We start from the raw sequence: 230,686 nt of genomic DNA, 5'->3' as shown, positions 1-230,686 counted from the left end.
GATCTCCTCGATCATCGCCGCGCCTCCGCGCCCTCCGGCGCCGTGCCGTTCGAACCCGTGCCCGCCGGCGCCGTGCCGTTCGAACCCGTGCCCGCCGGCGCCGTGCCGTCTGAGCCCGCGCTGTCGGGCATCGCGCCCACCGGTTCCGTGCTGTCCGCCTCCGGCGGGGGCACCGCGCGAGTGGCGGCGCGCTCGGCGGACGGGTGGGCGGCGGTCGGGCCGCGCCACCCCACGGTGGGCAGGGAGAACTTGCGCACCAGGCGTTCCGAGAACGGGGCCCGGTGCGTGCGGGCCAGGCGCACCGGCGTGGCGGACCGGGTGACCTCGATCCGGGACCCGTTGGGCACCTCGGTCGCGCGTCGCCCGTCGCACCAGAGCACCCCGGACGCGTCGGTGCGGTCGAGCACCTCGACCGCGAGGGTGGAGGTCGGCGCGACGACCAGCGGCTTGGCGAACAGGGCGTGGGCGCTCAGCGGCACCATCAGCAGGGCGTCCACCTCGGGCCAGACGACGGGGCCGCCGGCGGAGAACGCGTAAGCGGTGGAGCCCGTGGGCGTCGCCATCACGACGCCGTCGCAGCCGAAGGTGCTGATCGGACGCCCGTCGACCTCCATCACGACCTCGATCATGCGCGCCCGGTCGGACTTCTCGACGCTGGCCTCGTTGAGGGCCCAGTTGTGGTCCACCTGCCGCCCGTTGCGCCAGACCGCCACGTCGATGGTCATCCGCTCCTCGATCTCGTACGCGCGGTCGGCCACCTGGCGGATGGTCTCGGCGAGGTCGGTGCGGTCGCTCTCGGCGAGGAAGCCGACGTGTCCGAGGTTGACGCCGAGCAGGGGGACGGCGGAGTGCCGCACGAGTTCGGCCGAGCGCAGGATGGTGCCGTCGCCGCCGAGCACCATGCCCAGCTCGATGTCGGCGAGACTGACGTGTTCGTTGAGGATCTCGCCGCACTCGATCTCGACGCCGGCGTCCGCGAGCGCGTCCCGGTCGGTGCGGGTGAGCACCGCGCCGAGCCCTTCGTCCTGCAGCTGGCGGGCCGTGGCCACCGTCGCGTCGACGGCGTCGGGACGCCCGGTGTGCGGCAACAGCAGGATGCGGCGGGTCATGTCTCGATGGTAGGCGGTCGGCGGCACCGGGCCGGGGCCGCCGTGTGCAGCTGTCGACAACCGCGCGTGGGCGTCGGAGCGTCAGGCGCGGGCACCGAGCCAGAGGAAGAACTCGACGTTGCCGTCCTGGCCGGGCAGCGGGCTGGTCGCCTCTCCGCGGACGGTCAGCCCGGCGTCGCGCGCGGCGGTGATCACCCCGTCGACGGCCGCCCGGCGGTCCGCCGCGGAGACGACGACGCCGCCCTTGCCGAGCCGGGACCGGCCCACCTCGAACTGGGGTTTGACCATGAGCACCAGGTCCCCGCCGGGCTCGGTCGCGGCGGCGAGCGGCTCGACCACGAGGCGCAGGGAGATGAACGAGAGGTCGGCGACGGTCAGCTGCACGGGCCCGCCGATGTCCTCCGGGGTGAGGTGGCGGATGTTCAGGCCCTCGACGACGCGGACCCGGGGGTCGGCGCGCAGCTGCGGGACCAGCTGGTCGTGCCCGACGTCGACGGCGGCCACCTCGCGGGCGCCGGCCCGCAGCAGCACGTCGGTGAACCCTCCGGTGGAGGCGCCGGCGTCCAGGCAGCGGCGGCCCGCGACCGCCACGTCGGGGAATGCGCGCAGCGCCCCGGCCAGTTTGTGGCCCGCCCGGCTGACGTACTCCTCCGCGGCGGCGGAGACGGCGAGGTCGTCCTGCGGTGCGGTCGTCAGGGCGACCTTGGTCGCGGCGACCCCGTTGACGCTCACCCGCCCCTCCCGGACCAGCCTCGCGGCGTGAGTGCGGGAGCGGGCGAGGCCGCGGACGACCAGTTCGACGTCGAGCCGGCTCACGACGCCGGGCTCACGGGGCCGGCGCTCACGGGGCCGGTGAGGACGACGGTCGCGGGCCCTCCGGGGCGTCGAGCGCGGCCGTGAGGGCGGCGTGCAGCTCGGTGTAGAGGGCGGCAGGGTCCTCGGCGGCGCCGGTGCGCACCCCGTCGAGCCGTTCGAGGATGCCGCGGACGGCGTCGTCGGTCAGGGCCGGGTCGTCCAGGTCCGGCAGGTCCGGCCAGGGGGGGCTCCCCGTCTCGTCGTGCTCGCTCACGCCCGCCAGTCTAGGGGCGAGGCCGGCCGCCGCCACACGAGACGGCGTGCATCCCTCCGGCATGGCACCCCGGGTCACCGCGGTGACGTGGCTATTCTCCTGAGCATGAGCACCCGTGGCGCCTGCGGCGCCTGTCGCAACGGCGACGAGCTGGACATCGCGTTCTCCATGGCCTTCCAGCCCATCGTCGACGTCGACACCAACACCCCCTTCGCCTACGAGGCGCTGGTCCGTGGCACCGAGGGGCAGGGCGCCATGAGCGTCCTCGAGCAGGTGACCGACGCCAACCGGTACGGCTTCGACCAGGCGTGCCGGGTCAAGGCGATCGAGACGGCGATGGCGGCCGGGATCGCCGACACGGGCGCACGGCTGTCCATCAACTTCCTGCCCAACGCCGTCTACTCGCCCCTGGCGTGCATCCAGCTGACGCTGCGCACTGCCGAGCAGGTCGCGTTCCCGCTGGACCGGTTGATCTTCGAGTTCACCGAGAACGAGCAGATGGCCTCCCCCGACCACATCGAGTCGATCATCGACAGCTACCGCGAGATCGGGTTCGCCGTCGCGATCGACGACTTCGGCGCCGGGCACTCCGGTCTCGACCTGCTCGCCCGGTTCACGACCGACCTGCTCAAGCTGGACATGGAGCTGGTCCGCGACATCGACGCCGACCCCCGCCGCCAGGCCGTCGTGCGTGCCGTGGTCGGTCTGTGCGCGGAGCTGGACACCCTGCTGATCGCCGAGGGGATCGAGACGCCGGAGGAGGCCCGCACGCTGCGCGACCTGGGCGTGCGCTACCACCAGGGCTACCTGTACGCCCGGCCCGGATTCGAGACCCTGCCGGAGATCTCCTTCGCCCTCTGATCCGGGGGCGGTTCGCCCTCGAGAGAAGTCGAGCGACGCGCGCACCGCGTCCGGCGTGACGCGAGCCACGACACTAAGTACGCTTCACGTCATGAACGCTACTTCCGCGACGACGCCGTCGCGGGCGGCTGCGCGGCCGCGCATGTCCCGCCTCCGCCGCCGTGAGGCGATCGCCGGTTACCTCTTCATCTCGCCGTGGATCGTGGGCTTCCTGGTCTTCACCGTCGGCGCGATGATCTACAGCCTCGTGATCTCCTTCAGCCGGTACAACCTGGCCACCAACGTCGCCCGCCCGGTCGGCACCCGCAACTACGAGCTGCTCTTCGCCGACCCCAAGGTGGCGACCGCGCTGTCGAACACCCTCTTCTTCGCCGTCATGGCCGTGCCGCTGGAGATCTGCTTCGCGCTCCTGCTCGCCCTGCTGCTCGCCCGGGTGGGGCGCGGCGCCGGGTTCTTCCGGTCCATCTTCTACCTGCCGAAGATGACGCCGGCCGTGGCCACCGCCTCCGTCTTCCTCCTGCTGCTCAACGGCAACACCGGCGCCATCAACCAGGCGTTGAGGGCCGTGGGCATCCAGGGGCCGCAGTGGCTGGTGGACCCGAACTGGGTCAAGCCGTCGATCGTGCTGATGACGCTGTGGGGCGTCTCCGGCACCATGGTCATCTTCCTGGCGGCACTGAAGGCCGTGCCCACCGACCTGTACGAGGCGGCGCAGCTGGACGGCGCCGGACCGGTCCGCCGGTTCTTCTCCATCACCGTGCCGATGATCTCCCCCACCATCTTCTTCAACGTCATCGTCCTGACGATCGCCGCTCTGCAGGTGTTCGACTCGGCGTACCTGTTGTTCTGGCGCGACCAGTCCAACGCCTCCCCCGAGTCGTCGCTGTTCTACGGCATCTACCTGTTCCAGCAGGCATTCCGTGACTTCAACTTCGGGTTCGCCTCGGCGATGGCGTGGCTGCTGTTCGTCATCATCATGCTGATCAGCCTGGTCCAGACCCGGCTGGCGAAACGCTGGGTCTACTACGAGGGAGGCGCGCAGTGAGCGAGCGGACCGAATCGACCCCGATGCGGCGGGTTCCCACGGGAGCCGTGGTCGGCGGTACGACGGCGACCACGTCCACCGGCGTCAGCACGGGTGGCACCGCCGCCGCCCCGGTGCTGGTGGCCGCCCCCGGCGGGGCACCCGTCGAGCGGGCCGGCCGCTCCCGCGAGCGGCGCCGTGTCCGGCCGGGCACCGTCGTGCTGTGGGTCCTCCTGCTCGGCTTCACGGCCCTGTTCCTCTACCCCCTGGTGTGGCTGCTCGCGGCGAGCCTGAAGCCACGCGGCGAGGTGTTCGACAACCGGCTGATCCCGCAGACCTTCACGCCGGAGAACTACCTGCAGGTGTGGCAACAGCTGCCGCTGCTGAGCTGGCTGGGCAACAGCGTGCTGATCGCGGTGATCGCCGCCGGCCTGGTGACCATCTCCAGCGCGCTCGTCGCCTTCGGCTTCGCGTACTTCCGCTTCCCGGGCCGCAACCTGCTGTTCGGGCTCGTGCTGGCGACGATGATGCTGCCGGGCGCGGTCACGATGGTCCCGCAGTACCTGATCTGGAAGAACCTCGGGGTGCTCGGCACCTGGATCCCGCTGTTCGGGATGAACCTGTTCGGCTCCGCGTTCTACATCTTCCTGCAGCGCCAGTTCTTCCTCGGCCTGCCGCGGGACCTGTTCGAGGCCGCCCGGATCGACGGGGCGAGCTACGTCGGCATGTTCCGCAGGATCGCTCTGCCCCTGTCGATCCCGTCGCTGATCATCATCTTCATCTTCGAGTTCCAGGCCAGCTGGAACAACCTGCAGGCCGCGCTGATCTACCTCAACGCCGGCACCGTCGAGGGCTACACGGTGCCGCTCGGCATCGCGCGGGCGATGACGATGTACTCCCCGACCAACGGCGGCCACGGCGACTACCAGTTCGTCATGGTCGCGGCCCTGGTCGTCACCATCCCCATGCTGCTGTTGTTCTCGTTCGCGCAGCGGTACTTCATCGAGGGCGTCGCCACGCAGGGCCGGAAGGGCTGAGCACGCCGGGACGCCTCCCGGACATGACGGAGGGGGCCAGCCGCTCGGCTGGCCCCCTCCGTCATGTCGAGCGTCGAGCTACTGGTCGGCGGCCTGGTTGAAGGAGCGCAGCGCGGCGGCCTGCGCGTCGGCGAGCGCCTGCTGCGGAGGCTTCTGGCCGAGCAGGGCGGCGGTGACGGCGTTACGCAGCTCGTTCTTGATCGCCTCGCCGGCCGGGGAGACCCCGATGGACTTGCCGGTGGGGACGACGTCGTAGAACGCGCTGATCGCCTTGTCGAAACCGGCGTTGCCGGTCGGCTTGACGTACTTCTCCCGGATCGCAGTGTCGGCGGCCGGCGAGCCGGTGAACAGGCCGGTGTTGATGCCGCCGTCCTTCGCCAGCGTCGCGGACCGCGCCTTCGCGGCCGCCTCCCACGACTGCTGGGAGACGAGGCTGAGCGCCCACGCACACGCCGCGTCCGGGTTCTTCGCCCCGGCGGGGATCACGAACGAGGTGCCGAGGGCGAAGGTGAACGGCTTGCCGTCCGTCCCCTTGAACGGCACGGCGGCGATGTCCTCCTGGTCCGCCGTGGCGGAGAGGACGTTCAAGTACCACTGGGCGTCGACCTGCGCGCCGACCTGGTCCTTGACGAACTGGTTGTTCTTGCCGAACGTGTCGAACGAGTCGGAGAAGCTCTTGATCTTCGCGTGCCCGCCCTGCGCGTCGGAGAGCTTCTTCAGGCCCTCCAGCGCGGTGACGTTCTTCGGGTCGTCGAGCGCGGGCTTGCCGCTCTCGTCCATCAGCCGGCCGCCGGAGTTGAGCATCCACATCTCCGGCGCGCCCGTGGCGACGGGGTCGATGCCGAGCCGGGTCGGGCTCCCCCCGCTCGCCTTGTACATCTTCTGCGCGGCCGCGGTGAGCCCGTCGATGTTCGACGTGTCGATCTGGTCCGCGGTGACGCCGGCCTGCTTCATCACCCGGTTGTTCAGCAGCATCAGCGGCGGCTGGTAGAACTGCGGCACCGCCCAGATCTGGTTCTTGTACTTCACGGACTCGGTGACCGCCGGGTAGAACAGCTTCGACGGGTCCACGTCGTGCGCGGAATAGCACTGGTCCAGCGGCTTGATCAGCCCCTGCGCGGCGTAGGTGCCGATCAGCGCCCGGTCCATCTGCACGACGTCGGGCAGGTCGCCGGACGCGGCGCGGGTGGTGAACTTCTGCGAGTCGAAGGACGTCTGGTCCAGTTTGACCTGGACGCCGCCGAGCTGGCTCTGCGCGTAGGCGAGGCGTGCCTTGCCGACGTCGTCGGCGTTGTCGAACGCCCAGGCGCTGAGGTTGCCGGACGGGCTGGCGCCGAACGACGGCGCCGCGGACGAGTCACCGCCGGACGAACTTCCGCCGCCACCGCAACCGGTGAGGGCGAGCGCGGACACGAGGAACACGGCCGAAGCGGGCCGGACGGGAAACGACATCGTTGTCCTCCGATCGGGGCCGGCGGATGGCCGGCAGCGAGCACGAATTGATCAGCATGCTGGTGAGATGAACGTAGACCAGCGGCAGCACGGCGGCAACTCGCCACGCGCTGGGGACGCGGGCCCTCCTCGGGCAGGGCCGGCTCAGGTGTCACCGGTTCGAAACACGACGCTGACGTGGGCGCAACGGCGGGTCGTCAGGGTGGAGGCATCACTCGCCACGCCGCCTGAAGGAGGACCACGATGAGCACCGCATCCCTGGCCGGTTCGGCCGCCGACACCGACGACGCCCGCGCGGCCACCCGCGAATCCCTCGAGGACTACACGCTGCGGTTCGCACCACGCTCCTACCGCCGGTGGGGACCGGCCGTCGTCGCCACCAGCGCGCTCGGCGGCATCGCCTACCTGGCGGACTTCTCCATCGGCGCCAACATCGGCATCGCCCACGGCACCGTCAACGCGCTGCTGGGCATCGGCGTCGCCGCCGTCATCATCTTCGTCACGGGCTTCCCGCTGGCCTACTACGCGGCCCGGTACAACATCGACCTGGACCTGATCACCCGCGGCTCCGGCTTCGGTTACTACGGCTCCGTGGTCACGAACATCGTGTTCGCGACCTTCACCTTCATCTTCTTCGCCCTCGAGGGCTCGATCATGGCGCAGGGCCTCGAACTCGGTCTCGGCATCCCGCGGCCCGTCGGCTACGCCGTCTCGACGCTGATGATCATCCCGCTGGTCATCTACGGCATGAAGATCCTGGCGAAGCTGCAGGTGTGGACGACGCCGCTGTGGCTGCTGCTGATGGTGATCCCGCTGGTCTACCTGGTGGCCACCCACCCCGCGTCGGTGTCCCAGTTCTTCGACTACCGCGGGGCCACCGGCGACGGCGGGCCGGACCTGGCCTCCGTGATGTTCGCGGCCGGCGTGTGCCTGTCCCTGATGGCGCAGATCGCCGAGCAGATCGACTACCTGCGGTTCATGCCGCCGAAGACGGACGCGAACCGGCGTGCCTGGTGGACGGCCGTCGTCATGGCCGGGCCGGGCTGGGTCGTCTTCGGGGCGCTCAAGCAGGCCATCGGGCTGTTCATCGCGGTCTACATCATCGCGAACCTGGACCCCGCGGCGTCGGCGACGGCGAACGAGCCGGTGCACCAGTTCCTCGGCGTCTACAGCGAGATGATGCCGGCGTGGCTGGCGATGACCCTCGCCGTCGTCCTCGTCGTCATCTCGCAGATCAAGATCAACGTCACCAACGCCTACTCCGGGTCGCTGGCCTGGACCAACAGCTTCACCCGCGTCACCGGCACCTACCCGGGCCGGCTGGTGTTCGTGATCGTCAACCTCGGCATCGCCCTGGCGCTGATGGAGGCGAACATGTTCGACGTCCTCAACACCATCCTCGGGTTCTACGCCAACTGCGCGATGGCGTGGGTCGTCACGGTGGCCACCGACATCGGGATCAACAAGTACCTGCTGAAGATCTCCCCCAAGGCGCCCGAGTTCCGCCGCGGCATGCTGTACGCGATCAACCCCGTGGGCTTCGTGTCCATGCTCGCCTCGGCCGTCGCCTCCATCGCCGTCTTCTTCGGGGCGGTCGGCGCGGACGTGCAGCCGTACTCGCCGATCGTGGCGGTCGGCCTGGCCGTCGTGCTGCCGCCCGTGCTCGCGATCGCCACCCGCGGCCGGTACTACCTGCGCCGGTCCGACGACGGCATCGCGATCCCGATGCTCGACGAGGACGGCAACCCGTCCGACGTCCGGCTGCGCTGCTGCGTCACCGGCCTGGACTTCGAGCGCCCGGACATGCTCGCCTCCGCCCGCACCGGCCCGAACGGGGAGCCGCTCTTCATCTCCTCCCTCGCGCTGGCGACCGACCGGACCGGCGAGCACGTGCTCCCGGCCGACCCGCCACCGCCGGGCACCGCGGGCACCGTCACGTCGACCGCGGCGGTCCCCCGACGCGCTGATGCCGCCCCGGATCCGGTGGCCGCAGGGCGCGGATGATGACGTCACTGCACGTCAGACTGGGGAGAAACCATTGACAAAGCGCGGGTCACTCTCCCTAGAGTGAAAGCCGGGGTGGTCGGGCCGACTGGGGAGGCCCGACCACCCCTCACCATGACCGGCTCCCGTGGCGGGCGCGGCTCGGCCGTGGAGGCCCGCTACCGTGGATCCGTGCACCGGATCACCGCCGTCGAAGACGTCGCCCGCGACGGCACGCCGTTGACCGGCACCCGCGCCCGCGACCTCGTCCGGCTGCTGGTCCTCTCCCCCGCCGGCGCCCTCCCCACCACCGCCCTCGTCGACGGCCTCTGGCCGGACGGGCAGCGACCGGCCCACCCCGCCAAGGCCGTCCAGGTCGTCGTCTCCCGCGTTCGCGCCCAGTGGGGCCCGGACGCCATCACGACCACCGCCGACGGCTACCGCCTGGCGGACGCGGACGACGTCGACGTGCGCCGGGCGCGGGCGGACGCCGACGACGCGGAGGCCGCCCTGCGGCAGGGTCGCGCCGACGTCGCGTTGCGGGCCGCCGACCGGGTGCTGCTCATCCGCGCGGACGGCGACGTCACGGGCGCGGCAGGGTCCTCCACCGACCCCTCCACCGACGCGTCGCCGGCGGCCGACGTCGCCGTCACGGTGGTTGCGGCGCACCGGCGGGCCGCCCGGGCCCGGGCCGTCGCGCTGGCCGACCTCGGCCGCTGGCCCGAGGCGTTCCCGGAACTGGAGCACGCGGCGGCGGAAGCGCCGGACGACGAGGCGGTGCTCGCCCGCCTGCTGCGGGCCGAGGCGGCGGTCGCCGGGCCCACGGCCGCCCTGACCCGTTTCGAGCAGTACCGCCGCCGCCTGCGGGACACCCTCGGCACCGATCCCGGACCCGACCTGGCGGCCGTGCACGCGGACCTGCTCGCCGGCCAGAGCGCCCGCTCCGCACCGGCCACTGCGACCGCCCTGGTCGGTCGCGAGGAGGCCATCGACGCCGTCGTCGCCCTGACCCGCAGCAGCCGGGTGACGACGATCGTCGGGCCGGGCGGCCTCGGGAAGACGACCCTCGCCCTCGCCGTCGCCGATCGGCTGACGGCCGCGACCGTCATCTACGTCGAGCTGGTCACGGTGACCGCGGCGGAGGACCTGGACGCCTGGCTCGCCGGCCAGCTCGGCGGCGCCGGCCGCAGCACGGTGACCTCCGGCCCGCGCCCGTCGCTGACGCCGCGGCAGGTGACCCTGGACCGGTTGCGCGACTCGCGTGCCGTGCTCGTGCTCGACAACTGCGAACAGATCGTCGACGCGGTGGCGGACCTGACGGCGGCGATCGTGGCGACCTGCCGACGCGTGACCGTGCTGGCCACCAGCCGCGCCCCGCTGCGGATCTCCGCCGAGGCGGTGTTCGCCCCGCGCCAGCTCACCCTCGCCGAGTCGGTCGACCTGTTCACCCGGCGGGCGCGGGCGGTGCGCCCGGACGCCGACCTGGCCGTCGACGCCGTGGCCGCCGTGTGCGAGCGGCTCGACGGCCTGCCGCTGGCCATCGAACTGGCGGCCTCCCGCGTGCGGACGCTGACGGTGACGGACATCGCCGCCCGGCTCACCGACCGCTTCGCCCTGCTGCGCGGCCGGGACCGCGACCGGCCGGACCGGCACCGCACCCTCGAGGCGGTGATCGCGTGGAGCTGGGACCTGCTGACCGAGCCCGAGCGGAACGCCCTGGCCGCCCTGACCGCCTTCCCGGACGCCTTCACCCCGGCGGCCGCAGCTGCCGTCGTCGGCCCCGTCATGGGTCGTGTCGTCGGTTCTGGCATCGGGAGCGGCCGTGGGACGGGGGCCGGGACCGCTGCGGACGTGGAGGACATGCTCGACGTGCTGGTCGACCAGTCACTCCTGACCGTCCTGGAGGCCGGGCGCACCTCCCACGTCGCCGTCCTTCCCGTCCCCGGCGTCCGCTACCGACTGCTGGAGACGGTCCGCGAGTTCGCCGCGCCCCGGCAGCGCGACCCCGCCGCCGTACGGGACGGGCTGATCGCGTGGGCCGCCGCACGGTGCCGCGCCGACCGGCGCCCCCTGCACGGACCCGAGCAGCCCGTCGCGCTCGCACGGATCGCCGCCGACGCGGAGAACCTCGCCCGCGCGCTGCGGCTGGCGCTCGACGACGGCGACCCGCGGGCCCTGGACATCGCCGCGACCGTCGGCATGGCGTGGGGTCTGATGGACGACGAGGCCACGCTGACCGCGATCGCCGAGCCCCTCGGCGAGCTCGCCCGGCGCGAGGCCGACCGCCTGGTCCGGGCCGGCGCCCCGAGCCGGACCGACCGGGCGGACGACGCGTTCGCCGCGACGGCCGACACCCTGAGCGTGCTCATCGTTTACACGCGGGACAGTCCCGAGAGCACCGACAGTACGCGCGCGGCGCGCGCCCGCGCCCGCAACATCCGCGCCCTGCGTGCCCTGCTGGCCGCACAGGAGGACGAGCAGGGCGACGAGCCGTGCGACTACGCCGAACCGGACCAGGTGCTGGCCCTGCGCGCCCTCGCCCGGCGCTTCCCGGCCCTCATCCGCACCGTCACCCGCGGCGAACCGCTCGTCGCCGGTCCCGGGGCGGGCACCACCGAACGCGCGGTCACGGTGTTCCTGAGCGCCTTCATCACCGAGAACCAGGGTCGGATCGCCGACGCGATCGCGGACCTGACCGCGCTGGTCCCCGCCCTCGAGGACGTCACCCCGTGGCTGCGGGCCGGGGTGTACCTGCGCATCGGGGAGCTGTACCTGGGCCGGGCGGACGGCGAGAACGCCCGCCGCTGGGTCGAACCGGAGCTGCCGCTGATCGGCTCCCTCGGCTCGGCGGAGAACCTGATCCAGGCGCACGCCATCTGCCTGATGGCCGCCATGGCCCGCGGCGACCTCGCCGACGCCCGCGCTCACCTCGCCGTCGTCGAGCGGATCCCGCCGCAGCGGTCCGCCGGCGCGGGGCCGTTCCGGTTGGTCGCGGCCGCCTCCGCCGCCGAGATCGCGGCGGTCGAGGGCCGCGTCGACGACGCGGACCGGCTGCTCCGCGAGCTCGCCGTGGATGCCCGCGAGCAGGACGCCTTCTTCGCGAGCGTCGACCGCCCCAACGTCTGGTACGGCTCCGCGTTGGCCCTGGACCTGGCGATCCTCGCCCGGCACCAGCGGCCGCTGACCGGGGACGACGTCGTCGCCGAGGCGAGCGGCTGGCTACTGTCGGTGAGCCGCTCCGCGCTGCCGTTCCTCGACCGGCCCCAGTACGGCGCCCTCGTCTTCGCGCTCGCGTCCTGGCTCCTGGCCGCCGGACGCACCCGCGACGAGGCGACGGCGAGCAGCCGGGCCGGGGCCCGCCTGCTCGCCGTCGCCCTGAGCCTGGACTACAACCGCACCTACCCGTCGATGAGTCTCGCGCCCGCCCTGGCGCTCGCGCGCGAGGATGCCGGTGAAGCCTTCGACGCGGCGACGGCCGAGCTGGCCCGCGTCCAGGACGACGCCCTGCTCGACCGCTGCCGGGAGATCCTGGCCGAGATCCTGGCCCCGCCGGCCACCGAGGCCGGAGGCGACGGCGCTCAGGTGCGCCGGCGGTAGCCCCACAGGGCGAGTGGGGCGAAGACCGCCACCACCACGGCGAGGCAGACCACGGTCCAGAACACCTCGATGGTCACGCCGCCGCCGTTGCACAGGTCCCGCACGGCGGAGACGAGGTGGGAGACGGGATTGATCTCCACGAAGCTGCGCAGCCAGTCCGGCATGGTGGCCGGGGAGACGAACGCGTTCGAGAGGAACGTGAGCGGGAACAGGATCATCATGCCGATGGCCTGGACGGCGCGGGCGCTACGGGCCACCGTGCCGAGGAAGACGAAGATCCAGGACAGTGCCCACGCACTGACGATGACGAGGACGCCGGCACCGATCACACCGAGTGCCCCGCCGGCCGGTCGGTAGCCGAGCGCGAATCCGACGGCGAAGGTGAGGACCGTGGCGATCAGGTAGCGGATCAGGTCCGCAATCATCGGGCCGGCCAGCGGCGCGAGCCGGGACATCGGCAGGGAGCGGAAGCGGTCGAAGACGCCCTTCTCCATGTCCTCGCGGATTCCGGTGCCCACGCTCATGCACGCGCTGATCATCGTCTGCGCGAGGATGCCGGGGATGATCGTCGGCAGGTAGGAGCCGATCGACCCGGCCACGGCGCCGCCGAAGATGAACGTGAACATCACGGTGAAGAGGATCGGCTGGAGGATGACGTCGAACATCTCCTCGGGTTTGCGCAGGATCTTGATCAGGGACCGGTGCGCCATGGTGAACGTCTGCTCGACGGACCGGCGGAGGGACAGGGGCGGGGCCGCCGCGGCGGCGGGGCGCAGCTCGCTCGGCGCGGGGCGGGTGGGGGTCGAGATGCTCATCGGACGGACTCCATCACGGGTGCGGCCTCGTCACCGGGGGCGGAGGCATGGTCGGGGGCGCCGCGATCCGTGCCGGGGTCGGCGGTGGGATCGTCGGTCAGGGCGAGGAACACCTCGTCCAGGCTGGGCTTGTGGACGGCGACCTCGGCCACGTCGATGCCGGCGTCGCGCAGCCCGGTGAGCACGTCGACCGTCCGGCCGGTCGTGGCCAGCGGGGCGACGAGCCGGGACGCCTCCGGCGTGAGGGCCGGGACGACGCCGAGCTGCCGTTCGACGAGCGCGGCAGCCTCGCTGAGGCGGTCGGCGTCCGTCAGGCGCAGGGAGAGGGACGCGGAGCCGACGCTCGACTTCAGATCATCGGGCGTGCCCTCGGCGACCTTCCGGCCGCGGTCGATGACGGCGATGCGGTCGGCGAGCTGATCCGCCTCGTCCAGGTACTGGGTGGTCAGCAGGATGGTGGAGCCGCCGCGGACCAGCTCGCGGATGGTGTCCCACATCTGGCCGCGGGTCCGCGGATCCAGGCCGGTGGTGGGTTCGTCGAGGAAGATCAGCGGCGGCTGGGCGATGAGGCTCGCGGCCAGGTCCAGACGTCGGCGCATGCCGCCGGAGAACTGGCGCAACGGCCGGGTGGCAGCCTCGGTAAGGGCGAACTGCTCGAGCAGCGTGTTCGCCCGGGCGGTGGCCGCGCGGCCGGACAGGCCGAGCAGGCGGCCGAAGATGGTGAGGTTCTCGCGGGCCGTCAGTTCCTCGTCGACCGACGCGTACTGCCCCGTCAGTCCGATCAGGCCGCGGACGGCGTGCGGGTCGCGGGCGACGTCGTGGCCCAGGATGCTGGCCCGGCCGCCGTCGATGGGCAGCAGCGTGGCGAGCATGCGGATGGTCGTGGTCTTGCCGGCGCCGTTGGGTCCGAGGACGCCGAACACCTGGCCCTGCTCGACCATGAGGTCGATGCCGTCCACGGCGGTGTTCGTCCCGAACCGCTTGATGAGGCCGGTGGCCTCGACAGCGTTCGCGGTCATGGTGGTTCCCTTCGGTGAGTCGTCGTGGCGATCGCCACGACCACCACCTTCCGGCCCACCGGTTTCAGTCCGGCCTCACCACGGTTTCAGCCGGTCTCAGCGCGCGCGCACCCCATCCCACGACATGCCGAGGACATCGGGGATACAGCGCTGTAACCCCGTCGACGTCGGCGCGTTGCGGGACCGGCTGCGTCCAGCCGGCCGGGCTCAGCCGAACGTGACGTGCGGCGTCGCGGCGTCGTCCGGGTGGGCTGCCCACCAGGCCGCGCAGGCGGCACGCCAGCCGTCGAGGTCGTCCTCCTCGGCGCCGTCGACCAGCACGGTATCCCCGTCCACCCGGGCACGGGCGTCGCCGCAGCGGAACCCGTCGACGTCCGGCTCGACCTCCGCCACGGCGGCGAACAGGTCCCGCAGGTCTGCGAGCAGCAGGTCCGGCCGTTGACCGGGGACGGCGGCGATCGCGGTGTGCACGGAATCGACACCGGTGAGCACGAGCGCCGACGTGAGGCCCGCGTTGTTGCCGCCGAGGACGTCGGTGTCGAGCCGGTCACCGATCACCAGCGGATCGTCGAGGTCGAGTTCGGCGGTCGCTGCGGCGAACAACGGCGCCTCGGGCTTGCCGGCGACGAGCGGATCGACGTTCACGGCCGCCCGCACGGCGCCGACCAGGGTCCCGTTGCCGGGGGCGATCCCCCGAGCCCGGGGAATGGTCGCATCGGTGTTCGTGGCCACCCAGAGCGCACCGGCGTTGATGGCGTACCCGGCCTCGGCCAGGTGCACCCAGCCGATCGACGGGTCGAAGCCCTGGATGACCGCGCGCGGGTCGTCCGTGGCGGACGTCACGGGGGTCAGCCCGACGCGGCGCACCTCGGCGGCCAGGTAGTCGCTGCCGGTGACCAGCACGGCGTCGCCCGGTGTGAGCTTCTCGGCGAGCAACCGCGCGCCGGCCTGCGCCGAGGTCACGACGCTGCGCTCACTCGCCGGGGCGCCCAGCTCCACCAGGTGGGCGGCGACGTCCGCCGGGGACCGCGACGCATTGTTGGTGACGTAGCCGACGGCGCGGCCGGACTCGACGACGCGGTTCAGCGCCTCGACGGCGTGCGGGATCGCGCCCGGCCCCGCGTAGACGACGCCGTCCAGGTCACACAGCAGTCCGTCGAATCGATCGATGAGCCGACCGCCGCCGTCCCGGGGCTCATCGCTCACGCGGAGGGTCCGCGGTCGCTGTCAGCGTCGTGCTGCGTGTCGGTGTCGGTGTCGGTGTCCGCATCCGGTTCCGCGGCAGCGACGTCGGCCGCCGGAGCGCCATCGTCGGTATCGATATCGCGGTCCACGTCGGAGTCCTCAGCCGACTCCGACGCGTCGTCCACCGTCGTGTCCGCATCCGGCTCCGCAGCGGCAACGTCAGCCGACGGAGCATCGTCGGCGCCCATGTCGCGGCCCGCGTCGGCGTCGCGCTCCTGGCCGGCGTCCGACCGACGGTCGTCCCGCCGGTCGCGGCCGCGCCGGTCCTCCGGCTCGTCGTCCTCGCCGAGGTCGATGATGTCCGGCTCGGCGAAATCCCCGACGCCGAGCGCCTGCTCGGCCCGCTCCGACTGCACGCGCCACCGCTCGGACTCACCGGTGCGCCCGGCCGCGTCGAGGGCGTCCGCGTAGGCCAGGAACAGCCGTGGACTCCAGGAGAAGGCGCGGTTGATGTCCAGCTGCGGGATCTCCAGGGCGCTCAGCGACTCGTCGGACTGCCCGAGGTCGGCGTGCGCGCCGGAGACGACCATCGCCAGTTCCACCCGCGTCGGCGTGTCCAGGCTCTCGACGTCGACGCTGCCGGCGAGCTCGATCGCCTTCTGCGGCCGGCCGAGGCCCCGCTCGCAGTCGGCCATCAGCGCGAGGTACTCGTTCGAGCCGCTGATCCGGCGGAACGTCCGGAACTCGCGCAGAGCCTCGGCGAAGTCGCCGGCCTCGTAGGCGGTGATCCCGACCGCCTCGCGCACGGCACCGATCCGACCGCCGCGGCGACTGGCTGCGAGGGCGTGCTCGAAGGCGAGAGCGGGATCGATGTCGAGGTAGCGACCGGCCATCACCAGGTGCTTGGCGACCCAGTCGGCGTTCGTGGACTCGAGCGTGCGCAGCTGCGCCCGGACGGCCTTGTCGAGCTCGCTGCCGGTGACGTCGTCGTCGATGTCCGGCGACTTCGCCCGGTCCGCGCGGTTGGAGCGCCGCAGGTCGTGATGCGTGGCCTGCTGCTCGCGCTCGACCTGCTCGCGGTCATCGCGCCGCGGTCGGTCCTCCCACTGACGGCGTGGGCGATCACCGGACTGCTCATCGCGACGCGGGCGGTCACCACCGGCACGGTCGTCGCGACGCGGCCGGTCCTCCCACTGACGACGCGGGCGCTCACCGGACTGCCCACCCTGGCGCGGGCGGTCACCACCGGCACGGTCATCCCGACGGGGACGGTCCTCCCACTGACGACGCGGGCGATCCGAACCGGACTGCCCACCCTGACGCGGGCGGTCACCACCGGCACGGTCATCCCGACGGGGCCGGTCCTCCCACTGACGACGCGGCCGATCCGAACCGGACTGCCCACCCTGGCGCGGGCGGTCCTCCCACGGACGACGCGGCCGATCGCCACCGGACTGATCGTCCCGGCGCGGTCGGTCACCGCCGGCGCGGTCGTCCCGACGGGGCCGGTCACGCCACGATCCGCCACGACCCGCACCGGTGTTGCCGCGCGACTCGCCCGACCGTCCGGACCCTCCGGGTCCTCGTCGGGGTCCGCGCCGCTCGTCGCCTGTGCCGTCAGCCATGTGTGTGCTCCATCCTTCGTGCTCGGCGCACCGCGTGGGCGGACCGCTCTCCCCTATGCATGTTGTGGTCGGCGGCTCACCGGTGAGGGTCCGGGGTGCCGACTTCGACACTCGAGTCTAGTCGAGGTCGCTGCGGCCGCCGAGGAAGCGCACATAGCGCTCGAAGGCGTCCGCCCACGCGTCCAGCGGGTGCGCGTCCTCGATCCGCCACATCACCGCGGTCCCCGCCGCCTCGTCGAGCTCGACCAGCACGGTCGACGCCTGCAGGACGGGCGCATCGGGCGACCACTCGAGTTCGACCCAGCGGTCCTGCTGCCACCCGCGCGCCTGGGCCCAGAGAGCCGTCTCGTTGCGGGGCCCGGTCTCCACCAGCGCGTCGCCCTCGAACTCCAGGTAGGCGTCCTCGCCCCATGTGCTCGCCGTGCCGAGCGGCCACCACAGGTGGATGCTGTCGGTCAGCGCGCGGAAGGCGGCGTCGACGGGCGCCGCGATGGTCGCCGTCAGGACGAGCGGTCCGCGCGCCTCCGGACTCGGCTCGGGGTCGCCGGCCGGGGCGTGCGAGAACGGGGAGAAGACACTCGGTTCCTCCCACATCGGCTCGTCTCCCGTCGGAGTGCTCAGTTCCGGTAGTTCTCCACCTCGGCGGCCGGACGGACGTGCGCCTGGTCCGGGTCGTCGCCGAACTCGGCCTTGCTGCGCCGCTGCCGCAGCAGATCCCAGCACTGGTCCAGCTCGGCCTCGACGGACCGCAGGCGCTGCCGGTTCTCGTCGGACTTGTCGGGGTTGTTCCGGAGCTCGTGCTCCTCCGCGATCAGGTCGTTGATGGAGGAGTTGATCGACGCGTTGCTGCTCTGCTCGGACATACTGCGAATCTAGCACCGGGCACCGACCGTCGTCGTCGGACGCCGGACGCGCGGGAATGCCGTCCCCTGCCGTCCCGTTGTGTCGGTGAAACGCATTCGCACGAGAGGAAATCCGATGGCCCAGACCGCCGACATCACCGAGTTCACCCCCGACGCCGGTTCGATCACCATGTTCTCGACGTCGTGGTGCGGCTACTGCCGCCGGCTGAAGTCGCAGCTGTCCGCCGACGGCATCGGCTTCACCGAGATCAACATCGAGGAGACCCCCGGCACCGCCGACCTCGTCGAGGCGATCAACAACGGCAACCAGACCGTGCCGACCGTCATCTTCCCGGACGGCTCCAACGCGACGAACCCCTCCGCCAAGGAGGTCAAGGCCCGTCTGGGCCTGTAGCAGCGGGAACCGACCGGCGTCACCATCCGGTCCCCGCTTGCCCCGGCCGGTGGCCGCCTCCGTAGGATGGCGGTGGGATCGCATCCCGCTGACATCCCGTGCGGCGGCGGCCCGACCGGGCTGCGACCACACGGACAACGCCACCGTCGGAAGAGGTCACAGCATGGTTCACCGGGTCAAGGGCATCGTCGTCAAGGGCAAGAACGAGCCGGTCACCCTGGAGACGGTCCTCGTGCCGGATCCCGGTCCCGGTGAGGCCCTGGTCGACATCATCACCTGCGGCGTCTGCCACACGGACCTGCACTACAAGCTCGGCGGGATCAGTGACGACTACCCGTTCCTGCTCGGTCACGAGGCCACCGGCCGCGTCAGCGCGGTAGGCGAGGGCGTCACCGAGGTCGTCGTCGGCGACCGCGTGATCCTCAACTGGCGTGCCGTGTGCGGCGAGTGCCGCGCCTGCCGCAAGGGCCAGCCGCAGTACTGCTTCAACACGCACAACGCGACCCAGAAGATGACGCTCGAGGACGGCACCGAGCTCTCCCCGGCCCTCGGCATCGGCGCGTTCATCGAGAAGACGCTCGTCGCGGCGGGCCAGTGCACGAAGATCGACGAGGAGTCCGACGCCGCGGCGGTCGGCCTGCTCGGTTGCGGCGTCATGGCCGGCATCGGCGCCGCCATGAACACCGGCGCCGTCCAGCGCGGTGAGTCCGTCGCCGTCATCGGGTGCGGCGGGGTCGGCTGTGCCGCCGTCGCCGGCGCGAAGCTCGCGGGGGCGACGACGATCATCGCCGTCGACATCGACCCGCAGAAGCTCACCAGGGCCGAGCACCTCGGCGCCACGCACACCGTCAACTCGTCCGAGTCCGACCCGGTCGAGACGATCCGCGAACTCACCGGCGGGTTCGGCGCCGACGTCGTGATCGACGCGGTCGGCCGCCCCGAGACCTACCGGCAGGCCTTCTACGCGCGTGATCTCGCCGGCCGCGTCGTCCTCGTCGGCGTCCCGACGCCGGAGATGACGCTCGAGCTGCCGCTGCTGGACGTCTTCGGGCGCGGAGGTTCGCTGAAGTCCTCCTGGTACGGCGACTGCCTGCCGTCCCGCGACTTCCCCATGCTCGTCGAGCAGTACAAGCTCGGCCGGCTCGACCTGGACGCGTTCGTCTCCGAGCGCATCGGACTGGACGACATCGAGGCCGCCTTCGAGAAGATGCACGCCGGCACGGTGCTGCGCTCGGTGGTCGAGCTCTGATGGCCGGCAACGGACCCACGCGCGTCGACACCCTCGTCACCAGCGGCACCTTCTCCCTCGACGGCGGCACCTGGGACGTGGACAACAACGTGTACGTGATCGGGGACGACACGGAGTGCGTCGTCATCGACCCCGCACACGACGCCGACGCCGTCGAGAAGGCGGTGGGCGGCCGGACCGTGACGGCCATCCTGCTCACCCACGGGCACGACGACCACATCGGCCAGGTCGCGGACGTCAAGGCCCGGCTGGACGCGCCGGTGTACCTGCACGCGAACGACCGCGTGCTGTGGGACCAGGTCTTCCCTGGCACCGCGCCGGATCACGCCATCGAGGACGGGCAGCGGTTCACCGTCGCCGGCGCAACCCTCGAGGCCATCCACACGCCGGGCCACTCCCCCGGCTCCACGTGCTTCCTGTGGGAGGACAAGGCCACCCTCTTCAGCGGGGACACGCTGTTCCAGGGCGGCCCGGGGGCCACCGGCCGCTCCTACAGCGACTTCGGCACCATCGTCGACTCCATCAGCAATCGGCTGCTGACCCTGCCTGCGGACACGCAAGTTCTGACCGGGCACGGGCCGGCGACGACGATCGGCGACGAGGCCCCGCACCGGCAGGAGTGGATCGACCGGGGCCACTGATTCCGTCGCGAGACAGCGGCCGGCCCCTCAGGGGGTCGGCTGCTGCGCGCCGGGCATCTCTCGGAGGGTGAGGATCTGGAGGGACCGGCCGAACGGCCCGATCTCGTCGTGCAGGACGGTGGAGGTGATGCCGACGCCGTCGGGCCCGAAGTCCACCGAGACGTCCAGCCCGAGCCACGCCCCGACCGGCTCGCGCAACAGGTGCAGCTGCAGGTCGACGTTGGGGAAGATCCAGCCGCCGGCGGGGTGCACGCGGGTGGCGACACCGTTCGCGGCGTCGGCCATGCCCATCAGGTGCTCCAGTGCGCCGGTCTGCTCGCCCTCGACCAGCGGCAGGTCGGTGGTCAGCCACACGCGGCCCCGGCCCGGTTGGTGGTCCGGCAGTACCCGGCCGGTGAGCGACTCGATGAACCCGCCGCCCCACTTCTCGGTCATCGGGTAGGGCTCCGCCTCGTCCGGGCCCGGCAGCGGGTCCACGGTCAGACCGGTGACGGGCGTCGAGTCCGTGGTCGCCAGCCGCCACCCGGTGGCGCGGACGACGGCGCGGCCGTTCGCGATCATCTCGGCCTGGACCAGTTCGATCGTCCGGCCGGGCCGCAGCGTCGTCGTCTCGATGGTGAACTCGCCGGCGGGGATCAGGCCGAGGATCTCGCAGCCGATCCGGGCCAGCCGCAGGCCGGGACGCGCCTCGTGCCGCAGCAGCGCCCGGGTGAGCAGGCCGGTGACGGGCGCCATGTGCTGCTCGTGCTCGTTCCAGGCGCCCTGGACGGCGCGGGTCGACTCCCACCTTCCGTCCCCGAGATCGCGATAGTAGCTGACGGGGTTCTCGGCGGGCACGGCGTCGTGCTCCTCGGGGGCGGCATGAGTCACGCCCGCCACGCTATCAAGCACGGGCGGTGCCTCGGCGACGTCGGCTCAACGCACCGTCAGGTCGGTGCGGCGTCCGTAGGCCCAGACCAGGTGCTCGATTAAGGTGTCCGGAGTGAGCGCGGGGGAGAAGTCGGTGGCCGCGCCGATGGTGCCGGGGTCCAGCGGCAGCTCGAGGTCGTCGTAGACGTCGGTGATCAGGGTGCGCAGGGAGGCGGTGTCCTCGACGCTGACGACGGCGCTGATCAGCCAGGCGCCGGCGATCACGCGCTGAGCGACGCCGACCAGCTTCGCGCGGTGCACCCCGTCGGTGCCGAAGACGCTGTGCTCGCCGGCGCAGTACTCCCCCGGTAGTTCGCCGATGCCGGTGCGGACGCCTGCCCGCTCGAGAGCGTCCGCGATCACCGCGGAGAACTCCTGGTAGCGGTCCTGGGAGCCGACGATCGGGTCCGGGTGGGGCTGGACGTGATCGATGATGACGGCGCCCTCGTCGTAGACGGCCACCCGGCCGCCTGACCTGCGGACGACGGGTGTGTAGCCGGCCTCACGGCATCGGGACGTGGCTGCGGCGTAGCCGGACAGTCGCACGTCCCGTTGGCCGAAGGCGGCGGTCGGCCGGGGCCGGTAGATCCGCACCGTCGGCGCGACGGCGCCCTCCCGTGCGGCCGCCAGCAGGCGCAGTGCGTAGTCGAGGTCCTGCGCGGCACCGAAGGTGGTGTCCTGCACGACCACCTCGAGGTGCTCGGTGAACAGCCCCTCAGCCACGTCTCGCCCCGCCTCGCCCGTCCGCCCACATATCCACAGGATGCCACGGCCTCTGTCCTCCGGTCCGACGCCGCGACATCATGAGGTCATGGCCAGCCACGCGAGAACCGTCGATGCGCTCCTGGACGCCTGCGGCACGACCTTCGCCGAGGACGCCGGGATCACTCTGCGGGACGCCCCCGCCCCGCTGTACCAGCTGCTCGTGCTGGTCACGGTGCTCTCGACCCGGATCAAGGCGGACATCGCCGTCGCAGCGGCCCGCGAGCTCTTCGACGCGGGCTGGACGACGCCCGAGCGGCTGCGGGACTCGACCTGGCAGCAACGGGTCGACGCGCTCGGCCGGGCGCACTACCGCCGGTACGACGAGGGCATGGCCACCCGGCTGGCCGAGTGCGCCGAGCTGGTGCAGGAGCGGTGGCACGGCGACCTGCGGCGGCTGCGGGACGAGGCGGAGGACGCTTCGGGGGTGCTGCGGACCCTGCAGGAGTTCCCCGGCATCGGCCCCACCGGAGCGGCGATCTTCTGCCGGGAGGTGCAGGGCGTCTGGCCGGTCCTGGCCCCGTTCGCGGACCAGCGGGTGGCCGACGGTGCGGCCCGCGTCGGGCTGCCGACGGATCCGGCGAAGCTCGCGGCGCTGGTCTCGGCCGAGGACTTCCCGGTCCTGGTCGCCGCGTGCGTGCGGGTGGCCCTCGACGATCGCCTCGCGGAGCGCCTGCTCAGCGGGAGCTGAGGAGCTTGACCGTCGCGCGGTCCGGACTGACGCCGGTCTTGATCACCCGTCCCCGACGGAACCGGCTGATGACGCGCGGGTCGACATAGCTGTTGCGGGCCATCGCGGGGGTGTTGTGCAGGGTGTCGGCGGTCTCGCGCATCGCCCGGGAGATGGCGCGGGCCTTGGCGCTGTCCGAGGCGGACGCGCCGACGGTCTCCCCGGCCACGGCCAGGCTGATCGCCGCGGTGACCGTGCCCTTCCAGGTGCGGAAGTCCTTTGCCGTGAACTCGCCGCCCGCGATGTCGGCGATGTAGTGGTTGATGTCCTGGCTGGTCAGGCCGACGCGTTTCCGGCCGACCCGGTAGGAGAGGAACCGCTTGTTGCCGCCGTGACCGCCCCGGTCGCGGGCATAGTCGGCGAGCTGGTCGTCGTCCAGGAGCAGGTCCCACTCCTTGCCGGACTTGCCCTTGAACCGCAGCCGGATGGTGTCGCCATCGACCGAGACGTGACGCGCGAGCAGGGTGGACACCCCGTACGAGCCGTTGTCCTGAGCGTACTTCTTGCCCCCGATCCGGAGCGACCCGTAGTCGAACAGACGGACGGCAGCTGCGAGGCACCGCAGCCGCTCGTCGTCGCGCTGGGCGATGTCGCGGGAGACGGCGCGCCGCACCCGGGTCATGCGGGAGCCGAGGTCGAGCGACCGCTCGTACTTGACGCTGGATCGCCGGCCGGTCCAGCGCTCGTGATAGATGTACTGGCGCCGACCGGCGCCGTCGGTGCCGATCGCCTGGATGTGCTCCCGGTCCGTCGGGGCGATCCAGACGTCGGCCCAGGCCGGCGGGATCGCGAGGGCGGCGAACCGGTCCTTCATCGCCTCGTCGGTGACATTCCTGCCGTTCCAGTCCAGATACTCGAAGCCCTTGCCGCGGCCCTTGCGGATGAACCCGGGGCCGTTGGGCCGGGCCCTCTTCAGTCGCTCGCTCTGCTTGCCGGCCACCGGCCCTCCCGCCGTTCGTCCCACGCCTCGCCGATGATCAGCAGGCTTGCTGTGAGCAGCCTACGGCACGGTCTCTCGATCACCGAGAGGTCGGCGCGGGCCGTTCATCACGCGTCGCGCCAGTCGTCGCTGGTCAGGTGGGAGCCGGCCTGCGGGCCCATCTGGAGCATGCCGCCGTCGACCGGCCAGGAGGCGCCCGTGACGTAGCTGGCCGCCGGAGAGGCGAGGAAGGCGATGACCGCGGCGATCTCGTCGGGGCTGCCCGGCCGGCCGAGCGGGATCCCGGGCCGCTTCTCCCGGAAAGCGTCCTCCGCCTCGGCGTCGTTCATCGGGGTGGCGATCTCGCCGGGGGCGACGGCGTTGACGGTGATGTCGTGCCGGCCGAGCTCGAGGGCCATCGTCTTGACCAGGCCGCCGAGCCCGTGCTTGGAGACGTCGTAGGCGGAGGCGCCGACGCGGGGCTGGGTCTCGTGGACGCTCGTGACGACGATCAGGCGACCGCCATCATGGGCGTCGACCATGCGTCGGGCGGCGCGCTGCAGGCACACGAAGGCGCCCGTGAGGTTGGTGTCGACGGTGGTCCGCCAGGTCTCGAGGTCGAGCTCGAGGAAGGGTGTGCCGTCGCCGGTGCCGGAGTTGTTGACGAAGACGTCGAGGCCGCCGAGGTCCTCGGCCAGGGCGTCGATGACGTCGCCGCACCCGGTCAGGTCGCTCGTGTCGAGCTGGCGCACGGCGGCGTTCCGGCCCTCATCACGGACCGCGCGGGCGGTCTCCTCTGCGCCGTCCTGGTCGGAGTGCCAGGTGATGCCGACGTCCATGCCGGCGCGGGCGAGGGCGACGGCGGTCGAACGTCCGATGCCGGAATCGGATCCGGTGACGATGGCTCGGCTTGGTGTGAAGGCCACAGCGTGCTCCTGGTATCTCGGGGAGGGCAGCCGGTCGGCTGCCCCCTAAGCATGCTTTCGAATCTCGCGGCAAGCATGCAAGAGTGGACGTGCCGATCGGTCAGGGCGGCTGACAGCGAATGGAGGGCGATCCGATGAGTAGCAACCCGGATCCGGAAGAGCAGCGCGTCACCGGTCTCGAGCCCGGTGGCGGTGTCCCCCCCGGGCGAGACGCCGCCGGCAGAGGGAAGCATGGCCGAGGACATCGGTCACGAGGAGGAGCGCGGCAAGGCTCCCCGCACGTTCAACGCGCTCTGGATCATTGCGATCGGCATCGTCGTCGTGCTGGTCATCCTGTTCTTCATCGGCCGCGCGGTCGGCCTCTTCACCATGACCGGCGTCGTCCTGCCGCTCGGCACCGGAGTGCTGCGCCTCTAGCGTTCGTTGCGGGCATCGAGCGTCATGCCCATGACGGTGCGCACGGGGACCGAGCCCGTGGTGTCGTCGTCGAGGTGGCTCATGCCGATCTTCTCGGCCACGCGCCGGGACGCGGAGTTGCGTGGGTCGATGATGGCTACCAGCTCCGGCGATCCCAGGGTCTCTCGGGCGAGATCCCGGCAGGCGGCTGCGGCCTCGGTGGCGAAGCCGCGTCCCTGCCGATCGGCACGGATGTGATAGCCGACCTCGAGCCTGCTGGTGTCGTTGACCCGCTGCCAGGTCAGGCCGCAGTCGCCGAGGAACTCGCCGGTGTGGGTCTCGACGATCCACAGGCCATAGCCGTGTTCGGCGTAGTTCCGCTGGTTCCAGGCGATCCAGGCCGCTGCCTGCTCGCGGGTCTTCGGAACCGGGTAGTAGGTCATGACCACGGGGTCTCCGAGCAGCGCCGCCATGGCGTCCAGGTCGTCATCGGTCATCTCACGGAAGCGTAGCCGCGAGGTTTCAGCTGGGAGCACCCGATCACGGTAGCGGGGCTCCGAGGTCGACACGCTCAGCGCGTCGGCAGGCCGCAGGCCCAGCCGGCGGGATCGGCGGCGCAGTTGTCGGCGACGTTGGCCGCCTTCGCTCGCCAGACCGTGAGCCCGACGGGGGCGCTGTCGACGCTGATGGTGCCGGCGATCGGCTGGTAGGGGCGCCCGTTGTAGGTGTACTCGCCTCGGTAGATGGTGCTCACCGTGACGCCGACCGTCCCGGTCGCCCGGTACAGGTGACTGGTGGCGGTCTTCGCGCCCCACTGCGCCCGCGACAGGGGGCCGCCGGGGCTCTCCACCGGGCCGAGGCTGGTGCCGTCGCCGTAGTGGAAGGTGTAGGCCACGGGGATGGCGCGGATCGTCACGTCGAAGGTCTGGATGCGGGTGGTGAAGACCTGGGTGCGGCCGACGGCGTAGACGTTGGTCTCGACTCCGCGCAGGGTGTGCGGGGACGGTTGGACCACGCTCGAGGCGGCCAGGACGTTGAGCCGGCGCAGGTCGTCGACGGTGACGGTGGGCGAGGTGATCTTGACCGGTTTCCCGTCGGGGGCAGCGAGAACCGGAAGACCGTCCAAGCTGCAGAACACGCCGCCGGTGGGCTCCCACTGACCTGCTTTCCCGCTCACGGTCGCCCTGATGGCGACTCGGTAGCCGGCATTACCGGGCTTGTCGGCACAGATGGAGTCGGAGACGCAGCTCTGATTCGGATTCTGCCCACTGCAGATGGTGTCGTAGCGGACCTCGTAGGAGACCTTCGGATCGGTCTGAGCGACGGTGATGATGGGCTTTCCGGCCGGGATGGCTTCGCCACCTACGGTCACCGTTCCGGGCTTGGCCTTCCCGATCACGCCGGTGAATATTTGGTTGGTTGCATCATCAGAGCTTGCGCCGATCCCCACATCTCCGTTGTCAGAATTACCGTATGCAGGTCCTGCTGCAAGCAGGGTCGCGACCGATAAACCGAGGATGCCGAGCGCCCTAAGTCTTGAGTGGGTCATAATTCACCAACTTCCACTCGCCGTTGAGGAACTCGAGTGCGAGCAGGAATACCACTTTAGTCCGACCGATGTTATTACCAGCTGATCGACCGTTTGAAGTGAAGACGTTGTACTGGGCCTGACTGAGAGCGTTCAGCACGATGTATTGACCATTCACGTCAGGAACAAATCCGTCGCGCAGTTGAAATTCTGGGGTGAGTTTCCCTCCCGCGCCCCAGCCGCCTTTCGGCACCTTCCTATCGATGGAATCGTAAAGGCTGACACAGTCCACACAGCCGGGAGCAGAGGCTTTCCGAACGAGAGATGTGTCGGTCGCTTCAAAACCGTACGACAACGCCGCCACCCAGTACGCCGCGTACGCCTTCAGCCCCGCCTCCGTCTTCTGCTTCGCGGCGGCAGGCATGGTCGGCTTCGGCAGATTGCGGGCAGGGCCCTTGGCACTGCCGGCGGTCGGGCGCGGATCCGGCGTCGGCGTGGCACTGACCGTCGCCGTCGGGCTGCTGCTGACCGACACCACCGGCGAGGCCGTCGCTCCCCCGGATGTCGGCGGGCTCCCGGTCGGACCCGGACCACCGGTGCAGCCCGATGCCCCCACCGCCAGCACCACAGCACCGACCACGGACGTTACCCACCGCCACCGCACGTTCGTTCCCGCTGACACCATGTGTCCCCCGCTCGGTCAGTCCCACCGGCCCCATCGGCCGAAGAGAATCCACCACCGCGCACACCGCCACGCTCGTGCGACACAGCGTACCGGAGGCCGTGATCCACGCCACAGGATTATCCACACCCCGGGTCCGGAGAATCCGAAGCCATCCGCCTTTCCGCCGTCGATCCGCATCCGATAGTCCCTTCTGCACCCCTCCTGTGAGGGGTGTGCGGTCCAGGGAAGGGACCGCCGACCGTTCGACCAGGGAGTGTCCATGAAGTCCTTCGCCTGTGGCGACGTCGTGCCCGGCTGTCAGGCCCGCTGGGTCTGCAGCACCGACGAGGAAGTCCTGTTCCAGGTGGCCCAGCACGCCGCCACCGCTCACGGCCTGACCGAGGTGACGCCCGAGCTGGCCCAGTCCGTCCGCGACGCCATCGTCACGGTCCGCTGACCGGCTCGACGCCGGAGCCGACGGCGTCCGGTGCGGTGGTGATCGCACCGGATCCCGTCTGGTCCGCACGCTTCCAGGACGTCCTCTCCGGCGCGGCCCTCGCCCGCGGCGCCATCGAGACCGCCTACCAGCCCATCGTCGACGTCGCTCGCGGCACGGTCGTCGGCTATGAGGCCCTCGCCCGATTCCCCGGGTTCGAGGAACGCAACCCCGAGCGATGGTTCGCCGTGGCCCGCGACCACGGCTGCGTGGCCGAACTGGAGGCAGCCGCCCTGCGCTGCGCCCTCCGCCACCGCCGGTCGCTGCCCCCCAACTGCTTCCTGACGATCAACGTCTCCCCCGACCTGCTCGGCAGTGAGCCCATCCGTGCCGTGTGGCGCGAACTCGGCGACATGAGCGGCGTCGTCGTCGAGCTGACCGAGCAGGCCCCGATCGACTCCTACGCCGAACTGGACACCGACCTCGACCAGCTGCGCGCCGCCGGTGCGCTCATCGCCATCGACGACGCCGGCTCCGGGTACGCCGGCCTGGCACACCTCGTACGGCTCCGGCCGGCACTGATCAAGATCGACCGCGGCCTCATCCAGGACGTCGACATCGACGAGACCAAGCGCGCCCTCGTCGAGATGGTCGGCACTTTCGCCAGCCGCATCGACGCCTGGGTTCTCGCGGAAGGCATCGAGCGCGCCGAGGAACTGGCTACCCTCGTCGACCTCGGCGTCCCGCTCGCACAGGGCTACCACCTGGCGCGGCCGGGTCCGCCGTGGATGCCCGTCGACCAGTCCGTCGCGCTGCGACTTGCCTCGACCGCGCATCCTCATCTCTCCCCCGAGCGTGAGTTCGACGACGGCGAGCGGACCGTGAGGGCCGCACTCGAGGTGGTGCCGACGGTCACGGACCTCACCGATGCCCCCGCCCTGTTCGCCGAGGGTCCACATCTGCAGGCGGTCGTGCAGCTCGATGACGTCGACCGACCGATCGCCGTGGTCGAGTCGACCGCCGACCTGCTCGCCACCGCCCCCGGCATGCGGGTCAACGTGAACACACCCCTGCCCGAGGCGCTCGAGCGCGCGGTGACCCGCCCGGGTGCCCAACGGTTCGAGCCCCTGCTGGTCACGGACGCCGCCGGGCGGTATCTCGGCGTCGCTCGTCTGGAGCGGCTGATCACCGCGGTGACGAAGCTGATGAGCTGAGCAGACGCCGGCGGGCGTAGACCTTACCGGTCTGGACGATGCCGATCAGCATGACGACGAGCAGGCCGGCCGAGGCGATCGGCACCACGTCGGCCGGCAATGTGTACGCCATGACGACGCGGGCCGCCGCGTCGAGGAGGAACGCGAGGCCGAAGGCGACGGTCATGACGGTCAGCATCCGCCGGAAGCGGGCGTCGGTGTCCCAACTGCGGTGCCACTCGACGGCAGCTGCGGGCGGCATCATCCGTTCCGTGGCGGTGAACAGGACGGGGCGGCGCGCCCCCACCGTGGTCAGGATCCAGACGCCCACGACCACGGTGACGAGGCTCTCCCGCGCCAGTAGCAGGCGGGTGTCCGCCGTGATCAGGCCCATCACTGTGCCGGCGACCAGCACGCTGAAACCGAACATACTCATCCGGTCGACCCGCCGGCGACGGACGACCCCGACGGCGAGCCTGATCAGCGCCGGCAGGCCGCCGATCAGCAGCGCCCACCAGGGGCCGACACCAGCGGCACGGAGTCCGTAGAAGAGCGCCAGCGGCAGCGCCACGTCGAGAGCGAGCATGCCGAGGAAGCCGAGACGCCCGTCCCGGCGCTCACGCGTGCTGGTCATGAGAATTTCCCGCCGTCTCGGTCAGCCGAGCCGTCTCGATTAGCCGGACGAGGTCACGCGTGTAGGCGGCCGGGTCGAAGGTCGGCTCGGTGAGCAGCCGGCCGGCGGCCGCATCGATGGCGGCGCGGACGACGATGGCGAGGTTCCGGGCGTGCGTTGCTTTCGGGCCGACGCCGGGCAGCTCCGCCAGGAGACCGGCGAGATGGTCGACGAGCGGGTCGCTGCCGGTGGGCCGGAAGTGCAGCGCGCCGTCGGCGTCGCGCCGATTCGCGACGATCTCGAGGACGGCGCGCACCCCGTCGGCGTGCTCGGCGACGAAGGCGAGGTTCGCCTCCAGATAGCCGCGCACCCGATCCGCGGCGGTGTCCGCTGCCTCGACGCGCGCCGCGATGCTAGTACCGGCGCGGCCGTAGAAGTCGGCGACGAGCTGATCGAGCAGGTCGTCCTTGCCGGCGAAATGGTAGGACACGACGCCTTTGCTGACTCCGGCGCGGCGAGCGATGTCCGCGAGGGTGGCGCCGGCGTAACCACGCTCGGCGAGAGCCGCCGTGGCACAGGCGAGGATCTGAGCCCGACGAGCGCGCTCGATGAAGGTGAACTGCCGCTCCGTCGCATCTGACCGCACGGTCAGATTCTAGAACGTGCGGTCAGATCAGGAAAGGCTCAACGTCCGCGCAACCGTTCCATCTCGCGACGGTCCCTCTTGGTCGGGCGCCCCGTGCCGCGGTCGCGGACCGGCACCTGCGGAATGACGACGCGCGGGCGCGCCGGGGTGTGGTCGATGTAGCACTGCTGCGCGACGGGCGCGCCGACGCGCTTGGCGATGAGGCGGGTGACCTCGAGGGTGCGGTCGAAGCCCTCTTGCCGCACGCGGACGGTGGTGCCGGGCACGACGGTCTGCGCCGCTTTGGCGGGATTGCCGTCGATCCGGACATGGCCCGCGCGGCAGGCCGCCGTCGCCGCCGAGCGGGTCTTGTAGAGCCGCACCGCCCACAGCCAGGCATCGACGCGGACGGAGCCGGCGGGTTCAGGCACGGGTCTCGACGGGTGCGCTCACGCGGTGCGGTGGCGCTGGGCGCTCAGGGCGATGCGGTCGGCGTTGACCAGCATGCGTGCCCGCGCCTCGGTGCTCACGACGTGGGTCTTGCCGGAGGACAGCATGGAGACGACGAATTTGCCGCCTTGCTCGGTGTAGCCGCGGGGGCGGGATGCCCGCGGGGCAGGCGCCTCAGAGCTGACATGGCGGCCGGCGTGCTGCTCGGATGTCATCGGAACCTCCTCAGGATGTCGCTGGTCCTATTGTGTCACTTCGGTCGTCGCTGTCGTCGGAGTCCGGGCCGGTCGGTGCTGCCTCCGCCTCGGCGATCAGCGCGGCCGATTCCACCGCCGCGGACACGGTGTCGGCAAGGTCGGCATCCTCCGGGGTGCGGAGGCCGCTGTCGAACAGTTCCTCGAGGACATCGGAAGCGACGGCGGCGCGCTGTTCATTCCCGCCGGCCTCAGGGCCGGCCAGCGAGGCGTCGATGGCCCACTGCATGCGGCGCCACCACTCGGCGCGACGGTCGGCGTCGTTCTTCTGCCGGATGGTCCAGTAGGCGACGACGCCGGCAACCACGGCGGTGACGACGATCGCGGCCGGGGCGAAGCCGGAGATGATCTCTCCGGTCTGGCGCAGCCAGGTGACAGTGCCGTCCCGGACCGGCATCGGCAGCAGGAGGAAGACGACGGCCACAATCACGGCGAGGACGATCGGTGTCTTCAACAGGAACAGCCAGCGGGTGATGAACCGCAGTGCCCGCACCTCGGGCGCGAAGAACGTCAACGGCCTCGTTCTCTCGCGCATGCTCACGGCGTCAGGGTAGCCGCCGGCTCCGACAGAGTCAGCGACGTCGGGCCCCTATCGAGACGGCACGTCAGAAGGGTGGCGGGTCGTCCGGCTCGGTCGGGTACCGCCGGCCTGACGGCGATGTCCAGACGAGGCGAGCCGCCGTGTCGGGGGCGGTTCTCGGTGGCACCCCGGCAGAGCTGCCGGGGTCGACCGACCATCCGGAGTGGTGCTTGAGGACGTGGTGCTTGCGGCACAGGTGCGCCAGATTGCCCGGTTCGCTGCTGCCGCCGTCGGCCCAGGCGGTGACGTGGTCGATGTCGCAGCGGGCGGCCGAGCGGCCGCATCCGGGAAAACGGCAGGTACCGTCGCGGACGGCCAGCGCCCGGCGGAGGGCCGCGGGAATCCGGTACTGAGCACCGTTGGTCACCAGAACCGGCATCATCCTCCCTCCGCCGGATGGTCCGTCCGGTGTGGCGCCGTGACCAGCTGTGATGCCGAGCAGGAAGGAGGTGGCTGCCGTCGCGAGGACCCGGGCGTCGGCGGCTGCGATCGGTCCGAAGGCGCCGAGGTGCGCCGGATCCTCGCCTCCGAGGAAGGTCTCGGCCGACATCGTGAGCAGTACCTGCGGGACCGGGTCGTCGGTGGCGTCGCGATGCGAACCGTCTCCGCGTCGATGACGGTCCCGCCCGGGGCCAGCCGCGTCCACGGTCGTGGTCTGTCCCGGGTTGTCCGGAATCAGACCCCTGAGCAGATCAGCCAGGACGTCGGCGCGCATCTGCGTGACCGTCCGTGGCGCTTGTCTTCCGCCTGGTGCCCGACCGGCATCGGCGTAGTCAGCCGACGAAGCACCGAACGACGAGTCCACGGTCGCTTCGGAACGCTCCGCCTCCCGGAGACTCCGAGCGATCGACGACAGTCGTCCGTCGATGGTGAACGCCACCGCGCCCGGAAGCAGCGCCGTCAACCTAGCCATCCCGTCCCGGTCCGGTGTGATGCGCACGAACCGCTCCGCGCGGGCGGCGCATTCCCGCTCCTCGAAGGTGGACGGGTGGCAGCGTTCTTTCACCTGGCGCGCACGGACACCGAGGCGAGCCGGCGTCATTCCGCTGCTGGCGGCCTCGAGCAAGGCATCTTCGGTGATATCGATGGCTGACCGGAGACGGTCTTCCGCCGCCTCATCCGTGACGGCCGGGAGTGCACCGACGTAGTCGGCGGTCTCCTGGGCGATCAGCTGGGCCGCACGCGCGGTGATGCTTCCGGCGCGCAGGGTCGCCGCCGTCCGCGTCAGGTGCTCGGCCAGCAGCTCGGCCTGATCGAGCAGGAGGTGAGCCGCCGATTCACTGACGTGCAGCGCACAGGCGATCTCGGCGATCGCACTGCGCTCCCCCACCGCCAGCCGTGCGGCGTGTGACAGTCCCGGCGCGACGTCGTCGTCGAACGCGCGCTGCGGATGGCCGTCGATCCACCGCGCATGGGAACACTGCGCCGCGTGATCGGTCTCGCGAAGGATCCGATACTTCGTCGACGCCACCCACGACTCGAGCCGCCGGACATCCTCCAGCGCACTCACGCCGGCGTCGAGATCCGAGCCGACGGTGATGGTGGACAGTCGCGCCACCAGTTCCGACGCTGCGACCGGAACGTCGACCTCGCTCGGCGTCGAGGACACCGCGCCGACCTCGACGAGGTCGAGACCGGGCAGCGGATCATCGACCGACGGCGGTCGGGCTGTGCTGCTGGACGGGCCAACGTCCGTGGGTGCCTCCATGACCTCACTCAACCAGCCGCCACCGACAAAACTCACGTGCGCCGGCAGCTGTGGACAGCTCAGTACTGTGGAGGGAGAACGTCGCGCTCCACGACGTCGAGAGGCCCGTGCCAGACTCGACCCATGCGGGAGTTCGTCGTCCTCGGCACCGCGTCTCAGGTGCCGACCCGGGAGCGCAACCACAACGGCTACCTGCTGCGGTGGGACGGCGAGGGGCTTCTGTTCGACTTTGCGAGGGCACCCAGCGGCAGATGATTCTCGCCGGTGTCTCGGCCAGCCAGGTCACGCGGATCTGCCTGACGCACGTGCACGGCGACCACTGCTTCGGCCTGCCCGGGGTGCTCTCGCGGATGGCGCTCGACGGCGTCGCCTACCGGGTGCACCTGCACTACCCCGCGTCGGGTGAGCCGGCGGTCCGGGCGTTGGTGGAACTCGCTACGCCGGGCATCGACCTGCGACTGCACCCGCACGGTGGCCCTGGTGAGATCGCCGACGGCCTGCACGTGCGGCCGCTCGACCACCGCATCGAGGCGTACGGGCTACCGGCTGGTCGGACCGGATGGCCGCACGCTGCTGCCGGACCGGCTCGTGGCCGCCGGCATCGAGGGTCCCGACATCGGAAGGCTGCAGCGCGAGGGACGACTCGGCGCCGTCCGACTCGAGGACGTGAGCGTGCCCCGTCCCGGCCAGCGGTTCGCCTTCGTCATGGACACCGCGCCATGTGACGGCGCGGACGAGCTGGCCGAGGGTGCGGACGTCCTGGTCGCCGAGTCGACGTTTGCCGACGTCGACGCCGACCTGGCGGCGCAGTATCGGCACTTCACGGCGGGACAGGCCGGCGCGCTGGCGGGCCGGAACAATGTCGGCACCCTCGTTCTGACGCATTTCTCGTCGCGTTACACCGACGTCGCGCCGCTCGCGGAACAGGCACGGGCGCAGGCGGGATCAGCGACCGTCGTCGCCGCGAACGACCTCGACCGGGGTGATGTTCCCCAAGCGAGGGTACGGGCACTGAGGCGGAGGCGTGATCTGGCGCGGTCACTCTGCTCATTTAAGCCTGGGCGGATGCGAGAAGTCGCGGGGCTCGTGGAGCCGGCGGTCCCTGCCCGAGCCGCCGGCACGCTTATTGGAATCCCGGGGTCCTCGTCTCGGTCCGTATGAGCGCCGTCGATTCTTGATGCCGGCCGCCGGCATCGGTGGGACTGGAAATCCCTGCAGCGCTCGGTCCTGAAGCGGCGGTGGCCTCAGAGTCGCACGCGTCATAGAGGGCGCTGACGTCGAAGGTCAGCCCGTCCGGTGACTTACGGGATGCCGGACAGTTCCGACAGACACTGAGGAAGACCAAGACATCGTCGTTCTGCTGGCACGGGAAAGGAACGATCACGCCGTGATGGTCGACGCACCCGGCTGGTGCGGTCCTCTCGTTGGAGCCCCTGGTCTCCCGGCAGGCAGGAGGAACTACGTCCGATGAGCGGTCTCGATGTCGGGCCTGACACGCTGGCGGCGCTGCGCGCGTTGAAGCGGGCGATCGAACGCGAGACCACGTCAGCACGAGTGAGCGATACACCGGCGCCGTCGCCTGGGCCCCTCACGGCGGGTTCAGCGCCCAGATCGATTGCTCACTACGCCGCAGTGAATGGTGTGGACGAACAATTCCTGATCGCGGCGTTCGCTGCGCAGGGCACGACACTCGAGCCGGGCGGGATGATTCCGCCGCATCTCGTGACGAGCACCCGGGCCTACATCGAGCGACGCTTTCGCACCATCATGCGGGAGAACCGGAACACGTCGCTCCTGCAGACGGAGGCGCCGAGTGAAGCACCCGTCCCTGCGCGACACGGCGATGAGGTGACGACCGAACGACTCCGGGCTCCGTCCACGTCGCGTGCCACGTGGTTGGCACCGATCACGCCTGCCGTCACCAGACAACGGCCGCGGTCCACGCCGACACCGCGGGCGTCCCAGGCCGAGCGCAGCCGGGTTGCCCAGCCGACGTCGCAGCGAAGGCCCCTCGGCTCACCCCAAGGCAGCGAATCGCGTTCGTGGCTCGACGACGACATCGCGCCCGGTCGGCGGTTGATCCTCGAACGAGATCTCCAGGTTGCTGAGGCTGCCGCCCCCGCGCGAAGTCATCGCACTGCGCCGCTGCCTGGCGAGGACGACGGCCCGCATGCGCTACTCGCCCGCGAACTCCGGGAAGACCTGACGCCCGTGCGGTTCGCCCGATTCGCGGACAGCCTGGCCACCGCATTGCTCGCGTCGATGAATCACGAACGGTTGACATCCCGGTCCTCCGGTAGAGCCCCGCGGACGGCTTAGTCCACAAGCTTCCTGTCGTGCGTGCGGGAGCTGTACTGCATCTTCCTCCTCGACCGCGGCGGAGTCCTGGTTCACGAGAACGTGCGACGGAACGTCCGCCGTCCTTCATCTCCGTCGGACCTGCGGCGTCTACAACGAATCCTCGCGGCAGTACCCCGGTGCGTGATCCTCGAAAGGTCAAGCGCCACTTCGTCGGGTGGAGCCCCGACGACGCGTCCTTCACCGTGTTCGCCTTCGACGACCTCACGTCGTGGGCCAGCGTCAGTGTTTCCGCGGAGCCATCAATGCCCGCGATCCGTAGCGTCACGACGGCGGATCACGATGACTGCCGCTACTTGCTCCATCTCCTCGGCGAGGTGAGGACGGCACTCCGAGGATCGTCGCCCGCGTCTCGGCGGGAGACGACATACGCATCGGCAGGCGCTAAGCTGTCCCGCCCCGCCGACCTCCTTTCGATGGCGGACGACGCGTCACGGACTCGATACGTGAAGACGGCAGCGTGGATCGTCCCGGGTGAGAATTGTGGACGGCGAACCAGAACTAGCCCCGCTGGATCACGCCGGTACGAAGCGCCGACATCGCGTCAGGACCCATCTCCGTCGAATCCAGGGACCGGACGGTGAGTACACCGTTCAAGTCGAGGAGCATGAGCGTGGCAGGGTGATGACCGACCCGGTGCTCCAGTCCTTCGCTGTCTCGATCGTTCGAGATCGGTAACCGCAGCTTCCGCGTCGCAGCCGGTATTGCCACGGCGGGGCGAACCGGGCGCCAGGAATTTGACTGCACTCGGCCAGGATGCTCAGGTCAGAGATACCGCGGCAGCACCCTCGCAAAGTTGTCTCCGGTGGCCACCAACCACTCGACGAGCTCCTCAACCTGCGCCTCGTCTCGGAAGTCACCCGGTCGATTAATGACCAGCTTCGAAGCCTTACGATCCGGTTTGTCGTCCCACTCGAGGGACAACCCGAGATCAGCCTCGATCGCGTCGCGGCGGGCGAGCAGCTTGGCGTACAGCTCCTTGTCACGGTCGATGTAGAAGATCGTGCTCACCTGGTCCTTCTGCGAATTGACCAACAACGAGACCACGCCCCGCGGGTGTCCGATGTAGACGTCGTACCAGTGTTGTGGCTGCGGGTTTCGCCAGGCGCTGATGTGCTGGGCGTTTGCTTGCCCGTAGGCACGCACACGCTCGAAGAAGTCCCGCTGTGCACCCTTGACGGACACGCGCGGGCTGCTCCCGCTGTTGCCGTTCAGCTTCTGGCGGCGTGACGCCAGGGCTTCCTCGTCGACGTCGAGACCGGCCGATTCCGCCAACTCCTCGGCTCCGATGAATCGCTCGGGGTCGGCACGTCCTCCGGCATCGAAGCGGAGGCCTTCTGATTCGAGGAACACCCGCGGGTCGTCGGTCCGCCCGGGGTCGGCCCAACGGAAGCCGGGCGAAATGGTCCCGCCGCTCTGCAGCACCCGCCAGGCATTCGCCAAGGGGTAGTTGGCGACCATCGCGGCCAGCGGCTGTGGCCACGTGCCGGCGACCAGGGCCACGTCACCGTACGTCGTCCAGCGACCCGCGGGAATCTCGGCGAGAATCGCCGCGACAGTAGCTCGGAGCGCGGACGGCTCGTCGCCGACCGCGACGACGGTTTCATCCGGCCCGGGCCAGAGCTGAATGATCTTCTCCGCCAGTTCGTCGCTGCGGTTGTTGATCTCGTCCACGCCCCACCTCGGGTGCGAGGCGATCGCCTGGTTCATGAACAAGCCGCTCTTCGCAAGCTGTTCCCGCTTCTTCTCGAAGGGCTTGTTGCTGAGCTCACTGTTGTAGCCGCTCAGGGTGAGGTTGCCCAGCGTGTGGACGATGCGCTCGTGTTCGTAGGCGATGTCGACGTCGTCGTCGAACGCCTCGGCGAAAGCCTCCCGAACAGGATCGGACAACGTCTGGGGAAGGACGTGCTCAATGGTGAGATGTTTGGGGTCGAGGTCGATGATCTCCTTGGGGCGATATGACTCCTCGAGCCACTGCAGGATCAGCTTCTTCTGCGTGGTACGGCCTTGCCAGTAGAACGCGACGTTTCGGGCGGCCTCTCGGATCTGGCTGTCGGTCGCGAAGTACTTGCGGCCGCGCGACAGGTAATCGCGCAGGGCGACGTCGATCTTGTCAGCGTCGGTGATGGCGCCGACGGCCTGAAGCAGGGTTCGAGTCAAGGTCGACGTGGCGCGACCGATGACGATGCGGCGGACGAAGTAGGACTCCAGGTAGGACAGCGCGCGTTCGACCTCCTCGTTCGTCGCCGTACCGGCCGCTCGTCTGGCGAGAATCTGCATCACCACCGGGTAGGCGGTCGTGGAGCCCCAGGCCCTGATCCGGGTGAGGCGTCGACGAACTCCGGCGTGTGACTCACCGGATGGTTCGAGGATCGTGGCGAGCAGGCCGCCCAGCGTGGCGACACGAACGACTTCGGTTTCGATCTCGTCGACGCTGCTGAACCTGTCCAGCCTCTGCTGTTGCCCCACGTAGGTGTCCGACTGCTTCGCCCGTTCGTCGCGCTGAGCGAGGTCGAGCCAGAACAGAAGCTCGAGTTCTTGCGGATCGAGTTGCTGCTCGAGCGGCAGCCAGACGTTGTGGTAGACCGCGTCAGCGTGGTCACCGAGTCGCATGAAGAGGTAGTTCTTGAGCAGGTCGCTCTGTGTCAGCTTCAGGCCGGTGTTGTTGAGGGACTCGAAGATCCGGTGGACGTTGTCGGACGGCTCGGCCGTGACGACGACGAGTCCGAGCCCGCGCACGACGGCGGATTCCAGCAGCTGAAGATCGACCGGACCATCTGGGTCGTCCGCTGCAGCGGCGATCTTGGAGCGAAAGAAGCGGTACGCGTTGCCGATCTCGTCCTCGCCGCCGGCCTGTGGCGTCCGATTCAGTACCGCCTGGTAGGAGGAACGATTCGCCTGCGTGGGCATGACCTTCAACGGCTTGCGCTGGTCGAAGACGTTGATCAGGTACTGGGCGTTGATTGCTTCGGCTCGCTCACCGGCTCCTGACTCGATCAGGTGATCACGCAGGGCAGCCAGGAGGAGCGTGAGGGTGGTCAGACGCTGCTGGCCGTCAACGACGAGAAACTTGTTGATCCCGACGGCACCGGCATCATCACTTCTCGCGAGCACGAGGGAACCGATGAAGTGGGAAGCCCGAGGGTTGTCGCTGCGGGAGCGCGCCAGTTCGGCGACGTCCTCCCAGAGCTGACTCAGTTGCTTCTTCCTCCACGAGTAGACGCGCTGGTAGAGCGGAACCTGGTACTGCTTCTTGCCCTCCAGGATTCCTTCGAGAGTCCCGTGATCCGCCCGCACCATGTTGTCTCCCCTGACGTCATGCCTGGTACTCGTTCGTGACCGAGCCTACGTGCCTCGACCCACGTCAGAGGGCACCCCCTACCCCTTCACCGGCACCCGCGCCGCCTCCTGCAGCAGCGGATCCGTGACGATCACCGTCGTCGGGCCTTGTCCGATGTCGAAGGCGACGGTGCCGCGGGTCTTGTCCCCCACCGGCACTTCTCCGCTGCCGAGCTGACCGTCGGCGCCGAGGAACGCGTTGACCTTGCGGCCCTGCGCGTCCTTGGCCGCGAAGTACAGCGGGTTGGCCGACGTCGTGCCCTTCTCCGTCTCCCACAGCACGTCGAGCACGAGGTAGCCGCCGTTGGTGGGCGTGGACGCGAACTGCGAGATCGCGCCGGTGGTGTACTTCGCCGACACGATGGTGATGCGGGCGACGTTGCCGTTCCCCATGTCGGCCGTGAACGGATTGCCGACGACCGGCCCTGCAGGTGCTGCAGGCTTCGGAGCGGCGACCGACGCCGGCGCGGAACCGGCGGACCCCGAGGACGGCGCCGTGCCGGCGTCCGACGTGGTGGCTCCGCACCCGGCGAGCCCGACGGCGAGGGCGAACCCGGTAGCGGCGAGCCAGAGCCGGCGAAACGAGGTGGTGCTCATGGTGGTCTCCTTGGTGGTGATGGGGCTGGTGAGGGTGGTGTTCACTGCTTCTCCCACGAGCCGCAGCGCTGGGTCTGGAAGTCCTGTCCGACGGCGAGGGCGACGGACGGGCGTCCTCCGCCGGGCAGGTCGTTCTGCAGGATGTTCTCGCCGTTGGAGCCGGTCGCGGTGATCTCCCAGTAGCAGGTGCTGTCGACAGCCGCGGTGGCCCGGTAGGTGCCCGGTTCGATGTCCGTGCCGACCGTCCAGGCCCCGTCGCTCACGGTGTTGGCGGCCTTGGTCTGCTCGGTCTTCGTGACGGCGTCCTCCCGCTTCTTCACCGCCGCGGCATCGGTCTTGACCTTGCCCTCGGCCTGCGTGACGGCGGCCTCCCGTTTGGTGACGTCGTCCTCCCGCCCCTCGATGCCGTTCTTGAGAAACAGGTAGTCGTTGTTGACCGTCTCGTAGTCGGACCTCACCTGGTCCCGCTCGGTGCGCGCCTGGTCCCGCTCGGCCTCGACCCCCTGCTTGTCGCGGGCGAGGCCCTGGTACTGCTCCGTGGTGGTGGGATCGGCGCCGGCGACACCGATGCCCGCACCGCCGATCAGGCCGGCCGTCAACCCGAGGAGCACTCCGCCGGTACCGATCCACACCGCTCGCGACGGCCGACGTCGGCGCTTCGGCTCCGTGCTGCGGTGGTCCTGCTCGTCCTCGGGCGCGTCGGCCTGCTCGGTGACGGCCGGCTCGACGGCGGCCGAGTTGGTGGCCCACGGGCCGGGGTTCGGATACGGATCCATGGTGTGCTCCTGCAGGGCGATCGGTGTGACAGGTGGCCGGCGACGGCGGGACCGTCCCCCTCGCTCTCGGTCCCGCCGTGCCGCGACACCTCGAACCGGCGTCGCAGCACAGACGCTAGGAGTGGCCGTCGCACCGGTACCGGTTGGCGGCTGATAAGGGTGGTTATCGGACGACGACCGGCGTTGTCACTGCACGCCGATACGCTGCTGCGGTGAGCAACGGCAGCCTGACCAGCGGAGAGGAACGCGGGATGACGACGAGTCCCGCCGCCCTGTCCCTGTCGCTGGCCGACATCGCCGCGCTGGCCCGGGTGCAGCGACCCGTCGTCACCACGTGGCGCAGCCGGAGCCGTGCAACCGCTCACTCGTTCCCGGAGTCCGTGGACACGACGGGCGGGCAGGAGCGGTTCGCCGTCGACGACGTCGTCGCCTGGCTCACCGCGACCGGCCGGGGCAACAACCCGGATGCGGCCACCGAGGCTGTCCTGCACGCCGAGCCGGACGGCCCGGCGGAGAGTCGGCGACGGCACGCGGACACGCTGACCGCACTCCTGACCCTGAGCGCGGCACGCGGCGAGAGGCTGTCGGGCCTCTCGCGAGGGGAGCTGATCGACGCTGCCGACGCCGAGGATCCCGATGACGAGTGCCTGTACCGGGAGATCGCTGCGATCGAGGACGACGACGTGGCCGCCTGGCTGTCCCTTGCGGACCGTACCGCGGACGCCGCCTGGAACGCGGCCGCCGCCGTCGAGCGACTGATCACCGATCCGAATCGGCCGCTCGGCGCCGACCGGGCTCCCACCGCGCTGATCGCACCGGCGAAAGATGTAGTGGCCGCGCTCGTCGTCGAGCTCGCGGCGTCGCAGGGGCAGGATGGGAACACTCCGGTCCTGGCTGACCGGACGCCGGGCGGCAGCGACGCGGTGCCCTCGGTGCTGGAGCGCGCGGAGGGCGCCGTGCACCCGGTGGTCCGCCTGGAGGCCGACAAGTCCGACGCCGGTCGTCTCCTGCGTCGCCGGTTGAGCGCTCAGCATCGCGCCTGGACAACGTGGCACCGCACCGGGACGGCCGCCACCCTGCACCTGCTGCAGCTCGCCTCGACGGTGGACGCGCGAGGTGCGTTCCACGTGCTCGCGGACATCCTCCTCGAGCTTACCGATGCCGATCGCGGGCTGGTCCTCGGGCCGGCATCCCTGCTGGTCGACGCCGTGAACGCCAAGGACACGAGCCGACGTGCCGACCTGCTCCGCACCGGCCGGGTGCGCTGCATCGTTCGCCTGCCGACCGGGTTGCTGCCGGCCCGGTCCCGCGAAGCGCTGGCTCTGTGGGTGCTCGGACCGGCGACGTCGTGGCCGAACAGCGAGGACCAGTTCACGCTGGTCGTCGACCTGGCCGGCCGGCAGCTCGACGACGTCGTCATCGGCGACCTGGTGTCCGATGTCGCCGCAACAGTCGCCGGCGCTCACGGAGAGCGAGATCAGTTCGCGGCCCGGGCGTTCCGCTTCGGTCGACTCGTGCCGACCCGCACGCTCGTCGCCACCAGCGGAGCGCTGATTACCGGTCACCGGTCATTACCGGCGACCTCGCACTCAACCGACTACGCACTGGACGTCGACCGGCTGCTCGACGCCGTCCGCACTCCCCTGCCCGGGCTGGACGCCATCGACGTTGCCGTGGCCGACGGAGACGTCCCGTCGGCTCCCATGGCGACCGTCGACGCGCTCATGGCCGCCGGCCGCCTCCGCTGCCTGGCGGGGACACGGCTCGCGGTGGATGCCGACGCCGAGGCCGGCACGCGGGTGATCGGCGCACACGACATTGGTCGCGAGGACGGCCGCCGTCACGTCGACCTCATCGCCTTCACCCGCGCCCACCCGGCCGCACGACTGACCGAGCCCGGCGACGTCGTCTTCACCACCACCCCGCAACCTGCCGCCGCCGTCGACGTGGAGGGCGGAGCCGTCGTCGCCTTCCCCGAGCGGATCCTCCGCATCGACGCCGCCGACCCCGGCGGCCTCAACCCCGCCGTCCTCGCCGCGGACATCGCCGCACAGCACGCCGGTGACCGGCGCTGGCAGCAGTGGCGGGTCCACCGGGTGAGCGACGCGGACTCCGCCGCCCTCGCCGCGACGCTCGCCCGCGTAGAAGCCGCCCGCCAGGAGACTCAGCAACGCCTCGCCGACCTGCGGGAACTCACCCGCGCCCTCATCGCCGGCGTCTCCGCCGGGTCCCTTAATCTGAATCCAGACCCCAACCCGGAACGGACAAACTGAATGCCGCGCAAGGCCGTCATGGACGCGACCGTGAACACCGCGTCCACCATGAAAGAGCTCAAGGACACCCTGTGGAAGGCCTCGGACAAGCTGCGCGGCTCCATGGACGCCTCCCAGTACAAGGACGTGATCCTCGGGCTCGTGTTCCTCAAGTACGTCTCGGACGCGTTCGAGGAGCGGCGGCAGCAGATCCACGACGAGCTGGCCGCCGACGGCATGAGCGAGAACAACATCGCCCAGTTCGTCGAGGACACCGACGAGTACACCGGCAACGGTGTGTTCTGGGTGCCGGAGACCGCGCGGTGGGAGTACCTGGCGGAGAACGCCAAGGGCCGCCCCGCGATCGACGGGCAGGCGCCGCAGTTGATCGGTGAGCTGATCGACGGGGCGATGGAGCACATCATGGCCTCCAACCCGACCCTTGCCGGGACGCTGCCGCGCATCTTCAACCGGGACAACGTGGACCAACGGCGCCTGGGCGAGCTGATCGACCTCTTCAACTCAGCGAAGTTCACCGGCCAGGGCGTGAGCCGGGCGCGGGACCTGCTCGGTGAGGTGTACGAGTACTTCCTCGAGAAGTTCGCCCGTGCGGAGGGCAAGCGGGGTGGCGAGTTCTACACGCCGGCGAGCGTGGTGCGGGTACTGGTCGAGGTGCTCGAGCCGACGCGCGGCCGGGTGTACGACCCGTGCTGCGGGTCCGGCGGCATGTTCGTGCAGACGGAGAAGTTCCTCGATGCGCATCACGAGGACCGGACGGCGATCTCCGTGTTCGGGCAGGAGCTGAACGAGCGCACCTGGCGGATGGCGAAGATGAACCTCGCCATCCACGGGCTGAGCGCGAACCTGGCGTCCCGCTGGGGTGACACCTTCGCTAGGGACCAGCACCCGGAGCTGCAGGCCGACTTCGTGATGGCGAACCCGCCGTTCAACATCAAGGACTGGGCGCGCTCGGAGTCGGACCCGCGGTGGGCCTACGGGGTGCCGCCGAAAAACAACGCCAACTACGCGTGGATGCAGCACATCATCGCCAAGCTTGCGCCGGGCGGCTCGGCCGGCGTCGTGATGGCCAATGGATCGATGTCGTCCAACTCGGGCGGCGAGGGCGCGATCCGGGCACAGCTGGTCGAGGCGGATCTGGTCTCCTGCATGGTGGCGCTGCCGACCCAGCTGTTCCGCTCGACCGGCATCCCGGTGTGCGTGTGGTTCTTCGCCAAGGACAAGTCGGCCGGCGCGCGGGGTGCGGTGGACCGGACCGGTCAGGTGCTGTTCATCGACGCCCGGAACCTCGGGTACATGGTGGACCGGGCCGAACGGTCACTGTCCGACGACGACATCGCCCGGATTGCCTCGGCCTACCACGCGTGGCGGGGGACTTCCTCGGCGGAGGGTGCTGCCTACGACGACGAACCGGGCTTCTGCTACTCGGCCTCGCTGGCGGAGATCAAGGCCGCCGACTACGCGCTGACGCCGGGCCGGTACGTCGGCGCGGCGGAGGTGGCCGACGACGGCGAGCCGATCGAGGAGAAAATCGCGCGCCTGACGACGGAGCTGTACGCTCAGTTCGACGAGTCGGAGCGCCTGGCGGCCGTCGTGCGGGAGCAGCTGGGGAGAGTGTCGTGAGTGAGTGGACGCCGCTCACGTGGGCGGATCTCGGGATGACGTTCGACGGTCCGCACGCCACTCCGGTGCGCGTCGACGAGGGGCCGTATTTTCTCAACATCTCAAGCCTGAATAGCGGGCGCCTCGATCTAGGCCTCTCCGACCACGTCTCCGAAGAGCACTTCGCGCAGTGGACGCGACGAGTGACTCCGAAGACCGACGATCTCTTGTTCTCTTACGAGACACGTCTGGGCGAAGCCGCACTAATGCCTGCCGACACCCGCGCCTGCCTCGGTCGCCGAATGGCGCTTCTGCGGATCGATCAAAGTGTCGCGGACCCGAGATTCCTCCTCTACTACTACCTGTCTCCGAGCTTCCAAGACGTCATCAAGAGGGAGACGATTCACGGTGCGACGGTCGAGCGCATCAGCCTCTCAACGATGGGCGCTTGGCCGGTGAGCCTTCCGCCACTCGCGGAGCAACGAGCCATCGCCGAGGTGCTGGGCGCGCTCGACGACAAGATCGCCGCAAACGGCAAGGTCGCGGGAACCCTCCTCGATCTGCTCTCCGCAAAGGTCGCGCAGGCGATGGCACATGGTTCAGACACTTCTCATCTCGGAGACATCGCCTCATTTCACAACCGGCTGAGGGTGCCACTGTCGTCCCGAGACCGTGAAACTCGAACGGGCTCGGTGCCCTACTACGGGGCGGCGGGCCAGCTCGACACGGTCGACACTCACCTCTTCGACATGCCGCTGACCTTGGTCGGGGAAGACGGTTCTGTAGTCAACGACGACGGCAGTCCGGTGACCCAGTACGTCTGGGGCCCGTCGTGGGTAAACAACCATGCCCACGTTCTCACCGGAAAAGCGCTGTCCACCGAACTGCTCTTCGTTCTCCTTCGAGGCTCGAAGGTTCAGGATCTTGTGACCGGTGCGGTACAGCCGAAGCTGAGCATGGGCGCTCTGAAGCGGTTGTCATTGCGCCTCCCCGGCCCGGCCCACCTGCCCCGAGTGGAAGCATCAGCGTCTTCCCACATGGCGCTTCATCGTTCAATCGCAGAAGAGAACGCCACCCTCGCCGCCATCCGCGACGCCCTCCTTCCTCAGCTGATGTCGGGGAAGCTTCGCGTTCGGGAGGCCGAGAGGACGGTCGAGGCACTGGTATGACGACACGAGTCCGATGCTGGCTTCTGGCACACTGATCGCACACGTTCGGGGGAATGCACGATGACTGTTCACGCACTGCCTGTCCTGCACGAGGACGACTGGGAGAACGACGCCAAGGAGCACCTGGCCGAACTCGGCTGGAAGCCGCTCGCCGGCGAGCAGATCGCGCCCGGCACCGAGCAGCGCGACCGCTGGGACGACCCGCTGATCCGGCCCCGGCTGCTCGACGCGATGCGCCGGCTCAACCCGGCAGTGCCGATTCAGTACCTGCAGCAGGCGCTGAGCGAGATCGTCACGCCGACCTCGCAGGACGCCATCACCGAGAACGAGCGGATCCACCGGTACCTGGTCGACGGCTACCGGCTCACCTACCTGGACAGCGACGGCGTCGAACTCACCCCGACCATCCGGCTGATCGGCAGCCGCGTCGAGGACAACGAGTGGTTCGTCGTCAACCAGGTGACCCTCCGCAACCGCGACCACCACCGCCGCTTCGACGTCGTCCTCTACTGCAATGGCATGCCGGTCAGCGTCATCGAACTGAAGGACGCCGGCAACCTCTACGCCGACGTCGACGCCGCCCACGCCCAGCTGCGCACCTACCTGCGCGAGTTCCCCATGGCGTTCCGCTTCTGCGTCTTCACGCTGGCCACGGACGGCATCACCGCCAAGTACGGCACCCCGTTCACCCCCCTCAACCACTTCTCCCCGTGGAACGTCGACGACGACGGCAAGCTCATCGAGCCCGGCACGACCCGGGACGGCGAGCCGCTCACCGCGCTCGACACCGCCCTCGACGGGCTCTACAACCAGGAGCGGTTCCTGCAGCTGACGGCCTCCTTCACCGCCTTCGCGGAAAGCGGCGACGGCCTGATCAAGCGGATCGCCAAGCCGCACCAGTACTTCGCCGTCTCCAAGGCCGTCGGCAGTACCATCCAGGCGGTCCGCACCAACGGCAAGGCCGGCGTCGTCTGGCACACCCAGGGTTCGGGCAAGTCCATGGAGATGGAGCTCTACGCCAACGCCGTCGCCCGCCGGCCCGAGCTGAAGAACCCGACCATCGTCGTCGTCACCGACCGGAACGAGCTCGACGGGCAGCTGTTCGAGACCTTCGACCACAGCCTCCTGCTGACCGAGAAGCCGCGACAGATCCAGCGCCGCGCCGACCTGCGGAGCGAGCTGAACAACCGCACGACCGGCGGCATCTACTTCACCACCCTGCAGAAGTTCGGGCTCACCCAGGCCGAGCGCGACGCCGGGCTCGAGCACCCCGTGCTCACCGAGCGGAGCAACGTCATCGTCGTCGTCGACGAGGCGCACCGCTCCCACTACGACGACATCGACGGCTACGCCGCTCACCTGAAACGCGCGCTTCCGAACGCCACACTGATCGCCTTCACCGGCACGCCCATCTCCTTCGACGAGCGGAACACGCGGCAGGTGTTCGGCGACTACATCGACGTCTACGACCTCACCCGCGCGGTCAAGGACGGCGCCACGGTGCCGGTGTCCTTCGAGCCGCGGCTGATCAAGGTCGCCCTCGCGGAGGGGGTCACCGAGGAGGCGCTCGACGCCGCCGCGGACGAGGCCACCGTCGGACTGGACACGACCGAGCGGACCCGGATGGAGCAGAGCGTCGCGGTGCTCAACGCCGTGTACGGGGCGCCGGAGCGGGTGACCGCGCTGGCCGCCGACCTGGTCGCGCACTGGGAGGCGCGGCGCGCGGCGATGCTGCCGTTCATCGGCGGGCCAGGCAAGGCGATGATCGTCGGCGTCACCCGGGAGGTGTGCGCGCGGCTGTACGCGGAGATCGTGAAGCTGCGGCCCGAGTGGCACGCCGACGAGCTGGACCGCGGCGTCATCAAGGTCGTCTACTCGGGCAACGCGACGGACCAGCCGCCGGTGTCCGACCACGTGCGGCGGGACTCGGAGAACGCGACGATCAAGCAGCGGCTGAAAGATCCCGACGACGAGCTGGAGCTGGTGATCGTCAAGGACATGATGCTCACCGGGTTCGACGCCCCGCCGCTGCACACGCTGTACCTGGACCGGCCGCTCAAGGGGGCGCTGCTGATGCAGACCCTCGCGCGCGTCAACCGAACGTTCCGCGGTAAGGAGGACGGGCTGCTCGTGGCGTACGCGCCGTTGGCGGAGAACCTGCATAAGGCGCTGGCCGAGTACACGCCGTCCGATCAGCGGAACAAGCCGGTCGGTCGCAACATCGACGAGGCGGTGGACCTGGCGACCACGCTGGTCACCCAGCTCCGGGAGCTGCTGGCCGGGCACGACTGGCGGTCTGCTGCCGCTCGCGGCGGCCCTCGCGGGTACATCAATGCGATCCTCGGCGCGGTCAACTATCTGCGGTCGCCGTCGACGCCGGGCAATCAAGTGTCCTCCGACGGCAGCGACGGCGACGGCGAGGAGACGCTGGCCGCCCGGTTCCGGAAGCTGGCCGGCCAGCTGTCGCGGGCGTGGGCCCTGGCTTGCGGCCGGGAGACGCTGGCACCCCTGCTCGGCGAGATCAAGGCGTACGAGCAGATGCGCGTGTGGATGGCAAAGTTCGACGCGCAGGAGCGGCAGGACAACGGTCAGCCGGTGCCGGCGGACATCCAGCGGCTGCTTGCGGAGCTGATCGACGACGCGACGGCGACCGGCGAGGTGATGGACATCTACGCGGCGGCCGGACTTCCCAAGCCCACCCTGGATGACCTGACGCCGGAGTTCTTCCGGAAGGCGCAGTCGGCGTCCAACCCGTCGCTGGCGATCGAGGCGCTGCGGAAGCTGGTGTCCGAGGAATCGGCGAAGACGACGCGGAACAACACGATCCGACAGCGGGCGTTCTCGGAGCGGATCACCGAGCTGATGACGAAGTACACCAATCAGCAGCTCAGCTCGGCGGAGATCATCGCGGAGATGCTGGAGCTGGCGCGGGAGGTGCTGCGCGAGGCCGACCGGGGAAACCAGTTCACTCCCCCACTGTCTTGGGACGAGTTGGCGTTCTTCGACGCGGTGTCACAGAACGAGTCGGCGGTGGATGTCCAGGGCGACGGCGTCCTGGCGGACATCGCCCGGGAGCTGGTCGCGGTGATGCGGCGAGACGTGCGAACGGACTGGACCGTGCGCGACGACGTTCGGGCAAAGCTTCGTTCTTCGATCAAGCGGCTGCTCGCCAAGCACGACTACCCGCCGGACAAGACGCCGGAAGCCATCGTGCTGGTGATGGAGCAGATGGAGTCGATGGCGGCGCGGTTTGGGGAGGTGGCGTAGATGGTAGGTGGAGGCCTGGCAGCAATCAATACAAGTACGTTACGGCCGAGAAGAGAAAGTCAGTCCAAATACTATTTATGCTGGTAGCAGCAATCGCGGCTGGATTTAATCACATGAAATCAATCAAGAGAAGCGTCGCAACTAAAGCCTAAGTGCAGATAGGGCGACGCTTGGCTGGGCGACTGATCAAGGCACCATAACGCGCTTCGAAATGAGGGAATAATGAACAATTCACACCCCGATCTTTCCGGGCATGGCGCATACGTTTCGGAAGCGCGGCACAACGCCTCGCCGCTTCGGATCACCACATCAGTGTTCGGCTTGATCTTCACAGTCATCGGAGCCTTCATTGCCTTGGCGATTCTGTTTAGCAAGCCCTATCTCATCCCGTCCACGCCGACCAACGGTTGGTTGAACTTTCTCCTGATCGTCGGTGCGGTGGGGTCGCTAGTGGCGAGCATTGTGCTACTAGCGAAGAAACGGAAGCGACGCGGCGCCACGCCATATCTCACGGCGGGCTTCACGTTCGTTGGCTGTACAGCAGCCCTGCTGCTTCCTTTTCCTCTACGCGGCGGCGCCGGAGCGGTCACTGCGTTCGCCGCTTTCGTTCCGTTCGTACTCAGCATCATCACGATCTTGGTCGAGCGACGCCCCGTTCGAGGCTAAACCAGAAAGCGCGCCGATGGGCAGCGTATTCCCGATCAATTCATTCTCATAACTACGCCTTCAGGCTCCTGCATCACATTGAGTACCGACTGGCGCAACCAATCGGCTGACATGTCGGCGAATCGTGACCTCGGAATGACGATGACACCCACCTGCCGAGACAGGACAGTGTTCACGACCCGAACCATTCGGCCTAATCGCACTTCATACTTCTCCAGGAATAATTGCGACGAAGCTAGTTGCAGTTCGGCGCCCTCCTCCTCGTCTTCAATAATCACCAGACACAGCGATACAGACTTCGCCCTCGGAGGCCGACCTACCCGCTGAACCTGGATTTGCCCTTCGGGAACGTCGCGCGCCGCGATTGCCACAGCGAGCATCGACTCACGAAGTCGCATCGACAATGTCCTTGCACTGAAAAGCTTCAGTTCCAACGCAAAACTTGACCATCGTGAAGGGTCGGCCGCCCGTGCGATGATATCTAGGATAGGAGCATCCGAATCGCCTACTCGCACTCCCTGCTCCACCTGATGCGAATCGGCAAACGCTGCACCGAGGAGCTGTCCCACCTTTAGTTCCGCGTCACGAATGAAAGCTCGGCGAGCACTGTACGGTTCAGCAATTTTAGGCGGCGACACCGTGGGCGCGGTCTGGCGCAATTCACTGGTGGGACTAGTGAGATTCTCCTCGGCAGCTGGTTCTCTGACCAGCCCGTCCTCCTCTCGCGTCTCACGGTCAAGCTTCTTCTCGCGGTCACCTTCCGATGCCTGAGTCGTCTTACCGAGCTCCCGGCGTTGGCGGTACGACTCATCCTCGTCAGCGTCTTGCTTCTTCTGCCGACCACGCCAAGCTGTTAGCCCGTATATCGTAAGCACACAGCCCAAGACAAACAGGACCAACGACGCCCAGGGATATGTATGAATAATCAGTAGATATTGGTCTGCGCGCTCATCGACAGCGACGTCGACTATCTTCGCGGCGGCCGTGCCCGCCGGCGCATCCGGCACGGAGGTGCGTAGCACAAACCACGGAAGCACTACTGACGAAGCAAGAAGTATAAGCCCGACAGACGCGACGAACTTGTAAAAGCTACTAAAGTCGAGCTTCATTGGCCCCAGAGAATCACTCATATTCCCCCACATTCTCGCTCGACGTCGCACAGCCGTCGAGTACATCTTTTATCACCAGCGCTTCGGTGTTGCTGCCGGACGGATAGGGATGACATTTGCATGAGCAATTTCGCTGACGAGCCAGCAGACCACCCATCAAGTGTCGCGGGCCGCACAAAGCTGGGAATCTGTAAGATTACCCGATGCCGTTACGATTCCCTCAACTCGTGTTCGCCGTCGCAAGCTTCTCGGCTTATACCTTTGCTGCTATTCCCTGTTGTAACTTGACGAACTGCGCTAAGACTCGCTATTGAGTTGATCATTTCGCTACAGTCCATCCGGGACGAGACATTCTGAAGCGCTCTGCCGACACGGCCGTAACAATAGGCGAATCAGCTGAGGGAAGGCGTCGAGATACGGTATTCCCCACCTTACCGGGCGGATAATCTTGCTGGGGCCGTCGCCTACAATCAGTTCAGCTGGGCCCTCAGAAGTCCCAGTCCTCGTCCTCCGTCGCCACGGCCTTGCCGATGACGTACGACGAGCCCGAGCCCGAGAAGAAGTCGTGGTTCTCGTCCGCGTTCGGGGAGAGCGCCGAGAGGATCGCCGGGTTCACGTCGGTGACCGTGGACGGGAACATCGCCTCGTAGCCCAGGTTCATCAGCGCCTTGTTGGCGTTGTAGTGCAGGAACTTCTTGACGTCCTCGGAGAGCCCCACCCCGTCGTACAGGGCGTGCGTGTACTGGACCTCGTTCTCGTACAGCTCGAAGAGCAGCTCGAACGTGTAGTCCTTCAGCTCCGCACGCTTCTCCGGCGTCGCGATCTCCAGGCCACGCTGGTACTTGTAGCCGATGTAGTAGCCGTGCACGGCCTCGTCGCGGATGATCAGCCGGATCATGTCCGCCGTGTTCGTCAGCTTCGCCCGCGACGACCAGTACATCGGGAGGTAGAAGCCCGAGTAGAAGAGGAACGACTCCAGCAGCGTCGAGGCCACCTTGCGCTTGAGCGGCTCGTCGCCCTGGTAGTAGTTCATGACGATCTGCGCCTTGCGCTGCAGGAACTCGTTCTCCGTCGACCACCGGAACGCCTCGTCGATGTCCTTGGTCGAGCTCAGCGTCGAGAAGATCGACGAGTAGCTCTTCGCGTGGACCGACTCCATGAACGCGATGTTGGTGTACACCGCCTCCTCGTGCGGGGTGATCGCGTCCGGGATCAGCGACACGGCACCGACGGTGCCCTGGATGGTGTCCAGCAGCGTCAGGCCCGTGAAGACCCGCATGGTCAGCTGCTGCTCCTCCGCGGTGAGGGTGTGCCACGACTGGATGTCGTTGGACACCGGCACCTTCTCGGGCAGCCAGAAGTTGTTGACCAGCCGGTTCCACACCTCGACGTCCTTGTCGTCCTGGATGCGGTTCCAGTTGATCGCCTGGACGTGGTTGACCAGCTTCAGCTTCTCGGGAGACATTGCTTCATTCCTGCCGGGTTGACGTGAGTATCGAATTGGAAGTTACCGGGGAGTCACTACAGCATGCAGCTGACGCAGCCCTCCACCTCGGTTCCCTCGAGGGCCAGCTGGCGCAGGCGGATGTAGTAGATCGTCTTGATGCCCTTGCGCCACGCGTAGATCTGCGCCTTGTTGATGTCGCGGGTGGTGGCCGTGTCCTTGAAGAACAGCGTCAGCGACAGGCCCTGGTCCACGTGCTGCGTGGCGGCCGCGTACGTGTCGATGATCTTCTCGTAGCCGATCTCGTACGCGTCCTGGAAGTACTCCAGGTTGTCGTTGGTCATGTACGGCGCCGGGTAGTACACCCGCCCCAGCTTGCCTTCCTTGCGGATCTCGATCTTCGAGGCCACCGGGTGGATCGACGACGTCGAGTGGTTGATGTAGCTGATCGAGCCGGTCGGCGGCACGGCCTGCAGGTTCTGGTTGTAGATGCCGTGCTCCATGACCGACGCCTTCAGCTCGCGCCAGTCCTCCTGCGTGGGGATGTGCACGTTGGCGAACAGCTCCCGCACGCGACTCGTGGCCGGCACCCACTCCGCCTCGGTGTACTTGTCGAAGAAGACGCCGGACGCGTAGTCCGAGTTCTCGAACCCGCCGAACGCCGTCCCGTGCTCCATCGCCAGCAGGTTGGAGGCCCGCAGCGCGTGGAACAGCACCGAGTAGAAGTAGATGTTGGTGAAGTCCAGGCCCTCCTCGGACCCGTAGTGCACCCGCTCCCGCGCCAGGTAGCCGTGCAGGTTCATCTGGCCGAGCCCGATGGCGTGCGAGGACTTGTTGCCCTCCGCCACCGACGGCACCGAGGAGATGTAGGACATGTCCGACACCGCGGACAGCGCCCGGATGGCCGTCTCGATCGACAGCCCGAAGTCCGCCGAGTCCATCGTCTTCGCGATGTTCATCGACCCCAGGTTGCAGGAGATGTCCTTGCCGACGACGTCGTAGGACAGGTCCTCGTTCAACTCCGACGGCGCCGAGACCTGCAGGATCTCCGAGCACAGGTTGGACATGGTGATCTTGCCGGCGATCGGGTTGGCCTTGTTCACCGTGTCCTCGAACACGATGTACGGGTAGCCGGACTCGAACTGGATCTCCGCCAGGGTCTGGAAGAACTCCCGCGCGCTGATCTTCGTCTTCTTGATCCGCGCGTCGTCGACCATCTCCTCGTACTTCTCGGTGACGTTCACGTCCGAGAAGGGCATGCCGTAGACGCGCTCGACGTCGTACGGGGAGAACAGGTACATGTCCTCGTTGCGCTTGGCCAGCTCGAACGTGATGTCCGGGATGACGACGCCCAGGGACAGGGTCTTGATCCGGATCTTCTCGTCCGCGTTCTCGCGCTTGGTGTCGAGGAACCGGTAGATGTCCGGGTGGTGGGCGTGCAGGTACACCGCGCCGGCACCCTGACGCGCGCCCAGCTGGTTGGCGTAGGAGAAGGAGTCCTCGAGCAGCTTCATCACCGGGATGACGCCGGAGGACTGGTTCTCGATCTGCTTGATCGGCGCCCCGTGCTCGCGGATGTTCGTCAGCGACAGGGCGACGCCGCCGCCGCGCTTGGACAGCTGCAGCGCGGAGTTCACGCCGCGGGCGATCGACTCCATGTTGTCCTCGATGCGCAGCAGGAAGCAGGAGACCAGTTCGCCGCGCTGCGCCTTGCCCGCGTTGAGGAACGTCGGGGTGGCCGGCTGGAAACGGCCGGCGATGATCTCGTCCACGAGGTGCTCGGCGAGGGCCTGGTCACCGCGGGCCAGGGCCATGGCGACCATGCACACCCGGTCCTCGAACCGCTCCAGGTACCGCTTGCCGTCGAACGTCTTGAGCGTGTACGAGGTGTAGTACTTGAACGCCCCGAGGAACGTCTCGAACCGGAACTTCTTCGCGTACGCCCGGTTGTAGAGGGACCGGATGAAGTCCATCGGGTACTGGTCCAGCACCTCGCGCTCGTAGTACTGGTGCTTGACCAGGTAGTCGAGCTTCTCCTCCAGGTCGTGGAAGAAGACGGTGTTGTTGTTGACGTGCTGGAGGAAGTACTGGTGCGCCGCCTCCCGGTCCGCGCCGAACTGGATCTTCCCGTCCGCGTCGTACAGGTTCAGCATCGCGTTCAGCTCGTGGTAGCCGAGCCCCTGGAACGCGGCGGGGATCGCCTTGTCCTCGTGGCCCTTCTCGGGCACCTGGACGTCGCGATCGTCGACGAGGGTCTGCGCGTCTAGCTGTGCGACTGTCGTGTCCAAAACTCTTCCAATCCCTGGGTGACGGCGGCCACGTCGTCGGACGTGCCCATCAGTTCGAAGCGGTACAGCACGGGCACCCGGCACTTCGCGGCGATGATGTCCGCCGCTTCGCCGTAGTGCTCGCCGAAGTTGGTGTTGCCGGCGCCGATGACCCCGCGGATCAGGCGCCGGTTCTGTTCCTGGTTGAGGAACGTGATGACCTGCCGGGGAACCGCCCCGACGCGGACGCTGCCGGCCCCGTAGGTGGGGACGACGAGCACGTACGGTTCGGTGACCAGCAGGGTGGGCTCGGCCGCGCGCAGCGGGAGACGGATGCCGTCGATCCCGAGCCGCTCCACGAACCGGGCCGTGTTGTTGGTGACCGAGGAGAAGTAGACGAGCGACCCGGCCGGCACGCGCGCGTGAGCACGTTCCTCCGCCTGGGCCCGGAAGCGGGCGAAGTCGGCCGCGGTGAGAGTGGCACTGGCCGCGCTCATGCGTTCACCTCGCTCTGCCTGTTGAACTGCTGTCCCTGTCGAATCGTTCTGGTCTGCCGGCGGTGCGTGGTGCACCGCGGCCGTCCCCTCGCCGGTGGTGAGGAGACGGCCGGACGGGTCTTCTCCCCGCGCGCTGACGACGTGGCTCAGGCCACCGAGGAGGCGGAGACGCCGGTCGCGATGGTCGCGATCTTGTCCGGCCGGAAGCCGGACCACGAGTCGTCGTCGGTCACGACCACGGGGGCCTGCAGGTAGCCCATCGCCTTGAGCTCCTCGAGAGCCTGCGGGTCCTGCGAGATGTCCACGCTCTGGTAGACGACGCCCTTCTTGTCGAGCGCCCGGTAGGTGGCGTTGCACTGCACGCACGCCGGCTTGGTGTAGACGGTGACCGCCATGGCCTCTCCCCTTCGATCTCTGCCTTGCTGGTGGGGCTGCATCGGTCCGATCCCCGCTGAGCCGGGCTGGTCCGTAGTCCAGGTCCGGTGGTTCCAGTTCCGGAGGCCCGGAGCTGATCCCTACCTGCTGGTGATGCTTTCCCTCGGTGTACGTCGATACTACATCTAGTGCTCCGCGGTAGGAACGACCCCAAGATGATGTATTGCACGCGTGTCATTCTCTGAACCGGACGTCCACAGGCACCCGCTCGGCGGCAAGCCCGGTTTCCGCGGATTTCCGCCCCATCGGTGGCGGTTGTCCACACCCTGTGGGCGACGTCGTCCCCACTGTCCACACCGGCGTGTCCCGTGCGGTCCGCGTGTCGCGGCGACCAGCACTGGTGCCGACTGCCTACCCGAACCCCTACATCCAGTGAACGTCCGCGCGGTGCCGCCTATGCCCCGGATGAGCCGATTCCGGCGGGTTTCCTCACCACTGTTTCGCGCCGGGAGGCGGCGCGTCGCCGTTCTGCGGGTCGTCCCGCGGGCCGCCCGGCGCACGATCCTGGCTGGCTTCCCGCTGCCGTTGCTCCAGCTCCTGCTGGCGCGGGTCGGTGCCGGGGCCGGGCGTCGGCGACGGTGACGGTGACGCCGTCGGCGTGCCGGGGCCGGGCGAGGGGGTGGCCGTGGGCGGCGGCGAGGACGGTGTCGTCTGCTTCTCCCGCAGCCGCTCCTGTGCCTGCCGCAACTGCTGCCCGGAGTCCGGCGCCTGCTGCTGGTCGGTGAAGCAGTCCTGCGGGGCGTCACCGACGACCCGCTGCGCCTGCTCGTAGAGGGCGCGGGCGTCCGCGGCACGCCCCTGCCCGGTCAGTTCGTCGCCCCGTCTCTCGATGCTGAGCACGAGGTTGACCCGCACGGGACAGTCGTTCACTCCCCCGCCGACCAGTTCCAGCGCCCGGGTGAACTCACGCCGTGCGCTCTCCCAGTCCGAGCGCAGCACGTCCGCGTCGCCGGCGGCCACGTGCGCCTTGTAGGGCTCGACGACGTTGACGACGCCCAGCCGGTCCGCCGCCCCGCCGACACCGCCGGCGTCCTGCCGCTCCCACGCGTCGGCGGCCTGGGCGCCGAACAGCGGCAGGCTGAGCAGCTTCGCGGCGATCAGCAGGGCGATCAGGACGACGGGGGCGGAGAACCACAGCAGGCGGCGGCGCACGCGGCGGCGGCCGATCTCCAGGTCCTCGGCGCTCAGCCAGCGGTCACCGCCGGGTGGGCCGGCCTGCCCACCGTCGAGAGGGGCGCCGTCGAACAGGCCACCGGTCGGCGCCCCGGTCGACGAACCGTCGTGCTCGTGCAGGTCAGCGGGCCGCATCGGTCACCTCCGGTTCCCGTCGCGGGGCCGGCCCACGGGACGGGGCTCCTCGAGACGTGGCTCCCTGGGGCGCGGCTCGTCGAGAACCCGATCCCCCGGAGCCCGGCCCTCGCGATCCGGGCCGTCGGGGGGCGAGCCGCAGCACGTCCGCGCCGAGCAGGTACAGCTCGCGGGCCACCAGGCCGACGGCGGCCGCGGCGAGGATCCAGTACAGCTCGAACCGGCCGGCCACGGAGCCGGCCTGCGCGGCCAGCCGTCCCGGGTCGGTCGCGGTCATGGCGTTCTCGATCGGATCGCCCGCCGACCGGTGGGTGTAGGGGACGCCGAGCTGGTCGGCGACGGTCCGCAGGCGGCCCTCGTCGATCCGGGACAGGGCGTCGACCGGCGGCGTCACCGATCGGTCCTGCACGTACGCCTGCTGACCGGCCACATGCCCCTCGTTGGCCCGCATCCGGCCGCCGGCCGTCGTGCCGTAGCCGAGCACCGCTCCCCCGTCGACGGCGCCGGACGGGACGGTGAACGGCATGGGCGACAGGCCGTCCGTCTGCTCGCCGTCGCCGAGGTAGAAGACGACGCGGGCCCGCTCGGGGTGCGCGGCCCGCGCCCGCTCCAGCTGCTGGGTCAGCAGGGGCGCCGCGACCGTCACCGAGCTGCCCCGCGAGTAGGTGGTCACCTCGGGCCGGAGCACCTCCATCGCCGTCGTCACCGCCGTCGCGTCTCCCGTGAGCGGCAACCGGGTCAGGGCGGAGGAGTCGAAGGTCAGCAGGGAGAACCGGGCGCCGGGCAGGGCGGCGACGAGACGGCCGACGTCCTGCCGCACGCCGTCGAGCCTGGGCTTGGATCCCCCGGCCGCGCCACCGTAATCCTCCGCGACCACGGAGGCGGTGGTGTCGACGACGAAGAACACGTCCAGGTCCGCGGTGGCGTTCTGCGTCGTCCCCGTCCCGGGCACGCCCGGCCGGAACGCCGCCGTCACGACGAGGGCCACGAGCGCGGCCCGCCACAGCCAGGACCGGGCCAGCGGCCGGGCGCCGGCGCGGCGCTCGGCCCACCACCGCCACCCGCAGAACGCGAGCAGCAGCACGCCCAGGACCAGGAGGACGGGGACGGGAAGCACGGGCAGGATCGTCATCGGCGCAGCCTCCAGGCCAGCGGCAGCAGCAGCGCGACGCCGAGCAGGGCGGCGACCAGCACGCCGCCGGGACGGTCCCCGGTGGCCGCCTGCGGCGCCGCCGCCAACGTCGTGGCCTCCCGGGACTGCACGCGGTCGATGATCTGCTCGACGGCGTCACCGCCCGTGCCGCTGTCGTCGATCGCGTAGTAGTCCCCGTCGGTCGACTCGACCGCCTGCTGCATCTGCGCGCTCGACCGGTCCCGGCCGCCGCCGAGCCCGGACTGGGCCGGGTTGAGCCCGTAGACGCGGATCCCGGCGTCCGCGGCCAGGCCGGCGGCCTCGAGGGTCGTGTAGAGCGGACGGCCGGCGAGCCGGTTGTCGGTGGAGAGGATGATCGACCGGGTCCGCGGCTGGCCCTTCTGATCGAAGCTGTTGACGCAGGTGGCCAGGCCGTCGCCGATCAGCGACGATCCGGACCCGGTGAAGGTGCCCGCGAAGAACTCGATGTCGCTCGAGGAGAAGTCGAACGCCTTGCCGGCCGTGGCCAACTGCTCGGCCACGAAGTCGTAGTCGTCGGTGAGCGGGAAGACCTGCACGGCGGAGCTGTTGAAGATGACCATCCCGATCCGCTCGCCGTTGAACCCCCGGGCCAACCGCTCGAACACGTCGACCACCTCGGCGTTGAACGAGAGCATCGACCCGGAGACGTCCATGCACAGGATGATGTCGCGGTTCTTCTTCTGTGGGTCCAGCGCGGACGTCGAGGCCGGGCGCGCGGCAGCGATGCCGAGCGCGACGACGAGGCCGAGCACCAGGGCGAGCGCCAGGGCCAGGGTGAGCCGGTACCGGCGCAGGGCCGCCGCGTATCCGGGCAGGGCGGTCAGCCGCTCGCTGTGCGCGACCGGGACGGCGGCGGCCCGGCGGCGCCGGTGGCGCAGCAGCAGCCAGACCACGACGCCGAGCGCGACGGCGATCAGCAGCAGCATCCACCCCTGGATCAGGGCCACGAGCGCACCACCTCCCGGGCGGCGTCGACGGCGCGCCGCGCGTCGGCGGCCTCGGGCACGCCGAACTCGGCGGGGTAGAGGACGGCGACGGCGTCGGCCACCCCGGCGACCGCGGGGGTGTTCGCAGTGGACGCGGATGACGCGCTGGATGCCTCCTGGGGTGCGGTCGGGAGCGCCCGCAGGTCCGCCAGGGTCATCGTGTGCGTCGAGACGCCGGAGGCCTGGTGGGCGAAGACCCGGACGAGGCGGCTGAGCCGCTGGTGTGCCTGCCGCGCGGTCAGCTCACCGCGATCCACGGCGGCGGCCACCGCGTCGATGCGGGCCAGGTACTCCTGCCGCAGCCGGGGCAGCCCCTGCGCCCCGGGCAGCTGCCACTTCCGGCGGGACCGGCGGGTGCTGACCAGCGCCCACACGTACCAGGCCACGACGGCGGCGAGGATGCCGAGCCCGATCCACAGCCACACGGGCTCGTACGGCAGCGGGCCGTAGAAGCGGCCGCCGTCGTTCACCGCGCCTGCCCCGTCGCGGTCACCGTGCCGAGGTCATCGCGCACGGCGGTGGCTCTCCAGGAGGGCGAACATGGCCGGGACCACCTCGGCGGGGCCGCCGACCCGCCCCTGCGCGATGCCGAGCGAACGCAGCACCGTCGCGGTGTTCTCGGCCAGCTGGGTGGCCGCCGCCCGGTACTGGTCCGTCAGGCGCCGATCCCGGCGCAGCGACTCGGGCAGCCACGCGTCGGAGGCGACGTCGACCATGGGGTCCTTGCCGGCGGCGCTCGGCGCGATCAGGTCGGCGTCCTGGACGGTCAGCCAGAGGATCTCGTGCTGGACGCGCAGTCGCCGCAGCAGCTCGACGGTGTCCGGCCCGAGTGCCGCCTCGTCGGCGACGACGAAGAGCAGCATCCGGCGGCGGGAGGACTCGGCGACGTGGCGGAGCAGTCCGTTCAGGTCGCTCGCGGGCCCGTCGACCGAGGTCGCGCGGTGCACCGCCTGCAGGAGTCGTTCCAGGTGCGGCTCCCCGGCCTGCAGCGGCAGGCTCTCGCCGCCGTCGGCGTCGGCCCGGGCCAGTCCCACCAGGTCCTCGTGCCGGCTGGCGAGGTACCCCATCACGCCGAACGCCATGATCGCGACGTCGCGCTTGGACTCCCCGCTGCGGGTCACCGCCGCCATGTTCCGGCCCGTGTCCGCGACGAGCAGGACGAGCTGCTTGCGGACGGCCACGTACCGCTTGACCAGCGTGCTGCCCTGCCGGGCGGTGGCCTTCCAGTCGATGTCGCGGACCTCGTCACCCGCGACGTAGGTGCGCAGGTCCTCGAAGTCGAGACTGCGGCCCTTGAACACGGAGGCGTACTCGCCGTCGAGCAGGCCCCGGGTGCGCCGGTGCAGGTGCACGAACATTGAGGACTTCACCCGGGTGAGCAGCGTCTCGGCCATGGTCGGATCCGGTCTCGGTGGGGCGCGGTCAGGGGGTTCGGACGGCCGCGACGACGGCGTCGACGATGGTCTCGACCGGCACGCCCTGGGCGACGGCCTCGAAGCCGAGGATGAGCCGGTGCCGCAGGACGCGGTGGGCGAGGGACTTCACGTCCTCGGGCAGCACGTGGTCCCGCCGGTCGAGCAGGGCCACCGCCCGCGCCGCCTGGGAGAACGCGATGCTCGCCCGTGGGCTGGCGCCGAACTCGATGTACCGGGCCAGCTGCGGGTCGATGTAGCGAGCGGCGTTGCGGGTGACATAGACGAGGCCCACGATGTACTCGCCGATGGTCCGGTCCAGGTACACCTGCCGGGCGGTGGCCTGCAGCGCCTGCACGTCGTGCAGCTCGAGCACCGGGGCGTCCACGCGGCCGGGCGCGTAGACGCCGGCGTCGATGCGGCGCAGCATCTCGGCCTCCTCGACCGGCGTCGGGTAGTCGAGCACGTCCTTGAGCATGAACCGGTCCATCTGCGCCTCGGGCAGCTGGTAGGTGCCCTCCTGCTCGATGGGGTTCTGCGTGGCCAGGACGAGGAACGGCTCGGGCAGCGGGTACTCGGTGCCGCCGATCGTCGTCTGCCTCTCCTGCATGGCCTCGAGCATCGCGCTCTGGGTCTTGGCACTGGACCGGTTGATCTCGTCGAGCAGGACGACGTTGGCATGCACCGGGCCGAGCTGGGTGACGAACGCGGACTGCGCGGCGTCGTAGATCTGGGTGCCGACGATGTCCGAGGGCAGCAGGTCCGGGGTGCACTGGATGCGGCGGAACGACCCGTTGACGGACGCGGCGAGCGTGGTGGCGGCGGTGGTCTTCGCCAGGCCCGGCACGCTCTCGAGCAGGACGTGCCCGCCGGTGAGCAGGGCGACGAGCAGGGTCTCCCGCAACCGCTGCTGGCCGACCACCTTGGCGTCGTACGCGGTGGCGACCGCGGTGAGCGACCGGTCGGCCGCGGCCATCGTCTCGGCGTCGATGGTGGCGGTGTGCACGGACTGGCTCACGGTCGGCTCCTGCTCCGTCGGGTGTGCGCGGTGAGACCGAGATCTCTCGTTCTCCGAGCCTAGTCGAGGGGCCGGGGGCGGTGGGGCGGACTCCGGGTGAATTCCGGTCCGGCAACGGTTCGGGCGTCCCCCTGCCCCGGCGCCGCGGTCGATGCGAGGATGGACCCGCCCTGCGTTCTCACGTGGGGTTCCATTCGACCGAGGGGATCCCATGGAAGCTTTCATCCCGATCATCGCGGGGGCGGCGATCGTCGTCGTCGTCCTGCTCATCCTGCTGCTGCTCCTGCTGCGCAGCTACCGCATCGCCGCGCCCAACGAGGCGCTCATCATCACCGGCCGCACGGCCCGGACCAGCCCGACGGGGGACATCGACCTGGAGTCCGGCGGCGCCCGGGTGGTCATCGGCGGTCGCGCCATCGTCCGGCCCATCTTCGACCGCGCCTTCGTGCTCAGCCTGAGCTCCCGGCAGATCCCGGTGGAGGTCGAGGGCTACTCCATGAACGGCATCTTCCTGCGGCTGCGCGGGGTGGCCCAGGTGAAGGTGGGCGGCAACGTGGACGACGTCCGCAAGGCCTCCCAGCGCTTCCTGGACCAGCAGCAGCAGATCGACCACTACACCCAGGAGATCCTCTCCGGCACCCTGCGCGCGGTGGTGGGCACGCTCACCGTCGAGCAGATCATCCGCGACCGTGCCTCCTTCGCCAGCCAGGTCCAGGCCGAGGCCGAGCACTCGATGAACAACCAGGGCCTGGTGATCGACACCTTCCAGATCTCCGCCGTCGAGGACGACGGCTCCTATCTGCGGGACTGGGGTCGGCCGGAGGCGGCGCTGGTGGCCAAGCGGGCGGCGATCGCGGAGTCCGACGCGAACCGTGAGGCCACGCAGGCGAAGAACGTGAACCTGCAGCAGGAGGCGGAGTCGAAGCAGGCGTTCGACCTGCGCCAGGCCGAGATCAAGGAGCAGACCGACGCGCGCCAGGCCGTGGCCGACGCCGCCGGCCCCCTGGCACGGGCCGCCCAGCAGCAGCGCATCATCGAGCAGGAGGAGCTCATCGCGGTCCGCAACAACGACCTGCGGGAGAAGCAGCTCATCGCCGAGGTGCACAAGCCCGCGGAGGCGAAGCGCTACGCCGAGCAGCAGAACGCGGACTCGAAGAAGTACGCGCGGATCGCGGAGTCGGAGGCGCAGCTGGCCGACGAGCGCAACCGTGCCGAGTCCCGCAAGGTGTCCGCGGACTCCGAGGCGCACGCGATCGAGGCCCGCGGCCGTGCCGAGGCGGAGATCGACCTGCAGCGGCGGTCGAAGGACGCCGAGGCGGTGCGCCTGGAGGGTCAGGCCGAGGCCGACTCGCTGCGGGCCAGGGGCGAGGCGCAGGCCAGCTCCCTGCGGGCCAACGGTGAGGCGGAGGCCAACTCGATCCGCGCGAAGGGTGAGGCGGAGGCGGAGACGACCCGCGCCCGCGCCGAGGCGTACCAGCAGTTCAACGACGCCGCGGTGCTCGCCCAGGTGCTCGAGGTGCTGCCCACCATCGCCGGCGAGCTCGCCGCCCCGTACTCGAACATCGACAAGCTCTCGGTGTTCTCGACGGACGGCGAGGCCAAGATCGGGCAGAACATCTCGGTGGGCCTCGCGCAGGTGCTCGACATGGTCGGCTCCACCACCGGGGTGGACTTCGGCGAGACCCTGCAGCGGGCCGCCGCCGGCGGCCGCGAGGTCCGGGCGCGTGCCGACGCCGCCGCGGGCAACGGTGCGGGTGCAGGGGCAGACGCCGGTGTCGGTCACGGTGCGGCGTCCGGCAACGGCGCGGCCACCGGGAACGGGGCTGCCCCGCGGGAGAACTGAGCAGGAGAACTGAGCACGTCCGTCGCCGTCCCGTGGACGGCAGCACGCCCCGGCCCTCGCGCGAGGACCGGGGCGTGCCGGCGTTCGGTGACCCCTTCTGCCGAGGTCTCGCTCAGCGCCCGAGCAGAGCGGTGACGGCGCCGTCCAGGTGCGGGTGGTCGAAACGGAAACCCGCCTCGTCCAGGACCGTCGAGGTGGCATGGCGACCGGTGAGGCCCAGGGCGGGGTCCGTCCGCAGCAGCACGGCCCCCACGCGCAGCACCGGAGCAGGCGTGGGCAGGCCGATCCATCGACCCGGACTGATTCGACCGATCCCACCCGCGTGCCGCCGCAGCGTGCGCATCAGCTCCGCGTTGCGGACGGGATGCGGGGCCGAGGCCACGACCACACCGTCGGGCAGGGCCGGCTCGTCGAGGCCGAGCGCACACAGCACGATCCGCACCCAGTCGTCGACGTGGATCCAGCTGACCCACTGACGGCCGCCACCCACCGGTCCCCCGAGGCCCCAGCGGGCCAGCAGCAGGAGCCGGTCCAGCGCGGGCGTGTGCGCCTCGAGCACGATGCCCGTGCGCAGGACCACGGTGTGGTCGCTGCGGTGCCCGGCGAGGGCGTGCTCCCAGCGTTCGGCGACCCCGGTCATCTGGGGCAGCCCGACCGGGATCGGGCTTGATTCGTCCAGCCGCGCCTCCCCCGCGTCGGACCAGATCGCGGTGGTCGACGCCTGGACCCAGCGCCGGAGGGGCCGCTCGAGGTGCTGCGAGGCCGCCACCAGCGCGGCCGTCGCCTCGACGCGGGACCGGGTGAGGTCCGCGATGGTCGCCGGGGTGGGGCGGGCGTCCACGAGTCGTCCGGCGAGGTTGACGAGCCCGACGTCCTCGCCCTCGAGTTCGCTCTCCCACGGCCCGCCCGTGCGGGCGTCCCAGGCCACCTGGCGGACCCCGTCAGCGACGGCGCCGGGCCGCGGCGTCCGGGTCAGCACGACGACCTCGTGGCCGCGCGCGAGCAGAACGGACGTCAGGGCGCGGCCGAGGCTACCGGTCCCGCCGGCGATGACGACCTTCACGAGAGCGTCACCACCGTGCAGGCAAGGGCCGGGTCCGGGCGCCGCGACCGCGCGACCGTCGTCAGCACCGGTCCACGTGGTCCGGTTCCAGCAGCCCGGCGCCGGCCAGCTGCGCGGCGAGGCCGCGACCGTCGGGTCCCGTGATCCACTGGACGCCGTTGGCCATCGGCTGGGGCTCGCGGGCCAGGCCACCGGCGAGCACCGCCTCGGAGACGGAGAGCTCGCGGATGCACACCGCGGCGACGTTCTGCGGGTACCGGCGGGCGAACTCGCCGTAGATCGCCGGGTCGTGCTGGCCGTCGTCGCCGATCAGGATCCACTTCATGTGCGGGAACTCCTCGGCGAGCCGGCGCAGGCTGTTCACCTTGTGCTGCATGCCGCTGCGGAACCAGCGCTCGTGGGTGGGGCCCCAGTCGGTCAGCAGCAGCGGGCCGTCCGGGTAGAGGTTCCGGCTGAGGAACCGGCGCAGCGTGGGCGAGACGTTCCACGCGCCGGTGGAGAGATAGAGGAAGGCGGCGCCCGTGTACTGCCGGTGCAGCCGCTCGTAGAGCACGGCCATGCCCGGGGTCGGCGTGCGCGCGTGCTCGTCGAGGACGAACGTGTTCCACGCGGCGAGCATGGGCCGCGGCAGGGCGGTGACCATGACGGTGTCGTCGATGTCGGAGACGACGCCGATGCGCTGGTCGTCGGCGACGACGTGCACGTGGGCCGTCTGCGGCGCCGACCCCTCGGTCGAGAGCTCGATGGTGTGCCAGCCCGGACGGAGGTCGACGTCCACGGCGACGTCGATCACGCCGCCGTGGTCCGCGGTCACCTGCACCTGCGCGTCACCGATTCGCACGGTCACCACGGCGTCCGCGATGGGGATGGACAGGAAGCTGCGCCACCCGCGCACGCTCAGGACATCCTCGCCGGTCAGGCGGTCCAGCAGGCGTTCGCGGGTCAGCACGGCGCGGCCGAGGACCCGGATCCAGGAGGTGGTGCCGTAGCCGGTGGAGGCCACGACCGTCGGGGAGAACTCGCGGCGCCGGGCCCGGCCCTCCCGCCAGGCGTGCACCCGCTCCTCGACGCGGTAGGCGATGTTGGTCGCCTGTTCCTTCGCCTCGATCAGCAGTTCCTGGGCCTCGGGGAAGCGCTCGGGCACTCCGTCGCTGCGGCGCCACGCCCGTCGAAGGCGGCGTAGCGGCGTGCTCGTCTGCGGCTGCTCAGGCATCCGCCCAGCTTACTGAGGCCGCGCGACCGATGGGGTCACTCCTTCACGGCTCCCGCGCTCGCGTTCATGATCCGCCGCTGGAACACCGCGAACACGATGGCCACCGGGACCGTCATGAGGGCCGCCGCCGCGAGCTTGATGGGGAACTGGTTGCCCTGGCTCAGCTGCCCGGAGGCGAGCTGGGCGACGCCCTTGGTCAGGGTGGTCAGGGCCGGGTCCTGCGTCGAGATGATGAAGTGGTTCAGCTCGTTCCACGACCCCTGGAAGCTGAGGATGACGATGGTCATCAGCGCCGGCCGTGCCATCGGCAGCACCACGGACCAGAACGTGCGGAAGACGCCGGCGCCGTCGATCCGGGCCTGCTCCTCCACCGAGCGCGGGATGGACTCGAAGAAGTTCTTCATGATGAACACCCCGGCGGCGTCCACGAGCAGCGGCAGCACCATGCCGGCGTACGAGTCGTAGATGCCCAGCTGGTTGACCACAAGGAACTTCGGGATCAGCAGCACCACCCCGGGCACGGCCATGACGGCGACGAGGAGGGCGAAGATGACGCTGCGCCCGCGGAACTGCAGCCGGGCGAGGGCGTAACCGGCCAGCGAGCTGAAGAACACGCGTCCGCAGGTGACCAGCACGGTGACGACGAACGAGTTCTTCAACCAGACCGGGAAGTCCGAGTTCGCGAACAGCTGCTGGTACGCCGCGGTCGTCCAGACCTGTGGGACCAGGGACAGGGCGTTGGCGGTCGCGTCGTCGTCCGTCTTGAAGGACGAGGCCACCTGCACCAGGAACGGGAAGACGTAGACCACCGCGAGCGCGATCAGGGCGACGTAGAGCACCCACCCGGCTCGCCACCGGCGCGATGGTCGATCGTCCGTTCCGTGAGCGGTCCGCTCGACGGCGCGGCCCTCGGTCAGGTTCACGGTGTGGCTCACGACTCGACCCTCCGGGCTGTTTCGGGCGTGGCGCGACGCGCGGTTCGACCGAGCCTGGGACGACGGGCCGGGCGCACGCCGCGCTCGGCCATCACCGCCCGCTGGATCAGCGTCAGCACGACGATGATGGCGAACAGGACGAAGGCGATCGCCGCACCCCGGCCCCACTGCTGGTTGTTGAACGCCGCCTCGTAGGAGAGGTAGGCCGGCGTCAGCGTCGTCTTCGCCGGTCCGCCCTGGGTGCCGGTGTAGATCTGGTCGAACACCTGCCAGGTGCCGATCAGGCCGAGGGTGAGAACGGTGAAGAGCGTGGGCCGCAGCTGGGGCACGGTGACGTACCAGAAGCGCTGCCACGCGTTCGCGCCGTCCACCATCGCCGCCTCGTCGACCTCGTCCGAGAGGTTCTGCAGGGCGGCGATGAACAGCAGCATGAACGTGCCCGACGTCGTGAACACCGCCATCAGGACGAACGCGCTCATCGCGACGGACGGGCCGGCCAGCCACTCCCAGCCGCTGATGCCGAACAGGCCCGGACGGCTCAGGGCGGCCGGCGCCTGGTCGACGCCCACGACGCCGAGCAGCAGGTGCAGCACCCCGCGCGGGTCCTGGAACCAGTTGGGCCCGTTGATGGAGAGGAACGAGAGCAGCCGGTTGACCGCACCCGAGGCGCTGAACAGGAATAACCACAGCACCGTGATGGCCACCGAGCTCGTCACCGACGGGAAGTAGAACGCCGTCCGGAAGAACCCGCGCCCCCGCAGCGCCCGCCGGCTGACCAGCACGGCGAGAGCGAGGGCGAGCGCGGTCTGCAGCGGCACCACCAGCAGGACGTAGTACAGGTTGTTCCGCACGGCCGTGCCGAAGTCGCGGGCACCGAGGCCCTGGCCGCCGAGCACGTCCGTGTAGTTCCGCGCGCCGACGAACTGCACGGACCCGCCGAAGGGGGTCCCCCGCCCGGTCCAGTCGGACACGCTGACCCACGCCGCCATCAGCACGGGCACGAGCAGGAAGACACCGAGCACGAGGACGGTCGGCGCCACGAACAGCCAGCCGGCCGTGCCCTCCCGGCGCGGGCCCCGGCGTCGACCGCCGCGCGGGGCCCCGCCGGTGCCGACGGGGACGCCGGCCGGCACCGGCGACTGGACCCCGGGCCCGACCGTGGTCGCCACCTCGGGCTACTTCCCCGCGACGACGGGCTGGAGGTTGGACTGGGCCTCGGTCAGGATCGCCTTCGGGTCCGCCGTCTTCAGCCCCTCCAGCTTGGCGTTCAGGTCCTTGACGACGTCGGCCGCGCCGGGCTGCAGCGGCAGGTTCTGCGCGTACTGGGCGCCGGCGAGGAACGCCTTGTCCTGCGGGAAGGCCGCACGGTACTGGTCGGCCGCCGACTGCACCGAGGGCATCACACCGAACGCCTTCGCGAACGCGATCTGCTGCTCCGTGCTGGAGAGGTACTGGATGAGCTGCTGGGCGGCGCCCTTGTTCTTGCCGTCCGCCGAGAGGCCCCAGCAGTTGGTGAACTGGAGCGTGCCCTTGCCACCCGGGCCGGCCGGCAGCTCGGCCACGGTGTACTTGACCTTCGGGAAGTCGCTCTTCAGGGCGCCCTCGATCCAGTTGCCCTCGATCACCATCGCGGCCTGGCCCTTGCCGAAGGCCTCGCCGCCCCAGCCGGCCCCGAGCTGCGAGGAGTACGCGGCGACGCCGTCGTTGAGCAGTTTCTTGACATAGGTCAGCGCGGTGACGTTCTTGTCGCTGTCCGCGGTGGCGGTCTTCCGGTCGGCCGACTCCAGGCCGCCGCCGGCCTGCGCGAGGAACGCGCCGACCCGGGCGATCTCCGGGCTCATGGCCAGACCCTTGACCTTGTCGGTGGTCAGCTTGCGCGCGGTGGCCTCGAGCTGGTCCCACGAGGTGGGGATGTCGGCGTCGGTCAGGCCGGCCTTGGCCCACAGGTCCTTGTTGATGATCAGCGCGAGCGTCGAGAAGTCCTTCGGGGCGCAGTAGAGCTTGTCGTTGTACGTGAACGCCTCCCGCAGCTTCGGGTAGAAGTCGTCCTTGTTCTTCAGGCTGTCGCCGTAGGCCTCGAGGGACCCGTTGGACGCCCACGCGCCGATCTGGTCGCCGGAGACGTAGAGGACGTCGGCGGGCTTGCCGGACGCGAAGCCCTGGCTGGCCTGCTGGACGATGTCCGAGGCGACGACGACGTCGGCCTTGACACCGGACTGCTTCGACCACGCGGCCACGGCGCTCTTGACCGCCGTGGTCTCCGCCTGGCCGGAGGAGCCGATCAGGACCGAGATGGGTGTGCTGTTGGCCGACTGGCTGGCGGCGGCGGAGCCGCTGCTGGACGAGGACTCGGAGAATCCGGATCCACAGGCGCTGAGCGAGGTCAGCGTGAGAACGGCGGCGCAGGCGGTCAGGGCGAGACGGCCGGCGCGGGGGGTGCGATCGATCATCGGATCCTCGATTCGGGGTGGGACGGGTGGGAGAACGAGCGGGTCGGGGAGATCAGGGCGCGTGCTGGTCGAGCCGCGGGTCGAACTCGCGCAGGACGAGCTCGGGGGTCAACAGGTCGTGGACCGGGTGCGCCGTCCGCGGGTCGGCGTCCGGCGCGGTCAGCCGTTCGATGAGCAGATCCACGACGCGGCTCGCGGCGTCGGCCACGGGCTGCCGGACGCTGGAGAGCCCGAGGGCGGCGGCCACCGGCGTGTCGTCGAAGCCGACGACGGCGGTGCGGGCGGTCTCGGCGGTGGTGGCGCGGCGCAGCACGGTGGACGCGCCGACGGCGAGCGAGTCGCTCGCGCAGACCGCCGCCGTCGCGGCGGCGCGGCGCGCCCGCTCCATGGCCTGGGTGCCCTCGACGACGCCGTCGTCGGTGCGCTGGTCCAGGACGCCGAGCGCGAGGTCCTCCGCGGGGACGCCCGCGTCCGCCATCGCGAGCCGCCACCCGGCGCGCCGGTCGTCGCCGACGCCGGAACCCTCGGGCCAGCCGAGGAAGGCGATCCGCCGGTGCCCCAGCCCGAGCAGGTGCTCGGTGGCCAGGCGGGTGCCGGCGGCGCCGTCGATGTCCACCCAGCTGTGGTCGGCGGGCCCGTCCTGCCACGGGCGGCCGAAGGCGACGAAGGGGACGCCGGCGTCGAGCAGGGCCGACGGGCGGTCGTCGTCGCGGTGCGTGTCCGTGAGCACGCACGCGTCGATCGCCCCGGTGGTGTGCAGGGCGGCCTGCTCGCTGCTCTCCTGCTCGTCGCTCGTGGCCGTGATCAGCAGGAGGCGGTGGTCACGACGCTGGGAGCACTCGACGACGGCGTGCAGGAAGGCGTCCATCAGGGAGCCGTTGATGCCATCGACGGCGGGCCGGATGCGCAGCCCGATGGTCTGCGACCGGCGGGACCGCAGCGAGCGGGCGGCCGCGGACGGACGGTAGCCGCTGGCCCGGATCTCGGCGAGGACCCGGTCGCGGGTGCTCGCCTGGACGACCTGCGGGTTGTTCAGCACGTTGGAGATCGTCTGCCGGGAGACGCCGAGGGTCGACGCGAGGCTTTGCAGGGTGGGCTTGGTTCCCATGGTGACTCCCTCCTCGACGTCGACGGCGGTTTGATCGATCCAATCGACTTGCGCGCCGATCGTTTGAACGATCAAACTGGATGAGCACCATCATGTGATCCGGATCACCGACTGTCAAGACGCCGCCGGATCCGACGGCTCCACCCGTAGACCACCGCCCGAGAGGGGCCGCCATGAGTGTCGACCAACCCGCGCTGCACGACGCCGTCGTCGTCCTCTCCGCGCCCATCCAGGTGTGGTCCGCCCGGGACGGCTCGGTCGGGTCGTTCGACGCCGACTCCACGCATGCGGGCGGCGAGAGCGCGGGCAGCGGACGAGCGGGAATGCCGCGCGGCGTCGACGGGATCTACTGCGGGGACGACCGGGTGATCCACGCGATCCAGCTGACCGTCGAGGTCAGTGGGCACGACGGTGAGGTCCGCACTCCCCGACTGGACTTCCTCGGAGCGGTGACCCCCGGCGGCGGGAGCGCGTCCTTCGACCACGTCCTGCGCGTGCCGGGCCCCACCGCGGACCCCGTGGTGACCCTCCGGCGCACCCGGTCCACCGACGACGGCGGCGCCGGGGAGACCGTGCTGATCCGTTCCGCGCTGGACCACGCGCTCGCCCTGCGGATCACCTGCGAGCTGTGGGCGGACGCGTCCGCCCTGGACGCGATCAAGGCCGGCCACGCGACCACCGCGGCCTCCCCCCGGGTCGAGGGCAGTACGTGGCACTGGCGCGACGACGCCACGACGGCGCGGATCGTCGCCCCCGGGGCCCGGCACACACCCGTCCAGGACGGGGACGCCCACGGTACGCGGTTGACGTGGGACGTCGTCGTCCCGGCGAATGGGCAGCAGCGGCTCACGTGGCGGCTCGAGCTGCGCGACGAGCAGGCCGTGATCGGGCCTGCTCCGTCGCCCGCGCCCGAACTCCCGGGCATCGACCCGAGCACTCCCCTGGGCCGGCTGGCGCGCCGCGCCGGCGCGGACCTGGCCGGGCTGCGGATGAGCCTGACCGCGGCCCCGGACCTCCCGTTCCTCGCGGCCGGCGCCCCCTGGTTCTTCACGCTGTTCGGGCGGGACTCGTTGATCGCCGCACGGCTGATGCTGCCCGTCGACCGCGCCCTGGCCGCCGGCACCGTGCGCGCGCTGGCTCGCCTGCAGGGCACGCGGACCGACCCCGAGACGGGCGAACAACCCGGCAAGATCCCCCACGAGGTGCGGCGCACCGGCGCCGATCTCGCCGACGACCGCTCGGTGCTGCCGCCCCTGTACTACGGCACCATCGACGCCACGTGCCTGTGGATCACCCTGCTCGCCGACCTCGACGCGGCCGGCGAGTCCGCGACAACGCGGGAACTGATGCCGGCCCTGCTGCGGGCGCTGCACTGGCTGCGGGACGAGTCCGACGCCGACGACGACGGCTTCCTCGAGTACTTCGACGTCTCCGGGCACGGCCTGGCCAACCAGGGCTGGAAGGACTCCTCGGACTCGATCCGCTTCGCCGACGGCACCATCGCCACCGGCGCCATCGCCCTGTGCGAGGTGCAGGGCTACGCCCACCAGGCCGCGTGCGAGGCGGCGCGGCTGCTCGAGCAGCACGGCGACCTCGCGCACCGGACGGTGGCGGAGCTGGGACTGGACCCCGCCCTGGCCGACCCGGCGCGGTGGCAGCAGTGGGCGGACGAGTTGCGGTCGCGGTTCGCCGACGACTTCTGGGTGGCGGACGCCGACGGCCCCTACCCGGCACTCGCGCTGGACGGCGACAAGCGCCCCGTCGACGGCGTCGCCTCCAACATGGGCCACCTGCTCGGCACGGGCCTGCTGGACCGCGCCCAGGAGGACCTCGTCGTCGAGCGGCTGATGGGCCCGACGATGTTCTCCGGCTACGGGATCCGCACCATGTCGACGACCAACGGCGCCTACTGGCCGCTGCGCTATCACGTGGGCTCGGTGTGGACGCACGACACGGCGATGATCCTCGACGGCATGCTCCGCCAGGGCTACGCCGCTCCCGCCCGCCGGCTGGCCGAGGGCCTGCTGCACGCCGCGGAGGGCTTCGACTTCCAGTTGCCGGAGCTGTTCTCGGGCGCAGCGGCCGACGAGGTGTGGCCCCCGCAGCCCTACCCCGCGTCCTGCCACCCGCAGGCATGGGCGGCGGCGTCCTGGGTCGTGGTGGCGCGCGCGATGCGCGTGTGACCTGCGCCGACGCCTCTTCCTCCGGCGGTCGTGCTGCCCTACGCTGAGCGCGGGGGCCACGAGGACGTGGGGGGACAGGCATGGGGTGGTGGGGGCAGTACGCCCGGATACCGGACAGCCCGGTGCTGTCCGATCGACTGGGACCGCTCGGCGTGGTGGTCACCGGCGTGGCGGTCACGGCCGCGGCCATGGCGATCACCCTCGTCTTCCTCGCCTTTGCCGCCGGCCGGATCGACGGCGACATGCTGACGTTGCGTGGCTGGTTGCCGGCCCCCTTCTACGGCGCGATGACGGTCTCGGTGCTGATGACCCGGCGGCGGATACGCCACCGCGACGGCGGCCGGCAGCTCGCGCTGGATCAGCGACTCCGGCGCGCCCTGCGCTCAGGAACGCTGCCGGCCGACGCCGACGGGTTGATCGCACCGCTCACGGCCCGCTTCGAGGGCGCCTCGTTCGGAGCGGTCGCCGCTCCCGTCGCGACCGCCGCCGTCGCCGGCTACGCCGTCTACCGGGCGGTCACCGCGACGGATGGGGCGTTCGGGGTCCTGGCCTGGGTGGTCGCGATCCTCCTGGTGGGCGTGGGCGCCGCCTGGCTGGTGGGCGGCCTCCGGGCCCGTCGGGCTGCCGGCGCCCTGCTGATCCAGTGGTCGGACCGGGAGAGCGCGCGGCAGGAGGCAGCGGCATGAGCGCGTCGGGGCGCTGGGCCGCGTACGCCCGCGATCCCGAGAGCCTGAATCCGATCGACCGTCTCGGCCCGGTCGGTCTCGGTGTCGTCGCGCTCGGCCTCGGTGCCGGGTGGGCACTGCTGATGACGGTGGGCATGGGTCTGCTCCTCACGCCCCGGGCCGGTTCGACCGGCGGTCTGGTCCTCACCAGCTGCCTCGGTGGCCTCCTGTACGGAGTCGCCATGGTCGCGTTCCTGGTGCGAGCCCGGCGGAAGGCCCGACAAGCCGATGAGGATCGCCGCCGGCTCGTACGCCAGCTTCATCAAGCGTGGCGGGACCAGCGTGTTCCCGAGCAGCCACTTCCTGGATTCCGCGACGAGATCGCGAAGACCCTGCGCGGAAGTCGGCTGAGCGTCGTCCTCCCCGTGGTCCTCTGCCTCGGCGTGGCCGGATGGTTCGCCATCCGTGCGTCGACCGCCGGGGACGCCGTCCTCGCCCTGCTCGGTTGGGTGGTGGTCGGCGTCGTCGTCCTCGGGATGGTCGTCAGCCTTCACTTCACCCTGCGGAACCGCCGGCGCACGGCCGACCTGCTCACCCAATTGGACCAGCGAAACGACCAGTGCGAACGGATGACGCCATGACACCACGACGGTCGCGCCAGCCCTGGATCTACCTCGTTCTCGGCGCAGTCCTCATCGTGAACTGGGGCATCCAGCTCGCGCTCGAGCCCGGGAAGCCCAGCGGCTGGATCGGCATGGCGGCCGGCGTCCTCATGGTCGTCGCCGCCGTCAGAGGTCTCCTCCGTGACCGTCGCCAGCGGGAGCAGCCATGACGCCACGGCGGTGACGGCGTGCTTGATGTGCATCCTTGGACACGACCCGGCCCGTCGTCGTCCTCACGCGAGAGGCGGCGCGCGCGGCCATGACCAAGGTGACCGTCGCGCCCGTCACCTCCACCGTCAAGGGGCTCTCGAGCGAGGTGCCGGTGGGGCCGGTGAACGGTCTCGACCACGACGGCGTGATCGCGCTCGACAACACCCTCACCGTCCCGACGTGCCTGCTGGGGCGCACGATCGGATTCCTCACCGGCGAGCAGGAAGCGGCGCTGGCCCGCGCCGTCGTGCTGGCCTTCGACCTCGATCTGCCGCTGCTCGGGTGACGTGCCGGCGGCAAGGCAGGCCAGAAGCCGCCTACGCGGTCCCGACCGCCCGGCGGATGTGCTCGGCGATGAACGCGTAGGTCGTCCGGGCGGCGTCGTCGTCGAAGGCGTCGTAGCCGTGGTCCTTGCCCGGCACCTCCCGGTACTCGACCAGCGCGCCGACGGCATCGAGCCGGTCCGCGTACCGCTTCGCCTCGTCGCGCAGCACGTCGTTCTTCGCGGCGATGATGAGGGCCGGCGCGATGCCGGTCAGGTCCACGGTGTCCGCCGCGTTGGCCGGGGAGAGCAGGCGGTCCGTCCGGTCGGTGTCCGGGCCCACGTAGGAGATGTCGAAGATCTCGCGCAGCCAGGGTCGCAGCAGCGGCTTCTCCAGCGGCGAGTGCTTCTGCCGCGGGTCCATCGCCAGGTCGACCGCCGGGTAGTGCAGCACCTGCAGGGCGATGGCCGGGTCTCCCCCGCGCTCGAATGCCAGCCGGGCCGCCGCGGCGCTCAGGCTGCCGCCCGCGCTGTCCCCGCCGACGGTCAGCCGGGATCCGTCCCAGCCGTTCTCCGCGCCGTGCGCGGCAACCCACCGCACCACCTCGTCCACCTGGTGCGCCGCGACCGGGAACCGGTGCTTCGGGGCGACGACGTAGTCCACGTTGAGGATCACGGACTCCGTCTGCACGGCGAGCGCCCGGCACAGCGGGTCGTCGATCTCCGTCTCGGCGAAGATGAAGCCGCCGCCGTGGATGTTCACGTGCACCGGCGCCGACCCGGTCCCGACGGCGTCCGGGTTCCGGTACACGGTGGTGCGGGCGGGACCGACCGACGTCGGGATCATCAGCTCCTGCGTGCGCCGGCCGAACTCGGGCAGCCGGGCGTGGGCACGCGCGGCGGTGCGGCGGTGGGCGAGCACGGTGGCGGACTGCATGAGCCTGCCGGCCGCGGAGGCGACGGACGGGCGGGACAGGATGGACACGGGCGAACCTCCTGGTCGGGGAGCCCCCACGGTACCGCGACCGCCTGGACGGGCGATCCGTAGGCTGACCCCATGGTGGACTACGTTCCCGCGACGTCCCGCCGGCCTCGGTGGCGGTCGGCAATCCGGCGCGGGTGATCAAGCACCTGTGAGGGGACCGGGCCTCGCCCGATCCCCTCACGCGCTCATGGAACCGCGCTTAACGAGCCGCGCTCAATGAACCGCGCTCATCGAACTGCTCGTCACACCGCTGTCAGTGCACCGGCGCGGTCTGCGGATCCGGTGCACTGACGGTGCCCCGGGTCCGCGGCCCGAGGATCGCGACCGTCAAGGCCCCGACGATCCACGTCGCGGCGATGAAGAAGAACACGCTCTGGTACCCCTGGTTGGTGTAGAGGAACGCGATGATCAACGGCCCGATCGCGTTGGAGAGCCGGCCGATCCCGTAGGAGACGCTCGTGCCGAGCGACCGGGCCCGGATGTCGTACAGCTCCGGCGAGTACGCGTAGGCCAGGGCAGTGTACGTGCGCTCGAACATGTTGACCAGGAAGCCGAAGACGACGATGAACAGCGGCGAGAAGGTCAGCCCGTACATGAGCCCGGCGGCGGCGATCGCGACGCCGAAGATGACGAGGAGCCACTTGCGCTCGAACCGGTCGGTCAGCAGGGCCGCCACGAGGGAGCCGAGCGGCGCACCGACCGTCGAGAGCGCCACGTAGAAAATCGATTTCTCGACGCTGATGCCCTCCTGGGCGAGCAGGGTCGGCGCCCAGGAGGAGTAGCCGAAGAAGCCGATCGTCTGCGTCACCCACAGCACGCACAGCACGATGGTCGGGATGAGGTAGCGCTTCTGCAGGAGCGAGCGCCACGGCATCCGCGGCTGCGGCTTCTCCTCGACCGGGGGCGCGGGTTCGGGCAGCGGCCCGGTCTGGGCCGCCACCCTGCCCTCGATGTCCTGCAGCGCGGCCTCGGCCTCCTCGTACCGGCCGTGGCTCTCGTACCAGCGCGGTGACTCCACCAGGTGGCGGGCGAACAGCAGGATCAGCAGCCCGAGGGCGCCCCACAGGTAGACCAGGCGCCACGACCAGCCGTTGATCGGCACGACGAGAGCGGCGATCAGGTTGGTGACGGGGGTGCCGCAGATGCCGATGACGATGGCCCAGGCCTGGTAGCGACCCCGTTTGGCCGACGGGTAGATCTCGTTGATGTAGATGACCGCGACCACCGTCATCGCCGACAGGCCGGCCGACGTGAGCACCCGCAGGACGCCGAGGGAGACGATGTCCCACGAGAGGACGGAGGCGAGCGAGAAGACGCCGAACCACACCGTGGTCATCATGAGGGTGCGGCGGCGCCCCCACCGGTCGGCGAGCCACCCGACGACGACCGCGCCGATGAACATGCCGACGAAGGACAGCGAGGTGACGTAGGCGATCTGGTTGACCGTCACGCCCCACAGCTTGACGAGCCGGGGGGCGGTGGTGGCGAAGGTGTTGGTGTCCGCGAACTCGTAGAAGTAGGCGAAGGACACGGCGAGCAGGGTGATGCGGTGGAACCGGGAGATGGGCAACCGGTCGAGCCGGTTGGCGGCGTTGGTCGCAGCCATGGAACTCCTCATCGAGTCTTCGGGGTCTGGGGTGGGTGAACGGACGGGTGGTCCGACGAGGTGGTGCCGCTCAGGCGCTCTCGTCGGGCCAGTAGAGGCGCATCGGATTGTCGACGAGGAGCCGGCGCTGCAGGTCCTCGGTGACGGCGATGTGCGGGATGTGGTCGACGAGCAGGCCGTCGTCGGGCATGTGGTCGGTGAGGTTGGGGTGCGGCCAGTCGGTCCCCCACAGCACGACGTCGGGGAACTCCTCGACCATCCGGCGGGCGAACGGCACGACGTCCCGGTAGGCGTCGGTCTCCCCGTCGCGGGCGGGCGGCCCGCTGACGGTGAGCCGCTCGGGGCAGCTGACCTTGACCCACACGTCGTTCTGCTCGACGAAGCGCAGGAACCGGCCGAACTCCGGCCCCGTGGCCGGCCTCGTCACGTCCGGCCGGCCCATGTGGTCGATGACGATCGGGGTGGGCAGCGTGGCGAAGAACGGCTCGAGGTCCGGCAGGTCCGCGGCCTCGAAGTAGAGGACGACGTGCCAGCCCAGGGGCGCAACGCGGCGGGCGACCTCCGCGAGGGCGTCCTTGGGGGAGGCGTCGACGAGGCGGCGCAGGAAGTTGAACCGCACGCCGCGCACGCCGGCCGCGTCCAGGCGCTGCAGCTCGGCGTCGGTGACGTCCGGGCGGACGGTCGCCACCCCGCGGGCGCGACCGTCGGCGGCCGCCACGGCGTCGAGCATCGCGCTGTTGTCCGCGCCGTGGCAGGTCGCCTGCACGAGGATGTTGCGGCTGACGCCGAGCCGGTCCCGGAGGGCGAACAGGTCGGCCTTGCTCGCGTCGCACGGGGTGTACTTGCGCTCGGGCGCGTAGGGGAACTGCTCCCCCGGGCCGAAGACGTGGCAGTGCGCGTCGACGGCGCCGGGCGGGAGGACGAAGCGGGGCGTGCTGGGGTTGTGCTCCCATTCCAGCCAGCCGGGCGTGGGGGTGAACGTGGTCGTCATGATGCTCCGTTTCCGATCAGCGTCGATCGGTGGATCCGTGATCGGGTGGTGGGCGGTACGGACCGCGTCGGCCCGGGTCGTGTTCGGTCTCGAGGTCGCGGCTCAGTCGAGGTAGCGCAGCCCGGCGGCGGCCAGCGGCTCGCGCATGCCGTACATGTCGAGGCCGAGCTCGCCGGCGGCGAACCGTTCCCGCTTGGCGGCCTCGTTGTCCTCGCGCTTCCGGGCGGCGGCGGCGACCTCGGCGGCACGGGCGGCCGGGACCACCACCACGCCGTCCACGTCGCCGACGACGACGTCGCCCGGCTCGACGAGCGCGTTCGCGCACACCACCGGGACGTTGACGGAGCCGAGGGTGGCCTTGATGGTGCCCTTGGAGTTGATGGCACGGCTGAAGACGGGGAAGCCCATCGCATTCAGCTCCGCGACGTCCCGGCAACCGCCGTCGATCACGAGGCCTGCGCAGCCGTGGGCCCGCACGCTCGTGGCGAGCAGTTCGCCGAAGAACCCGTCCTCGCACTCGGTGGTGCACGCGGCGACGAGGACGTCACCGGGCTGCAGCTGTTCCGCCGCGACGTGCAGCATCCAGTTGTCGCCGGGCTGCAGCAGCACCGTGACTGCGGTGCCGCACAGACGCGCGTCCGGGTGGATCGGCCGGATGTAGGGGCGCATCAGCCCGAGCCGGCCCATCGCCTCGTGCACGGTGCTGACCCCGAACGCGGAGAGCGCCTCGACGTCGGCGGGGGCGGCGCGGGTGATGGTGCGGTGGACGACACCGAGTTCCTGCACGGTGATCTGCCTTTCGTTGCGGGCTTTCGTTGAGTCTTCGGGCGTGCGTCAGCGGCCGTTCGCGGTGAGCAGCGCGTCGAGCCGCGGGTAGACCCGCCGGGCGTTGCCGGAGAAGATCTCCGTGCGGGTGTCCGCGTCGATGTCGGCGGCCTCGAGGTAGCGGCGGGTGTCGTCGAAGGAGTGGCCGGTCTGCGGGTCGATGTCCCGGACGGCGCCGATCATCTCGGAGGCGAACAGGACGTTCTCGGGCGGCATCACCGACAGCAGCAGGTCGATGCCGGGCTGGTGGTAGACGCACGTGTCGACGTGGATGTTGCGCAGCAGGTGCTCCTCCAGCGGCGGCTTCTTCAGCGCCATCGCGAGGCCGCGGAACCGGCCCCAGTGGTAGGGCGCCGCTCCCCCGCCGTGCGGGATCACCAGCTTCAGGTCGGGGAAGTCGGCGAACAGGTCGCCCTGGATCAGCTGCATGATCGCGGTGGTGTCCGCGTTCAGGTAGTGGGCGCCGGTCGTGTGGAAGGCCGGGTTGACGCTCGTGCTCACGTGCACCATGGCCGGGACGTCGTACTCGACGAGCTTCTCGTAGAGCGGGTACCAGGAGCGGTCGGTCAGCGGCGGGGAGGTCCAGTGACCACCGGAGGGGTCCGGGTTGAGGTTGACGGCGACGGCGCCGAGCTCCTCGACGCAGCGGACCAGTTCCGGCACGCTCGTGGCCGGGTCCGCGCCCGGGGACTGCGGGAGCATCGCCGCGGGCACGAACCGGTCGGGGTAGAGCGCGGCGACGCGGGCGCACAGGTCGTTGCAGATGGTGGCCCACTGCTGCGAGACGGCCAGATCCCCGACGTGGTGGGCCATGAAGGAGGCGCGCGGGGAGAAGACGGTGACGTCGATGCCGCGCTCGTCCATCAGGCGCAGCTGGTTGGCCTCGATGCTCTCCCGCAGCTCGTCGTCGGAGATGTGCAGGTCAGCCGGGTCGGGGTGCGGGCTGCGGCCGTCGACGGCGGCGATCTGCTCGTCCCGCCACGCGGCGAGCGCCGGCGGTGCGGTCGTGTAGTGGCCGTGGATGTCGATGATCATGCGTGGGCCTCCTGCTTCTCCGTCGTGCTCGTCCCGTGCTCGAGCAGCGTCCCGGGCACGAACGCCGTGCCGGCCATGATCAGCCGGGCGGTCCGCAGCAGGGCGGATCGGGTGACCGTGGGCGGGTCACCGGGCTCGACCGACAGGTCGACGCTGAACTCGCCGGAGGGGTGCTCGACGGCGACGGTGACGTCGCCACCGGCAGCACCGTCGAAGTCGGCTGCGCTCCCCGAACCTTCGAGTTCGGCGACGTCCGCGGCGACCGAGCCGGGCAGCACGCACGCCGTCGCGACGGTCACCGCGGCGAGCACGCCGATCGACTCGTGGCACACGTGCGGGATGAAGCTGCGGGTCGTGATGGACCCGCCCTCGGCCGGCGGCGCGACGAGCGTCATCTTCGGGTAGTTCTTCTCGGTCACGTCACCGAGGCCCATCGCGTCACCGCAGACCATCCGCAGCGCCTCGAGCCTGCCCTTGAGCTCCTCGTCGGCGTTCAGCTGCTCGGGGGTCTCCCGGCCGGTCCGGTCCAGGTCGGCGGCGGCGATGATGACGAGCGGCTGGCCGTTGTCGATGAGGGTCACCTCCACGGTGCCCACACCCTCCGCCTCGACCGTGTCGCGGACCCGCCCGGACGGCAGCAGGGATGCGGCGACCGAGCCGGCGGTGTCGAGGAAGGCGATGGTGACGGGGGCCGCGGTGCCCGGCGCGCCGTCGATGCGCGCGTCGCCGCCGTAGTCGACGTACCGGTTGCCGTCCTCGGCCAGGGAGGTGCGGACGGTGATGTCCGCGGCCATCCCGGTGTTCAGGGTGAGCACGCGCGCCGTCGTCGTGTCCCCGGTCGCCGTGATCAGGCCGGACTCGACGGCGAACGGCACCACGGCGGCGAGCATGTTGCCGCAGTTGGCACGGGTGTCGACCCGGTCGCTGTCCGGCTGCAGCTGGGCGAAGCGGAACTCGAGGTCGATGTCCGGCTGCTCGCTCAGACCGACGATGCCGACCTTGCTGGTCAACGGGTGGCCACCGCCGACGCCGTCCACCTGCAGGGGGTGGGGCGAGCCCATGACGGCGAGCAGGACGGCATCCCGGTCGCTCTCCGCCGCGGGCAGGTCGGTGGCGCGGAAGAACGGGCCGCGGGACGTGCCGCCTCGCATGAACCAGCACGGGATGGCCGTCTGGTCGCCGTGGCGCCGGGGCTGTGTCGTGTCGAACACGTGGTCCTCCTCACATCGGACTCATGCCACGCTACATTGTTGAGCAGATTGTTGACAATCCTGTTCGCACACGGGGTTGCACCGACGCCGCGACCACTGTCGCCCTAGACTCGCGGGTGAGCGGACTCGCCGGGCCCGCCGGACGAGGGGTGCCCATGTCAGCGGACGGTCGGTCTCCGGACGAACTCGTGCCCGAGCGGGACGAGGACGGGTATGCCGACCTGCGCTCCTACGCCGCGATCGGCGACGGCCGGACGGTCGCGCTGGTGGCCCTCGACGGGCGGATCGACTGGCTGCCGCTGCCCGGTCTGGACGGGGTGCCGGCCTTCTCCGCCCTGCTCGACGCGGACCTCGGCGGCTACTACAGCGTCTGCCCCGTCGACGACTTCACTGCCACCCGGGAGTACGTCGGCGCCACCAACGTCCTCGCCACCACTTTCACGACGGCAACCGGCAGCGTGCGGGTCACCGATGCCCTGAACGAGGGCGTCGCCGGCCGGCTGCCGTGGGTCGAACTCGCCCGTCGGATCGAGGGTCTGACCGGCACGGTGGCCATGCGCGCCGTCGTCATGCCCGGCACCGCCCTGCGCACCGCCTCCCCCTGGCTGGACGACACCGTGCACGGCCTGGTGATGCGCCTGGACGGGCTCACCCTCGGTGTGCGAGCCGGCGAGGGCACCGAAGTGAGCATCGAGGACGTCAGCCTGCGGATCACCTTCACCGCGACGCCCGGGTCCCGGCACGTCGTCGGCCTGGTCGCCACGGAGAAGGAGCCGCTGTTCCTCCAGCTGCCGGACCAGCTGAACGCCGGGATCGACCGGACCGCGGACATGTGGTGCGCATGGAGCGAGCAGTTCCACTGGAACGGGCCGTGGGATGACCAGGTGCACCGCAGCGCGCTCGTGCTCAAGATGCTGCTCTACGCCCCTACTGGCGCGATGACGGCCGCGGCGACGACCTCACTGCCGGAGTCGACGACGGTGGCGAAGAACTGGGACTACCGGTTCGCGTGGGTGCGCGACACCGCGTACGGCCTGAAGGCGCTGTTCCGGTTCGGGCTGCGGGAGGAGACGCACGCGGCGATGAGCTGGATGCTGCGCCGGGTCCGGGAGCACGGACCGCAGCCGCAGATCTTCTACGCCCTCGACGGGTCCGTGCCCCCGGCGCACGAGACGCGCACCGACGCGCCCGGCTGGCGTGGCATCGGCCCCGTGGTGCGCGGCAACGCCGCCGCGGACCAGCTGCAGCTGGGCATCTTCGGGGACCTGTTCACCATCGTGCGGCTCTACGTGGACAACGGGCACGTGCTGGACACCGAGACCGGCCGCGTCCTCGCAGCGATCGCGGACCTGGCGTGCGACCGGTGGCGCCAGCCCGACGCCGGGATGTGGGAGCTGCCCGAGAACCGGCACTACATCACGTCGAAGCTCGGCGCGTGGGAGGCGCTCACGGGCGCGGTGCGGCTGGCGGAGGTCGGCCAGATCCCGGGCGACTCGCGCCGCTGGGAGGCCGAAGCCGAGAAGATCCGCGCCTGGGTGGAGGAGCACGGCTGGGACGAGGAGCGGCAGACCTACACCTGGTATCCCGGCTCGACGGAGCTGGACGCCTCGATCCTGCTGCACGCGATCAGCGGATTCGACCGGGGCGAGCGGATGCGCTCGACCATCCGCGCCGTCCGGGAGGACCTGGCCGACGGGCCGTACCTGTACCGCTACTCCGGGATGCAGCGTGAGGAGCACGCCTTCGTCGCCTGTTCGTTCTGGCTGGTCTCCGCGCTCCATCTGACCGGGGACCGCGACGAGGCCCGCACCCTGATGGACGAGCTGGTGCGCGTGCTGCCCAACGACGTCGGGATCATGGCCGAGATGGTCGACCCCGCGACCGGGGACTTCTGGGGCAATCTCCCCCAGGCGCTCAGCCACCTGGCGCTGGTCAACGCGGCGATCACCCTGGCCGACGACGACGGCGGCTCCGCGGACGGCGCCGCGGACTGACGGGTGACCGCGGCTTCAGTTCGCGTCTCACCGCGCCGGGATCAGCCGCGGCACCAGCCGGACGAGGATGACCATGACGACCAGCTCCACGAGGGTCTGGGTCACGACGACGAGCGGCACGAGCGCGAACGCCGGAGGCAGGGCGAAGGTCACCGGCAGCACGACCAGGGAGTTGCGGGTGACGCCGGTGAAGACGAGGGCGCGCCGGGCGGCGACGTCGAGCCCGGCGAGGCGGCCCGCGAGCAGCCCGAGCGCCACCATCACGGCGGCGAAGAGGACGAAGACGGGCACGGCCGGGGCGACCGCCGGCAGGTCCCGACCCACCCGGTGGACCTGGGAGGCGACGACGACGGCGAGCGTCGCCATCATCAGCGGCACCATGGCCGCACCGGCGGCGTCGCCGAGCACGATCGCCGGGCGCACGCCGCGGGTGACGGCCGCCTGCGTCAGCCCGGCCGCGACGAGCGGCAGCACGATCAGGACGAGGAAGGCCCGGAGGAACGGGCCGAGATCGATCAGGTGCAGCACGTCCGGACCGACGGCGAGGGCGATCACGAGCGGAACCACGGCGATCTGGACCAGCGTGAGCAGCGGCGTCGTGGCGACCAGCCGGTCGCTGGCGCCACCGGCGAGGCCGGTGAAGACGATGACGTAGTCGACACACGGGGCCAGCAGCACCAGGAGCACGCCGAGCAGCAGCGCGGGCCGACCCGGGACGAGTCCGCCGACCACGCCCGCGAGCGCCAGCACGACCACCGGCACCACGAGGAAGTTCACCGCCAGCACGGTGGCGACGAAGCGCCGGTCGGTCAGCGCACGCCCGATCCGCGTGATCGGCACGGCGAGGAACGTCGCGTAGAGCAGCAGCGCGAGCACCGGAGTGATGGCGGCCTCGGCAGGGGCGGCGAGCCCGGGAGCGGCCAGCCCGACGACGACGCCGACCGCGATCGATCCCAGGTACATCGCCACCTGGTGCCGTCCGAGCCACGCCGCGGCACTGGTACCGGTCCCTGTCGTCACCCCTCCATGCTGCCGCAGGAAGCGGCACGGAACGGCGCCCGGCCCCAGGCGGCGCTACCCTCAGACGCCGGAAGGCCCGGACCCCGTCGCACGGGATCCGGGCCGTCCTGGTACGGCGCGGAACTCAGACCAGCACGTCGGCCGTCTTCCACAGGCGCTTGCTGGCCAGGGCGGCACCCTGGCCGAGCGCCTCGAGCTTGGCGGCGGCGATCTGCGGGTGGACGCGACCGCCGAGCCCGCAGTCCGTGGAGGCGATCACGCGTTCGCGGCCGACGAGGGAGGCGAACCGCTCGATCCGGTCCGCGACCAGCTCCGGGTGCTCGATGACGTTGGTCGCGTGAGAGACGACGCCGGGGATGATCGACTTGCCGTCGGGCAGCACCGTGTCCTCCCAGACGCGCCACTCGTGCTCGTGCCGGACGTTGCCGGCCTCGAACGAGTAGGCGCCTGCGTTGATCTGCAGCACCGTGTCGACGATGTCCGCGAACGGGATGTCGGTGGTGTGCGGGCCGTGCCAGGAGCCCCAGCACACGTGCAGCCGGACCTTTTCCTCCGGGATGCCGCGCAGGGCCCAGTTGGTGGCCTCGACACGCACCTTGAGGAAGTCCAGGTAGTCCTCGACCGTGGGCTCCGGGTTGACCTGGTCCCAGCTCTCGGCGAGCGACGGGTCGTCCAGCTGGACGGTCAGGCCGCCGTCGACGATCGCGAGGTACTCCTCGCGCATGGCCTCGGCGCTCGCCCAGACCAGCTGCTCGGGCGTCTTGTAGTAGGCATTGCCGATCCGCGCGCACGAGCCGGGCGAGAGGGAGGCGAGGAAGCCGTCCTGCACGCCCGCCTTCGCGAGGGCGGTCGTCAGGTTGGTGACGTCCGAGCGCACCAGGTCGTGCCCGGTGTAGGTCAACGGGGCGACGACCTTGGGCTGGATGACGGGCTTGCGGCCGGTCAGGACGCCGCCGTTGGGGTCGGTGTAGGCCTCGCGGAACCGGGACCAGTCCCGGCGGTCCGGGAAGGACGTGAGGACGATGTTGCCGGGGCTGGACCGGTGCACCTCGGGATCGGCCCAGCGGTCGCCGTCGCCGGGCTGCAGGCCGCCGAGGCGGGAGAACGAGTAGTTCCACCAGGCCCCGTAGTCGACGTCGTTGCTCATCTCGTGGCCGTACTCGCCGTCGTTCGGGATGTCGATGCCGACCGCCTTCTGCCGGGCGACGATGTCGACGACGGACGCCTCGAGCAGCTCGCGGAACTCGTCGGTGATCCCGTTCGCCTGCCGGGCCGCGTTGGCGGCGAGCAGCTCCGGGGTGCGGGGCAGCGACCCGGTGTGGGTCACGCGGATGTGGTCGGTGTTCAAGGTCATGGCAGGGCCACCTCTCCATCGGTCCTGGCAGTAGCACCGTGCCCGCGGTCGGGGGGTTGCTGCGGCGTCGTCGAGCCAGGTCTCTCAGCCGCTCCGGATGGTTACCCCGCCAGAACTACCAGAGGCGCGATCGGGGTCGCAAACATGTCGTCGCCCACGGACGCCCGGACACCGAGCCTCTATTCCCGCCCAGCGGTGTACTGACAGGGCCTCCTTCCCGCCGCCGGCCCGGCGTAGCGTCGGACCCGAGACAGACATCGAGGCGAGAGGACACCGTCATGGAGTACACGCGACTGGGATCGTCAGGACTGAAGGTCAGCCGCATCGTGCTCGGCTGCATGAGCTTCGGCACGCCGGGTTCGCAGCTGGAGTGGTCGCTGGGCGACGACGACGCCGAGCCGATCTTCCGGCAGGCCGTGGAGGCTGGGGTCACCTTCTGGGACACCGCCAACATCTACGGGCACGGCTCCTCGGAGGAGATCGTCGGCCGCGCCATCGACAAGTACACCTCCCGCGAGCAGGTGGTCCTCGCGACCAAGCTCTTCTCCCCCATGCACGACGGCCCGGGCGGTCAGGGCCTCTCCCGCAAGGCCGTGATGGAGCAGGTCGACGCGTCCCTGAAGCGCCTGGACACCGACTACATCGACCTCTACCAGATCCACCGGTTCGACCCGGAGGTCCCGGTCGAGGAGACCATGGAGGCGCTGCACGACGTCGTCAAGGCCGGCAAGGTGCGCTACCTCGGCGCCTCCTCGATGTGGGCGTGGCAGTTCGCGAAGCTGCAGAGCGCCGCGTTCGAAGGCGGCTGGACCCCGTTCGTCTCGATGCAGGACCAGTACAACCTGCTGATGCGCGAGGAGGAGCGGGAGATGTTCGGCCTGCTCGAGGACCAGGGCGTCGGCTGCATCCCGTGGTCGCCGCTCGCTCAGGGCAAGGTCGCGCGCCCGTGGGGCCAGCAGGGCACCAAGCGCTCCGACGAGGACCGGCAGACCGACATGTTCGGCCGGCCGCTGTGGCGCGACGGTGACGAGCAGGTGGTCGACGCCGTCGAGACCATCGCCAAGAACCGCAACGTCTCGATGGCGCAGGTCGCCCTCGCGTGGGTGCTGCACCACCCCGTCGTCACGGCGCCGATTGTCGGCGCCACCAAGCAGCACCATCTCGAGGATGCCGTCGCGTCCCTCGACCTGGAGCTGACCGACGACGAGGTTGCCGCGCTCGAGGAGCACTACGAGATGCGCGAGCCGACCTTCTTCTGAGGCATGGCGCGTCGATCAGCCGTGTTGCTGCTCGACCTGCTCCAGGAGCGGGTCGCGCAGCCCCACGGCGTCGTGCCGCCACCACACCTCCGGGTACACGATCCGTCCGGTCATCCACGGCTCATCGTCCTGACCGAGGATGACCTGGCACGCGGCCGGCGGGATGCGGTCGGACGGCGGGACGATGCCGTGGTCGCCCGCGGCGTCGAACCCGCGTGCGCCGTAGTAACCCGGGTCGCCCTCGAGCGCGAGGACAGGCGAGCGCCGCAACGCCGCCTTCACCGCGGTGCGCAGCAGCAGGCCGCCGATCCCGGACCGCTGCCGGTCGGGAACCACGGACAGCGGGCTGAGCAGGACGATGTCGACCAGGCGCGCGCGCGGGCATCCAGCCACGCGTGGCTCAGTCCCACGTGTCCGACGACGTGATCGCCCTCGACGGCGACGTACCCGTCGTGCCACAGCCGGGCGGAGCGGACGTCGTGCCAAAGGGTGGCCACCGTCTCGCCCTCCTCGGCGAACGCGGCTCTGATGACGGCGTCGACACCAGGCTCGTCGTCCGCGCGCTCCGCCCTGACCTGCCGACTCGTCTCGCTCACGGCCACATTCTAGGAAGCGGTCGCCCGATCCCGCACGCATGACCGACGACACCACCTACGCATCCACGCAAGGAGATCCCATGGACTACCGCTCCCTCGGACGCACCGGCGTCCAGGTCAGCCCGCTCTGCCTCGGCGCCATGATGTTCGGCCCCTGGGGCAACGACGACCGCGCCGACGCCATCCGCATCATCCACCGTGCGCTCGACGCCGGGATCAACGTCGTCGACACCGCCGACGTGTACTCGGCCGGGGTCTCGGAGGAGATCGTCGGCGAGGCGCTGAAGGACCGACGCGACGACGTCGTGCTCGCCACCAAGTTCGCGCTGCCGATGGACGACGACGTCAACCACCGGGGTGGGTCGCGCCGCTGGATCATGCGCGAGGTGGAGAACTCGCTGCGTCGACTGCAGACCGACCACCTCGACCTCTACCAGGTGCACCGGCCGAGCGCGGACATCGACGTCGAGGAGACCCTCGGTGCGCTCACCGACCTCGTGCGGCAGGGCAAGGTCCGCTACCTCGGCTCCTCGTCCTACTCGGGGTCGCAGATCGTCGAGGCGCAGTGGGCGGCGCGGGAGCGCCACCTCGAACGGTTCGTCACCGAGCAGCCGCCGTACTCGATCCTCGTCCGGGGCATCGAGGAGGACGTGCTGGCCACGACGCAGCGGTACGGCATGGGCACCCTGACGTACAGCCCGCTCTCCGGCGGCTGGCTCTCGGGCCGGTACCGGAAGGACGCGCCGAGTGCCCCGGCTTCGAGCCGTCGGCCGAGCGCCCGGTTCGACATGGACGCTCCCGCCAACCAGCGCAAGCTCGACGTCGTCGAGGACCTGGCGCAGCTGGCCGAGAGCGCGGGCATGAGCCTGATCGAGCTGTCCATCGCGTTCGTCATCAACCACCCTGGCGTCACCTCGGCGATCGTCGGGCCGCGCACGATGGAACAGCTGGAGTCCTACCTGCCGGCCGCGGACATCACGCTGACGGACGACGTGCTGGACCGGATCGACGAGATCGTCGCCCCGGGCGTCACACTCAACCCCGACGACAACAGCTACGGCGACCGGGAGCTGCAGCCGGCGTCGCGCCGCCGGTGACGTCCTTGACCCAGCAGCCGCTCCCCCTGGCCGGCGTCACCGTCGTCTCGCTCGCGATCAATCTGCCGGGCCCGCTGGCCGTCGCGCGGCTGGCAGCGCTCGGGGCAGCGGTGACGACGGTCGAGCCGCCGTCCGGTGACCCCCTGCGGGCCGCCGCACCGGACTGGTACGCCGAGCTGCACCGCAATGTGACCGTGGAGACGCTCGGCCTGAAGCAGGAGTTCGCTCGCCTCGAGGAACTGCTCTCCGGCGCGGACGTGCTCGTGACGGCGATGCGGCCTGACGCAGCCGCACGGCTCGGGTTGCCCGAGCTGGTCGCGCGGCTCGGCCTGGCCCACGTCGAGATCGTCGGACACGACGACGGCCGGCCCGGGCACGACCTGACGTTTCAGGCGGAGGCCGGGCTACTGTCCTCGACCGACGCGGAGTCGTCGATGCCGGTGGCTCCCGTCGCCGACCTGCTCGGTGCCGAACGGGCGGTGTCCGCGACGCTCGTCGCCCTGCGGCTGCGGGAAGCGGGTGCCCCGGCGCACCAGCGCGTCGTCCTCGCCGAGGCGGCGCACGACGCGGCGGCCGCCCTCCGTCACGGGCTCACCGGTCCCGGTACGCCGCTCGGCGGCGGCCTGGATCAGTACGGTCTGTACGCGACGGCCGATGGACACGTCGCCGTCGCGGCCATCGAACCGCACTTCATGGCGCGGCTGACGCAGCTGGTCGGAGCCACCCGTGAGCAACTGACCGCGCGATTCGCGGAGCAGACGTCGGCGGCGTGGGAGCGGTTCGGCCGCGAGCAGGACCTGCCCATCGTCACCGTCCACCAGATTTCCCAGCACGACCAACCAACCGAAGGAGACACATGAGCACCATCGCCATCGTCGGAGCAGGCAAGGGACTCGGCGCCGCCGTCGCCCGCAGGTTCGGATCCGAGGGGTTCGATGTCGCGCTGATCGCGCGCAATCAGGAGCGGGTCGACGCGCTGGCCGCGGAGCTGCAGGGTGAGGGCATCATCGCCCGCGGGTACACCGCGAACGTGCGGGACCCGCAGTCGCTGATCGCCGCGCTGGATCAGGCGACGCAGGAGCTGGGCCTGATCGAGGTGCTGCAGTACAGCCCGCTGCCGCAGAAGGAGTTCCTGCGCCCGGTCCTGGAGACCACCGTCGCGGACCTCAAGGGCGCCGTCGAGTTCTCGATCTACGGCCCGGTCGCCGCCGCGCACCAGGTGCTGCAGGGCATGCGCACGCTGGGGACGGGCTCGATCCTGTTCGTCAACGGCGGGTCCGGCGCCAAGCCGAGCTCCGGGGTCGCGGGCACATCAATCGCCTTCGCCGCTGAGACGGCGTTCGCCGCCATGCTGCACGAGACGCTGAAGGACGAGAACATCGGCGTCGGGCAGATCATCATCCCGGGCGCGATGGGCGACGAGGGCTCGGGCAAGAGCCCCTCCGACGTCGCCGAGAAGCTCTGGCACCTGCACACGCACCACGACGAGTTCCGGGTGTACGCGGAGGAGCTACCGGGGGCGTGGGAGCCGACGGCTTCCTGACGTCGGCTAATACGAGAGGCGAGCCCTGACACCACCGGTGTCGGGGCTCGCTGTCGTTCGTCGAGATCGCGTCCAGGAGTGCGGGCAGATCGTTGTCGACGATGTCCCGCACGAGTTCGACATTCACCCGGAAGTATTCGTGCACGACGACGTTGCGGAGGCCCGCCATCGACGCCCACGGAGTACCGGGTCGACTTTGTCTGACAGCATCCGGCAGAGCTTTCACTGCTTCACCGATCACCGCGTGATTCCTCAGAATGGCGTCGTAGGCCATAGCGGCAAGGTCAGGCGAGTCCAGACTTTCGCGATAGACGAGGCATCGATTGATGGCTGCCGTGATGTCCTCGAACCGATCAATGGTCGACCTGCTCACACCGCCACCGCATCGGCCAGTGCTGTTGCCGATACCCGCTCGCGCAGCAGCGATTCGGCCACGACGTCGACCCTCGCACCGATGAGAAGCGACAGTTCTTCTGACAAGCCGGCCACGCGGAGCAGCTCGTTGCCGGCGCCCGGTGCGAGATCGACGAGAACATCGATGTCGCTGTCGTCGCCGGCCTCACCACGGGCAACGGACCCGAAGAGGCGGGGATTCGTTGCGCCATACCGGGTCAAGAACGCGGCCAGTCCCGTCCGGTTCTCGCGAAGGGCGGCTCGTAGTCGAAGCGCACTCGGGGTCGGCACACTCATGACCCAAGGCTAGTGTCTGACGTTGGCGGCATCAGTAGACACTGTCCGGGTGTTGCCGGCCTTCTCCGCGCGTACTGGCCGTGACGGGCGCCGTCGGAGCGCGGCAAGCGCCGTCAGAACGTGATGATCGGCTTGATCGTCTTCCCGCTCTTCGAGTCCGCGAATGCCTGGTTGATCTGATCCAGCGGGTACGTCTGCGTGAGCTTCTCGATCGGGAACCTCCCCTGCCGCCACAGGTGCACCAGCGTCGGTATGAACTGCTGCGGGACGGCATCGCCCTCGATGATGGTGCGGAAGGACCAGCCCTTCATCAGAGACGTGCCGACCTCGAACGTCACCTCGTCGCCCGGCGCCGGCGCCCCGACCAGACCCACGCGCCCGTTGATGCCGACCGAGTCGGCGGCCTGACGGGTGACGGCAGTGATGCCCGTGGTGTCCAGGGCGACCCGGAAGCCCTCTCCCCCGGTGATCTCCTGCACGCGCGCCGCGAGGTCCTCGGAGCCGGAGTTGATCGTGTGGGTGGCGCCGTACCCCTTCGCCGCTTTCAGCCGCGAGTCGACGAGGTCGATGGCGACGATCGTCGTCGCCCCGATGGCGGCCGCGGCCATCGTCGCCGCGGACCCGACGGCACCGGTGCCGAAGATCGCCACCGACTCCCCCGGGCGGACCGCCATCGAGTTCATGATCGCGCCGGCACCGGTCATCAGCCCGCAGCCGAGCGGCCCGAGCAGCTCCAGCGGGGCGTCGTCGTCGACCTTGACGACGGAGCGCTCGGCGGCGTTGACGTGCGTGGCGAACGACGACTGCCCGAAGAAGTGCGAGGACACGGACGTGTCGCCGTCGCGCAGCGCCGTGGAGCCGTCCGGCCGGGTGCCGCCGAAGTTCCGCTCGTACATCTCGACGCAGTAGCACGAGCGGCCGGTCAGGCACTGCCGGCAGGCGCCGCACGAGTTGTAGCCGAGCACCACCTTGTCGCCGGGCTTCACCGACCTGACCGCGGAGCCGATCTCCTCGACGACGCCGGCACCCTCGTGGCCGAGCACGGCCGGCAGCGGCGTCGGGTACACCTGGTCGCGGATGATCGCGTCGGTGTGGCAGACGCCGGTGGCGACGATCTTGACGCGCACCTCGGTGGGGCGGAGGTCGTCCAGCTGCAGGGTGGTGACCTCGAAGGGCTGGCCCTTGCCCCGGGTGATCGCAGCGGTGATGTCCATCGATGACTCCTGTCGGTCGATCGGCGGCCGGCACGGCGCGGTTCGCTGGGGTCCGGCTCTGGGACGGACTCTAGGCGTCGGGGTGGACGGGCGACACCCCGGGTCACGCTGCGGACGACGACTGACCGCGTGATGGGTCGGCTCGCGGCGGCCCCGGTTCCGGCCGACCGGTGTCCGGAGTAGAAAAGCACGCATGGAACACGATGAGCAGTCCCCGTCCGCATCACCCTCCGGGAACGGCGAGGAATCCGGGCGGCAGACCGCGACGCCGACCATCACGCCCATCCTCGTGGGCGACCTGTTAGTCGGAGAGGACGAGCGGATGCCGATCTACGTACACGTGATCGACCACCCCGACGGGCGCGTGCTCGTCGACACCGGCCTGACGGAGCTGCATCCGGCCGTCGCCGACATGGATCCCCGCCTGGTTCCTCTGGACACGCAGGAGGGGTTCGACATGGCCGGCATCGACTTGGTCGTCAACACCCACCTGCACTTCGACCACTGCGGCGGCAACCGCCTCTTCGCGGGCACGCCGATCCACGTCCAGCGTCGGGAGCTCGACGACGCACGGGGCCAGAACGACTACACGATCCGCGAGTGGGTCGACGCACCCGGCGTCGAGTATGTGGCCGACGACGGCGAGGTAGAGCTGCTGCCTGGCATACGGCTCGTCCCGACGCCGGGCCACACGCCGGGCTCGCAGGTGGTCGTGGTGGAGACGGGTGGGCGGCCGGCGGTGATCGCCGGGGACACCGTCGTGTTCCACGCCGAGCTCGACGAGCCGGAGACGGAGGGACAGCGGCTGATCCGCGCGCTCGATCCGGAGCTGGTCTGGTTGTCGCACGCGCACGAGCCGTGGCGGCGACCGGGTGAGCGGCGGGGCTGAAGGTCAGTTCCGGTTGTGCCCGAACTCGCGAGACAGCAGCGCCCGCTTGTAGTGCGCTTCCGCGGCGTCGACCTCGTCGTCCGGGTCGTGCGGATCGAACACCCGCAGCACGCTGTACTGGAAGTTCCGAGCGTGCCGCGGGTCCTCGCCGATCACGCGCTTCAACTCGACGTTGCCACCGTGGCCGTCCTGAGCGTAGGCCCGCCACCTTCCGAGGATCCGCTCGCCGCCGTCGGCCTTGCCGACGTAGAGGCGGCCGTCCTTCCGGTCGGCGATGAGGTAGACGCCTTTGACGAGCGCGAGCGCGTCGCGCCATTGCTCGTAGTCGGGGTCGTCCATCACGCGTCGCAGCTCGGCGTGATCGACCAGCAGGTCGGAGAAACCGGGAAATGGGCGGGTTCGTCTCGGCGCGATCTCCTCGACTGGGAACGACGCCGCGATCGCGCCGCGCTTGGCCCAGTTCACCGCGTCGCCGGACCAGGTAATGACGAGCTTGTCCTTCATGCTGTCCAGCACCGATGAGGGCCGAAGGTCGAAGTACCGATGCACCGCGTCTCGCTGGTCGACGAGCTCGCCGTGGTTCTCGTAGGCGGTGACGAAGCGCGATCGACGCTTGCCGTCCGCCATGAACACCAGCCACAGCCGCGGCGGCGTCTTCATGAACTTGGTGGAAGCGACGCCCTGCTCCCGCGTGTAGGCGAGGACGCGTTCCGGGGTCGCGCCGGCCGGTGACGGGATGCCATCGCGATGATAGGTATGGCGGATCACCAGGACGTCGGCAAGGTCGTCGATGCCCAGGCCGGCCAGGATGTGGCCGAGCTGAAGACGGGCAGCGGGAACCGGCGGGATCGTCATGTGCCCCAGCGTAGGTGTGAGGTCCGACAGTCCACGTCGCTCATCGCCTCGTTGACCTGCGGTTCTGTCGGCGGTGCCCTCTACTCTCATCCTGTGACCACGATCGAGGCCGTCTGCGGCGACATCACCACCGTGGCGGCGGACGCCGTCGTCAACCCGGCTCACCACGCGCTGCGCGGCAGTGACGGCGGGGTCGACCACGCCATCCACGCCGCCGCCGGCCCGACGGTCCTGCTCGACGCCGTCGGGCGTTATCCGGACGGTCTCGCCTCGGGCGACAGCGGGTGGACCACGGCCGGCGACCTGCCGGCCCGCTGGGTGCTGCACACCGTCGTGCCCCACATGCAGGAGGCGCACGGCGGCCGCCGCCTGCTCGAGGCCTGCTACCGGAGCGCCCTCGAACTCGCCGACGACCTGGGCGCCCACACCGTCGCTATCCCGCTGCTGGGTGCGGGATCGCTGGGATGGAACGTGCGGGACTCCCTCGCTGCCGCGCTCGACGCGGTGGCCGCCAGCGATCTGTCGGTCGATCGGGTGCTGCTGGTGACCACGGACGACACCCACCGCGCGGCGGAGTCGGCACTGTTCCAGGCGACGCCGCTGCGCATCCTGCAGGCCGTCCGGCTCCTGCACCGGCGCGGGTACCACCGACTGCGGGCGAGGCCCGGCATGAGCGCGTCCGGCATGTACTGGCGCGTGAGCATCGCGTCCACGGACAACGACGACGGCGACCACGGGTACCGCGACCCGAGCCAAGTCATCTTCTACTCGACCGGCGGCATGACCGAGTTCGCGGGTGGCCAGGTCGACGCGACCACGTCACCCCGGCAGGCAGCCGACCTCATCCTCGCTGCGCTCCCCCGCCTCGAGCCCGCGGCCGACGATCCCGGCTACGCGCAGTGGTACGAGGGCCTGATGCGGCTGGCGGAGCGCGAGCACGCCCTGCCGGTGTCCTACGCCGACTACTTCGACCACGAGCAGGGCTGGGAGATCGGCTGGTGCAGCGGACTGCGGTATCCGGAACCGCCGGCCGTCACCCAACGAGGAGCCTGACCCTACCTGCCTTGCTACTGGGAGTAGCATTGCCAGTATGAAGGTGAGTGTCAGCCTGACGCAGAACGATCTCGCGACGCTCGATCGGTATGCCGCACAAGCGGGACTTCCGTCGCGATCCGCAGCCGTGCAACGAGCAATCCGCATGCTGGACGAGGCCGAATTGGAGAGCGCCTACGAGGCCGCCTGGAATGAGTGGGAAGCGACCGGCGAGAAGGACGCGTGGGACACAACGACGGCGGATGGCCTGAACCGTGCTGCGCGGTGAGATCCGCTGGATCGACCTCGATCCAGCCCGAGCCGGTGAAGCCGACAAGCGCCGGCCCGCTGTTGTCGTCAGCAACGACCGGGCCAATGCGACGACGGCGCGTCTCGGCCGCGGCGTCGTGACCGTGGTACCGATGACCAGCAACGTCACACGCGTCCACCCTTTCCAGGTGTTGCTGCCGGCCGACCAGACGGGACTTTCATCCGACTCGAAGGCGCAGGCAGAGCAGGTCCGGTCCGTGGCGATCGATCGCGTTGGCGGGACCGCCGGCCGTGTACCGCCGGATCTGATGCTCCGACTCGACGATGCGTTGCGGCTGCACCTGCAGCTATGACCGATCAGTGCGGCGCCGCCAGCACCTCCCGTGCCAGTTCGACGACCGCCTGCGCCCGCGACGTCAGCGCCAGCCGGTGCGGCCACGCGACGACGACCGGCTCCGCCCGCGGCTCTGGCGTGATCGGCAGCGTCACCAGCCGGCGGCCCTCCGCGCTCGTCTGCACCGCCGTTCGCTGGAACTGCACGCCGTAGCCGAGACCACGCCCCACCAGCGAGCGGACCAGCTCGATGTTCGTCGTCCGGTGCGCCACCTGCGGACGCACCCCGCGGCGCCGCAGCAGCTCCAGTGTGTTGGCCCCGCTCGGCGGCAGGTCGAGCAGGATCAGCGGCTCGTCGGCCAGGTCCCGCACGTCGACCGCGTCCCTGTCCGCCAGTCGGTGCTCGGCCGAGAGGACGACACGCGGCCTCGCCTTGTACAGCGGACGCACCTCCAGCTCGGTCGGCAGCGCCACCTCGTACGCGATCACGACATCCAGCTCCCCCACCGCCAGCCGCGCCACCAGCTCGTCCGTCGTCCCCTCGGTGACGCTCAGCTCCACGCCCGGATGCCGCTCGGCCAGCCGCGCCCACAGCTCGGGCACCACGGTCGGCGCGAGCGTCGAATAGCACCCGACGGCCACCGGCCCCACCGGCACCCCGCCGTGCTCGCCGATGCTCAGGCGCAGCTCGCTCGCCCGCCGCAGCAGGTCCCGCGCCCCGTCGAGCAGCCGGACACCCGACGGCGTCAGGGTCAGTCCGCGCGCTCGACGACGGACGGCCAGCGTTGCCCCGAGGACGGACTCCAGGTCGCTCACCGCGGAGGCGACGGCGTTCGGGGTGACGTACGCGTGCTGCGCGGCCGCCGCGAAGGACCCGTGCTCGGCCGCCGCGACGAAGAGGTCGAGCTGGCGGAGGGTCAGCCGGGCGTCGAGCACGACGTCGGTGGACGGCGGCTCGGTCGGTCCCGTCTCCTGCGGCTCCATCAGCACTCCCCTTGCGTTTGTTGAGCAGAAACAGTCAGTTGCACTGTAGTTGAGAGCTGGCTCACAGTGGAGGGGAATGTCCGATCGCCGTCGACCGGACCGGAGGAGCCCCCCATGATCGCCGCCGTCACGACAGAACCCGGCACCCGCACGTCGTCGTCGTCGTCAAGCCTCATCTGGGCGTTCCACGCCGACTTCACCGCCTACGTCGAACGCCTGGCGGACGGTCGGGTCGACGTCTCCGGGGGCGTCGAGCGCACGGCGGACGGCCGATTCCGATTCCCCGCCGGCAGCACCGGCGCCGTCCACTGGACCGGCCACCACGGCCTGCTCGCCGTCACCCTCGCCGACCTCGTGATCGAGCAGACCGAGGGTGGAGCGAGCGTCACCATCGCCGACCCCTTCGCCGGCCCGTCCCCTCGCGGCGAGCGCATGGTCCTCGCCGACCTCGGCGAACCCGAGGAGACCGGGACCGGCCGCCGGTACACGCGACTGACCCTCGCCGAGTCCGGCGCCGACCTCTTCATGGGCCACTACCCCGCGGGTCTCCCCCTGGCGCCGATCGAGATCGAGGACGCCCGATGACCACCATCACCGACGCCCCCGTCGCCGACTGGGTGTCGATCCCCGAGCTCTACGCCGACCCCTTCCCCACCTTCGAGCGGCTCCGCGCCGAGGGCGGCGTGCACTGGGTCCCCGCCGTCAACCGCTACCTCGTCACCTCCTACGCCGCCGTCCACGACACCGAAATGGACCAGCAGACCTTCTCCGCCAACGAGAAGGGGTCGCTGATGATCCGGGCCATGGGCCACTCGATGCTGCGCAAGGACGACCCGGACCACGCCGTCGAGCGTCGCGCCTGGCAGCCGGTGCTGCGCCCGTCGGTCGTGAAGAAGTCGTGGCTGCCGATCTTCGAACGCAACGCCGAGCGGTACCTCGAGCTGCTGCGGGAGAAAGGTCCCGGCGCGGATCTGGTGTGGGACTTCGCCGCGCCCTTCGCCGCCGAGAACCTGCGCGCCATCACCGGCCTGCACAACGTCACGCAGGAGGACCTGCAGCGCTGGAGCCAGACGATGATCGACGCCACCGGCAACTACGCCGACGACCCGGCCGTGTGGGCGCGCGGCGAGTCGTCGTTCGACGAGGTCGACGACGCGCTGGACGAGATGATCGGCTGGCACCGGCGCCACCCCGACAGCTCGCTGCTCTCCGCCCTGCTCGCCCTGCCCGGGGAGCAGATGCCGATCGAGTCGATCCGCGCCAACCTCAAGATGACCATCGGCGGCGGCCTCAACGAACCGCGCGACGCGATCGGCGTCGCCGCCTGGGCGCTGATGCGCGACCCGGCGCAGCGCGCTCTCGTCGAGACGGACCCGTCCCGGTGGCACGCCGTGTTCGACGAGACGATCCGCTGGGTGGCGCCGATCGGCATGTACTCGCGGCAGACCACGCGCGACGTCGACCTCCAGGGGGTGCGACTGCCAGCCGGCGCGAAGCTGGGCATCTGCCTGCTCTCGGCCAACCGCGACGAGCAGCAGTGGCTCTCGCCGGAGCGGTTCGATCTCACCCGCAGCGGACAGGGCGCGCACCTGGCCTTCGGCAAGGGCGTGCACGTGTGCCTGGGCGCATGGGTCGCGCGCGCCGAGGTCGCCGACGTCGCGCTGCCGGCCCTCTTCAAGGCGCTGCCCGGGCTTGACCTGCACCCCGAGCGGCCCGCGGTGGCCGGCGGGTGGGTGTTCAGGGGCATGGACGCGCTGCCGGTCACGTTCGACACCGGGTCTTCCGGCGCGAGCACGACGACGACAGGTGGGATGGACGCGACGTCGGGCTCCACCATCTCCCCTGCGCGTGCCTCGACGGCCCCGTCGTCCGACCCGGCGCACTCGACTGCCTCGCCGGTCGCCACGACGGTTCCGCCTGCCGCCGCTCCCGCCTCGGCCGGTGCCATCTCGGCCGTGTCGACACCCGCCGAAGCATCATCTCTCCGCCCGCACGTGGCCATCATCGGCGCCGGCCCTGCCGGCTGCTACACCGCCCAGGCCGTCCTGCGCCGGCTGCCCGGCGCTCAGGTGACCGTCTACGACGCCCGCCCCACTCCGTACGGCCTCGTCCGGTCCGGGGTGGCCGCCGACCATCAGGGCACCAAGGCCGTCGCCGACCAGTTCGCCCGCCTCTTCGACCACGACGGCGTCCGGTTCGTCGGCTCCACCCGAGTGCACACCGGTCGCGTCGCCGAGGACGTCGTGCTCCGCGGCCGTCCTGCGCAGGACGCCCCCGCGGTCCGATCCCAGGACGCCGCCGGCGCTGAGCTCACCCTGCAGCAGCTGCGTGACACGCACGACGCCGTGGTCGTCGCCACCGGGCTCACCGGGGACGTGGCGCTGGCGGTGCCGGGTGCGCTGATCGACGGCGCTCCCCGACCCGGACTGTTCGGCTCCGGGGAGCTGACCCGGCTGCTCAATGGTGATCCGGCCGCGTGCGTTACTGCCTCGCTACCGACGCTCGGCCGTTCCGCCGTCGTCGTCGGCATGGGTAACGTGGCCATGGACCTGATCCGCTTGACCGTCAAGCGCGCCGAGCACCTGGCCGACTCCGACATCCACGACGAGGCCCACACCGCCCTGACCCGGGACCTCACCACGTTGCACGTGGTCGGCCGGTCGCTACCTGCCACGGCGAAGTTCGACCCGGTGATGCTCCGCGAGATCCTCGACCTGCCCGGCATCGAGCACGTCGTCCATGGCGTCAGCCTTGCCCAGCTTGAGGCCGCCGGCGACCCGCGATCGGAGCTCGTCGCTGAGCTCATCCGCTCCGGCGTTGCTACCTCAGGTGCCGGCGTTGCCCTGCGGGTGGAGTGGTGGATCGGCTACGTCCCCGCCGAGGTCCACGGCCATCACCAGGCTGCCCACGACGAAGCCGGTGACGCGGCCGGTGGCGAGCCTGATGGCGAGGCCGAAGACCGCTCAGTTGAGGGGCTCGCAAAGGACGCTAAGACTCTTCACGTCGGCGCGCTCTCCATCGCCGCGTGCGATCAGGCGGCCGGCGCGGAGAACGCGTTCGTGCGGCTGGACGCGGACGCAGTGGTCACCGCCATCGGCTTCCACGGGTGCGCGGACGACCTTGTCGGCTCCCTCGGCGGCCTCGAAGAACGGACCCGGGAGACGGGGCGGATCGAGCCGGGTCTCTACGTGGCCGGCTGGGCACGTCGTGGGCCCTACGGGACCATCCCCTCCCAGCGCACCGATTCCCGCGAGCTGGCCGAGACTATCGCCGCCGACCTCGCAGGCATTGATGCCCCCTCGCGTTCGTCCCGGCCTAGCGGCCCAGCGCGCGGCTACACCGCGCTCGTTCCCTACCTGGGACGGGCGACGGACTGGGCCGGCTGGCGGCGGGTCGACGCCGAGGAACTCGCCCGCGCAACCGCCGGCCGGATCCGCGGCAAACTGCGCGACACCCGGGAGCTGCGCCTGCTGGCGTCCGCCGCCGTCGGCGCCCCCGAGCGCGCCGTCCGAGGTGCCGCCGAGGTGGTGAGCATCGCTGCCGACCTACCGCCACTGACAGTTCTGTTCGGCACCGAGTCCGGCAACGCCGAACTCGGTGCCGAGGAACTGGGCCGCCACCTGGCTGACCGGTTCGCCATTACCATCCGCGACATCGGCACCCTCGATACCACCGACGTCACAGCGGCCCTGGATCGCACCACGCCGCACCTGTTGGTGTGCTCCACTTATGGCGACGGCGAGCTCCCCACCACCGCCCGAGGCTTCCACCAGGCCCTGCTCGAGCAGAAGCCCGACCTTACCGGCCTGCGCTACGCGATGTTCGGGCTCGGCGACCGCTCCTACCCCTCCACCTACTCGCGCGGCTCGGAGATTCTCGACGAGACCCTCCGCCGCCTCGGCGCCGAACGCGTCGGCGACTACGGCCGCCATGACGCCGCCAGTGGCACGTCGGCAGCGGAAAACGTGCTCCCGTGGGTCGATCGCGTTGTCGAGTCGTGCGCGGCCCGGACGTAAGCAGGGAGGTCCTCCAAGGCCATCCGCGGTGACGGACGCAGTCGGCGCCACTGCCGGGACGACGGAGGGCGTCTCGACGCCTCGGATCGTGCCTCACCGGATCGACGCGAAGACACGGCTCTTCGCAGTAGAGCCGGAATCCTCTTGCAATGCCGAATGCAGCCTGGGCGCCACTCAGGCAAAGGCAGAGATGTGGCATCGTTCTGGACATGACGAGTATCGCAGTGTGGAATTGCGCTGACGAACAGTTGACGCACGCGGATGACGAGGTGCGAAGTCTCGAACTCTGTCGATCGAGCGAGGTCGACGTCGTCGTCGCGAGTCACGCCCTCGAATGGGACGGGCTCGGCAGCTTCATCGCATCCTTGGAACCAACCATCTTCCACTTCATCGGTCACGGCACGACCCGCGGCGAGATCGAGGTCAACGAAGGACGCAGGACCGTCGCACGTTCCATATCATCGGTTCTGGAGGTGGTGCGCGCTGCCAGTCCAGCTCTCGAAGGCGTGTATCTGAGCGGTTGTCACACCTCGGTCCCGGGACCCGAGGTGCTCGAGCTTGTTGCCCCGAGCGGCGGCTGGGTCGTCGGCACGTCTGACGCTGTAGAGGATGACGTTGCATCGATGTTCACCCAGAAGTTTTACGAGCACCTCCTCGACCCAAACGTCGATGCGAGCGCGGCGTTCGGTCTCGCCAAGGCCTACGTCGAAGCCGACCTGGGTGACGCCATACCACACAGCGTTTGGATGGCATTGTCGTCAATGCCATCGGTGGACGCGATGGCGCGAACTGTGCTCAGTGCGCTCCGGAATGTCTTCGACCGCAGCGCGATGCAGGTGTCCATGCGTAATGAGTTCTCCTTTGACGAACTCGACCAAGCCCTTCAAGACATGAGCCACGCACTGGGGACAGGACAGGTTTTATCTCGTCGCAACAATGCCTTAATCGCCCCGGTGTCTTTTCCGATTGAGTGGCTGTACGAACCGCGTCTTGCCGGATTCGTCAGCGAGGCAAGAGCAGGAATTTCTACTATAAGGCGAACGCTCGACGTGCTGCGCCAGGGAGCGCGCGGCGATCGGGTGTACGGGAATGTACTGAACTTTGACAATTCGGCATCCCAAGCGGAGTGGATGCAACGGGTCAACAAGGTTGATATGGCGCGAAACAAGATTATAAAGGCGATGAACAAACTCCTGCATGGCTCAGGAACGCCAATCCTGCGACAGATCCCGCTGTCCTTCTCAAAGCAGACGATCGAAAGCGCGCCCAAGAGCCCAGTAAGGCCTCGCCGATGAACTCGCCAGCTCCCGGCTGCTCCACTGGGCCCGAGATCGCGGCCGTCCGGCTCTCAGCCGAGACTCATACTGGACTATGAACGGCCACATTCCGTCGGGATTGCCCTGACACTCCTTGCTTGCGTGGTAGGGACATGCTCTTTCACGGCACGGAGGCGAAGCATCAGTTCATCGGCTTCACGCGGGCCTCGATGAAGTCTATCTCGGTGTCGTCGAAGCCGTACTTGCCGTACAGCTGCTGATCGATCTCTGAGATAGACGTCGACCAGTTGATGTCCGAGTCCACAGTGAAGTCCTGGAGCGGAACGTGCTTCCAGACTTTCGCCGGGTTGTGCTGCGTGATCTTCAGGATGCCGAGCATGACGCGCGCGAACTTGGTCTTCACGTACTTGAGGCATGCAAGAGCATGAGCCTCCTCTTCGAAAGCACCGATTGTGATAAACGTTTGGGTGACGGCAACCCACGGCTCGGCAACTAGCGGGCTGGAGAGCACTTCACCGAGCGTTCCTGATCCGTTTGCAGCCGTGACGACGACCTTGAACTTGCCATAGCTCGCCGGGCCAGCGATGTAGTCCTTGCGGATCCAGCGCGACAATCGCCGATTCTTGATCAGACCAAGAACACGCACATAGTCGTTTTGGTCCTGAGGCTGGTCGGCGTGATACAGAAACGAGAACTGCTCGAAAGTGTTCGTGTTCACCAGCGCTGCGTTGCCCTCAGGACGGAGAGCCCGAGCCTCCGGATGCTGGTCGTACAAAGCATCGGTGTATCGAAACGAGCGGGAGCTTGTGATCTCGGGTGCGATGGATGCGTCGTGCGCTGCGTTGACCTTGTGCAGAATCCCATTGAGCTCTGGGTAGCTCGTGAACGTGTCAATCGGCTCGTCATCACGCCCCTCATCCCAGTAAGTGACAGCGATTCCACCCTTGATGTCAGTGCCAGGGAAGAGGTCGTTGCTGTTGGGCACGTAGTTCGGGACGCTCAGGTGCCGATCCGCGAGCATCTTCTCGTTCCACGCCTTCGGTGTGAACCCAGCGTTGAAGAGGAAGCGTGCCGGCGTGATGAGCACGGCCTTATGCGCGATCTCGTACGCCGCGTCCATGAACAGGTGGTAGACGGGCGTGTCTCGGGTGCCGTCGCCCTGCGCCTCCTCCTGGTAAGGAGGGTTGCCGATCACGACATCGAACTTCTTCCCCATGGTCAGTTGCCTTCCGTCAGCATGTCGTCGATCGTCTTCTTGCGCTCGTCACTGGTCATCTCTGCGAGGTTGCCCCAGCGGAAGTGCCCAGAGGACCGCAGCCACTCCTTGCGCTCCTCGACGCCGCCGGAGACGGCCTCGAGGGTGATCTCGTGGAAGATCTCGTTGTGGCTCATCTCGAACAGCTGCGAGGTGAGGATGTGCTTGAGCCGCTCCTCCTGGTCCGGGATCCGGTCGGCGAGCCCCGTGTCGAGGCGGCGGACCAGCTCCATGAGGAAGAGGCCCGCAGTGGAGAACAGGTCGCCGAAGTTCTTCTCGGGATCGGAGAAGATCCCGGGATTCTCCTTCTCGAGGATGTCCACCATCATCTTGACCACAGGCTGCGGCGTGAAGACAAGCGAGGTCTTCTGCTGCGGGATGTAGGCGAAGATGTTCTCGGTCTGCGCGTGGTCGAAGTAGTCCGCGAGGGCTTCCTTCTTGTCGAGGAACTCCTGGATCGACTGGTCGAACACGGCTTCGTCGAAGAGCCCGGGGACCGTCGTGACCGTGCCGTCGGCCTCGGTCACTTGCTGGCCGTCGCGCAGGAGGCGGAACTCCGCCTCGCTGATCCCTGTGATCTTCTCGAACACGTCATCAGGCGTGTAGTCGTCGAAGTTCGACAGCCGGGTGCGCCGATCTCCGTAGGCCATGAGGAACATCGGAATCGTGCGGGCGAAGCCGCGCAGGTGTGAGCGTGCGTCGTCCATGGTCTGGTCGGCGCGCTTCTGCTCCTTCTTCTTCTCCTCGCGCTCGACGACCGCCTTGGTGATCGACTCGGTCGTCTCTATGAGGATCGCAGCGACGCTCTCCTGGAAAGCCCTCTCCTGTTCGGCCTTCTTCATGGCGATAATTGCAGCGTCTGCTTCGGTAGGTGCCTCGGCCAGCTCGTCCTGGAGGTGCTTCGACGCGATCTCATGCTCGACCCGCACGCGCTCGTACTTCCGCACGACCTCCGCCTCGGTGCCCTTCTCATCGCGCTCGACCTGCTTCTTGCTCAGCGCGTACTCCGCCTCCAGCTTCTCGCGTGTGTCACGGGCCTTGTCGGACACGAGTTTCGCGAGCTTCTTGGCCACCTCGGCCGCGGGAGCCTCCGGATCCGTCGCCGGGATGTCCTCGACCCGCCACACAGGAGTACCGAGCTCCGCCACCTTCGGGTTGATGACCGTCTCCATATCGACCTCGACGTTGCCGTCGCGGTCAACGTTCGGCATCGGCTCGGGCAGATCGAGATCCTTCTTCTTGAGCTTGCCCTGCTCGGCGGTGGGGAGCTTGTCGAGGATCTTCTTGAGGTGACCGGAGTAGCGGAAGATCCCGGCGACGTTCGCGAACAGCAGGTTTGAGAGGAACCCGCGGCGCACGACTTCGCGAGCCTTGAACACCTTTGGGAACGTGAGGACCTCCGAGGCATCAAGCTCGACCATCCTGCCCTCGGCGTCCTCGCCGATGACAGGGAAGAAGTTCAGCAGTGTCCTGATGTTCTCGCGGCGAACGCCCTCGTCGCCCGACGGGTTCGGACGGAGGTTGTTCGCGAACTCGTCGAAGATCGTGAGCGTGCGCTCAGGCGCGAAGTCGAAGATGTAGGCGTTCTTCTTCTGGAAGACCTGACCGTCGCGCTCGAAGGTGCACGGATTCTGCGCACGGAACGCGGCCTGCATATACAGTGCCGGCGAGGTCACGTTCGAGAGCATGACGACGGCAGTCCACTCAGGGATCGTCACCCCGGTGGTGAGCTGGCCGACCGAGAGCGTGATCGTCCTGCCCCCGGTCTTCTCGGCCTCGGCGATGGCATCGCGGACCTTTCCGAGCGATGCCTTCGACTGCACGAGGTCGCTGTCGTCGTCCGCGCCGCGCCCATCGCCTGCGGCGAGCACGACCACGTAGTCCTTGAACACCTCGTGTTTGTTCAGCATCCGCTGCAGAGCCTTCGCGGAGGCGACGCGGTCGAGCAGCCAGAAGGAGTGCCGAATCTCGTCGCGCAGCTCCGGGGTCGAGAACGGGTACTTCTCGTTCACGGACAGGCGGTCGAGGAACGTCTGGACGTCGGCTTCGTGCTCGAAGTATCCGTTGTCCTTCGTGCGGAAGAACTCTCCGAGGTCGAAGGCGTAGTCGATGTTCGCCTCGTCCTCGGCGATCGCGACGCCCTCTGCGAGACGCTCGCTGATCATCCGGGACACCTGGTAGGTGAGCAGGTTGAGCGTGGGCAACTCCTCGTACGGGTTCTCCCGCTCAGGGTCGCCCCACTCGGCGCGCGCGCTCTGCTCGTCCTCGTAGGTCCAGTTAAAGATCTGGTCCCGGTCAAACTTGCCCGAGGCGAGCGCCTTGAAAGGCGTGCCCGACAGGTGCAGCGTCCACGCACGCTTGATCTGGTCGAAGGCGACGTCGGTTTTCGTCGTGTCGACGCCCTCGTGTGCCTCGTCGATGACGAGCAGGTCCCACCCCAACTGCGCGATGTGCTTGAGCTTCTCGTATCTGCCGCCGAAGTACACCGAGCCCTTGAGATCCTGCAGGGAGAGGAATTCGACGATGCGCGGGTCCTCGTCCTGCGTGTGCGAGACGTACGAGGACCACTGGTCCCGCGACATTGTCGGACGGCCGTTCAGGGATGCCGAGTCCGAGACAAACCGATAGGTCGTTTGGTGCCCGATGAAGCGCAGGAAGTCGTCGAGCCACGAGTTCGCGATCGCGGGACGATTTGTCACAATGAGAACCCTGCGTGCGCCGAGCCGCCGCATCAGGTCGTATGTCGTGAGGGTCTTGCCGAAGCGTGGCTTTGCGTTCCAGAGCACCTCGGTTTTGCCGGATCCAAACGCTTCGAGTGCCTGCGTCACCGCGGTGTCTTGCTCCGGGCGAAGCTCGTAGTCCTGTTCCACGACGCCTGAGACATCGATCGAGACATCGCCCGACGCGAAGTCCAGGAAGTACTGCCGCGAGGTCTTCGGTGCCCCTTCGAACTGATGCCACTCGGTGCGCTTCGGTCGCTCAGGCGTCGCCGGGACACCGTCGCGCTCGATGCCCTGCTGCCTGAGATAGGCGTGGAAGTCGTGGTCGGTGAACCGCCCGCCATCGGGCGTCATGTATGCCGCCTTGAACACCCACTCGATCTTCTTTCTGATCGACAGCTGCGAGGCTTGCTGGGCGATGCGCGCCTGTGCGCCGCCCTCCTGCGCCGTGTACCCGATCTTCTCCCAGCCTGCGTACTTGGGGAGGTCGGTCGTGGTCCACGAGTAGATCTGCGGCGTTATCTCCCGGAACGTTTTGATCTTCGGGTTAGGCATCTGCGTTCGCTTTCCTGTGAACGTGTTGGACGGGACACGGCTCGTACGAGCCGTATATAGCGAAGTCGAAGGCTCCATCCTCGCGGAGGGAGTTGAAGGTGAAAGGCTCTCGCTTGACCATCGACGGATCATGCGGCTGGCGGGTCCACCACGAGAACTCGATCTCCTCGCCGTCCGGCGACCGCCCAGTGAGCGTGTTGCCATGGAGGATGTTCGTCTCAACGAGGAAGGTTGCGGCGTGGTAGAGGTCCGTGCGAGAGCTGCAGCGCGTGCCGTGCCCCTCGTGGAACCTCACGAACTCGTTGACGAGCGCGTCCTGTGCGTCTCGGTGGTTGTCCTGGAGTAGCTCGATCGCGTAGATCGAGGCGAGCGCGAATAAGGACTCCCGCGACCAGATCGCCGGGTCGAGCCGTTCTTCGATGGCGGCAAGCTTGCGTTGCAGGATTGCGACCAGGAAGTTCCCATCCCCGGCGGCTGGTTCCAAGAACGTCTTGTCGACGAAGCCTTCACCGGCTTCAAGATCGTGGCTGACGAGATTGAGCATCTGATCGACCATAGAGCGCGGTGTGAAGACTTCGCCGTACGTCTTGACGCGGTGTCGCGACTTCATAAAGAGGCGGTCTCCGTCAGGATTGCTCATGTCCATTGTCCGTCAGTAGGAGGTCAGCGCATTGTCAGACAGCAGGAGAGCGTCAAAGGGGGCGTCGTCGGATGCCACATAGAAGTTCGTGCCGCGGTCTGACTTATGCTTCGCTGTTGCCACCAGCACATCTGTCGTGAGTGCTATTGCCGACTCCGTCATGCTCCCTATTCCTGCTGCTCGGCCCGTGCCCTGTATCAAGAACCTAACATCGCGTCGTGCCACAGCCATCCAGCACCGATGGGGCATCCCCTTCCCGGCAACATCAGCAATCCTAAGAATGCATATCGACGAGTCCAGACGCGGCGCCAAGCCGTCAGAACGGAAGACAAAAGGGCCTCGCCGATCCGGCGAAGCCCTTTTCGTGTTGGTGGAGCTGAGGGGACTCGAACCCCTGACCCCCTGCATGCCATGCAGGTGCGCTACCAGCTGCGCCACAGCCCCATCGTCGCCGTACACAGCACCGGTCGAGACCGTTATCCGTGCCGCGGCAACCAGACGAGTCTATCCAATGAACGTCGGGAGAACCAAATCAGCCCTCCTCGACCACCACCGGCTCCGGGAGGCTGCCGGCGTTGTGCTCCGCGAGCCGCCAGCGCAGCCCCCGGGCGGCCTTGTCCGCCCCCATCTCCTCGACCATCGACCAGTTGCAGTTGGCCAGGCCGGAGAGCACCGACCACGAGCCGTGCGGCAGTCCCAGCAGCGACGCGATCGCCACGCGCGCGGCACCGCCGTGCGTCGCCAGTACCAGCAGGCCGTCGTCGGGCAGGGCCTCCAGATGCTCCTCGATCGCCGCGCACACCCGCGCGGCGACGTCGAGCCGGCTCTCCCCTCCTCCGGGCGCCACGTCCACGTCACCGGTCGACCACGCCGCCGACTCCTCCGGGAACTGCTCGTTGATCTCCGCGAATGTCAGCCCCTGCCAGCGCCCCGCATTGGTCTCCCGCAGCCGCTCATCCAGCGTGACCGGCAGCCCCGTGACCCGGCCCAACGCCTCCCCGGTCTTCCGGGCCCGCGTCAGGTCCGACGCCACGATGAGATCCGGGTCCAGCGCCGCCAGCAGCCGCGCCGACGACTCCGCCTGCGCCTCACCGACCTCGTCAAGGTCGATGTCGGTCTGCCCCTGGAACCGGCCGGCCGCGTTCCACGGCGTCCGACCGTGCCGCCACACGATGACGCGGCGGCCGTTCGCGGCGTGGAGGCCGCCGGCGCCGTCGAATCCGCCCGAGCTCACGCCCGGGACTCGTCGTCGCCGGCTGAACCGGCGGTGGAGTCCGCGTCGGAAGAAGACAGACCCAGCTCGGCCGGGTCGACGAGGGGACGGTCCGAGGCAGAACCCGTCCGCTCCTGACCGGCCGGCACGCTCGCGTTCAGCTCGGCGGAGATGTCGATGACCGGGCTGTCGTTCCACAGCCGCTCCAGCGCGTAGAACACCCGGTCCTCCTGGTGCTGCACGTGCACGATCACCGTGATGTAGTCCAGCAGCACCCAGCGACCGCCGGAGCGGCCCTCGCGGCGGACGGGCTTCTCCCCGAGCTCGCCGAGGGACTCCTCGATGGCGTCGACGACGGCGTTGACCTGCCGCTCGCTGGTCGCCGAGGCGATGACGAACGCGTCGGTGATGGCGAGCCGCTCGCTGACGTCGAGCGCGACGACGTCGTGCGCCTGCTTGTCGGCGGCGGCGCGGGCGGCCGCCCGGACGAGGTCGATGGAATGGTCGGAGGCGGTCACGGAACTCCTTGAGAAGGGATGAGGAACGGGGAGAGGACAGATGCTCAGTGGACGAAGAGCAGCACGGCGACGACGGCCAGGGCGGCCACCACGACGACGATGCCGCCGATCAGGGCGCCCACCCACGAGCGGCGGCCCTGACGAGCGGTGCGGGAGTCGAGCGGGTCCAGGCCCGCGGCGTCGGCCGCACCGACGGGAACCGGCGGAGCCGACGCGGCACCGCCGTCAGCCGACGCCGCCGGGGCGTTCGCCTCGAGCAGGTCGGCCGTCGGCACCCAGCCGGTGGCCGGGCCGGAAGCAGAGCGGTCGGCCGCAGGAGTGCCGGCCGCAGCAGTATCGGCTCCAGCAGGTTCCGGTGCCGCAGTCGGAGTCGCCGCGTCGGACGCACCCACACCCTGTGACAGGTCGGAAGACGCCTCCGTGCCTTCCAGCCGCGTGCCCTCCCGGCTCCCCGGCACCCCGGGATGCATCGGCTGGGCGGTACCCGTCTCCGGGTCGATGTGAAGGAACACCTGCGAGGTGGTCGGCGGGGCGATCACCGGGAAGTCGAAGGCGGGGTCGTGCTCGTAGCGCAGCGGGGTGACGGCCCCGAGGTTGTGCGGCTGGTCCAGCAGCGGCGGCTCGGTCGACTGCCCCACCTGGGCGAAACTCGACGTCACCGGCGAATCCGTGACCGCCGGTCCGGCGGGGGTCCCCCGCTGGGCGGCGTTCAGGGCCGCGGCGCGGGCGGCCAAGGCCTCCTGCTCGGCGCGGACCTGCGGGTCGACGTGCTCGGGCCCGGCGTGCTCGGCACCCTCGACTTCGCCGCCGTGCGAGGCCGGAGCCGCAGACACCCCGTGCCGGGACAGGCTGACGGCGTGCTCGCCCGCCTGATCGGCGAGCTCGGCCATCCGCGCCTCGTACTCCTCGCGGGTTAACGCGGCGCCGGCGCCGAACGCGACGCCGTCGTCGTCGACCTCATCAGCAGAGACGGGCTCAGCCGAGGCCAGCCCGGACGCGGAAGCGGCACCGGTCGCCCGTGCCTCGGCGGCGCGCTCGGCAGCCCGCCGTTCCCGACGGGTCGCGTACTGGGTGGGGTTCTCGGTCGAATTCAGGGGATCGTCACTCATGGGGCACCAGCATCGTCGGAAGGTGGCCGCCGGGCGTCGTCGTCCCGTCGAACGGCAACGCGCTCACACCGGACTCCGCCGCGGCCGCCTCGGGCGTGTACAACCCGTACTTGGCGATGTACTGGACGACGCCGTCCGGCACCAGGTACCAGACGGGGTGGCCGTCGCGGACGCGCTTGCGGCAGTCGGTCGAGGAGATCGCCATGGCGGGGATCTCCATCAGGGAGACGTCGTCGCGGCCCATGTTGCGCAGCTCGTGCCCGGGCCGGGTCACACCGACGAAGTGGGCCAGCGACCACAGTTCGTCGACGTCCTTCCAGGACATGATCTGCTCCATGGCGTCCGCGCCGGTGATGAAGAACAGGTCCGCGTCCGGGCGCAGGGCGTGCAGCTCACGGAGCGTGTCGATCGTGTACGTGAGCCCGGGCCGGTCCACATCCACGCGGGACACGCTGAACCGCGGGTTCGACGCCGTGGCGATCACCGTCATCAGGTACCGGTGCTCGGCGGGCGAGACGTCGTCCTTCTGCTTCTGCCAGGGCTGGCCGGTGGGGACGAAGACGACCTCGTCGAGCCCGAACACCGACGCCACCTCGCTCGCGGCCACGAGGTGACCGTGGTGGATCGGGTCGAACGTGCCGCCCATGACGCCCACCCGGGCGCGGTGCCCCGGGAGGGAGACGTGGCCGGGCGTGGAGACGGGCGAGTTAATGGCCCTGCTCCCGGTGGTGCTCGGCCGGCAGGGTGCGCTGCGGGTCCACGTGCTCGTCGTGCGCGTCGTGGCGCATGCCGACGTTGGTGAAGGAGACCGTGATGAACAGCAGCACGAGGAACGTCCCGAAGATCACCAGCATGACGACGGGGGCCGGGGCGATCGTCGGGGCCTTCTCCTCGGCGGCGGACAGGACCGCGGTGGCCAGCGATGTGAGCATGCTCTCCCTGCTTCGGGTCGGTACGGGTCGTTGCGTGCCGTGGCGGGGGCGACGGCACTGCTGAACGCACCACTGCCGCCCACGTCCGGGGACTGCCCCCATCCTACGTCGCGGGGCCTCCCGGGGCCGCGCTCCGGGCGACACGGCCGCCGTCGGAGGCGTCGCCGACCGTCCGGTCTCGCCCGACGGCGAGACCGACGACGATCTGCACGACGTTGACGGCGACCATGCCCAGCACCGGAACCGCCCAGGTACCGGTCGCAGTGAAGAGGGCGCCGACGACGGGCGGCCCGACGGCGGCCAGCAGGTAGCCGACGGACTGGGCCATGCCGGAGAGGGACGAGGCGACGCGGTGGTCGCCGGCGCGCAGCCCGATCAGGCTGAGGGCGATGACGAGTGAGGCGCCACCGCCGAATCCGGCGAGCAGAGCCCAGAACAGGGCCAGCCCCGGGACGAGCACCAAGCCGAGCAGGCCGGCGGCCGTGAGCACGGGGGCGAGAGCGCACGCGAGCCGCTGGTCCCGGCCGCGCAGCATCAGCGGGACGAGGGAGCTGGAGGCGACGCCGACCAGTTGGTAGGCGAAGAGGTTCCAGCCGGACTCGACGGCCCCGGTCCCCCAGGACCGCTCAATGGTGGGCAGCCAGGTGACGATGACGTAGAAGTTGACCGACTGCAGGCCCATGTACGCCGTCACCTGCCACGCCAGCGGCGACCGCCACACGCTGCGGCGGGCGGCCGGGACGGCGGCGGGCGTGTCGGTGCCACTGGCCGGCTCCTCGGCGGTGGCGCCGTCGACCGCCGTCCGCGTGCGCAGGTGCGGCAACCACAGGACGATCGCGGGCAGGACGAGCAGCGCCCATGCCCCCAGGCCCAGCCGCCAGCCGGCCTCGCTGCCGTCGGGGAGTCGGAGGTGCGAGAGCGGCACGGCCAGCCCCGCGCCGACGGAGGCGACCGCGCCGAGAGTGGCGGAGTAGGCGCCGGTGAGGATCGGGATGTGGCGCGGGAATTCGCGCTTGACGATCGAGGGCAGCAGCACGTTGCCGACGGCGATCGCAGACCCGATGAGGAAGGACCCGACCCAGAGACCGGCGGAGCCGACGACGTCGCCCGGCGTTCCGTCGGACGGCGCGCCCGTCGGCAGGGAGCGGATGGCCGCGCCGACGAGCAGCAGGACCAGCGCGGCGAGCACGGTCCGGGCGGCGCCGAAGCGGTTGCCGACCGCCGCGGCCACCGGGGAGACGACGGCGAACGCGAGCAGCGGCATGGCCGCGAGCAGGCCGAGTCCGGTGGGCCCCATCCCCGTCTCGGCGCCCACCTGATCGATGAGCGGGCCGAGCGCGGTGAAGATCGGCCGCAGGTTGCCCGCGATCGCGAGGATCCCCACCACCAGCAACCACGCCGGCGGCCGGCCACGTGCGTGGCCGGCCGCTCGGGGGGACGACGAGGGCGTCGACGAGGGGGACGCCGAGGATCGGGTCATCGACGGGTGCTCGTCGAGGAGTGGGTCGTCGAGCAGGGCGTCATCGAGCAGGGCGGCGTCGAACGCGGGTCACGCGGGGCGCTCATGCCCCGCACGCCCGGGAGGGCGGGGTCACGGGCGCACGTGCCCGTCGCCCGTCACGATCCACTTCGTCGTCGTCAGCTCGGTCAGGCCCATCGGTCCGCGGGCGTGCATCTTCTGCGTCGAGATGCCGACTTCCGCGCCGAGGCCGAACTCGCCGCCGTCGGTGAACCGGGTCGAGGCGTTGACCAACACCGCGGCGGCGTCGACCTCGGCGACGAACCGCTCGGCGTTGGCCAGGTCGTTCGTCAGGATCGCCTCGGTGTGCCGGGTCGTGTACTTCTCGATGTGCTCGATCGCCTCGTCCAGGGTGTCCACGGTCGCGACGGCGAGGTCCAGGTCGATGTACTCGGTGGCCCAGTCCTCCTCCGTGGCCGGCTGGGTGGGCAGGTCCGCGGGCAGCGCGGCGGCGACCCGCTCGTCGACGTGCAGCCGCACGCCGGCTTCGGCCAGGGCACGCAGCGTGGACTCGAGGCCGGTGAAGCCGGGGTGGACGAGCAGCGTCTCGACCGTGTTGCAGGTGCTGGGCCGTTGCGTCTTGGCGTTGACGACGATCGGGGTGACCATCTCCGGGCTCGCGGAGGCGTCCACGAAGATGTGCACGTTGCCCTCCCCGGTCTCGATGACGGGCACCTGGGCGTTGCGCACCACGGTCTGGATCAGGGAACGGCCGCCGCGCGGGATCAGGACGTCGACCTTGCCGCGGGCGCGCATCAGGGCGTTGGCCCCGGCCCGGCCGTACTCGTCGATGGTCTGCACGGCGGTGTCGGGCAGCCCCTGCGCGTTCAAGGCCTCGCCGATCAGCTCGACGAGCGCGGCGTTGGAGTGCTGCGCCGCGGTGCCGCCGCGCAGGATGACGGCGTTGCCGGCCTTGAGCGCGAGTCCGGCGATGTCCACGGTGACGTTGGGGCGGGCCTCGTAGATGGCGCCGACGACGCCGAGGGGCACGTGCACCTGCCGCAGCCGCAGCCCGTTGGGCAGGGTCTGCCCGCGGACGACGGAGCCGACCGGGTCGGGCAGCGAGGCGAGGTTCTCCAGCGCCTCGGCGAGGCCGGCGATGCGTTCGGTGGTCAGCCGCAGCCGGTCCTGCAGGCTGGTGCTGACGCCGTTGGCGTCGGCGTCGGCGAGGTCCCGTTCGTTGGCGGCGAGGATGCGGTCCTGGTTCGCGATCAGGGCGGCTCCGATGGCGCGGAGCGCGGCGTCCTTGGTGGCGCGGTCGGCGCGGGCGAGCACGCGCGAGGCGGCCTTCGCGGCGTCGGCGATGGTGTCGACGGCGGCCGCGGTGGCGTCGTCGACCGTCGCGGCGCTGTTCTCGGACGCCGCATTCTCGGACGTCGTGTTCTCGCTCTGGTCGGCCGGTGTCGCGGCCGGCGTCGTCGTGGTCGTCGGGGCGTCGCTGTTCCCGGTCCCGGAAGCGGGCGTGCCGGTGTGCTGGGTGAGCGTCGTCATCGGGCCAGTCTATCGAGCGGGACCGACCGCCGACGTGGGTGGTGTCACACGCCGGCGGCTGCTCAGGGTCCGTCCCGCAGGGCGACGGCGGCAGTGGAAAACAGCCGTCGCCGGCCGGAGCGCTGTGCTTGACTGGCGGCGTGACCTACAGCCTCTCGGAAACCGTCCTCGTCCCCGCCACCCCGGAGGAGACCTATCGCCTCATCAGCGACGTCACCCGCACCGGAGAGTGGAGCCAGCAGTGCCATCGTTGCACCTGGGACACCGACGAGCGCGGAGTCGGCGCCACCTTCACCGGTTTCAACCGCTTCAAGGAGCGCGAGTGGCAGACGACGTCGACCGTGGTGACGGCCGACGAAGGACGCGAGTTCGCGTGGTCCGTCGGGCCGGGCAAGGCCATCTGGGGTTACCGGCTGGCCCCGGTCGGTGACGGCGAGACGGAGCTGACGCAGTACACCGAGGTCGGTGAGAGCGTCGAGTCCTACTTCCGGCAGACCTACGGCGACGCCGCCGAGCGTCAACTCGCCTCCCGGCAGCGCGCCGCGGCCAGCGGCATCCCCCTGACCCTGGACACGATCCGGTCGATCCTCGCCGCCGAGGCGAGCAGCACCACGCCGCGGTAGCCCGCGAGGCGCCCTCGACCGGCCACTCGGCCGGCCACGAGCCAGACCGGTCAGGGCGTCAGGATCGAGCGCAGCCCCGCGCCGGAGGCCAGCTCGTCGAGCGCCTGCGGGCCCTCCGCGAGGGGACGCACCGTGTCGATCAGCCGGTCCAGCGGCAGCCGACCCGCCAGGTACAGCCGTGCGAGCCGGGGCACGTCCACCCGGGCGACGCTCGAGCCGTAGTTGCAGCCGAGGATGCTCTTGCCCTGGTCCGCGAGCTCGTACGGGTCGATCGAGGACCGGGCACCCATCCGCGGCATCCCGACCAGCACCGCTGCTCCCCCGGCCGCGAGCATGCCGGGCAGCGTCTCGATGACCTGCGCGTTCCCGATCGCCTCGAATGCGAAGTCGACGCCCCCGAACTGCTCCTGCAGCCAGGCGCCGGTGTCGGTCTCCCGCGGGTCGAGCACGACGTCGGCCCCGAGCTCGAGCGCCATCGCGCGCTTGTCCGCCGACAGGTCGACGGCGACGATCGGGTGGGCTCCGGCCAGCCGCAGCCCCATCACGATGGACAGGCCGACGCCGCCGCAGCCGACCACGACGGCGGAGGCGCCGGCTGGCACCCGCGCGGTGTTGAGCACGGCGCCGACCCCGGTGGTCACCGAGCACCCGAGCAGAGCGCCGACGGTGAACGGCAGTTCGTCGTCGACCCGGATCGCCGCCGTCTCCGGGACGACGACGTGGGAGCCGAACGTGCCAAGCCCGAGGTAGGGCCACAGCGGACTGCCGTCGGCGCCGGCGAACGGCGTCGACCCGTCCGGCAGCGTGTTGGCCAGCGCCGTCGTCCCGGTGCACAACCACCCGCGACCGGCCGAACAGTTGGCGCACGCCATGCACGGGGCGAACCAGGAGAGGACGACGTGGTCGCCGGGCGCGACGCCGGTGACGCCGGGGCCGACCTCCTCGACCACGCCGGCGCCCTCGTGGCCGAGGACGAGCGGCTGGTCGGCGGGCCAGTCGCCGTTGACGACGTGCAGATCCGAGTGGCAGACGCCCGTCGCCCGGATCGCGACCCGGACCTGGCCCGGTCCGGGCGCGGCGATGCGCACGTCCTCGACGGCGACGTCGACGCCCGCGTCCCCGCCGGCACGCGGCCGGACGGTGATGGCGGGGCTGGTGCTGACGCCCATGCCTACGCCGGGTCCGTGACGGGAGCGGACGGGTCGGTCAGCGCCGCGTGCGGCGTCTCCTCGGTGCCGCGCAGCGACCGGCTGGCCAGCAGGTAGACGACCGAGGTCACCACCAGGCCGACGAGCCAGGCGATGTCCACCCCGCCGAGCAGCTCGGCCATCGGGCCGGTGTAGCTCCAGTCACCGATGGTCGGCAGCACCATGAACGGGATCTCGGCGAGCAGGCCGGCGCCGAAGGCCGTCAGGCCACGCCAGCCCCACGCGCCGTAGATGCCGTCGGGCGTGAACAGGTCGGCGATGGCGTAGTGGCCGCGGCGCACGATGAAGTAGTCGACCAGATTGGTCGCCGTCCACGGCACCAGCACGTAGAGCATCAGCGTCAGCGCGGAGAACACCGTGGCCACCGCCCCGGTGCTGACCGTGGCCGCCACCGCGTACCAGACGACGGCGAGCACGAGGATGGTGGTCACCCGGGAGGGGGTCTTCGGCTTGATCGGACGGACGGAGTCGATCGTCGTCAGCACCGTCAGGGCGCCGCCGTAGGCGTTCATCCCCATGGTCGCGGCCAGGGCCAGCGCCGAGAGCAGGGCCGCGGCGTCGCCGAGGTGCGGGATGACGGTGTTGCCCGCCAGTTGCAGGCCGGCCAGCCCGTCGGTGGCTCCGAGCGCGATGGCCAGCCAGGCGCCGAGCACGATCAGCCAGATGGCCGAGGACGAGGCGCCGAAGAACACCGCCGCGATCACCTTCCGCGCCGGTGTTGTCGTGGGCAGGTACCGGGAGTAGTCCGAGACGTAGGGCGCGTAGGTGATGTTGTAGGCGGCGCACGCGGCGAACTGCGCCATGAAGGCCACCCAGCTGAACCCGTACTGGGACGGGTCCCACGAACCGTGGGCACCGCCGGCGATGACGCCGATGGTCAGCACGATCATGATCGGCAGCGAGATGTAGAGCAGGATGCGGAACGCCCTGTGCAGCCAGTCGTGCCCGAAGATCGCCAGGGCGGCCGCCGCCACCGTCGCCACGACCGCGACCGCCGTCGCGTTCCAGCCGAACGAGCTGGACAGGCCCTCGCCGAGCAGGATGGTGTCCGCGACGTTGAACGCGAGGTAGGTGAAGAGGGTGGCGAGCAGGGGCACGATGACGCCCCGGTAGCCGAACTGCGCGCGCGACTGGATCAGCTGCGGCAGCCCCATGGTCGGGCCCTGCGAGGCGTGGAAGGCCATGAAGATGGTGCCGACACCGATCCCGAGGATGCTCGCGACGACGGTCCAGCCCAGGGACAGGCCCAGCGACGGGCCGATGAAGCCGATCGGGATGGAGAAGTACTGGAAATTGCCGAGAAACCACAGCGGGGCCTGGTGCCACAGCTTGCCGTGCCGCTCGTTCGCGGGCACCCAGTCGATCGACTTGGCCTCGATCAGCGGGACGCCGGCGCCGGTGGCGGGAGTGGACGGAGAGGACATGGCACTCCTTGGACGTGGACGGGAGGCGTGCCCGTGTGGCGCCGACGAGCCCCCCTCGGCTGCGGTTCACTGCGAGCATCGGGTGTTGCCCTTGGGGCAACACTGGAGGACACACTATGGCCCACGTCACCCGCGGCCAAGCGGATCGCCGAAGAAGTCAGTGCGCGACGGGCTCCGTCGGCAGGCCCGGCGTGCCGACCCGAATCGCGTAGACGCTGCCGGCCTCCGGTTCGGCGTCGTCGGGCAGGTTCTCCCGGGACGTCGTGATGTAGAGGGTGCGCAGGTCCTCGCCGCCCAGCGTGCACGCGGTCGGCTGGCTCGGCGGGACGGCGATGCGGTCGGTGAGGGTGCCCGCGGCGTCGTACCGGTGCACCTCGCCGCTGCCGTTGATGGCCGTCCAGACCGCTCCCTCGGCGTCGACGCACAGGCCGTCGGGCCGGCCGCTGCCCGGGCCGTCACCGCCGTCGACCTCGACGAACGGCCGCCGGTTCACCAGCCGGTCGTCCACATTGTCGAAGACGTCGATGCGCCCGGTGGGGGTGTCCGCGTAGTAGGCCAGCGCGCCGTTCGGGGCGAAGCCGAGGCCGTTGGAGACGGTGACGGAAGGCTCGGTGACGTCGAGGACGCCGTCGGCTCCGAGTCGATAGAGGGTGCCGGCGCCGTCGACCTGCTCGACGTGCATGCTCCCGGCGTACAGGGTGCCGGTGGGCGAGACGCCGCACTCGTTGAACCGGATGTCCTCGTCCTCCCACACCGGTGGGAGCAGCCGCAGCTCGCCGTCGTCGCTGTCGGTGAGTGCGAGCTGGTTCCACAGCCCGACGAGGAAGCCGCCGCTCGCCCGGGGCCGGACGAAGGCGGCGAGGCTGCCGACGTGCCGACGCGTGATGCCCGCGTCCGTGAAGGTCAGCAGGTCGCCGGCGAACATGTCGACCCAGCGCAGGCCGCCCCAAGCCGGAGACCAGACGGGGCCCTCCGCGTGGTAGGCGATCGGGCCGGTGATGTTCCGCAGTTCGCTCATGCTCTATGCAACCACGAGCCCACCACACGGGTCAGGGAGACAGCGGAGGAACGGCTCAGGCGAGGACGAGGTCGTTGACGTGCACGACCTCGCGTTCGTAGTCGTGGCCGAGGTCCTCCCCCAGGTCGAACGTGGTGCGGCCGAGCATCTGCGGCAGCTCCTCGGAGTCGTAGTTGACGAGGCCGCGGGCGATCACCTCGCCGCTGCGGTCGGTCAGCTCCACGGGGTCGCCGGAGGCAAAGGTGCCGGAGACATCGACGATGCCGGCGGGCAGCAGGGACCGGCGCCGGTCCCGCACGGCCTTGACGGCGCCGTCGTCGAGCACGAGCCGGCCGCGGATGGTGGCCAGGTGCGCGAGCCACATCAGCCGGATCGGGTGCCGGTTGCCGGTCGGATGGAACCAGGTGCCGACCGGGTCACCACCGAGCGCGGCCGCGGCGTAGTCGGTCGAGGTGACCATGGCGGGGATGCCGTTGGCGGCGGCCATCGATGCGGCCTGGACCTTGGTGGCCATGCCGCCGGTGCCGACGCCCGCGCGACCGGTGCTGCCGATGGTGATCGCCTCGAGGTCGGCCGGGCCGTGCACCTCGGGGATCCGCCGGGCGCCGTCGGCAGGCGGCCCGTCGTAGAGCGCGTCGACGTCGGAGAGGAGGATCAGCAGGTCCGCGTGCGCGAGGTGGGCGACGAGGGAGGCGAGCCGGTCGTTGTCGCCGAACCGGATCTCGTGGGTGGCGACCGCGTCGTTCTCGTTGACGATCGGCAGCACCCCGAGGGTCAGCAGCCGGGTCAGGGACCGATGGGCGTTCTGGTACTGGGTGCGGCGGATCAGGTCGTCCGCGGTGAGCAGCACCTGGCCGGTGACGATGCCGTGCTCACCGAACGCCCGGGTGTAGCGGGCCATCAGCAGCCCCTGCCCGACGCCGGCGGCGGCCTGCTGGCTGGCCAGGTCCTTCGGGCGGCGGGTGAGGCCGAGCGGGGCGAGGCCCGCGGCGATGGCGCCCGAGGAGACCAGGATGATCTCCTGACCGGTCAACTTCGCGGCGGCCAGCACGTAGGACAGCCGCGTCAGGGCGTCCTCGTCGATGCCGCCGCCGATGGACGTCAGGGACGAGGAGCCGACCTTGACGACGATGCGGCCGGCGGTGGGCACCTCCGCGCGGGAGGTGATCGAACTGCGACGCCGGCTGACGCTCACGCGCCGTCCTCGTCGCCGGCGTCCTCCGTACCCGTCCGGTCCGCCCCGACCGCGCTGGTGCGGCCGGCGCTGAATCGCTCGTCGCTGGTGCGGTCGCTGCCGGTCCAGATGCCGGCGCGGCGCTCGGCCTCGAGCTCGTCGCGAGCGGCCTGCTTGGCATCCATGCGCTCGTGGAAGTCCTGCCGCTTCTGGCTGCGGGTCGGCCGGGACTCGGCCTCGAGCAGACGCAGGTCGGTGCCGCGCGGGCCGGCGAGCAGCTCGGCGCCGGCGACCATGGTCGGCTCCCAGTCGAACACGACGCCGTCCTCGCCGCCGATGACGACGGTGTCGCCCGGCTTCGCGCCGGACTTGAACAGGCCGTCCTCGACGCCGAGCTTGGCCAGCCGGTCCGCGAGGTAGCCGATGGCCTCCTCGTTGGCGAAGTCGGTCTGCGCCACCCAGCGCTCGGGCTTGTCGCCGCGGATGCGGAACAGCGGCTTGAGGCTGCGCTCCTCCTGGGTGATGGTGTACTCGCCCCGACCTCCGCGGCCGCCGCGGTCGACGGGCCGCGGCCGCAGCACGACGCGCGGTGCGGCGGGCGACGCGGCACGATCGGTGCGGGCAGCGTCGACGATCTGCGCCATGGCGAAGGACAGCTCGCGCAGCCCCTCGTGGCTGGCGGTGGAGATCTCGAACACGCGGTAGCCGCGGGCCTCGAGGTCCGGCCGGATGAAGTCGGCGAGCTCGCGGGCCTCGGGGACGTCGATCTTGTTCAGCGCCACCAGGCGGGGCCGCTCGTTCAGGGGGACGACATCACCGCCGGGGCCGGCGAAGCTGGCGTCCACGGCATAGGCGTCCAGTTCGGCCTCGATCGCCTCGAGGTCGCTGACCGGGTCGCGTCCGGGCTCGAGCGTCGCGCAGTCGAGCACGTGGACGAGGGCGGCGCACCGCTCGACGTGGCGGAGGAACTCCAGGCCGAGGCCCTTGCCCTCGCTCGCGCCCGGGATCAGCCCGGGCACGTCGGCGACGGTGTAGCGGGTCTCCCCCGCCTGGACGACCCCGAGGTTGGGGATCAGGGTGGTGAACGGGTAGTCCGCAATCTTGGGTCGCGCTGCCGAGAGCGCGGCGATCAGGCTGGACTTGCCCGCCGACGGGAAGCCGACGAAGGCGATGTCGGCGATCGACTTGACCTCGAGGACGAGGTCCCGGGCTTGACCGTCGAGGCCGAGCAGCGCGAAGCCGGGCGCCTTGCGCTTCTGCGAGGCGAGGGCCGAGTTACCCAGCCCGCCCTGGCCGCCGGACGCGGCGACGAACTCGGTGCCGTCACCCACGAGGTCGGCGAGAACCTCCCCGTCGGTCGACTTGACGACGGTGCCGTCCGGCACGGTGAGGACGAGGCCCTCGCCGGCGGTGCCGTCGCGGTGGTCGCCCTTGCCGGGCCCGCCGTTGCCGGCGTGCTGGTGGGGGGCGCGGTGGTAGCCGAGCAGCGTGGTGGTCTGGGCGTCGACACGCAGGACGACGTCGCCGCCGTCACCGCCGTTGCCGCCGTCGGGGCCGCCCAGGGGCTTGAACTTCTCCCGGTGGATGGAGACGCAGCCGTGGCCGCCGTTGCCGCCGGAGACGTGCAGGACGACGCGGTCGACGAAACTGGCCATGGATGCGCTCCTTCCTCTGGTGATGCTGGTGGTGTTCGGAAACGCGTCAGGGCAGGCCGCGAGCGGCCTGCCCTGACGTGAAGAACGTGATGGTGCGCGGGGGTTCAGACCGCGGCGACCTCGGCGGCGACGATGTCCACGACGCGGCGACCGCGACGGGTGCCGAACGCGACGGAACCGGCGGAGAGGGCGAACAGGGTGTCGTCCTTGCCGCGGCCGACGTTCAGGCCCGGGTGGAAGTGGGTGCCGCGCTGGCGGACGATGATCTCGCCGGCGTTGACGGTCTGGCCGCCGAACCGCTTGACGCCCAGGTACTGGGCGTTCGAGTCACGACCGTTGCGAGTGGAGCTTGCGCCCTTCTTGTGTGCCATTGCTAGTGCCTGCCTTCAGGATTGTGCGGAACGGGGCCGGGACTCAGGCGATCGAGGTGATCTTCACGCGCGTGAGATCCGCGCGGAAGCCCTGACGCTTCTTGTAACCGGTCTTGTTCTTGAACTTCTGGATGGAGATCTTCGGGCCGCGGAGGTTACCGAGAACCTCGGCGGTGACCTTGACCTTGGCCAGCTCCTGAGCGGCGGAGGTCACCTTCTCGCCATCGACGAGGAGGAGCGCGGTCAGCTCGATCGTGCTGCCCTCGGCGCCGGACAGGCGATCGAGGGTGACGAGGTCGCCAACCGAAACCTTCTCCTGGCGCCCGCCAGCACGGACAATCGCGTACACCACGTGGAACTCACTTCTCTCGACAGTCTCGGACAAAAAGTCTGCGGCTGCCCCCGTCGGGAGGCGACCGATGTGCGGCGGGGCGAGCGGACCACGACCCGGGATCGACGTTCATCACTCGGGATCGCGGTGCACCGACTCCAGGCCCGGCACCGACTACTCAGGATACGTCACCGGCAGTGACAGGAGCAAATGCGGCACGACGGGTCACGGCCGACCTCGCCCCGCCTCGCCCGCGGTTCGACGCCGCGCCGAATCCCGGTTCCGGCGAGCACGGCCTGACGTCCCCGACGGCGCGCGGGCGGGGACCCTAGGCTGCGGACCACCGGACCACGATACTGGGGACATGAGCAGCGTGCCTCCGTCCCCGTCCACGCCTCCCGAGGGGTCTCGACCCCCGCACGGTCAGGGTGGTCCCGGGCCCGGCCAGCAGGGTGGCTACCCGCAGGGGTACCAGCAGCAGCCGTACCAGCAGGGCGGCTACCCGCAGGGTCCCGGCCAGCAGGGCTACGGCTACGACCAGCAGGGCGGTGCGGGTCGGCCGGGCCTGCAGGGGTGGGGCGCTCCGCCGCAGGACCGGACCATGGCCGTCGTCACCCACGTCATCCCGCTGGTGGCGATGTTCATCAGCGTCGGATGGCTCGGCTTCGTCGGACCGCTGGTCATCTGGTTCGTCTACCGCGAGGGCAGCCCGTTCGTGCGCCGCACCGCGGCGGGCGCGTTCAACTTCACCGTGACCATCTGGCTCGCGAACCTGGTGGCGTGGATCTGCTTCTTCACGATCATCCTGATCCCGGTGGCGATCATCCTGTGGATCGCGGCGTTCCTGGTGGCGATCATCTTCCACGTCTCCGGTGCCATCAGGGCCAACCGCGGGGAGCTGTACGTCTACCCGCTGCAGATCCCCATCCTGCGCTGATCACCGACGCCGGCTGACGGCGTCCTGCCCGCGGCAACAGCACTGGCCGCCCGGCGCGGGCAGGAGGACGATCGTGCCATGGCGACATCCACCGATGACCTGCTGCGTTCCACCCTCCCCGACCTGCGCTGGGCCGCCGTCCCGAAGCGCGTCCGGGCTTTCTCGCACGGGGAGGCCGTGGTCGATGCGACCGAGGTCCGGCTGATCTCCGAGCCGTTCCGGGTCGTCGGCGTCTACGCCGTGCCCCGCAGCGCGATCCACCCCGCGCCGGTCGACCCGACGCCCGTGACCCCGGAGGACGACCCGCCGCCCTTCCTCACCCCCCACGACGACTTCGCTCGGCACACCACGCCGGGCACCGCCTGGACGATCCCGCTGCCCGGCGGCGCGCTGGCCGGGGCGGGTTTCACCCCGGACGACCCCGACCTGGCGGACTGGGTGCTGCTGGACTGGGACGCGTTCGACGAGTGGCGTGAGGAGGAGCAGACCGTCATCGGTCACCCGCACGACCCGCACAGCCGGATCGACTGCCTCGCCGGCGGCCGGCACGTCGTCGTCACCGTCGACGGGCAGCTCCTCGCCGACAGCACCCGGCCGGTCATCCTCGTCGAGACGGGCTTCCCGCCGCGCTACTACCTGCCACGCGAGGACGTCCGGATGGACCTGCTCACCGCGACCGACACCCACACCGTGTGCGCCTACAAGGGCGCGGCCTCGTACTGGGCGGCGACCGTCGACGGACGCCCGGTGGAGGACGTCGCCTGGACCTACCCGGAGCCGCTGCACGACGGCGAGCCGGTGCGCGACCTCGTGTGCTTCGCCGACGACCGGGTGGACGTCGCCGTCAGCCTCGCGAACTGACCGGGTCGGCCGGCGCCGCCGTCGCCCGCTCGGCGCGGACGGCGCGACCCGGCCCGGGCAGCTCGGCGGCGAAGAAGTCCCGCTCCAGCTCGCACGCCCGCAGGAACGCCGTCGTCATGGCGCGTCGGGTCGCCTCGTCGGCGGTCGCCGCGGCTTCGTCGACGAGGGCGCGGCAGGCCGCGGCGGCGTCCTGGAAGCCGGGGTCGTCGTAGGCCGCGAGCCAGGTCGCGTACGGGTGATCGCCGTCCGCCGCCGGCGAGGACGGATCCGGCGCGGACGCCCGGTGCGCCTCCAGCCCGCGGGAGAGCGTCGCCGCGATCTCGGCGTACAGCCAGTAGCACGGCAGCACCGCGGCCACCCCGACCTGCCACGACTCCCGACCGGTGTGCGCGAGCAGGAAGTCGATGTACTGGGCGGTGACCGGCCCGATCGGCAGGTCCGCGCCGTCGTCGTCGCCCAGCCACTGCCGGTGCAGCACGGTCTCCTCGGTCGCGGCGGTGATCGCGCCCCGCGCGAAGAACGTCCGCACGTGCGCCGGCGCGGAGGAGTCGGCCAGCGCGGACAGGGCCCGGCTGTACGCCTGCAGGTAGGCGGCGTCCTGGGCGAGATAGGCGCGGAACCGGGGCTCCGGCAGGGTGCCGTCGGCGAGCCGGACGATGAACTCGAGCTCGTCGATCTCCCGGCGAACCTCGGTGGAGCGCTGCCACAGCCCGTCGGTGAACCGCCCGGTGCCGGTGGACGAGGTGTCGGTGGCATCGGCGGTGTCGACTGAGTTGTCGACGGCGTCGGCTTCGGACCCGGCAGCGGCGTCGGCTTCGGACGCGGCAACCGTTTCGGCGTCCGCGAGGTACGCGTCGACGGCGGCGTCGAGGTGGTGCCCGTGATGGACGGGTCCGGTGCCGTAGCCGACGTGGAGCCCGTCCGCCGCGGCCAGGGCTCCGGTCAGCCATCGTTTCGCGGCCGCGAGCGACGCCGGCCACGCACCGGTCCGCGCGTACAGCGTGGCCACCGCGGAGGACAGCGAGCACCCGGTGCCGTGGGTGTTCGTGGTGGCCACGCGGGGGCCGGTGAGCTCGGCGAACAGGGTGCCGTCCGGCGCGACCAGCGCGTCCGGCGTCCGCTCCCCCGGCAGGTGCCCGCCCTTGACCAGGACGACGCTGTCCGTGCGGGCGGCGACGCGACGACCGGCCGCCAGGGCGCGCTCCCAGTCCTCGGCCGGGTCCCGGCGATCGTTGCCGTCCAGCAGGTCCCGCGGCGTGCCGTCCGAGCCGTCGAGGATGGCGAGCTCGGCCAGGTTGGGGGTGAGCAGGTCGGCGTGGGCGGCGGCGAGAGCGCGGACGGCGTCCTCCGCGTCCTGGTCGAGGAGCCGGTCCCCGCTGCTGGCGACCATCACGGGATCGAGAATGACGGGGAACCGCCGCCCGGCCGCGCGCTGGTCGGTGAGCCAGGCGTGCACCGTGGTGGCCACCTCGGCGTTGCCGAGCATCCCGATCTTGACCGCGTCGATGGTCACGTCGTCGGAGACGGCGTCGAGCTGCTCCCGCAGGAAGGCGACCGGCGGCGTGTGGATGCTGCGCACGCCGTGAGTGTTCTGGGCGACGAGGCAGGTGACGACGGCCATGCCGTAGCCCCCGAGCGCCGAGATGGACTTCAGATCCGCCTGGATGCCCGCGCCCCCCGTGGGGTCGGTGCCGGCGATGCTGAGGATACGGACGGTCATCGGGATGCTCCTGGAGAGTCGGGGGGGCCGGCCGGGCCGGCGGCGTCGACGGCGCCCAGCAGCGCACGGGCCGCGGCCTCCGGGTCCTCGGCGGCGCAGATCGCCGAGACGACGGCGATGCCGGTGGCGCCGGCCGTGCGCAGCGGTGCGGCGTCGGCCTCCGTGACCCCGCCGATGGCGACGACGGACAGACCGGAGGACGAACGGACGGCCGCCGCGGCGCGGGCAAAGCCGTCGACGCCGAGCGGCGCCGGGGCGTCCGGTTTGGTGGCGGTGGTGTGCACCGCGCCGATGCCGAGGTAGTCGACGGTGCCCGCCGGCAGGGCGGCGACGGCGTCGATCTCGGCCGGGGTCGACGCGCTCAGTCCGACGACGGCGTCCGGGCCGACCAGGTCGCGGACCGCGGTGGCGGGCAGGTCGTCCTGGCCCACGTGCACGCCCGCGACGGCGGCCCCGGCCCGCCGGGCGGCGAGGAAGACGTCGACGCGGTCGTTGACCAGGACGGGCACGCAGTCCCCCACCCGGTCCGCGACCGCCACGACGAGATCGAGGAACGTGCGGGCGGAGGCGTGCTTCTCGCGCAGCTGCACGCAGGTGACACCGCCGGCGACCGCCGCGGTCACGACGTCGAGCACGCTGCGGGATCCGGTGGGACCGGCGGCCAGCGCCGTGTCGGTCACGAGGTACAGCGTCAGCGCCTCCGGCGCGAGGGGCCCGGTGGACGGGCCCGTCACCGGCTGCTCCGGGCGAGCCCGGCGGCGTCGCCCGCGGCGTCACTGCCCGTTGCACTGCTCGGTGCTCGGTCGGCGGCGCTGATGCCGGTGTCGGCGGCGAACTCGCCGGGGCTGATGGCGGCGAGCCGGTCCAGCAGCGCGACGGCGAAGGATCCGGGCCCGGTGCTGATCTCGGTGGCCTGACGGGCGGCGAGCGTGTAGTAGCCGGTGGCCAGCGCGGCGCAGACGGCGGGGCTCTCGTCGGGCCCGACGGCGAGGAAGGCGGCGATCACGGCGCCGAGGGCGCAGCCGCCGCCGGTCACCCGGGTCAGCAGCGCGGCGTCGTGGTGGTTGCGGTAGTGCTCCAGCCCGCCCGAGGCTGCCTGACCGGACGCGACGGGCTGGTCAGAGGGAACGGCGCCGACGATCTCGTCGACCGCACCGGAGACGGCGACCGCACCCCCGGTGCGGGTCGCCAGGTCGATCGCGGCCGGGACGGCGTCGGCGGTCGCGTCGGTGCTGTCCACCCCGCGACCTCCGCCGCTCTGTCCCGCCAGCGCGCGGATCTCGGAGGCGTTGCCGCGGATGACGGTGGGACCGTACTCGAGCAGGTCGGCCGCGAGGGCGGTGCGCACCGGCAGGGCACCGACGGCGACGGGGTCCAGCACCCAGCGACCGCCGACGGCTCGGCGTGCCGCGACCGCCTCCCGCATCGCGAGCCGCTGTTCGGGGGTGGGCGTGCCGAGGTTGACCAGCAGACCGGAGGCGATCCGCGCGAACGGGCCGGCCTCCCCGCTGATGTCGGTCATCGCCGGGGACGCGCCCGCGGCGAGCAGGACGTTGGCCGTGTAGTTGGTGACCACACTGTTGGTCAGGCACTGGATCAGCGGCTGATCCTGCCGGACGGCGTGCAGCAACCGGGACGCCGTCAGGGACAGCGCGTCCGACGGATCGGCAGCGGATTCGAGGATGGACGGATCGACGTCGTTCACGGCGACATCCCTTCGCTAGTGCTAACTAGATCAGGTTCGACGGGTGTTCTCTCAGCCCGGTGCGGGCACCCCGTGTCACTCGTGGCAGCGTATCAGCGCCGCATCACTCGACGCTGCCGGCCTCCTCGGCGCTGGTCTGGTCCTGCTCGTGCTCCGCGCCGTCCCGGCCGGGACGGGCGATGTCGGCCGCCGAGACGCCCACACCGAGGACGGTGGGAGCCGCCGCCGGTTCGTGGCCGGCCGGGCGTGACGCCGCGACCGAGGAGAACACGGCCGTCGACGGCTCGGCCGGCTGGGCGGCGGTGTCCACGACGGTGATGGTCGACGCGTCGCCGACCCCGCTGCTGGCCGCCCGGCGTGAGCGCCGCCGCGGGCGCGCGGCCGGCTCGGACGGGACCCCGGCAGGGGTCTCGGTGGGGAACGCCGCGGCCGCGGGAGTCGACGGTGCAGCCGGAGCCGTCTCGCGGACCGGAGCGGTCTCGCGGACCGGAGCGGTCTCGGTGCGGTTGCTCGACTTGTTGCGGCTGGTCGACTCGTCGGCGGTCGTGGTGCTCTCCGCCTCGTCGTCGCCCTCGTCCTCGGGCGCCTCGTCGTCGGCGTCGTCCGCCGCCCGCAGCGCGTTCTGCACGGCCGCGGCGACGGCGTCGTCGGACCGCTGCCCGCCGACCTGGTCGAACGCCCGGGTGAGCGACTCGAGCGTCACGTCTCCGCCACCGCGCTGAGGCTGGTGGCCGTGCGGCACGGTGACGCGCTCACCGTTGATGGTCAGTTCGATGTCGTCGCCGTCGTCGTCCTGCGCGGATGCGGACTGCTCGTCGTTCGTCCCGGCCTCGCCGTTCTCGCCCGTCGACTTCCTGCGGCGGCCGCGGCCGCGACGGCGGCGCTCCCGCCGGCTCGGACGCGACTCGTCCTCGCCCGCGGCGGTGCCGGACTCCTGCGGCCCGGTCGTGGACGCGCCGGCCGCCTCGGCCACGGCGGCATCGGTGGTCGAGGCCTCCGCGCTGCCGGTGCCCGCCCCGGCGGCGGCCAGTTCGGCCTCCTCCGCGGTGGGGTGCAGGGCCTTGGCGATGTTGCCCATCGCGGCCCGGGCCTTTGCCGCCCGCTCGGCAGCGTCGGCGTCCACCTCGGGAGCGGGAGCGGCGGCCTGCTCGGGAGCGTTGTCGGACGCACGCCGATTGCGCTTCTTCTCCGCCTTCGGCGGCCGCGACTCCTGGCGGGACCCGCCGTTGCCGTTGTTGTTGTTGCCGCCACCGGAGTTGCCGCCGTTGCCGCTGTTGCTCCCACCACCGGCGTGCCGGCGGTGCTCCACGGGCTCCCCGTGGGTGATGACCCCGCGGCCGGCGCAGGCCTCGCAGGTCTCGGAGAAGACCTCGAGCAGCCCGGTGCCCATCCGCTTGCGCGTCATCTGCACGAGCCCGAGCGAGGTCACCTCGGCGACCTGGTGCTTGGTGCGGTCCCGGCCGAGGCACTCGACCAGCCGGCGCAGCACGAGGTCGCGGTTGGCCTCGAGGACCATGTCGATGAAGTCGATGACGATGATGCCGCCGATGTCCCGCAGCCGCAGCTGCCGGACGATCTCCTCGGCCGCCTCGAGGTTGTTCTTGGTGACCGTCTCCTCGAGGTTGCCGCCCGACCCGGTGAACCGGCCGGTGTTGACGTCGACGACCGTCATCGCCTCGGTCCGGTCGATGACGAGGGAGCCGCCCGACGGCAGGAAGACCTTGCGGTCCAGCGCCTTGGCGATCTGCTCGTCGATGCGGGACGCCGCGAACAGGTCCTCGTCCTTCTCCCACTTCTCCAGCCGGGAGAGCAGGTCCGGAGCCACGTAGGTGACGTAGGCCTCGATGGTGTCCCAGGCGTGCTCGCCGGAGACGATGAGCTTGGAGAAGTCCTCGTTGAAGACGTCGCGGACGACCTTGATGGTCAGGTCCGGCTCGGCGTAGAGCATCTGCGGGGCCAGAGTCTTCGGCGCCTCGGCGGTCGCCTGGATGCCCTCCCACTGCGCGCGCAGCCGGTTGATGTCGTTGGTCAGCTCCTCCTCGGAGGCGCCCTCGGCGGCGGTGCGCACGATGACGCCGGCACCCTCGGGCAGCCGGTCCTTGAGGATCTTCTTCAGCCGCGCACGCTCGTTGTCCGGCAGCTTGCGGGAGATGCCGGTCATCGAGCCGCCGGGCACGTACACCAGGAAGCGGCCGGGCAGGGAGATCTGGCTGGTCAACCGGGCACCCTTGTGACCGATCGGGTCCTTGGTGACCTGCACGAGCACGGAGTCGCCCGACTTCAGGGCCACCTCGATGCGGCGCGGCGTCCCCTCCAGGCCCGGCGCGTTCCAGTTGACCTCACCGGCGTACAGCACGGCGTTGCGGCCACGCCCGATGTCGACGAACGCCGCCTCCATGGACGGCAGCACGTTCTGCACCTTGCCCAGGTACACGTTGCCGATCAGGGAGTCCTGCTGCGTCTTGGACACGAAGTGCTCGGCCAGCACGCCGTCCTCGAGGACGCCGATCTGGATCCGCTCCTCGACCTGACGGACGATCATCTGCCGGTCGACCGACTCGCGGCGGGCCAGGAACTCGGCCTCGGTGATGCCGTGACGGCGGCGGCCCGACTCGCGGGAGTCACGCCGGCGCTGCCGCTTGGCCTCGAGCCGGGTGGAGCCCTTGACCGAGGTCACCTTGTTGCTCGGTGCCTCGGTGCGGGACCGCGGCGCGCGGACCCGGGTGATGGTGTTCGGCGGGTCGTCGTCCTCGCCACCGGTCAGCTCGATGTCCGAGTCGCCCCGGCGACGACGGCGACGACGACGCGAGGTCACGTCACCGTTCTCGTCCTTGCCGGCGCTGCCCCCGGAGGCCCGGCCGCCGGACTCGCCGTCGGCCGCCTCGTCGGTGTCGTCGTCCTCGGTCTCGGCGCCGTCGGCTCCGGTCGTGCCTCGGCCCCGGCCGCGTCCGCGACGGCCACCGCGGCGGTTGCGGCCGCGGCCCTCACCGGACTCGTCGTCCGCGTCCTCGTCCTCGTCCGCCTCGACCGGCTCGGCGGCCTGTGCCTTGCGGGCCCGCACCTGCTCCTGGAGCTGGTCGAGGTCCGGCGCCTGGAAGAGCAGTGACATCGGGGACACCGGGGCCGACGGCTCGGCGGTCTCCTCGGCGGGCTCCTCGGCGGTGTCGGTCGCGGTGTCGCTGGTCGCCTCCGGCGCCGACGCGACGGCGGGCTGGCCGGTGGTTGCCTGTTCGGTCGTCCGGCCCGTGGCCTGGTCGGCGCTCTGGTCGCCGGCCTCGTCGGTCGCCGACTCCGTGGCGACGCTGGCCGTGGTCGTGTCGTCGGCCGCGGCGGTGGCGGCCTCGGCCCGATCCTCGGCGGTCTCGCCGGCGCCGTCGGTGGCGTCCTGGTCGGCAGTCTGCTCTGTCGCCGCGGCCTTGCGGCGGCTGGTGGCGCGACCGGTGGTCGAGCGGGTGCGGGTGGAGCGGGTGCCGCGGGAGCGCGTGGCCGGCTTCTCGGCGGCCTCGTCGCCGGCGGGCGTGGCGGCCGCGTCGTCGGCCGGCGTGGTGGCCGCGTCGTCGACCGGGCTCGCGTCGACCGAAGTCGCGTCGGCTGCGCCGCTGGCTGCCTCCGCCCGGTCCTCGGCGGTGGAGTCGACAGAACCCTCGACCGGGGTCTCCGCCGGACTGGCCTCGGTGCTCTCCGCCGCGGCATCCGCCGCACCGGCGGGTCGGGCGGCGCGGCGGCTGCTGCGTCGCCGCGCGGGGCGGGCGACCGGCTCGTCGGTGCTCTCCGCCGTGGTGCCGTCCGTCGTCGCGCTCTCCGCTGTGGTGCCGGCTGCACCGGCGTCGGCGACCGGGCTGCCTGCGTCGGCGCTCGTTCCACCGGTGGTGATCGCGTCGGTCGCATCCGCGTCGGGCCCGGTGGCCTCGGTTCCGGTGTCGCTCGGGGTGGTCTCGGCCTGCGCGGCGGCAGGGCTCTGGTCGGGCGTGTCGCCCGCGGTCTCGCCGGTGTCGGCGAGGGTCGATGCCGGCGTCTGCTCCGGTTCCGTGACGGAACCAGCGTTGTCCATAGTCATATTCAGCTGTACTCCAGCCGCGACGCTCCGTCCACAACCGGCGCCTCGCGGCGACTGGACCGGCCTCACCGGGCAATTCCCCGGCGGCCGGAAACTTGAGTTGTTCACCTGGGCGGTCGCGCCGCGATAGGGGCGTTGCCGCACGCTCAGGCCGTCAACGCTCGGGTGGCGGCGCGTGTGCTCCGACGGGCGAAGGGCGGGTACCGCTCGCCTCACCATCGGGCCGGTCGCGTCATGGCGACGTCGACACCGGTATCAGGGACACCCGCGTCGGCCTCCACACCGACTGTTGCCGGATCAGCCCGCCGTTGTGGACCGCGAGCCGATCCCGGTCATTCTCTCACACCACGACCCGGATCAGCCCGAAGCTCCCACGAGTCACCCACCCGCCTTCGCTAGAATCGGCACCGCATCGCCGTGGCCGGGCAGCACCGGGGCCGCCGGATGCACGGCCGTCACCTCGATCAGTCAGGACCCTCTCGTGAAGTCAGACCCCCGCACGCGGCACGCTCCCGACGACGAGCGCGACGGCGCCCACGCCGCCGGCGTCGCCCTCGCCGAGGACGACCGGTCGATGCCCGGGCTCTACCGGCGGGCGCGGATGGGCTGGCTGTACGTGATCGGCGGCATCATCGGCTTCCTCGCGGCCGGCGAACTCGTGCTCGACGAGCTCGCCCTGCTCAAGGACCCGAACCACATCACCAGCTGCGACATCAACCCGCTCATCTCGTGCGGCACCGTGATGAAGTCGGCCCAGGCGCACCTCTTCGGCTTCCCGAACCCGTTCATCGGCATCGTCGCGTTCGGCGTCATCATCACCGTCGGCGCGTCCCTGCTCTCCGGCGCCCGGTTCGCCCGCTGGTACTGGCTGACGCTGAACGTGGGCATCGCGCTCGGTTTCGTCTTCTGCGTGTGGCTGTGGTCGCAGGCCGTGTACGTGATCGGCGCCCTGTGCATCTACTGCATGATCGTCTGGGCCGTGATGATCGTGCTGCTCGTCCACACGACGGTGCGCAACCTCAGCCACGGCGTCATCCCGGCCTCGCCGAAGGTCGCGGCCATCGCGCAGGACGCGGCGTGGCCGGTCGCGGTGCTGCTCGCCCTCGGCGTCGTCGTCTCGATCTTCCTGCGCTTCGCGGGTCTGTTCATCCGCTGATCGATCCCGCTCCGAGGCCGTGCCGTACCGGGACGACCCCGGAGACACCGATGGCCCGGTCGCTCGTGTCGAGCGGCCGGGCCATCGGTCTGTCGGGCGGGGAACTCAGCCGAACCAGATGCCGAGCTCGCGCTCGGCGGACTCCGGCGAGTCCGAACCGTGCACGAGGTTCTGCTGCACCTTCACGCCCCAGTCGCGGCCGAGGTCACCGCGGATGGTGCCCGGCGCCGCCGTCGTCGGATCGGTGGCCCCGGCGAGCGACCGGAACCCGGCGATGACGCCCTGGCCCTCGAAGGTCGCGGCGACGATCGGCCCGGAGAGCATGAACTCGACGAGCGGCTCGTAGAAGGGCTTGCCGACGTGCTCCTCGTAGTGCTGCTCGAGCATCGCGCGGTCCGCGTGGACGAGCTTGAGGTCGACGAGCGCGTAGCCCTTCGCCTCGATGCGGGCGAGGATGGCGCCGGTCAGGCCGCGGGAGACGCCGTCGGGCTTGACGAGGACGAGGGTGCGTTCGGTGCTCACGGTGGTGTTCTCCTGGATCTGAAGCGTGACGGAAGTCCGCTGATCACCCTATCGGGCCGGCCGCGGGCCGGGGACGCTCGCGCTCACTCGGGCAGCGGGTGCTCCCGCTCCCACTGCTCCTGCTCGGCCGCCCGCTGCCGGTTCTCCCGGTCGACGCGGCCGCCCGCGCGCAGCCCGTACCACCAGGCCGCCACGCACAGGGCGCCGACGAGGAACATCAGTGGCACGAAGAAGCCCGTGGCGAGGACGAACAGCTGCAGGATCCAGCCGGCGGCGTAACCCCAGGGCCGGGTCAGCACCGCGCAGGTCGCCAACAGCAGGATGGCCAGCACGACGCCGACGCCGAGCACCGCGGGCTTCGGCAGGTCCTGCAGGAGACCGAAGCCGACGAGCGTCGCGAAGAAGACGATGAAGCCCTCCACGACCAGCACGGTGGAGGCGAACATCACCTTCGTCGAGCGTGGCTTCTTCGCCGTCCCGCCGCCGGTGGCGTCCGGAGCCGAGGCAGCGCTCGGGTCGGGTGAGCTCGGTTCGGGGGTGGTCATCGCGTCTCCTCGGCGCCCAGCAGGATGCGGGCCTCGGCGATCAGGGTGATGGACCCCGCGACGAGGACGAGCCCGTCGAACTGCTGCGGGTCGTCGGCGAGCTGGATGGCGGTGGCGAGCGCGTCGTCGAGCGACTCCTCGACCAGCACCGACTCCTCGGCGAACCACGTCTGCGCCATCTCGGCCAGCTCGGTGGGCTCGATGGCCCGCGGCGAGGACGAACGCGTGAGCACGAGCGTCACCGGCATCTCCGCGAATGCCTCCTGGAGCGCCTCGAGGATGCCCTCGGCGTCCTTCTCCGCCAGCACCCCGAGCACCACCACGGCGCGGGAGAACGCGAACGCCTCCCGCAGGGCCGCGACCGTCACGGCCATGCCGGCCGGGTTGTGGGCGGCGTCCACGACGACGGGCGGGTCCGTGCGGACCGTCTCGAGCCGGCCCGGGGAGCGGACGGCGGCGAAGCCCTCGCGCACAAGCTCGACGTTCAGCTCCTTCTCCCCTCCCCCGAGGAACGCCTCGACGGCGGCGATCGCCACCGCGGCGTTCTCCGCCTGGTGCGCACCGTGCAGCGGGAGGACGAGGTCCTCGTACCGGGCCGCGAGCCCGTCGACGGTCAGCTGCTGCCCACCGACGGCCACACTGCGCGACTCGACGCCGAACTCGATGCCCTCGAAGCGGTACTGCGCCCCGACCTCCTGGGACTTCGCCAGCAGCACCTCCGCCGCCTCCACCGGCTGCACGGCAGAAACGAGGAACCCGCCCCGCTTGATGATGCCGGCCTTGTTCTCGGCGATCTCCTCGACGGTGTCGCCGAGCATGTCGGTGTGATCCAGCGAGATCGGAGTGATGACGCTGACGATGCCGTCCGCCACGTTGGTCGCATCCCACGTGCCGCCGATGCCCACCTCGAGCACGACGACGTCGACGGGCGCGTCCGCGAACACGGCGAAGGCGAGGATCGTGACGCACTCGAAGTAGGTCAGCCGGGGCTGCCCCGCGCCGGTCAGCTCCGTGTCGACCAGCTCGAGGTAGGGGCGGACCTCGTCCCACACGCGCACGAACGTCGCGTCGGAGACGGGCCGCCCGTCGATGCTGATCCGCTCGGTGACCGAGGTCAGGTGCGGGCTGGTGTAGCGGCCGGTGCGCAGGTCGTGCGCGAGCAGGACGGACTCGATGATCCGGGCGGTCGACGTCTTGCCGTTGGTGCCGGTGACGTGGATGACCGGAGCCGCCCGGTGCGGGTCGCCGAGGATCTCGACGGCCCGGCGCAGCGGGTCGAGCCGCGGCTCCATCTTGTTCTCCGGCGCGCGGGCGAGCAGTTCGGCGTACACGCTGGCGACGGAGAACTCGTCCGCGTCGGTCGTGTCCTGGTCGCTCGGCAGGGCCGACCCGGTGTCGGAGTCGTCGACGGCGAACGGGTCGCCGACCACGTCGGCGTCCTCGAGCCCGAGCAGGTCCCGCATCTCCTCGGCGTCCTGCTCCTCCGGCGTCAGGTCGTCGTCGAGTCCGTGGTCGTGGTCGTGCCGGTGGTGGTCGTCGTGCCCGTGGCCGTCGTGTCCGTGGCCGTCGTGCTCGCTCATCGCTGGACTCCCTCGGTCTCGATGGTCTCGCCGGTCACGTTCCCGCTCGTCAGCCTCTCCACCGCGACGTCGGTGTCCGCGCCCTCGACCAGGTCGAGCACCGTCGTCAGCGTCTCGGCCATCACCAGCTCCTCGTTGGCCCGCAGGGCCGCCAGCAGCGCGGCCGGACCGGTGACGCGGGTGCGGATCCGGTCGCTGATGTGCAGGTCCGCGTCGCGGCGGGCCTGCTGGATGGTCCGGACGGTGTCGCGAGCGACACCCTCGGCCTCCAGCTCCGGGGTCAGGGTGGTGTCGAGGACGACGAAGCCACCACCGGGCAGCACCGCGACGGCAGCGTGGGCGTCGCCGCCCTCGGCCACCACCGTCTGCAGCGTGAACTCGCCGGACTGCAGTTCGACACCGCCGGCGACGACGGTCTGCTCGCCGTCGGCGCCGTCCGTGACGCTCCAGTCGCCGGACTTGGCGGCCTTGATCACGGCCTGCACGCCCTTGCCGAGGCGCGGACCGGCGGCGCGGGCGTTGACCAAGAGCTGCTGGCTGACACCGAACTCGGCGGCGTCGGCCGTGGCCGCGTCGACCAGGCGGACGTCCTTGAGGTTCAGCTCGTCCGCGATGATCCGGGCGAAGGTCCCCGCCAGCACGTCGGCGTGCGGGGTCACGACGGTCATCCCCGCCAGCGGCAGCCGGACGCGCAGGTTGGCGGCCTTGCGCAGGCTCGAGCCCGTCGAGCAGATCCGGCGGGTCGCGTCCATCGCGGCCAGCAGCGCGTCGTCGGCGGGGAACTGCGCGGCGTCGGGCCAGTCCGTCAGGTGCACGGACCGGCCCCCGGTCAGACCGCGCCAGATCTCCTCGCCGATCAGCGGCAGCAGCGGAGCGGCGACCCGGGTCACCGTCTCCAGGCACGTGTACAGGACGTCGAACGCGGCGGTGTCCTCGTCGAAGAACCGTTCGCGGGACCGGCGGATGTACCAGTTGGTGAGCACGTCCAGGTAGTCCCGCAGCGCGTCGCACGCGTCGGAGACCTCGTAGGCGTCCAGCGCGGTCGTGACGTCGCGGACCAGGGTGCCGGTCGTGGCCAGCAGGTACCGGTCCAGCACGTCGGTGGCCTCGGTGCGCCGCTGCGCCTCGTACCCGGCGCCGTCATTCGCCGCATTGGCGTAGAGGGCGAAGAAGTGCCACGCGTTCCACAGGGGCAGCAGCACGGCGCGCACGCCGTCGCGAATGCCCTGCTCGGTGACGACGAGGTTGCCGCCGCGCAGGATCGGCGAGGACATCAGGAACCAGCGCATCGCGTCGGAACCGTCGCGGTCCAGCACCTCGGAGACGTCCGGGTAGTTCCGCAGCGACTTGGACATCTTCTGCCCGTCCGAGCCGAGCACGATGCCGTGGCTGATGACGTTGCGGAACGTCGGCCGGTCGAACAGCGCGGTGGCGAGGATGTGCAGTGTGTAGAACCACCCACGGGTCTGCCCGATGTACTCGACGATGAAGTCGGCCGGGTTGTGGTGGTCGAACCAGTCCTGGTTCTCGAACGGGTAGTGCACCTGGGCGTACGGCATCGACCCGGAGTCGAACCACACGTCGAGCACGTCCTCGACGCGCCGCATCACCGACTGCCCCTCCTCGGGGGTCCGCGGGTCGTCCGGGTTAGGGCGGGTCAGCTCGTCGATGAACGGCCGGTGCAGGTCGACCTCACCGGCGTGATTCCGGGGCAGGACGCCGAAGTCGGCCTCCAGCTCGGCAAGCGAGCCGTACACGTCGGTGCGCGGGTAGGTCGGGTCGGAGGACTGCCACACCGGGATCGGGCTGCCCCAGTACCGGTTGCGGGAGATCGACCAGTCGCGGGCATTGGCCAACCACGTGCCGAACTGGCCGTCCTTGACGTTCTCCGGGATCCAGGTGATCTGCTGATTCAGCTCGACCATCCGCTGCTTGATCTTCGTCACCTCGACGAACCACGAGGAGACGGCCTTGTAGATCAGGGGGTTCCGGCAGCGCCAGCAGTGCGGGTAGGAGTGCTCGTAGCTGGCCTCGCGGACGAGCCGACCCGACGCGGTCAGGTTGCGGATGATCGTCCGGTTGGCCTCGAAGACCTGCAGGCCGGCGATGCCCGCGAGGGGCGCCTCGGCTCCATCCTGCACATACCGCGCGTCCGCAAACATCGGCAGGAACTTCGCGCCCTCGTCGACGGAGAGGATCACCGGGATGCCGGCCTCCTCGCTGGAGCGCTGGTCCTCCTCGCCGTAGGCGGACGCCTGGTGGACGAGCCCGGTGCCGTCCGTCGTCGTCACGTAGTCCTCGACGAGCACCTGCCACGCGTGCTGCGTGCCCCAGGTCTCGACGTCGGTGTAGTAGTCCCACAGCGGGGCGTAGTGCACGCCGCGGAGCTCGGGGCCCTGGTGCGTGGCCTCGATCGCGGCGGTCGCGGCGTCAGCGTCGGCGAACCCGAGGTCCTTCGCGTAGGCGCCGACGAGGGACTCGGCCAGCAGGCTCCTCGTCCCGTCCGGGCTCACGACGACGGCGTAGCGGATCTCCGGGCCGACGGCGATGGAGAAGTTGGTCGGCAGGGTCCACGGCGTCGTCGTCCACGCGAGCAGGCGGACGCCGGTGAGCGCGTCGTCGAGCGCGTGGCCGGACGGGACGACCGGGAACGCGACCGTGACGGAGGGATCCTGCCGCATCTTGTAGACGTCGTCGTCCATCCGCAGCTCGTGGTTGGACAGCGGCGTCTCGTCGTGCCAGCAGTAGGGCAGGACGCGGAAGCCGGAGTAGGTCAGGCCCTTCTCGTGCAGCGTCTTGAACGCCCACAGCACGGACTCCATGTACTCGACGTTGAGCGTCTTGTAGTCGTGGTCGAAGTCGACCCAGCGGGCCTGGCGGGTGACGTAGTCGCGCCACTCGTGCGTGTACTTGAGCACGGAGGAGCGGCAGGCGTCGTTGAACTTGTCGATGCCCATGGCCTCGATCTCGGCCTTGTCCGTCATGCCGAGCTGCTTCATCGCCTCGAGCTCGGCGGGCAGGCCGTGCGTGTCCCAGCCGAACCGGCGCTCGACCCGCCGGCCGCGCTGGGTCTGGTAGCGGCCGACCAGGTCCTTGACGTAACCGGTGAGCAGGTGGCCGTAGTGGGGCAGGCCGTTGGCGAACGGCGGGCCGTCGTAGAAGACAAACTCGTTCTCGCCGTCCTGGCCGGCGGACCGGTTCTCGATCGACGCCGCAAAGGTGTCGTCCTGGTCCCAGTACGTCAGGACCAGTTCCTCGATCGCGGGGAAGCGGGGACTGGCGGACGCCTCGGCTTGCTCGCCGGAGGTGCCGCGGACGGAGGCCTTGGGGTACACGGGTGACTTCCTCATCTGCGCTCGCACGGGTACTGCTCGTGGTCGTGCGAGGACGCCCGTTCCGGCCTCGGGTGCCGGTCCGCGAGCGCGGTACCACCTCACTTGCCGGCCGCTCCGGATACCCGGGGCCGTCGGCCTCTCGTGTGTCGCTGTGACGGGCGCACCCGTCCGGGTCTACTGGCCGTGCTGCTCACTGCCGCACGCTGTTCTTCCGGAAGCTCGCCGGTGATGGCCGGGTCGATGCTGGTGCGCCCAGTCTACCGTGACGGCGGGCTCGGCTCGGCGGCCGGACATGACCGAACGGCGATTCCCGACCGAGCTGCGTGCCTCAGCGGCGCCGGATGTACCGGGTGACGGCGGTGTAGTCCTTGGCCGGGCCGGTGACGTCCCACGTCTCGGTCCAGGCGTCATCGTCCTCCACCGTCAGCGTGACGAGGTAGGTGTCCGGCTCGCAGGGGTGGTGTCCCTCGGCGTGACCGCTGCCGAGGTCCAGGTGCAGGTACTCGCGCCCGTCGGCGAAGCGGATCAGCACGCGGGAGTCGCCCTCGTCGTGCCAGGTCAGGTGGCGTTCGACGTCGGCCGGGGGTTGCCCGTCCCCGCTCAGCTTCCCGGTCTCGGCGTAGGCGAGGACCCCGGCGTCGCCGTCCGTCGGGCGGAATTGCGCCGTCCCGGTCACGGTGTAGACGTGGCCGGCGCGTCGGTCGTCGAGGCGTCGCTCGAACGACCAGGCGCCGGCGAGGTAACGCAGCGGCTCGGTCATGAGCGAACGGCGTCGTCGGTCGTCGTCCGGGCGGTGGCCGTCTTGCTGGGGGTCGTCACGGCGCCAGCGTATCGACCGGCGCCGTGGTCCCAGCGCGCAGGCCGAGGCGAGCGCACAGCAGCACGCCGACCCCGCCGTCGAAGGTCGTGGTGTGGAAGCGGGCGCCGCGGGTCACCTCGTCGAAGCCGAGACCGGCGTGCAGGGCGAGCGATGCGACGTTGCGGGCGTTGGTCACGCACCAGACGACATCGGTGCGCGCCTCCAGCCACGCCATGCGGTGTTCCGTGAGGGCGACGGCGATCCCCTGCCGTCGCCACGACTCCGCCACCGTGACGCCGCCCAGGTAGTGACCGGCCGGCGCGGGCGGGTCGTCGTGGTGCCAGTGGTGCGTCTTGGCCCAGCCGACGACGTCGCCGTCGGGCGCCTGGGCGACCAGCACCAGCCGGTCCGGGTCGGCGAGGGCTTCCTCGACGGAGGCGAGCGAGCTCCCACGCAGCAGCGGCGCGATCGACGCCACGTCCTCGGGCTCGGCGCGACGGATCAGCATGACTCCAGTCTCACTCACCGGCGGTTGACCGATCACGCGCCGCCAGGGCACGGCGCACCGTCAGCACCGCCGCATCGGGATCGACGAGCACCCACCGCGCTGGGATGCGCACGGTCGGAATACCGAGCTCCATGAGGGCATTCCAGCGGCGGCGGTCCTCCTCGAACTCGCTCGGACCGGAGTGGAAGGCACGGCCGTCGATCTCGCAGACCAGCCCGTCGACCAGCCCGTCGACATGACCGACCCCCTCGATGAACACCTGAGGATGCATGGTCAGCCCGACGTCCTCGAGGGCGAGACGGGCGAGGGTCTCGGGAAGGGACTGGCTGGTGGTGCGGATGCGCGCGATCGACGCCCGGATCCGTCGGTCCCTCTGGCCGGGGAAGGCGGCGGTGAGGTCCTCGACGGTGATGCGCTGCTGCACGATCGCGCTCTCGGCCGCGACGATCGCCTCCCTGGGCGGTGCACAGCGGAAGGCGATGGCGAGCGCGTCCAGGACGTCCGCGACCTGCTCGTGTGGATCACGCGTGCCGCGATGGAGGATCACCCCGGGAATCGGCGGCCCGTCAGCACGAACGACGTGGGGCGGGAACGGCTGGTGCCACACCCACAGGCCGTGGGCGTGGCAGGCGGACAGGCACGTCAGCGTGGTGAAGCGCCGGGCGGCGTGCATCACGTCGCGTTCGGCGGAGGGGGCCGCGTACACACCGCGGGCGCACCGCACCAGCACCCCGGCGCCGACCAGGCGTCGCAGTTCTCGGGGACCCACACCGAGAGACCGCAGGTCGCGCGCCCGGATCACGCCCCAGTGCTGGGCCAGGTGGATCTCCAGTGCTCCCATGCCGCGAGCCTGCCTGTTCCGGGTAGGGCGGCGGTCGGGCGGCGGTTCGCATGTGGACCGGTGCCTTCGCCCGCGACCCGGTGGAGGGAGAAGGCGGCGCCGAGCGGTGCAACGGCTACACCGAGTGATGCCCGTGTGCCTGCTGTGACAGCAGATCGGTCACAGCCACCTCATCCGTCCCACTCGGTGTAGCCACTGCACCGGAACGGCGAGCAACCCCGTCACCGGGTGCGATCGCGTCAGCCGCGAGCCCACCCCGCCCGGACGGCCGCCGTCACCCTTCAGCCGTTCAGGGAGCACCCGGTCGCGGGAAGCCGGTCGCGGCCACCCGCCTCCGCCGACCAGTGAGCGGTGCAGCGGCTACACCGAGTGATGCCCGTGTGACTGCTGTGACAGCGGATCGGTCACAGCAGTCACTTCCGCCCCGCTGGCTGTAGCCGTCGCACCGGTACGGCCGAGCAGGGCGGTCAGCTGTCACACTCGGTGTGGCCACTGGTCCCGCCGTCGCGGACCCCGCCACCGAGCCCACCCCGTCCGGACGGCCGCCGCCATCATGGAACAATCGAGACCATGGCTGAACTCCGTGAGGGCATAGACGCGCCCGCAACCGTTTCCGTGCCCGACAAGCCCGCCCTCGAGGGTCTCGAGGACAAGCACGCCGCCCGGTGGCGGCAGCACGGGACCTACCGTTTCACCGAGGAGACCACCCGCGAGCAGGTGTACTCGATCGACACCCCGCCGCCGACCGCGTCGGGCTCCCTGCACGTCGGGCACATGTTCTCGTACACGCAGACCGACGTGCTCGCCCGCTACCAGCGGATGCAGGGCAAGAACGTCTTCTACCCAATGGGCTGGGACGACAACGGCCTGCCCACCGAGCGGCGCGTGCAGAACTACTTCGGTGTGCGCTGCGACCCGTCGCTGCCCTACGACGCGTCCTTCGAACCGCCCGCCACTCCCCCGAAGAACGAGCGCGACTTCGTCGCCGTCTCCCGCCGCACCTTCATCGAGCTGTGCGAGCGCCTCGCGGTCGAGGACGAGAAGGTCTTCGAGGACCTGTTCACCCGCCTCGGCCTGTCCGTGGACTGGACCCGCACCTACCGCACCATCGACGACGCCTCCCGTGCCGTCTCCCAGCGCGCCTTCCTGGCCAACCTCGCCAACGACGACGCCTACCTGGCCGAGGCGCCCACCCTGTGGGACGTCACGTTCCGCACCGCCGTCGCCCAGGCCGAGCTGGAGGACCGGGAGCGGCCCGGCGCCTACCACCGGATCGCCTTCCACCGCACGGACGGCTCCGGCCCGGTCTACATCGAGTCGACCCGGCCCGAGCTGATCCCGGCGTGCGTGGCCCTGGTGGCCCACCCCGACGACGAGCGCTATCAGCCGCTGTTCGGGCAGACGGTCACCTCTCCCCTGTTCGGCGTCGAGGTGCCGATCCTCGCGCACGAGCTCGCCAAGCCCGACAAGGGTTCCGGCATCGCCATGATCTGCACGTTCGGCGACCTGACCGACGTCACCTGGTGGCGCGAGCTGGACCTGCCGACCCGTCCGATCGTGGGCCGCGACGGCCGGATCATCGCCGACGTCCCCGAGTGGATCACCACCGACGCCGGCCGCGAGGCCTACACGCAGCTGGCGACCAAGACGACGTTCAGCGCCCGCGAGGTGGTCGCCCAGCAGCTGGCCGAGTCCGGTGACCTGGACGGCGAACCCCGCGCCATCACCCACCCGGTGAACTTCTACGAGAAGGGCGACAAGCCGCTCGAGGTCGTCACCAGCCGCCAGTGGTACATCCGCAACGGCGGCCGGGACGCGGACCGTCGGCAGGCACTGATCGCCCGCGGCCGGGAGCTGGAGTGGCACCCTGCGTTCATGCGCGCGCGCTACGAGAACTGGATCGACGGCCTCAACGGCGACTGGCTGGTCTCCCGCCAGCGCTACTTCGGCGTGCCGATCCCCGTCTGGTACCCGCTCGACGAGGCCGGCGAGCCTGACTACGAGCACCCGATCCTGCCCGACGACGACGCCCTGCCGGTGGACCCGGTGGCCGAGACGGCGCCCGGGTTCGAGGAGTCGGCGCGTGATCAGCCCGGCGGCTTCACCGGCGACCCGGACGTCCTGGACACGTGGGCGACGTCGTCACTGACCCCGCAGATCGTGGGCGGGTGGAGCCGCGACGAGGACCTGTTCGCCACGGTCTTCCCGTTCGATCTGCGCCCGCAGGGCCACGACATCATCCGCACCTGGCTGTTCTCCTCCGTGGTGCGCGCCGATGCCCTCAACGACGCCGCGCCGTGGAAGCACGCCGCCCTGTCCGGCTGGATCCTGGACCCGGACCGGAAGAAGATGTCCAAGTCCAAGGGCAACGTCGTCGTGCCGACGGACGTGCTGGACCAGTTCGGCTCCGACGCCGTGCGCTACTGGGCGGCGTCCGCGCGCCTGGGTGGCGACACGGCCTACGACATCGGGCAGATGAAGATCGGCCGGCGCCTGGCGATCAAGCTGCTCAACGCCTCGAAGTTCGTGCTCAACCTCGGGGCCACCGAGGAGTCCGTGCTCGACGACGACAACACCCACCTGCTCACGCAGCCGCTCGACGCCGCGCTGCTCGCGTCCCTGGACGCCGTCATCGCACAGGCGACCGAGGCGTTCGCGGCCTACGACTACGCCCGGGCCCTGCAGATCACCGAGACGTTCTTCTGGACGTTCACGGACGACTACGTCGAGCTGATCAAGGACCGCGCGTACGGGACCATGGGCGAAGCGGAGCAGGCGTCCGTCCTCGCCGCGCTGGCCACCACCCTGGACGCGCTGCTGCGGCTGTTCGCCCCGTTCATCCCGTTCGCCACCGAGGAGGTCTGGTCCTGGTGGCGCGGCGGCTCCGTGCACCGCGCGGCATGGCCGACGGTCAGCGGGTTCGACGGCGACACCGGCATCCTGCCGACGCTCGGCATCGCGCTCTCGGGGGTCCGGAAGGCCAAGTCCGAGGCGAAGGTCAAGCAGCGCACCGAGGTGCTCTCCGCGTCGATCTCCGGTACCGAGGCGGCCATCGAGCGGCTGCGCGCCGGGCTCGGCGACCTCAAGGCCGCGGGCAACGTCAGCGACATGACGCTCACCGTGGACGCCGCGTACGCGGGCGCCGAGGTCACGGTCGACGACATCGTCCTCGCCCCGAGCGAGAACATCGCCGACTGAGACCACCGCGCACGAGAGAGGGCGCCGTCATCCGATCCGGATGACGGCGCCCTCTCTCGTTTGCATCCCGCCAGCTCGTCAATAGATGTCCTGAGGGACCGGAAATCGACCCGGGTGGAGCATCTATTGACGAGCTGGCGCAGGAGACAGCCGGCTCAGGAGGCCTGCGGGTCCTCGGTGCGGGAGCGCTTGAGCTCGAAGAAGCCCGGGAAGCCGGCGAGCGTGACGGTCGCGTCCCACAGGACGCCGGCCTCCTCGCCGCGCGGGATGCGGGTGATCACGGGGCCGAAGAACGCAGTGCCGTTGAAGGCGACGACGGGCGTGCCGACGTCCTGCCCGACCCGGTCGATCCCGTCCTCGTGGCTGGCACGCAGCTGCTCGTCGTAGACCTCCTGCGTGGCGTAGTCGGCCAGGTCGGCGGGCAGGCCGGCGTCGTCGAGCGCGAGGCGGATCGCCTCGGTGTAGTCCTCCACCTTGTTCACGTGCAGCTGGGTGCCGAGCGCGTCGTAGAGGCGCTTGACGGCGTCCTGCCCGTGCTGCTCGCCGGCGGCGGTGACGACGCGGACGGGGCCCCAGCCGCGCTGCAGCATCTCGCGGTAGTTCTCGGGCAGGTCGTCCTTGTTCTCGTTGAGCACGGACAGACTCATCACGTGCCAGGTGACCGTGATGTCACGGACCTGCTGGACCTCCTCGATCCATCGCGACGTGGCCCACGCGAACGGGCAGATCGGGTCGAACCAGAAGTCGGCGGTGTTGGTGGCCTCAGCCATGGGTGGATCTCCTTCGATGGGACAAGTCGGATTGCAGGCGGAACGCTCAGCCCAGCTGGGGCGCCTCGGTGCGGGAACGCTTCAGCTCGAAGAAGCCGGGGAAGCCGGCCAGCGTGACGGTCGCGTCCCACAGGGTGCCGGCGTCCTCGCCGCGGGGCACCCGGGTGATCACGGGGCCGAAGAAGGCGGTGCCGTTGATGGCGACGACGGGGGTGCCGACGTCCTGCCCGACCCGGTCGATGCCGTCCTCGTGGCTCTCGCGGATCGCGGCGTCGTACCGGTCGGACTCCCCCGCCTCGGCGAGCTCCGCCGGCAGACCGGCCTCGGCGAGGGCCTTGACGATGACGTCGGGCAGGTCGTGGTTGTCGCGGTGGTGTATCTGCGTGCCCATGGCGTCGTAGAGCGCCTTGACGGCCTCGTCGCCGTGCTGCTCCTGCGCGGCGACGATGACGCGCAGCGGGGCGAGTTCGTCGGTGCGGCCGTAGTGGTGGTTCTCCGGGTTGTCCTCGTTGAGGATCACCAGGCTCATGGGGTGCCAGTGGATCTGAAGGTCGCGGACGGTGGCGACCTCGAGGATCCAGCGCGACGTCAGCCACGCGAAGGGGCAGAGCGGGTCGAACCAGAAATCGGCGGTCCCCGTCGCGGTGCTGGTCTCGGTCACGGTCATCTCCTCGTCGAACGGGTACGGCCCGCCGGGTGATCCGGCCGCGGCGTCTCTCATCACACCGCAACCGGCCCGGCGGGCCAAATCTTCCCTCGCACCCCGTCACATGCGCGAACGCCGCTCCGGATCTCCCGCGTCCGCGGACTCGACGGGCTCGGCCGGCGCATCGGCGCGGGCCGCGTCGTCGTGCGCGTCCATCCGCTCGGCCAGCGCGACCGTCGACCGGGCGCCCTCGAACGCCAGGTCCGCCTCGGCCGGGCGGCGGCGCTTCCACGCCCAGACGATCAACGGCAGGCACAGCACCGCGACGATGAGCGCGTAGCAGATCACCGCGACCGGCTCGCTGACCAGCCCGACGGGGTCACCACCGGAGAGCTGGAGCGCCTGCCGCAGCGACTTCTCCGCCCGCGGCGCCAGGATGACGCCGATGATCAGCGGCAGCACGGGCAGCCCGTACCGGCGCATGACGACCCCGAGCAGGCCGAGGACCAGCAGCAGGATCAGGTCGAACGTCTGCAGGTTCACCGCGAACGCCCCGAGGGTGGCGAAGAACAGGATTCCGGCATACAGGTACGGACGCGGGATCTGCAGCAGCCGGGCCCACAGGGGAGCCAGCGGCAGGTTGATCACGAGCAGCAGCAGGTTGCCGATGAACAGCGAGGCGATCAGGCCCCACACGAGCTGCGGCTCCTCCTCGAAGAGCAGCGGCCCCGGCTGGATGCCGTAGCTGGTCAGCGCGGCGAGCATGACGGCGGCCGTCGCGTTGACCGGCAGCCCGAGCGCCAGCATCGGGGTCAGGGACCCCGCCGCAGAGGCGTTGTTCGCCGCCTCCGGACCGGCCACGCCCTCGATGGCGCCGTGCCCGAACTCTTCCTTGTGCTTCGACAGCCGTTTCTCGGTCACGTAGGAGAGGAAGGTCGGGATCTCGGCGCCGCCCGCGGGCAGGGCGCCGAACGGGTAGCCGAGCGCGGTGCCGCGCAACCACGGCTTCCAGGACCGCTTCCAGTCCTGCTTGCCCATCCACGGGCGGCCGACCGGGATGGTCGTCGCCGTGGCCCGGGAGAGGTGCGCGCTGATCCACAGGGCCTCGCCCACGGCGAAGATGCCGACCGCGACCACGACGATGTCGATGCCGTCGGCGAGCAGCGGCTGCCCGAAGGTGAGCCGGCGCTGCCCGGACACGACGTCGGCGCCGATCAGGCCCACGGCCAGGCCGAGACCGAGCGACGCGAAGCCGCGCACCTTGGAACTGCCCAGCACCGCCGTGACGGCGACGAGGGCGAGCAGCATGATGCCGAGGTAGCTCGGCGCGCCGAGCGAGACGGCGAATCCGACCACCAGCGGCGCGATCGCCACCAGCAGGGCGGTGCCGATCGATCCGGCCACGAACGAGCCGATGGCCGCGGTGGCCAGCGCCTGGGCGGCGCGGCCGGCCTTGGCCATCTTGTGGCCCTCGATCGCGGTGATCACCGTGGCGGACTCGCCCGGCGTGTTGAGCAGGATCGACGTCGTCGAGCCGCCGTACATGCCGCCGTAGTAGATGCCCGCGAACATGATCAGGGCGGTCGAGGCGTCCAGCCCGGAGGTGACCGGCAGCAGCAGGGCCACGGCCATGGCCGGCCCGATGCCGGGCAGCACGCCGACGGCGGTGCCGAGCACGACGCCGATCAGGGCGAACAGCAGATTCATGGGCGTCAGCGCGTGGCCGAAGCCCTCCATCAGCAGATTGAGTGTCTCCACGTCACAGCACCCCCGCGAGCAGGCCGGCCGGCAGGTGGATGCCCAGGCCCAGATAGAAGCCGTAGAACGTCGCGGTCGAGAGGACCAGCGAGATCACGATGTTCAGCAGCCAGCGCCGCGACCCGAGCGCCCAGCACGAGCCCCAGAACATGATGGCGCCGGAGAGCACCCAGCCGAGCACGCCGATGGTCGCGGCGTTGAGCAGGAAGAATCCGACCAGCAGGAGCAGGGTCTTCCAGTCGAACGCGGAGGCCGGGTCGATGTCCTCCCCGGCGTCCGGTTCGGCGCGGCCGCCGCGCAGCACCTGCACGGCGAGGACGACGGCGCACACCAGGAGCAGGGTGCCCACGATGATCGGCACCGCCCGCGGCCCCACCGGGTCCGCGGAGGTCGTCAGCGACTCGAGACCGGCAGCGTCGACCAGCACCACGACGCCGACGACGCCGAGCAGGGCCGCGAGGCCCAGCTCGGATCGTCCGCGCAGGCGCTCGGCGACGGCCGAACTCATGCCAGGCCCAGCTTCTTGAGCACGTCCGCCACGTCCTGGTCCTGCTGCTTGAGGAAGGACGCGAAGTCGTCACCGGTCATGAAGCCGTCGGTCCAGCCGTTCGCCTTCAGGGCGTCCTTCCAGCCCTGCGACTCGTGCAGCTTGGTGAGGGTGTCGATCCACTTGGTGCGGGCGGCGTCGTCGATGCCGGGAGGGGCCACGATGCCGCGCCAGTTGGTGAAGACGAGGTCGATGCCCGATTCCTTCAGCGTCGGCGCGTCGACACCGTCCAGGCGCTTGGCCCCGGAGGTCGCGAGCACCCGGATCTGGCCGGACTCGATCTGCTTCATGTACTCGCCGGCACCCGAGGCGGCCACGCTGACCTTGTTGCCCAGGATGGCCGGGAGCAGGTCCCCGCCGCCGTCGTAGGAGACGAAGTTGACCTTGGTCGGGTCGATGCCGACGGCCTGCGCGAGCTGCATCGGCAGCAGGTGGTCCGGGCCGCCGGGCGAGGAACCGCCGCCGACGGAGACGCCCTTCGGGTTGGCCTTCCACGCCTTCACCAGATCGTCGATGGTCTGGTACGGCGAGCTCTTCGGCACCATGATGGCGCCGGGCTCCTCGATCAGCTTGGCCAGCGGCGTGGTCCCGGTGAGCTTCGCCTCGGACTTGTTGGTGTAGCTGGCGCCGACGACGCCGAGCCCCATCAGCATCGCCAGGTCGGCGTTGCCCTTCTCGTTGACCAGGCGGGCCAGGCCCACGGTGCCGCCGGCGCCGGCGAGGTTGTAGACCTCGGGCTGCTTCGGCGTGACCTTCTCCGAGGCCATCACCTTGGCCGCGGTCCGCGCGGTGGTGTCGTACCCGCCGCCGGCCGTGTTCGGCACCATGATGCGCAGGTCCGTGGCCGAACCGGCGTTGCCCGAGCCGGTGGCCTGCCCCGCGGAGTTGGAGGTGACGCCGCAGGCCGAGAGCAGCAGCGCGGCACCGGCGGCCGCGGCCGCGATGCGTGCGAATCGAGACGATCGCATGATCTCTCCTTCGAGATGGAATGATGAACGTGACCAGCATGACGATGCTGTGAGCCAGCTCATATCTTGCGATCACAAGAAACCTTGTGGTCGTTGTGGTCCTTCTGCTCGCGCCCCACCGGACGACGTCGCCCGGTGTCCGCCGCCGGGCCGGAGGTCCCCCGCGCACCGTTCCGCGCGGCCCGTCCCGGAGGTCTCCGTGCCCGATCCCGCGCCCCGCCAGCGCCGCGTCTCCCTCGCCGGCCAGCTGCTCGCCCTGCAGCTGCTGGTGCTGCTCGGCGTGCTCGCCGGCGTGCTGTGGCTCTCGGTCGGCCAGTCGCTGCGCGCGTTCGAGGCGCAGGAGGGCCGGCGGGCGCTCTCCGCCGCCGAATCCCTCGCCGCGACCCCGCTGGTGCGGGCGCTGCTGCCCGACGCGCAACCCGGCGAGGGGTCGTCCCTACCCGCGGTGATCGAGTCGGTGCGCTCGGTGTCCGGCCTGACGGAGGCCACGCTGGTGGACGAGAGCGGGGTGGTGATCGCGTCCTCCGATGCGACGCTGCGCGGCCGGCCTGCGCCCGCGGAGTTCATGAGCGGCGACCCGCGCCGGCAGTGGACCGGCGCCGCCACCGTCGCGGACCGGCAGCTGCTGGTGGCCCGGGTCCCCGTCTTCGACGACGGGAGCAGGCGGATCGGCGTGGCGATCGCCGCGCGCGAGTACCCCGGCTGGAGCGACCGCCTGACCGCGGCGGCCCCGGACCTCGTCCTGTCCCTGACCGTGTGCGGCGTCGTGGGGCTGAGCGGGTCCTGGCTGCTGTCGCGCCGGCTCAAGCGGCAGACGCTCGGCATGGAGCCCGGGGAGATCGCCGCCCTCGTCGAGCACCGGGAGGCGCTGCTGCACGGCGTCAAGGAGGGCGTGGTCGCCGTCGATCTCGCCGGCCGGATCACCGTGCTCAACGACGCGGCGCGGGACCTGCTCGGCTGGGCGGCCGTGCCGCTCGGCTCGCCGGCGCGGGACACGGCCGGCGACGACGACGTCGCGGACGCGCTCGTGGGGGACGGCCCACTAGCGGACCGGACCATCGTCGTCGGCGACCGGCTGCTCGTGGCCAACCGGCGGCCCATCACCTCGCGAGGCCGGGTGATCGGCACGGTCACCACTCTGCGCGACCGCACCGAGCTGTTCGAGCTGGAGGACCAGCTCGGCGCCACCCGCACCGCCACCGGCCTGCTGCGCGCCCAGACCCACGAGTTCGCCAACCAGCTGCACACCGTCGCTGGGCTGATCCAGCTCGGCGAGACGGAGGAGGCGCTGCGCTTCGTCAACGGCGTCAGCACCGACCGCTCCCTGCTCGTGGACGCGGTCACCGAGCGGATCGCGGACCCGCCGCTGGCCGCGCTGCTGATCGCCAAGTCCTCGGTCGCCGGGGAACGCGGCGTGGCTCTCGAACTCGACCCGGACGCCGCGCTGGGCCCGGTGGACGAGGACCTGTCCCGGGACCTGATCACGGTCGCGGGCAACCTCATCGACAACGCGCTCGACGCCGTCTCCGGCGCCCCGGAGGCGATGGTGAGCGTGGACGTACAGGACGACGGCGCCCGCATCCTCGTCACGGTCCAGGACTCGGGCCCCGGGCTGGCCACCGGCGACCGGGACCGGATCTTCGAGGCCGGCTTCAGCACGAAGGCCTCGGACGCGGCGGGCGGCCGCGGATTCGGGCTGTCACTGACCCGGTACGTGTGCCGCCGCCGCGGCGGGGACGTGGACGTCACCACGGTCGACGGCGCGGTGTTCACCGCCGTCCTGCGCCGCGGCCCGCGCGACGGCCGTCGAGAACACGCCGGCGCCACCCGCATCCCGACACCGGCCCGGACCCCGACACCGATATCGACACCGGCGGCCCGGGCACCCGAGCGCGAGAGGAGGAGGCTCGATGTATGACGTGCTGGTGGTCGACGACGACTTCATGGTCGCGCGCATCCACGCCGGCTTCGTGGCGGAGAACCCGGAATTCCGGGTGTGCGGCGTCGCGCACTCGACCGCCGAGGCCCTGACCCTGGCCCGGGAGCACTCCCCCGACCTGGTCCTCCTCGACATCCACCTGCCCGACGGCAACGGCCTGGACCTGCTGCAACGGCTGCGCGACGACCAGCCGGAGGTGGACGCGATCGTCATCACCGCCGCCCGCGAGCAGGCGACCGTGGTGCGGGCCCGGCGCGGCGGGGTGACCAGCTACCTGATGAAGCCGTTCCAGCGTGAGGACCTCAGCCGTCGGCTGGCGCAGTACCGCGACCAGGCGGGCGCGGTACACGGCGCCGCCGATCAGACCGTGGTGGACCGCCTCTTCGGGGACGTCCCGGCCGCGCGGCCGGTGCCGCGCAAGGGGCTCAGCGACGAGACGCTGCAGGCGGTCGAGCAGGCCCTGCGCACCGCCGCGCTCGACCTCTCCGCGACGGACACGGCCGAGCGGGTGGGCATCTCCCGGGTGAGCGCCCGCCGCTACCTCGAACACCTCGTGGAGGGCGGCACCGTCACGGTGCAGCTGAAGTACGGCGCCGGCCGCCCCGAGCGCCGGTACGCCTGGGCGCGAGGACGCTGAGCGGGCGGCCCATCTGCACCGACCTCCCGGACACGACAGAGCCGGCCGGACCATCGTCCGGCCGGCTCGATCGTGGAGGCGTCAGCGGTTCTTCGACGCCGGGGTGTAGGTGTCGCGGCCCAGCTTGTGGTTGATCACGACGCCCTTGAACAGCTTGTCCTGCCAGGACTGGAACCAACCGCTCGTGCTGTCGAACAGCGGGGAGAGCCAGAACAGCAGGCCCATGATCCCGCCGGTGACGGCGCTGGCGGCCCACATCAGCAGACCGCGGAGGAACGTCGGTCCCCAGCCGAGGGGCTGACCGGTCTCCTGGTGGACCAGGCGCAGCCCGAAGATCGCGTTGCCGATCGACTTGCCCCGCGTCGCCAGCCACCACCACAGGATGACGCCGATGATGAGGAACAGGACGAGGAAGATGACGAGGGATCCGACGACGCTGCCGACCAGGGCGTTGGCCTGCTCCTGCGTCAGCCGGGTCCGGGTGCTCGTGCCGTACTCGTCGTAGGTCCGGCTCGAGCTGGTGCTCGGCAGGCTGGCCGCGGTGACGAACACCGGGATGAACGAGAGGAACCCGATGATGGTGAGAACCACGCTGAGGATGAGGTTGTCGACGAAGTTGGCCGCGATCTGCAGGCCCGCGGTGGTCGGCTTCGCACCCTCGACACCCGGGTACGGGTTCTGCGCGAGGTAGCCGCCCTGCGGGTAGCCGTACCCCGGACCCTGCTGGCCCTGCCCGGGCTGCTGGCCGTAGCCGGGCTGCTGACCCCACGCGGGAGCACCGCCGGGCTGGCCCTGCCCCTGGTTGAACGGGCCCGGGTTGCCCTGACCGTAGCCGGGCTGCTGACCGTAGCCGGGCTGGCCCTGCCGGGCCTGGTCCCATCCCGCCCCGGCGTCGTGCCGGCCGGACGACGACGGCTGTCCCTGCTGCGGTTCGGTGGGCCTGCGCCACGGGTCGTTGGCGTCCCCGTTGGTCGGCGTGCTCATGATGTCCCCTCTGGTCGGCGGTCATGCCGCACGTGGTGTGCGGTGATGATCGATCGCCCGCGCACCGTGACGGCGCGTCGGACGAGGCCAGCCTAGCGAGACGGGCGCACGAACAGCGGGATTGCGCCACCGCGAGTGCGGCGGCGCGGAGACGTCAGGGGCGAGCCCCGACGGAGAGGGTCAGGCGGACTTGCGGCGCTTCGTCGCGGAATGCGGCACGAGCGTCGGCTCGGCCTTCTTCTGCACGACGTCGGCCGTGATCACCGCACTGGCGATGTCCTCGCGGCTGGGCAGGTCGAACATGACGGGCAGGAGGATCTCCTCCATGATCGCCCGCAGGCCGCGCGCGCCGGTGCCCCGGTCGAGCGCGAGGTCCGCGATGGCCTCCAGCGCGCCGTCCTCGACGACCAGTTCCACACCGTCGAGCTGGAACATCTTCTGGTACTGCTTGATCAGCGCGTTCTTCGGCTCGGTGAGGATCTGGATCAGCGCCGGCTTGTCCAGGTTGGACACCGTGGTGATCACGGGCAGGCGGCCGATGAACTCAGGGATCAGCCCGAACTTGAGCAGGTCCTCCGGCATGACGTCGGCGAACGAATCAGGCTTCGCGGTGGCCTCCTGGAGCTGGGCGCCGAAGCCGATGCCCCGCCGTCCGGATCGGCTGCCGATGATCTCCTCGAGGCCCGCGAATGCCCCGGCCACGATGAACAGCACGTTCGTCGTGTCGATCTGGATGAACTCCTGGTGCGGGTGCTTCCGGCCACCCTGCGGCGGCACCGAGGCGACCGTGCCCTCGAGGATCTTCAGCAGCGCCTGCTGCACGCCCTCACCGGAGACGTCCCGGGTGATGGAGGGGTTCTCGCTCTTGCGCGAGATCTTGTCGATCTCGTCGATGTAGATGATGCCCTGCTCGGCCTTCTTGACGTCGTAGTCGGCGGCCTGGATGAGCTTGAGCAGGATGTTCTCGACGTCCTCGCCGACGTAGCCCGCCTCGGTCAGCGCCGTGGCATCGGCGGCGGCGAACGGCACGTTGAGCCGCTTCGCGAGGGTCTGCGCCAGATAGGTCTTGCCGCAGCCGGTGGGCCCGATCAGCAGGATGTTCGACTTGGCGATGTCCACGTCCTCGGCGGACTCCCCGAACCGGGAGGCGCTGCCGGACTGGATCCGCTTGTAGTGGTTGTAGACGGCGACGGCGAGGGAGCGCTTCGCGGGCTCCTGGCCGATCACGTACTCCTGCAGGAAGTCGAAGATCTCCTTCGGCTTCGGCAGTTCGAAGCTGCCCAGGTCCGCGACCTCGGCCAGCTCCTCCTCGATGATCTCGTTGCAGAGCTCGATGCACTCGTCGCAGATGTAGACGCCGGGACCCGCGATCAGCTTGCGGACCTGCTTCTGGCTCTTGCCACAGAAAGAACACTTCAGGAGGTCTGTGCTCTCACCGATGCGAGCCATGTGCGTCGAACCCTTCACCCTGCTGCAATGGACTGCTGCCGCGCCTTCGCACGGTCAGGACCGTCCGGGAGACGGACGGGGAACGGGGACCGGAGCGCCGACAGCTGGTCCCAGCTTAGGGCACGCCACCCACCGTCGTGGTACAGGCGACGCCCGCGTCGTCGTCGACGTCGCGGGCGTCCCCGTCCACCGGCGGTCGGCCCGTGGGCCGACCGTCACCTCGTGCTGAGGATCAGGTGTTGATCTTCGGCTTGTGCACCTTGCGGGAGGTCAGCACCTCGTCCACCAGGCCGTAGTCCTTCGCCTGCTCGGCGGTGAGGATCTTGTCGCGCTCGATGTCGACGTTGACCTGCTCGGTGGTGCGGCTGGTGTGCAGGGCCAGCGTGTCCTCGAGCCAGGTGCGCATCCGCATGACCTCGTTGGCCTGGATCTCCAGGTCCGAGGCCTGCCCACCCTCGCCACCGGCCAGGGCCGGCTGGTGGATGAGCACGCGCGCGTTCGGCAGCGCGAGCCGCTTGCCGGGGGTGCCCGCGGCGAGCAGCACGGCGGCGGCGCTGGCGGCCTGGCCCAGGCACACGGTCTGGATCTCGGGCCGCACGAACTGCATGGTGTCGTAGATGGCCGTCATCGCCGTGAAGGACCCACCCGGGGAGTTGATGTAGAGGGTGATGTCCCGCTCCGGGTCGGTGGCCTCCAGCACGAGCAGCTGGGCCATGATGTCATCGGCCGAGGCGTCGTCCACCTGCACGCCGAGGAAGATGATGCGGTCCTCGAACAGCTTGGTGTACGGGTCCTGGCGCTTGAAGCCGTAGGGCGTGCGCTCCTCGAACTGAGGCAGCACGTACCGGCTGGTCGGCAGGTTGCCGGCCGTGGAACCGAAGGTGTAGCTCATGGGTCTCTCCTGTGTCTGCGTCCGCTGGGCTGATGGTCGGTCGGAACCGGATCAGCGATCGGCGTCGTCCGTGCTGCTGTCCTGATCGGTGCCGCCGCCGCCGGCGACGGTGGCCGCGTGCGCGGCGATGTGGTCGAAGAAGCCGTAGTCGAGGGCTTCCTGAGCGGAGAACCACTTGTCGCGGTCGTTGTCGATGAGGATCTGCTCGACGGTCTGACCGGTCTGCTCGGCGGTCAGCTCCGCCATGATGCGCTTCATGTTCAGGATCAGCTCGGCCTGGATCTTGATGTCCGAAGCCGTGCCGCCGATGCCGCCCGAGGGCTGGTGCATCAGGATCCGGGCGTGCGGCGTCGCGTAGCGCTTGCCCTTGGTCCCGGAGGAGAGCAGGAACTGGCCCATCGACGCGGCCAGGCCGGTCGCGACGGTGACGACGTCGTTCGGGATGAACTTCATCGTGTCGTAGATGGCCATGCCCGCGGTCACCGAGCCACCCGGGGAGTTGATGTACAGGAAGATGTCCTTGACCGGGTCCTCCGCCGAGAGCAGCAGCAGCTGCGAGCAGATGAGGTTCGCGTTGTCGTCACGGACCTCGGAGCCGAGCCAGATGATGCGCTCACGCAGGAGCCGGTTGTAGATGAAGTCGTCCCGGCCGGCGACGTCCTGCGTCGCCATGCTCGGGGTGCTGTTCTCAGTGCTCACGGTTGCCTCACCTCTCAGGATCTGTCGTGGGTCTGTACAGGACACTAATGCGTTCGCCGGGCCCGTCCTTCCGCGGAATCGCACTGTTCGCTGACGGCGCAGGTTGCGCGGACGGGTCCCGGGTACGCCCGATCCGGGCACGCTGACCGACGTCCGAGCGCCTCACGCCGGCCGCAGGACGACGGACGCACGAAGCCGCCCGGACCCACGGACGCACGGAGCCGCCCAGCCTTCGTGGCCGGGCGGCTCCGTGGTGTCGCGCTGGTGGTGCGGGTGCCGGACCGGGGATCCCCCGGACCGGCTGCCGGTCAGCTGTCGGCGTCGGCCTCGGCGGCCGGCTTCTTGGCGGCCGGCTTGCGGGTCGTCTTCTTCGCGGCGGGCTTCTTGGCGCTCTCGTCGGCACCGCTCTCGTCGGCAGCGGCGTCGTCGGCCTTCGCGGCCGCCGTCTTGCGCGCGGCCGGCTTGCGGGCCGGCTTCTTCTCGGCGGTCTCGTCACCGGCGTCCTCCGCCTTGGCGGCGGCGGACTTCCGGGCCCGGGTGGCCGGCTTGGTGGCGGGAGCCTCGTCGGCGGCCTGGTCCTCGCCCACCGTGGTCTCGGTGGTGCTGGACGCGGCAGAGGTGTCCACGGCATCGGCGTCGACGGTCTCGCCCTCGGCGGGGTCCGTCGCGGCGTCGGCGACGTCACCGGCGTCGATGGTCTCCCCCGCGCCGGCGGGCCGGACGAAGGAGCTCAGGTCGACGGTGGCGCCGTTGCTGTCGGTGACCTTCGCCTTCTCGAGGACGACGGCGAGGGCCTTGCGACGACGCACCTCGCCGATCATCATCGGCACCTGGCCGCCCTGGTCCAGCATCTGGGCGAACTGGTTCGGGTCCATGCCGTACTGGCTGGCCGTCGTGACGATGTACTCGATGAGCTCGGCCTGCTCGACGCCGACCTCTTCCTTCTCGGCGATCGCGTCGAGGACGACCTCGTTGCGGAACGCCTCCTCGGTGTTCTTCGCGACCTCGGCCCGGTGCTCCTCGGTGTCGTGGTCCGCGTCCGCGTTCTGGGAGAAGTGCTGCTCGACCTGCTCGGAGACGAGGCTGGCCGGGACGGGGACCTCGACGAGCTCGAGGAGCTTCTCGAGGACCTTGTCGCGGGCCTGGACGCCCTGCTCGGCGATCTTGCTCTCACCGGCCTTGCCCTTCAGGTCCTCCTTGAGCTCGTCGATGGTGTCGAACTCGCTCGCCAGCTGGGCGAACTCGTCGTCGGCCTCGGGCAGCTCGCGGTCCTTGACCGCGGTCAGGACGACGCGCACCTGGGCGTCCTCGCCGGCGTGGTCGCCACCGGCAAGCTTCGTCGCGAAGACGGTCTCCTCGCCGGCGGACAGGCCGGCGAGGGCCTCGTCCATGCCGTCGAGCATGGTGCCGGCGCCGATCTGGTAGGACAGGCCCTGCGCGGCGTCGACCTGGTCGTCACCGATGGTGGCGGTGAGGTCGATGGTGACGAAGTCGCCGTCGGCGGCGGGCCGGTCGGCGGTGACGAGGGTGCCGAAACGGCCGCGCAGCTCGTCGAGGGCGGTGCTGACGTCGTCGTCGGCGATCTCGGTCGCGTCGACGGTGACCTCGATGCCCGCGTAGTCGGGCAGCTCGATCTCCGGCATGACGTCGACCTCGACCTGGAACTTCAGGTCACCGGCGGTCGCGGACGGGTCGGGCACCTCGGTGATCTCGACCTCGGGGCGGCTCAGCGGCCGCAGTTCGGCCTCCTGGATGGCCTGCTGGTACCAGCCGTTGAGGCCGTCGTTGATCGCGGTCTCGATCACGTAGCCGCGGCCGACGCGCTGGTCGATCAGGCGGTTCGGGACCTTGCCCTTGCGGAAGCCGGGGACCTGGATCTGACCGGAGATGGTCGTGTAGGCCTCGTCGATGCTGGGCTTCAGCTCCTCGGAGGAGACCTCGACGGTGAGCTTGACGCGGGTCGGGTCGAGTTTCTCGACGGCACTCTTCACTGGACGTGTACTCCTGAACGTGTTGGGGCAGGGACGAGCGGCGTGACCGACCGGGCGATTCCACCCGCGCCGTGCCACGTGTCGGGGCGACAGGACTCGAACCTGCGATCTCCTGCTCCCAAAGCAGGCGCGCTAGCCACTACGCTACGCCCCGTAAGGCATCGGCCAGTCTACGGGCAAGGGTTGCCGGGGCGCACATCGGCGGCTTCGGAGCCGGTGGGAGGCGGTCCGGGCGGTCACCGGCGGGTGGGCCGCGGTGGCATTTTGCCGGGCCGGTTCCCCGTATGCTGTAGTGGTGGAAACGGTCGCATCAGGCCACTCCCGGGGATGTAGCTCAATGGTAGAGCCTCAGTCTTCCAAACTGATTACGCGGGTTCGATTCCCGTCATCCCCTCCGATCACGACCCCGTCCGGGCATCCGGGCAGGGTCGTTCTGCGTCTACGGGCCCGCGTTCGGCGCCTGGAGCGGTGGCACTCAGTGCTGGCAGCCGGGGCACCAGTAGAGGTTGCGGCCGGCCATCACGGCGGTGGCGATGGTCGTCCCGCACCGCGGGCAGGGCTCACCCGTGTGCTTGTAGACGAAGCGCGACGCCTCGGCCGGGATATCGGCGGCGTCGACGTCGAGCGTGAGGTCCTCGACGGCGACGGCGTGCTCCGGGTCCCGCTGCGTCGTGACGATGCGGCCGAGGCGGACGCCGTCGCGCATCAGGAACACCGTGTCGGCCCACAGGTCCGCGGCCTCCTGCTCCGTGATCTTCTTTCCCGGACGGTACGGGTCGATGCCGGCGCGGAACAGCAGTTCGGCGCGATAGACGTTGCCGATGCCGGCGACGACGGCCTGGTCCATCAGCAGCTGCCCGCAGGCGACGCCGCGGCGGCGTAGCAGCCGGGCGAACGTGGCGCCGTCGTCGTTCGCGCTGTCCTCACCGTCCGCGCTGTCCTCACGGAGGGGGTCCGGGCCCGCCGCCTCACGCAGGGCGTCGACGTCGGCCGCGGTGATCACCTCGCACGCCGTCGGACCCCGTAGATCGGCCCACCCGTGATCGCTGACCAACCGCACGCGCACGGCCCCGACCGGGGCGGGCGGCCCGGTGTACTCGACGTCCTCGCCCGCGTCTGCCGTCCCGTGCTCCGTCTCCCCCATCCGTCGCGGCGCCCCGATGCTGGAGGCCCCGGCGAAGGACGCGTCGCCGCCGAAGCTGAAGGCGCCGTAGAGGCCCAGGTGGATGCGCAGCACGCGGTGGCGGTCGGCGTCGTCGTTCGTTGTCGTGCCGGTGCCGTCGTGGTCGAAACTCACGAGCAGCTGCTTGCCGATCGCCTCGGCGCGGGTGAGGACGTGGCCGTCCAGCAGCTCGGCTCCGGCGGCGAAGCGGCCCTGCGGGCTGGACACGCGCACGCGCTGACCGCCGAACACGTCGGTCAGCTGCCGGGCGAGCCGGTGGATGGAGTGACCCTCGGGCATCGGGGCGCTACCGGCTCACGCGGTGCCGTCGTTGGTCTCGGGCCCCGCGTCCGTGGCGGTACCCGAGTCGACGACCGTGCCGGTCCGCTCGAAGTGCGCGATCTGGCCGATGCGACGCACGTGCCGCTCGTCGCCGCTGAACGGCTCGGCGAGGAACGTGTCGATCAGGCGGGTGGCCTCCTCGACACTGTGCTGGCGGCCGCCGACGGCGACGACGTTGGCGTCGTTGTGTTCGCGAGCGAGCTTCGCGGTGTCCTCGTTCCAGGCCAGAGCAGCGCGAACGCCGCGGACCTTGTTCGCGGCGATCTGCTCGCCGTTGCCCGAGCCGCCGAGGACGATACCGAGCGCCTCGACACCGGCTTCCTGGTCGGCGACGACGCCCTGCGCGGCGTGGATGCAGAAGCCGGGGTAGTCGTCCAGGGCGTCGTAGTCGCGCGGGCCGTGGTCGACGACGTCGTGCCCGGCCTCGGTCAGGTGGGTGACGAGGTGGGCGCTCAGCTCCATGCCGGCGTGGTCGGTCGCGATGTGGACGCGCATCCTGGGTGCTCCGATCTGTGGTCGCTGCGTGTCGCTGCATCTCGCTGCGGTCGCTGCTGGTCGCTCGGCCGGGGCCGCCGTCGGGGCGTCGGCATCCCGGGAGGGGTCCCCGCCAGCCTAACGCCGCACCCCGGCGTCGTGGATCCGTCGGTACCGCCCGAAAGGGGTGGTCATCGACCGGGGCGCAAGGGCGGAACTGACGGACTCGGCGAATCGTGCGGGCGAAACCGACGGACTCGGCGCGACCTGCGCACGAGTCAGCCGTTTTCGCCCGAATGACGCACTCAAAAAGCGCGTCGTTCGGGCGGGAACCGCTGACTCACCGTGATGGGGCACCCGTCGGGCGGGAACCGCTGACTCACCGGGATGGGGCCGCGTCCCGGAGCAGACCGGCGGATCCGGAACCGGTCTGCGCATGAGTCAGCCGTTTCCGCCCGAAAGACGCACTCGAAGAGCCCGGCATCCGGGCGGGAACCGCTGCCTCACCGGGATGGGTCGCCGCGTGACTCACCGAACCGCTGGCTCACCGAACCGGGCGTCACCTCCCGGTGGCGTAGCCCTGCGCTCCGCGGGGATTGGCGGCCGCGTACAGCACGCCGGTGTCCGGCTCCCGGCCGGCGACGCACATCCGGCCGAGCGACCAGTCCCCCGCCCGCGTGATGCGGTGGCCGCGGCGCTCGAGGCCGGCGATGACGTCGTCGCCCAGCCGGTCCTCGACCACGGCGCCGTACGGTTCGACGGTGCGCGGCCAGAACGAGCCGACCATTGCCGTTGTGTGCAGCATCGGCGCGTCGATGGCCTGCTGCGGCGAGTACCCGCCGACCAGGGTGCGCAGCAGGTACAGCAGCTGCCACTGGTCCTGCTGGTCCCCGCCCGGTGAGCCGAGCGCAGCCTCGGGGCGCCCGTCGGCGTCGAGCAGCATGGTCGGCGTGAGGGTGGTGCGTGGCCGGGCCCCGGGGCGCAGAGCCGCCGGGGAGGTCTCGTCCAGCCACGTCATCTGCAGTCGCGTGCCCAGGCAGAACCCGAGCTCGGGGATGGTGGGGCTGGACTGCAGCCAGCCGCCGGATGGCGTGGCCGCGATCATGTTGCCGTCGCGGTCGACGACGTCGAGGTGGCAGGTGTCCCCGCGGGTGCGGCCGAACCGGGCGACGGTCGGCTCCCCCGCGGACGCCTCGCCCGGCTCCGGATGGGAGGCCTCGAACTCCTCGGGCGTCACGCGGGGCGGCCGGTGCGGGGTGCGGCCGGGAATCTCCCCCGGTTCCTCGCCCGCCGACGCCTCCTCGGTGATCAGGGCGCGTCGCTGCGCGGCGTACTCCGGGGAGAGCAGGTGCGCGAGCAGCTCGGCGTCCCCCGCCGCGGCCTCGCCGTACCAGGCGTCGCGGTCCGCGAGCGCGAGCTTGAGCGCCTCCAGCACGGTGTGCGCGCCGAGCTCGGTGGACGGGTCCAGCCGCGCGTCGTCGAACCCGTCGAGGATCGCGAGGGTCTGCAACAGCACCGGCCCCTGACCCCACGGCCCGGTCTTGACGACGGTGCGGCCGCGGAAGGTGATCGAGCACGGCGTCTCGAGGGACGCGCTGAACGCCCCCATGTCCGCGGCGGTGATCACGCCGGCATGCACACCGCCGCCGGAGTGGTGGTGCGGCACGGCGGCGAACTCCTCGACCGCGGCCGCGACGAACCCGGAGGCGAACGCCTCGCGCGCCGCCTCGATCCGGTCGGTACGGGAACCGGCATCCGCTCCGGCCTCGACGAGGCGCTCGAGCGTGCGGGCGTACGCCTCGTTGCGGATCACCTCACCGTCGGCCGGCGGCCGCCCCTCGGGCATCCACTGCGCGGCCGACGTGGGCCAGTGCTCGGTGAAGAGGTCCTTGACGGCGGCGACGGTCAGGCCCACCCGGGCGACGGCGGGGTGGCCGTGCCGGGCATAGTGGATGGCGAAGGCGAGCACGTCGGCGAGTTCCCACGTGCCCCGCTCGGTGAGCAGCAGCAGCCACGCGTCGACGGCGCCGGGCGCGACGGCGGCGAGCGCCCCGGCGCCGGGGACGAGGTCGAGGCCGGCGGCCCGGTAGTGCTCGATGGTCGCGCCGGCCGGGGCGGGACCCTGGCCCATCAGAACGCGGGGACCGTCGTCGGTCGTGACGAGGGCGACGAGGTCGCCGCCGGGCCCGTTCAGGTGCGGTTCGACGACGTGGAGGACGAAGGCGCCCGCGGCCGCCGCGTCGAAGGCGTTGCCGCCGCGTTCGAGCACCGCCTGCGCCGCTGCCGAGGCCAGCCAGTGCGTCGAGGACACCATGCCGAAGCTCCCCCGCAGGGTGGGCCGGGTGGTGTGCGCAGGGGGTGGCGTGAACGCGTTGACGTGGGAATCGGTGGGCTGCGAGGCCGTGCGGGGCTGCTCCATCACCCCAGCGTAGGGGTACCTCCTCGCGGCCCGGCGGGACCGGGCAGAAGTACCCGGTACTCCGACAGCAGACTTGGCAAGGCGCGTCGCTGGGGTAAGACTAGCGAGGACCACGAACGCATCCGGCGCCATCCATGCGCCCGGCACCAGCTCGCTTGGAGGCGACCCACTTGCCAGGACTGAACCTGACTCGCGATGAGGCACGCGCCCGCGCCGATCTGCTCTCCGTGGACTCGTACCACGTGAGTCTGGACCTGACGCGTGGCGAGACGGTGTTCGGGTCGACGACGGTGGTGCGGTTCTCCGCGACCGCCGGCGCCTCCACCTTCATCGACGCGGTCACGGACGCGGTCCACCGGGTCACGCTCAACGGCGTGGACCTCGACCCGGCGACCGTCTCCGACGGCGTGCGCATCCAGCTGGACGACCTGGCCGAGCAGAACGAGCTGACCGTCGTCGCCGACGGCCTCTATATGAACACCGGCGAGGGACTGCACCGGTTCGTCGACCCCGTCGACGACGAGGTCTACCTGTACAGCCAGTTCGAGGTGCCGGACTCCCGGCGGATGTTCGCCGTCTTCGAGCAGCCCGACCTGAAGGCCCGCTTCCGTTTCACCGTGACCGCCCCCGCGCACTGGGCCGTCGTCTCCAACTCGCCCACGCCCGAGCCGGTTGAGGCCCAGGCCGCGGGCAGCACCACCAGCGTCGCCACGTGGGACTTCGAGCCGACCCCCGTGCTCTCCTCCTACGTGACCGCGCTCGTCGCCGGCCCGTACCAGAGCATCACCTCCGAGCTGACCAGCTCCGACGGCCGCACCATCCCGCTCGGCGTGTTCGCCCGCAAGTCGCTGATGCAGTTCGTCGACGCCGAGGACATCTTCGCGATCACCCGTGCCGGCTTCACGTTCTACGAGCAGCAGTTCGGCACCCCGTACCCGTTCGCCAAGTACGACCAGCTCTTCGTTCCCGAGTTCAACGCCGGGGCGATGGAGAACGCCGGGGCGGTCACGTTCACCGAGACGTACGTGTTCCGGTCCAAGGTCGCCGAGGCCACCGTCGAGCGCCGGGCCATCACCGTGCTGCACGAACTCGCGCACATGTGGTTCGGCGACCTGGTGACCATGCGCTGGTGGAACGACCTGTGGCTGAACGAGTCGTTCGCCGAGTACATGTCCACGCTCGCCGCCGCGGAGGCCACCGAGTACTCGACCGCGTGGACCACGTTCTCCTCGCTCGAGAAGAGCTGGGCGTACCGGCAGGACCAGCTGCCCACGACGCACCCGATCGTCGCCCCGATCAACGACCTGGAGGACGTCCAGGTCAACTTCGACGGCATCACCTACGCCAAGGGCGCCTCGGTGCTCAAGCAGCTCGTGGCCTGGGTCGGCCAGGAGCAGTTCATGGCCGGCGTGCGCGAGTACTTCGGCAAGCACGCCTGGTCCAACACCGAGCTGACCGACCTGCTCACCGAGCTCGAGCAGGCCAGCGGCCGGGACCTCGGCGCCTGGGGTCAGGCGTGGCTGGAGACCGCCGGCGTGAACACCCTGGCCCCGGAGATCGAGTCCGACGGGGGTGAGGTGATCACCTCCTTCGCCGTCGTCCAGACCGCTCCCGAGGATCACGCGACGCTGCGGCCGCACCGCACCGCGATCGGCTTCTACGACGTCGACGACGCCGGCCGGCTGGTCCGCAACCACCGGGTGGAGCTCGACGTCGCCGGCGAGCGCACCGAGGTGCCCGAGCTGGTCGGCATGGAGCGGCCGGACCTGATCCTCGTCAACGACGACGACCTCGCCTACGCCAAGGTGCGCCTGGATGAGAACTCCCTGGCCACCGCCAAACGGCACCTGAAGAACTTCGCGCAGTCCCTGCCGCGCACCCTCGTGTGGAACTCCGCGTGGGACGCGACCCGCGACGGGGAGAGCCCGGCCCGCGACTACGTCGAGCTGGTGCTGGCCAACATCGACGCCGAGACCGACTCGACCGTCGTGCTCGTGCTGCTGCGCCAGCTGATGGCGACCCTGTACCAGTTCGTCGCGGAGGACCACCGCCGCGAGGCGATCGAGCGGTCCGCCGACGCACTGCTGCGCCTGGCCCGCGACGCGAAGGCCGGCTCGGACCACCAGCTGCAGTTCACCAAGTCCTTCGCGGCGCTCGCCCGCACCGACGAGCAGCTGGACGCGGTGACCGCACTGCTGGACGGGCACGAGACGCTGGACGGCCTGACCATCGACACGGACCTGCGCTGGGAACTGCTGGTGGCGCTCGTCGCCGGCGGACGTCGCGGCACGGCCGACATCGACGCCGAGTACGAGCGGGACGCGACCGCCACAGGCGCCCGGATGGCCGCGATGGCCCGCGCCGCGGTGCCGACGCCCGAGGCCAAGGCGGAGGCGTGGGACGCCGTCGTCGAGCGCGCCGAGTTCCCGAACGCCGTCCAGCAGGCCGTCATCGCCGGGTTCAAGCGGGCACACGACGAGTCGCTGCTCACCCCGTTCACCGAGAAGTACTTCGCCGCGATCGAGCACGTGTGGGCCACCCGCACCCACGAGATCTCCGAGCAGATCGTCCAGGGCCTCTACCCGAACCGGCCGATCAGTGCGGACGCGGTAGCCGCGACGGACGCGTTCCTCGACCAGCTCGGTGACCGCAGCCCCGCGCTGCGCCGGCTCGTGCGCGAGGGCCGGGACGACGTCGTGCGCGCCCTGGCCGCGCGGGAGCGGGACACCGCGGTGGTCGCCACCTCGTGAGCGAGCACCGGTTCGCGGTCGCGGTCGCCTGGACCGGTGACCGGGGCGAGGGCACGGCCACCTACCGCGGCTACGGACGCGACCACGAGGTCACCTCCGCCGGCGTGCCCACGCTGCTCGGGTCGGCCCACCGCACCTTCCACGGGGACGCGGACCGGTGGAACCCGGAGCTGCTCCTCGTCGCCGCGCTGAGCGAGTGCCACCTGCTCTCCTACCTGCACGTGTGCGTACGCCACGACGTCGTGGTGACCGGGTACGACGACGACGCCTCCGGCTCGATGCGCCTGAACCCGGACGGGTCCGGCGAGTTCACCGAGGTCACCCTGCGCCCGCGCGTCCGGCTCGCCGACCCCGCACAGGCGGAGCTGGCGAACACCCTCCACGAGGAGGCCGCGCGGCTGTGCTTCATCGCCCGCAGCGTCGCCTTCCCGGTCCACCACGAGCCGACCGTCGTCTGAGGTCCGCCCCGCCGTCCCGCACCACCGAGGAGTCGATCCGTGCCCACGCGCCCCGTCCTGCCCACCCGTCCCGTGGCCGATCCCCGCGCCGTCCTGGCCGGTGAGCACTGGCGGATCACCGTCCTCACCGAGGGCCTCGTGCGCCTGGAGTGGTCCGAGGACGGCGGCTTCGAGGACCGGGCGTCGACCTTCGCCCTGAACCGGCAGCTGCCGGTGCCGGTGTTCGAGGTGCGCGAGGACGGCATGCTCGAGATCGTCACCAGCCAGTTCCGCCTGGCCTACGACCGCCGCCCGTTCTCCCCGCAGGGCCTCTCCGTGCAGGCGACCGGCGGCTGGACGCACCACCACAGCACGTGGCGGTACGGCGACGACGAGCTGGCCCCGGTCAACCTCGGCGGCACCGCCCGCACCCTGGACGATGCGGACGGCGCCATCCCGCTCGAGGACGGCATCCTCTCCGCCAACGGCGTCGCCGTCCTCGACGACTCCCGGTCCTTCCTGTTCACCGAGGACGGCGGTTTCGGCTCCCGCGAGCCCGGGCGCACCGACCTCTACGTGTTCGCCTACAACCGGGACTACGACGGCGCACTGGCCGCCTTCCACGCCGTCTCCGGCGCCACCCCGCTGCTGCCCCGGTGGACGCTCGGCAACTGGTGGAGCCGCTACCACGACTACCACCAGGACGAGTACCTGACGCTGATGGACCGGTTCACCGCGGAGAACCTGCCGTTCTCCGTCGCCGTGGTCGACATGGACTGGCACCGCGTGGGCTCCGTGCCGCCCGGGGACGGTTCCGGGTGGACCGGGTACAGCTGGGAGCCGAGCCTCTTCCCGGACCCGGAGGCGTTCCTGACCGGTCTCCACGAGCGTGGCCTGCACACCACGCTGAACCTGCACCCGGCCGACGGGGTCCGCTCCTTCGAGGACCCGTACCCGGCGATGGCGGAGCGGATGGGCGTCGACCCGGCGTCGGGCACTCCCGTCCCCTTCGACATCACCGACCCGGCGTTCGTCGAGGCCTACTTCGACGTGCTGCACCACCCGCTCGAGGAGGCCGGTGTCGACTTCTGGTGGATCGACTGGCAGCAGGGCCACTTCAGCCGGGTGCGCGACGTCGACCCCCTGTGGCTGCTCAACCACCTGCACTTCCTGGACGCGGCGCGCGACGGCGGCCCGCTCGCAGGCCGGGCGCTGACCTTCTCCCGGTACGCCGGCCCTGGCTCCCACCGCTACCCCGTCGGCTTCTCCGGCGACACGATCATCACGTGGGACTCGCTGCGGTTCCAGCCCCGGTTCACCGCGACGGCCGCCAACATCGGCTACGGCTGGTGGAGCCACGACATCGGCGGCCACATCGACGGTGTGCGGGACGACGAGCTGATGACCCGGTGGGTTCAGCTGGGGGTCTTCTCCCCCGTGCTGCGCCTGCACTCGACGAACAACGCGTTCCTGCTCAAGGAGCCGTGGAACTACCCCGCCGAGAGCCGCACCGCGATCAGCGAGGCGCTGCGGCTGCGGCACCGGCTCGTGCCCTACCTGCACACGATGAACCACCGGGCGGCGGCCGGTACCGCCCTGGTCCGGCCGATGTACCACCTGCACCCCGGCCGCGACGAGGCGTACACCGTCCCGCACCAGTTCGCCTTCGGCTCGGAGCTGCTGGTGGCACCGATCACCTCACCGCGCGACCCGCTGACCCGCTGCGGTGCTGTCACCGCCTGGCTGCCCCCGGGCCGGTGGACCGACGTCGTCAGCGGGCAGACCTACGACGGCGACCGGTCCCTCGTCCTCCACCGCGACCTCGACGCCATCCCCGTGCTGCTGGCCGACGGCGGCATCCTGCCGCTCGCGGGCACCAGCAACGCCGACACCGACCAACTCGACGCCGCCGCGCTGCCGACCGCGCTGGAGGTGCTGATCGCCCCCGGGGACACCGGCGCCTTCGACCTGGTCGAGGACGACGGCACGGGCTCAGGTCCGGACACGCCGACCGTCGTCACCGGGCTGCGGTGGGAGCCGAGCGTCCAGGACGACCTGGTCTCCACGAACGGGAAGTCGGGCATGGATGCCCAGCCCGGCCCCGGCCGCCTGGTCATCCTGTCCGCCGAAGCGCACCCGTCACCGGACGGCACCCGGACCGTCGAGGCCGCCGACGTCGTCCCGACCGAACGCACGTGGACCGTCACCTGGCTCAGTGACCACCGGCCGAGCGCGGTGACCGTGGAGGGCGATCCGCTCGAGGTGCAGACCGGCGACGCGCACCGGTTCAGCGTCACCGTCACCGCGCCGACCGACCGGACGCTGGTGCTGCACCTGACGTTCGACGAGCCCGCCCCGGCTCCCGCCCCCGACCGGGACGCCCTGCTCGCCCGGCTCGCGGGCGCGCAGTGGCTGAACGACGCCAAGCCGCCGGTGTGGGCGCTGATCACCTCGGACCGGCCGATCGCGGCGAAGCTGGCGGGGTTGCAGGCTCTCGACGTGCCCGCGGCGCTGCTGGGATCCCTGACGGAGCTGCTGACCGCGCGGGACTGAGCGCGCGGGCTTCTCCCGCCGGCGGCGTGAGCGGCCCTGCATTCATCCGCGCCGGCGTCACCGGTGCGGCATCATGCCGCCGGTAGTCAGGCCGGCGTGGCCCGTCTCACGGCGCGTTTCCAAGCGTCCGGACAGGCTCGGCGCCTACGCTGGATCGGTCCCCATCCGCTGCGGAAGGATTCTGCGTGTCCGTGCTCCCCTCGATGGCCGACGCGAGCGAGCCCCTCCAGTCGGTCGCTCAGGCGGCCGACCAGATCGACGTCGTCCGCCTGCTCTGGATCCTCGGCGCCGCCATCGTCGCCTGGGTCGTCGTGCGCCTGTTCATCAACGTCGTCGTCGGCCGCATCCGCAAGGGCAACACCATCTTCAAGCGGGGGGGCTTCCGCTGGGCCGCGCCGTCGATCCACCCGGACGACCACGTGCGCCGGGCCCAGCGGGCAGAGACCATCGGGTCGCTGCTGAAGTCGGTGGCGGCCGTGATCATCTGCGCTCTCGCCATCACCACCGGGCTGCAGGCCCTCGGCTGGAACATCGCCCCGCTGCTCGCGAGCGTCAGTATCGCCGGTGTCGCCATCGGCTTCGGCGCCCAGCAGCTGATCCGCGACTTCATCGCCGGCATCTTCCTGACCGTCGAGGACCAGTTCGGCATCGGCGACGTCATCCAGGTCGGCACCATCGAGGGCCGCGTCGAGGCGGTCAGCCTGCGCATCACGCGGCTGGTCGACGACGACGGCACCATCTGGTATCTGCGCAACGGCGAGATGCTGATGATCGGCAACAAGAGCCAGGGCAAGAGCGCGTCCTACCGGCGCCGCCGCAAGTCGCCGATCAAGCGCACCGCCCACCCCGGCACCGCCCAGCAGCGCACCGTGTACCGGCCGATCACCGACCAGCACGCCGTCACCACCCCGCGCACCGCGAATCAGCGCGTCGTCACCCGTCAGGCCGTCGACAGGCGCAGCGCGGACACGCGCAGCCAGCCCGCGGTCGACGGATCCGCGCCGGGCAGCACGCGCGAGGGCACCGACGCCCGCACCACCACCGGCCGCACCACCACCTCCCGGGACACCGGCGAAGGGAACCGCTCATGACCGACCACCCACACGGCCCCCACGGCTCCGCTCCCGTTCCCGACCGGACCTCCGATGCCGCTCGGCCCGCACTCGGCGTCGGGCCCGGGCAAGCGGCCCAGCTCCGGCCCGCCGGCGCGGGCGTGTTCACGCCGCCGCCCTCGACGTTCTACGAGGACGTCGGCGGAGCGCCGACGTTCCGGGCGTTGACGGACGCGTTCTACGACGGGGTGGCCGGCGACCCGGACCTGCGGGCCCTCTATCCCGAGGAGGACCTCGGACCGGCGAAGGACCGGCTCCGGCTGTTCCTCGAGCAGTACTGGGGCGGGCCCACCACGTACTCGCAGGAACGCGGCCACCCGCGGCTGCGGATGCGGCACCACCCCTTCGCCGTCACCCCGGCGATGCGGGAGCGGTGGCTCAAGCACATGCGCGACGCCGTCGACACGCTGACGCTGGCGCCGCTGCACGAGCAGATGCTGTGGGACTACCTCGAGCGGGCCGCCCACGCGATGGTCAACGCCCCCGAGGATCCGCAGGACCCGGCGCACGCCGTCCGGGGCGCGCAGGACTCCTGACCCTCCGCCGGGTCAGACCTTGACCAGGACGTGGCCGCGGGCGTTGCTCAGGCGCAGCCATCGCTGGGCGCCGTACACGGACATGTCGTCCGCCGGACCGGACGGAGCGCCGGGAGCGACCGTGCGGCCGAGGAAGCCGAGCAGTTCCGCGGCGTAGGCGGCCGCCAGCGGGATCCGGTGCTGGTCGCCGGCGTCGGGGCCGGCCGGAACGTCGGCCCCCGGTTCGCGAGCGAACAGCCCCTCCGCCGGGGCGGCCAGCACCGCGCGGCGCACCGTGTGCAGCACGGCGCTGCCGGCGTCCTGCGGGAGGGCGTCACGGACCAGGTCGATGCCCTGCCGGGCCGCCTCACGCAGCCGGCCGGTGGGGGCCATGCCGAACGGTTCCCAGCCTCGACGCGGCGCGGCGATCCCGGCCCAGGGCTCCGTCACCGTCGTCGGGGGCACCGGCAGCCGCCGGGCGTCGCCATCTCCGGCCCCTGCCGCAGCCGCCTCGGCCGTGCGTGCCAGGCGGTCGGCCACCGCACCGAGCGGCACGGTCACGTCGAGCCCGTCCGTGGCGTCGTCCGCCAGCGCCATCGTGCGCATCCCGAGCACCGTGGGCCCCGATTCGCCGAAACCGGGCGGCCGGAGCACGCACACCGTCGCCGCGAGCACCGACCCGGTGACGGCCAGCCGGATGCCGCCGTCGTCCACCTGCCGGGCCCGAGCGACGAACGTGCGCAGATCCTCCGCCGAAGTCGCATCGGCGAACATCAGATCCGGGGTCACCGCGTCACTTCCGGCGCCGGAACGGGACCGGCTCGCCGTGCCAGTGCTCCAGGGCGGCGCGCTGCTCGGGCGTGAGCCGGACGGGCGACCCGGTGGAGCGGTCGACGAGCACCATCGTGGTGGCGCCGAGGGCGTACACCGTCGACTCGTCGCGCTCGGCGACCAGGTAACCGAAGTCGTAGCTCGACCCGCCGACGCTGGTGACCCAGATCTTCACGAAAACGGGACGGTTGCGGTAGGTCAGGGGCTGGCGGTACTCGATCTCCTGCCGGCCGACGAGGGTGAAGCGCTCCGGCCCCACCAGGTCGTCGAACGTCTGCCCGGCCCGGCCCGCGGGCAGCAGCACCTCGTCGAGCGGGGCGTGTGCCAGCTGGACGCGGGCGTTCTCGAAGTACTGCAGGTAGACGACGTTGTTGACATGGCCGTAGGCGTCCATGTCGCCGAACCGCAGTTGGACGGGCATGTAGAGGGAATCGGGCATGCGTCCATCCTTCCAGAGGGCACCGGGCCTCGCCGCCGACCGCCTATCATGTATCCGGGACGCCGCGTCTCGCACACTCGATCGGAACCGCACCGCCACCCCTGAGGAGGGCCGATGTCCGCACTGGACTCGCCGGAGACCCGCACCCGGAATCTGCTGCACGTGCTCGACGTCGACGACCTGGACGGCGCCCGCACCACGGAGGACGTCTTCGTCGGCGTCTCCGAGCGGCAGCCGCGGGGCCGGGTGTTCGGGGGCCAGGTGCTCGCCCAGTCCATCATCGCGGCGATGCGCACGGTCGAGGACGTCCGTCCCATCCATTCCCTGCACGGCTACTTCCTCCGGCCCGGCGACTCGGAGAAGCCGATCACCTACGGCATCGAGCGGCTGAGGGACGGCCGCTCGTTCTCCGCGCGGCGGGCCCACGCGTACCAGAACGGCCTGCCGATCCTGTCGATGATCGCGTCGTTCCAGACCGAGGACGAGGGCCTGGACCACCAGGAGGAGATGCCGGACGTGCCGGGGCCGGAGACGCTGCCGACGACGGCGGACCTGCTCGCCGGCCTCGACCACCCGATGGCCCGCAAGTGGTCCGACGACCGGCCCTTCGACATCCGCCACCTCGACGGCGGGGTCTACCTGCGGCCGGATCCAACGCGGCCCGCCTCGCAGGCCGTGTGGATGCGCACGCACGGCCCGATGCCCGACGACGAGAACCTCAACCGTGCGGCGCTGGCATACGCGACCGACTTCACGATCCTCGAGTCGATCCTGCGCCGGCACGGCCTCGCCTGGTCGACCCCGGGCGTCAGTTTCGCCTCCCTCGACCACGCGATGTGGTGGCACCGCCCCGTGCGGGTCGACGAGTGGCTGCTCTACGTGCAGAACTCGCCGTCCGCCTCCGGGGCCCGTGGCCTGGGCATCGGCCGGATCTTCACCCGCGACGGCGCCCTCGTCGCCACCGTCGCGCAGGAAGGCATGGTCCGGGTGCCCGCCGGGACCGGCGACTGAGCCTCCGTCCCGCCGGCTTCCCTAGAGCGAGATCGAGAAGCCGCCGTCGGAGTGCAGCAGCTGGCCGTTGACCCAGCCACCGTCCGGGGAGAGCAGGAAGGCGATCAGGGCGGCGGCGTCGTCCGGTGTGCCGAGCCGGCCCGTCGGCTGCAGCGCCGTGAGCTCGGACCGCACGGCGTCGTCCATCCAGCCCGTGTCGACCGGTCCGGGATTGACGACGTTGGCCCGGATGCCCTGCCCGCCGAGTTCCTTCGCCGCGGCGATGACGATCCGGTCCAGGGCCCCCTTGCTGGCCCCGTAGGGCAGATTGAAGGCGACGTGGTCGCTGGTCAGGGCCACGATCCGGCCGCGGCCGGACAGCTCGGCCGGGAACTGGGCCGCGAACGCGCGGATCAGCTGCCACGGCGCCCGGGCGTTGACCGCCAGGTGCCGGTCGAAGCTCTCGACGGTGGTGTCGGCGATGGCCGAGTCGACCGATTCGGCGTGGCTGAGCACGAGCGCGGCGACGGAGCCGTGCGCCGCACGGGCCTGCTCGATCACACGGTCCGGGACGGCGGGGTCGGCGAGGTCGGCCTCCAGGACGCTCACGCGGGCGCCGTGGCCCCGCAGCTCGGCGACCAGCGCCTCGACGTCACCGGGCGTCGATCCCCACGGCATGCGCTGCTCGTAGGCGGTCCACACCGGCAGCACCAGGTCCCACCCGTCGGTGGCGAGGCGCCGGCAGATCGCGGCGCCGATGTTGGTGGACCGGCCGACGCCGGTGACGACGGCGGTCAGCCGCTCGGCGTTCTCGTGTGCCTTCACCCGGCCGAGACTAGCGTCCGTGCCGGTCGGCGTCCGGCTCGCCACCCCGCGCGCCGGTCACGGTGTCGGCGTCGCGCGGGGCCCTCGTGACCTGGGAATCGGACTCCGCGTCGAGCGCGTCGAGTTCGGTCAGCGCATCGCGGGCGCGGCCGATCCGGTCCGCCTCCTCCTCGTCCCACCAGCGGGGTCCGCGTTCGCCGAGCCCGTGCTTGGCCAGGCCGACCCGGCGGCGGGCGGCCGACACCGCATCGTCGTCACCGGCGGTCTTCGCCGTCCGGACTCCCGACCGACCGCGTCCGAGGTGCGACTTCAGGGCCGCGACGACGTCGTCCGGCAGGCACGGATCGGTCCGCCGCCAGCGCCGGCCGTTGACCACCAGCCACCGCTCGTCCTCGTTCGCCGCGTCCGTCCCCGTCGCCATGCCGCTCCCTCGTCTCGCCCCCGTCCGTTCCCGACGCCAGTCTGTCAGGCCGCTAGCGTGAGGGCATGGACGAGCATCGTCGGCGCCGCCGGAGCCTGGCCTGCGTGTGGCTGGCCGGTGCGGCCGGCCTGGTGCACGCCGGCTTCAGCTTCTACTGGGCGTTCGGTGGCCGGGCGCTGTTGAGCACCGTCGGGTCCTGGGCGGTGCAGCTGGCTGCGGACGCGCCCGTCGCGGCGGGGCTCGGCCTCGGCGCGGTGGCCGCAGTGAAGGCGGCGGCCGCGATCATTCCGATCGCCGTCGCCCACGACCGGATCGGCGGGCGACGTGTCTGGCGGGCGGTCAGCTGGGCGGGGGCGGTCGTGCTGATCGGCTACGGCGGGGCCAACACGGCCGTGAGCAATGCGGTGCTCGCCGGGCTGATCGAGCCCGATGGCGGCTACGACCGCGACGCGATGATCGGCCACGCGTGGCTGTGGGACCCGCTGTTCCTGGTGTGGGGCCTCGCGCTCCTCGCTCACCTGGGCTGGAGCCGTCGACGGCGCACGACGGGCACCGGCGGCAGGCGACGGCGGACCGCACCCGTGGCGGGCGTGGGCGACCGTCCCCAGGCGTGACGAAGCCCCGGGCAGGAATACCTGCCCGGGGCTTCGTTCTGGCTGCGCCGGACCCTGCGGGGGCCGGGGTCAGTCGCGGGTGAGCTTGCGGTGGGTCACGCGGTGCGGGCGAGCGGCGTCCGCGCCGAGGCGGGACACCTTGTTCTCCTCGTACGCCTCGAAGTTGCCCTCGAACCAGTACCAGTTCGCCGGCTCGTCGTCCGTGCCCTCGTAGGCCAGGATGTGGGTGGCGACCCGGTCGAGGAACCACCGGTCGTGGGAGACGACGACGGCGCAGCCGGGGAACTCGAGCAGCGCGTTCTCGAGGCTGCCGAGCGTCTCCACGTCCAGGTCGTTGGTGGGCTCGTCGAGGAGCAGCAGGTTACCGCCCTGCTTGAGGGTCAGCGCCAGGTTCAGACGGTTCCGCTCACCACCGGAGAGCACCCCCGCCTTCTTCTGCTGGTCCGGCCCCTTGAATCCGAAGGCGGAGACGTAGGCGCGGGACGGCATCTCGACGTTGCCGACGTTGATGTAGTCCAGCCCGTCGGAGACGACCTCCCACAGCGACTTGTTCGGGTCGATGCCGCCGCGGCTCTGGTCGACGTACGCGATCCGCACGGTGTCGCCGATCCGCAGCTCGCCGCCGTCCAAGTCCTCCTGACCGACGATCGTCTTGAACAGCGTGGTCTTGCCGACGCCGTTCGGGCCGATGATGCCGACGATGCCGTTGCGCGGCAGCGTGAAGGACAGGCCGTCGATCAGCAACCGATCGCCGAAGCCCTTGCGCAGCTGGGACGCCTCGATGACCTGGCTGCCCAGGCGCGGTCCCGGCGGGATCTGGATCTCCTCGAAGTCCAGCTTCCGGGTGCGCTCCGCCTCGGCGGCCATCTCCTCGTAGCGAGCCAGACGGGCCTTGGACTTCGTCTGGCGGCCCTTGGCGTTGGAGCGGACCCAGTCGAGCTCGTCGCTGAGCCGCTTCGCCATCTTCGCGTCCTTCTTGCCCTGCACCTCCAGGCGGGCGCGCTTCTTCTCCAGGTAGGTGGAGTAGTTGCCCTCGTAGGGGTAGAGCCGGCCGCGGTCGACCTCACAGATCCACTCGGCCACGTGGTCCAGGAAGTACCGGTCGTGAGTGACGGCAAGGACGGCGCCCGGGTACGCGGCGAGGTGGGACTCCAGCCACTGCACGCTCTCCGCGTCCAGGTGGTTGGTGGGCTCGTCGAGCAGCAGCAGGTCCGGCTTGCTCAGCAGCAGCTTGCACAGCGCGACACGACGGCGCTCACCACCGGAGAGGACGGTGACGTCGGCGTCCGGCGGCGGGCAGCGCAGGGCGTCCATCGCCTGCTCGAGCTGGGAGTCGAGGTCCCACGCGTCGGCGGCGTCGATCGCCTCCTGCAGCTTGCCCATCTCCTCGAGCAGCGCGTCGTAGTCGGCGTCCGGGTTCGCCATCTCCTCGGAGATCGCGTTGAACCGCTGGATCTTCCCGTAGATCTCGCCGACGCCCTCCTGGACGTTGCCCAGGACGGTCTTCTCCTCGTTCAGGGGCGGTTCCTGCTGGAGGATGCCGACCGTGTACCCGGCGCTGAGCCGGGCCTCACCGTTCGAGGGCGTGTCCAGGCCGGCCATGATCTTGAGGATGGTCGACTTGCCGGCACCGTTCGGCCCGACGACGCCGATCTTGGCTCCGGGGAAGAACGACATGCTGACATCGTCGAGGATGACCTTGTCGCCCACCGCCTTGCGCGCTTTGGTCATGGTGTAGATGAATTCGGCCATGCTTTCAAGGCTAGTCGGTGGCCCCGCCCATGTCCTACCCGGCCCCGTGCGTTCCACGTCACCGTCACCGTCCATGCGGTCCCATCCCGTCCCGTTCGGGAGTGACCGGTCAGAAGGGCACGGTCTCCTTCTCCTCCGCCTCCTCGAACGCGTCCGCCGTGACGGTCGTCAGCTCCCGCTCGTCGGCCGTCGAGGCATCCGCCGTCTCCCCGGTCGCGGTGGGGGCGCTCTCGTCCCCGCCGTCCTCGTCCAGGATCTCCCCGGTCGCGGCGTCGACGCCGGCGGGCGCCCGCTCGGTGCCGGCCGTGCCGCCGCTGCCGCCCTGGAAGTGCGTCGTGCCCAGCCGGAGGTTGTGGCCGATGCTGTCGGCCTCGATCTGCACGTTGGTGCCGGACTTGCCGTCCCGCTCCCAGGGCCGCACCTTCAGCCGGCCCGTCACGACCACGGGCTGCCCCTTCGCGAGGCTGCACCCGGCGTTGCGGGCGAGGTTGCGGAAGCAGACCACGGAGTACCAGTTGGTCGCCCCGTCCACCCACGCCCCGGTCTGCCGGTCCAGCCAGCGTTCCGTGCTCGCGAGCCGGAAGTTCGTGATCGCGTCCCCCTTCGCGGTGGTGCTGCCGGTGACGTCCGACCCGATGTTCCCCACCACGGTGATCGTCTCGCTCATCTCTCGTCCCGCCTTCCTGGCGTCCCTCTGCTCGTCCGCGGAGCGTCTCCGCGGCCCGGTGGTGCACCGGTGGCACCAGCTTCGGTGGCCGGGACGGGCGGCGGGCGGGGAAGGGTCGGCGATGTGGACAACGGGCGTCGACGTCGCCGGTGTGGAGGGAGAAGCGTCGCCGGTGTGGAGGGAGGAGAAGCATCCGCGGGTCCGGTCGACGCTGCGCGGCCCTGCTGCGGGCGGGCGACGCCGGCCTCCGGGAGAGGTCTCCGGCGGCCGGCCTCGTCAGATGAGTGCCCCAGGAGGGAGTCGAACCCCCGACCAAGAGATTAGAAGGCTCCTGCTCTATCCGCTGAGCTACTGGGGCCAGGGCGGTGCTTCCACCGACAACCCTAGCAACGGGTGCCTGCCGGCCGAGCCGGACGGGCGGCGTCGCCGCGGTCAGATGGTCAACGGCCGCGAGGCGTCCCAGTACTTCTTGCGGAACAGGTGGTTGGTGCGCGGATCCACGAAGATCAGGTACAGCGCGAAGCCGACGCCGATCAGCGCCGCGAGCTGCCGCGCGAGGTTCAGGTCGACGTTGAGGTACGGGAAGACGTCCAGCTGGTCGCTGATCGCATAGATCATCAGGAACGCCATGATCAGGAAGAGAGCGCGCACCTGCCAGTCGTCCCGCACGCCGGTGACGGCGAACAGCGGCAGCAGCCAGACGACGTACCAGGACTGGATCATCGGGGAGAACAGGACGATGGCGGCCATCGCGAGCGTCATCCGGCGGATCAGCTTCTCGTGGTTGCCGACGAAGAACAGCCAGATCACCACCGCGAACCCGGCGACCTTGCCGATCGTGTGCACGATCGTGGCCGCGCCCCAGCCGTCCAGGCCGAAGGCGTTCAGGCCGGTGGCCACCATCAGACCGAGCAGGCCGACCGGCGCGTACCAGATCCACACGTTGCCGGTGGTGCTCAGGGCGCCGATCCAGCCGAACCCCAGCCCGTTGAGCACCCCGGCCACGCCGAGGACGGCCAGGGAGATCGCGCCGGTGATGGCGCAGTAGCCGATCCGGCGGGGCCACGAGGCGCCGCGACCGGCCCACATCAGCCCGAGGAACGGCAGGAAGACGATGGTGATCGGCTTGATGCCGACCGACGCGGTGACGAGCAGGATGCCGAGGACGGGCCGACGGATCGCCGTCAGGTAGATGCCGGCGACGGCGAGGCCGATCATCAGCGCGTCGTTGTGGGCGGCGGCGATGAAGTTGGTCAGGAACAGTGGATTGGCCACGGAGAGCCAGAGGGCCCGGGTGGGGTCGATGCCGTGCAGTCGCGCGAGCTTCGGCACCACCCACAGGCACAGCAGGATGCCGATCAGGGACGAGAGCCGGAACAGCACGACGGACCACTCGAGATTGGCCCCGGTGACGGTGACGATGCCCTGCTCGATGGCCAGGAAGAGGGGGCCGTACGGGGGCGGGCTCTCGGACCAGAGCTGGTCGGCGCCGCGCTGGAAGAATCCCTCGATGCTGGAGACGCCGTCGTGGTACGGATCGAGCCCGTTGACCATGACGAGGCCCTGCGCGATGTAGGAGTAGACGTCCCGGCTGAACAGCGGGATGGTCGCGTACATCGGCACGCCCCAGAGCCCGATCGCCCGCAGCACCGACCGCCGCGCGTCGTCGGAGGACCAGTCGCGGACCTGCTGGCCGAGCCGCAGCCACGCCCGCACCAGCAGCATGCCGCCGACGGCGAGCAGGATGACGGAGACGACGACGCCCACGGTCGTGAAGCGCATCGGGATGATCAGCGGGTTCTGCCGCAGCGGGGACGAGCCGGGCAACCAGCCGACACCGAGCGAACCGATCACGAGCAGGAGCGATCCGACGAGTCCCTGGATCAGGGACGATGGCCGCCGGAGCCGGCGACGCGTGGTCGCGGTGGACCCCTCGGACTCCGCCGCCGGTGTCCGCCCGGCCGGAGGAGACTGGGTCATGCAGGTACTCCTCGCTGGCTCGATGCGCCTGCACCGGTTCTCGCCCGGCACTGGTCCCACGGGCCGGCGGGCGCCCTCAGCCTACCATCGACGCCCCTCGTCACGGGGGTTTCGACCGGCTGTCCGGACGGTCCCGGGGAGACGTTCCGCACGCCGACGCGACGCCGATCGACGACGATCGTCGGTGGCGCCGGTTAGGTTGGGACCGTGGCTACAACACAGGAACGAATCGTCTGGATCGACTGCGAGATGACCGGGCTGGACCCGGTCGCCGACGCCCTGATCGAGGTCGCGGTGCTCGTCACCGACTCCGAGCTGAACATCCTCGGGGACGGGGTCGACGTCGTCATCCGTCCACCCGAGGGCGCGATCGAGGCGATGGGCGACTTCGTGCGGCAGATGCACACGACCTCCGGCCTGATCACCGAGCTCGACGGCGGCGTGAGCCTCGAGGAGGCGCAGCGCCAGGTCATGGAGTACCTGCGGGAGTTCGTGCCGGAGCCGAGGAAGGCACCGCTGGCCGGCAACTCGGTGGGCACCGACCGGGTGTTCCTCGTCCGGGACATGCCCGAGGTCGTCGAGCACCTGCACTACCGGATCATCGACGTCTCCACCATCAAGGAGCTCTCCCGCCGGTGGTTCCCGCGTGCCTACTTCCAGGCGCCGGCAAAGACGGGCGGGCACCGAGCGCTGGGCGACATCAAGGACTCCATCGACGAGCTGCGCTACTACCGGGGCGCCGTCATGGTGCCGCCGCCGGGGCCGGACTCAGAGACGGCCAAGCGGATCTCCGCGCAGGTCGTGGCTGCATCGGCCGCATCGGCGGAGCCCACCGAGACCGCCTGACCCGCCGGCGTGAGGCCGCTCACGTGGGACGCGCCGTGGTCGGGCGCCCTCCGCCCAGCCTGTACACTGGTTCTCGCTGCTTTGGCCCGGAACGACCCTGACGGGAGTTCCGCGACGGCCGGAAGCGGCTCCTGGTGGGTATAGCTCAGTTGGCAGAGCGTCTGGTTGTGGTCCAGAAGGTCGCGGGTTCGACCCCCGTTACTCACCCCGATGTGAAGGCCGCCCGGTGATCCGGTGCGGCCTTCACGCGTTCGCGCGGGCCTCCTCTCCCCCGCCGGGCAGCAGGACGCGTGCGATCCGCGCAGGCGAGAGGGTCGGCACGACCACGAGGGCGAGGCACCCATGAAGCGAGCGTTCTTCACCGAGGACCAGGAGCTGTTCCGCGAGGTCGCGGCGGAGTTCGTGCGCCGGGAGGTCGCCCCGCACTACCGCCGGTGGGACGAGGACCACCTGATCCCCCGTTCCGTGTGGACCGCCGCCGGCGAGCAGGGACTCGTCGGCCTGGCCGTCCCGGAGGAGCACGGCGGCGCCGGTCTGGACGACTACCGGTTCCGGGTGGTGCTCGACGAGGAGCTCGCGAAGGCCGGCGCGCTCGGACTCGCCCTCGCCTTCCACCTGCACGACGACCTCGTGCTTCCCGCCCTGCTGACGCACGGCACCGAGGAGCAGAAGGCGCGGTGGCTGCCGGCGATGGCCAGCGGCGAACTCGTCACCTCGTGCGCCTGGACCGAGCCGGGCGCCGGTTCCGACCTGCGCGGTGTCCGTACCCGCGCGGTGCCCGACGGGGACGGCGGGTGGCGGCTGTCGGGTCAGAAGACCTTCATCGGCAACGGCATCTCCGGCGACGCCGCCCTGGTGTTCGCCCGGACCGACGGCTCCACCGGCCGCGGCGGCGAGGACAGCTTCTCCCTCTTCCTCGTCGAGAAGGGCGAGGGGTACACGACCGGCAAGCAGCTGGACAAGATGGGGCTGCGCGCCTCCGACACGGCCGAGCTGTTCTTCGACGACGTCGCCGTCCCCGCCAGCAACCTGATCGGGGAGCTCGGGGCCGGCCTGCGCTATGTGCGCGAGGGGGTCCCGCAGGCGCGCCTGGCGATCGCCGCCGCGGCGGCCGTCGTCGTCCGGCAGTCCTACGAGGAGACCGTCACCTACACCGCGGACCGTTCGGTGTTCGACGGCCGGGTCCTGGACCTGCCGACCACCCGCTTCACCCTCGCCGACCTGCTCACCGAGGTCGAGGTCACCGAGGGCTACGTGGACCGGGCGGTGCTGGCGTTCAACGACGGCACGCTCTCCCCCGCCGAGGCGGCCCGCGTCAAGCTGTGGGCGAGCGAGCGGGCCACGTCGATCACCGACCGCTGCCTGCAGCTGCACGGCGGCTACGGCTACATCCTCGAGTACCCCATCGCGCAGGCGTTCCTCGCCGCCCGGCTGCTGACCATCTTCGGCGGCACCAGCGAGATCATGAAGCGCACCATCGGCCGGGACATCGCCGGCAGCCGAGTCGACGGTTCCCGTGCCGGAACCGGGAAGGAGGACGCATGACCGTCCGTCCGGTCGTGATCTGGGGGGACCCGGTGCTGCACACGCGTGCCGCCGAGGTCGCCGTGTTCGACGACAATCTGCGCACCCTGATCGCGGACATGTTCGAGACCATGGACGCCGCCAACGGCGTGGGTCTGGCCGCCCCGCAGGTCGGCGTCGGGCTGCGCCTCTTCACGTGGGGGATGCCGAACGAGGACGACGCCCCCGATCGTGGCGTCGTCGTCAATCCGTCCCTGACCATCGGGAAGATCTCGGGCCTGGACCCGGACCCCGACGAGGACTCCGAGGGCTGCCTGTCCTTCCCCGGCGAGTCGTACCCGCTGCAGCGGGCGGAGTGGGCACGGGTCACCGGGTTCGACGGCGACGGCAACCCACTGGACTTCGAGGCGACCGGGTGGTTCGCCCGGTGCATGCAGCACGAGTACGACCATCTGGACGGCAAGCTGTACGTGGACCGGCTCAACCCCCGGTGGGGCAAGAAGGCGAAGAAGGCCGCGAAGGTGAACGGCTGGAAGGGCGCCGGCACCACCTGGATGCCCGGCGTCGACCCGGACCCCTTCGGCCACTGACGCCGGCCCCGGCTCGAGGAACCGGGGAGGTGTGGACGGGACGGCCTGTACGCCGGGTTCTGTGCCCGCGCCGGTCACCCGTGCGCGGGTGGCGACCATCCATCTAGGAGTGCCGTTGCCGACACCCTCGAGCGGCCTACCCGGACACTCGGGCGAGCAGCCCTCGAACGTGCCCTGTCTGGCCTTGCTCCCGGTGGGGTTTACCCTGCCACCCCGGTCACCCGGGGTGCGGTGGTCTCTTACACCGCCGTTTCACCCTTACCCGCTCGCCGGCGAACGACGTGCGGGCGGTCTGTTCTCTGTGGCACTGTCCTGCGGGTCTCCCCGAGTGGGCGTTACCCACCACCGTGCCCTGCGGAGCCCGGACGTTCCTCGGCCGGTACTCGCGTACCGGACGCGGCCGCCCGGCCGTCCCATCCACGACCGCTGAGTCTACCGGTCCCGCCGCCTCCGGGCCTCCGCCGGCCCGGCCCGGCCCCGCCCACTAGACTCGATCGGTGCTCATCCTGCTCCCGCCGTCCGAGTCCAAGCGCGCCGCCCGGTCCGGAGCTCCCGTCGATCTGCACGGCCTGGAGCACCCGGCCCTGACACCGGCGCGCGAGCGCGTGTTGAGTGAACTCGCCCGGGTCAGCGCGGAACCGGACGCGCTCGAGGCCCTCGGCGTCGGGCCGAGCCTGGCCGACGACGTCGCCCGCAACGTGCGTCTGCTGGCCGAGCCGGCGGCGCCCGCCCACCGCGTCTACGACGGCGTCCTCTACGACGCGCTCGACCACCGCAGCCTGACCGCCGTGCAGCGTCGCCGGGCGGCCGAGAGCGTCCTCGTGGTCTCCGCCCTCTGGGGACTGGTGGCACTGCCCGACGCGATCCCGGCCTACCGGCTCTCGATGGGCACCCGACTCGGGGGCCTGGGCAGCCTCGCCTCGTTCTGGAAGCCGCGGCTGACGGCCGAGCTGGCGGCGCGGCCGGACGACGAGCTGATCGTGGACTGCCGCTCCAGCACCTACGCCGCGGCCGCGGCGACGCCCCCGGGGCGCACCGTCGTCGTCGACGTCTTCCGCGAGCGCGACGGCGTCCGCACGGTCGTCTCCCACATGGCCAAGCACACCCGGGGCGAGGTGGCCCGCCACCTGCTCACCCGCCGCGGCAAGGCCCCGGCCGACGCGCACGCGCTGCTGCGGGTGGCGCGGGAGCGGTGGCCGGCGGCGGAGCTGGTGCCCGGCACGGCCCGGCGTCCCGCACAGCTGGCGATCGTCATCACCGACTGACCGCCAGACCCCCCGAGCACTCTCGCCAGCTCGTCAATAGATGTTCCATCCGAGGGCGAAACAGACCTCCGGTGAGCATCTATTGACGAGCTGGCGCAGGAAGAGAAGGCCGCTCAGGAGCGAACGAGGATCCGGCCGCACTCCTCGCAGCGGACGACGGCGTCGTCGGCGGCCGCGCGGATGGCGGCGAGATCCTTCGGGTTGAGCTCGAGCATGCAGCCGCCGCACCGTGAACCCTGCAGCGGGGCGACGCCCACGCCGTCGTGCGAGCTGCGCAGCTTCTCGTAGGTCGCGACCAGCGCGGCATCGTCGATGCCGGTGAGCACCTCGGCCCGGGCGACCTTCTCCCGGTCGAACTCGCCGGAGAGCTCACGCAGCCGGGCGTCGCGCACCTCGGTCAGCGCGCCCAGCGCGGTGGTCGCCTCGCTCGTCGCGGCGGTGGTCTCGTCCAGGGCGGCCTGCGCCGACTCGACCCGTTCCATCACGGCCAGTTCGGCGTCCTCCAGGTCGGAGCGACGGGCGGAGAGGGTCACGATCTCGTGCTGCAGCGCGGTGAGGTCCTTCGAGGACCCGGTGCCGGTGTCGAGCCGCTGCTGGTTGCGCTGGATGCGGGTCGCCACCTGCTCCACCGCAGCCTCGGCGGCGGCGAGCGCCTCCTCCGCGGCATTCACCTCGGTCTGCGCCTCGTCGCGTCGTGCCGTCGCCTGCGTCGACCGCTCCTGCGCGGCGGCGATCTCCGGGTCGGAGCGCAGGGCGCCGGCCTGGTGGCGGATCCGGTCGATCGCGGTGTCCCGCGCCTGCAGGTCGAGCAGCCGGCGCTGGTGGTCGGGACGGGCGGTGGGCATGGATCCTCCTGCGGGCCGGGTCCTCCTCACCCTAGTGCAGCGCACCGGCGCGGCCACGGGCCGGTCGTCAGGGGGTGAGGATGAAGTCCCACGGGTCGGTGTTGACCTGGCTGACCCGCACCTCGGCGTCGAGTCCGTGGTCCTGCAGCGCCCGCTCCAGCGCGCGGGCGCCGACCGGCAGCCACAGCCACTCGCTCGCGAAGTGGGAGACGTCCACGAGGTAGGGCCGGTCCGCGATCGCCGCCTCCCGCGCCTCCGACGCCGGGTGGTGGCGCAGGTCCGCGGTCACGTACACGTCGGCCCGGGCGGCCCGCACCGCGTCGAACAGCGAATCGCCGGCTCCCCCGCAGATCGCCACCGTCCGCACCAGCCCGTCGGGGTCCCCGGAGACGCGCACCCCGCCGGCGACGGCGGGCAGGAGGCCGAACACCCGGGCGGCGAAGTCGGCGAGGGTGCTGACGTCGTCCAGCTCCCCCACGCGGCCGATGCCCTCCTCGTCCAGCCCGTCGGCGGTGGCCTGCAGCGGTCGCGCGTCCCGGATCCCGAGGGCGTCGGCGAGCACGTCGGAGACGCCGCCGATGGCGCTGTCGGCGTTGGTGTGGGCGGTCAGCAGACCGCAGGAGGACTCGATCAGCCGGTGCACCAGCCGGCCCTTGTACCCGTCGGCGGCCACCGAGGTGACCGCCCGCAGCAGCAGCGGGTGGTGGGTGATGAGCAGGTCCGCGTCCCAGTCGACGGCCTCCTCGACGACCGCGGCGACCGGGTCGACCGCGAACAGGATGCGCCGTACCGGCCGTTCCCCGCGCCCGACGACGAGCCCCACCGCGTCCCAGCCCTCGGCCAGGGAGCGCGGCCACAGCTCCTCCACCAGCTCGCACACGCAGCCGAGCGTGGGGGTCCGGGCGTCCGGTCGGGGGTCCTCGTGCGGGGCGTCCATGCCTCCAGTTCTACCGCAGGCTCACCTGCAGCCCCCGTGTCCGCTCCCGTGTTCGCTGCGTGTTCGCCTGCGTGTTCGCCTGTGGCACGGTGCTCGCGTCGGCCGGGAATGATCCCAGCCCGCCGGGGGTTGGACCAGCACGTGAAGACTTATGTACTGGCTGGAGGATGTTTCTGGTGCCTGGACGCCGTCTACCGACGGCTCAAGGGCGTGGCCGACGTCGAGTCCGGATACACCGGCGGCGGCTACCCGAACCCGGACTACTACACGGTGTGCAGCGGCACGACCGGTCACGCGGAGGCGGTGAAGGTGACCTTCGACGAGACGGTGATCCCGGCCGAGGTGATCCTGGACGTCTTCTTCGCGACGCACGACCCGACGACGCTGAACCGGCAGGGCTACGACGTCGGCACCCAGTACCGGTCGGCGATGTTCTACACCGACGACCAGCAGCGGCAGGAGTTCGTGGACGCGATCGGCCGCGCGCAGGACCAGTGGGACAAGCCGATCGTCACCGAGGTGACCCGTGCGTCGACCTGGTACCCCGCCGAGGACGTGCACCAGGACTTCTACTCCCAGCAGCCGGGCAACGGCTACTGCCAGGTGATCATCAACCCGAAGCTGGCGAAGGCCCGGAAGTATTACTCGCAGTGGCTCGTGGCCTGATCGGCTCAGGCTGCTCCCGCTACACTTGATCGGCCCGAAGCCCGGCCCGAACCGCCTGACGGCGCGCGGGCCCGAGGCCGCGCATCATCCGTTCCCCGGTTCGTCCGGGTTCCATCCGAAGCAGAGAGCGAGATCATGGCACGCATCTACGACGACGTCACGCAGCTGGTCGGCGGCACCCCCCTGGTGCGGCTCAACCGGCTGACGGAGGGGCTGCCCGGCGACGTGGCCGTGAAGCTCGAGTTCTACAACCCCGCCAACTCGGTCAAGGACCGGATCGGGGTCGCGATCGTCGATGCGGCCGAGAAGGCCGGCGCCCTGCACCCCGGCGGCACCATCGTCGAGGGCACCAGCGGCAACACCGGGATCGCGCTCGCGATGGTCGGCGCGGCCCGCGGCTACAAGGTGATCCTCACGATGCCGGAGACCATGTCGACCGAGCGCCGGGTGATGCTGCGCGCGTACGGCGCGGAGATCGTCCTCACGCCGGGCTCCGAGGGCATGCGCGGCGCCGTCGACAAGGCGCAGGAGATCGTCAACACCACCGAGAACGCCATCTGGGCGCAGCAGTTCGCCAACACCGCGAACCCGGCCGTGCACCGGCAGACCACCGCCGAAGAGGTGTGGGCCGACACCGACGGTGCGGTCGACGTCTTCGTGGCCGGCGTCGGCACGGGCGGCACCATCACCGGCGTCGGACAGGTCCTGAAGGAACGCAAGCCCGGGGTGCAGATCGTGGCGGTCGAGCCGAAGGACTCCGCGATCCTCAACGGCGGCAAGCCCGGCCCGCACAAGATCCAGGGCATCGGCGCCAACTTCGTCCCCGAGGTCCTCGACACCGAGATCTACGACGAGGTACTCGACGCGAGCATCGAGGACTCGGTGCGCGTCTCCCGTGAACTGGCCTCCCGCGAGGGCATCCTCGGCGGCATCTCCTCGGGCGCCATCGTCTGGGCAGCCCTGGAGCTGGCCAAGCGCCCCGAGAACGAGGGCAAGCTCATCGTCGCGGTCGTCTGCGACTACGGCGAGCGGTACATCTCCACGCTCCTCTACGAGGACATCCGGGGCTGACCCCGGCACCGTCACGCCCCCCGTCACCACGTATCAGAAGGACACCGTGCGCTTCCTCTCCCGTCTCCGCGAGGACCTGCAGACCGCCCGTACCCACGACCCGGCCGCCCGGGGCGACCTCGAGGTCGCGGTCGTGTACTCGGGCCTGCACGCGATCTGGGCGCACCGGCTGACCCACCGGCTGTGGCAGCAGGAGTCGACCCGCACGCTCGCGCGGGTCATCTCCCAGGTGGCCCGGACCGCGACGGGCATCGAGATCCACCCGGGGGCGACCATCGGGCGGCGGTTTTTCATCGACCACGGGATGGGCGTGGTGATCGGCGAGACCGCGGAGATCGGTGACGACGTGATGATCTATCACGGGGTCACCCTCGGCGGTCGCTCGCTGGCCCGGGTCAAGCGGCACCCGACCATCGGCGACGGCGTCACGATCGGAGCGGGGGCGAAGATCCTCGGTCCCGTGGTCCTCGGCGCCGGGTCCGCGGTCGGAGCGAACGCCGTCGTCGTCAAGGACGCGCCGGAGAACTCGATCCTCACCGGCGTGCCCGCGAACGCCCGCCCGAAGCGCTCCGAGCAGGAGAACGCGCCGCTGGTCGATCCCGCCGTGTGGATCGACCCGGCGATGTGGATCTGAGCAGCAGCACATCCGACGCCGGCAGCGCCCGGTCCCCCGATAAGCGATGTCGGGTGGGCCGGGCGCTGTCGCGTTCAGGACACCCGCGCCCGGTCCCCCGACACGCCGTCGCCGCCGGGATACAACGCCCTATCCCCGGCATGCACGGCGGGTCGTGGGACGGAGGCCGGGCCGTCCGATCGCCGGTGACCACGAAGGGGCGCCCCGGATGAGCCGGGGCGCCCCTTCGTCGTGAAGCCGCGAGGTCAGTGCGTGTCGACGGCCTCGATCTCGCTCTTGTCCTCGCCCCACAGGGTGTGGAACGTGCCCTCACCGTCGACGCGGTTGTAGGTGTGCGCGCCGAACAGGTCCCGCAGGCCCTGCGTCAGCGCCGCCGGCAGCCGGTCGCGCCGCAGGCCGTCGTAGTAGGCCAGGGTCGAGGAGAACACCGGCGTCGGGATGCCCAGCTGCGCGGCGGTCGCCACGACGCGTCGCCATGCCGGCACGGCCTCGCCGATGGCCTTCGCGAACGCGGGCGCGAACAGCAGGTTCTCCGGCTCGTTGCCCGGCGCGTACGCCTTCATGATGTCGTCGAGCAGCTCGGCGCGGATGATGCAGCCGGCCCGCCACAGGGACGCGATCTTGTCCAGCTTCAGGTCCCAGTCGTACTGCTTGCCGGCCAGGTTGAGCATGTCCAGGCCCTGCGCGTAGCTGACCAGCTTGGACGCGTAGAGCGCCTGCCGCACGTCGTCGACGAAGGTCTCCGGCACCGTCACATCGCCGGTGCCCGCGGACAGCGTGTCCTGGGCGACGGCGCGCTGATCCCGCTGGGAGGAGAGCCCGCGGGCAAACACGGACTCGGCGATGCCGCTGACCGGAGAGCCGAGCTCGAGCGCGGCGATGACAGTCCAGCGGCCGGTGCCCTTCTGCCCGGCGGAGTCGACGACGACGTCGACGAACGGCTTGCCCGTCCTCGCGTCGGTGTGGCCGAGCACCTCGGCGGTGATCTCGATCAGGAACGAGTTGAGCTGGCCGGTGTTCCACTCGGTGAAGATCTTCGCCTGCTCGGCGGGCTCGATGCCGGCACCGGAACGCAGCAGGTCGTAGGACTCTCCGATGACCTGCATGTCGGAGTACTCGATGCCGTTGTGCACCATCTTGACGAAGTGGCCGGCGCCATCGGTCTCGATCCATGCGCAGCAGGGCTCGCCGTTGTACTTGGCCGAGATCTTCTCGAGCATCGGCCCGAGCGACTCGTACGACTCCTTGGACCCGCCCGGCATGATCGACGGGCCGTTCAGCGCGCCCTCCTCACCGCCGGAGACACCGACGCCCACGAAGTGCAGGCCCTTCTCCGAGAGGTCCTTCTCCCGCCGGATGGTGTCCAGGTAGAGGGAGTTGCCGCCGTCGATGATGATGTCGCCCTCCTCGAGCAGCGGCACCAGCTGCTCGATGACGGCGTCGACCGGAGCGCCGGCCTTGACCATGACGAGCACCCGGCGCGGGCGCTCGAGGGCCTGCACGAACTCCTCGAGGGTCTCGGTGCGCACGAAGTCGCCGTCGTCGCCGTGCTTGGCGAGCAGGTCGTCGGTCTTGGCCTGCGTGCGGTTGTGCAGGGCGACAGTGTAGCCGTTGCGGGCCAGGTTGCGAGCCAGGTTGGCGCCCATCACGGCCAGGCCGGTGACACCGATCTGCGCCGTCGCGGTGGGCACGGACGTCTTCTCGTCGGGCATGTTTCCTCCAGGGGTCACGGCGCCGCTGTCAGACAGGACGACGCCCGGTCGGGATCCTCTCCCCGCTGCGGCCGTCGGTCCGCACTCCGCCATCGATCCGGATGGCGATCGGGACGAGCGTGACGGCGCCCGACGGCGGGAAGCTCTCCATCGATCCTAGTGACGCGGCCCGGGCCGGTTCCATCCGGTGCACTCTGTTGCCGTGGACGGGAGGGGACCGGCGTGGATCTCCGCGCCCGGCGGTCGGCTCTACCAGCGGTGGTGCACCTGGGCGCGGATCCGCCGGTCGTAGAGGTCCTGCACCGCCGTCAGGGTGGTGTCGTCCAGCGGGGCGAGGGCGGCGGCGTCCGCGTTGGCCCGCGCCTGTTCGGGGTCGCGCGCACCCGGGATCACCGTGGTGACGCCCGGCTGCTGGACGATCCAGCGCAGCGCGGTCTGGGCCGGCGTCGCACCCTCGGGCACGAGTGCGGCGAACTCCTGCGCCGCCTCGACGCCCGTGGCGAAGTCCACACCGGCGAAGGTCTCGCCCTGGTCGAAGGCCTCACCGTTGCGGTTGAAGTTGCGGTGGTCGTTGTCCGCGAACTGCGTGTCCGCGGTGTACTTGCCCGACAGCAGGCCGCTGGCCAGGGGCACGCGGGCGATGATGCCGACCCCGGCCTCCACGGCGGCGGGCAACACCTCCGTGACCGGCTTGAGGCGGAAGGGGTTGAGGATGATCTGCACCGTCGCCGTGCCGGGCCGGGCGATCGCGGCGAGCGCCTCGGCACAGGTCTCCACGCTCACGCCGTAGGCGGCGATGCGCTCCTCCTCCACGAGCGTGTCGAGGGCGTCGAACACCACGTCGGAGCCGTAGACGGCGGGCGGCGGGCAGTGCAGCTGGACGAGGTCGAGCCGGTCGACGCCGAGGTTGCGCCGCGAGCGGTCCGTCCAGGCGCGGAAGTTCTCCAGGGTGTAGAGCGCGGGGTCGAGGTCGACGCGGCGGCCCATCTTGGTGGCGACGGTCAGGCCGGCGTCGGGCCGTTCACGCAGGAACCGGCCGATCAGCTGCTCGGACCGGCCGTCACCGTAGACGTCGGCCGTGTCGAAGAAGGTGACGCCGGCGTCGGCCGCGGCGCCGAGGACGGCGAGGGCGTCCTCCTCGCGGACGTCGCCCCAGTCGGCGCCGAGCTGCCAGGTCCCCAGCCCGATGACCGACGCTCGCTGGCCGCTGCGTTCGATGGTGCGCTGTTCCATGTCTCTCCCGTTCTGAAGGCGGACCGGCCGAGGACGGCCGACGATAGGAAGTGCCCTGTCGATCCTAGTGACGCGTGGCCCCGCCCTCGCGCAGCCGTTTAGCCAGGTACCGACCGGTCACGCTGCCCTCGTCGTCGGCCACCTGCTGCGGGGTGCCGGTCGCGACGATGCGGCCGCCCTCGACGCCCCCGGAGGGCCCCATGTCGATGACGTGATCGGCATTGGCGATCAGGTCGAGGTCGTGCTCGATCACGACGACGGTGCCGCCGGCCTCCACGAGCCGGTCGAACACGCCGATGAGGGTGCGGACGTCGAGCGGGTGCAGGCCGACGGTGGGCTCGTCGAAGACGAACAGGGAGTGCTCCTGCCGGCGCCCGAGCTCGGAGACCAGCTTGAGGCGCTGCGCCTCCCCGCCGGAGAGGGCAGGGGTCGCCTCGCCCAGTGTCAGGTAGCCCAGGCCCACGTCGCAGAGCGACTGCAGCCGCCGGCGCACGCGGGCCAGGTCGCGCAGGTGGTCGATCGCCTCGACGACGGTCATCCCGAGCACGGCGGGCAGCGACAGGTCGCCGGCGCCGGTGGCCGAGGCCCGGCGATACGCCTCGGCGTCGGGGCCGTAGCGGCGGCCCTCGCAGTCCGGGCACGGGATGTCGACGTCGGGCAGGAACTGCACGTCGAGGGAGATCTCCCCCGTCCCCTCGCAGCGGGGGCACCGCAGGGAGCCGGTGTTGTAGGAGAAGTCGCTCACGGTCAGACCGGCGCCCTTCGCCGGGTCCAGCCCCGCCCACGCCCGGCGCAGGTCGTCGAGGACACCGGAGTAGGTGGCGACCGTGGAGCGGACGTTGACGCCGATGGGAGTGGCGTCGACGACGTCCACCTTCTCGACGCCGGCGGCATCGACCTCGCGCACATGGGCAGGACGCCGGCCGGGCGTCTCCGCCCGCAGCGCCGGGACGAGGCTGTCGAGCACCAGGGTCGTCTTGCCGGAGCCGGACACCCCGGTGACGGCGGTCAGCCTGCCGCGCGGGATGTCCACGTCGAGCGCGTGCACCGTGTGCACCGGGTCGGTCCGCAACCGGATGGTGCCGTGGTCGAAGGTGTGACCGGCGGCGGCCGTCGTCCGCACGAGCACGTGCTCCCGGCCGCTGAGGAAGCCGCCGATCCGGGAGTCCGGGGAGGCGTCGAGGTCCTCGACGGTGCCGGTGAGGACGACGGTGCCGCCGTCACGCCCGGATCCCGGACCGATCTCGATGAGGTGGTCCGCCTCGCGGAGCACCTGCGGGTCGTGGTCGACCATGACGATCGAGTTGCCACCGGCGAGCAGGTCCTCGAAGACGCCCTGCAGCCCGTGCAGGTTGGACGGGTGCAGGCCGACCGACGGCTCGTCGAGCACGTAGAGCACGCCGGTGGTCTCGTTGCGCACCGCCCGGGCCAGCTGGACTCGTTGCCGCTCCCCCGTGGACAGCGTCGCGCCCGCCCGGTCGAGCGTGAGGTAGTCCAGCCCGAGTTCGACCAGGCGGCGGGCCACCCGGTGCAGGGTGCCGATCAGGCTGTCCGCCATCGGCAGCATGGGTGCAGGCAGGGTGGCGGGCACCGTGTCCACCCAGCCGACCAGGTCGTCGAGCGTCATCGCCGTCGCCTCGGCGAGGCCCAGGTCACCGATCTGCGGGGCACGGGCGGCCGGGGAGAGCCGGGACCCGCCGCAGTCCGGGCAGGTGCGCTCGATGAGGAACCGGTCCACCCGGGCCAGCCGCTTGGCGTCCTGGGCCCGCTTGAGCTCCTCCGTCACGGTCAGGCGGGCGTTGCGGAAGGTGAAGTCGAGGTCGTGCACGCCCTTCAGAGAGGTGAAGGTGATGTGCTTCTTCTCCTCGGGGCCGGCGAGGACGATGTCCTTCTCGGCGTCGGTCAGCTCCCGCCACGGCACGTCGGTGCGCACCCCGAACTCGCGGGCGATCTGCGGCTGGACGTTGAACCCGAACATCTGCCAGGGCACAACGGCGCCCTCGTCGAGGCTCAGGCCCGGGTCGCGGATGAGGGTGGCGTCGTCGACCTCGCGGACGGTGCCGATGCCCTCGCACGTGGGGCAGGCGCCACCGGAGTTGAAGGCCAGGGCCTCGGCGCCCGGCGGGGTGAACACCGCACCGCACACGCCGCACACCACGGGTTCCTCGGCGGCGACCTGGAGGGTGGGCGGCTGGCGGTGCCCGTTCGGGCAGAGGTGGGAGGCCAGCCGGGAGAACATCAGGCGGAGCACGTTGAGCAGTTCGCTCGACGTGCCGAAGGTGGAACGGATGCCGGGGACGCCGGGCCGCTGCCGGAGAGCGAGGGCGGCGGGGACGTGGCTGACGCGGTCGACGTCGGCGTGCGAGGCCTGGCCGAGACGGCGGCGCGTGTAGGTCGACAGGGCCTCGATGTAGCGGCGGGAGCCCTCGGCGTAGAGCACCCCCATGGCCAGCGAGGACTTGCCGGACCCCGAGACGCCGGCGATCGCGACCAGCCGGCCCAGCGGGATGTCGACGTCGATGTTGCGCAGGTTGTGCACGCGGGCGCCGCGCACCTCGATCCGATCGGGTGCCGGTGTCGGCGTCCGGTGCACGCGTGCTGCTCCTCTCCGGGGAGTCACGGGGTGGGCCCTGCCGGGATCGAACCGACGACATTCACGGTGTAAACGTGACGCTCTACCAGCTGAGCTAAAGGCCCTCCGGCCGTTCCGACCGGCCCCCGGCGACGGCATCACGGCCGGTCCCGGGGTCGGTGCAGGAGTCTACCGGCAGGCCAGCGCCCCGGCGACCAGGGCCGCGCCGCACGTCATCGCCCTGACGAGTCAGCCCGCGGCGGCCGCCAGCCGGTCCACGGCCTCCACCACCGTCTCGGGTGCGCAGGCCAGGTTCATCCGGGCGTACCCGGCGCCCTGGGTGCCGAACTGCGGGCCGTTGCCCAGCGCGACGCGGGCGTGCTCGAGCGCGTACTGCGCCGGGTCCTCGCCCCAGCCGAGTGCGGAGAGGTCGAGCCAGGCCAGGTAGGTGGCCTGCGGGTGGCGGAGCCGGACGGTCGGCAGCTTCGTGGCCAGTTCGCGCTCCAGCAGGGCGACGTTGTCCTCGATGGCCGCGAGGGTGCCGCGCAGCCAGTCCTGGCCGTGCGCGAAGCCGGCGCGGGTGGCGATCAGGCCGAACAGGCCGGTGCGGAAGAGCACCTCCTCGGGCAGGGACCGGATCAGCCCGGTCATCCGGTCCGATCCGGCGACGAACATCGCCGTCTTCAGCCCCGCGAGGTTGAACGCCTTGCTGCCGGACGCGGCCGTGATGCCGTGGTGGCGCGCCTCGTCGGAGACGCTCAGGTACGGGGTGAACCGCTCCCGCCGGTGCGTGAGCGGGGCGTGGATCTCGTCGCTGACCACGCTCGCCCCGTGCCGATCCACGACGCGGGAGAGCTCGACGAGCTCCTGCCGGCCGTGGACGAGGCCCACGGGGTTGTGCGGATTGCACAGCAGGACGGCCCGCGCGCCCCGGGCCAGCGCCGCGTCGATGCCGTCGAGGTCGAGGGCATACGCGTTGCCGCCGTCCAGCAGCGGCACCTCGACCACGGTGCCGCCGGCCTCCGGGATCAGCGTGAAGAACGGCGGGTACACCGGCGGCGTGATGATGACGCCGTCGCCGGGTTCGATCAGCCGGCGCAGGGACTCGACGATGACGACGCTGACGTCGGTCGTCCAGCCCATCCGCTCCGGGGACGGCGACCAGTCCCACGTCCGGGCGGCGAAGCGGGCGAAGGCCTCCGCCGCGCCGGTGTCGTGCGGGTCGACGTACCCGGTGTCGCCGACCTCGATCGCCTCGCGCAGCGCCGCGGTGATGGCCGGCGCCAGCGGGTAGTCCATCTCGGCGACGAACATGGGCAGCACGTCCTCCGGGTATGTCCGCCACTTCTCGCTGGTCCGGCGGCGCAGCACGCCCATCGGATCGGCCCGGGTCACTCCGTCGACCATCGCTTCCTCCTGGCTCGTGCGTTCGGTGCCGGCCCTACCGGGACAGGTCCGGCAGTTCCTCCGCCAGCGCGGTCAACGTCTCGCTGACCCCGGCCTGGACCAGCAGGCTCGCCCGGTCGTCGCCCCGGGTCTGCCCGCGATTGACGATGACGACCGGGAGGCCGAGCTGGTGGGCCCGCCGGACGAAGCGCAGCCCGCTCATCACAGCCAGCGACGACCCCGCGACCAGGAGCCCCTCCGCGCACTCGACGAGGCCGTAGCTGCGCGCCACCCGGGCCCGCGGCACGTTCTCGCCGAAGAAGGTGACGTCCGGTTTGAGCACCCCGCCGCACACCGGGCAGGGGGCGACGACGAAGTCCGCCGTCGACTCGATCACCGCGTCCGCGTCCGGGGCCACCTCGACGTCCTCCACGAGGACCCGCTCGGCGAAGCCGGGGTTCAGGTCGGTGAGGATGCGGTCCAGCTGCGCCCGCTGCACCATGCTGGCGCAGTCCAGGCAAATCACGTGATCGAACCGTCCGTGCAGGTCCACGACGTTGAGCGCGCCGGCGGCCTCGTGCAGCCGGTCGATGTTCTGGGTGATGATGCCGCTGGTCAGGCCGCGCGCCTCGAGCCGGGCGACGGCGCGGTGGCCGTCGTTCGGCACGGTCGCGGACATGAACCGGTAGCCGACGTGGTTGCGGGCCCAGTAGTGACGGCGCCGGCGGGGGTCGCCGATGAACTCCTGGTAGGTCATCGGCGTGCGCGGCTTCGCCTGCGGTCCGCGGTAGTCGGGGATGCCGGAGTCGGTGCTCAGGCCGGCGCCCGTGAGGATCGCGAGGCGTCGGCCGGACAGCAGATCCACGGCCCGGCGGCGCTGCTCCTCCTGCGGCTCGGCCGGCTCGGCGTCGCCGGTGGGGGCCGGCTCAGGCGTCCAGCGATGCCAGCGCGCGGCGGTACTCATCGAGGCTCCGTGGGTCGTTGGTGCCGGACAGGATGCGGGCGCGCAGCACCCCGTGCGCGTCGATGACGAAGCTGCCGCGCCGGGCCGCGCCGCGCTCGTCGTCGAAGACGCCGTAGTGGCGCGCGACCTCGCCGTGCGGCCAGGCGTCGCTGAGCAGGTCGAACGTGAGCCCCTCGGCGTCGGCCAGCGCGCGCAGGGCGAACTTCGAGTCGATCGAGATCGCCAACAGGCGCACGTCCGAGCCGGCCACGGTGGCGAAGCCGTCGCGCAGGTCCTTCAGCTCGCCGTCGCACACCCGGGAGAAGGCCCACGGGAAAAAGACGAGCACGACGGGGTGGCCGCGCTGACCGTCCAGTGACACCGGTTCGCCGTGCTGGTTGGCGAGGGCGAAGGCGGGTGCCGGCGCACCGATCCGGGGGTTCGGCGGCACGGTCATGAGCGGCGGACGGCCGTCACTGACGGCGTGCGGTGACCAGACGCGTGGCGGACCAGTCCTTGGAGACCCCGGCCGAGGAGGTGACGTGCAGGCCGGCGGTCGGTGCCGCCTCCTGGATGTCGGCGGGTGCGACGTAACCGTCGCGGCCGGCCTTCGGGGTGAGGACCCAGACGACGGCGTTCTCCTCCAGGGTGGTCAGCGAGTCGACGAGGGCGTCGACCAGGTCTCCGTCCCCTTCGCGCCACCACAGCAGGGCGGCGTCCGCGACCTCATGATCGTCCTCGTCCAGCAGCTCCGAGCCGACCGTCTCCTCGATGTCCTCCCGGAGGTCGAAGTCGACGTCGTCGTCGTACCCGAACTCCTGGACGAGGTCGTCCTTCTTCAAACCCAGCTTGGCGGCGGCGCTGCTCGCGACGGCGTCTGCCTCGCTCACGAATGTCCTCCCGATCCCTTGTCCATAGGTGTGGTGATCCTGCGTGTGATGACCGCCCCGGCCGAGAGAACCGGACGAGGCGGACTGTAACCAGACAACACCCTTTCGAGTTCCTCATCAAGCAGCACGCCGGTGTCGCGACGCCCGCGGACGAGCGTGAGGCGCGTCACGATAACCGCATGACGGAATACGGATTTCGCGAAGTGGAAGAGGCTCGTACGTTTCCGGCGTGATTCGGGGCTAGAGTGGCACCCAGACGCCGCCTGCCCTTCGGGCTGCCCCCGTACCGTGGGGCCGCACCGGAGCGGACAGCGGTCTGCGGTCACCCATCATCAGCGACCGCAGTCCGGGTGCTTCACGCACAGACAGAGAGGTTGAATGTGGCGACCGAAGACATCAAGAACATCCGCAGCGCGCTGACCACCAGTCTGCCGGACGCGGATCCCGAGGAGACCGCGGAGTGGCTCGAGTCCTTCGACGGGCTGCTGGACGCGGAGGGCACCAAGCGCGCGGAGTTCATCATCCGCTCGCTGCTGCAGCGGGCGAGCGCGCACAGCGTCGCCGTCCCCTTCGTCACGACCACGGACTACGTCAACACGATCCCCGTGGACCAGGAGCCCGAGTTCCCCGGTGACGAGGAGATCGAGCGCACGTACCGCAAGTGGCTGCGCTGGAACGCCGCGATCATGGTGCACCGCGCGCAGCGGTCCGACATCGGCGTCGGCGGCCACATCTCCACCTACGCGGGCGCGGCCACCCTGTACGAGGTGGGCATGAACCACTTCTTCCGCGGCAAGGACCACCCCAGCGGCGGTGACCAGGTCTTCTTCCAGGGCCACGCCTCCCCGGGCATGTACGCGCGCGCGTTCCTCGAGGGTCGCCTCACCGAGGAGCAGATGAACGGCTTCCGGCAGGAGAAGTCGGCGGCCCCCAACGGCCTCTCCTCCTACCCGCACCCGCGCATGATGCCGGACTTCTGGGAGTTCCCGACCGTCTCCATGGGCATCGGCCCGACCAACGCCATCTACCAGGCGTCGATGAACCGGTACCTGGAGAACCGCGGCCTCAAGGACACGTCCGACCAGCAGGTCTGGGCGTTCCTCGGCGACGGCGAGATGGACGAGCCCGAGAGCCGCGGCGCCCTGCAGCTGGCCGCGAACGAGGGACTCGACAACCTCAACTTCGTCATCAACTGCAACATGCAGCGCCTCGACGGTCCCGTGCGCGGCAACGGCAAGATCATGCAGGAGCTCGAGGCGTTCTTCCGCGGCGCGGGATGGAACGTCATCAAGGTCGTGTGGGGCCGGGAGTGGGATGCCCTCCTGGACAAGGACGACGACGGCGCGCTCGTCGAGATCATGAACACCACGCCCGACGGCGACTACCAGACCTTCAAGGCGGAGTCCGGTGGGTTCGTGCGCGACCACTTCTTCGGCCGCTCCCCGCAGACCAAGGCCATGGTCGCGGACATGAGCGACGAGGAGATCTGGCAGCTCAAGCGCGGCGGCCACGACTACCGCAAGGTGTACGCCGCCTACAAGGCCGCCACCGAGTTCAAGGGCAAGCCGACCGTCATCCTGGCCGCCACGGTCAAGGGCTACGGTCTCGGAGCGCACTTCGAGGGCCGCAACGCGACCCACCAGATGAAGAAGCTGACCCTCGAGGACCTGAAGAACTTCCGGGACCACCTGCGGATGCCGTTCTCGGACGAGGACCTGGAGAACGATCTCTACAACCCGCCGTACTACCACCCGGGCCCCGACGATCCCACGATCAAGTACATGCTCGAGCGGCGCCGGGCTCTCGGTGGCAACGTGCCCGAGCGGCGGGACCAGCGCGCCGAGGTGAAGCTGCCCGAGGACAAGGCGTACGACGTCGCCAAGCGCGGCTCCGGCAAGCAGCAGGCGGCCACCACCATGGCGTTCGTCCGGCTGCTCAAGGACCTGATGCGGGACAAGGAGTTCGGCAAGCGCGTCGTGCCGATCATCCCGGACGAGGCCCGCACCTTCGGCATGGACTCGTTCTTCCCGACGTCGAAGATCTACAACCCGCTCGGCCAGAACTACATCTCCGTGGACCGCGATCTCATGCTCGCGTACAAGGAGTCGCCGCAGGGGCAGATCTTCCACGTGGGCATCAACGAGGCCGGTGCCGTCTCCGCGTTCACCGCGTCCGGCACGTCCTACGCCACCCACGGCGAACCGCTGATCCCGGTGTACGTCTTCTACTCGATGTTCGGCTTCCAGCGCACGGGCGACTTCATCTGGGCGGCCGCGGACCAGCTGGCCCGCGGGTTCCTGATCGGCGCCACCGCCGGCATCACCACCCTGGCCGGTGAGGGCACGCAGCACATGGACGGGCACTCCCCCGTCCTCGCCTCCACCAACCCGGCGGTGCGCACCTACGACCCGGCCTACGGGTACGAGATCGCGCACATCGTCAAGGCCGGTCTCGAGGAGATGTACGGGCCGGACTCGGAGGACCCGAACAAGATCTACTACCTGACGGTCTACAACGAGCCGATCGTCCAGCCGGCCGAGCCCGCGGACGTCGACGTCGAGGGCATCGTCAAGGGCATCCACCGGATCAAGGAGGCCGACATCGACGGCCCCCGCGTCCAGCTGCTCGGCTCCGGCGTCTCCGTGCCGTGGGCCCTGGACGCGCAGCGGATTCTCGCCGAGGACTGGAACGTCTCCGCCGACGTGTGGTCCGTGACGTCCTGGGTCGAGCTTCGCCGGGACGGCCTGGCCGCCGAGCGCGACGCCTTCCTCGACCCGGACGCCGAGCCGCGGGTCCCGTTCGTCACCCAGCGCCTGGCCGGTGCCACCGGCCCGGTCATCGCGACGACGGACTACCGGTCCGAGCTGCCCGACGGCATCCGGCAGTTCATCCCGAACGAGTTCGCCACCCTCGGCGGCAACGACTTCGGCTTCGCCGACACCCGCGCCGCGGCCCGGCGGTACTTCCACATCGACTCTCACTCGATGGTGGTGCGGGCGCTCGAGATGCTCGCCCGCCGCGGTGAGGTCGACGTGAAGGCCCCGGCCCAGGCGATCGAGAAGTACCAGTTACACGACGTGCGCGCCGGCAAGTCCGGCAACGCCGGCGGGGAGTCCTGACCCGTCCGGTCCGCACCACCGTTCCGTTCCCGAGGCCGTCGCACACCCGTGCGGCGGCCTCGCGGCGTCGTCCGGCCCGCCGCTCTTTGTAGGGAGTGCACAACCCGGGCCGGTGCCGCCTGCGGCCGTATGCTCGGGACATGAGCGTTCAGCAGGGCCAGGCCACCGCCCGCGCCGAGGACACCGATCCGTCGTCGGCCTCGTCGGTGTCGTCGGAGGAGCCGGCTGCCGGACCGACGCCGGAGGCTCAGTCGCCAGAGACGCCGGAGACGGCGTCGGAGTCGGCGTCGGAGGCCGCGGAGCGCGCCCGGACCCTCGAGGCCCTGCGCTCGAACATCGGCAGCCTGTCCACCGTGACCCTGCGTCGCCTCGACTCCGCGCTGCCCTGGTACCGGCACCTGCGCCCGGACGAGCGCTCCGCCCTCGGCCTGGTCGCCCAGAAGGGCATCGCGTCCTTCGTCACCTGGTACGAGAAGCCCGGCAACCCGGCGTGGGTGATGTCCGACGTGTTCGGCACCGCTCCGACCGAGCTGACCCGGTCGATCAGCCTGCAGAAGGCCCTGCAGCTGATCCGCATCGTCGTCGACACCGTCGAGCAGCGGGTTCCGGACCTGGCGGCCGAGCCCGAACAGCCGGCCCTGCGCGAGGCGGTGCTGCGCTACTCGCGGGAGGTCGCGTTCGCCGCGGCCGACGTCTACGCCCGGGCCGCCGAGACCCGCGGCTCCTGGGACACGCGGCTGGAGGCCCTCGTCGTCGACGGCATCCTGCGCGGGGAGAGCCCCGACTCGCTGCGCTCCCGCATCGCGGCGCTGGGCTGGAGCAGCAAGGCGGAAGTCACGGTCGTCGTCGGCGCCGCACCCCCCGACCCTCACCCCGCGTACCTCTCCGGCCTGCGCCGGACCACCAAACGGCTGGCCGAGGACACGCTCGTCGGGATCCAGAGCGACCGGCTCCTGCTCCTGCTCGGCGGGCTGCGGGACCGGGAGACCGCCCTCGTCAAGCTCGCCCCCGTCTTCGGGGACGGCCCGATCGTGCACGCGGGCCCCGCCGCCTCCCTGGTGGACGCCGGTCCCGCGGCGCAGGCCGCGTTCTCCGGCCTGGCAGCAGCGCGGGCGTGGCCGGATGCACCGCGGCCGGTGGCCGCCGACGACCTGTGGCCCGAGCGGCTGATGGCCGGCGACGACGCCGCCCGGCGCGCCCTGGTGCGCGCCATCTACCGCCCGCTGACCAGCTCCTCGAACGGGCTGCTGGAGACCCTCTCGGCCTACCTGGGGCTCGGCCACTCGCTCGAGGCGACCGCCCGCAGCCTGTTCGTCCACACCAACACCGTGCGGTACCGGCTGCGCAAGGTGACCGACGTGACCGGCTGGGATCCGCTCGTCCCCCGCGAGGCGTTCGTGCTGCAGACCGCCCTCGTGGCTGGCCGGCTGGATGCCGGCGTCGGCGGTGCCGACGCCGCCGCCCCCAGGTCCGCGGATCGCGCCGTCTTGTAGGTTTCCTACAAGACGGGTGCGCGACGTTGGTGCCTCGAATCCGGCGGTGGACCCGGAGCTGGTGAAAGGGTGGAATGGTGCTTGCGATCGTCTGCCCTGGACAGGGCTCCCAGACCCCGGGCTTCCTCTCGCCGTGGCTCGAACTCGACGGAGCCGAACCGCTGCTGCGGGCCCTGAGCGATGCCACCGGCATCGATCTCGTCGCCCACGGGACCGTCTCGGACGCCGAGACCATCAAGGACACCGCCGTCGCCCAGCCGCTCATCGTGGCGGCCGGCCTCGTCGGTGCGCGCGCTCTCTTCGGTGAGAGCGGCGTTCCCGACGGCGTCGTCCTGGCCGGCCACTCCGTCGGCGAGATCACGGCCGCCGTGCTCGCCGGTGCCCTGACCGAGGCCGACGGCATGGCCTTCGTGAAGGAACGCTCCACCGCCATGGCCCGTGCGGCCGCCGCCGAGCCCACCGGGATGGCCGCCGTCGTCGGCGGCGTCGAGGACGAGGTGCTCGCCGCGATCGAGGCGGCCGGGCTGACCCCGGCGAACATGAACGGCGGCGGGCAGATCGTCGCCGCCGGCACGCTGCCCCAGCTCGATGCGCTGGTCGCTGCCCCGCCGGCCCGCGCCCGCGTCATCCCGCTGAAGGTCGCCGGCGCGTTCCACACCGCCCACATGCAGCCGGCGGTCGCCGCCCTCGAGGGCCTGGCGCCCTCCCTGCACCCCACCGCCCCCACGCGCACGCTGCTGTCCAACCGGGACGGCACGCCGGTCACCAGCGGCGACGCGACACTCGCGGCCCTGATCGGCCAGGTCTCCCGCCCCGTCCGCTGGGACGCCTGCATGCAGACGCTCGCCGAGGCCGGCGTCACCGGTCTGCTCGAGCTGCCGCCGGCCGGTACCCTGACCGGACTGGCCAAGCGCGGCCTGCGCGGGGTCGCCAGCTTCGCCCTCTCGACCCCGGACGACCTGCCGGCCGCCCGCGACTTCGTGGCCGCCCGTGCGGCGACCGCGGCCCCGACGAATGAAGGACAGGCGTGAGCCCGACTCTGCAGCAGTCCCCCACCCGTGAGCACGCGCGGATCCTCGGCATCGGCGCGTTCCGGCCCGACCAGATCGTCACCAACGAGGACGTCTGTCAGTGGATCGACTCCTCGGACGAGTGGATTCGCAAGCGCACGGGCATCATCACGCGGCACCGCGCCGGTGAGCACACGTCGATCCTCGACATGGCGCTCGGCGCCGCGCAGGAGGCGCTGCGCTCGGCCGACCTGACCGGCGACGACATCGACGCCGTCATCGTCGCGACCGTGACCCACCCCTACGCCACGCCGTCGCTGGCGGCGCAGTTGACCGACCGGATCGGTGCCACGCCGGCCCCCGCGTACGACGTCTCCGCGGCCTGCGCCGGGTACTGCTACGGCATCGCCCAGGCCGACGCCCTCGTCCGCTCCGGTGCGGCCGACCACGTTCTCGTCGTCGGCGTCGAGAAGCTCTCCGACGTCATCGACAACCACGAGCGGACGATCTCGTTCCTGCTCGGGGACGGCGCGGGCGCCGTCGTCGTCGGACCCTCGGACGTGCCCGGCATCGGCCCGTCCATCTGGGGATCCGACGGTTCCCACTGGGACACCATCGGCATGACCCACTCGCTGCTCGAGGTCAAGGCGCTCTCCGCGGCCGCGCAGAACGACGCCGAGGGCGCCGTCACCGCGCTCGAGACGGAGGCCCAGCTGTGGCCCACGCTGCGCCAGGACGGCCAGACCGTGTTCCGCTGGGCCGTCTGGGAGATGGCGAAGGTGGCCAAGCAGGCGCTCGAGGCCGCCGGCATCACGGCGGACGACCTGGCCGCGTTCGTGCCGCACCAGGCGAACATGCGGATCATCGACGAGATGGCCAAGCAGCTCAAGCTGCCCGAGTCCGTCGTCATCGCGCGTGACATCGCCGAGTCCGGCAACACCTCGGCCGCATCGATCCCCCTGGCCACGCACCGGCTGCTGGCCGAGAACCCGGAGCTGCACGGCGGTCTGTCGCTGCAGATCGGCTTCGGCGCCGGCCTCGTGTTCGGCGCGCAGGTCGTGGTCCTCCCCTGAGTGCCTTCCGGGGCTGAACCGACCGTCGTAGGTTGGGGGCAGTCCCGCACCCGACCGGGGACGACCCCACAGATCGCGGAGCGCTACCGAGTGCTCCGGACACCGAACCGCCGTCCGGCGGTCACAGAAGATAAGGAGCCGTCATGGCGAGCAAAGAAGAGATCCTGACCGGCCTGGCCGAGATCGTCAACGAGGAGACCGGCCTGGCTCCCGACGCGGTGCAGCTGGACAAGTCCTTCACGGACGACCTGGACATCGACTCCATCTCGATGATGACCATCGTGGTCAACGCCGAGGAGAAGTTCGGCGTGCGCATCCCCGACGAAGAGGTCAAGAACCTCAAGACCGTCGGTGACGCCGTCGACTACATCGCCACCGCGCAGGAGTCCTGACCTGCACCACACCGGTCAGCGGCACTGACGCCGACCGGTGCCCGTCTCGACCGCCGCTCCCGCGGCGCGGAAAGTGTGGAACATGACACGCAAAGTGGTCATCACCGGGCTCGGCGCCACGACGCCGATCGGCGGTGACGTGCCGACCTTCTGGCGGAACGCCCTCGCCGGAACCTCGGGTGCGGCAACGCTGGAGGACGACTGGGTCGAGAAGTACCAGCTGCCCACCACCTTCGCGTGCCGGGTCTCGAACCCCGCGGCCGAGGTGCTGTCCCGCGTCGAGATGAAGCGGATGGACCCATCGACGCAGTTCGGCGTCGTCGCCGCCCGGGAGGCCTGGGCGGACGCCGGCATCGAGGACATGGACAAGGATCGCCTCGGCGTCGCGTTCGCGACCGGCATCGGCGGCGTCTGGACCCTGCTGGACGCGTGGGACACCCTGCGCGAGCGCGGGCCTCGGCGCGTGCTGCCGATGACGGTGCCGATGCTCATGCCGAACGGGGTGGCGGCGGCCGTCAGCCTCGACCTGGAGGCCCGCGCCGCGGCGCACACCCCGGTCTCGGCGTGCGCGTCGGGCACCGAGGCGCTCGAACTCGGGCTGGAGATGATCCGCTCCGGCCGGGCCGACGTCGTCGTCGCCGGCGGCGCGGAGGCGGCCATCCACCCGCTGCCGATCGCGGCGTTCTCCTCGATGCAGGCCCTGTCCCGCCGCAACGACGACCCGCAGGCGGCCTCGCGCCCCTACGACGTCGACCGGGACGGCTTCGTCATGGGTGAGGGCGCCGGCGCTCTCGTGCTCGAGGCCGAGGAGTTCGCCAAGGCCCGCGGCGCGCACATCTACGCGGAGCTGGCCGGTGCCGCGGTGACGGCCGACGCGCACCACATCACCGCCCCGGACCCGGTGGGTCAGGGCGCGATCCGGGCGCTGAAGGCCGCGATGTACGACGCGCGGGTCAGCCCGGCCGACGTGGTGCACGTCAATGCCCACGCGACGTCCACCCCGGTGGGCGACGCGCCGGAGTACACGGCGCTGCTGGAGGCACTGGGCTCGAGCCTGGACGACGTGGCGGTGTCCGCGACCAAGTCGCAGACCGGTCACCTGCTCGGCGCGTCCGGGGCGATCGAGGCGGTGCTGACGGTGCTCGCCGTGCGTGAGCGCAAGGCGCCGGCGACGATCAACCTGGACCACCAGGATCCGGCCATCCCGCTGAACGTCGTCACGACCGCACGGGACCTGCCGGCCGGTGACGTGGTGGCGATGAGCAATTCGTTCGGTTTCGGCGGCCACAACGCCGTCGCGGTGTTCCGCAACGCCTGACCGTTCTCCTGGCGCCCTCGGGCGTCGACGGGCCTCGCCCGGCACGCGAAAGGGTCCCGCTCCCCTCGGGGGGCGGGACCCTTTCGCCATTCATGACCCGGTGTTCGTACGACGTCGTCCCGGACGCGGGAGGTGCCGGCTCGTCGACGGATGTCCCGAGGGACCCCGCGGGGGCCGATGGGAATCCGTGACGAGCCTGCGGTGGAAAGAGTGTCAGCCGACGCGGTGCAACCAGCGCACCGGGGCGCCCTCGGCCGCGTGGCGGAAGGGCTCGAGTTCCTCGTCCCAGGCCTCGCCGAGGGCGAGAGAGAGCTCCTGGTAGACGGCGCTCGGGTCACCCGCACCGGTCTCGTACGCGTAGCGGATCCGGTCCTCGGAGACCATGATGTTGCCGTGCACGTCGGTGGTGGCGTGGAAGATCCCCAGTTCAGGGGTGTGCGACCAGCGACCACCGTCGGTGCCGGCGCTCGGCTCCTCGGTGATCTCGTAGCGCAGGTGCGCCCAACCGCGCAGAGCGGACGCCAGAACGGCACCGGTGCCCTGCGCTCCGGCCCACGCCAGCTCCGCCCGGAACATGCCGGGTGCAGCGGGCTGAGCGGTCCAGGCCAGGTCCGTCCTCTGGTCGACGACGGAACCGATGGCCCACTCCACATGCGGACACAGCGCCGCAGGCGCCGAGTGCACAAAAAGAACACCTCGGGTCAGTACGTCACTCATTCCATCCTCCGATTGCTGTAGGGACGTCTTCCCCAACGACCTTCAGCACGGTGGACACGCGAGTTCTGAACCAGGTGGAACCACGAGCGGCAAGACCTACCTTCAACCCGTGGTCGAATCTTCAGTTGTCACAGTCATTGTGCACTATCGGCACATGTTGCGCCACTGTAATTACTGCGGCGTACTTTTCTTCGAAACCCGTCAGCTCGCGGTATTCAGGCACGGGGGTGCGCCTGGCGGTAGCTCGTCCGTAGCCGCTCGACCGAGACGTGCGTGTAGATCTGGGTGGTCGCGAGCGAGGAGTGACCGAGCAGTTCCTGCACGGCGCGCAGGTCCGCCCCGCCGTCGAGCAGGTGGGTGGCCGCCGTGTGGCGCAGGGCGTGGGGACCGGCGGAGGGACCACGGCCGTCCGGCGCGGTGGTGGCGCGGTGGACGACGTCGCGGACCCGGCGCTGGTCGAGGCGCCCACCTCGCTGCCCGAGGAAGAGCGCCGCCCCGGAGGCGTCGGTGGCGAGGGCCGGACGGGCGAGGGAGAGCCAGGCGTCGAGCGCTCGCGCGGCGGGGATGCCGAATGGCACGGTGCGTTCCTTGTTGCCCTTGCCGAGGACCCGCACGGTGCGCCGGTCGGCGTCGACGTCGTCGACGTCCAGGGCCGTCAGCTCCCCTACCCGGACGCCGGTCGCGTAGAGCAGTTCGAGGATGGCGGTGTCGCGGATGGTGGCGGGGTCCTCCGGCGTGACGGCCTCGGCGGCCCGGGTCAGGGCGGCCGTCATCTGCGGCTGGCGCAGCACGGACGGCAGGGTCCGATCCCGGCGCGGCGCGTGCAACCGGACGGAGGGGTCGATCTCGACCAGACCGTCGCGGACCGCCCAGCGGAAGAACGTCCGCACGGCCGCGGCACGACGAGCCAGGCTGGACCGCGCTGTCCCGGTCGCCGTCTGGGCGCCGAGCCAGCTGCGCAGCAGACCCAGGTCGACGACGTCCAGCCCGTCGGCCCCTTCACGCGCGGCATGGGCGAACAGGGAGGCAAGATCGCTGCGGTATGCGCGCACCGTGTGCACCGATCGACCGCGTTCGAGCGCGAGGTGCCGGGCGAAGGCGTCGACGGCGGCCTCGGCCCACGGCGGAGTCGCCGGGGACTCTGCGGTGGTGCGCTGGCGTTCCGTCACCCCTTCACTGTCGTCCATGATGCGACCGCTGCCCCGCAGGCCACGCGGATCCACGGCGATGTCAGCCACGCACGGGATGTCCTTTCCGCCACCCGTCCCCGGCCGCCACGGCCAGGCCGCGCAGGGACAGGCGACCCAGACCCGCCCGCACCAGGGGCTCGCTCAAGCCGGCCACCGAGGCGAGACCGGCGGTGGTGGCGCCGCGGCGAACGGGCAGCGCGTCGAAGAGGATGAGGTCCTGCGGACTGAGACCGTCGTGGGCAGCCGGACGCGCCGTTCGCACCGATGCCTCTCGTGATCCGCGGTCACCGGTTCTGCTGCCGCCCCTACTGCCGCTCGGGGCGCCGACCGCGTCCGGCCGCGACGGTGCGGCGGTCGATGCGGTGTCCCGCCGCCCCGACGGTTGGCCCGTCACCCGGTAGGGCGCGAGCAGGGCGAGGACGTCGTCGACATCGGTGACGCAGACCGCCTCGCTCTCCCGGAGCAACCGGTGGCAGCCGGCCGATGTCGACGCGTGCACCGACCCTGGGACGGCTCCGACCTCCCGGCCCAGGCCTGCCGCGTGGTGCGCGGTGTTCAGCGCCCCGGATCGCCACCGTGCCTCGACCACCACGGTCGCCCCGCTCAGTGCCGCGATCAACCGGTTGCGCTGCAGGAATCGCCAGCGCGTGGGCGAGGAGCCGGGCGGCACCTCGGCCAGCAGGCAGCCGTCCGCCATCACGGCGCGCAGGAGGGACTCGTGGGCGGCCGGGTAGAAACGGTCCACCCCGCACGCCATCACGGCGACCGTCGGCAGGGTGGACGCACGGGTCACCGCGTCCACCGCATCCTGCGGCTCATCGACGCCTCCGCCGTGGGTTGCCGGCACCCGGGCCCGACTAGGCGGAGCCGGGTGGGCCGTCTCCCGCTGATGGGCTGCGAGCGCACCCCGGTGCGCCTGCGCGTCGATACCGAAGGCACCGCCCGAGACCACGGTGCAGCCGGCGAGCACGAGCCCGTGAGCGAGGTCGGCGCTGACCGACTCGCCGTAGGCGGTGCTGTCCCGCGCTCCGACGACGGCCACCGCGCGGGACGACGCCGGCAGCGCCGACGGCGGCTGCCCGCGTCCCCAGAGACACAGCGGGGCCTCGGGGCCGAGGTCGGTCAGGGACACCGGCCACGCGTCGTCCTCGGGCGTCAGCAGCCAGCCGCCGAGCCGGGCGAGCACGGCCACGTCGCGCTCGGGCGCCAGGGTCCGCACCCGCGCCGCCCACCGTTCGATCGCCGCCGCCACCATCGCCGGGCCGCCGTCGTCCCGGCCGAGCTCCTCGGCCACGGCCCGCTCGAGCCGTGCGCCGGACCGCACAGTGCCGGTCGCCACCCGCAGGGCATCCACCGGCCCGGCGACGGTGATCAGGGCCGCCGCGACCGCGTCCTGCGGCTCGGCCAGGCGCGAGAACGCGGCGCGGGCCAGCCGGCTCGCCTCACGGGAACGGGCGCCTGCGGCGCGCGGAGCCGACTCAGCAGCATCGGCGCGTGAGCCGCCCGCGACCTCACGGGTGCTGGTCGAGAGGTCCTCGGCCGGCAGGGCAGACGCAGCACACGCAGCCCCGTCCCTCGCCTCGACGCGGGCCGGACCCGGGACGGCATGGGGATCACCCGCCATGCGGGTCCCCGCCTGCGTGCCGATCGGGACGAGAGCCGCGCAGGAGTCGTCCGCAACGCCGCTCTCGATCGCAGCGCCGGAGACATCGCTGCGGTTCTCCTCCTGCGCACCGATCGCTTCCCCGCTCACGCGACGGCCCGCCGTTCCCGGAACATCAGGGCCTGCCCGACGTCGTCGGCGTCGGGCACGGTGTGAGCGGCCAGGTCCGCGAGCGTCCAGGCGAGCCGGAGCACCCGATCGTGTCCGCGCGCCGTCATCAAGGATCGTTCCATCGCCAGTTCCAGCTCCTTCGTCGCCGTCCGTCCGGGGTGCAGCGGCCCGCGCAGCACCCGGCCGGCGATCTCCGCGTTCGTCGTCACGCCGTACGGTTCGAGTCGCTCCCGCTGGACGGATCGCGCAGCAGCGACGCGGGCGGCGACGCACGCACTGCTCTCCGCCGGCTCCGCACTGTTCATCTCGCGCAGGCTGACCCGCGGCACGTCCAGGCGGACGTCGACCCGGTCGAGCACCGGTCCGGACATGCGACTGGCATACCGGCGTCGCTCCAGCGACGTGCACCGGCACTGGCCGCCCTTGACCCCGTCCTGCCCGCACGGGCACGGATTGGCCGCGAGCACGAGCTGGAACCGCGCCGGGTAGTCGGCCGCCCCCGCGGCCCGGTGGACCACGAGCCGTCCGTCCTCGAGCGGTTGCCGGAGGGCGTCCATCACCCGCCGGTCGAACTCGGGCGCCTCGTCGAGGAACAGCACCCCGCGGTGAGCCCGGGTGGCCGCACCCGGGCGGGGCATCCCATTGCCGCCGCCGACCACGGAGACCACCGTCGCCGTGTGGTGTGGGTTCTCGTAGGGAGCTCGCCGGATCAGGTCCAGGCGCGGCGCACCGCGACCGGCCAGCGAGTGGATGGCCGTCACCTCCATCGCCTCGGTATCGGTCAGTGGCGGCAGGATCGTGGGCAACCGTTCGGCCAGCATCGTCTTGCCCGCACCCGGCGGCCCGACCATGAGCAGGTGGTGCGCGCCCGCCGCGGCGACCTCGAGCCCGAATCGGGCATCGGCCTGGCCGGCGACCTCGCTCAGGTCCCGCAGCGGGCCGGTCTCGGCCACCGGCGGCGCTGCCTCCGGTTCGGGCTGGTCCTCCAGGGCGAGTCGCTGCGGGTCGGCACCGAAGTGCAGGGCGACCTGCGCGAGCGTGTTGAAGGCGAGCACCTCCGCCCCGGGCACCAGGGCCGCCTCGTGCTCGTTCCCCCGGGCGACGACGATCCGCCCGAACCCGGCAGCAACGGCGGCCATGACCGCCGGGAGGATCCCAGTGACGGGGCGGAGCCTCCCGTCCAGGCTGAGCTCGGCCAGGAACACGGTGCGCCCGGTCTCGTGCAAGTCCCCGGCGGCGCGCAGGGCCGCGAGACAGATCGCCAGGTCGAACCCGGATCCGCTCTTCGGCAGTGTCGCAGGAATCAAATTGACCGTGAGCTTCCGCCGGCTCAACGGCAACCCGGTGTTCTGCGCCGCCGAACGGATCCGCTCGCGGGCCTCGTGCAACGACGAGTCCGGCAGCCCCAGCAGGACGAAGTTCGGCAGCGTCTGCCCGATGTCCGCCTCGACCTCGACCAGGTGCCCGTTCAGCCCGATCAGGGCCACCGCGAACGCCCGTCCCAGCGACATCAGGCCACCGCCCGCAGGTGCTCGCAGCGCATCCCGTCCGCAGCCGCGCCCACCACGGCGAGCGCGTCCACCCGCACCGGGCCGGCCACCCCGTGATCGCGCGCCCAGAGCCGGATCAGGGCGTGCAGCCGGGCGAGCTTCGCCGCGTCGATGGCCTCCCACGGGTGCCCGAAGTCCAGCGACCGCCGCGTCTTCACCTCGACGCCCACCAGCACCGGGCCGTCCCGTCCGAGCGGGTCCAGCGCCACCAGGTCCAGCTCCCCCGCCGGGCATCGCCAGTTGCGCTCCAGCACCGCCCAGCCCAGCTCGGTCACGTATCGGGCCGCGAAGTCCTCGCCCGCCCGGCCCAGCAGATCCTTCTGTCGCATGCGCCACCTCCGTGACCACCCTCGCGCGCTCGCATCCCCGGCAGCGGGATGGGGACCCGGGTTGTGGACGACGGCGGCCGAGGACGGCCCTGTGGAGGGAGAAGCCGGACGCGCCCCCGGGGGCGGCAGAGGCGCCCGCGTTCCTGTGACGCCTGACGACGCACGGTGACGCCGCATGGCCGCACATGGCGCCGGGAGTCCTCGCGTTGCCCCGTGAGGCCGCGACGATGGCGTCCCACGTCAGCACCCCTCTAGCGTTCCGTGCACCACGTCGAGTCGAGAGGGATCCGATGCCACGCGAGCTTCACTTCAATGGGTTCGAGATGAACACGCCCAGTCACATCAACCACGGACTGTGGACGCACCCCGGCAACCGCCGCCACGAGTACACGGACATCGGGTACTGGCTGGACACCGCACGCCTGCTCGAGCGCGGCCTGTTCGACGCCCTGTTCCTCGCCGACGTCGTCGGTACCTACGACGTCTACGCGGGCAGCCGGGATCCGGCGATCGAACGGGGCATCCAGTCCCCCAACAACGACCCGTTCCTGGTGGTGCCCGCGATGGCCGCCGTGACCGAGCACCTGGGCTTCGCCGTCACCTTCACCACGACGTACGAGCCGCCGTTCGGCAACGCGCGCCGGTCCAGCACCCTCGACCACCTGACCCGGGGCCGGGTGGCCTGGAACGTCGTCACCGGGTACCTGCCCGACGCCGCCCGCAACTACGGGCTCGACGCCGCGGTACGCCACGACGACCGGTACGACCTCGCCGAGGAGTTCCTCGAGGTCTCCTACAAGCTGTGGGAGGGCTCGTGGGAGGACGACGCCGTCGAACGCGACCGCGAGCACCGCCGCTACAGCGACCCGGCGAAGGTGCACGAGATCGGCCACCGCGACACCACCGGCTACCTCGTCCATTTCGGCGGTGGGACGGGCATCGACCTGGCCGCCCACGGCGCCGAGGAGTACATCGAGTACCGCGGCCTCGGGCACGTCGAGTCCTCCGAACGTTCCTTCGCCGACCACCGGACACGGCAGATCATCGACCACTTCGCGAGCCCGGAGCGCAGCTCGTTCCTCGTGATCGGCTCGGTCGAGCAGGTGGCCGACCGGATCGAGGCCATCGCCGAGGAGACCGGCGTCGACGGCTTCAACCTCATCCAGTACCTCTCTCCCGGCACGTTCGAGGACTTCATCGACCTCGTCGTGCCCGAGCTGCAGCGACGCGGCCGCTACCGCACGGCCTACCGCCCCGGGGAGAGCCTTCGCGAGCGCCTCGGCGCCGACGGCGCGCGCCTGCCCGGCACGCACCCGGCCGCAGCCCACCGCCGGCACGCGCCCGCCGGCACCGGGCCAGCGACCGGCGCGGCGGCCGGAGCAGCGACGGCGGCAGTCGGCTGACCCGTCAACCGGTGCACCGCTGACGCGGTGGAGTCGGCGTCAGTGGCCGGGCAGCGGATCGGCCGCCAGCGCTCCCGCCAGCCAGGCGGCGGCGGCGTCGAGGAAGTGACGGGCGACCGGGGTCTGCGCGCCCCAGGACTCGAAACCGTGCGGCGCACCCGGGACGATGAGGACCTCGCACGGCACACCGGCCTCCCGCAGCCGGCGCGCGTAGTCCTCGTCCTCGGCGCGGAAGAGGTCGATGTCGCCGACGCCGATCCACGCGGGCGGCAACCCGTCGAGCCGGTCGCGCCGGGCCGGAACGGCGTAGGGCGGCACGGTCGGCGAGCCGGGCGCGGAGCCGAGCCAGGCACCCCAGCCGTACCGGTTCTGCCGGTTGGTCCACACGCGGTGCCCGATGGCGTCCAGCTCCGTCCGGGCGGCGGTGCGGTCGTCGAGCATGGGACACAGCAGCAACTGGGCGACGGGTCGGTGTTCCGGTGCGGTGTCGTGCAGGCGCTGGACGAGGGCGGCCGCGATGCCGGCACCGGCGCTCTGGCCGCCGACGGCGATACGGCCGGGATCCACGCCGAGCCCGGGAGCGGAGTCGAGGAACCACGACCACACGGCGGCACTGTCGTCGAGTCCCGCCGGGAAGGGGTGCTCGGGAGCCAGCCGGTAGTCGACGGAGGCGATCACCGCTCCGGTCGCCCGCACGAGGCCGGCGCACAGGGCGTCGTCCTGGATCGGCGCGCCGATCACCAGTCCCCCGCCGTGGATCCACATCAGCCCCGGTCGGGCTCCGTCCACCCCGGCCGTCGTCCCCGCCGGTCGGTAGAGCCGCACCCCGACACCGTCGGGAGTCGTCAGCTCCTCGACCCGCACGCCCTCGCCGACGGCGTCACGGGAGAACCGTCGCTGGGCCCCGCGGGTGAGGCGGCGGTACCAGCCGTACTGGAGGGCCAGCGGGGGCAGCCGCCGGACGGGGCCGCGCAGGTCGGGGTGCACACGATCGAGATCCATGCGCCGACGCTACCGTGCCGACCCCGGCGGCGACCGGACGGACGAGCCGGGCCGAGGCCCGGATCTCACTCGGGCAGCTGCAGGTCGTCCGTCTTGGTCAGTTCCTCGACGTTGACGTCCTTGAAGGTGATCACGCGGACCTTCTTGACGAACCGCGCCGAGCGGTACACGTCCCACACCCACGCGTCGGTCAGGGTCAGGTCGAAGTACACCTCGCCGTCGGCGGACCGGGTCTGCAGGTCCACGTTGTTCGCCAGGTAGAAGCGGCGCTCGGTCTCGACGACGTAGCTGAACAGCCCGACGACGTCCCGGTACTCGCGATACAGGGCCAGCTCCATGTCGGTCTCGTAGTTCTCGAGGTCCTCAGCGCTCATGGCTCCATCTTCCCGCACGCCGCCGCGAAGAGCGCAGCCGCCGGTGCGTCGGCGTCATCCGCGACGGGGCGACCGGTGCGCGTGGGCTGCCCGACGGACGGCCCCGGCCGCAGGTCGACGGCGTCGGCGTCGGTGTCGGGCTCGGCGTCGGCGGGAACGGCCATCTCCCCCGGCAGGGACCCGAGCCGCCAGGTCCGGCGGTGCAGGTCGCTGGGGCCCACGGCGTCGATCGCGGCCCGGTGGGACGGTGTCGCGTACCCCTTGTTGATCTCCCAGCCGAAGTCCGGGTACCGCTCGGCGGCCTCGATCATCAGCAGATCCCGCTCGACCTTGGCGATCACCGAGGCGGCCGCGACGCTGGTGCACGTCAGGTCGGCCTTGATCCGGGTGAGGACGGTCGGGTCGGCGGCGGCGACCGCGGTGGACCCGTGCGGGCGGGGCGGCACGCCCGCACGGTCGTCGGGCTCGTCGTCGTCCATGAGCGCGTCCAGCAGCGTCGGCTCCGGGCGACGGAGCCAGTTGTAGTTGCCGTCCATCAGCACCAGGTCGGGCACGATGCCGGCGTCGGCGAGGCGGCGCAGGGCGCGCAGTCCGGCGAGCCGCAACGCGTGGGTGAGTCCGACGGCGTCCACCTCGGCCGCGGACGCCATGCCGACCGCACTGCCGACAGCCCAGCGACGGATCCGCGGCACCAGCTCGACCCGCCGCTGGTGGGTGAGCAGCTTGCTGTCCGCGACGCCGGTGAGGGCACGCTGGGTGTGCGCGTCGATCACGACGACGCCCGCCGCGACGGGTCCGGCGAGGGCACCACGGCCCACTTCGTCGATCCCGGCGACGAGCCGGCAGGCGGGTCCGGCGAGGGACCGCTCGACCCGCAGGCTGGGACGCTTCACCACCATGCGGTCACTGCCCGGACGCCGTCACCGTCGGCCGGGGGCTGGCGGAGGAGGTCGGGGTGGGAATGTCGGCGAACACGTCCTGCTCGTTCTGCAGCACGCGCATGCGGTTCAGCGGCCAGGCGATCACGGTGGCGGTGCCCTCGACGTCGCCGATGCTGACGAAGGGCTCGGCGCTGGGCTGGGCGGCGGAGGGGACGTGGGCGCGCGAATCGGCGGAATTGTCGCGGTGATCGCCCATCACCCAGAGCTTGCCCTCCGGGACCACGATGTCGAACTTCGTGTCCGACGGCGCGGAGCCGGGGTTGAGGTACGGCTCGGTGATCGACTTCCCGTTGACGGTCAGCCGCCCCTGGGTGTCGCAGCAGGTCACGTGGTCGCCGGGCATGCCGATGACGCGCTTGACGAGGTGCTGCTGCGAGTCGTCCGGCGCGAGGCCGAGGAAGACGAGCACGTCCGTCAGGGCGCTGCGGGCGCCGCCGCGGGCGATCGGCTCGCTCTGCAGCCACCCGTTGCTGTCCTTGAAGACGATGATGTCGCCGCGGTGCAGTTCGGCCACCTTCGGCACCAGGAGGTTGACGAAGATGCGGTCGTCGACCTGCAGCGTCTGCTCCATGGACTGCGACGGGATGAAGTAGGCCCGGAACAGGAAGGTCTTGATCAGGAACGAGAGCACGAGGGCGACGACGACGATGCCGGCCACCTCGCGGGCGAACGAGGCGCCACCGCTCAGCGCCGTCCCGTCCGAACGGCGGCCGGCCAGGAGATGACGCACCCGCTGGGCCCCGGTGGGGCGGGCGCCGGTGGGCCGCTCCGCGGCCGCGGCGGCGTCCTCACCCGATTCCGAGCGCCCGGTGTCGGCGCGGTCGCCGCCGGTGTGCCGGCCACGGGGCCGGAGATCGGCGGAGCCGTGGTCTCGACCGTCGGTGGATCCCGGGACCTGCGGCTGTTCGTTCTCGCTGTCGTTACTGCTCACTCGCTGCTTCCGCTCCCTGCCGTCGTCGGCGCACTGGCTGTCCCACCGTCTCATCCCGGGCTGGATCCGAGCTGGATCCGGTCCAGTGCGCCGGCCCGGTCCAGCGGCCACACCCGTGCGACCGGCGTGCCAATGATACGGTCCATCGCCACCATGCCCCCGCCCGGCGCCCCGAGCAGGGACCGGGAATCGTAGGAGTCGCCGCGATTGTCACCCAGCAGCCAGACGCTTCCCTCCGGTACGACGACGTCGAACCGGGTGGCGCTCGGTGCCGTACCGGCGGCGAGGTAGGGCTCCGTGACCGGCCGGCCGTCGACCGTCAGCCTGCCCCCCGTCCCGCAACAGGTCACGTGGTCGCCCGGCAGGCCGATGATCCGCTTGACGTGCACGGTGGGGCTGCCCACCAGGCCGAGGAACTGACCGGCTCCGGCCAGCGCCTGCTGCCAGGCCGGCGCGGTGCTGCGGTAGGGATCCAGGCTGCCACGGCCGTCGAACACGACGACGTCGCCGCGGTGGTACGGCTGGACGCCCACCCGGGCCACCGCGATCCGGTCACCGGGGATCAGGCCGGGCTCCATGGACGCGGAGGGGATCGTGTAGACCTCGAGGACGAAGGCGCGCAGCAGGCAGGTGAGCAGGACCACGGCGAGGACCCCCACCAGCACGAAACGCCAGCCCCGGAGGGACTGGCGTCTCGGCACGACCGCGCCGCTCTCGGTGAGGGCGGTGGGGTCGGTGCGCCCCGCCGCTCGGCGGGTGAACATCCGGGTGAGGGACGTCAGCGCTTCTCGCGGATCTTCGCGGCCTTGCCGTGACGATCGCGCATGTAGTAGAGCTTGGCCCGGCGCACGTCACCGCGGGTGACGAGCTCGATCTTGTCGATGACCGGGGAGTGCACCGGGAAGGTACGCTCGACGCCCACACCGAAGCTCACCTTGCGCACGGTGAACGTCTCGCGGACGCCCTCGCCCTGGCGACCGAGCACGAAGCCCTGGAAGACCTGGACACGGCTGCGGTTGCCTTCGATGATGTTGACGTGCACCTTGAGGGTGTCACCGGAGCGGAAGTCCGGGACGTCGGTGCGCAGGGACGCGGAATCGACGGAGTCGAGGATGTGCATGCTGCATCTCCTGGTGGACGCCACAGGTCATCCACGTGGATCGGCGCGGCACGGCGGGCCCGGAGGCCGGTGCTGAACCGCGAAGTGAGGGAACGAGGGGCCCGTCGGGCCCCTTCGCGTGCCGGACTGTCGACGTCGCTCCCCCTGTGGCAGGTGCGCGCCCAGTCGGCACAGCTGTCCATTCTGCCACATCGGTGACCCTCCCGGCACGTCGAGTCAGGCCGGCGCCTCGTCCCCGCCGTGAGCACACCCTCGTCGCGCGGTCAGTCCTTCGCCAGCTGCTGCGCGAACATGACGATGATGCCGCTGGGGCCGCGTACGTAGCTCAGCCGATAGAGGTCCTCGTAGGTCGCCACGCCGCGGAGGGGCTGACAGCCGTGCCGCGCGGCGATCGCGAGGGCCTCGTCGATGTCGTCGACGGCGAAGGCGATGCGGTGCATGCCGATCTCGTTCGGACGGGTCGGTTCCGTCTCGATCGCATCGGGGTGCAGGTACTCGAAGAGCTCGAGGCGACCCTGGCCGTCCGGGGTCTGCAGCATCGCGATCCTCGCGTGGTTGCCGTCGAGCCCGACGGCGGTGTCGGCCCACGCCCCGCTGACCGTGTCCCGGCCGACGACGGTGAGCCCGAGGTCGGTGAAGAACGCGATCGCGGCGTCGAGATCGCGGACGGCGATGCCGACGTTCTCGAGTCTGATGGCCATGGCCGGTACGCTACCGACTCGCACCGGCCGCTTCCAGGGTCGAGGCGGCGCTCAGGGCCCGGCGGGCGGCAGCAGGTCCGGACGCCGGTCGGCGGTGCGGGCCAGCTGCTGCTCCCGGCGCCAGCGGGCGATGCGCCCGTGGTCGCCGCTGAGCAGCACCTCGGGCACGTCGCGTCCGCGCCAGCTCGCCGGTTTGGTGTACATCGGGTACTCGAGCAGCCCGTCGGCGTGGGACTCCTCGGTCAGGGAGCCGGGATTGCCGATCACGCCGGGGATCAGGCGCACGATGGCCTCGACCATCGCCAGGGTGGCCACCTCCCCGCCGTTGAGGACGTAGTCGCCGATGCTCATCGGCCGGACCGTGAACCGCTCCTCCGCCCACTCGGCGACCCGCTCGTCGATGCCCTCGTAGCGTCCGCAGGCGAACACGAGGTGGTCGGCCGCGGCCAGTTCGTGGGCGGTCGCCTGCCGGAACACCTCACCGGCCGGCGACGGGATGACGAGGACCGGCGGGGCCGCCTCGGCGGCGGCGGTGTCGCCGGCGTCCAGCACCGCGGTCAGGGCCTGCGCCCACGGCTCGGCCTTCATCACCATGCCGGCGCCCCCGCCGTACGGGGTGTCGTCGACGGTGCGGTGACGGTCCGTCGTGAAGTCGCGCAGGTCGTGCACGTCAAACCGCAGCAGGCCGGAGGCGCGGGCCTTGCCGATCAGGGAGAGGTCGAGCGCGGAGAGGTAGTCGGGGAAGATGCTGACGACGTCGATGCGCACGGGTCAGGCTCGCTCGTCCGGGCCGCCGTCGGTCGGGGCCGGCGTGTCCGAACTCTCGCCGGCACCGCCGTCATCGATGCCGTTCAGGTCCAGCAGGCCGGGCGGCGGGGTCAGCACGACGCGGCGGGCGTCGACGTCGACGGTCGGCACGATCTGCTCGACGAACGGCACGAGCACCTCGCGGCCGTCGGTCAGCTCGATCACGAGCAGGTCCTGCGCGGGCATGGTCTGCAGGGCCGTGACGCGGCCGATGCGGGGGCCGACACCGTTGCCCTCGTCGTCGCCCAGCACCACGTCGAGGTCGACGAGCTCGTGCTCGTACCAGGCGTCGTCGTCCGGCTCCTCGTCGTCGGTCTCCAGCAGCAGGCGTGCCCCGCGCAGGCGCTCGGCCTGGTTGCGGTCGTCGACCTCCTCGAAGCCGAGCAGCAGGATCCCCTTGTTCCACCGGGAGGAGCGGACGGTCAGCGGACCGCCGGCGCTGTCCGAGCCGGCCGCCTCGACGTCCAGCACGGCCCCGGGCACGAAGCGGTTCTCGGGATCGTCGGTCAACACCTCGACGGTCACCTCGCCCCGGATGCCGTGGGGTCTACCGATCCGGGCGATGCGCAGCTGCACAGCGGGCCTGCCTTCCGAGGGGTCGCCGGGAGCCGGCGCAGACGAATGCACCGGCGGACGGCCGGTGTCGAGGGGTCACGGCCGGGAAGGCCGGGGAAACAACACGGCCCCGCCGCTCGGTGGGGAGCGGCGGGGCCGTGCACTGCTCGGTGTCGAGCACGATTTCCGTGGTGCTCAGCGCCGACGGTCGGTGTCGACGACGTCGACGCGCACCGCGTCGCCGCCCTCGAGGGCGGACACGACGGTGCGCAGCGCGCGCGCCGTGCGGCCCTGCCGGCCGATCACGCGGCCGAGGTCGTCGGGGTGGACCCGGACCTCGAGCGTCTCACCGCGACGGTTGTTCTTCGCGGTGACGTTGACGTCGTCAGGGCTGTCGACGATGCCGCGCACGAGGTGCTCGAGCGCTTCCGGAAGGACGCTCACTGATCCGCGTCAGCCGACTCGGCGGTCTCGGCGGGAGCGGCCTCGGCGGCGGGCGCCTCGGGAGCCTTCTTGGACTCGGGGACGATGACCGAGGCCTTGTCGGGCGCCACGAAGGCGGTCTTGCCGGCCGACGTCTTCAGGCGGCCCTCGGCGCCGGGCAGGCCCTTGAACTTCTGCCAGTCACCGGTGACCTTGAGGATGGCGAGAACCTGCTCGGTCGGCTGCGCGCCGACACCCAGCCAGTACTGCGCGCGATCCGACTTGACCTCGATGTACGAGGGATCCTCGGTCGGGTGGTACTTGCCGATCTCCTCGATCGCGCGACCATCCCGCTTGGTGCGGGAGTCGGCGACGACGATGCGGTAGTAGGGGGCACGGATCTTGCCCATGCGCTTGAGGCGAATCTTAACGGCCACTGGTGTGACTCACTCCTGTGTTGGTCGAAAGTCGAACCCGTGTGACGCACCCGTGGGGCAGGCCGATCCGTGGGGTTCTGGGGACTGGTGACCGTCCGGTTGAGAGGGGCCGGGCGCACCGAGTACCCGTCCATTATGCCAGACGGCGTCACCGGTGCAGGACAGGCGCTGCTGTCGGGCGGCGTGAGGTGACTCAGGCGGCGACGACGCGGATCTCGTTCCGCCACGGGTCGGCGGTGACCAGGGCGTGGTCCTCGACCGTGGACCGGATCCCGGCCGCGTCGAGCCGGTCCCGCAGGGCGGCGACGTCGGCGTCGGACGGCACCGTGATGTCGACGCGCCCGAGGCCCAGGGTGTCCCGCCGGGGTCCGGCGCCGGCGCTGTTCCACACGTTCATCGCCATGTGGTGGTGGTATCCGCCGGCGGAGACGAACAGGGCGCTCTCCCCCAGCCGCGCGGTGGCCTCGAAGCCGAGGGCGCCGACGTAGAAGTCGTGGGCGGCGGCGACGTCGCCCACCTGCAGGTGCACGTGCCCGACGGTCGCCGGATCGGCAGTGCGCGGATCGTCGTGCTGCTGGTGCTCGTCGAGGAAGGCACGCCCGTCGAGCGGGTCGACGGTCATGTGCACGGTGTGCTGCTGCCAGCGCCACTGATCCCGCGGCCGGTCCCAGTACAGCTCGATGCCGTTGTTCTCCGGGTCCTGGAAGTAGAAGGCCTGGCTGACGGCGTGGTCCTGGGCACCGACGTACCGCCCCTCGGATCGGCGCAGCGCCGCGGCGACGGTGTCCGCGAGGTCGGTGCGGGTGTCGAAGAGCAGCGCGGTGTGGAACAGCCCGGCGTCGGACCGGGACGGCAGGCGCAGCCCCTTCCCGTCGGTGATCCGCACCAGGCCCGTGCCCCCGCGGCCCAGCAGCACGCCGTCGGCGTCCGAGGCCAGCTCCGTCAGGCCGAGGGCCTGTTGGTAGTAGGCGACCAGCGCGGGCAGGTCACCCGCGCGGAGGGTGAGCACGCCCATCGCGGTGGCGTCCGGCAGGGTCGGGGTGGTGCGGGTCGATTCGAGCGGTACCATCGCGTTCTCCTTCACGTGAATCTTCAACTAATAGTCGAACGCGGCTCGCGTGAGAAAGATTCCCGCCGGGTCGACCGGGCGCCACCGGGCGGTCCGGAGCCCGGCGTGGCCGGCTGCGTTCGCGGTCGCCGTCAGGCGGCGGCCGACGCCTGACGCTCGGCGAGGAAACCGGCGATGGCCGCGTGCCCCTCGGCCGTGTCGTGCGGGCGGTGCCCGCCGGGCGCGACGACGTGGCAGGCCCCGGTGGAGACGAGGAACGTGGCGACCTCCTCGTACACGGGCTCCCAACCTCCGGTGACGACGAGCGTGGGCACGCCGGGCACGATGGTCAGGGGTGCCTCCCACGGTGGTTGCTGGCGCTGCAGCCGCCGCGCGTCGACGCCGGTCGGGGCGCCGTCACCCTGGCCGGTGAGCAGTTGCGTGAACCGGTGCGCGAAGGCGTCGGCGCTGAGCCGGTCACGCTCCGCGTAGAGGGGTGCGAGGGTCGCGAGATGCCGGGCGGTGGCCGGCAGGTCGCGGGTCAGGGAGAACGCGGCCGGTTCGATCAGGGTCAGCGAGTGCACCAGGCGCGGGTCGCGCACCGCGGCGAGCAGGGCGCTGACTGCCCCGGCGGAGTGCGCCACCACGTGGCCACCGCCGGTTCCGGCCAGGTGCTCGAGGATCGAGGCGGCGTCCGCCTCGGCGTCGCCGGCTTCGGGCTCGCCGGCCGTCTCCCAGCCGCGCCGGCGCAGGAACAGGCAGTCGTACCGTCCGGCGAGCAGCCGCTGCTCGGGCCACGCCGCCGCACCCGCCCGGCCACTGCCGTGGACGAGAACCACCCGTGTCATGTCCACCACCTCACCATCCACCGCCGACAGAAGTGCACCGGTCCACCGAGAGCACCGGCGACGAGCCGGACCGACGGCACCGGGCCGGCGCGACGCGGTGTTCCCGGCGAGCCGGGCGCCCGCGTCGTCGGGCTCTCAGCCGCGGCCGTTGACCAGTTCGCGGGTGTCGCCGTCGGCGAGGGCGTCCAGGCCCGCGGCGATCCGGTTGGCCAGCCCGGGCATCACCAGGGTGCCGACCTCCGCCGCGGGGACGAACCGGTAGCCGAGCAGTTCCTCGGTCTGAACGGTGACCGCGGTATCGGCCGGGATCACGCCGCCGTCGTAGAGGAAGATCGTCGAGTCGCCCCAGATGCCGTGCGAGGTGCCGTGCTCGACCACGAGCAGGCGGCCGACCGGCAGGTCCAGGCCGACCTCCTCGAGCACCTCGCGGGTGCAGCCGGTCCGGGGGTCCTCCCCCGCCTCGACCGTGCCGCCGGGCATCTCCCAGCCCTGCTTGTAGTTGGGCTGGACCAGCAGCACCCGGCCCTCCGGGTCCCGGATGAGCGCACTGGCCGCCAGCCGCCGACGCGGGAGCGTGGCGATGAAGGCGGCGAGCTCGGGCGCGCTCAGGTAGGAGTCGATCACCGGGCGGTCACTTGCCGGTCACTTGCCCAGGAATTTCTCGAAGCCGGCAGGCAGGTTCAGCGCCGACGGATCGAAGTCCTCCGCACCGCTGTCCTTGCCGAACGCGGCGCCGGTGTTCACGGGCTGGCTGCCGCCACGCTCCCGGCGGGCCTGCGCGGCCGCCGCCTCCTGCGCCCGCTTGGCCGGGTTGCCCGAGCGCGAGCTCTTGGCCGACTTCGCGTTCTTGCCCTTCTTGCGCGACGAATTGAAGCCGCCGGGGCCGGCCATGCCCGGCATGCCGGGTACGCCGCCGCCACCGCCGCGGGCCATCTGCCGCATCATCTTCTGCGCCTGGGTGAACCGCTCCATCAGCTGGTTGACCTCGGAGACGGTGACCCCGGAGCCGCGGGCGATGCGGGCGCGCCGCGAGCCGTTCATGATCTTCGGGGCGACCCGCTCGTGCGGGGTCATGGACCTGACGATGGCCTCGACGCGGTCGATCTCCCGCTCGTCGAAGTTCTCGAGCTGCTCACGGATGCCGGCGGCGCCCGGCATCATCATGAGCATCTTCTTCATCGAGCCCATCTTGCGGATCTGCTGCATCTGGGCGAGGAAGTCCTCGAAGGTGAAGTCCTCCTGGTCGGCGAACTTCTTCGCCATCCGATCGGCCTCGGCCTTGTCCCAGCTGCGTTCGGCCTGCTCGATCAGGGAGAGCACGTCGCCCATGTCGAGGATGCGGCCGGCCATCCGGTCGGGGTGGAACAGCTCGAAGTCGTCCAGCCCCTCACCGGTGGAGGCGAACATGACCGGCTGACCCGTCACGGAGGCGACCGAGAGGGCGGCGCCACCGCGCGCGTCGCCGTCGAGCTTGGAGAGCACGACGCCGGTGAAGGCGACGCCCTCCTGGAAGGCGAGCGCGGTGTTCACCGCGTCCTGACCGATCATCGCGTCGATCACGAACAGCACCTCGTCGGGGCTGGTCGCGGAGCGGATGTCGGCGGCCTGCTGCATCATCTCGGCGTCGACGCCGAGACGGCCGGCGGTGTCGATGATGACGACGTCGTGCAGCTTGTTGCGGGCCTCGGCGACGCCGTCGCGGGCCACCTGCACCGGGTTGCCCGTGGGCACGTCGGTGTCGCTGGTGGTGCCCGGGTGCGGCGCGTAGACGTTGACGCCGGCGCGCCGGCCGACGATCTGCAGCTGGGTGACGGCGTTGGGGCGCTGCAGGTCCGCGGCGACGAGCAGCGGCTTGTGCCCCTGTGCGGCGAGCCACTTGCCGAGCTTGCCGGCCAGGGTGGTCTTACCGGCACCCTGCAGGCCCGCGAGCATGATGACCGTCGGGGGGTGCTTGGCGAACCGGATGCGGCGGGTCGCGCCACCGAGGATGTCCTGCAGTTCCTCGTTGACGATCTTGACGATCTGCTGCGCCGGGTTCAGGGCGGCAGCGACCTCCGCGCCGAGCGCGCGCTCCCGGATGCTCGCGGTGAACTCGCGCACCACGGGCACCGCGACGTCCGCGTCGAGCAGGGCCCGGCGGATCTCCCGCACGGTGGCGTCGACGTCGGCCTCGCTGAGGCGACCCTTGCCGCGGAGGTTCTTGAAGGTGGCGGTGAGCCGATCAGACAGTGAGTTGAACACGGTAGCTGCAGACTTCTCTCGTCGGTGGGTGGACACCGCGGGCCGGGCGTCGTGGGTGTGTGTCGCCGGGCCGGCCGTGGCGTGCGACCAGTGACCCAGCTTAGCAAGGCGACCGTCCTCCGCCTCGTCGTCCGCGGGACCGTCGACGGTCGTGGTCGCGCCTTGTCCGCCCCGGAGTGCGGGCCTAGGCTCGCAGGACGCCGCGGACTGCGCAGGCGGGATGGCCGATGCACGAGGAGGAACGGTGAGCGAGAACTCCAGGACCGGCGACCAGTCGGTCGAGCCGATCGGGCCCGGCCCGATCACGGACACGGGCAGTGACGATCCGGCGGCCCGCGCCACGGAACCGGACGCCGCACCCCCCGGTCCGGACGCGGCGACGGAGCAGACCGCGCCCGCCGCGGGCGACCCGCACCCCGACCCCGAGCGGGACCAGATCACCGGCCTCGAGCCCGGGGGTGGTGTGCCGCCGGGTGAGACGCCGCCGGCCGAGGACCAGATGAGCGGCGATCAGGGCCACCGCGAGTAGCCGCCGCCGGCGCTGACGAGGGGCCCGGCTCCGGCCGGCCATCCGGCGTCGTAGCCGGCCCAGAACGAACCACACCGCCCGGGCATCGTGCACGATGCCCGGGCGGTGTGGCGTCTCCGGTGGCCGGTCGCGGTCTCCCGTCGACCGGCGGGTCGGGTCGCCGCTCAGACGGCGGCGTCGCCCCGCTCCCCCGTGCGGACACGGATCGCTTCCTCGACGGACGTGATCCAGACCTTCCCGTCGCCGGCCCGGCCGGTGTTGGCGGTCGAGACCAGGACGTCGACGATGTCCGGGGCCGTGTGATCCGGGACGAGCACCTCGACCCGGGTCTTGCGCAGCAGGTCCGACGTGTACTCCGCCCCCCGGTACACCTCGGTGTGGCCGCGCTGCTGCCCGTAGCCGCTCGCGTTGGAGACGGTCAGCCCCCGCACGCCGTAGTCCTCGAGCGCCTCACGGATGTCGTCGACCTTCTCGGGCCGGATGATCGCCGTCACGAGCTTCATGCGGACACCTCTTCGGTTGCGCCGTCCGGGGTCCGCACCAGGTGGCGGCCCGGCTGTCCCGCGTGGAAGTTCCCACCCGGCTCGTTGTACTGGTACGCCGTCTCCGCGTGCTGCGTGAGGTCGACGCCCGTCATCTCGTGCTCCTCGCTGATCCGGAAGCCCACGGTCTTCGAGATCAGCCAGGCGAGGACGAACGCGACGACCAGCGAGTAGATGAGCACCGAGAACGCGCCGATGGCCTGCAGGCCGAGCTGGGTCAGCCCGCCGCCGTAGAACAGACCGGTGGCGCCGGCCGGCGAACCCGGGTCGGCCGCCAGGCCGATGAACAGGGTGCCGATGATGCCGCCCACGAGGTGGACGCCGACGACGTCGAGCGAGTCGTCGTAGCCCCACCGGTACTTCAGGCCGACCGCGAGGGCGCAGGCCACCCCGGCGATCAGGCCGAGCACGATCGACCAGAGCGGGGTGATGGCGCTGCAGGCGGGGGTGATGGCGACCAGGCCGGCCACCGCACCCGAGGCCGCGCCGAGGGACGTGGCGTGCCCGTCGCGGAGCCGCTCGACGAGGAGCCAGCCGAGGATGGCGGCACACGGAGCCACCAGCGTGTTGATCCAGGCGTAGCCGGCGACGGCGTTCGCGCCCAGGGCGGAACCGGCGTTGAAGCCGAACCAGCCGAACCACAGCAGACCGGCACCGAGCATCACGAGCGGCAGGTTGTGCGGGCGGTGCCCGGGATCCTTGCCGAAGCCCTTGCGCTTGCCGAGCACGAGGGCCAGGGCGAGCGCGGCGGCGCCGGCGTTGATGTGCACCGCGGTGCCGCCGGCGAAGTCGATCACGCCAAGGCCCTGCCCGATCCAGCCACCGGTGTTGGTGTCGCCGGAGGTGTTGAAGTCGAACACCCAGTGGGCGACCGGGAAGTAGACCAGCACGGCCCAGATCCCGGCGAACAGCATCCAGGACCCGAACTTCGCCCGGTCCGCGATGGCCCCGGAGATCAGGGCCACCGTGATGATCGCGAAGACGGCCTGGAAGCCGACGAACACGATCTCGGGGATGCTGCCGGCCATCGGGGCGCCATCCCCCGTGCCGAGCACGCCCTGCAGGCCGAACTTCTCGAACGGGTTGCCCAGCAGGCCCCCCCCGACATCGGTGCCGAAGGCCATCGAGTAGCCCACCAGCACCCACAGCACGCCGACCAGGGCCAGCGCACCGAAGCTCATCATCATCATGTTCAGCACGCCCTTGGCGCGGGTCATGCCACCGTAGAAGAACGCCAGGCCCGGCGTCATCAACAGGACCAGTGCGGCCGAGACCAGCACCCAGGCGGTTGCGCCAGTGTCCATGCCCATACCCTTCCTCGCAGAGGTCATTTCATCGAATGCGACGGAGCTTCCCTGGCCGCGGTACTGCGGCGGGACGGCTCCGTGCCCCGATCACGAGCATGGTCGGCGCGTGTTTCGCCACCCGGCCGGGTGCATTGCCGGGGCGTTACGGATGGAGGGCGAGGGTAAAAGGGCCGTCACCGGCGTGTTTCGGTCTGGTGAACAGGCCTGTCAGGCCGCGGATCGTGCTCGGATTGCGCAGGACGTCAGATCGTCGAGAGAGGTTGCGTCAACCCCGTCATCGGGACCGGACGCACGAGCGCTCGACCTGCATCGACGTCAAGGGAGCGGTGAGCTCAGTCGATGATCGCGTCGACGAAGTCCTCGGCGTCGAACGGGGCCAGGTCGTCGGGGCCCTCGCCGAGGCCCACGAGCTTGACCGGGACCCCGAGTGCCCGCTGGATGGCGACGACGATGCCGCCCTTGGCGGTGCCGTCCAGCTTGGTCAGCACGATGCCGGTGATGTTGACGACCTGAGCGAAGACGGCGGCCTGCGTCATCCCGTTCTGCCCGGTGGTCGCGTCGAGGACCAGCAGCACCTCGTCCACGGCGGCCTGCTTCTCGATGGTCCGCTTGACCTTGCCGAGCTCGTCCATCAGGCCGGCCTTGTTCTGCAGGCGGCCTGCGGTGTCGATCATGACGACGTCGGCCTCGACCTCGATGCCGGCACGGACGGCGTCGTAGGCGACCGACGCCGGGTCGGCGCCCTCGACGTCGCTGCGTACGGTGGGCACCCCCACCCGCTGGCCCCACGTGGCCAGCTGCTCGGCGGCGGCGGCGCGGAAGGTGTCGGCCGCCCCGAGCAGGACGTCCTTGTCCTCGGCGACCAGCACGCGGGCCAGCTTGCCGACGGTGGTGGTCTTGCCGGTGCCGTTGACCCCGACGACGAGGACGATCGCGGGGCGTCCGTCGTGCCGGGCCGTCTTCAGACTGCGGTCCATGGTCGGGTCGACGAGGCGCAGCAACTCCTCGCGCAGCATCGCCTTGACCCGCTCGGGTTCCCGGGTGCCCTCGATCCGGACCCGCTCGCGCAGGGCGTCGACGAGCTGCATCGACGGCTCCGTGCCGAGGTCGGCCAGCAGGAGCGTCTCCTCGATCTCCTCCCAGACGTCCTCGTCGATGGTCTCCCGGGACAGGAGGGCGAGCAGGCCGCGACCGAGCGCGGAGTTGGACCGGGACAGCCGGTCCCGCAGCCGGACGAGGCGCCCGCCGACCGGGGCGGGGCGTTCGACCGACGGCGCCGTCTCGGCGGAGGCCGCGGTGTCCGGCTCCGCAAGGTCGGGTCGGTCGAGCGTGCCGACGCCGCCCGGGCCGGGATCGTTGGCGTCCCGCGTGGAGGTGTAGGGACTGCGCGGGCCGCCACGCGGGCGCCGCGTGGTGCGGACGAACGTGATCAGCAGCCCGCCGATGACGGCGATCGCCGCGACGACGAGGACGATGATCATGACCGGATCGAGTGCACCATTCACGAAGCCAGCTTCTCATGTCCGCGCAGCCACGACCCGGTGCGGCTGCTCGCCCGGACACCGGGGACGGCCGCCCGGACCACGGCCGGCGATCGCGTGGCAGACTCGTCCTGCCATGCCGACGACGCCGCCCCGCTCCCAGCCCGAACCGGGGCACCGCTCCGCCGCAGGCTCCTCCTCGACGAATCCCTCCCCCACCGACCCCTCGCCGACCAGCGGCGACCCCGTTCGCTCGTCCGGAAGACGTCTGCGATCGCTGCGCGGCGTACTCACGCTGTGGTGGCGACGCGAACCGGACGTCGAGTCACCGGGTGAGGGCGACCGGGGACGGGGACGACGAGCGCGGCGCCCGCGAGCGCCGCGCACGCCGATCCCGCCGGAGATCCTCGTCCTGATCGCGGCGGCGTTCGTCATCGCGCTCGGCTTCGGCCTCGTGGCCCCGGTGCTCCCGCAGCTGGCCCACTCCTTCGACGTCGGCACCACGGCGGCCGCCGCCATCGTCAGCGTCTTCGCCCTCGCGCGCCTGGTGTTCGCCCCGGCCGGCGGCCGGCTGGTGGAGCGGCTCGGTGAGCGGCCGGTGTACGTGGCGGGACTGTCGATCGTCGGGCTGTCCTCCTTGACCTGTGCCTTCGCGACCGACTACGCCCAGTTGCTGCTGTTCCGCGGCCTCGGTGGTCTCGGATCCACGATGTTCACCGTCTCCGCGCTCGGTCTCGTCGTCCGGCTCTCCCCGGCGGGCGCCCGCGGGCGGATCTCGAGCTACTACGCCGGCTCGTTCCTGCTCGGCAACATCGCCGGCCCGGTGGTCGGTGGTGTGCTCGGCGGCCTGGGGCTGCGGGTGCCGTTCATCGTCTACGGCGTGCTGCTGCTGCTGACCGCCGCGTACGTCTTCGTGCGGCTACGCGCCGTGACCGCGCGCTCCGCAGCGGCCGGGGGCGCCTCGACGACCCCGCCGGTCCTGCCCCTGCGCACCGCCTTCGCCGACAGCGCGTACCGGGCGGCCATCGTCTCCAGCTTCGCCAACGGGTGGGGGGTGTTCGGGGTCCGGGTGGCCCTGGTCCCCTTGTTCGCCACCGCGGCGCTGGGCGCCGGACCGGCGCTCGCCGGCGCCGCACTCGCCATCTTCGCCGTCGGCAACGCGCTCGCACTGCCGCTCGCCGGGCGGTTGACGGACGCATACGGGCGGCGCCCGCTCGTCCTGACCGGCCTCGCCGTGACCGGGGTCGCGACGATCGTGCTCGGGCTCGTGCCGGACGTCGCCGTCTTCATCATCGCCTCGATCGCGGCCGGCCTCGGCGCGGGGCTGCTCGGCCCGGCGCAGCAGGCCACGGTGGCCGACGTGATCGGCCCGGACCGTGGGGCGGGCCGTGTGCTGGCCGTGTTCCAGATGGCCTCCGACACCGGCGCGATCGTCGGGCCGCTGCTGGCCGGGCTGATGGTCGACACGCTCTCCTACGGCTGGGCGTTCGCCGTCACCGGCGCCGTCTGCCTGCTGGCGACGGTGCCGTGGTTGCTGGCGCGGGAGACCGCCCCGGCGACGACGAGGAACCCGGCAGCGGCCTGACCGCGCCCACTGCGGAACCAGAGCTACTGGAGAACCCCGATCCGCTGACTGATGACGGCGGACACGCCGTCGCCGCGCATGCTCACCCCGTACAGGGCGTCGGCGATCTCCATCGTCCGCTTCTGGTGCGTGATGATGATGAGCTGGCTGGACGCACGCAGCTCTTCGAGGATGCCGATGAGCCGTTGCAGGTTGGTGTCGTCCAGGGCCGCCTCGACCTCGTCCATGACGTAGAACGGGCTCGGCCGGGCCATGAAGATCGCCACCAGCAGCGCCACGGCCGTCAGGGACCGCTCCCCGCCGGAGAGCAGGGACAGGCGCTTGACCTTCTTGCCCGCGGGCCGCGCCTCGATCTCGACGCCGGTGGCGAGCAGGTCGTCCGGGTCGGTCAGCACGAGCCGCCCCTCGCCGCCCGGGAACAGCCGGGAGAAGACGTGCTCGAACTGGGTGGCGGTGTCCGCGAAGGCGGCCCCGAACACCTCCTGCACCCGCTGGTCCACCTCGGCGATGATCTGCAGCAGGTCCGCACGGCTGGCCTTGAGGTCCTCGAGCTGGCTCGCCAGGAACTTGTGCCGCTCCTCCAGAGCCGCGAACTCCTCCAGCGCCAGCGGGTTGACCTTGCCGAGCGCCGCGAGGTCCCGCTCGGCCCTGCGCAGCCGCTTCGCCTGCTCGTCGCGCACGAACGGCACGGACGCCGGCTCACCGGCAGGTCCGAGCTCGGCCCACTTGTCCTCGACCGTGCTGTTCCCGCCTGCGGCGGCCGGCACGGGCACCTCCGGCCCGTACTCGGCGACGAGGTTCTCGGCGCTGAGGCCCAGTTCGTCGGCGGCCCGGTTCTGCACGGCCTCGATCGCGGCCCGCTGCCGCTCGCGGGCCAGTTCGTCCCGGTGCACGCTGTCGACCAGCTGCGCCAGCTCCCGGTTGACGTCCTCGTTGCCGCCGCGCAGCTCGGTCAGCTCGGCGTCCAGCCGTGCCCGGGTCTGCTCGGCCGCGTCCCGGGCCGCCGCGGCGAGCTGGAGGGAGACGGTCACGTGCTGGGCGACGACGGTGGCGGCCGACCCGACGGCGAGCGCCTTGGCGGCCTGGTACCGGCGCCGGCGGGCCCGCTGTTCCGCCTCGGCCCGGGCGGCCTTCTCCGTGCGGGCGGCGCGTTCGAGGGACTGGGCCCGCTGGCTGCAGGACGTCAGCTGTTCCTCGGTGCTGCGCACGCTCAGCCGGGCCTCCATCTCGGCGGCCCGCGCGGCCGTGGCGGCGGCCGCGAGCTCGTCCCGGCGGTCGGTGTCCGGTTCCGCGTCCTCGTCCGGGGCTTCCCGGGCCGCGCTCAGCCGGTCGGCCGCAGTGGACAGGGCGGCCTGCTCGCGCTCGATCGTGGCCCGTGCGGTCTCGACGGCGGCGTCCAGGCGCGTGCGCTCCGCCTCGGCCGAGCGCATCGCCGAACCGAACCCCCCGAGCCGCTCGGCGACGGCCGCGAGCCGGGCGTCGGAGGCGTGCAGGTCGTCGAGGGCCGCGTCGGCCTCGGCCTTCGCGTCGGTGAGCCGGGCCGCGACGCCGGACTGGGCGAACCGGGCCTGCTCCCACCGGGCGGAGGCGGCGTCCCGCGCGGTCCGCGACTCGTCGATCGCGGCCTGCAGCTCGATCAGGCTGGCCTCGCTGGCCGCACCGCCGTGGGCGCTGACCGCGGTGAAGACGTCGCCGTCCTGCGTGACGACGCGAGCGCGGGGGTGGGCGGCGAGGACGGTGGCCGCGAGCGGCGCGTCGGGCACGACGACGACGTCGGCGAGCAGGCTCTCCAGGGTCGTCCCGAGGGCCGCTTCGGCGCGGATCAGGGCGGTGGCACGCACCGCACCCTCGGGCAGGTCGGCGTCGGTCGGCAGCAGCGGCGGCAGGGCGGCTGCGTCGGTGATGAGCAGGTCCGCGCGGCCGGCGTCCCGCTCGCGGAGCAGGTCCAGGGCCCGGCGGGCGGCGTCGTGGCCGGTGACGGCGAGCGCCTCGGCGGCGGACCCGAGTGCGGCGGCGATGGCGGGCTCCCAGCCCTGGGCCACCCCGACCAGTTCGGCGACCCCGCCGACGACGCCGTCCAGCCGGCCCTCGGCCACGGCGTCGCGCAGGGTCTCGGCGCCGTCGCGCCGGTCCAGTCCCACCTCCAGCGCCTCGATCCGGGCGGCCAGGGCGTCGCGTTCCCGTTCGGCGTCGCGCTCCTGCTGGCGGGCGGTCTCGAGGTCGGCCTCCAGCTGCTCGACGACGGCGCTGGCCTGCTCGTACGCGGCGTCCAGCCCCTCTTCGCCCTCCTCGACGCCGGCGACCTGGCCCTCCAGGGCGGCGAACTCGGAGCGGGCGCCCTCGGCGCGGGCGGTGGCGTCGGCGATCATCTCCCGCAGCCGGCCGAGCTCGGCCTCGGCGGACTCGACCCGGGTGCGGGCGGCCCCGACGGCGCCGGTGAGCCGGGCGATGCCCTCCCGCCGGTCCGCGGCGGCCCGCATCAGGGCGGTGAGCCGCTTGTCCTCGGCCGTGGCGGCGGCCTCGGCCCGCGCGCGGGCGTCCAGCGCCGCGGTCAGGGTCTCGCGGGCGGCGTCGAGTGCCCGCGCCAGGTCGGCCTCCTCGACGCGGACCGCGGCGGCCTGCTGCTCGAGCTGTTCGGGGTCCCGGCCGCTGCGGGCCGGCGCCTCCGCACTACCGAGCAACCGGCGACGCTCCTCCGCCAGGTGTGCCAGCGCGGTGAACCGGTCCCTCAGCGAGGAGAGCTGGTACCAGGCGTCGCGGGCGGCGTTCAGGGCCGGGGTGGCCCGAGCGGCGGCGGACTCGAGCTCGCCCTGCCGTTCGCGGCCGGCCTCCAGGCGCACCTCCAGCTCGGCACGGCGCGTGCGCAGCGCCTCCTCGTCGGCCAGGTCCGTGGCGAGCCGTTCGGTGAGGGTGACGAGCTCGTCGGCCAGCAGTCGCGCCTTCGCGTCCCGCACCTCGAACTGGACCTGCTGGGCGCGGCGGGCGACGGCCGCCTGCTTGCCGAGCGGGGTCAGCTGCCGCCGGATCTCCCCGGTCAGGTCGGTCAGGCGGGTCAGGTTGGCCTGCATCGCCTCGAGCTTGCGGACCGTCTTCTCCTTGCGGCGCCGGTGCTTGAGGATGCCGGCGGCCTCCTCGATGAAGCCGCGCCGCTCCTCACCGGTGGCGTGCAGGACGGCGTCGAGCTGGCCCTGCCCGACGATGACGTGCATCTGCCGGCCCAGGCCCGAGTCGGAGAGCAACTCCTGGATGTCCAGCAACCGGCAGGTGGCGCCGTTGATGGCGTACTCCGAGCCGCCGGACCGGAACAGGGTCCGGGAGATGGTGACCTCGGTGTACTCGATCGGCAGGGCGCCGTCGGTGTTGTCGATCGTCAGGGACACCTGGGCCCGGCCGAGCGGGGGCCGGCCGGAGGTGCCGGCGAAGATGACGTCCTCCATCTTGCCGCCGCGCAGGGTCTTGGCGCCCTGCTCCCCCATCACCCAGGCGAGGGCGTCGACGACGTTGGACTTGCCCGAGCCGTTGGGCCCGACGACGGCGGTGACGCCCGGCTCGAACTGGAACGTGGTCGCCGAGGCGAACGACTTGAAGCCGCGCACGGTGAGCGTCTTCAGGTGCACCGGGCCTCCCGTCGTCGCCACACCGGCCGTTGGATCGTCGCTCCCGGGTCGGGTCGCGCTCACGGTCAGCGTATCGGCTGGACCGGTAGTATTCACCGCAGTGCATATGCAGCCAAGGGTGCTGACGGTCCATAGTTAACTGTGTCGTGTCACGTCCCACCCGGACGACGTGCGCGCGTGTCCCCGCGGACGCGTCCGCGGCGACGGCGCGGCGACGTGTTCCAGCAAGCGACGTAAACGACGAAAGCTCGTGATTTGACCGGCAACGCTACCTTCCTCCACCGCAACACCGCCCTGCTCTCCGTCACGAGCATCGAGGCGCCCGTGGTGGTGACCAGCGCAGAATTCGACGACCGTCTCGGCGGCGCCCTGAAGCGTCTGCGGCTGTCACGCAAGCTGCTGGAGCGGGTGGCCGGCATCCGGGAGCGCCGCTGGTGGGCACCGGGGACCGCGTTCGACGACGCCGCCATCGAGGCCGGAGCGAAGGCGCTGGCCTCCGCCGGCATCGAGCCGGGCCAGGTGGGCCTGCTGATCAACACGTCCGTGACACGCATCAATCTCGAGCCCTCCGTGGCCGTGAAGATCCACCACGGTCTGGGGCTCCCCTCGTCCGCGATGAACTTCGACGTCGCCAACGCGTGCCTCGGTTTCGTCAACGGCATCTCGCTGGCCGCCAACATGATCGACGCCGGGCAGATCCAGTACGCCGTGATCGTCAACGGCGAGGACGCGCAGGCCACCCAGGAGGCCACCATCGCGCGGCTGAACGGGCCGGACGCCACCCGCGCGGATTTCAACCGTGAGTTCGCGACCCTGACCCTCGGGTCGGGTGCCGCGGCCGCCGTCCTCGGGCCTGCGGACGCGCACCCCGGCTCGCACCGCATCGTCGGCGGCGTCTCCCGCGCCGGAAGCGAGCACCACGAGCTGTGCGTCGGCGGCGTCGACGGTATGTACACCGATCACGGGGGCCTGCTCAAGGGCGGCCTCGAGCTGGTCGTCGACGCCTGGAGCGAAGCGCACGAGAACGGCTGGGACTGGCGCTCGATGGACCGCTACGTCACCCACCAGGTCAGCACCATCCACACGGACGCGATCATCGACGCCGTCGGACTGGACAAGTCCCGCGTGCCGATGACATTCCCGACCTGGGGCAATGTGGGTCCGGCGTCGCTGCCGATGACCCTGGCCATGGAGTCGCAGACGCTCAACGCCGGGGACCGGGTGCTGTGCATGGGCGTCGGCTCGGGCCTGAACACGGCGATGCTGGAGATCGCCTGGTGACATCCGCCTGGCCCGGCGTCCCCGAGGGCTGCTCCCGGTACCTGCCGGTGACCTCCTCCGCCGCCGTCGATGCGGGCGCCGTGCACCGCTGGCACCTGCTCGACAACGCCGCCCTCATCCCCGACGACGTCACCCCCGCCGGCACCCTCCTGTGCGTGCACGGCAACCCCACGTGGGGCTACCTGTGGCGGTCCCTGCTCGAACCGGCCGCCCGACGCATCGCCAGCGAGGGTGGCCCGTGGCGTGTGATCGCCGTCGACCAGCTCGACATGGGCTTCTCCGCCCGTACCGGGCCCCGCCGGCTCGCCGACCGCGTCACCGACCTCGGCGACCTGACCGACGCGCTCGGGCTGACCGGCCCCGTCGTGACCGTCGGCCACGACTGGGGCGGCAGCATCAGCCTCGGCTGGGCCGTCGACCACCCCGATGCCCTCGCCGGCGTCGTGCTCACCAACACCGCGGTGCACCAGCCCGACGGCGAGTCCCTGCCCTGGCCGCTGCGGCTCGCCCTGCACCCGGCGATCCACCGGCCCGGCACGGTGACCACGACGGCGTTCCTCGACATCACCCTCGGCCTGGCCCGGCCCGCGCTGGACCCGGCCGTGCGCCGCGCCTACCGGACGCCGTACCGCCACGCCCGCCGGCGCGGCGGCGTCGGCCAGTTCGTGGCCGACATCCCCGTCGACGCCGCCACCGCGAGCTTCCCGGAGCTGGACCGGATCGCCGAGGGCGTGCGTGGACTCGACGTGCCCGCGCTGCTGCTGTGGGGACCCGAGGACCCGATCTTCGCCGACCGCTACCTGCGGGACCTGGTCGACCGGCTCCCGCATGCGGACGTGCACCGGTTCGAGGGCGCCGGACACCTGGTGATCGAGGACGCCCCGGTGGCGGAGACGCTGCTGGACTGGCTCGGCGAGCGGCTGCCCGCCGACCGTGCCGACGCGGACCAGCTGCGCGGCTCCCGCCTGACCCTGCCCGACCGGGACCACCGGCCCCTGTGGGCCACGCTCGAGGAGCGTGCCGCGGACACCGCGGTCGCGGTCGTCGACATGGCCGGTCCCGGTGGCCGGCCGATGCGTCTGAGCTGGCAGGACCTGGCCGCACGCGTCGACCGGCTGCGCCGCGGCCTGCTCGCCGTCGGCGTCCGTCCCGGGCACCGGATCAGCCTGCTGGTGCCCCCGGGCATCGACCTGACCTGCCTGATCTACGCCGGCCTGCGTCTGGGTGCCGTCATCGTCGTCGCCGACGCGGGTCTCGGGCCGCGCGGGCTGAGCCGGGCCGTCCGCGGTGCCGGGCCGGACTGGGTGATCGGCATCGACCGCGCCCTCGTCGCCGCCCGGGCCTTCAACTGGCCGGGACGCCGGATCTCCG

General features: G+C 71.0%; 205 protein-coding genes, 6 tRNA genes, 1 other RNA gene, 4 pseudogenes and 2 riboswitches (2 of these 218 running past the window's edge). Of the genes and pseudogenes, 72 read left to right on the top strand and 144 right to left on the bottom strand.

From position 1 onward, the window contains the following. The 4 genes from recN to BGP79_RS02250 all read right to left on the bottom strand — a co-directional run. A protein-coding gene (gene recN, locus BGP79_RS02265) for a DNA repair protein RecN (protein ID WP_076693004.1) crosses the window boundary here: on the bottom strand, positions 1-15 show its 5' portion. 1,704 nt of this gene lie to the left of the window's left edge; 15 of the gene's 1,719 nt are visible here — the first part of the coding sequence; the start codon lies at positions 13-15; its stop codon lies beyond the left edge, outside the window. Continuing rightward, positions 12-1,109: an NAD kinase gene (locus tag BGP79_RS02260; RefSeq protein WP_083701475.1), complete on the bottom strand. Its 1,098-nt coding sequence runs from the start codon at positions 1,107-1,109 to the stop codon at positions 12-14. The genes recN and BGP79_RS02260 overlap by 4 nt, the downstream gene beginning before the upstream one ends. Before the next feature lie 81 nt (positions 1,110-1,190). Then, positions 1,191-1,925 carry a TlyA family RNA methyltransferase gene (locus BGP79_RS02255; protein WP_076693003.1) on the bottom strand — a complete coding sequence of 245 codons (735 nt, stop codon included), beginning with the start codon at positions 1,923-1,925 and terminating at the stop codon, positions 1,191-1,193. A 25-nt stretch (positions 1,926-1,950) separates the two neighbouring features. Next, the gene (locus tag BGP79_RS02250) at positions 1,951-2,178 is read right to left on the bottom strand and encodes a hypothetical protein (protein WP_076693002.1); all 228 of its coding nucleotides are present in this window, start codon (positions 2,176-2,178) and stop codon (positions 1,951-1,953) included. 105 nt (positions 2,179-2,283) lie between these two features. Here BGP79_RS02250 and BGP79_RS02245 point away from each other — a divergent pair, with 105 nt between their 5' ends. The 3 genes from BGP79_RS02245 (at position 2,284) to BGP79_RS02235 (ending at position 5,100) form a co-directional block, all read left to right on the top strand. Continuing rightward, positions 2,284-3,039 (top strand): EAL domain-containing protein, encoded by a 756-nt coding sequence (locus tag BGP79_RS02245; RefSeq protein WP_198928403.1) that lies wholly within the window; start codon positions 2,284-2,286, stop codon positions 3,037-3,039. 91 nt (positions 3,040-3,130) lie between these two features. Then, the gene (locus tag BGP79_RS02240; protein ID WP_076693001.1) at positions 3,131-4,084 is read left to right on the top strand and encodes a carbohydrate ABC transporter permease; all 954 of its coding nucleotides are present in this window, start codon (positions 3,131-3,133) and stop codon (positions 4,082-4,084) included. Then, positions 4,081-5,100: a carbohydrate ABC transporter permease gene (locus BGP79_RS02235; protein ID WP_233121014.1), complete on the top strand. Its 1,020-nt coding sequence runs from the start codon at positions 4,081-4,083 to the stop codon at positions 5,098-5,100. Before BGP79_RS02240 ends, BGP79_RS02235 begins: the two co-directional genes overlap by 4 nt. Before the next feature lie 78 nt (positions 5,101-5,178). On the opposite strand, the gene BGP79_RS02230 is transcribed toward BGP79_RS02235, so the two are convergent. Beyond that, positions 5,179-6,552 (bottom strand): ABC transporter substrate-binding protein, encoded by a 1,374-nt coding sequence (locus BGP79_RS02230; RefSeq protein ID WP_076693000.1) that lies wholly within the window; start codon positions 6,550-6,552, stop codon positions 5,179-5,181. A 243-nt stretch (positions 6,553-6,795) separates the two neighbouring features. On the opposite strand from BGP79_RS02230, the gene BGP79_RS02225 reads away from it, so the two are divergent. Both BGP79_RS02225 and BGP79_RS02220 read left to right on the top strand, forming a co-directional pair. After that, the gene (locus tag BGP79_RS02225) at positions 6,796-8,556 is read left to right on the top strand and encodes a cytosine permease (RefSeq protein ID WP_083701474.1); all 1,761 of its coding nucleotides are present in this window, start codon (positions 6,796-6,798) and stop codon (positions 8,554-8,556) included. A 171-nt stretch (positions 8,557-8,727) separates the two neighbouring features. Beyond that, the gene (locus tag BGP79_RS02220) at positions 8,728-12,132 is read left to right on the top strand and encodes a BTAD domain-containing putative transcriptional regulator (protein WP_158067105.1); all 3,405 of its coding nucleotides are present in this window, start codon (positions 8,728-8,730) and stop codon (positions 12,130-12,132) included. On the opposite strand, the gene BGP79_RS02215 is transcribed toward BGP79_RS02220, so the two are convergent. The 6 genes from BGP79_RS02215 to BGP79_RS02190 form a co-directional block, all read right to left on the bottom strand. Next, a complete protein-coding gene (locus BGP79_RS02215; protein WP_083701473.1) occupies positions 12,114-12,947 on the bottom strand; it encodes an ABC transporter permease in 834 nt (277 codons plus the stop codon). The two genes, BGP79_RS02220 and BGP79_RS02215, sit on opposite strands and share 19 nt — an antisense overlap. Then, positions 12,944-13,966 (bottom strand): ATP-binding cassette domain-containing protein, encoded by a 1,023-nt coding sequence (locus BGP79_RS02210; protein WP_076692998.1) that lies wholly within the window; start codon positions 13,964-13,966, stop codon positions 12,944-12,946. The genes BGP79_RS02215 and BGP79_RS02210 overlap by 4 nt, the downstream gene beginning before the upstream one ends. A gap of 207 nt (positions 13,967-14,173) precedes the next feature. Then, entirely contained in the window at positions 14,174-15,172 is a 999-nt protein-coding gene (locus BGP79_RS02205; RefSeq protein ID WP_076692997.1) for an HAD-IIA family hydrolase, read from the bottom strand. Then, positions 15,169-16,776, bottom strand: coding sequence for a tetratricopeptide repeat protein (locus BGP79_RS16830; protein ID WP_233121013.1), 1,608 nt, complete (start codon positions 16,774-16,776; stop codon positions 15,169-15,171). The genes BGP79_RS02205 and BGP79_RS16830 overlap by 4 nt, the downstream gene beginning before the upstream one ends. 117 nt (positions 16,777-16,893) lie before the next feature. Then, on the bottom strand, positions 16,894-17,370 hold the full coding sequence (locus BGP79_RS02195; protein WP_076692996.1) for a hypothetical protein: 477 nt from the start codon (positions 17,368-17,370) through the stop codon (positions 16,894-16,896). A 23-nt stretch (positions 17,371-17,393) separates the two neighbouring features. Continuing rightward, positions 17,394-17,639 carry a DUF2630 family protein gene (locus tag BGP79_RS02190; RefSeq protein WP_076692995.1) on the bottom strand — a complete coding sequence of 82 codons (246 nt, stop codon included), beginning with the start codon at positions 17,637-17,639 and terminating at the stop codon, positions 17,394-17,396. A gap of 115 nt (positions 17,640-17,754) precedes the next feature. On the opposite strand from BGP79_RS02190, the gene BGP79_RS02185 reads away from it, so the two are divergent. The 3 genes from BGP79_RS02185 (at position 17,755) to BGP79_RS02175 (ending at position 19,923) form a co-directional block, all read left to right on the top strand. Continuing rightward, positions 17,755-18,033, top strand: coding sequence for a mycoredoxin (locus BGP79_RS02185; protein ID WP_076692994.1), 279 nt, complete (start codon positions 17,755-17,757; stop codon positions 18,031-18,033). Between the two features lie 163 nt (positions 18,034-18,196). Then, entirely contained in the window at positions 18,197-19,282 is a 1,086-nt protein-coding gene (locus BGP79_RS02180; protein ID WP_076692993.1) for an S-(hydroxymethyl)mycothiol dehydrogenase, read from the top strand. Further along, positions 19,282-19,923, top strand: a complete 642-nt coding sequence (locus tag BGP79_RS02175) for an MBL fold metallo-hydrolase (protein ID WP_076692992.1) — start codon at positions 19,282-19,284, stop codon at positions 19,921-19,923. The genes BGP79_RS02180 and BGP79_RS02175 overlap by 1 nt, the downstream gene beginning before the upstream one ends. Before the next feature lie 27 nt (positions 19,924-19,950). On the opposite strand, the gene BGP79_RS02170 is transcribed toward BGP79_RS02175, so the two are convergent. Together BGP79_RS02170 and BGP79_RS02165 are read right to left on the bottom strand one after the other, a co-directional pair. Next, positions 19,951-20,793, bottom strand: coding sequence for a thioesterase family protein (locus BGP79_RS02170; protein WP_083701540.1), 843 nt, complete (start codon positions 20,791-20,793; stop codon positions 19,951-19,953). 45 nt (positions 20,794-20,838) lie between these two features. Further along, positions 20,839-21,555 carry a lipoate--protein ligase family protein gene (locus BGP79_RS02165; RefSeq protein WP_076692991.1) on the bottom strand — a complete coding sequence of 239 codons (717 nt, stop codon included), beginning with the start codon at positions 21,553-21,555 and terminating at the stop codon, positions 20,839-20,841. An 88-nt stretch (positions 21,556-21,643) separates the two neighbouring features. On the opposite strand from BGP79_RS02165, the gene BGP79_RS02160 reads away from it, so the two are divergent. Continuing rightward, positions 21,644-22,285: an endonuclease gene (locus BGP79_RS02160; RefSeq protein ID WP_076692990.1), complete on the top strand. Its 642-nt coding sequence runs from the start codon at positions 21,644-21,646 to the stop codon at positions 22,283-22,285. Here BGP79_RS02160 and BGP79_RS02155 read toward each other — a convergent pair. Together BGP79_RS02155 and BGP79_RS02150 are read right to left on the bottom strand one after the other, a co-directional pair. Then, a complete protein-coding gene (locus BGP79_RS02155; protein WP_076692989.1) occupies positions 22,272-23,264 on the bottom strand; it encodes a DNA topoisomerase IB in 993 nt (330 codons plus the stop codon). The two genes, BGP79_RS02160 and BGP79_RS02155, sit on opposite strands and share 14 nt — an antisense overlap. 107 nt (positions 23,265-23,371) lie before the next feature. After that, the gene (locus tag BGP79_RS02150) at positions 23,372-24,169 is read right to left on the bottom strand and encodes an SDR family oxidoreductase (protein ID WP_076692988.1); all 798 of its coding nucleotides are present in this window, start codon (positions 24,167-24,169) and stop codon (positions 23,372-23,374) included. Between the two features lie 119 nt (positions 24,170-24,288). On the opposite strand from BGP79_RS02150, the pseudogene BGP79_RS17085 reads away from it, so the two are divergent. Further along, positions 24,289-24,348, top strand: a pseudogene (locus BGP79_RS17085) (hypothetical protein); the annotation flags it as partial. 52 nt (positions 24,349-24,400) lie between these two features. Beyond that, on the top strand, positions 24,401-24,586 hold the full coding sequence (locus BGP79_RS02145) for a DUF6480 family protein (RefSeq protein WP_369800146.1): 186 nt from the start codon (positions 24,401-24,403) through the stop codon (positions 24,584-24,586). Here the strand turns inward: BGP79_RS02145 and BGP79_RS02140 are convergent. The 3 genes from BGP79_RS02140 to BGP79_RS16290 all read right to left on the bottom strand — a co-directional run bounded on the left by BGP79_RS02140 (position 24,583) and on the right by BGP79_RS16290 (position 26,733). Continuing rightward, positions 24,583-25,101: a GNAT family N-acetyltransferase gene (locus BGP79_RS02140; RefSeq protein WP_076693298.1), complete on the bottom strand. Its 519-nt coding sequence runs from the start codon at positions 25,099-25,101 to the stop codon at positions 24,583-24,585. The genes BGP79_RS02145 and BGP79_RS02140 overlap by 4 nt on opposite strands. A 35-nt stretch (positions 25,102-25,136) precedes the next feature. Further along, positions 25,137-25,742, bottom strand: a complete 606-nt coding sequence (locus BGP79_RS16080) for a hypothetical protein (RefSeq protein ID WP_143588268.1) — start codon at positions 25,740-25,742, stop codon at positions 25,137-25,139. Positions 25,743-26,094: 352 nt separating this feature from the next. Beyond that, the gene (locus tag BGP79_RS16290) at positions 26,095-26,733 is read right to left on the bottom strand and encodes a DUF6318 family protein (RefSeq protein ID WP_143588267.1); all 639 of its coding nucleotides are present in this window, start codon (positions 26,731-26,733) and stop codon (positions 26,095-26,097) included. 304 nt (positions 26,734-27,037) lie between these two features. Here BGP79_RS16290 and BGP79_RS02130 point away from each other — a divergent pair, with 304 nt between their 5' ends. Together BGP79_RS02130 and BGP79_RS02125 are read left to right on the top strand one after the other, a co-directional pair. After that, entirely contained in the window at positions 27,038-27,214 is a 177-nt protein-coding gene (locus BGP79_RS02130; protein WP_076692987.1) for a DUF1059 domain-containing protein, read from the top strand. 38 nt (positions 27,215-27,252) lie between these two features. After that, positions 27,253-28,407 (top strand): EAL domain-containing protein, encoded by a 1,155-nt coding sequence (locus tag BGP79_RS02125; protein WP_233121011.1) that lies wholly within the window; start codon positions 27,253-27,255, stop codon positions 28,405-28,407. On the opposite strand, the gene BGP79_RS02120 is transcribed toward BGP79_RS02125, so the two are convergent. From BGP79_RS02120 to BGP79_RS02095, 6 genes are all read right to left on the bottom strand, one after another. Further along, positions 28,379-29,020, bottom strand: a complete 642-nt coding sequence (locus BGP79_RS02120) for a VC0807 family protein (protein WP_076692986.1) — start codon at positions 29,018-29,020, stop codon at positions 28,379-28,381. The genes BGP79_RS02125 and BGP79_RS02120 overlap by 29 nt on opposite strands. Next, on the bottom strand, positions 29,004-29,645 hold the full coding sequence (locus tag BGP79_RS02115) for a TetR/AcrR family transcriptional regulator (protein WP_076692985.1): 642 nt from the start codon (positions 29,643-29,645) through the stop codon (positions 29,004-29,006). Before BGP79_RS02115 ends, BGP79_RS02120 begins: the two co-directional genes overlap by 17 nt. Positions 29,646-29,683: 38 nt before the next feature. Further along, on the bottom strand, positions 29,684-30,055 hold the full coding sequence (locus BGP79_RS02110; RefSeq protein ID WP_076692984.1) for an RNA-binding S4 domain-containing protein: 372 nt from the start codon (positions 30,053-30,055) through the stop codon (positions 29,684-29,686). Between the two features lie 18 nt (positions 30,056-30,073). Beyond that, the gene (locus BGP79_RS02105; protein ID WP_076692983.1) at positions 30,074-30,289 is read right to left on the bottom strand and encodes a hypothetical protein; all 216 of its coding nucleotides are present in this window, start codon (positions 30,287-30,289) and stop codon (positions 30,074-30,076) included. 10 nt (positions 30,290-30,299) lie between these two features. Beyond that, positions 30,300-30,869 (bottom strand): hypothetical protein, encoded by a 570-nt coding sequence (locus BGP79_RS02100; RefSeq protein ID WP_143588266.1) that lies wholly within the window; start codon positions 30,867-30,869, stop codon positions 30,300-30,302. Positions 30,870-30,933: 64 nt separating this feature from the next. Continuing rightward, entirely contained in the window at positions 30,934-32,616 is a 1,683-nt protein-coding gene (locus tag BGP79_RS02095) for an HNH endonuclease signature motif containing protein (protein WP_076692981.1), read from the bottom strand. Positions 32,617-32,739: 123 nt separating this feature from the next. Here BGP79_RS02095 and BGP79_RS02090 point away from each other — a divergent pair. Both BGP79_RS02090 and BGP79_RS16285 read left to right on the top strand, forming a co-directional pair. Continuing rightward, positions 32,740-33,777 (top strand): annotated as a pseudogene (locus tag BGP79_RS02090) (ribonuclease Z). Between the two features lie 306 nt (positions 33,778-34,083). Further along, complete coding sequence (locus tag BGP79_RS16285) at positions 34,084-34,935, top strand: hypothetical protein (protein WP_143588265.1); 852 nt, start codon at positions 34,084-34,086, stop codon at positions 34,933-34,935. A gap of 804 nt (positions 34,936-35,739) precedes the next feature. Here BGP79_RS16285 and BGP79_RS02085 read toward each other — a convergent pair. The 3 genes from BGP79_RS02085 to BGP79_RS02075 form a co-directional block, all read right to left on the bottom strand. Then, the gene (locus tag BGP79_RS02085) at positions 35,740-38,274 is read right to left on the bottom strand and encodes a DUF4268 domain-containing protein (RefSeq protein ID WP_076692980.1); all 2,535 of its coding nucleotides are present in this window, start codon (positions 38,272-38,274) and stop codon (positions 35,740-35,742) included. Between the two features lie 78 nt (positions 38,275-38,352). Continuing rightward, positions 38,353-38,955, bottom strand: a complete 603-nt coding sequence (locus BGP79_RS02080) for a hypothetical protein (RefSeq protein WP_076692979.1) — start codon at positions 38,953-38,955, stop codon at positions 38,353-38,355. Then, positions 38,952-39,686: a hypothetical protein gene (locus tag BGP79_RS02075; protein WP_076692978.1), complete on the bottom strand. Its 735-nt coding sequence runs from the start codon at positions 39,684-39,686 to the stop codon at positions 38,952-38,954. Before BGP79_RS02075 ends, BGP79_RS02080 begins: the two co-directional genes overlap by 4 nt. A gap of 212 nt (positions 39,687-39,898) precedes the next feature. Here BGP79_RS02075 and BGP79_RS02070 point away from each other — a divergent pair, with 212 nt between their 5' ends. The 5 genes from BGP79_RS02070 to BGP79_RS02050 all read left to right on the top strand — a co-directional run bounded on the left by BGP79_RS02070 (position 39,899) and on the right by BGP79_RS02050 (position 48,660). Continuing rightward, on the top strand, positions 39,899-41,959 hold the full coding sequence (locus BGP79_RS02070) for a hypothetical protein (RefSeq protein WP_143588264.1): 2,061 nt from the start codon (positions 39,899-39,901) through the stop codon (positions 41,957-41,959). Continuing rightward, a complete protein-coding gene (locus BGP79_RS02065; RefSeq protein ID WP_076692977.1) occupies positions 41,960-43,579 on the top strand; it encodes a class I SAM-dependent DNA methyltransferase in 1,620 nt (539 codons plus the stop codon). It abuts the gene before it with no gap. Beyond that, on the top strand, positions 43,576-44,727 hold the full coding sequence (locus BGP79_RS02060; protein ID WP_076692976.1) for a restriction endonuclease subunit S: 1,152 nt from the start codon (positions 43,576-43,578) through the stop codon (positions 44,725-44,727). Before BGP79_RS02065 ends, BGP79_RS02060 begins: the two co-directional genes overlap by 4 nt. Before the next feature lie 60 nt (positions 44,728-44,787). Further along, entirely contained in the window at positions 44,788-47,994 is a 3,207-nt protein-coding gene (locus BGP79_RS02055; RefSeq protein ID WP_076692975.1) for a type I restriction endonuclease subunit R, read from the top strand. Between the two features lie 222 nt (positions 47,995-48,216). Beyond that, on the top strand, positions 48,217-48,660 hold the full coding sequence (locus BGP79_RS02050; protein ID WP_143588263.1) for a hypothetical protein: 444 nt from the start codon (positions 48,217-48,219) through the stop codon (positions 48,658-48,660). Between the two features lie 35 nt (positions 48,661-48,695). On the opposite strand, the gene BGP79_RS16280 is transcribed toward BGP79_RS02050, so the two are convergent. The 11 genes from BGP79_RS16280 to BGP79_RS02000 all read right to left on the bottom strand — a co-directional run bounded on the left by BGP79_RS16280 (position 48,696) and on the right by BGP79_RS02000 (position 60,268). Beyond that, the gene (locus BGP79_RS16280; protein ID WP_143588262.1) at positions 48,696-49,790 is read right to left on the bottom strand and encodes a hypothetical protein; all 1,095 of its coding nucleotides are present in this window, start codon (positions 49,788-49,790) and stop codon (positions 48,696-48,698) included. A 466-nt stretch (positions 49,791-50,256) separates the two neighbouring features. Continuing rightward, positions 50,257-51,234, bottom strand: coding sequence for a class 1b ribonucleoside-diphosphate reductase subunit beta (gene nrdF / locus BGP79_RS02045; RefSeq protein ID WP_076692973.1), 978 nt, complete (start codon positions 51,232-51,234; stop codon positions 50,257-50,259). Positions 51,235-51,290: 56 nt separating this feature from the next. After that, positions 51,291-53,411, bottom strand: coding sequence for a class 1b ribonucleoside-diphosphate reductase subunit alpha (nrdE, locus tag BGP79_RS02040; protein ID WP_076693294.1), 2,121 nt, complete (start codon positions 53,409-53,411; stop codon positions 51,291-51,293). Positions 53,412-53,476: 65 nt separating this feature from the next. Further along, positions 53,477-53,977: a class Ib ribonucleoside-diphosphate reductase assembly flavoprotein NrdI gene (nrdI, locus tag BGP79_RS02035; protein ID WP_083701469.1), complete on the bottom strand. Its 501-nt coding sequence runs from the start codon at positions 53,975-53,977 to the stop codon at positions 53,477-53,479. Between the two features lie 146 nt (positions 53,978-54,123). Further along, positions 54,124-54,372 (bottom strand): glutaredoxin-like protein NrdH, encoded by a 249-nt coding sequence (gene nrdH, locus BGP79_RS02030; RefSeq protein ID WP_076692972.1) that lies wholly within the window; start codon positions 54,370-54,372, stop codon positions 54,124-54,126. Positions 54,373-54,841: 469 nt separating this feature from the next. After that, entirely contained in the window at positions 54,842-55,720 is an 879-nt protein-coding gene (locus tag BGP79_RS02025) for a hypothetical protein (protein WP_083701468.1), read from the bottom strand. Then, positions 55,707-56,852 carry a VWA domain-containing protein gene (locus BGP79_RS02020; RefSeq protein WP_076692971.1) on the bottom strand — a complete coding sequence of 382 codons (1,146 nt, stop codon included), beginning with the start codon at positions 56,850-56,852 and terminating at the stop codon, positions 55,707-55,709. Before BGP79_RS02020 ends, BGP79_RS02025 begins: the two co-directional genes overlap by 14 nt. Then, positions 56,849-57,841 carry a VWA domain-containing protein gene (locus BGP79_RS02015; RefSeq protein WP_083701467.1) on the bottom strand — a complete coding sequence of 331 codons (993 nt, stop codon included), beginning with the start codon at positions 57,839-57,841 and terminating at the stop codon, positions 56,849-56,851. The genes BGP79_RS02020 and BGP79_RS02015 overlap by 4 nt, the downstream gene beginning before the upstream one ends. Next, positions 57,832-58,350 carry a hypothetical protein gene (locus BGP79_RS02010; RefSeq protein ID WP_076692970.1) on the bottom strand — a complete coding sequence of 173 codons (519 nt, stop codon included), beginning with the start codon at positions 58,348-58,350 and terminating at the stop codon, positions 57,832-57,834. Before BGP79_RS02010 ends, BGP79_RS02015 begins: the two co-directional genes overlap by 10 nt. A gap of 33 nt (positions 58,351-58,383) precedes the next feature. After that, positions 58,384-59,274 carry a DUF58 domain-containing protein gene (locus BGP79_RS02005; protein ID WP_076692969.1) on the bottom strand — a complete coding sequence of 297 codons (891 nt, stop codon included), beginning with the start codon at positions 59,272-59,274 and terminating at the stop codon, positions 58,384-58,386. A gap of 28 nt (positions 59,275-59,302) precedes the next feature. Further along, positions 59,303-60,268 (bottom strand): MoxR family ATPase, encoded by a 966-nt coding sequence (locus BGP79_RS02000; RefSeq protein WP_198928412.1) that lies wholly within the window; start codon positions 60,266-60,268, stop codon positions 59,303-59,305. A gap of 253 nt (positions 60,269-60,521) precedes the next feature. Here BGP79_RS02000 and BGP79_RS01995 point away from each other — a divergent pair, with 253 nt between their 5' ends. Further along, the gene (locus tag BGP79_RS01995; protein ID WP_233121010.1) at positions 60,522-62,153 is read left to right on the top strand and encodes a flotillin family protein; all 1,632 of its coding nucleotides are present in this window, start codon (positions 60,522-60,524) and stop codon (positions 62,151-62,153) included. 112 nt (positions 62,154-62,265) lie between these two features. On the opposite strand, the gene BGP79_RS01990 is transcribed toward BGP79_RS01995, so the two are convergent. The 6 genes from BGP79_RS01990 to BGP79_RS01965 form a co-directional block, all read right to left on the bottom strand. Next, a complete protein-coding gene (locus BGP79_RS01990; protein WP_083701466.1) occupies positions 62,266-63,216 on the bottom strand; it encodes a DUF1731 domain-containing protein in 951 nt (316 codons plus the stop codon). A gap of 61 nt (positions 63,217-63,277) precedes the next feature. Beyond that, the gene (locus tag BGP79_RS01985) at positions 63,278-64,429 is read right to left on the bottom strand and encodes an App1 family protein (protein ID WP_083701465.1); all 1,152 of its coding nucleotides are present in this window, start codon (positions 64,427-64,429) and stop codon (positions 63,278-63,280) included. 35 nt (positions 64,430-64,464) lie between these two features. After that, entirely contained in the window at positions 64,465-65,346 is an 882-nt protein-coding gene (locus BGP79_RS01980; protein WP_076693289.1) for a carbohydrate ABC transporter permease, read from the bottom strand. 14 nt (positions 65,347-65,360) lie between these two features. Then, positions 65,361-66,497 carry a carbohydrate ABC transporter permease gene (locus tag BGP79_RS01975; RefSeq protein ID WP_076693288.1) on the bottom strand — a complete coding sequence of 379 codons (1,137 nt, stop codon included), beginning with the start codon at positions 66,495-66,497 and terminating at the stop codon, positions 65,361-65,363. 42 nt (positions 66,498-66,539) lie between these two features. Continuing rightward, the gene (locus BGP79_RS01970) at positions 66,540-67,814 is read right to left on the bottom strand and encodes an extracellular solute-binding protein (RefSeq protein WP_076692966.1); all 1,275 of its coding nucleotides are present in this window, start codon (positions 67,812-67,814) and stop codon (positions 66,540-66,542) included. A 52-nt stretch (positions 67,815-67,866) separates the two neighbouring features. Further along, positions 67,867-68,922 (bottom strand): LacI family DNA-binding transcriptional regulator, encoded by a 1,056-nt coding sequence (locus BGP79_RS01965; RefSeq protein ID WP_076692965.1) that lies wholly within the window; start codon positions 68,920-68,922, stop codon positions 67,867-67,869. A 173-nt stretch (positions 68,923-69,095) separates the two neighbouring features. On the opposite strand from BGP79_RS01965, the gene BGP79_RS01960 reads away from it, so the two are divergent. The 5 genes from BGP79_RS01960 to BGP79_RS01940 all read left to right on the top strand — a co-directional run bounded on the left by BGP79_RS01960 (position 69,096) and on the right by BGP79_RS01940 (position 72,928). Then, complete coding sequence (locus tag BGP79_RS01960) at positions 69,096-71,105, top strand: amylo-alpha-1,6-glucosidase (RefSeq protein ID WP_076692964.1); 2,010 nt, start codon at positions 69,096-69,098, stop codon at positions 71,103-71,105. Positions 71,106-71,227: 122 nt separating this feature from the next. Next, a complete protein-coding gene (locus BGP79_RS01955) occupies positions 71,228-71,791 on the top strand; it encodes a hypothetical protein (RefSeq protein ID WP_143588260.1) in 564 nt (187 codons plus the stop codon). Continuing rightward, positions 71,788-72,411, top strand: a complete 624-nt coding sequence (locus BGP79_RS01950) for a hypothetical protein (RefSeq protein WP_076692962.1) — start codon at positions 71,788-71,790, stop codon at positions 72,409-72,411. Before BGP79_RS01955 ends, BGP79_RS01950 begins: the two co-directional genes overlap by 4 nt. Continuing rightward, complete coding sequence (locus tag BGP79_RS01945; protein ID WP_076692961.1) at positions 72,408-72,602, top strand: hypothetical protein; 195 nt, start codon at positions 72,408-72,410, stop codon at positions 72,600-72,602. Before BGP79_RS01950 ends, BGP79_RS01945 begins: the two co-directional genes overlap by 4 nt. A 35-nt stretch (positions 72,603-72,637) precedes the next feature. Continuing rightward, positions 72,638-72,928: a type II toxin-antitoxin system PemK/MazF family toxin gene (locus BGP79_RS01940; RefSeq protein ID WP_076692960.1), complete on the top strand. Its 291-nt coding sequence runs from the start codon at positions 72,638-72,640 to the stop codon at positions 72,926-72,928. 31 nt (positions 72,929-72,959) lie between these two features. On the opposite strand, the gene BGP79_RS01935 is transcribed toward BGP79_RS01940, so the two are convergent. The 6 genes from BGP79_RS01935 to BGP79_RS01910 all read right to left on the bottom strand — a co-directional run bounded on the left by BGP79_RS01935 (position 72,960) and on the right by BGP79_RS01910 (position 79,557). Further along, positions 72,960-73,889 carry an alpha/beta hydrolase gene (locus BGP79_RS01935; protein ID WP_143588259.1) on the bottom strand — a complete coding sequence of 310 codons (930 nt, stop codon included), beginning with the start codon at positions 73,887-73,889 and terminating at the stop codon, positions 72,960-72,962. A gap of 253 nt (positions 73,890-74,142) precedes the next feature. Then, positions 74,143-75,495, bottom strand: a complete 1,353-nt coding sequence (locus BGP79_RS01930; protein WP_076692959.1) for an MFS transporter — start codon at positions 75,493-75,495, stop codon at positions 74,143-74,145. A gap of 70 nt (positions 75,496-75,565) precedes the next feature. Next, positions 75,566-76,486 (bottom strand): amidohydrolase family protein, encoded by a 921-nt coding sequence (locus tag BGP79_RS01925; RefSeq protein ID WP_076692958.1) that lies wholly within the window; start codon positions 76,484-76,486, stop codon positions 75,566-75,568. A 102-nt stretch (positions 76,487-76,588) separates the two neighbouring features. Next, the gene (gene ligK, locus BGP79_RS01920; protein WP_076692957.1) at positions 76,589-77,272 is read right to left on the bottom strand and encodes a 4-carboxy-4-hydroxy-2-oxoadipate aldolase/oxaloacetate decarboxylase; all 684 of its coding nucleotides are present in this window, start codon (positions 77,270-77,272) and stop codon (positions 76,589-76,591) included. A gap of 48 nt (positions 77,273-77,320) precedes the next feature. Continuing rightward, positions 77,321-78,346, bottom strand: a complete 1,026-nt coding sequence (locus BGP79_RS01915; protein ID WP_076692956.1) for an amidohydrolase family protein — start codon at positions 78,344-78,346, stop codon at positions 77,321-77,323. Then, on the bottom strand, positions 78,343-79,557 hold the full coding sequence (locus tag BGP79_RS01910) for a 4-oxalomesaconate tautomerase (protein ID WP_076692955.1): 1,215 nt from the start codon (positions 79,555-79,557) through the stop codon (positions 78,343-78,345). Before BGP79_RS01910 ends, BGP79_RS01915 begins: the two co-directional genes overlap by 4 nt. 155 nt (positions 79,558-79,712) lie before the next feature. Here BGP79_RS01910 and BGP79_RS01905 point away from each other — a divergent pair, with 155 nt between their 5' ends. Further along, entirely contained in the window at positions 79,713-81,551 is a 1,839-nt protein-coding gene (locus tag BGP79_RS01905; protein WP_076692954.1) for a glycoside hydrolase family 15 protein, read from the top strand. A gap of 27 nt (positions 81,552-81,578) precedes the next feature. Here the strand turns inward: BGP79_RS01905 and BGP79_RS01900 are convergent, their stop codons facing one another. After that, positions 81,579-82,571: an arsenic resistance protein gene (locus tag BGP79_RS01900; protein ID WP_369800145.1), complete on the bottom strand. Its 993-nt coding sequence runs from the start codon at positions 82,569-82,571 to the stop codon at positions 81,579-81,581. A gap of 124 nt (positions 82,572-82,695) precedes the next feature. Further along, complete coding sequence (locus BGP79_RS01895) at positions 82,696-83,925, bottom strand: cobalamin-independent methionine synthase II family protein (RefSeq protein ID WP_076692953.1); 1,230 nt, start codon at positions 83,923-83,925, stop codon at positions 82,696-82,698. A gap of 12 nt (positions 83,926-83,937) precedes the next feature. Beyond that, positions 83,938-84,029, bottom strand: a riboswitch (SAM riboswitch). Between the two features lie 174 nt (positions 84,030-84,203). Between BGP79_RS01895 and BGP79_RS01890 the strand changes: the two genes are divergently transcribed. Further along, a complete protein-coding gene (locus BGP79_RS01890) occupies positions 84,204-85,184 on the top strand; it encodes an aldo/keto reductase (RefSeq protein ID WP_076692952.1) in 981 nt (326 codons plus the stop codon). Positions 85,185-85,199: 15 nt separating this feature from the next. On the opposite strand, the gene BGP79_RS01885 is transcribed toward BGP79_RS01890, so the two are convergent. Continuing rightward, on the bottom strand, positions 85,200-85,577 hold the full coding sequence (locus BGP79_RS01885) for a GNAT family N-acetyltransferase (protein ID WP_198928402.1): 378 nt from the start codon (positions 85,575-85,577) through the stop codon (positions 85,200-85,202). A 283-nt stretch (positions 85,578-85,860) separates the two neighbouring features. On the opposite strand from BGP79_RS01885, the gene BGP79_RS01880 reads away from it, so the two are divergent. Genes BGP79_RS01880 through BGP79_RS01870 form a run of 3 tightly spaced genes read left to right on the top strand, consistent with a single transcriptional unit; the run spans position 85,861 to position 88,420 of the window. Then, on the top strand, positions 85,861-86,877 hold the full coding sequence (locus BGP79_RS01880) for an aldo/keto reductase (protein ID WP_076692951.1): 1,017 nt from the start codon (positions 85,861-85,863) through the stop codon (positions 86,875-86,877). Further along, complete coding sequence (locus tag BGP79_RS01875) at positions 86,874-87,737, top strand: CoA transferase (RefSeq protein WP_369800144.1); 864 nt, start codon at positions 86,874-86,876, stop codon at positions 87,735-87,737. The genes BGP79_RS01880 and BGP79_RS01875 overlap by 4 nt, the downstream gene beginning before the upstream one ends. Further along, on the top strand, positions 87,734-88,420 hold the full coding sequence (locus BGP79_RS01870; RefSeq protein WP_076692950.1) for an SDR family NAD(P)-dependent oxidoreductase: 687 nt from the start codon (positions 87,734-87,736) through the stop codon (positions 88,418-88,420). Before BGP79_RS01875 ends, BGP79_RS01870 begins: the two co-directional genes overlap by 4 nt. 76 nt (positions 88,421-88,496) lie before the next feature. Here the strand turns inward: BGP79_RS01870 and BGP79_RS17080 are convergent. The 3 genes and pseudogenes from BGP79_RS17080 to BGP79_RS01855 form a co-directional block, all read right to left on the bottom strand. After that, positions 88,497-88,793, bottom strand: a pseudogene (locus tag BGP79_RS17080) (DUF86 domain-containing protein); the annotation flags it as partial. Continuing rightward, complete coding sequence (locus BGP79_RS01860; RefSeq protein ID WP_076692948.1) at positions 88,790-89,110, bottom strand: nucleotidyltransferase family protein; 321 nt, start codon at positions 89,108-89,110, stop codon at positions 88,790-88,792. The gene BGP79_RS01860 and the pseudogene BGP79_RS17080, both read right to left, overlap by 4 nt. Positions 89,111-89,223: 113 nt before the next feature. Further along, complete coding sequence (locus BGP79_RS01855; protein ID WP_076692947.1) at positions 89,224-90,324, bottom strand: NAD(P)-dependent alcohol dehydrogenase; 1,101 nt, start codon at positions 90,322-90,324, stop codon at positions 89,224-89,226. A 193-nt stretch (positions 90,325-90,517) separates the two neighbouring features. Between BGP79_RS01855 and BGP79_RS01850 the strand changes: the two genes are divergently transcribed. Beyond that, a complete protein-coding gene (locus BGP79_RS01850) occupies positions 90,518-91,213 on the top strand; it encodes an N-acyl homoserine lactonase family protein (protein WP_083701464.1) in 696 nt (231 codons plus the stop codon). A 3-nt stretch (positions 91,214-91,216) separates the two neighbouring features. On the opposite strand, the gene BGP79_RS01845 is transcribed toward BGP79_RS01850, so the two are convergent. After that, on the bottom strand, positions 91,217-92,158 hold the full coding sequence (locus BGP79_RS01845) for a GIY-YIG nuclease family protein (protein ID WP_233121009.1): 942 nt from the start codon (positions 92,156-92,158) through the stop codon (positions 91,217-91,219). 3 nt (positions 92,159-92,161) lie between these two features. On the opposite strand from BGP79_RS01845, the gene BGP79_RS01840 reads away from it, so the two are divergent. From BGP79_RS01840 to BGP79_RS01830, 3 genes are read left to right on the top strand one after another with little or no spacing between them, the layout of a single operon-like run. Continuing rightward, the gene (locus tag BGP79_RS01840) at positions 92,162-93,121 is read left to right on the top strand and encodes a macro domain-containing protein (RefSeq protein WP_076692945.1); all 960 of its coding nucleotides are present in this window, start codon (positions 92,162-92,164) and stop codon (positions 93,119-93,121) included. A 37-nt stretch (positions 93,122-93,158) separates the two neighbouring features. Continuing rightward, entirely contained in the window at positions 93,159-93,389 is a 231-nt protein-coding gene (locus tag BGP79_RS01835) for a CopG family ribbon-helix-helix protein (RefSeq protein ID WP_076692944.1), read from the top strand. Continuing rightward, complete coding sequence (locus BGP79_RS01830; protein WP_076692943.1) at positions 93,376-93,723, top strand: type II toxin-antitoxin system PemK/MazF family toxin; 348 nt, start codon at positions 93,376-93,378, stop codon at positions 93,721-93,723. Before BGP79_RS01835 ends, BGP79_RS01830 begins: the two co-directional genes overlap by 14 nt. Before the next feature lie 4 nt (positions 93,724-93,727). On the opposite strand, the gene BGP79_RS01825 is transcribed toward BGP79_RS01830, so the two are convergent. Next, positions 93,728-94,687, bottom strand: a complete 960-nt coding sequence (locus BGP79_RS01825) for a LysR family transcriptional regulator (RefSeq protein ID WP_076692942.1) — start codon at positions 94,685-94,687, stop codon at positions 93,728-93,730. Between the two features lie 114 nt (positions 94,688-94,801). Between BGP79_RS01825 and BGP79_RS01820 the strand changes: the two genes are divergently transcribed. The 3 genes from BGP79_RS01820 to BGP79_RS01810 all read left to right on the top strand — a co-directional run bounded on the left by BGP79_RS01820 (position 94,802) and on the right by BGP79_RS01810 (position 99,998). After that, the gene (locus BGP79_RS01820; RefSeq protein WP_076692941.1) at positions 94,802-95,272 is read left to right on the top strand and encodes an HtaA domain-containing protein; all 471 of its coding nucleotides are present in this window, start codon (positions 94,802-94,804) and stop codon (positions 95,270-95,272) included. Further along, positions 95,269-98,703 carry a cytochrome P450 gene (locus tag BGP79_RS01815; RefSeq protein WP_076692940.1) on the top strand — a complete coding sequence of 1,145 codons (3,435 nt, stop codon included), beginning with the start codon at positions 95,269-95,271 and terminating at the stop codon, positions 98,701-98,703. Before BGP79_RS01820 ends, BGP79_RS01815 begins: the two co-directional genes overlap by 4 nt. A 209-nt stretch (positions 98,704-98,912) precedes the next feature. Next, positions 98,913-99,998, top strand: coding sequence for a hypothetical protein (locus tag BGP79_RS01810; protein ID WP_143588258.1), 1,086 nt, complete (start codon positions 98,913-98,915; stop codon positions 99,996-99,998). 163 nt (positions 99,999-100,161) lie between these two features. Here the strand turns inward: BGP79_RS01810 and BGP79_RS01805 are convergent, their stop codons facing one another. From BGP79_RS01805 to BGP79_RS01755, 11 genes are all read right to left on the bottom strand, one after another. Next, positions 100,162-101,196, bottom strand: a complete 1,035-nt coding sequence (locus tag BGP79_RS01805; RefSeq protein ID WP_076692938.1) for an Eco57I restriction-modification methylase domain-containing protein — start codon at positions 101,194-101,196, stop codon at positions 100,162-100,164. 2 nt (positions 101,197-101,198) lie between these two features. Continuing rightward, positions 101,199-104,510, bottom strand: a complete 3,312-nt coding sequence (locus BGP79_RS01800; RefSeq protein WP_076692937.1) for a DEAD/DEAH box helicase family protein — start codon at positions 104,508-104,510, stop codon at positions 101,199-101,201. Beyond that, positions 104,503-105,150 (bottom strand): methylase, encoded by a 648-nt coding sequence (locus BGP79_RS01795; RefSeq protein ID WP_143588257.1) that lies wholly within the window; start codon positions 105,148-105,150, stop codon positions 104,503-104,505. The genes BGP79_RS01800 and BGP79_RS01795 overlap by 8 nt, the downstream gene beginning before the upstream one ends. Positions 105,151-105,518: 368 nt before the next feature. Then, positions 105,519-105,594, bottom strand: a tRNA-Ala gene (locus BGP79_RS01790). Positions 105,595-105,682: 88 nt separating this feature from the next. Beyond that, complete coding sequence (locus BGP79_RS01785) at positions 105,683-106,384, bottom strand: histidine phosphatase family protein (protein ID WP_076692935.1); 702 nt, start codon at positions 106,382-106,384, stop codon at positions 105,683-105,685. Continuing rightward, positions 106,381-106,881, bottom strand: coding sequence for a ribosome silencing factor (gene rsfS / locus BGP79_RS01780; RefSeq protein ID WP_083701463.1), 501 nt, complete (start codon positions 106,879-106,881; stop codon positions 106,381-106,383). The genes BGP79_RS01785 and rsfS overlap by 4 nt, the downstream gene beginning before the upstream one ends. Positions 106,882-106,925: 44 nt before the next feature. Further along, a complete protein-coding gene (locus tag BGP79_RS01775; protein ID WP_076692934.1) occupies positions 106,926-107,990 on the bottom strand; it encodes a hypothetical protein in 1,065 nt (354 codons plus the stop codon). Beyond that, positions 107,983-108,645, bottom strand: a complete 663-nt coding sequence (gene nadD, locus BGP79_RS01770; protein WP_255363053.1) for a nicotinate-nucleotide adenylyltransferase — start codon at positions 108,643-108,645, stop codon at positions 107,983-107,985. Before nadD ends, BGP79_RS01775 begins: the two co-directional genes overlap by 8 nt. A 52-nt stretch (positions 108,646-108,697) precedes the next feature. Further along, positions 108,698-108,922, bottom strand: a complete 225-nt coding sequence (locus tag BGP79_RS01765; RefSeq protein WP_076692933.1) for a hypothetical protein — start codon at positions 108,920-108,922, stop codon at positions 108,698-108,700. Positions 108,923-109,025: 103 nt separating this feature from the next. Continuing rightward, positions 109,026-110,402, bottom strand: a complete 1,377-nt coding sequence (locus tag BGP79_RS01760; RefSeq protein ID WP_076692932.1) for an MFS transporter — start codon at positions 110,400-110,402, stop codon at positions 109,026-109,028. 111 nt (positions 110,403-110,513) lie between these two features. After that, entirely contained in the window at positions 110,514-111,932 is a 1,419-nt protein-coding gene (locus BGP79_RS01755) for a glutamate-5-semialdehyde dehydrogenase (RefSeq protein ID WP_083701460.1), read from the bottom strand. Between the two features lie 140 nt (positions 111,933-112,072). On the opposite strand from BGP79_RS01755, the gene BGP79_RS01750 reads away from it, so the two are divergent. Further along, the gene (locus BGP79_RS01750) at positions 112,073-112,555 is read left to right on the top strand and encodes an SRPBCC family protein (protein ID WP_076692931.1); all 483 of its coding nucleotides are present in this window, start codon (positions 112,073-112,075) and stop codon (positions 112,553-112,555) included. A 50-nt stretch (positions 112,556-112,605) separates the two neighbouring features. Here BGP79_RS01750 and BGP79_RS01745 read toward each other — a convergent pair whose 3' ends face one another. The 7 genes from BGP79_RS01745 to rplU all read right to left on the bottom strand — a co-directional run bounded on the left by BGP79_RS01745 (position 112,606) and on the right by rplU (position 119,757). Continuing rightward, on the bottom strand, positions 112,606-113,724 hold the full coding sequence (locus BGP79_RS01745) for an alcohol dehydrogenase catalytic domain-containing protein (RefSeq protein WP_083701459.1): 1,119 nt from the start codon (positions 113,722-113,724) through the stop codon (positions 112,606-112,608). Positions 113,725-113,726: 2 nt separating this feature from the next. After that, positions 113,727-115,187, bottom strand: coding sequence for a cytosine permease (locus BGP79_RS01740; protein WP_076692930.1), 1,461 nt, complete (start codon positions 115,185-115,187; stop codon positions 113,727-113,729). A gap of 157 nt (positions 115,188-115,344) precedes the next feature. Then, positions 115,345-116,205 carry an SMP-30/gluconolactonase/LRE family protein gene (locus BGP79_RS01735; protein ID WP_076692929.1) on the bottom strand — a complete coding sequence of 287 codons (861 nt, stop codon included), beginning with the start codon at positions 116,203-116,205 and terminating at the stop codon, positions 115,345-115,347. A gap of 55 nt (positions 116,206-116,260) precedes the next feature. After that, positions 116,261-117,400 carry a glutamate 5-kinase gene (proB, locus tag BGP79_RS01730; protein ID WP_076692928.1) on the bottom strand — a complete coding sequence of 380 codons (1,140 nt, stop codon included), beginning with the start codon at positions 117,398-117,400 and terminating at the stop codon, positions 116,261-116,263. Further along, positions 117,397-119,034 carry a GTPase ObgE gene (gene obgE / locus BGP79_RS01725; RefSeq protein WP_076692927.1) on the bottom strand — a complete coding sequence of 546 codons (1,638 nt, stop codon included), beginning with the start codon at positions 119,032-119,034 and terminating at the stop codon, positions 117,397-117,399. The genes proB and obgE overlap by 4 nt, the downstream gene beginning before the upstream one ends. 104 nt (positions 119,035-119,138) lie before the next feature. After that, positions 119,139-119,405 carry a 50S ribosomal protein L27 gene (gene rpmA / locus BGP79_RS01720; protein ID WP_076692926.1) on the bottom strand — a complete coding sequence of 89 codons (267 nt, stop codon included), beginning with the start codon at positions 119,403-119,405 and terminating at the stop codon, positions 119,139-119,141. A 43-nt stretch (positions 119,406-119,448) separates the two neighbouring features. Continuing rightward, positions 119,449-119,757 (bottom strand): 50S ribosomal protein L21, encoded by a 309-nt coding sequence (gene rplU / locus BGP79_RS01715; protein ID WP_076692925.1) that lies wholly within the window; start codon positions 119,755-119,757, stop codon positions 119,449-119,451. A gap of 343 nt (positions 119,758-120,100) precedes the next feature. Here rplU and BGP79_RS16075 point away from each other — a divergent pair, with 343 nt between their 5' ends. After that, complete coding sequence (locus tag BGP79_RS16075; RefSeq protein ID WP_083701458.1) at positions 120,101-120,673, top strand: DUF4870 domain-containing protein; 573 nt, start codon at positions 120,101-120,103, stop codon at positions 120,671-120,673. Positions 120,674-120,751: 78 nt separating this feature from the next. Then, positions 120,752-121,534 carry a DUF427 domain-containing protein gene (locus BGP79_RS01705; protein ID WP_076692924.1) on the top strand — a complete coding sequence of 261 codons (783 nt, stop codon included), beginning with the start codon at positions 120,752-120,754 and terminating at the stop codon, positions 121,532-121,534. On the opposite strand, the gene BGP79_RS01700 is transcribed toward BGP79_RS01705, so the two are convergent. From BGP79_RS01700 to BGP79_RS01685, 4 genes are all read right to left on the bottom strand, one after another. Continuing rightward, positions 121,518-123,254, bottom strand: coding sequence for a bifunctional hydroxymethylpyrimidine kinase/phosphomethylpyrimidine kinase (locus BGP79_RS01700; RefSeq protein ID WP_076692923.1), 1,737 nt, complete (start codon positions 123,252-123,254; stop codon positions 121,518-121,520). The two genes, BGP79_RS01705 and BGP79_RS01700, sit on opposite strands and share 17 nt — an antisense overlap. Further along, positions 123,251-123,988 (bottom strand): thiamine phosphate synthase, encoded by a 738-nt coding sequence (gene thiE, locus BGP79_RS01695; protein ID WP_198928401.1) that lies wholly within the window; start codon positions 123,986-123,988, stop codon positions 123,251-123,253. Before thiE ends, BGP79_RS01700 begins: the two co-directional genes overlap by 4 nt. After that, positions 123,985-124,959, bottom strand: coding sequence for a hydroxyethylthiazole kinase (gene thiM, locus BGP79_RS01690; RefSeq protein WP_076692922.1), 975 nt, complete (start codon positions 124,957-124,959; stop codon positions 123,985-123,987). The genes thiE and thiM overlap by 4 nt, the downstream gene beginning before the upstream one ends. Beyond that, positions 124,950-125,042, bottom strand: a riboswitch (TPP riboswitch). Its footprint overlaps the gene before it by 10 nt. 20 nt (positions 125,043-125,062) lie before the next feature. Beyond that, the gene (locus BGP79_RS01685) at positions 125,063-129,010 is read right to left on the bottom strand and encodes an Rne/Rng family ribonuclease (protein ID WP_076692921.1); all 3,948 of its coding nucleotides are present in this window, start codon (positions 129,008-129,010) and stop codon (positions 125,063-125,065) included. A 487-nt stretch (positions 129,011-129,497) separates the two neighbouring features. Between BGP79_RS01685 and BGP79_RS01680 the strand changes: the two genes are divergently transcribed. Next, positions 129,498-130,172: a vitamin K epoxide reductase family protein gene (locus tag BGP79_RS01680; protein ID WP_076692920.1), complete on the top strand. Its 675-nt coding sequence runs from the start codon at positions 129,498-129,500 to the stop codon at positions 130,170-130,172. A gap of 105 nt (positions 130,173-130,277) precedes the next feature. On the opposite strand, the gene ndk is transcribed toward BGP79_RS01680, so the two are convergent. From ndk to BGP79_RS01645, 7 genes are all read right to left on the bottom strand, one after another. Continuing rightward, complete coding sequence (gene ndk, locus BGP79_RS01675; RefSeq protein WP_076692919.1) at positions 130,278-130,694, bottom strand: nucleoside-diphosphate kinase; 417 nt, start codon at positions 130,692-130,694, stop codon at positions 130,278-130,280. Between the two features lie 83 nt (positions 130,695-130,777). Next, positions 130,778-131,239 (bottom strand): DUF4233 domain-containing protein, encoded by a 462-nt coding sequence (locus tag BGP79_RS01670; RefSeq protein ID WP_083701457.1) that lies wholly within the window; start codon positions 131,237-131,239, stop codon positions 130,778-130,780. Next, complete coding sequence (locus BGP79_RS01665; protein ID WP_233121008.1) at positions 131,236-132,819, bottom strand: folylpolyglutamate synthase/dihydrofolate synthase family protein; 1,584 nt, start codon at positions 132,817-132,819, stop codon at positions 131,236-131,238. Before BGP79_RS01665 ends, BGP79_RS01670 begins: the two co-directional genes overlap by 4 nt. Continuing rightward, entirely contained in the window at positions 132,816-136,169 is a 3,354-nt protein-coding gene (gene ileS / locus BGP79_RS01660) for an isoleucine--tRNA ligase (RefSeq protein WP_076692918.1), read from the bottom strand. Before ileS ends, BGP79_RS01665 begins: the two co-directional genes overlap by 4 nt. 313 nt (positions 136,170-136,482) lie before the next feature. Next, complete coding sequence (locus BGP79_RS01655) at positions 136,483-136,914, bottom strand: DUF6314 family protein (protein WP_076692917.1); 432 nt, start codon at positions 136,912-136,914, stop codon at positions 136,483-136,485. 55 nt (positions 136,915-136,969) lie between these two features. Next, entirely contained in the window at positions 136,970-137,461 is a 492-nt protein-coding gene (locus BGP79_RS01650; protein ID WP_076692916.1) for a GNAT family N-acetyltransferase, read from the bottom strand. A 10-nt stretch (positions 137,462-137,471) separates the two neighbouring features. After that, positions 137,472-138,302 (bottom strand): type IV toxin-antitoxin system AbiEi family antitoxin domain-containing protein, encoded by an 831-nt coding sequence (locus BGP79_RS01645; protein WP_076692915.1) that lies wholly within the window; start codon positions 138,300-138,302, stop codon positions 137,472-137,474. 570 nt (positions 138,303-138,872) lie between these two features. Here BGP79_RS01645 and valS point away from each other — a divergent pair. Next, complete coding sequence (gene valS / locus BGP79_RS01640; protein WP_076692914.1) at positions 138,873-141,500, top strand: valine--tRNA ligase; 2,628 nt, start codon at positions 138,873-138,875, stop codon at positions 141,498-141,500. Positions 141,501-141,655: 155 nt separating this feature from the next. On the opposite strand, the gene BGP79_RS01635 is transcribed toward valS, so the two are convergent. The 5 genes from BGP79_RS01635 to BGP79_RS01615 form a co-directional block, all read right to left on the bottom strand. Continuing rightward, positions 141,656-142,270, bottom strand: a complete 615-nt coding sequence (locus BGP79_RS01635; protein ID WP_076692913.1) for a DsbA family protein — start codon at positions 142,268-142,270, stop codon at positions 141,656-141,658. 46 nt (positions 142,271-142,316) lie between these two features. Beyond that, a complete protein-coding gene (locus BGP79_RS01630) occupies positions 142,317-142,931 on the bottom strand; it encodes a DsbA family protein (RefSeq protein WP_233121007.1) in 615 nt (204 codons plus the stop codon). Between the two features lie 105 nt (positions 142,932-143,036). After that, positions 143,037-144,653: a tripartite tricarboxylate transporter permease gene (locus BGP79_RS01625; protein ID WP_369800153.1), complete on the bottom strand. Its 1,617-nt coding sequence runs from the start codon at positions 144,651-144,653 to the stop codon at positions 143,037-143,039. Between the two features lie 22 nt (positions 144,654-144,675). Further along, on the bottom strand, positions 144,676-145,182 hold the full coding sequence (locus BGP79_RS01620; RefSeq protein ID WP_076692912.1) for a tripartite tricarboxylate transporter TctB family protein: 507 nt from the start codon (positions 145,180-145,182) through the stop codon (positions 144,676-144,678). Then, on the bottom strand, positions 145,179-146,189 hold the full coding sequence (locus BGP79_RS01615; protein ID WP_076692911.1) for a tripartite tricarboxylate transporter substrate binding protein: 1,011 nt from the start codon (positions 146,187-146,189) through the stop codon (positions 145,179-145,181). The genes BGP79_RS01620 and BGP79_RS01615 overlap by 4 nt, the downstream gene beginning before the upstream one ends. 199 nt (positions 146,190-146,388) lie before the next feature. On the opposite strand from BGP79_RS01615, the gene BGP79_RS01610 reads away from it, so the two are divergent. Both BGP79_RS01610 and BGP79_RS01605 read left to right on the top strand, forming a co-directional pair. Then, on the top strand, positions 146,389-148,107 hold the full coding sequence (locus BGP79_RS01610; protein WP_076692910.1) for a sensor histidine kinase: 1,719 nt from the start codon (positions 146,389-146,391) through the stop codon (positions 148,105-148,107). Next, positions 148,100-148,765, top strand: coding sequence for a response regulator (locus BGP79_RS01605; protein WP_076692909.1), 666 nt, complete (start codon positions 148,100-148,102; stop codon positions 148,763-148,765). Before BGP79_RS01610 ends, BGP79_RS01605 begins: the two co-directional genes overlap by 8 nt. Positions 148,766-148,846: 81 nt before the next feature. Here BGP79_RS01605 and BGP79_RS01600 read toward each other — a convergent pair whose 3' ends face one another. From BGP79_RS01600 to BGP79_RS01575, 6 genes are all read right to left on the bottom strand, one after another. Beyond that, positions 148,847-149,749: an RDD family protein gene (locus BGP79_RS01600; protein ID WP_076692908.1), complete on the bottom strand. Its 903-nt coding sequence runs from the start codon at positions 149,747-149,749 to the stop codon at positions 148,847-148,849. A 180-nt stretch (positions 149,750-149,929) separates the two neighbouring features. Continuing rightward, positions 149,930-151,198 carry an ATP-dependent Clp protease ATP-binding subunit ClpX gene (gene clpX / locus BGP79_RS01595; RefSeq protein ID WP_076692907.1) on the bottom strand — a complete coding sequence of 423 codons (1,269 nt, stop codon included), beginning with the start codon at positions 151,196-151,198 and terminating at the stop codon, positions 149,930-149,932. A 232-nt stretch (positions 151,199-151,430) separates the two neighbouring features. Further along, positions 151,431-152,090, bottom strand: a complete 660-nt coding sequence (locus tag BGP79_RS01590; protein ID WP_076692906.1) for an ATP-dependent Clp protease proteolytic subunit — start codon at positions 152,088-152,090, stop codon at positions 151,431-151,433. A gap of 51 nt (positions 152,091-152,141) precedes the next feature. Beyond that, entirely contained in the window at positions 152,142-152,789 is a 648-nt protein-coding gene (locus BGP79_RS01585; RefSeq protein ID WP_255363052.1) for an ATP-dependent Clp protease proteolytic subunit, read from the bottom strand. A gap of 308 nt (positions 152,790-153,097) precedes the next feature. After that, positions 153,098-154,780, bottom strand: a complete 1,683-nt coding sequence (tig, locus tag BGP79_RS01580; protein ID WP_076692904.1) for a trigger factor — start codon at positions 154,778-154,780, stop codon at positions 153,098-153,100. 81 nt (positions 154,781-154,861) lie between these two features. Continuing rightward, positions 154,862-154,934 (bottom strand) — tRNA-Pro (locus tag BGP79_RS01575). 169 nt (positions 154,935-155,103) lie between these two features. Between BGP79_RS01575 and BGP79_RS01570 the strand changes: the two genes are divergently transcribed. Further along, a tRNA-Gly gene (locus BGP79_RS01570) sits at positions 155,104-155,174 on the top strand. Between the two features lie 81 nt (positions 155,175-155,255). On the opposite strand, the gene BGP79_RS01565 is transcribed toward BGP79_RS01570, so the two are convergent. From BGP79_RS01565 to BGP79_RS01555, 3 genes are all read right to left on the bottom strand, one after another. Continuing rightward, positions 155,256-156,242, bottom strand: a complete 987-nt coding sequence (locus tag BGP79_RS01565; protein ID WP_076692903.1) for an Fpg/Nei family DNA glycosylase — start codon at positions 156,240-156,242, stop codon at positions 155,256-155,258. 15 nt (positions 156,243-156,257) lie between these two features. Then, complete coding sequence (locus tag BGP79_RS01560; protein ID WP_076692902.1) at positions 156,258-156,779, bottom strand: ribose-5-phosphate isomerase; 522 nt, start codon at positions 156,777-156,779, stop codon at positions 156,258-156,260. A gap of 538 nt (positions 156,780-157,317) precedes the next feature. Next, positions 157,318-159,177, bottom strand: coding sequence for a gamma-glutamyltransferase family protein (locus BGP79_RS01555; RefSeq protein WP_076692901.1), 1,860 nt, complete (start codon positions 159,175-159,177; stop codon positions 157,318-157,320). Between the two features lie 134 nt (positions 159,178-159,311). Between BGP79_RS01555 and pepN the strand changes: the two genes are divergently transcribed. From pepN to BGP79_RS01530, 5 genes are all read left to right on the top strand, one after another. Further along, positions 159,312-161,927: an aminopeptidase N gene (gene pepN / locus BGP79_RS01550; RefSeq protein ID WP_076692900.1), complete on the top strand. Its 2,616-nt coding sequence runs from the start codon at positions 159,312-159,314 to the stop codon at positions 161,925-161,927. Beyond that, the gene (locus BGP79_RS01545; protein ID WP_076692899.1) at positions 161,924-162,385 is read left to right on the top strand and encodes an OsmC family protein; all 462 of its coding nucleotides are present in this window, start codon (positions 161,924-161,926) and stop codon (positions 162,383-162,385) included. The genes pepN and BGP79_RS01545 overlap by 4 nt, the downstream gene beginning before the upstream one ends. 39 nt (positions 162,386-162,424) lie before the next feature. Then, positions 162,425-164,917, top strand: a complete 2,493-nt coding sequence (locus BGP79_RS01540; RefSeq protein WP_076692898.1) for a glycoside hydrolase family 31 protein — start codon at positions 162,425-162,427, stop codon at positions 164,915-164,917. 185 nt (positions 164,918-165,102) lie between these two features. Continuing rightward, positions 165,103-166,008 (top strand): mechanosensitive ion channel family protein, encoded by a 906-nt coding sequence (locus BGP79_RS01535; RefSeq protein ID WP_076692897.1) that lies wholly within the window; start codon positions 165,103-165,105, stop codon positions 166,006-166,008. After that, on the top strand, positions 166,005-166,565 hold the full coding sequence (locus BGP79_RS01530) for a globin (RefSeq protein ID WP_083701453.1): 561 nt from the start codon (positions 166,005-166,007) through the stop codon (positions 166,563-166,565). Before BGP79_RS01535 ends, BGP79_RS01530 begins: the two co-directional genes overlap by 4 nt. A gap of 12 nt (positions 166,566-166,577) precedes the next feature. Here the strand turns inward: BGP79_RS01530 and BGP79_RS01525 are convergent, their stop codons facing one another. Then, positions 166,578-167,333: a hypothetical protein gene (locus BGP79_RS01525; protein WP_369800142.1), complete on the bottom strand. Its 756-nt coding sequence runs from the start codon at positions 167,331-167,333 to the stop codon at positions 166,578-166,580. Positions 167,334-167,337: 4 nt separating this feature from the next. Beyond that, positions 167,338-167,814, bottom strand: coding sequence for a thioesterase family protein (locus BGP79_RS01520; protein WP_076692896.1), 477 nt, complete (start codon positions 167,812-167,814; stop codon positions 167,338-167,340). Between the two features lie 114 nt (positions 167,815-167,928). On the opposite strand from BGP79_RS01520, the gene BGP79_RS01515 reads away from it, so the two are divergent. After that, complete coding sequence (locus tag BGP79_RS01515) at positions 167,929-168,825, top strand: acyl-CoA thioesterase II (RefSeq protein ID WP_076692895.1); 897 nt, start codon at positions 167,929-167,931, stop codon at positions 168,823-168,825. A 21-nt stretch (positions 168,826-168,846) separates the two neighbouring features. Here BGP79_RS01515 and BGP79_RS01510 read toward each other — a convergent pair whose 3' ends face one another. Both BGP79_RS01510 and BGP79_RS01505 read right to left on the bottom strand, forming a co-directional pair. Continuing rightward, positions 168,847-169,629, bottom strand: coding sequence for an SDR family oxidoreductase (locus BGP79_RS01510; protein WP_076693275.1), 783 nt, complete (start codon positions 169,627-169,629; stop codon positions 168,847-168,849). A gap of 109 nt (positions 169,630-169,738) precedes the next feature. Next, positions 169,739-170,050, bottom strand: a pseudogene (locus BGP79_RS01505) (biopolymer transporter Tol); the annotation flags it as partial. Positions 170,051-170,115: 65 nt separating this feature from the next. On the opposite strand from BGP79_RS01505, the gene BGP79_RS01500 reads away from it, so the two are divergent. Continuing rightward, positions 170,116-170,664 carry a DUF3995 domain-containing protein gene (locus BGP79_RS01500; protein WP_083701452.1) on the top strand — a complete coding sequence of 183 codons (549 nt, stop codon included), beginning with the start codon at positions 170,116-170,118 and terminating at the stop codon, positions 170,662-170,664. 69 nt (positions 170,665-170,733) lie between these two features. Here BGP79_RS01500 and ettA read toward each other — a convergent pair whose 3' ends face one another. The 4 genes from ettA to mptB all read right to left on the bottom strand — a co-directional run bounded on the left by ettA (position 170,734) and on the right by mptB (position 175,063). Then, positions 170,734-172,416 (bottom strand): energy-dependent translational throttle protein EttA, encoded by a 1,683-nt coding sequence (gene ettA, locus BGP79_RS01495; protein WP_076692893.1) that lies wholly within the window; start codon positions 172,414-172,416, stop codon positions 170,734-170,736. 109 nt (positions 172,417-172,525) lie between these two features. Then, positions 172,526-173,083 (bottom strand): single-stranded DNA-binding protein, encoded by a 558-nt coding sequence (locus tag BGP79_RS01490; RefSeq protein ID WP_076692892.1) that lies wholly within the window; start codon positions 173,081-173,083, stop codon positions 172,526-172,528. Between the two features lie 285 nt (positions 173,084-173,368). Next, positions 173,369-173,441: transfer RNA gene (locus tag BGP79_RS01485), tRNA-Arg, on the bottom strand. Positions 173,442-173,515: 74 nt separating this feature from the next. Beyond that, a complete protein-coding gene (gene mptB / locus BGP79_RS01480) occupies positions 173,516-175,063 on the bottom strand; it encodes a polyprenol phosphomannose-dependent alpha 1,6 mannosyltransferase MptB (protein WP_076692891.1) in 1,548 nt (515 codons plus the stop codon). A 207-nt stretch (positions 175,064-175,270) separates the two neighbouring features. Between mptB and orn the strand changes: the two genes are divergently transcribed. The 4 genes from orn (at position 175,271) to def (ending at position 178,023) form a co-directional block, all read left to right on the top strand. Beyond that, positions 175,271-175,909 carry an oligoribonuclease gene (gene orn, locus BGP79_RS01475; RefSeq protein WP_143588256.1) on the top strand — a complete coding sequence of 213 codons (639 nt, stop codon included), beginning with the start codon at positions 175,271-175,273 and terminating at the stop codon, positions 175,907-175,909. 134 nt (positions 175,910-176,043) lie between these two features. After that, a tRNA-His gene (locus BGP79_RS01470) sits at positions 176,044-176,116 on the top strand. A 135-nt stretch (positions 176,117-176,251) separates the two neighbouring features. Continuing rightward, positions 176,252-177,454, top strand: coding sequence for an acyl-CoA dehydrogenase family protein (locus tag BGP79_RS01465; protein ID WP_076692890.1), 1,203 nt, complete (start codon positions 176,252-176,254; stop codon positions 177,452-177,454). Next, positions 177,451-178,023, top strand: coding sequence for a peptide deformylase (gene def / locus BGP79_RS01460; protein ID WP_076692889.1), 573 nt, complete (start codon positions 177,451-177,453; stop codon positions 178,021-178,023). Before BGP79_RS01465 ends, def begins: the two co-directional genes overlap by 4 nt. A 32-nt stretch (positions 178,024-178,055) precedes the next feature. On the opposite strand, the gene rnpB is transcribed toward def, so the two are convergent. Next, positions 178,056-178,439, bottom strand: an RNA gene (gene rnpB, locus BGP79_RS01455) — RNase P RNA component class A. An 81-nt stretch (positions 178,440-178,520) separates the two neighbouring features. On the opposite strand from rnpB, the gene BGP79_RS01450 reads away from it, so the two are divergent. Beyond that, positions 178,521-179,288: a YaaA family protein gene (locus BGP79_RS01450; protein ID WP_076692888.1), complete on the top strand. Its 768-nt coding sequence runs from the start codon at positions 178,521-178,523 to the stop codon at positions 179,286-179,288. 113 nt (positions 179,289-179,401) lie between these two features. On the opposite strand, the gene BGP79_RS01445 is transcribed toward BGP79_RS01450, so the two are convergent. Together BGP79_RS01445 and BGP79_RS01440 are read right to left on the bottom strand one after the other, a co-directional pair. Then, the gene (locus BGP79_RS01445; RefSeq protein WP_076692887.1) at positions 179,402-180,133 is read right to left on the bottom strand and encodes a zinc ribbon domain-containing protein; all 732 of its coding nucleotides are present in this window, start codon (positions 180,131-180,133) and stop codon (positions 179,402-179,404) included. Between the two features lie 67 nt (positions 180,134-180,200). Further along, the gene (locus BGP79_RS01440; protein ID WP_076692886.1) at positions 180,201-181,070 is read right to left on the bottom strand and encodes a Nif3-like dinuclear metal center hexameric protein; all 870 of its coding nucleotides are present in this window, start codon (positions 181,068-181,070) and stop codon (positions 180,201-180,203) included. Positions 181,071-181,211: 141 nt separating this feature from the next. Between BGP79_RS01440 and msrA the strand changes: the two genes are divergently transcribed. From msrA to epsC, 3 genes are all read left to right on the top strand, one after another. Next, entirely contained in the window at positions 181,212-181,736 is a 525-nt protein-coding gene (msrA, locus tag BGP79_RS01435) for a peptide-methionine (S)-S-oxide reductase MsrA (RefSeq protein WP_076693273.1), read from the top strand. A 135-nt stretch (positions 181,737-181,871) separates the two neighbouring features. Continuing rightward, a complete protein-coding gene (gene cysK, locus BGP79_RS01430; protein WP_076692885.1) occupies positions 181,872-182,807 on the top strand; it encodes a cysteine synthase A in 936 nt (311 codons plus the stop codon). 46 nt (positions 182,808-182,853) lie between these two features. Further along, positions 182,854-183,441, top strand: coding sequence for a serine O-acetyltransferase EpsC (gene epsC / locus BGP79_RS01425; protein ID WP_076692884.1), 588 nt, complete (start codon positions 182,854-182,856; stop codon positions 183,439-183,441). A gap of 245 nt (positions 183,442-183,686) precedes the next feature. Here the strand turns inward: epsC and gndA are convergent, their stop codons facing one another. The 8 genes from gndA to BGP79_RS01385 all read right to left on the bottom strand — a co-directional run bounded on the left by gndA (position 183,687) and on the right by BGP79_RS01385 (position 192,177). After that, the gene (gene gndA, locus BGP79_RS01420; RefSeq protein ID WP_076692883.1) at positions 183,687-185,153 is read right to left on the bottom strand and encodes an NADP-dependent phosphogluconate dehydrogenase; all 1,467 of its coding nucleotides are present in this window, start codon (positions 185,151-185,153) and stop codon (positions 183,687-183,689) included. A gap of 249 nt (positions 185,154-185,402) precedes the next feature. Then, the gene (locus BGP79_RS01415; RefSeq protein ID WP_076692882.1) at positions 185,403-186,386 is read right to left on the bottom strand and encodes an aldo/keto reductase; all 984 of its coding nucleotides are present in this window, start codon (positions 186,384-186,386) and stop codon (positions 185,403-185,405) included. Between the two features lie 64 nt (positions 186,387-186,450). Further along, the gene (locus tag BGP79_RS01410; protein ID WP_143588255.1) at positions 186,451-188,979 is read right to left on the bottom strand and encodes an excinuclease ABC subunit UvrA; all 2,529 of its coding nucleotides are present in this window, start codon (positions 188,977-188,979) and stop codon (positions 186,451-186,453) included. Between the two features lie 31 nt (positions 188,980-189,010). Beyond that, positions 189,011-189,083: transfer RNA gene (locus tag BGP79_RS01405), tRNA-Val, on the bottom strand. Between the two features lie 124 nt (positions 189,084-189,207). Further along, positions 189,208-190,365, bottom strand: a complete 1,158-nt coding sequence (locus BGP79_RS01400) for a MalY/PatB family protein (RefSeq protein WP_076692880.1) — start codon at positions 190,363-190,365, stop codon at positions 189,208-189,210. A gap of 34 nt (positions 190,366-190,399) precedes the next feature. Further along, positions 190,400-191,308: a Sir2 family NAD-dependent protein deacetylase gene (locus BGP79_RS01395; protein WP_083701450.1), complete on the bottom strand. Its 909-nt coding sequence runs from the start codon at positions 191,306-191,308 to the stop codon at positions 190,400-190,402. Beyond that, the gene (locus BGP79_RS01390; protein WP_233121006.1) at positions 191,271-191,738 is read right to left on the bottom strand and encodes a redoxin domain-containing protein; all 468 of its coding nucleotides are present in this window, start codon (positions 191,736-191,738) and stop codon (positions 191,271-191,273) included. Before BGP79_RS01390 ends, BGP79_RS01395 begins: the two co-directional genes overlap by 38 nt. 22 nt (positions 191,739-191,760) lie before the next feature. After that, positions 191,761-192,177: a DUF3052 domain-containing protein gene (locus tag BGP79_RS01385; RefSeq protein ID WP_076692878.1), complete on the bottom strand. Its 417-nt coding sequence runs from the start codon at positions 192,175-192,177 to the stop codon at positions 191,761-191,763. A 380-nt stretch (positions 192,178-192,557) separates the two neighbouring features. On the opposite strand from BGP79_RS01385, the gene aceE reads away from it, so the two are divergent. The 6 genes from aceE to BGP79_RS01355 all read left to right on the top strand — a co-directional run bounded on the left by aceE (position 192,558) and on the right by BGP79_RS01355 (position 200,582). Beyond that, a complete protein-coding gene (gene aceE, locus BGP79_RS01380) occupies positions 192,558-195,296 on the top strand; it encodes a pyruvate dehydrogenase (acetyl-transferring), homodimeric type (protein WP_369800140.1) in 2,739 nt (912 codons plus the stop codon). A gap of 140 nt (positions 195,297-195,436) precedes the next feature. Beyond that, positions 195,437-196,789, top strand: coding sequence for a CdaR family transcriptional regulator (locus tag BGP79_RS01375; protein WP_083701449.1), 1,353 nt, complete (start codon positions 195,437-195,439; stop codon positions 196,787-196,789). Positions 196,790-196,866: 77 nt separating this feature from the next. Next, positions 196,867-197,820 (top strand): ACP S-malonyltransferase, encoded by a 954-nt coding sequence (locus BGP79_RS01370; RefSeq protein ID WP_076693270.1) that lies wholly within the window; start codon positions 196,867-196,869, stop codon positions 197,818-197,820. Next, positions 197,817-198,872 carry a beta-ketoacyl-ACP synthase III gene (locus tag BGP79_RS01365; RefSeq protein ID WP_076692876.1) on the top strand — a complete coding sequence of 352 codons (1,056 nt, stop codon included), beginning with the start codon at positions 197,817-197,819 and terminating at the stop codon, positions 198,870-198,872. Before BGP79_RS01370 ends, BGP79_RS01365 begins: the two co-directional genes overlap by 4 nt. Before the next feature lie 143 nt (positions 198,873-199,015). After that, positions 199,016-199,264 carry an acyl carrier protein gene (locus BGP79_RS01360; RefSeq protein WP_076692875.1) on the top strand — a complete coding sequence of 83 codons (249 nt, stop codon included), beginning with the start codon at positions 199,016-199,018 and terminating at the stop codon, positions 199,262-199,264. A gap of 82 nt (positions 199,265-199,346) precedes the next feature. Then, on the top strand, positions 199,347-200,582 hold the full coding sequence (locus BGP79_RS01355) for a beta-ketoacyl synthase (RefSeq protein ID WP_076692874.1): 1,236 nt from the start codon (positions 199,347-199,349) through the stop codon (positions 200,580-200,582). Between the two features lie 213 nt (positions 200,583-200,795). Here the strand turns inward: BGP79_RS01355 and BGP79_RS01350 are convergent, their stop codons facing one another. From BGP79_RS01350 to BGP79_RS01330, 5 genes are all read right to left on the bottom strand, one after another. Next, the gene (locus BGP79_RS01350; protein WP_076692873.1) at positions 200,796-201,299 is read right to left on the bottom strand and encodes a DUF3145 domain-containing protein; all 504 of its coding nucleotides are present in this window, start codon (positions 201,297-201,299) and stop codon (positions 200,796-200,798) included. Positions 201,300-201,514: 215 nt separating this feature from the next. Continuing rightward, entirely contained in the window at positions 201,515-202,537 is a 1,023-nt protein-coding gene (locus tag BGP79_RS01345) for a tyrosine recombinase XerC (protein ID WP_233121005.1), read from the bottom strand. After that, entirely contained in the window at positions 202,530-204,242 is a 1,713-nt protein-coding gene (locus BGP79_RS01340) for a DNA-processing protein DprA (RefSeq protein ID WP_369800139.1), read from the bottom strand. Before BGP79_RS01340 ends, BGP79_RS01345 begins: the two co-directional genes overlap by 8 nt. Further along, entirely contained in the window at positions 204,239-205,774 is a 1,536-nt protein-coding gene (locus tag BGP79_RS01335; protein ID WP_076692872.1) for a YifB family Mg chelatase-like AAA ATPase, read from the bottom strand. Before BGP79_RS01335 ends, BGP79_RS01340 begins: the two co-directional genes overlap by 4 nt. Then, a complete protein-coding gene (locus tag BGP79_RS01330) occupies positions 205,774-206,142 on the bottom strand; it encodes a YraN family protein (protein WP_076692871.1) in 369 nt (122 codons plus the stop codon). The genes BGP79_RS01335 and BGP79_RS01330 overlap by 1 nt, the downstream gene beginning before the upstream one ends. Positions 206,143-206,465: 323 nt before the next feature. Between BGP79_RS01330 and BGP79_RS01325 the strand changes: the two genes are divergently transcribed. Then, a complete protein-coding gene (locus tag BGP79_RS01325; RefSeq protein WP_233121004.1) occupies positions 206,466-207,545 on the top strand; it encodes an LLM class flavin-dependent oxidoreductase in 1,080 nt (359 codons plus the stop codon). 39 nt (positions 207,546-207,584) lie between these two features. Here BGP79_RS01325 and BGP79_RS01320 read toward each other — a convergent pair whose 3' ends face one another. The 15 genes from BGP79_RS01320 to ffh all read right to left on the bottom strand — a co-directional run bounded on the left by BGP79_RS01320 (position 207,585) and on the right by ffh (position 218,973). Beyond that, entirely contained in the window at positions 207,585-208,547 is a 963-nt protein-coding gene (locus BGP79_RS01320) for an alpha/beta hydrolase (RefSeq protein ID WP_076692869.1), read from the bottom strand. 65 nt (positions 208,548-208,612) lie between these two features. After that, a complete protein-coding gene (locus tag BGP79_RS01315; RefSeq protein ID WP_076692868.1) occupies positions 208,613-208,921 on the bottom strand; it encodes a DUF2469 domain-containing protein in 309 nt (102 codons plus the stop codon). Further along, the gene (locus BGP79_RS01310) at positions 208,918-209,820 is read right to left on the bottom strand and encodes a ribonuclease HII (protein ID WP_076692867.1); all 903 of its coding nucleotides are present in this window, start codon (positions 209,818-209,820) and stop codon (positions 208,918-208,920) included. The genes BGP79_RS01315 and BGP79_RS01310 overlap by 4 nt, the downstream gene beginning before the upstream one ends. A gap of 4 nt (positions 209,821-209,824) precedes the next feature. Next, positions 209,825-210,793, bottom strand: a complete 969-nt coding sequence (gene lepB / locus BGP79_RS01305; protein WP_233121003.1) for a signal peptidase I — start codon at positions 210,791-210,793, stop codon at positions 209,825-209,827. 50 nt (positions 210,794-210,843) lie between these two features. Continuing rightward, the gene (lepB, locus tag BGP79_RS01300) at positions 210,844-211,557 is read right to left on the bottom strand and encodes a signal peptidase I (protein WP_083701447.1); all 714 of its coding nucleotides are present in this window, start codon (positions 211,555-211,557) and stop codon (positions 210,844-210,846) included. Between the two features lie 14 nt (positions 211,558-211,571). Then, positions 211,572-211,913 carry a 50S ribosomal protein L19 gene (gene rplS, locus BGP79_RS01295; protein WP_076692866.1) on the bottom strand — a complete coding sequence of 114 codons (342 nt, stop codon included), beginning with the start codon at positions 211,911-211,913 and terminating at the stop codon, positions 211,572-211,574. A 263-nt stretch (positions 211,914-212,176) separates the two neighbouring features. Continuing rightward, a complete protein-coding gene (locus BGP79_RS01290) occupies positions 212,177-212,614 on the bottom strand; it encodes a VOC family protein (protein ID WP_076692865.1) in 438 nt (145 codons plus the stop codon). A 51-nt stretch (positions 212,615-212,665) separates the two neighbouring features. Beyond that, on the bottom strand, positions 212,666-213,382 hold the full coding sequence (gene trmD / locus BGP79_RS01285) for a tRNA (guanosine(37)-N1)-methyltransferase TrmD (protein ID WP_076692864.1): 717 nt from the start codon (positions 213,380-213,382) through the stop codon (positions 212,666-212,668). Between the two features lie 3 nt (positions 213,383-213,385). After that, positions 213,386-213,997, bottom strand: a complete 612-nt coding sequence (gene rimM, locus BGP79_RS01280) for a ribosome maturation factor RimM (RefSeq protein WP_076692863.1) — start codon at positions 213,995-213,997, stop codon at positions 213,386-213,388. Positions 213,998-214,171: 174 nt separating this feature from the next. After that, positions 214,172-214,420 (bottom strand): RNA-binding protein, encoded by a 249-nt coding sequence (locus BGP79_RS01275; protein WP_076692862.1) that lies wholly within the window; start codon positions 214,418-214,420, stop codon positions 214,172-214,174. After that, entirely contained in the window at positions 214,417-214,836 is a 420-nt protein-coding gene (rpsP, locus tag BGP79_RS01270; RefSeq protein ID WP_076692861.1) for a 30S ribosomal protein S16, read from the bottom strand. Before rpsP ends, BGP79_RS01275 begins: the two co-directional genes overlap by 4 nt. A 193-nt stretch (positions 214,837-215,029) precedes the next feature. Further along, entirely contained in the window at positions 215,030-215,905 is an 876-nt protein-coding gene (locus BGP79_RS01265) for a VOC family protein (RefSeq protein ID WP_076692860.1), read from the bottom strand. Between the two features lie 131 nt (positions 215,906-216,036). Beyond that, entirely contained in the window at positions 216,037-216,738 is a 702-nt protein-coding gene (locus BGP79_RS01260) for an alpha/beta fold hydrolase (protein ID WP_143588292.1), read from the bottom strand. 129 nt (positions 216,739-216,867) lie between these two features. Next, complete coding sequence (locus BGP79_RS01255) at positions 216,868-217,356, bottom strand: NUDIX hydrolase (protein WP_076692859.1); 489 nt, start codon at positions 217,354-217,356, stop codon at positions 216,868-216,870. 18 nt (positions 217,357-217,374) lie between these two features. Further along, the gene (gene ffh / locus BGP79_RS01250) at positions 217,375-218,973 is read right to left on the bottom strand and encodes a signal recognition particle protein (protein ID WP_076692858.1); all 1,599 of its coding nucleotides are present in this window, start codon (positions 218,971-218,973) and stop codon (positions 217,375-217,377) included. Between the two features lie 244 nt (positions 218,974-219,217). Here ffh and BGP79_RS01245 point away from each other — a divergent pair, with 244 nt between their 5' ends. Then, entirely contained in the window at positions 219,218-219,502 is a 285-nt protein-coding gene (locus BGP79_RS01245; RefSeq protein WP_143588254.1) for a DUF6480 family protein, read from the top strand. 164 nt (positions 219,503-219,666) lie between these two features. Here BGP79_RS01245 and BGP79_RS01240 read toward each other — a convergent pair whose 3' ends face one another. From BGP79_RS01240 to ftsY, 3 genes are all read right to left on the bottom strand, one after another. After that, a complete protein-coding gene (locus tag BGP79_RS01240; protein ID WP_076692857.1) occupies positions 219,667-220,005 on the bottom strand; it encodes a P-II family nitrogen regulator in 339 nt (112 codons plus the stop codon). Beyond that, the gene (locus tag BGP79_RS01235; protein ID WP_076693263.1) at positions 220,002-221,348 is read right to left on the bottom strand and encodes an ammonium transporter; all 1,347 of its coding nucleotides are present in this window, start codon (positions 221,346-221,348) and stop codon (positions 220,002-220,004) included. The genes BGP79_RS01240 and BGP79_RS01235 overlap by 4 nt, the downstream gene beginning before the upstream one ends. 335 nt (positions 221,349-221,683) lie before the next feature. Then, positions 221,684-222,832, bottom strand: coding sequence for a signal recognition particle-docking protein FtsY (gene ftsY / locus BGP79_RS01230; protein WP_076692856.1), 1,149 nt, complete (start codon positions 222,830-222,832; stop codon positions 221,684-221,686). Positions 222,833-222,968: 136 nt separating this feature from the next. Between ftsY and BGP79_RS01225 the strand changes: the two genes are divergently transcribed. Further along, the gene (locus tag BGP79_RS01225) at positions 222,969-224,417 is read left to right on the top strand and encodes an MFS transporter (RefSeq protein ID WP_083701446.1); all 1,449 of its coding nucleotides are present in this window, start codon (positions 222,969-222,971) and stop codon (positions 224,415-224,417) included. Positions 224,418-224,440: 23 nt separating this feature from the next. Here the strand turns inward: BGP79_RS01225 and smc are convergent, their stop codons facing one another. Beyond that, positions 224,441-228,034 carry a chromosome segregation protein SMC gene (smc, locus tag BGP79_RS01220; protein ID WP_076692855.1) on the bottom strand — a complete coding sequence of 1,198 codons (3,594 nt, stop codon included), beginning with the start codon at positions 228,032-228,034 and terminating at the stop codon, positions 224,441-224,443. A 255-nt stretch (positions 228,035-228,289) separates the two neighbouring features. Here smc and BGP79_RS01215 point away from each other — a divergent pair, with 255 nt between their 5' ends. Together BGP79_RS01215 and BGP79_RS01210 are read left to right on the top strand one after the other, a co-directional pair. Next, complete coding sequence (locus BGP79_RS01215) at positions 228,290-229,315, top strand: 3-oxoacyl-ACP synthase III (protein ID WP_076692854.1); 1,026 nt, start codon at positions 228,290-228,292, stop codon at positions 229,313-229,315. Beyond that, a protein-coding gene (locus tag BGP79_RS01210) for an alpha/beta fold hydrolase (RefSeq protein ID WP_076693261.1) crosses the window boundary here: on the top strand, positions 229,309-230,686 show its 5' portion. The gene runs 1,322 nt beyond the window's last position; 1,378 of the gene's 2,700 nt are visible here — the first part of the coding sequence; its start codon is at positions 229,309-229,311; the stop codon falls past the right edge of the window. The genes BGP79_RS01215 and BGP79_RS01210 overlap by 7 nt, the downstream gene beginning before the upstream one ends.

The sequence above is a fragment of the Tersicoccus sp. Bi-70 genome (genome assembly GCF_001968825.1).
In the GTDB taxonomy this organism is placed as follows: Bacteria; Actinomycetota; Actinomycetes; order Actinomycetales; family Micrococcaceae; genus Tersicoccus.
The sequence above is the reverse complement of the archived record's forward strand: the minus strand, read 5'-3'. Positions and strand labels throughout refer to the sequence as shown.

Coding starts and splice junctions, on each gene's coding strand:
- BGP79_RS02020 (WP_076692971.1), bottom strand. CDS start 56,852: ATGACGATCCTGCCCGTGCTTCCCGTCCCCGTCCTCCTGGTCCTGGGC.
- BGP79_RS01820 (WP_076692941.1), top strand. CDS start 94,802: ATGATCGCCGCCGTCACGACAGAACCCGGCACCCGCACGTCGTCGTCG.
- BGP79_RS01705 (WP_076692924.1), top strand. CDS start 120,752: ATGGCGACATCCACCGATGACCTGCTGCGTTCCACCCTCCCCGACCTG.
- BGP79_RS01895 (WP_076692953.1), bottom strand. CDS start 83,925: ATGACCTTGAACACCGACCACATCCGCGTGACCCACACCGGGTCGCTG.
- BGP79_RS01800 (WP_076692937.1), bottom strand. CDS start 104,510: ATGCCTAACCCGAAGATCAAAACGTTCCGGGAGATAACGCCGCAGATC.
- BGP79_RS01440 (WP_076692886.1), bottom strand. CDS start 181,070: ATGGACGCCCCGCACGAGGACCCCCGACCGGACGCCCGGACCCCCACG.
- BGP79_RS02215 (WP_083701473.1), bottom strand. CDS start 12,947: ATGAGCATCTCGACCCCCACCCGCCCCGCGCCGAGCGAGCTGCGCCCC.
- BGP79_RS02245 (WP_198928403.1), top strand. CDS start 2,284: ATGAGCACCCGTGGCGCCTGCGGCGCCTGTCGCAACGGCGACGAGCTG.
- BGP79_RS01650 (WP_076692916.1), bottom strand. CDS start 137,461: ATGCTGATCCGTCGCGCCGAGCCCGAGGACGTGGCGTCGATCGCGCCG.
- rplS (WP_076692866.1), bottom strand. CDS start 211,913: ATGCACATCCTCGACTCCGTCGATTCCGCGTCCCTGCGCACCGACGTC.
- BGP79_RS02190 (WP_076692995.1), bottom strand. CDS start 17,639: ATGTCCGAGCAGAGCAGCAACGCGTCGATCAACTCCTCCATCAACGAC.
- BGP79_RS01620 (WP_076692912.1), bottom strand. CDS start 145,182: ATGAGTTCGGCCGTCGCCGAGCGCCTGCGCGGACGATCCGAGCTGGGC.
- BGP79_RS01815 (WP_076692940.1), top strand. CDS start 95,269: ATGACCACCATCACCGACGCCCCCGTCGCCGACTGGGTGTCGATCCCC.
- BGP79_RS01870 (WP_076692950.1), top strand. CDS start 87,734: ATGAGCACCATCGCCATCGTCGGAGCAGGCAAGGGACTCGGCGCCGCC.
- mptB (WP_076692891.1), bottom strand. CDS start 175,063: ATGACCCAGTCTCCTCCGGCCGGGCGGACACCGGCGGCGGAGTCCGAG.
- BGP79_RS01655 (WP_076692917.1), bottom strand. CDS start 136,914: ATGACCGAGCCGCTGCGTTACCTCGCCGGCGCCTGGTCGTTCGAGCGA.
- BGP79_RS01635 (WP_076692913.1), bottom strand. CDS start 142,270: ATGGCTGAGGCCACCAACACCGCCGACTTCTGGTTCGACCCGATCTGC.
- BGP79_RS01375 (WP_083701449.1), top strand. CDS start 195,437: ATGAGCGTTCAGCAGGGCCAGGCCACCGCCCGCGCCGAGGACACCGAT.
- BGP79_RS01465 (WP_076692890.1), top strand. CDS start 176,252: ATGAAGCGAGCGTTCTTCACCGAGGACCAGGAGCTGTTCCGCGAGGTC.
- valS (WP_076692914.1), top strand. CDS start 138,873: ATGGCTGAACTCCGTGAGGGCATAGACGCGCCCGCAACCGTTTCCGTG.
- BGP79_RS01965 (WP_076692965.1), bottom strand. CDS start 68,922: ATGGGAACCAAGCCCACCCTGCAAAGCCTCGCGTCGACCCTCGGCGTC.
- BGP79_RS01565 (WP_076692903.1), bottom strand. CDS start 156,242: ATGCCCGAGGGTCACTCCATCCACCGGCTCGCCCGGCAGCTGACCGAC.
- BGP79_RS01360 (WP_076692875.1), top strand. CDS start 199,016: ATGGCGAGCAAAGAAGAGATCCTGACCGGCCTGGCCGAGATCGTCAAC.
- nrdI (WP_083701469.1), bottom strand. CDS start 53,977: ATGAGCGCGGCCAGTGCCACTCTCACCGCGGCCGACTTCGCCCGCTTC.
- BGP79_RS01685 (WP_076692921.1), bottom strand. CDS start 129,010: ATGGACAACGCTGGTTCCGTCACGGAACCGGAGCAGACGCCGGCATCG.
- BGP79_RS01605 (WP_076692909.1), top strand. CDS start 148,100: ATGTATGACGTGCTGGTGGTCGACGACGACTTCATGGTCGCGCGCATC.
- nrdH (WP_076692972.1), bottom strand. CDS start 54,372: ATGGCGGTCACCGTCTACACCAAGCCGGCGTGCGTGCAGTGCAACGCC.
- BGP79_RS02175 (WP_076692992.1), top strand. CDS start 19,282: ATGGCCGGCAACGGACCCACGCGCGTCGACACCCTCGTCACCAGCGGC.
- BGP79_RS01325 (WP_233121004.1), top strand. CDS start 206,466: ATGAACACGCCCAGTCACATCAACCACGGACTGTGGACGCACCCCGGC.
- BGP79_RS02225 (WP_083701474.1), top strand. CDS start 6,796: ATGAGCACCGCATCCCTGGCCGGTTCGGCCGCCGACACCGACGACGCC.
- BGP79_RS01320 (WP_076692869.1), bottom strand. CDS start 208,547: ATGGATCTCGATCGTGTGCACCCCGACCTGCGCGGCCCCGTCCGGCGG.
- BGP79_RS01670 (WP_083701457.1), bottom strand. CDS start 131,239: ATGACCACCCCCGAACCGAGCTCACCCGACCCGAGCGCTGCCTCGGCT.
- ileS (WP_076692918.1), bottom strand. CDS start 136,169: ATGAGGAAGTCACCCGTGTACCCCAAGGCCTCCGTCCGCGGCACCTCC.
- BGP79_RS01760 (WP_076692932.1), bottom strand. CDS start 110,402: ATGACCCGATCCTCGGCGTCCCCCTCGTCGACGCCCTCGTCGTCCCCC.
- ftsY (WP_076692856.1), bottom strand. CDS start 222,832: ATGATCATCGTCCTCGTCGTCGCGGCGATCGCCGTCATCGGCGGGCTG.
- BGP79_RS02025 (WP_083701468.1), bottom strand. CDS start 55,720: ATGCGGCCCGCTGACCTGCACGAGCACGACGGTTCGTCGACCGGGGCG.
- BGP79_RS01225 (WP_083701446.1), top strand. CDS start 222,969: ATGCCGACGACGCCGCCCCGCTCCCAGCCCGAACCGGGGCACCGCTCC.
- cysK (WP_076692885.1), top strand. CDS start 181,872: ATGGCACGCATCTACGACGACGTCACGCAGCTGGTCGGCGGCACCCCC.
- BGP79_RS01290 (WP_076692865.1), bottom strand. CDS start 212,614: ATGGCCATCAGACTCGAGAACGTCGGCATCGCCGTCCGCGATCTCGAC.
- BGP79_RS01985 (WP_083701465.1), bottom strand. CDS start 64,429: ATGCCTGAGCAGCCGCAGACGAGCACGCCGCTACGCCGCCTTCGACGG.
- BGP79_RS02005 (WP_076692969.1), bottom strand. CDS start 59,274: ATGGCCGAGACGCTGCTCACCCGGGTGAAGTCCTCAATGTTCGTGCAC.
- BGP79_RS01810 (WP_143588258.1), top strand. CDS start 98,913: ATGACGAGTATCGCAGTGTGGAATTGCGCTGACGAACAGTTGACGCAC.
- BGP79_RS01235 (WP_076693263.1), bottom strand. CDS start 221,348: ATGGACACTGGCGCAACCGCCTGGGTGCTGGTCTCGGCCGCACTGGTC.
- BGP79_RS01665 (WP_233121008.1), bottom strand. CDS start 132,819: ATGAGCGAGCACGACGGCCACGGACACGACGGCCACGGGCACGACGAC.
- BGP79_RS02230 (WP_076693000.1), bottom strand. CDS start 6,552: ATGTCGTTTCCCGTCCGGCCCGCTTCGGCCGTGTTCCTCGTGTCCGCG.
- BGP79_RS01860 (WP_076692948.1), bottom strand. CDS start 89,110: ATGAGTGTGCCGACCCCGAGTGCGCTTCGACTACGAGCCGCCCTTCGC.
- BGP79_RS01415 (WP_076692882.1), bottom strand. CDS start 186,386: ATGGAACAGCGCACCATCGAACGCAGCGGCCAGCGAGCGTCGGTCATC.
- BGP79_RS01520 (WP_076692896.1), bottom strand. CDS start 167,814: ATGCCCGATTCCCTCTACATGCCCGTCCAACTGCGGTTCGGCGACATG.
- BGP79_RS01825 (WP_076692942.1), bottom strand. CDS start 94,687: ATGGAGCCGCAGGAGACGGGACCGACCGAGCCGCCGTCCACCGACGTC.
- BGP79_RS02065 (WP_076692977.1), top strand. CDS start 41,960: ATGCCGCGCAAGGCCGTCATGGACGCGACCGTGAACACCGCGTCCACC.
- BGP79_RS01735 (WP_076692929.1), bottom strand. CDS start 116,205: ATGAGCGAACTGCGGAACATCACCGGCCCGATCGCCTACCACGCGGAG.
- BGP79_RS02000 (WP_198928412.1), bottom strand. CDS start 60,268: ATGGCCGCGGCCGACCGGTCGCTCACCGCGGTCGCCACCGCGTACGAC.
- BGP79_RS01960 (WP_076692964.1), top strand. CDS start 69,096: ATGAGTGTCGACCAACCCGCGCTGCACGACGCCGTCGTCGTCCTCTCC.
- BGP79_RS01890 (WP_076692952.1), top strand. CDS start 84,204: ATGGAGTACACGCGACTGGGATCGTCAGGACTGAAGGTCAGCCGCATC.
- BGP79_RS02095 (WP_076692981.1), bottom strand. CDS start 32,616: ATGGAGGCACCCACGGACGTTGGCCCGTCCAGCAGCACAGCCCGACCG.
- BGP79_RS01835 (WP_076692944.1), top strand. CDS start 93,159: ATGAAGGTGAGTGTCAGCCTGACGCAGAACGATCTCGCGACGCTCGAT.
- BGP79_RS01400 (WP_076692880.1), bottom strand. CDS start 190,365: ATGGTCGACGGAGTGACCCGGGCCGATCCGATGGGCGTGCTGCGCCGC.
- BGP79_RS01700 (WP_076692923.1), bottom strand. CDS start 123,254: ATGACCGTCCGTATCCTCAGCATCGCCGGCACCGACCCCACGGGGGGC.
- BGP79_RS01615 (WP_076692911.1), bottom strand. CDS start 146,189: ATGCGATCGTCTCGATTCGCACGCATCGCGGCCGCGGCCGCCGGTGCC.
- BGP79_RS02050 (WP_143588263.1), top strand. CDS start 48,217: ATGAACAATTCACACCCCGATCTTTCCGGGCATGGCGCATACGTTTCG.
- BGP79_RS01930 (WP_076692959.1), bottom strand. CDS start 75,495: ATGGCTGCGACCAACGCCGCCAACCGGCTCGACCGGTTGCCCATCTCC.
- nrdF (WP_076692973.1), bottom strand. CDS start 51,234: ATGTCTCCCGAGAAGCTGAAGCTGGTCAACCACGTCCAGGCGATCAAC.
- obgE (WP_076692927.1), bottom strand. CDS start 119,034: ATGGCCAGTTTCGTCGACCGCGTCGTCCTGCACGTCTCCGGCGGCAAC.
- BGP79_RS01445 (WP_076692887.1), bottom strand. CDS start 180,133: ATGCCCACCGCCCGTCCCGACCACCAGCGCCGGCTGCTCGACCTGCAG.
- BGP79_RS01950 (WP_076692962.1), top strand. CDS start 71,788: ATGAGCGCGTCGGGGCGCTGGGCCGCGTACGCCCGCGATCCCGAGAGC.
- BGP79_RS01265 (WP_076692860.1), bottom strand. CDS start 215,905: ATGGTACCGCTCGAATCGACCCGCACCACCCCGACCCTGCCGGACGCC.
- BGP79_RS02195 (WP_076692996.1), bottom strand. CDS start 17,370: ATGTGGGAGGAACCGAGTGTCTTCTCCCCGTTCTCGCACGCCCCGGCC.
- BGP79_RS01310 (WP_076692867.1), bottom strand. CDS start 209,820: ATGGTGGTGAAGCGTCCCAGCCTGCGGGTCGAGCGGTCCCTCGCCGGA.
- BGP79_RS02085 (WP_076692980.1), bottom strand. CDS start 38,274: ATGGTGCGGGCGGATCACGGGACTCTCGAAGGAATCCTGGAGGGCAAG.
- BGP79_RS01745 (WP_083701459.1), bottom strand. CDS start 113,724: ATGGGCGTCAGCACCAGCCCCGCCATCACCGTCCGGCCGCGTGCCGGC.
- BGP79_RS01560 (WP_076692902.1), bottom strand. CDS start 156,779: ATGCGCGTCCACATCGCGACCGACCACGCCGGCATGGAGCTGAGCGCC.
- BGP79_RS02240 (WP_076693001.1), top strand. CDS start 3,131: ATGAACGCTACTTCCGCGACGACGCCGTCGCGGGCGGCTGCGCGGCCG.
- BGP79_RS01350 (WP_076692873.1), bottom strand. CDS start 201,299: ATGAGTGACGTACTGACCCGAGGTGTTCTTTTTGTGCACTCGGCGCCT.
- BGP79_RS01880 (WP_076692951.1), top strand. CDS start 85,861: ATGGACTACCGCTCCCTCGGACGCACCGGCGTCCAGGTCAGCCCGCTC.
- BGP79_RS01740 (WP_076692930.1), bottom strand. CDS start 115,187: ATGTCCTCTCCGTCCACTCCCGCCACCGGCGCCGGCGTCCCGCTGATC.
- BGP79_RS02120 (WP_076692986.1), bottom strand. CDS start 29,020: ATGACCAGCACGCGTGAGCGCCGGGACGGGCGTCTCGGCTTCCTCGGC.
- pepN (WP_076692900.1), top strand. CDS start 159,312: ATGCGCCCGGCACCAGCTCGCTTGGAGGCGACCCACTTGCCAGGACTG.
- BGP79_RS01805 (WP_076692938.1), bottom strand. CDS start 101,196: ATGGGGAAGAAGTTCGATGTCGTGATCGGCAACCCTCCTTACCAGGAG.
- BGP79_RS01775 (WP_076692934.1), bottom strand. CDS start 107,990: ATGAGTGACGATCCCCTGAATTCGACCGAGAACCCCACCCAGTACGCG.
- BGP79_RS01755 (WP_083701460.1), bottom strand. CDS start 111,932: ATGACGACGCTCACCCAGCACACCGGCACGCCCGCTTCCGGGACCGGG.
- BGP79_RS01330 (WP_076692871.1), bottom strand. CDS start 206,142: ATGCGACAGAAGGATCTGCTGGGCCGGGCGGGCGAGGACTTCGCGGCC.
- BGP79_RS02130 (WP_076692987.1), top strand. CDS start 27,038: ATGAAGTCCTTCGCCTGTGGCGACGTCGTGCCCGGCTGTCAGGCCCGC.
- BGP79_RS01600 (WP_076692908.1), bottom strand. CDS start 149,749: ATGAGCACGCCGACCAACGGGGACGCCAACGACCCGTGGCGCAGGCCC.
- BGP79_RS01530 (WP_083701453.1), top strand. CDS start 166,005: ATGACCGACCACCCACACGGCCCCCACGGCTCCGCTCCCGTTCCCGAC.
- BGP79_RS01395 (WP_083701450.1), bottom strand. CDS start 191,308: ATGAGTACCGCCGCGCGCTGGCATCGCTGGACGCCTGAGCCGGCCCCC.
- BGP79_RS01995 (WP_233121010.1), top strand. CDS start 60,522: ATGGAAGCTTTCATCCCGATCATCGCGGGGGCGGCGATCGTCGTCGTC.
- BGP79_RS01555 (WP_076692901.1), bottom strand. CDS start 159,177: ATGGAGCAGCCCCGCACGGCCTCGCAGCCCACCGATTCCCACGTCAAC.
- BGP79_RS01590 (WP_076692906.1), bottom strand. CDS start 152,090: ATGAGCTACACCTTCGGTTCCACGGCCGGCAACCTGCCGACCAGCCGG.
- BGP79_RS01855 (WP_076692947.1), bottom strand. CDS start 90,324: ATGGACATCACCGCTGCGATCACCCGGGGCAAGGGCCAGCCCTTCGAG.
- BGP79_RS01845 (WP_233121009.1), bottom strand. CDS start 92,158: ATGAGAGTAGAGGGCACCGCCGACAGAACCGCAGGTCAACGAGGCGAT.
- BGP79_RS02260 (WP_083701475.1), bottom strand. CDS start 1,109: ATGACCCGCCGCATCCTGCTGTTGCCGCACACCGGGCGTCCCGACGCC.
- BGP79_RS02160 (WP_076692990.1), top strand. CDS start 21,644: ATGGCCAGCCACGCGAGAACCGTCGATGCGCTCCTGGACGCCTGCGGC.
- BGP79_RS01765 (WP_076692933.1), bottom strand. CDS start 108,922: ATGCTCACATCGCTGGCCACCGCGGTCCTGTCCGCCGCCGAGGAGAAG.
- BGP79_RS16075 (WP_083701458.1), top strand. CDS start 120,101: ATGAGCAGCGTGCCTCCGTCCCCGTCCACGCCTCCCGAGGGGTCTCGA.
- BGP79_RS01850 (WP_083701464.1), top strand. CDS start 90,518: ATGGAACACGATGAGCAGTCCCCGTCCGCATCACCCTCCGGGAACGGC.
- clpX (WP_076692907.1), bottom strand. CDS start 151,198: ATGGCTCGCATCGGTGAGAGCACAGACCTCCTGAAGTGTTCTTTCTGT.
- BGP79_RS01500 (WP_083701452.1), top strand. CDS start 170,116: ATGGACGAGCATCGTCGGCGCCGCCGGAGCCTGGCCTGCGTGTGGCTG.
- BGP79_RS01240 (WP_076692857.1), bottom strand. CDS start 220,005: ATGAAGCTCGTGACGGCGATCATCCGGCCCGAGAAGGTCGACGACATC.
- gndA (WP_076692883.1), bottom strand. CDS start 185,153: ATGCCCGACGAGAAGACGTCCGTGCCCACCGCGACGGCGCAGATCGGT.
- def (WP_076692889.1), top strand. CDS start 177,451: ATGACCGTCCGTCCGGTCGTGATCTGGGGGGACCCGGTGCTGCACACG.
- BGP79_RS01915 (WP_076692956.1), bottom strand. CDS start 78,346: ATGATCATCGACATCCACGGCCACTACACGACCGCACCGCCGGCGCTC.
- BGP79_RS01315 (WP_076692868.1), bottom strand. CDS start 208,921: ATGAGCGCTGAGGACCTCGAGAACTACGAGACCGACATGGAGCTGGCC.
- BGP79_RS01905 (WP_076692954.1), top strand. CDS start 79,713: ATGTCAGCGGACGGTCGGTCTCCGGACGAACTCGTGCCCGAGCGGGAC.
- BGP79_RS02145 (WP_369800146.1), top strand. CDS start 24,401: ATGGCCGAGGACATCGGTCACGAGGAGGAGCGCGGCAAGGCTCCCCGC.
- BGP79_RS01925 (WP_076692958.1), bottom strand. CDS start 76,486: ATGACGACCACGTTCACCCCCACGCCCGGCTGGCTGGAATGGGAGCAC.
- BGP79_RS16285 (WP_143588265.1), top strand. CDS start 34,084: ATGAGCGGTCTCGATGTCGGGCCTGACACGCTGGCGGCGCTGCGCGCG.
- BGP79_RS01795 (WP_143588257.1), bottom strand. CDS start 105,150: ATGAGCAATCCTGACGGAGACCGCCTCTTTATGAAGTCGCGACACCGC.
- BGP79_RS01515 (WP_076692895.1), top strand. CDS start 167,929: ATGTCCGCACTGGACTCGCCGGAGACCCGCACCCGGAATCTGCTGCAC.
- BGP79_RS01355 (WP_076692874.1), top strand. CDS start 199,347: ATGACACGCAAAGTGGTCATCACCGGGCTCGGCGCCACGACGCCGATC.
- BGP79_RS02210 (WP_076692998.1), bottom strand. CDS start 13,966: ATGACCGCGAACGCTGTCGAGGCCACCGGCCTCATCAAGCGGTTCGGG.
- BGP79_RS01335 (WP_076692872.1), bottom strand. CDS start 205,774: ATGTCGCTGGGACGGGCGTTCGCGGTGGCCCTGATCGGGCTGAACGGG.
- BGP79_RS01625 (WP_369800153.1), bottom strand. CDS start 144,653: ATGGAGGGCTTCGGCCACGCGCTGACGCCCATGAATCTGCTGTTCGCC.
- ettA (WP_076692893.1), bottom strand. CDS start 172,416: ATGGCCGAATTCATCTACACCATGACCAAAGCGCGCAAGGCGGTGGGC.
- rpmA (WP_076692926.1), bottom strand. CDS start 119,405: ATGGCACACAAGAAGGGCGCAAGCTCCACTCGCAACGGTCGTGACTCG.
- BGP79_RS02180 (WP_076692993.1), top strand. CDS start 18,197: ATGGTTCACCGGGTCAAGGGCATCGTCGTCAAGGGCAAGAACGAGCCG.
- BGP79_RS02075 (WP_076692978.1), bottom strand. CDS start 39,686: ATGGATCCGTATCCGAACCCCGGCCCGTGGGCCACCAACTCGGCCGCC.
- BGP79_RS01645 (WP_076692915.1), bottom strand. CDS start 138,302: ATGGGAGCACTGGAGATCCACCTGGCCCAGCACTGGGGCGTGATCCGG.
- BGP79_RS02185 (WP_076692994.1), top strand. CDS start 17,755: ATGGCCCAGACCGCCGACATCACCGAGTTCACCCCCGACGCCGGTTCG.
- BGP79_RS02105 (WP_076692983.1), bottom strand. CDS start 30,289: ATGACATCCGAGCAGCACGCCGGCCGCCATGTCAGCTCTGAGGCGCCT.
- BGP79_RS16830 (WP_233121013.1), bottom strand. CDS start 16,776: ATGGCTGACGGCACAGGCGACGAGCGGCGCGGACCCCGACGAGGACCC.
- BGP79_RS16280 (WP_143588262.1), bottom strand. CDS start 49,790: ATGAGTGATTCTCTGGGGCCAATGAAGCTCGACTTTAGTAGCTTTTAC.
- BGP79_RS01970 (WP_076692966.1), bottom strand. CDS start 67,814: ATGATCGATCGCACCCCCCGCGCCGGCCGTCTCGCCCTGACCGCCTGC.
- BGP79_RS02055 (WP_076692975.1), top strand. CDS start 44,788: ATGACTGTTCACGCACTGCCTGTCCTGCACGAGGACGACTGGGAGAAC.
- BGP79_RS01945 (WP_076692961.1), top strand. CDS start 72,408: ATGACACCACGACGGTCGCGCCAGCCCTGGATCTACCTCGTTCTCGGC.
- BGP79_RS01490 (WP_076692892.1), bottom strand. CDS start 173,083: ATGAGCGAGACGATCACCGTGGTGGGGAACATCGGGTCGGACGTCACC.
- lepB (WP_083701447.1), bottom strand. CDS start 211,557: ATGTTCACCCGCCGAGCGGCGGGGCGCACCGACCCCACCGCCCTCACC.